This is a genomic window from Paenarthrobacter sp. NPDC089307 (genome assembly GCF_040685055.1).
GTDB lineage: Bacteria > Actinomycetota > Actinomycetes > Actinomycetales > Micrococcaceae > Arthrobacter.
This window is the reverse complement of record NZ_JBFBHE010000002.1, coordinates 571353-771827: the sequence shown is the minus strand read 5'-3', so window position 1 is coordinate 771827 and position 200475 is coordinate 571353. Positions and strand designations below refer to the sequence as shown.

Sequence of the window (200475 nt, the reverse complement as noted above, 5' to 3'; positions counted from 1 at the left end):
AGCTGACCGGTACTAATAGGCCAACAACTTACACCACACAACACACACTGCACGCGTCCACTATGTGGTTCCCGAACAACAACCGTTCCAGGAACCAACAACAACACAACACAACTGAACAGCACCAGCACCACAGTTGTAACCACACAAGTTTTCCCACCCACCCCACACCGGGGCAGGGACGGGTACAAAGGTTACGGCGGTCATAGCGTGGGGGAAACGCCCGGTCCCATTCCGAACCCGGAAGCTAAGACCCACAGCGCCGATGGTACTGCACCCGGGAGGGTGTGGGAGAGTAGGACACCGCCGGACACACATTAGCAAGAGCCCCGACCACACGGTCGGGGCTCTTCGCACTTAAAACAACCCAGAAACCGTAAACCCAGCCCACGGGTAGAGTTGGTGGTCATGGAAAACCTCTTCAGCCACCCCGAGTCGGAGCCAGAGTCCCAGCAGGGCAGCGACGACCTTGAACCCCTCATCATCAGCGTTGTTGTTTCCACGAACGTATCGCACGCCTTCCAAGGCTTCACCGACCACCCGCACTTGTGGTGGCCGTTGGAAGAGGAGAGTGTCTACGGGGCGGGTTCCCACGTGGAGTTCGAGGAGAACCTTATTCTGGAGACGGCCGAGGACGGGCGCACCTCCGTGTGGGGGACCATTGACGACTGGCAGCCGCCCCTGTCCTTCCATGCCAGTTGGTACCCCGCCAGCACACCCCTGTGGTCCACAGAGATCAGGGTGGTTTTCAGTGCTGTGGAGGGTGGTACCGAGGTACGGCTGATCCACGATGGCTGGGAGGGTGCCGAGGATCCTGCGGCGTCACGGGCCTCCTACGCTGAGGGCTGGCCACGCGTCCTGCAGCGCTACGTTCGTTTCATGGGCGGAGCAGTTGCCTAGGGTCCGCAGGCTGGGGGCACAGGACTGGCAACTGCTGAAGAATATCCGCCTGGAGATGCTGGCGGACACTCCCATGGCCTATGTGGAGACTCTGGAGGCTGCGCGCCGGCAGACGGACAGCCAGTGGCGCGAGCGTGCCGCCACCATGTCGGGAGAGGGCAGCATCACGTTGGTGGCAGACGGTGGCGCGGACGGGTCCAGGCTCTGTGCGCTGATGCGGGTAGTTGCAACGCCTCCCCAGGAACCCCGGAATCTTCGTCGGGCAATGCTCCTTAGCGTGTATGTGGCTGCGGAACACCGCGGCCTCGGGCTGGCGGATGAGCTCCTAGAATGCGCGTGCAAAGCCGCGAGGCTGGAGCTTGGCGCCGAAAGCCTGGAGCTGGGCGTCCATGAGGACAACGCGCGGGCCATGGCGTTCTATGCACGCCATGGGTTCCACGCCACAGGAGGCAGCAGGAAGTACCCGCAGGACACCTCCAAGCTTGAGCTCGTCATGGAGCGCCGGCTCGAGGCGTAGGGGGACCGCCCTAGGGCAGGCTCTTCTTTGGGACGGCCGTGCTCGTCCGGACCACCAGCTTCGTGGGATGTTCGGCGTCGGCCGGCTCAAGGACCAGTCCGTTGTTGATGGCGCCCAGGAGTGTCCGGACGGCCAATGCCCCTTGTCCCTTGGCGTCCTGGTCGATGGTAGTCAGGCCCAGGACGTTGCCGAGGTCGTGCCCGTCAATGCCCATGACGGAAAGGTCCTCCGGAATGCGCAGCCCGAAATCCCGTGCGGCCAGGATGGTACCGATCGCCATCTCGTCAGAGGCCGCGAAGACGGCTGTGGGCCTGTCAGGCGCACTGGCGAGCAGTTGGCGCGCAGCCGCGTAAGCCCCTTCGATGGTGAAGTCAGCCGAAACGATCCACTCGGGCCTGACCGGGCAGCCGGCGTCGTTCATTGCTTTCTCGAAACCGCCGCGGCGGGTTCCGGGGAGCTGGAAGTCCTGGTCGTAGGCTTCGTTACCCGTGATGTGCGCAATCTTGGTGTGGCCAAGGCCCAGCAAGTGGTTGGTGGCCTTGATTGCGATGCCGGCGTCATTGATCCTGATGGTGGATGCACCCGGAAGGGGACCGCCGATTCCGACGATGGGCCGGTGCATGGCGTGGAGTTGCTGGATCTCGCTTTCGCTCAGTTCCAGGGAAACCGCGATTACTGCGTCCACGCGTTTGCGCAGCAGGAAATCGCTGAAGACGCTGTGCCTGTGGGCCGGGTTCTCGCCGATGTTGTACAGGGTGAGGTCGTAGCCGGCCTCCAGGAGCGCGGCTGAGGCGCCCTCGATCACCGCTGAAAAGAACCAGCGGTGGACCGAGGGCACCACCAGGCCGACGTTGTGCGTGCGGCCCGAGGCGAGGCTCGAGGCATGGTAGGACAACACGAAACCGAGTTCGGCGGCCGCCGCACGCGCGCGTTCCCGGCTACCCGGGGAGACGTTGCCCTTCCCGCTCAGCGCCCGTGAAACTGTGGCAACGGACAGGCCTGCGCGCTCGGCTACGTCCTTGATGCCGGTCATGCTGCTCCTCGGTGGGGATGTTAGCTGGCTGAGAGCCAGATTGTCTCCCCTGAGCCTAGTGGATGCGTGCCTTCCGCCGCGGAGCTGCGAAGGATGACCTCGCCTTCCGGGAGTGGAAGGGACTCGTCGCCGACGTTCATGATCACCAGGGTGTTCCCGTTGAGGTAGGCAAGCGTGGACCCGAAGCAGTAGTCCTCCACCCAGGCGAGGGATCCCGCGCCGAGACCCAGCCGGGCCCGTTCGGCAAGCATCGAACGGTACAGGTTAAGGTGCGACGCCGGATTGGACTCCTGCTGGTCCCTCGCCAGTGCGGGCCAGGACTCAGGTTGGGGCAGCCAGGGTTCCATGCCATGGCCGAATCCGGAGTTGGGCTCTGCGGAACGCCACGGCAGGGGTACCCGGCAGCCATCGCGGCCGATCCTGGCCCCGCCAGTGCGGGCAAACGTTGGATCCTGGCGCATTCTTCCGGGAATGCTGGTGGAATCGGGCAGGCCCAGCTCTTCACCTTGGTAGAGGTAGGCTCCGCCCGGCAGGCCGAGCATGAACATGGTGGCCGCGGCAGCCCGGCGTCGTCCGAGTTCTTCGTCGGGTTGGACGTCGTCGGGACCGATGCCGTCACCGTCGCGTGGTCCCGGGCCGTTGTAGCCGAAACGGGAAACGTGCCGGACGACATCGTGGTTTGACAGGACCCAGGTGCTCGGCGCGCCCACGGCGTCCAGCGAGATCAGCGAGTCGGTGATGATGTGGCGCAGCCGGTGGAGGTCCAATCCGGCATGCAGGTAGGGGAAGTTGAACGCCTGGTGCATCTCGTCCGGGCGGACCCATTGGGCAAGCCGGGGGAGGGGATCGACGTTGGCCTCAGCGCACAGGATGCGGTCCGGGCCGTACTCTTCCAGGATGGAGCGCCAGCGGCGGTAGATGTCGTGCAATGCCGGCTGGCCGAACATGGGTGCGTCCTGCCCCGGGAATCCTTCCGAGCTGTTGCCGTCGGCCCTGCCACCCCAGTTGGGCAGGCCCCGGGCTTTGACGAGCGCATGGGCCACGTCCACACGGAAGCCCGAGATGCCGCGGTCCAGCCAGAACCGGAGCACCCGTTCGAACTCGGCGTGGACTGCCGGGTTGTCCCAGTTGAAGTCCGGCTGCGAGGAATCGAAGAGGTGCAGGTACCACTGCCCGGGCTCTCCGTTGGCTTCGAGGATGCGCGTCCAGGCCGGTCCGCCAAAGTGTGACTGCCAGTTGTTGGGCGGCTCGTTCCCCTCCTGTCCCAGCCCGTCCCGGAAGATGAACATGTCCCGCTCGGGGCTGTTGGCACCGGCAGCCAGCGCCGTTTGGAAGGCGGCGTGCTGGTCGGAGCAGTGGTTGGGGACGAGGTCTGCAATAACCCGCAGGTTGAGCCTGTTTGCCTCCGAAATGAGGGCATCGAAGTCCGTCAGGGTCCCGAAGAGGGGATCGACGTCGCAGTAGTCGCTGACGTCGTAACCGGCGTCGCGCTGCGGTGAGCGGTAGAAGGGGGACAACCAGACGGCGTCGACTCCCAATTGCGCGAGTTTGGTGAGTTCGGCGGTGATGCCGGCCAGGTCTCCTACGCCGTCCCCGTTGAGGTCCCGGAAGGACCGCGGATAGATCTGGTAAATCACTGCGGAGCGCCACCATCCATGAGCTCTGGAGGCCTCGTGGACTGGCGTGATGTGGGTGAAGGCTGCAGGAGGCTCGTGGGCCTCAACCTGGAGCAGGGAATCTACGGACATGGAGTCATCGTAGAAGAGAACTTCCGAAAATGTAAACGCTTCCAGTCCTAAGGCTGCTGATATTACGCAGTCCCGCGAAGCCTCGATGGACAGTCGCTTTCCAAATGCAGCCAATGCACTGTAGGGTTTGGAAGCGCTTGCAGTTGTGAGCCATGTCACCGACGATGCGACCGGGTTCAGAGCCCTTGCCGTCGAAGGAAAAGAACGAAAGGGACACCAATGAAGGTGCACAACACCCTCGCGACTCAGACCACCCGCCGCGTTTTCACCACCGGGGCGATCTCCGTGGCGGCCGCCTTGGCGCTCAGCGCCTGCGGAGGAAGCGCTTCCACCTCACCCAGCTCAGAAGCATCAAAGCCTGACCTCAAGGCTTCCGGTGCCGGAGTCATCACCATGTGGGTAGACGCAGAGCGCTCCCCGGCATTGAAGGACATCACTGAGAAGTTCAAGTCGGATACCGGCATTGAAGTGAAGCTCGTGGTCAAGGATTTTGCCGCCGTCCGCGACGACTTCATCACGCAGGTTCCTACGGGACAGGGACCGGACCTCATCGTTGGTCCGCACGACTGGATCGGCAAGTTCGTCCAGAACGGCGTCATCGCTCCGGTGGAACTTGGTGACAAAGCCGGACAGTTCCAGGATTCCTCCATCAAGGCCATGACCTACAACGGTGCCGTTTACGGTGTCCCGTATGCCATTGAGAACATCGCGCTGCTTCGCAACACCAGCATCGTGGACAGCAAGGCTGCCACTTTGGACGAAGTTGTAGCCAAGGGAAAGAAGGCCGTTGCCGAGGGCAAAGCAACGTTCCCGTTCCTGGTGGGCATGGACCCCAAGCAGGGCGATCCTTACCACCTGTACCCTCTGCAGTCCTCCATGGGTTCGCAGGTCTTCGGCAAGAATGCGGACGGCGGTTATGACGCCAAGCAGCTGCTCATCGGCGACGCGTCCGGCGTCGAGTTCGCCAAGAAGCTGGCCGCCTGGGGAGATGCCGGCGAAAAGATCATCAACTCCAACATCACTGGCGACATCGCCAAGGAGAAATTCCTGGCCGGGGAGTCCCCGTACTTCCTGACCGGGCCCTGGAATGTTCCGGATGTCCAGAAGAAGGGCATCAAGTTCGCGGTGGATGAGCTGCCCACCACCGGTGGAGAACCTGCCCAGCCGTTCATCGGCGTCAACGGCTTCTTCATCAGCGCCAAGAGCGCCAATGCGTTGGCCACCAACGAGTTCGTGACCAACTACCTCACGTCCGAATCGGCGCAGGACTCGATGTACGCGGCCGGTGGCCGTCCGCCGGCGCTCAAGTCTTCCTTCGAGAAGGCCGCCAGCGATCCCGTAGTGGAAGCTTTCGGAAAGATCGGCGCTACCGGTGTTCCCATGCCGGCCATCCCCGAAATGAGCGCTGTCTGGGCGGACTGGGGCGCCACAGAGCTCGCCATCATCAAGGGCCAGGGCGACCCCGCTGAAGCCTGGACCAAGATGGCCGCCAGCATCAAGGCCAAGATCGGCGGCTAACGCCGCAAACCGGATAACACCACCGGTCCGGCCAGGGCCGGGCGGCATCCCACCGCTCGGCCCTGCCTGCCGCCAACCGCAATACCCAAGGATCCACAATGCCAAAGCCAGATCTCCAAGAACCGCGATTGTCCGCAGCCCCGCCCCAAGCAACCACGCTGCCCCGCAGCAGTTCGCGACGTCCCACCGCCAAGCGCCACCCGGACTCGCTCAAGGGCACCATCCTCAAGATTGTCCTGCTGGGCCTGGTGGATGCCTTCGCCGTGTACGTGCTGATGATGCTCTTTTTCAGCCAGTCGTGGGCCGCGCTGGCGGTGTCCGCCGTGGTGGTACTTGCCATCAACTGGATCTACCTTCGAAAAGGTGGGCTCCCGGCCAAGTACCTCGCCCCCGGTGTGCTGTTCCTGCTGGTCTTCCAGGTTCTTGTAGTGGCATTCAGCGGCTACATTGCGTTCACCAACTACGGCGATGGCCACAACAGCACCAAGGAAGATGCCATCTCGGCCATTCAGCTGACGGCCCAGAAGCGGGTTCCGAATTCGCCTGCGTACAGGGCCTCCGTGCTTACCAAGGGAAACGACTTCTACCTGCTGTTCACGGATCCGTCCGGCAAGGTTCAGATCGGAAGCACGGACCAGCCGCTCGCCGAAGCCTCGGACGCCGGCAAGGATTCCACGGGCAAGGCCAACTCACTGCCTGGATACCGGACCCTGAAGTTCCAGGAAATCGTGGCGAACCAGCAGGAAATCCTGAAAGTTACTGTGCCGGTTTCCAACGATCCGGCAGACGGAACGCTGCGCACTGCCGATGGCAGCACCGCGTACCAGTTCAAGCCCGCGCTGAATTACGACGCCGCTACGGACACCTTCACGGATACTGAATCCGGCATCCAGTACAAGGACAACGGCAAGGGTGCGTTCGCCGATGCCAAGGGCGAGACCCTGGCCACGGGCTGGAAGATCGACGTGGGCATGGACAACTTTGCCCGCGCCTTCACGGATCCCAGCCTGCGCGGACCGCTTCTCGGAGTGATCCTGTGGACGTTCACCTTCTCCATCGCCTCGGTGGCTTTGACGTTCGTCATGGGCCTTTTCCTGGCAATCACCTTCAACCGTGAGGACCTCCGTGGCAAGAAGGTGTACAGGATCCTCATGATCCTGCCCTACGCCTTCCCGGCATTCCTTTCGGGCCTTGTGTGGTCCGGCATCCTGAATCCCGAATTTGGCTGGCTCAACCAAACGCTCCTGGGCGGTGCGCACATCGGATGGCTCACAGATCCTGTCCTGGCCAAGGTCAGTGTGTTGGTGGTCAACGTCTGGCTCGGCTTCCCGTACATGTTCCTGGTCTGCACGGGCGCCCTCCAATCCCTGCCCTCCGAAATCGATGAGGCCGCCCGCATGGACGGCGCATCGGCCTGGCGCGTGTTCCGTTCCATCAAACTGCCCCTGCTGCTGGTGTCCGTTGCGCCACTGCTGATTTCATCCTTCGCATTCAACTTCAACAACTTCAACGTGATCTACATGCTCACCGGTGGCGGCCCGCGCTTCGCCGATACCGACCGCGACATCGGCGCCACCGACATTCTGATCACGTTGGTCTACAAGGTGGCCTTCGGCCAGGGAACAGGCCGCGACTACGGACTGGCCAGCGCTTTGGCCATCATCATCTTCATCATCGTGGCCACCATTTCGGCCATCAGCTTCAAGCAGACCAAAGCACTCGAGGACGTGAACTGATGAGCATACGAACACCCGCCTCCACTCTGGAAAAAGCGTTCGACGGCGGCCACCCGCCTCTGGCGCCCAAGCGCCGTCCATTCGGGGTCTGGTTCAAGGACAAGGGGTGGCGGCACCTTGTGGGTGTGGCGACCACGGTCTTCGCTGTGTTCCCCCTCCTGTACGTGCTCTCCGCGGCACTGGATTCCAACGGCACCCTTGTAGGTTCCAACGGACTGTTCACACGGTTCGATACCGGGAACTTCGTGGCCCTGTTCAGTGATCCCAGCCGGCCGTTCGGCCGATGGTTCATGAACACTTTGGTGGTGGGCGTGGTGACCTCGGCCGCGACGGTCTTCCTCGGCGCCATGGCCGCCTACGCATTCTCCCGCATGCGCTTCAAGGGCCGCCGGGTGGGCCTGCTGACGCTGCTCCTGCTGCAGATGTTCCCGCAACTGTTGGCCGTCGTCGCGATTTTCCTGCTCCTCAGCGGCATTTCGCAGGTGATCCCGGCGCTGGGCCTGGGCAGCCAACTGGGCCTGATCATGGTGTACCTCGGCGGAGCGCTGGGAGTGAACACCTACCTCATGTATGGGTTCTTCAACACAGTTCCGCAATCCCTGGACGAGGCAGCCAAGATTGATGGCGCCAGCCATGTCCAGATCTTCTTCGGCATCATCCTTCGGCTGGTAACTCCGATCCTTGCGGTCGTGGGGCTCCTGGCATTCATCGGAATCTCCAGCGAGTTCGTGATCGCCAGTGTGGTCCTCACCGATCCGGACAGCCAGACTCTGGCAGTGGGACTCTACTCCTACGTCGCCCAGCAGCGCTCCGAAAACTGGGGTGTCTTCGCCGCTGGTGCCGTGATCGCCGCCATCCCGGTCATGGCACTGTTCCTCTTCCTGCAGAAGTACATCGTCAGCGGCCTCACAGCCGGCTCCGTGAAAGGCTGAACATGCCCATTGCCCTGCCACACCACGACGGCTCAGCACTGTATTCGCCCGCCTCCGCGTCCCTTGGCGAAACCGTCCGCCTCCGGGTGCGGGTCCCGCAAGGGTGGGGCCCGGCGTCGAAAGTCTGGGCCCGTTCCGTCCAGGATGGCGAGCCCCGGTACGATGCCGCCATCCGCCTGGGCGCAGCCGATGGCTGGGACTGGTGGGAGGCAGCCATGCTGGTGGCCAACCCCGTGGCCAGGTACCGCTTCCTGCTGGAAGTTACCGAAACGCCCGACGCCGGTGCTGCCGCCGGCAGTACGGTCGGAAGGCGGTACTGGAACCTCAACGCCCAGGGCTTGTTCGGCCGGGACGTGTCCGATGCCGCGGATTTCAGGCTGACGACGTTCGCGCCGGCGCCGGATTGGCTGCGCAAAGGCACCATGTACCAAGTGTTCCCGGACCGGTTCGCCCGTTCCGCCCAAGCGGAGGCGCACCCTGTTCCTGACTGGGCCATTCCATGCTCCTGGGACGAACCGGTGGTGGGGACGGGGGCGGCAGCGGCTACCCAGTTCTACGGCGGCGACCTGCCGGGGATCACGCAAAGGCTGGACCACCTTCAGGAGCTTGGCGTCGACATCCTGTACCTGACACCGTTTTTTCCGGCCCGCTCCAACCACCGCTACGACGCTTCCACGTTCGACGCCGTTGACCCACTTTTGGGAGGGGACCAAGCCCTGGTGGAGCTGGTGGAAGCCGCGCATGCCCGCGGGATCAAAGTCATGGGGGACCTCACCGCGAACCACTCGGGCGCCGCGCACGAGTGGTTCGCCAAAGCGCTCGCAGATCCCGGCTCGGAGGAAGCAGGCTACTACTACTTCACCCCGGACCATTCGGGCTACGAGTCCTGGTGGGGCGTACCGTCGCTGCCCAAATTCAACTGGTCCTCAGCGGCGTTGCGCCGCCGGTTCGTGACGGACGAGGATTCCGTTGTGTCGCGATGGCTCAAGCCGCCCTTTTGTTTGGACGGCTGGAGGATCGACGTCGGCAACATGACCGGACGGCTGGGAGCCGTGGACCTCAACCATGACGTCGCACGGCTCATTGCGCAGCGGGTCCGGGAGATCAATCCGGACGCGGCGCTGCTGGCAGAATCCACCTCGGACGCTGCGCCCGACGTCACGGGCGAACACTGGCAAGGTGCCATGACTTACTCCAACCTGACGCGCCCCCTGTGGTCCTGGCTGGCCAAGGATGCGCCGCAGGTCAACTTCTTCGGTTCACCGCAATCGGGGCCCAACAGGATCGCGGCGGAGGAATTCCTGGCCACGCATCAAGACCTGGTTTCGGGATTTAGCTGGGGTGTGCGGCAAAACAACATGAACGCGCTCAATACCCACGACACCGCCCGGGCCACTACGGTGATGATCGACGGCGGCCCGGAAGTCGGCGCTGCGCTCACCTTCTGCTTGCCCGGAGTTCCGGTGATGTTTGCCGGCGACGAGTTCGGCCTGGAGGGCTTCAACGGGGAGGATTCCCGGACTCCCATGCCTTGGGATGCTCCCGGCCGGGTAGTCAATGATCTGCGCTCCCTCCATGCCAGCCTTGGGCGGCTCCGCAAACAACTCCCCGCACTGACCGACGGCGGAATCCGCTGGCTCCATGCGGAGGGCGACGCCCTGGTCTTCCTCCGGGAAAGTGCCGGATCCTCGGTGCTGGTTTTCGCGGCAAGAGGCAATGCTTCTGTCGTCCTGGACGCCTCCGTCCTTTCCGGCCCGCAACTGCAAGGACTGCTTGGCGCGCCACTGCACCAGTCAGGGACCGTGACGTCGGCACCAGCCGGACCCTGCGGCGTCGACGACGTGACCCTGGTGTCCAGCGGGCCGTCGGCGGGCATCTGGGAGCTCCCCGGAACCGCCGTTTCGCGCCTGTAGGTTCCCATGGCAGCAGTGCCGGGCCCACGGCTCTGGCTAGACTGGGCCTGAAAGACTGCGAAGACTGCCGGTTTGGCGTGTCCGCGGTCCTCATGTGGAGGGAATGTCTTGTCGGACGAAACGGCCATCGCCGGAACATCAGCAGAAAGCATCAAGAGCCGCACTGCCGGCGTCGGGGAGGAAGCGCAGGGCACGGCCCACCACCAGGCCTTCCTGCAGGAACTGGCATCGGGCCTTGGTGGCGGCCAGCTGACCCGCGACGAGGAAACGCGCACGGTCTACTCGGCTGACCAGGGCCCCTTGGTGGAGCGGCACCTTCCCTTGGCCGTCGTCTGGGCCGAATCCGTGGAGGACGTCCAGCACGTGGTTCGAAGCTGTGCCGCCCACGGGGTTCCCATTGTCGCCCGCGGCGCAGGAACTGGCGTCTCCGGCGGGGCCCACGCCACCGAAGGCTGCATTGTCCTGAGCCTGGAACGGATGAACCGCATCCTGGACCTCAACCCCGATGACGAGACCGCCGTCGTCGAGCCCGGCGTCATCAACGCCGAGCTGAACGCTGCAGCGGCCGAACACGGCCTCATGTATGCCCCAGACCCGGCCAGCTACAAAATGTCCACCATCGGCGGCAACGTAGCCACCAACGCAGGAGGGCTGCGATGCGCCAAGTACGGCGTGACGCGCGATTCCGTGCTCGCCTTGGACGTTGTCATGGCGGACGGTTCGCTGATGCACACCGGCCACCAGACCTTCAAGGGCGTTGCGGGCTATGACCTGACTGCGCTGCTGGTGGGTTCGGAAGGAACCTTGGGCATCGTGGTGGGGGTGACCGTCCGGCTCAAATACCTGCCGCGCGAGGTCCACACCATCGCAGCCTTCTATCAGGACTTCCGCAGTGCTGCCGCAGGCGTATTGGCCGTGGGGAAGGCGAGGGTGCAGCCCGCCATCATGGAACTGCTGGACAACGGGACCCTGGTCCAGTTGGACGAACTGCACGGAGGTGACCTGCAAAAGCGCGGCAAGTCCCTGCTCCTGATCCAAACCGACGGCTTCGGTGCGGCCGCGGAGGCCGACGTCGTCCGTCAAGTCCTCGCCGAAGGCGGCGCCACCGTGACCACGGAAGCCAGTGCCGAAGCCGAGATGTTGGTGGAACTGCGCCGCAACAGCCGCGGCGTGGAAGTTGACGACGAATTCAGGGTAGGGGAGGACATCGCCGTTCCACGCTCGCGCCTGGTGGACTTCGTGGCCGAACTCGAGGCAATGGCTGCGCGCTTCCAGGTCCGCCTCAAGGTTGTCGCCCACGCCGGCGACGGCAACCTGCATCCCACTTTCTGGATGGACCGCGTAGATCCGGCTACAGATGCCGACGCGTTGGTGCGGCTCAATGCGGCTTTGGATGAGTCCATCCGGGTAGGACTGGAGATGGGTGGCACCATTACCGGGGAGCACGGCATTGGGCAGTACAAGCTGAGGTGGCTTGGCCTGGAGCAGGCTGGGCCTGTGCGGGAGCTGCAGCGGAGGATCAAGGAGTTGTTCGATCCGCAGGGGATCCTGAATCCGGGGAAGGCAATCTAAGGGCAGTCGCACTGGCGGCCATTGGTATCCCAAATCTATCGGTAACGTTCTTCCCATTAACTAGGGGCGCTATCGTTTGCGGATTTACTTCCAATCAATCTCCTCATAGTCTTGCTTGGTATACCAAATGAGATCATGAGGAGATTGACGTGCCAGAACAGCGCCGGGCGTTGCCCCCACCTTCGGGACGTGGCTCCCGAGCCACTACGGCTTTGGTCCTGCTTGCCCTAGTGCTGGTGTCCGTCAATCTTCGTCCCGCCATCACCACCGTCGCAGGGGTGATGAAACAGGTACCCGGCGTGTTCGGCCTGGATCCGGCTTTCCTGCCATTGTTGGGGACTCTGCCCGTGTTGGCCTTCGGCGTGTCCGGGCCGATCGGACCATGGTTGGCGCGACGCCTGGGGACCGGCCGGGCAGTTGGTGCAGCGCTCCTTGTACTGGCCGTGGCGCTCGTCGTGCGCGCGACCGTGCCGACTCTCCTGCTGCCAGGGACATTCCTGGCCGGCATGGCGATCATGACCGCCAGCGTGCTGGTGCCGCAGATCGTCAAGGCCTACAGGGGGACTGGCTGGTGGACTGGTCTGTGCACCATGGGATTCGGCCTCGGCGCGGCGCTCGGTGCCGGCCTGGTTCAGCCGCTTGGCCAGGCGTTCGGCGGCAACCTTCCCCCAGCACTGGCGGCATGGGCCGTCCCGGCCCTCCTCGGCGCGTTCCTGATCCACGGGACAGGGGACACCACGACGTCGGCGCCTGCCCCGTTAAGCCGTCCTGCCCGGACCGTCGGCGCGGCAGCAGCGGCGACGGACGTCCCGCCGTCGGACGTTAAGGCCCCGCTGAGAAGGCAACGCACGGCGTGGGCGGTCACGGCGTTCTTCGGCCTGCAGGCCATGCTGTACTTCGCCATCACCTCCTGGCTGGCTGTCTACCTGGTATCCCGTGGCATTGCATCCGCTGATTCCGCCGCGCTCCTGGCTTGGTTCAGCCTCGCAGGGCTCCCTGCCAGTCTGCTCGCTCCCGTCCTGGCAAGCCGTCCGGCGGTCCTTCGAATCCTGGCCCCTGGTCTTGGACTCTCGGTGGCGCTTGCCTTGATTGGGGTCCTCACAGCCCGTGCTGAGCTGCAGTTCGTGGCGGTGGGCGTATTGGGGATTGTGCAAAGTGCTGGATTCGGACTCGGCATGGCATTGGTGGTAATCCGATCAGCCGGACCTGAGTCGGCCGGGAAGCTGTCAGCGATGAGCCAGGGCCTCGGATTCGCGTTGGCCTCGCTGGGTCCGTTGTCGGCGGGTTTGCTGCACACTGTGACAGGCGGCTGGGAAGTGACATTCTGGGCTCTCGCTGCCGAAGCGGTGGTGCTGGCCATGGCAGGGTTCTTCGCCATACGCGGCCCCTTGGTGAGCGTTGGCGCCGGTACTGTCAGAGGGCAATCCAGCGGCGTATCCTCGCGGTATGAGCAACTCATCATCGACTAACCAGCCAAGCAGTCCCGCCACGGAAGTCCTTGAAACCAACGAATGCTGGGAGCTCCTCCGCGGTGTCTCCGTGGGCCGCCTGGCCGTCATTGTGGACCACCACCCGGACATCTTTCCCGTGAATTACAAGGTGGACCACGGCACCATGGTGTTCCGCACGGGAGAAGGCACCAAGTTGCACGCCGCACTCAGTGACACGCCCGTGGCCATCGAGGCCGACGGGGTGAACGCCGAAACGGGCGTGGCATGGAGCGTGGTAGTCAAGGGGCAGGCCACGGCAGTGAGCCTGACGCAGGAAGTACTGGACACCATTGGACTTCTGCTCTTCCCCTGGGAGGCGGGCCAGAAGGACCAATTCATCAGGATCATCCCCTCGGTTGTGACGGGCCGCCGCTTCAAGGTCACGCCGCCGGAAACTTGGTGGACTCCGCTGGATGAGGCCCCCACGATGAGGGGCGAATAGGCCCCGTCCACGCGCTGTTTCCTCCCGTGTATGCTCGGTTCGAACGCTGACCGGCGCCGCCGGTGACGTACGCAGGAGTGAAGGGAAGTTCCACAGTGGCTGAGGCGACGCCGGAAACCGGGAATGGCCGCGATGACGAGGCCCGCGCGGAGAATGTCTACCAACTGGTACTGGAAGGTATTGTCGCAGGCAAATACGCCCAAGGTGCCAGGCTGCGCGAACGGGAACTTTCGGAGATCTACAACGTCTCCCGCATCCCGGTCCGTGAGGCCATCCAGCGCCTGGAGCAGGACGGGTTCGTGGCAACGTTCCCCCGACGCGGTGCCGTGGTCCGGCAACTGACGCTCACCGACGTCAATGAGCTCTTCGACGTCCGGCTTTGCCTGGAGACCTTCGCCGCCAAAATGGCCGCTACCCGTGTGGCCGCAGGCGGCGACGGCGGCCGGTTGCAGGAACTGATGGAGGCCTCGACGGCCGCCATTGACGAGGAACGCGCCGACGACGTCGCCTTGATCAGCGCTGAGCTGCACGCCGAAATCGTGCGCCTCTCGGGGAACCGCCTCCTGATCGAATCCGTGAAGCCATTGTTCGGGCGCATGCGCTGGATCTTCGGCCTCACGCACAACCGCAGCAACGAGCTTCAGCGCGACGAACACACAGAACTGTGCAACGCGATACTCAAGGGCAAGCCCGAGCTGGCTTACTCCTTGGCGTATTCCCACATTGAGCTGGGCCGCGAGCCTGTGCTGAATGGACTGGCGGAGACCCTGGAACCTTAGTCGTCGGCGTCCGGGTACTCGTCTTCGTCGTCGTACCGGCCGGACTCCTCCACTTCGACCTCAAGGATCTTGAGCAATTCCGTGTCGGGGTTCAGCATGATCGCAGCCTCGTCACGGCGGTGCTGCAACACAGTGTCCAGGTACGACTGCACGGTTTCAGCCAAGGGAACGTACCGGTCCTGCTTCTGGCTCATGTACCAGCGGTGCTCGAGGACCTCGTGAACCACTTCGGCCGGCTCCAGCTTTCCGGCGAGGTGCCTTGGGATGGAACGCACAATCGGCTCGAAGATCTGGCTGACCCAGATGTGCGCACTGATTTCCTCATCCAGGTCCGGGTTGTTGTCTGCCCGGAACTGGTCCATGTCATTGAGGAGCCTGCGGGCCTGGTTTTCCTGGGCGTCCAGACCGGTCAGGCGCAGCAAGCGCCGCTGGTGGTGCCCGGCGTCGACCACTTTTGGCTGGAGCTGGATGGTGGAACCATCCGCTGTGGTCTTGATGGCATATTCCTCCACGTCGAAGCCCAGCTCGTTGAGCCGCCGGATACGTGCACCCACCCGCCAGCGTTCGCCGAGCTCGAACGATTCCTTCTCCGTGAGTTCGGTCCAGAGCCGTCGGTAGCTGCCCATGATCAGCTCACTGGTGGCTACAGGATCCACCTTCTCCTCGATCAGGCCGCCGTCCAGCAAGTCCATCAGCTCACCAGCGATGTTGACGCGGGCGATCTCCAGATCGTATTCGCGCTGTCCCATGGAGAGGTCCGGGTAGAGCTCACCGGTCTCGGCGTCCACCAGGTAGGCGGCAAACGCGCCTGCGTCGCGGCGGAACAACGTGTTGGACAGCGAAACGTCGCCCCAGTAGAAACCGATCAGGTGCAACCGGACCAGGAGCAGTGCCTGCGCGTCAATCAGGCGGGTCAGGGTGTCCTTGCGGAGCATCTGCGAGAACAGAGCGCGGTAAGGCATCGAGAACTTCAAGTGCCGGGTGACCAGCACCGGGTTGAGCGGCCTGCCATCTGCCGTGGTGCGGCCGGTAATGACAGCCACCGGCTCAACGCACGGAACATCCAGTCGGGCCAGCTTGCGCAGCATGTGGTACTCGTGGCGTGCCACATGCTCGGAGGTTTCCTTGATGGCGATAACCGAACCGCCCAGATGCGCGAAGCGGACAATGTGCCGGGAAATACCGCGGGGGAGCGCGGCAAGGTTTTCAGCCGGCCAGTCCTCCAAGGCAATGTGCCATGGAAGGTCCAGCAATTCCGGATCTGCCGTAGCTGCCGTGATGTTCAGTGAACCGATGACGCTCGCCGGAGGGGCAGCATCCTGTGCGCTCGCGGCCTCGGTCCGGGGGAGCTTGCCGATCTGCCCGTAGTCGGTGGGTTCGTCGTGCCACTGGGCTTCGTTTTGCTCGCTCATGCCTCAATTGTTCCGTACTCGGGGGAAGCGGCCGTACCTGGGGCCGCGAAGGGACTTGCCGGCGGGGCGGACCACTCGACGTCGGGCGCCTCCTGGAAGGCGACCCCCTGTTTGGTGAGGCGCCCACCCAGGGCGCCCAGCCGCCGTCGGAAGTCACCGGCGTTGCGGACCTCTTGTCCGGACCAGGCGACTTCCGCAAGGGAAATGGCGCGCGGGTACAGCAGCCACTGCGCCTGCTGGTTGTCGCGCACGGTTTCGGTCCAGAGTGGGCCTTCGACGCCCAGGATCTGTGCGTCGTCCAAGCCGCCCTGGGCCGGATCCCAGTTGTAGTACTCGGCCCAGGTGAACGGCCCGCCTTCAACCCAGGACAGGCCGATGGGGCTGTCCTGGGAGTACTTCTGGTCCAGGTAGGTGTTGGCGGCCGGGGACATGATCACTGTGGCGCCTGCAGATTCCGCCTGCTGCACCACCGGGGCAAAATCGCCGTGCCAGTACTGGATGACGGCACCTTCCGGAAGCTCGACGGCGGCGAACTCGTTCCAGCCCACCACCACCTTGCCGGTTTCCGCGCCGATCCGGACGAACTGCTGCATCATGGCCACGTAGTCATCGTGCCCGGTGACCAGGGCTTCGTCGCCGCCGATGTGCAGATAAGGGCCCTCCGTGATCACGGCAAGTTGCCCAAGGACCTCCCGGACGAACTCGTACGTCGCAGGGAGCTCCGCGCTCAAGGTAGACCAACCCACTTCCGAGGTGGTGCTCATGGGCTTTGCCCGACCGTCCGGGTTGAGCTGCGGAATGGCTGCGAGGGCCGCGTTGACGTGTCCCGGGAGGTCGATTTCCGGTATCACCAGCACGTTCTTGGTTGCGGCGTAGGCCTGGATCTCGCTGAAATCCTGCTGGGTGTAGAAGCCGGACTTGCCACGGACCGGCACCGCGGTGGGAACCTCTACCGCGCCGCCTCCGCCCACTTCGGTCAGCTTGGAATAGGGCAAGCCGGACCGGTTTTCGGCGGGCTCGCTTTCGGCGGGCTCGCGGATCTCGATGCGCCACGCCTGATCGTCCGTGAGGTGCAGGTGGAGGGCGTTCAACTTGAACTGCGTCATGACGTCTATCTGCTCCTTCACCTCCTCAACGGTGAAGAAGTTGCGGGCAACGTCCAGCATGAGGCCGCGGTAGGCGAAACGCGGTGCATCCATGATCTCGACGGCGGGAATCACCCAGGTGCCGGCGTCGCGGTTTCCGGTCGGGGTGCCTTCTTCGATGGCTGCCGGGAAGAGTTGCCGGAGCGTCTGTACTCCGTTGAAGAGGCCCGCGGAGGTGGACGCAGCGAGGCTGACCCCATCCTTGGTGACGTTCAGTTCGTATGCTTCCGGGCCGCCGTCGAACGATTCCAGCAACTCCAAGGAGATGTCCCCTTGGCGGGTTTCGGCAGCCAAGGGCAGTTCGTACCCCGTGCCGCTGCGGAGGAGAGCGGCCAGCTGCTCGGCGACCTGCACGGCCGGACCGGTGGCCGCGATCCTGGCGCCTGGGGCGAGTGCGAAGGCCGGACCGTCCTGAAGGGCAACGTGGGATGGCCGTGGAATCAGGGTATCTGTGGTGTTCATGCCATTCTTTCCGGGAAGAAGGTTAACGCGATAACGGCCCGACCGGAAGGGTCGGGCCGCCATCACAATGCGGAACGTACAGACGCGATTAGTCGCCCAGGCGCAGGCCCGTCTTGGTGTCGAACAGGTGCACGTGGCCGGACTGCGGACGTACGAAGATGGACTCGCCCTTCATCGGGGGGCGGCGGCCATCGACGCGAGCAACGATGTCGTGGCTCTTGCCATCAAGGATGGTGTGGCCGTAGACGTAGGCGTCGGCACCGAGTTCTTCAACCACGTCCACCTCAACCTGGAGGCCTTCGCCGTTGCCGACGGTCTCGAGGTCTTCGGGACGGGAGCCGACGGTGACGGTCTGGCCGTGGGCTTCCTGGAGGACGTCGCGCGGCACCGGGTAGACCGTTCCGCCGAACTGGACGCCGCCGTCGACGACCGGCAGTTCCAGCAGGTTCATGGCCGGGGAACCGATGAAGCCTGCAACGAAGACGTTCTTCGGCTTGTCGTAAAGGTTGCGAGGGGTGTCAACCTGCTGGAGCAGGCCGTCCTTCAGCACTGCGACGCGGTCACCCATGGTCATGGCCTCGACCTGGTCGTGCGTCACGTAAACCGTGGTGACGCCGAGGCGGCGGGTCAGGGATGCGATCTGCGTACGGGTCTGGACGCGGAGCTTGGCGTCAAGGTTGGACAGCGGCTCATCCATGAGGAAGACCTGCGGGTTACGGACGATTGCGCGACCCATGGCAACACGCTGGCGCTGACCACCGGAGAGGGCCTTCGGCTTGCGGTCCAGGTACTGCTCAAGGTCAAGGAGCTTGGCGGCTTCGCGGACACGCTCTGCGCGCTCTTCCTTGGAGACGCCGGCGATCTTCAGTGCGAAGCCCATGTTGTCCGCAACAGTCATGTGCGGGTAGAGGGCGTAGTTCTGGAAGACCATTGCGATGTCGCGGTCCTTCGGCGGAACATCAGTGACGTCACGGTCACCGATCAGAATGCGGCCGGCGTTCACATCCTCGAGACCTGCGAGCATGCGCAGGGAGGTGGACTTACCGCAACCGGAGGGTCCAACGAGGACCAGGAATTCGCCATCGGCGATGTCGATGTTGAGTTTATCGACGGCGGGCTTATCTGTGCCCGGGTACAGACGCGTAGCGTTATCAAAAGTAACTGTAGCCACAGTTATCAATCCCTTCACCGGCAGGTACGTGCCGGACGATCCGTTGTGAATGGTTCATTTTCTTCAGTTGAACTCCCCGGCCTGAGGCCGGGGAGGATCGTGTGACGCCGCACGGTACTGTGCGTCACATCACAACCAAGAGTATGTCAGACTTTTTGACTAACCACCTAAATGTTACGAACGTCACATGTTGCGTTCCTCACTGTTAAGCCTCGGCGGTTACCCGGCGCCGTTCCCGCAAGAGTGCTTCCAGCAACTCCGCCACGTGCACGGGAGCCTCCACCCTGTACTGCGCCTGGGTGAAGTCGAGGCCTACCTTAATGCCGACGTCGTCACCCATGAGCCGGCCCAGGGCGTCTTCGTCCGTGACGTCGTCCCCGGCAAACAGGATGGCTGTGGCACCTGTCGCCTGGCGCAGGAATTCCACGGCCTCGCCCTTGGAAGCATGGACAACGGAGGTCTCCAGAACCCGTTTGCCCGTCTTCAGGTATACGCCGGGATGCTCGCTCAGGACCCGGGTGGCGGCCTCGACAGCGTCTTCGGCCACGTCGTCATCGGCCATCCGGGTGTGGAGGACCACTCCGGCGGGTTTGTCTTCCAAAACCGTGCCGGGGGCGATGTTCACGATTTCGGCCAGGACCTCGCGGACGGCGGCAAGCTTCTTCCGTTGCTCCTCGTCCAGTTCCAGGCCCAGGGAACCTTCGCCCAGCCACACCTCCGCGCCGTGGCTTCCTATCAGCAGCGTGTCGGCCGGAGGAGAGGCGACCAGCCGCAGGCTGTCCAGGGCCCGGCCCGAGATGAGTGCCGTCGTCGTGCGTGGCAGTTCGGCGAGAGCCTCCAATGCTGCCGCCGAGCGCGGAAGGGGCCGCGCGTCCTCGGCACGGTCAACGATCGGCGAGAGCGTTCCGTCGAAGTCGAGCGCCACCAACAACTGTTCTGTGCTGGAAATACGCCGGACGGCCTCGAGCAGTTCGGGGGACAGGGTGAGGTTTTCAGCTGTCATCGCGGACCACCTTTTCTTCCAAGGCGGCCAGGAACGCTGCTGACCAGTAGTCGACGTCGTGGTCAAGGATCTGCTTCCGCATCAGCTTCATGCGTCGGCGGGCTTCCTTGGGCGGCAGGTTCACGGCACGCAAAATGGCGGACTTGAGGCCGTCGATATCATGCGGGTTGATCAGGAAAGCCTGCTTGAGCTGGTCGGCGGCTCCGGCGAACTCGCTCAGGACCAACGCGCCGTCGTCATCCGAGCGTGCCGTGACGTACTCCTTGGCCACAAGGTTCATGCCGTCGCGCAAGGCCGTCACCAGCATCACGTCCGCGGCGAGGTAGAGCGCCACCATCTCTTCAACGGGGTAACTGTGGTGCAGATAGCGGACGGCCGTGTTCTGGATGGTGTCGTATGTGCCGTTGATGTGGCCGACAGTGCCTTCGATCTCCTCGCGCAGGAGGCGGTACTGCTCCACGCGCTCACGGCTGGGGCTTGCCACCTGGATGAGCGTGGCGTCCTCCACCTTGATGCTGCCTTCACGCAGGAGTTCCTCGAAGGCCTTCAGGCGGTGGCCGATTCCCTTGGTGTAATCCAAACGGTCCACGCCCAGGAGGATGGTCTTGGGATCGCCGAGGTCGTGGCGGATCTGCTTGGCGCGTTCGATGATCTCCGGCTTCGCGGCGAGCTCGCGGATCTGGTCCACGTCGATGGAAATCGGGAAGGCCTGGGCCCTGGCGATGTGGGTGACCTCGCCATCCGGGCCCTTCACGTGGACCTGCTGCTGCTTGACGCTGGCACCCAGGAAGCGGCGTGCCGAGCGCATGAAGTTGCCGGCATCGCTGGGCCGTTGGAAGCCAAGGAGGTCTGCTCCCAGCAGGCCGTCGATGATCTCGCGGCGCCACGGAAGCTGGGCGAAGATCTCCGGCGGAGGGAAGGGAATGTGGTTGAAGAAGCCGATCTTAAGGTCCGGACGTGCTTCGCGGAGGAAACGCGGTACCAGCTGGAGCTGATAGTCCTGAACCCAGACGGTGGCGCCGTCGGCAGCGTGGCGGATAACGGCGTCGGCGAATTTCTTGTTGACCGAGCGGTAGGAATCCCACCACGTACGGTGGAACTCCGGGGGCGCAATCACATCATGGTAGAGCGGCCAGATGGTGGCGTTGGAGAAGCCCTCGTAGTAAAGCTCCACCTCATGGCTGCTCAGCTGGACCGGGACCAGGTCCATGCCTTCGTGGCTGAATGGGCGCACAGTCTCGTCCGGGGCGCCATGCCAGCCGACCCAAGCGCCGTCGGACTTGGTCATCATGGGTGCCAGTGCCGTGACCAAGCCGCCGGGCGAACGGCGCCAGCCGTCACCGCCGTCGCCGTCGGCGTCGCTGCAACGGTCCACGGGCAGCCTGTTGGAGACCACCATGAACTCGAACTTGCTCGCCGTAGGCTTCTTGGTCGGAGAGGACCTTGTGCCTTGTTCGGTTGTGAGTTTTTCGCTTGCCGGTTCCTGCATTAATGCTCCCTGGGGTTGCTGTGACTCAACTCCCAGCCTACTAGCGGAATCTTCCCGGGCGGTTGATCGTTCAACAACCGGGCACGATGGTGTGCGGTGGAGCTCCAAGTTCGCTCCCGTAAACTGTCCCCGTTGCCCTAGCTATTCACTACGACGTCGAGTAACCCGAGGAACTGATGAGCCCCGCAAACGAATCCCGCCTGTCAAAGGCTGAACGCACCGCCCAGGCACGGGAAAAAGCGCGGGCAATCCGCGAAGAACAGTTGAAGAAGGAGAAGCGCAACAAGCTTCTGGTCGGCTGGGGCATCGTGGTTGCCATCGTTGTCATCATCGCCATCATCGCTGCCGTCGTCATCGGCAACATCCAGAACAACGCGCCGGTCGCCGACCAGGGCCCGACGCCGGCCAACGGCAACGTCCACGGCGGCACCACGCTGCTGGCAGGCAGCAACGTCGTCAAGACCGAGCCCGCCTCGGTCAACGTAGCTGATGTGCCCTCTGCTCCCGCAACCAAGCCCGCGACCGTGACTGTTCCTGGCGGCGAGGCCGAAGCCGGCAAGCCCGTCAAGGTGATTGCCTACATCGACTTCATCTGCCCGGTCTGCAAGCGTTTCGAGACCACTTACGGCGACTCGCTCACCCAACTCCGCAACGACGGCAAGATCTCCCTCGAGTACCGCCCCCTCGGGTTCCTCGACCTGCAGTCCACCACCAACTACTCCTCGCGTGCGGCCAACGCGGCAGCCTGCGTAGCGAACACCTCGCCTGAGAAGTACGCGGACTTCTTCAACCTCCTCTTCGAGCGCCAGCCGGCCGAAGGCAGCGCGGGCATCTCGGACAAGGACCTGAAGGCCATGGCCACGGAGGTTGGCGCAGCGAATATTGACTCGTGCGTCGACAGCAAGCAGTTCCGCCCCTACGTGAAGTTTGCCACCCAGGAAGCTGCCGCCATTGGCATCACGGGTACTCCGACCATCTTCGTTGACGGCAAGCAGTGGGACGGTTCCACGGACCTCAACGCCGAGATCCAGACCGCCATCACGGCAAAGGGCTAAACCCCTCTCTGGTATTACGACGGCGGCCGGTCACCTTGCGTTCGAGGTGGCCGGCCGTTGTGATCCAGGCAGATTTCGTTGAAAGGAATGGTCTGGGCTAACCTTATCTAGCGCTCTTCGGCGCTTGGCTCCGGAATACCGGAGCGTGCCTCCTTAGCTCAGTTGGCCAGAGCACCGCTCTTGTAAAGCGGGGGTCGTCGGTTCGAATCCGACAGGGGGCTCCACGAACCCCTTCATTTCGGCGATTTGGCCGGAACGGAGGGGTCCGAAAAGGGCGAGTTCACCCCGGACGGCTGCAGCGGCAACCCTCTGGCTGTAGGGTGAGCCGCATGCGCAGTTATCTGGCTCGTATCAGCACCGCCATCCTTATGGTGCTCGTCTATGCTGGGGCACTTCAGGGCGTTCCTCCTGCAGCTGCGGCTCCTGAAATCAGTGCTACTTATCAGGCTTCCGGAGTTCCCACGTCCGTTGCCTATGACCCGACCACTCGTACGCTCTACACTGCGGATCTTTATGGCAGTAGTGTTTCGGTCCTGAGGGATGGCGTGCTGACAGCCAAGGTCGGCGTCGGAGCCTTCCCTAAGGCGATGGCACTGGATCCGCGGACTCACTCCGTTTATGTGGTCAACGAGGCCAGCGACTCGGTTTCGGTCATCAATGGCACGACGGTGACAGCCACGATTCCAGTGGAGCACCAGCCGATGGACGTCGCCGTGGACCCTGGCACCGGGAAGGTCTACGTCGCCAACGGCCTCACGGGCCTGACTGTTATTGAGGGCGACAGGGTCACCGGCACTATTGCCTTGGACGAGGGTTATGTGTGGGCGGTTGGGGTGGATACCTCCACACATACGGTGTATGCGGCCAACTATTTCACGAACAAAGTCTCGGTCATCAATGATGGTGTGGTCACTGCGACGATTCCTACCAACAGCCATGGTCCTTTATCGATCGCGGTGGATTCGGTATCCCACGACGTCTACGTTCCGGGGGAGTTCGCCGGGACCATCTCGGTCGTCAACGGGGACCGGGTCGTAAGGACGATCGAGTTCGAGCAGTACATGGAGTTTCCTCGTTTCGTGGCTGTGGATTCTTCAACCCACACTCTGTATGTGACACACATCGGCCTGGACAAGGTGTCAGTAATCCACGGCAGCGCCACGACACAGACTTTCAATGTCACGTATCCAGGCACGCCTTTGATTGATCCAGCAACGCACACGGTTTACGTGCCTTCGCGGGACGGATCAGTGGCTGTCATCCGGGATCCATCCAACCGGGATTTCACGGCTGACGGTCGTACTGATGTGCTGGCCAGAGACACCAACGGAGCGCTCTGGCTATATCCGACGACCGGTGCCGGGGGCTGGCTCCCGCCGGGCCGTGTGGGCCAAGGCTGGAACGTCATGACATCCATCGTGGCGGGTGGCGACTTCGATAGCGATGGGAATGCTGACGTCCTCGCCACAGATGGAGGGGGTCTGCTGTGGTTGTACCCGGGCGACGGACACGGCGGTTGGCGTCCGCGGCTTCAGGTCGGGCAAGGTTGGCAGTCGATGACCGCCATTATTGGTCCAGGCGACTTCGACAGCGACGGCTCTCCTGACGTCCTGGCCCGTGACCGCACCGGGGTTCTGTGGCTCTACCCGGGAAACGGGGCCGGTGGGTGGTCCGCCAGGGTTCAGGTTGGTCAGGGATGGAACGTTATGACGACGATTCTTGGCGGTGGAAACTTCACTGGAGACGGGGAACCTGATGTCCTGGCGCGGGACGCGTCCGGAGTGTTGTGGCTATATCCCGGAGACGGGGCAGGCGGCTGGTACCCGCCGATTCAGACCGGCCAGGGCTGGAACGTCATGACCGCAATCATCGCGCCCGGCGACTTCAACGGGGACGGCCGCGCAGACGTGCTGGCACGCGACACTGCGGGAACCTTGTGGCTTTATCCTCGCGCCAGCGCCACTGGGTGGATGCCACGTGTTCAGGTGGGGCAGGGCTGGAACGTCATGAGCACCGTTGTCTGACTCAGCCTCGGAGCACAAGGACGACAACTCGGCACGATCGAGCCCGGTTGAGACATTCAACTCCCGTACTGGGCGCCGGCGTCATGTCTTTAGTGCTGCCTGTTCCGACGTCCTGCCCGGTAGGCGAATGCATCCAGCGCCGCGATGATGTCTGGGGCCACCCAGACCCGGGTGCCGCGTATTTTGCCGGCGGATGCCAGGACCTCGGCCTCCTCCAGCCGTTCGACAGCCCGGTACGCGGTGGCCAGGGATGCCCCGGTGTGTTCTGCAACCATCTCCGCGGTCAGGGCGGGCTCCTGTGGGACCAGGCCCAGGACCTTGCGGACGGACGAGGGGGCGCCGGCCAGGCGTTCCCGGTAGCTTGCCTCTATAGCCTCGATGTCGTCTGCCAGTTGCCGACCGTTGTCGACGGCCCGGACAGCGGACTCCGCAAAGCCCTCCACGATCGGCCGGATGTCGCCTTCGCGGTAAGCGCCCAGTGCGTCGAAGTACAGGCGGGTGTCCGTCAGCAACCCGGAGGACACTGGCACGGTGACGTTCTCGGTAACGCCCTTGGCTCTTAGCAGCGCGCTGACGATGGCCCTCCCGGTGCGGCCGTTGCCGTCCACGAACGGATGGATGGTCTCGAACTGGGCGTGAGCAATCGCCGCCTGGGTCAATGCCGGGATGTCGTCCCGCTGCATGAAGGCCACGAGGTCCTCGACCGCCGGCATCACCCGGTCGGGATGGGGCGGGACGAACTCGGCAGTGTGTGGGGAGTTGCCGCGGATCCAGTTCTGGACGTCCCGGTACTCCCCGGCGATGTCTTCATCCGAGGCGTTCAGCAGGGCGTGGTGCATGACCGCGATGTTCTGCACCGATAGATCCTCGGACAGGTCGATTGCCGCCTGCAGTGCCTTGACGTTGGATGCGATCAGTGAAGCATTCTTGCTTGAGGTGTCTCCCAGCTGGGCCAGGGCGATTTTGCGTGCCCCGGCGGTCAGGTTCTCGATTTGGGAGCTGGACGCGGACTCGCTGCGCAGCAACAGCGCTGCAAACGGCGTCGTGTCCCGGCCCAGCTCGGCGTCGAAGCGGACCATCTCCACCGTTGCCGCTTCTGCCAGCGACTGGGTACGGGAATCAATTGCCGGGTCGAGGCCGGCGATCTCAGGGGCGACCGCGGCCTCGTAGGGGCCGCGCGCCAGGAGACGCTGTCGACGGGAGGCGCCACGGTCGGGGTCGAATTCCCAAGGATGTTCCTCGTATGCGATCGCCGGCCAGCCTCCCGCACCAGTGGTCAGGGAGATACTTGGCTGGGCGCGCACGTTGGCGGCCATCGCCTCACCGGCAGGGATGCCGCGGGGCTGTCGGGGCGGGGAGTCCATCGGGTTCCTTTGAGAAGATCGAATCTTGATTTTCTCATAATTGCCTCAGAATGAGAATCATATGTTTGCTCATTCTCATGACGACGGTCGACCGACACAGCTAATCACACTGCCAGCATCACTTGGTCAAACCCGCCGGTGCGGGTTTCCGTCGAAGCTGCGCCAAGCCCGCAATAGTCAGCCCGGCGGTGAGTGCCAGGGCAGATACCCATAAGGCGAGTCCGGCGATGTCGTGAACGGCCATCTGCGGCAGTCGCCGCTCGGGTACCGCGACGACGCCGATGAACGCACCAACGAGCCCGAAGTAACTGCCCGTCATGAATCGCTGGTGCGACGCAATGTTGCCTTTCCGGACGGCCCACAAGCCGAGGGACAGGGTGCAGAAGGTCAGCGCCGAGAGGGCATGGAGCCAGTTGAACCCGCCGTCGATTGTCCTGATGCCGAAGGAAGTGAGCACCACGATGTACATGCTCACTGCCCAGATCCGGCCCAGGATCTTGTGGGCTGCCGTGCCTTTGTTGCGGCGGAGCAAGTTCACGGCGCCGAATATGAGGGCATAGCCAGCTGCGATTGCGTGCAAAGCGATGAGGAAGGTCCACGGGGAAGCCATGCGTTCAGCCCTGGGAGCTGACGGAATCGCCAGTCCAGAACTCCTTGGCCCCGGCGGCTGCGGCACTGAGCTGTCCGCCGTCGAGAATCAGGGAGCTTTCGTCGATGCCCAAGGCGGGCCATTGCGTGACCAGCCGGAGCTCGCCCTCCCCGGGAAGGGGCCATAGCCACAGTGATCCCGAGCCCGCGAGTTCGTCGTCGCCGCCGCTGCCTCCACCGCCGTTGAGAGTCAGGACGGGCGCAGTGGGTTGCTGTGATGGATCCATGTACCGTCCGCCTCCATTGGGCCCGGTGAAAGCGCGGGAACCGTCGGGGAGTTCCACGCCAAACAGCAGAAGCACATCCAGCAGATTCTGGTTGGGCTTCGGCCGGAAGCCGTGCTGGAAGAACACTGCGGTGAGCCCTTCCCATTCCTCGTCAGTCTCATCGCCCCGGCGGACGATCCAGGTCAGGTCGAAATTGCATCCTGTCGAGTACACCTCAACGCCCTTGACGGCGATGACCCTGGTGGGGCTGAGGTGCAGGAATTGGCCGATGTTGACCAGTGCGGGGAGCTCGTAGCGGGGTGCACCGGACCAAGGTGGGGGAACGAACCGGACTTGGCGGCCACGTTTTGGCTGGGTCGGTATGGGGAAATCCTCGAAGAAGGCCAAAGGTGTCCTTTGCTCGCTGGTTTTGACCGACCAGCGGAACGACCTCGTGCGTGAGTCGTTGTGGATCCCCCAATCCGTCCTGTGACGAGTCTAGCTGCGCAGCCCGGCGTGTCCACCCGATGCATCTGTCAGTTTGCATTGACAAGCCTAAGATTGTCAGTCTAGCCTGACACCATGGAAGCCGATGAATTATCCGAGCAAATCCACTCCACCAGTCCCGCCGTCGGATTGCGGGCCGTGGGCGCCCTTCACCGCCTGGCCGAACAGGTGGAGGCAGTCCACGTCCGGGCAGCGCGCGAGCAAGGGTGGACGTGGGAACAGATCGGTGACGCCTTGGGTGTTTCCCGGCAATCGGTGCACGCAAAATACAGGGAATGAGTTGAGCAATGTTCGAGCAATTTACCCAAGACACCCGCCGGATCGTGGGATATGCCATGGAGGAAGCGCGCAGTCTGGGCGACAAGCGGATGGGAACCGAGCACCTGCTTCTGGGGGCTCTTCACGAACGCGGCCCGGCCGACGCCCTGGGAGTGTCCTTGGAGGATGCCAGGAAGGCCACGGCGCGGTTGGATGCCGCTGCGTTGAAGGCAATCGGGTTCGAAACCGCGGACCTTGAACGGGCAGCGATGCCAACCCGCGGAAGGAAGCCTCCCTTCAGCTCCGGCGCCAAGGAAGTCATGGCCAGCATGGTGAAACAGGCCGTGGATCAGAGATCGCGGAAAATCACTGCATCAAGCCTGTTGATCTCCCTGCTGGAACGCGAGGAGCATGACCCGGTGTCTGCCCTTTTCCAAGAGCTCAAAGTGGACCGGGCTGCCGTTCGGGACCGTTTGTTGTCCCAGTAAAGTCTGAATACAACCAAGCGCCCGCTATGAACGAGGGGCAGCGAGCAACTCCCGGGGAGCCAGTGCCAGTGCTGCTTCCCGGAGCTCCCGGGGCCGGAAAGGCTTGGTCAAGTACGCCGACGCCCCGGAGGCAATGCCATGAAGTTCGTCGTCGTGTTCGGCGAACGCGGTAATCATCAAGATGGGCGCAGGGCAAACAGCGGCAATGAGCCCCGCTGCCTCACGGCCGTCCATGTCCGGCAATCCCACGTCAAGTGTGATCAAGGCCGGGTTCAGCCGCTCCGCTGCCATCAGGCCTTCAGTCGCCGTTTCGAACGAGTGGACCTCGAAGCCTTCCGCACTAAGGATCAGGTCGATGAGGTCGCGAATGTCGTTGTCATCTTCGATGACGACGCATATGCGTCGTGAATCCATGTAGTCCCCTTTCAAGCCCAGTTTAAGGGTTCCTTGGCGACCTCGCGCCGGGGGCAAGTAGCCCCGGCCCCGGAGGGAGCAAAAAGACGAGTACAAACTACTCGTGTCTTCTCCGGCCACTGGGCCTTTACTGAATCCAGCGGATCCAAGCAACGGCCCATGACCCCCCTCGTCGGCCGGTGCTGCCCATCGGATCCGCGGCGCAGGGCCGGACGCATCTCCCAGAAGTGCGGTCCGGCCCTGACGCGAGGGCTGCGCGGCTGGGACGACGACGGCGACGCCCCAGCGTGTGGAGGCGTCGCCGTCGTACTTCTGTCAGGTGGGGTTACGGCGTGGGGCTGCCGCCGTTGACGTTGAGCGTTTCGCCCACCACGTAGCTGGATTCCGGCGACGCCAGGAAGACGTAGGCGGGTGCCAGTTCTGCCGGCTGCCCGGCGCGGCCCAGGGGAGTGGACTGGCCGAACTCGGGCAGTTCCTCCTTGGGCTGCCCACTGCTGACCTGCAGAGGGGTCCAGATGGGGCCGGGGGCGACGGCGTTCACGCGGATGCCCTTGGGGGCGAGCTGCTGCGCGAGTCCCTTGGTGAAGTTGTTGATGCTTGCCTTGGTGGTTGCATAGTCAACCAAAGTCGGCGAGGGGTTGTATGCCTGGATGGACGTTGTATTGATGATCGTGGAGCCCGCGGGCATGTGTGGCAGCGCCGCCTTGGTTAGCCAGAACATTGCGTACACATTGGTTTTCTGGGTGTGGTCGAACTGCTCGTCAGTGATGTCGGCGAGATCCTTCTGGGCAACCTGCTTGCCTGCGTTGTTGACCAGGATGTCGATGCTGCCCAGGACCTCGACGGCGGTGTCCACCACTTCCTGGCAGGTTGCCGAATCCTTGAGGTCGCCGGGGACCTTTATGGCCTTGCGGCCTGCGGCCTCGATGAGTCCGGCGATCCGCGCAGCGTCCTCTTCTTCCTCCGGCAAGTAGGAAAGTACGACGTCGGCCCCCTCACGTGCGAACGCAATGGCGGTGGCTGCGCCGATTCCGGAGTCGGCTCCTGTGACGATGGCTTTCCGGCCTTCAAGTCGTCCCGTGCCTCGGTAGCTTTCCTCGCCGAGGTCCGCTTTAGGGGTCAGTTCGGCGTCGAGTCCGGGCTCGGGTTGGTGTTGCTTTGGCGGGGAGATCTGCTCGTAGGCAGTGACTGGGTTGCGGAAGGTGTACTGGTCAGTCATGGTGGTCCTCCGGTTGCTTCGGCATGGAAAACAAAAGCTAAGTAAGCTTATGATTCCAGCCTAGGCGCGTGAAGGCGTCAGTGCCAAACCGGAGGCGCCCCTGTCAGGCCGCCGAGTGTATCGCCACGGAGGCCCGCTCAACGGTGGGGCATTCGATTTTCACGGGACCGGGTTCTGTGGCACGGTCCAAGCCCAGCAGCATGCGGACTCCTGCTGCTCCAAGCTCGTAGTGCGGCAGGGACACCGTGGACAGCGGCGGCCTGAGGTGCGCGGCGATGACTTCCTGGTTGTCGAAACCCACCACGGCAATGTCCTCGGGGATGGAGAGCCCGTTCTCCCTTAGCCCGTCGTAGAGGCCCATGGCCATGCGATCGTTGTAGCAATAGACGGCCGAAACGTTGAGTTTGAGCAATTCTTCCGTTACCCCGTAGCCACCCTCCTGATCCGGGTAGGCCTCCAATACCAGGGCCGGATCGAAAGCAATTCCCTCCGCTTCCAGGGCCTCCTTGTAGCCCTTGAGTCGTCCGTCCTTGGCCGGGGCGGGGGTGGTCGTGTTAATGAACGCGATACGCCGATGCCCTCCGCGGAGCAGTATTTCCGTGGCGGACTTCCCGCCCTGGGCCTCGTCGGGCACCACGGCGCGGGACGTCAACGAGTCCGGTGAAAAGCAGTTGACCAACACAAAGTCGGATTCGCGCAGCGTCTCGGGAACCTCAGTGGCCCGGTGGAACCACGTGGAGTACAGGATGCCGCGGACCTTGTATTCCAGCATCATGGCGATGGCGTCCTTTTCCAGGTCCACGTTGCCCTCGGTGTTGGCGATCAGGAGGGCATAGCCGTGCTTCCACGCTTCATCCTGGGCGCCGTGGATGATCTGCCCGGCGAAGGGGGTGGTTGCCACGCCGTCCGCAACGAGCCCTATGAACTTGGAGGTTCCGCTGACCAGGTTTTTTGCCATGGCATTGGGCCGGTAGCCCAGGTGCCGGATGGCTTCCTGGACGCGTCGCCGGGTCTCATCCGCGATGCGGGCGTTCTTCTTTTTGTTGATGACCAGGGAGACTGTTGCCGTGGAAACGCCGGCCGCTTCAGCAACTTCGCGGAGGGTGACCGGATGGGCGCGGTCGGTGGTGGTTGGAACATCGGCCGCGCTGCCTGAATTTTTCTCCTGCGAAATCATCTGTCCTCCATCAGGAGTATATCCATCTGCAGTAGCCGTCATCCCTTCGTCGCCCCGCTCTCAAGGCCTTGGATCATGGCCTTGTTCAGCACCAGGAAAACCAGCAACAGCGGCGTGATGGTCACGCACACGGCGGCGAACGTGGCCGTCCAGTCCACCTTGCCCATGGCTCCGATGTAGTTCTGCAGGCCCAGTGGGATGGTCTTCAGGTCCTCGGACAGGACGAACGTGTTGGCAAAAATGAAGTCGTTCCAGATGAAAATGCTGTTGACCAGGACCACGGTCACCACGGTATTCAGAGACAACGGCAGGGTAATCAGGCCGAAAATCCGGTAGGGTCCCGCGCCGTCCAGGGACGCGGCCTCGTACGTTTCGCGGGGAATGTACTCAAAGAAGGACGAGAACAAATAGATGGACATGGGCAGGGCAAAGCCAGCCAGCGGAATGATCATGGACTGGTAGGTGTCCAGCAGGTTCACGGTGGAGTAGTCAATGAACAGGGGGACCAGCGCGATCTGGACGGGGACGATGATGCCCACAAGGAACAACCCGCGCACGAACCTGCTGAATCGGAAGCCCAGGACCTGGATGGCGTAGGCGGCCATCATGCCAAACAGCACAATAAGGACATTGGCACCCATGGTGACGATGAAGCTGTTCAGTATGTTCCGGCCTAGGTCGCCCGTCTCAAACGCCCGCGCGTAGTTCTCCCAGGTCAAGGAACTTGGCAGGGCGAACGGGTCGCCCGTTGCGAAGTCCTGCTCCGTGCGCAGGCTGGTGAGGAACAGCCAGGCCAACGGGTACACCTGGACGATAACGATCAACATGATCAGCACCCGCGACAAAGTCCGGTACAGGCTCGGCTTCCGGCGCCGCCGCCTGGGCACAGCCGGCGACGGCGGGAGTGCCGGGGAGTGGGTGGCCGGGGCTGTCTGGGCGATCATGAGTCTGCCTTCCGCTTGAGCATGAAAAGGATGAGGCCGACGGCGACGAGGCACTCGATCACGATGAAGACGGAGATGGTGCTTGCGTAGCCAAAGTCCGTGCTGGTGAATGCGGTCTTGTACATGTAGGTGGTGAGCAGTTCGGAGGACTGCCCGGGGCCGCCGTTGGTCATGAGGTAGGGAATATCGAATCCACGCAGGCCGTAAGTAGTGGCCATGATGGTGGTGGTGATCCAGACCGGTCGGATGTACGGAAAGCGGATCTTGGTGAAGAGCGTCCACTTCGAGGCCCCATCCAGGACTGCCGCTTCTTCCAGTTCCTTGGGTACGGCGATCAGGGCGGCATAGATGATGAGCATGTAGAGCCCCGTGAACCGCCATCCTTCGGGGGCGGAAACAGCGGCCAGGACCGTATTCACGTCCGAGAGCCATGCCCGTTCAAAGGACCCAAGCCCAACCCAGTGCAGCAGTTGGTTGAGCAGGCCCACGGGATCGATCGAGTAGATGCGCACGAACAGGAACGCGATTGCCACCGTGGAGATCACGGCAGGGAGCAGATAGAGCGTCTTGATGAGCTCGCGGCCCCGGCGCAGGGAGGTCAACAGGCTGGCGACCACCAGGGCGCCGCCCAGTTGCAGGACCAGGCAAATGGCCAAATAGAGGAGGGCGTTGAAGAAGGAGCGCCAGAAGATGTCGTCGGCGGTGAGCATGCGGATGTAGTTCTGGAGCCCGACGAACTCCATATCACTGATGCCGTTCCAGGAGAAGAAGCTCAGGAACAACGATTGCAGGATGGGGAAGAGCACGGCTGCGCAGTAGAGCAGCAGCGGCGGTAGCAGGAACACCAGGACCGATGTCCTTGACCTGTTGGGAAGCATGGCGTGGCCTTTCGGGCGGGGGGCCTTGCGGCCCCCCGCTGCTGCGTTTACTTGAAGAATTTGGGCGCGTTCTGCTTGATGGCGTCATTCATCGTGGTGGTGAACTGTTCCGGCGTGATGTCCCCTTGGACGAGCAGTACGAGCTCCTGCTGAAGCCGGCCGTTGGTGGTGGGGTCCAACTGGGTATCCCACGGCATGGCTTGCTTGTCCCCGAGGTCATTGGCCGTCTCCAGGGCCTTCTTATACAGGGGAGTGGCATTGGCGGGGATCGTGGTCTGCACGTTGGTGGTGGGAGACAGGGCGCCCGTGGCCGCGTATTCGGCCGGGTACTTCTGCAGGGCGAACTTCAGGAAGTCGCTGACCAGCGGATCGTAGGTCTTCGAATTCACGGCCATGCCAATGCCCGACGGCGAGACGAACTCATTTGCCGAGGTCACTGCGCCCGCTGTGGTGGGGAGGGTGAAGAAATCGACGTCGTCCCGCACTGCCGGGTTGAGCTTGTCCGTGGCCAGGCTGGGCAGTTCCCACGTACCGATGTTGTACATGGCCGCCTGACCCGACGTGAACTGGTTCTGTGCATCCGAGTAGCCTTGCGCGGAGAATCCGTTCTGGAAGCAGTTGGCCTTGCCGAGCCCGGCCATCCATTCAACGGTCTTTTGTCCGGGAGCGTCCGAGAAGGACGCATCACCCTTCTTCAATTTCTGGACGAAATCAGGGCCGGCCTCCCGGAACGGCTGGTACGCGACGTAGCGTTCCAGCGGCCACTGGTCCTGCCCATCGATGGCGATCGGCGTGATCCCGGCGTTGCGCAACGCGGTGCACATGGCCGGAATGTCATCCAGGGATTTGGGAATGGAGACCCCCGCCTTTTGCAGGAGCGCTTTGTTGTACCAGAAGAACTCCAGCTCGAACTGGAACGGAATCATGTAGAGCGAACCGTCGTCGAATCGTTGATAGTCCAAAGCCCCCGGGCGGTAATCGTCGTAGAGGTTCAAGGACTTCAACAGCTTGTCCGCGTCCACCATCTTGCCTTGCTTGGCCAATTGCTGGGCGAAGGGGGTGGCATCGGTGTCGAAGAGTTCAGGAAGCTTGTTGGCTGCGGCCAACGTTTCGAGCTTCTGGATATAGGACGGACGGTCCGGTGTGGTGATGAGGTTCAGCGCGAAGCCGGGGTGGTCCTTGGCGTAGTCATCGGCGAGCTTCTTCATGATGTTGATGACTGCCCCGTCTGCGGGCCTGGAGAGCAGCCAGGAAATTTCGCGGGGTTTGATCTCACCGGTAGGGCTGACGTTGGCGGGGTCGGCGGTTTTTCCGCCACCGCCGCAGGCTGTCAGGGCCAGTGCGGCGGCTGCGGCCACGGCGGCAACGCGGAGTAGCTTTTTCATTGCGGTCAATCTCCTTTGATTGGATCAGAGGTTGGGGTTGGATGCTTAGATATCAGTGCGTTGACGTATTTCAAGTTCGCTGAGGCTGACGGAGCCTTCGCCGGCGAAGACGCCGATCCGTCCGGCCGTCAGGTCGTAGATTCTTGCGCTGAGCGCAACCTGGCGATCGACGACGGCGACGCACGTGTCGCCGTCGACGATGACCTCAAGGCTGTGCTCGCCTGGGGCGAGGTTGCAGGGGCGCTCCAGTTCGACGTCGAAGGGAACATCGCCGGAAACGTGCCATTGGGCATCCCCGGTGATGGCGCGCGGCCACCGGTCAAAGACGAGGCGGTTGCGTTTCGGCTCCAGGCGCAGGATGTAGGAAGTGTCGCCGTCATCGCTTGAGCGCAGGAGCAGCCCGCACTCGGTGGTATCCGGGGCGATGTCCAGCACGGCTTTTGCATAGAACTGCGTGGGTAGTTCCTCTTGGGAGACCAAGGCGCTGTAGCTGTCCGGGACGTCCAACCGCGCCGGCAATTCTGCCGTCAGGGACACCGGCACTTCTTCCCAGAAGCTCTCCACCAGTTCATCAGCGAAAGCGAATCCCAAGGTGCCGTCTGGGTTTTGGTGCGCTTCCAGGATGGACATGGTGCCGGCCCACTCCCAGGGCCCTTGGTCACTGTTGCCTTCCTTGCTGGCGATCCAGCCAAAGAAGAAGCGGCGTCCATCACGTTCTGCTGATTTGGATGCGTAGAACGCGCGGCCGTCAATAGTGTCGAGGTTAGGCACGGTCCATGGTCCATCGGGGCTCTTCGCCATCCTGTACCTGGTGGTGAAGGACTCGGAGAACTCCGAGTACACCATGTACCACCAGTCACCCCACTTGAAGACGTCCGGGCACTCGTGCGTGATGTAGCGGCGCGGGTCCCAGAATGGTTCGGCGTAGTCCCACGTCATCAGGTCCTCGGAAAGGCACTGGGCAATAACACCGCGGCGCCGTTCCGGGCCGGTTGAGTGCCGGGCCGCCAGCAGCATCCGCCACTGCCCTTTGGCTTCATCGCGGAACACGAACGGGTCCCGCCAATCTCCGGATTCGTAGCCGTCCGGAGCCCCGAAGGTCAGTTCGGGGTGCTTGGTCCAGTTCTGCATGCCGTCAGTGCTGGTGGCATGCATGACCAGTTGCAGAGGGACGCCGTCGGCGCCAACATTGCGGGGATTGTGCCCGGTATAGAAGAGGTGGTGGACGCCCGATTCATCGACGACGACGCTGCCCGTGTAGGCGTTGAAGTCCAGTTCGGCGGTGGTGCCGTGGGGGAGGGCTACTCCGTGGTCTTCAAACTGCGTGAGGTCTTTGGTGGTGATGAGATTCCATGACGTGCCCGGTTTGGGGTTTGAACGTACTTCATGGAGGTAGAAGAGCCAAAACTCCCCGTCCTTCTCGAAGGGAATGAGGTCTCCAACCCAGCCGTCGGCGGGTTGGAAGAAGACTGAGCGTTTCATCTGCGCTGATGTCCATTCTGCTAAAGCGTTTGATCAACATGAAGGTAGCGCAGGTCACACTGCTTGATCAAGCGTTTTAGCAAAGTTAATTTTCAGGGACATTTTTCTCCGCTAAAACGCTTGACCAGCGGGGCCGCTTGACGCTAACGTCCTTGCTACCGAAGGCACACCCGCGTCCCCTCGACGCCGAGCGGACAACTTGGGAGCCCACCGGACGAAGTAACTCCAGCCCTTTTGATGGCGCACTTCTGCGTGCCCGGATGCACCGCTGTGTCCGTGCTGCCATTGCGTTCTCAACCAATGAATGCTTGAGAGGAAACCGCTTCATGACGCTCGAATTCTCCCGACGAACAGTCCTGCAAGGCACCGGAGCCGGAGCTTTGGCTCTCTTCCTGGGTGGCGCCGCCGCAGGCGCGGCCCAGGCAGTGCCCTCCCTGCGGGCGATGTACCACATGACACCGCCCACAGGATGGCTGTGCGACCCGCAAAGACCCGTCTACACCAATGGCGCCTACCAGCTCTACTACCTGCACTCGAGCATCAACAATGGCCAAGGCGGGTGGGACCATGCAACCACCACGGACGGCGTCTCCTTTGCCCACCACGGCGCCGTCCTGCCCCTGCAACCGAACTTCCCAGTTTGGTCCGGCTCCGGGGTGGTGGACTCGGCCAACACCGCAGGCTTTGGTGCGGGAGCCGTCGTCGTCCTTGCTACCAAGCCGACAGGCGGCATCCGGAAGTATCAAGAGCAGTACCTTTACTGGTCCACCGACGGTGGCTACACGTTCACGGCGCTCGCAGATCCGGTGATCGTGAATACCGATGGGCGTGCTGCCACTACTCAGGCCGAGATCGAGAATGCAGAATGGTTCCGCGACCCCAAGATTCACTGGGATGCCGCCCGTAGCCAGTGGGTGTGCGTCATTGGCAGGGCGCGCTATGCGGCCTTCTACACCTCCACCAACCTGCGCGATTGGCAGTGGAGGTCCAACTTCGACTACCCGGACCATGCGCTCGGCGGGATAGAGTGCCCGGATCTGTTTGAAATGACCGCCGGCGATGGCTCCCGGCATTGGGTGTTCGCCGCGAGCATGGACGCGTACAGCGTGGGATTGCCCATGACGTATGCCTACTGGATGGGAACCTGGAACGGCACGTCGTTCGTGGCGGACAACCTCACGCCGCAGTGGCTGGACTGGGGCTGGGACTGGTATGCGGCAGTGACCTGGCCGTCGGTGGATGCGCCCGACACCAAGCGGCTGGCGACGGCATGGATGAACAACTGGAAGTACGCGGCCCGCGACGTTCCTACGGATGCTTCGGATGGCTACAACGGCCAAAACTCCATCACGCGCGAGCTTCGGCTGGAGAAGCAAGGCGGCGGCTGGTACTCCTTATTGAGCAGCCCGATAAGTGCGCTCAGCGGTTATGTCACCGCCACCACCAACCTTCCCAGCCAAACCGTCAGCGGCAGTTTTGTCCTGCCATGGACTGGCCGAGCCTATGAGCTGGAAGTGGATATCGCGTGGGATAACGCCGCCAACGTTGGGGTCTCCGTGGGACGTTCCGCAGACGGATCGCGGCACACGAACATCGGCAAGTACGGCAGTGAGCTTTACGTGGACCGCGGCCCTTCGGACCTGGCCGGGTACTCGCTGGTGCCCTACACGCGGGCCGCCGCACCTATTGACGCCAACGCCAGGTCAGTGCGCCTGCGGATCTTCGTGGACAAGCAGAGCGTGGAAGTGTTCGTGAACTCCGGGCACACCGTTGTTTCGCAGCAAGTGCATTTCGCTGACGGCGACACCGGGATTTCTCTCTATTCCGACGGCGGTCCAGCGAACTTCACGGGGATTACCATCCGGGAGTTCGGCAACCCGATCTAAGGCGATCCGCCGGTCGCGGTGGTCCGGGCCTAGGGGCAGTTCAGTGTGCCGGTGAGGGGCTGGCCTGCCCAGCTGTTGGTGGAGTTGGGAACCTTGTAGTAGCCACGGATCTGGTAGGTCCAGGTTCCGCTGAGGGCGCCGACGCTCTGGATTCCTGAACTGTAGGACCGGCCGGTGCTCTTGCTGAGGTCGCCGGTGAACTGCACCACACCGTCGGGATCAATGACCTTGAGCTCGTAGTAGTTCGCGTAGGTGATGGCCGTGTAGCTGGCAACGCTGATCTTTGCCTGGCCAAACCACAAAAAGGAGTCGCAGCTCTTGGTCACCGAAACACTGTTGGCCGCCGGTGCCTGGATCCTGGCCGCGGCCACTGGCATGCCGGCACTTTCCGTGTCGTTGAACTGCGCATTCGCCGGCGAAAGGGAAAAGCCCATCAGCACCAACAGGGCAGCCAGCAGTACGGCCGGTACCCGCCAAAGGATGGGCTTGACGTGCATGATGTGTCGTTACTTCCGTTTCATTGGGGTGGCCGCTCAAGACTGAAGAAAGCGTCGTGGTCGCTGGCATGGGAATGGCCGGGAACCGGCCTGAAGGGCAAACGGGCCGGTTCCCGGGGCTTTGTTGTTTGGTGGTGCTTATTTGGTGGTTTCGGTGCGTTGGGTGCCGGTGAAGGCGAAGGCGATGGTGGAGGTTGCGCCTTGGAAGGTGTTGTCGGCGGTGGTGGGGAAGGCGGTGGTGACTTTGAGGTTGTCGGTCTTGGCGGAGGTCAGGGAGGTGAGGTTGTTCAGGACCTTGTTCGCTGCGATGACGGGGGCTGAGGCCAGGACGGTGGTTTTGGTTCCGGCGCAGGTGTAGGGCGCCGCGGCGCCGGTCCAGGCCACGGAGCAGTTTTCGATGCTCAGCTGCAGGCCGTTGGTGGCGTCGGTGGTGAGCAGGGATGCGGTGGCCCCGGCGGAGGTGGTGAGGGTGACGTTGTTCAGGTCGGAGTTGCCGGTGTTGGCCAGGGTGACGAGCTTTTCGACTTTGTCACCGGGGAGCAGTCCTGCGATGGGGACGTTGAGGGTGTTGGCTGGTCCGGGGGCGCCCAGGGCGATGGTGACGGTGCCTGCGGTGACTGCTTGTGAGGCGGAGGTGGAAGAGGTGAACGCGCCGTAGGTTCCCATGCCGGCGACGGCGGCTGCGGTGCCGACCAGTGCGACGGAGGCGAGGATTTTGCCGGAGGTGGTCTTGAGGCTGATGGCCATGGGGATCAGTGTCCTTTCGTGTGGCCACCGTGAGACCGGCCGGCCTGTTGTTCCAGCCTTCCTGGCTGACAGGATTTACTTTGCCGGGCCTGGATCAAGAACAAATCCTGCAAACCCACAACACTTCCTCAGGAAAACCTCAAGAAAACCGCAGCCGCCCAGGCGGCGCCCAGCACCGATCCGGGCAGCCGCCCGATCTTGAGGGCAAGCGGATGGAGCCTTGACGGTTTCTTGAGCCACGTCCAAGAAAGTATTAAGTACAAGGCATACGGCGCGGACTCTGCCGGCATGATTGCCGGCCAGGGAAGGAAGGCACTGTGAGGGATCAGGTGAACAGATCGCGACGGCGCTGGGCCGCGTCCCTGGCTGCCGTCGCGGCGTGTTTTCTGATCGGTGCCCCGGCTGCCTATGGCGCCTTCGACACCAACACCACCGCCGCGGTCCTCGCCAGTGCCTACACCCTGAGAGCTCCAACGGGTGATGCCATGTCTGCCAGTTGCGAGCAGGTGGGGAGCAGCGGAAAATACCGTCTCAGGATTTCCGTCACGGCTACTGCCTCCGAGGCGCGGGCGAATTTCTACGTCCTCAATTTGGTAAGCCCCAACGGAGCCGTCACCACAGTGGACCTCGTCGCAGGGGCAGCCCAGTATGACTCAGGGACTTCACCAGGTGCGGCGCGCGGCACCTGGAACTACTCCGTGCAATCGCAGTATCGCGTGCCGAACTCGACCAACGTATGGTCCAGCAGTGCCACTCCTTCCACGATCATGTGCTGAGGCGGAAGCCCGATGGGGTGCTGCCGCCTCACCGTGACAGTTATCCACAACCCCGAGCGAACAAAGCAATGCCGTCTTCCTGAACGGGTAGGCTGGAGATCTCGGCTGATGCAGGTGGCCGCAGGAACCACCAAGCGGAGCCATATCTTCCATGTCAGCTGACCTTGACCTGACTGCCCTTGCGGCGTCTTCCCTTTCCCTTCCTGAATTGCGCGATGGCCAACTTTCCGGTGCGGGCGCCCTTGCCGAGGGCCGCGATGTTCTTGCTGTCATGCCAACCGGGTACGGAAAATCCGCCATCTACCAACTCGCGGCGCTGTACCTTCATCAACAAACCAAGCGTCCCGCCGTCGTGGTTTCACCCCTGATTGCCCTGCAGGAGGACCAGCTGGAGGGGCTCGCCGAGGACCTGGGTGAGGGGGCCGCCGTCGCGATTAATTCTTCGCGCACGGACGCAGAGGTGGAGGAGGCCTGGCAAATGGCCGAAGCCGGCCATGCAATCTTCCTGTTCCTGGCCCCGGAGCAACTGGCCAAACAGGAAACCGTTGAGCGGATCGCCGCGCTGGACATCTCCATGTTCGTGGTGGACGAGGCCCACTGTGTGTCTGCGTGGGGCCATGACTTCCGCCCAGACTATTTGGAACTGGGCAACGTTCGCGAGCGGCTCGGGAATCCGCCGGTGATAGCCCTCACCGCAACAGCTTCCCCGCCCGTAAGGGAAGAGATCGTTGAGCGGCTGGGCATGAAGGATCCCTTGATCCTGGTGCGTGGTTTCGATCGGCCCAACATCGGCCTCGCCGTTGAACGGCACCAAGAGGACAAAGCCAAGCGCAAAGCCGTCATTGAGCAGGTGGTGGCTCTGTCCAAGAATGAAGGGATAGGGCTCCTGTATGCCGCCACGCGCAAAGACACCGAAAAGTATGCAGCCCGGCTGGTGGAACTGGGCCTGAGGGCAGAGGCCTATCACGCAGGCCGGGCCGACGCTGACCGGGAAAGCATCCATGAAAGATTCCTGGATGACCAACTTGATGTGGTGGTGGCTACTACTGCTTTCGGCATGGGGATCGACAAAGCCAACGTGACGTTCGTGGTGCACGCGGACATTCCGGAGTCCTTGGATTCTTATTACCAGGAAATTGGCCGTGCCGGCCGTGATGGCGAAGCTGCTGCGGCCATCCTCCATTACCGCGCCGAAGACCTCGGGCTTCGTAAGTTCTTCGGTACACATTCGCCGGATCCCGAGGCCTTGAAAGCCGTCCTGACAGTGATCAAGAACGCCGGCTCGCCTGCCCCGAAGTCCGCCGTGGTGGAGCTGACCGGACTCCCGGCCAGAAGGGTCACCGGATTGGTGAACCAGTTGGAAGAGGCTGGAGCAGTGAAAACCGGCAAGCGCGGAATCCGGCTCAAGTCCAAAGCCAAGTTGTCCAGCCTGGTGGACCGGGCTGTCGAATTGGCGGAGGCGCGGCAACGTGTTGACCAATCCCGGCTCACCATGATGCGGGCCTACGCAGAAACGGACGCGTGCCGCCGCCAGTTCCTGTTGGGCTACTTCGGCGAGGACCTGCCGGAGCCTTGTGGCAATTGCGATGCCTGCGCTGACGTCCGCACCGAGGATACGCCGGGTTCGGGCAGCCATACGGCCTCGAGCGCTGAGAAACGGTTCCCCCTGCAGTCAACCGTGATCCACAAGGACTGGGGTCCTGGACTGGTCATGCGGCACGAGGATGACGTCATTACTGTCTTGTTCGAGCAGGAGGGGTACAAGACCCTGTCCAGTACCGCCGTCGTCGAGCATGAACTGCTAAGGCCCGCCTAGGCGCGGGTGGCTCGCGGCCGTCTCGTCATAACGGCCACGGCCAATGCGGCCGCCAGGGCTGCCGCGCTGACCAGATACAGCAGTCCGCCCCACGGTGCATAGTCGCCGCCGGAAATGAGGAACGCATCGGCCAGCGCCATTCCTGCAGGGAAGGACACCCAAAAATATGATGGTGCACCGAGCCCCAGGATCAGGAGGTCGAGGAGCACAACGGTCCTCAACTTCGAAATGCGGCGGGTCGCTGCGCCCAACACCACTGTGGCGCCCAGTGCTGTTCCGATGAGGGCACACGTCACAACCGTGGCTGCCGGGATTGACTCGTTGGCCCGCGCCAGGCCCAGGTGGATTTCTTCCAGGCTCGCGCCCGGAACAGCGGCAAGGGGATTCCACACCAGGATCTGCAGTGCTGCGGTCGCTGCATACGCGGCTATTGCCGCGAGTCCGAGCAGGCCAACCGTGACCCGCAATGCGTGAGCATTCTTTTCTGCTATCCCCATGATGGGAGCCTAGCCGGGCTTCAGGTATTCAGCTCCACCATCAGGGCCGGCAGTTCGTCGGCGAGTTCGCGGGCCAGGAAACCCAGGGGACCAAGTTTGCTCGCCAGGCGATCCGCGGCGGCCGCGTGCAGATGCGTGCCCCAGCAGGAGGCCTGGGCATTGCTGGTGCCGCGGGCCCTGAGTCCGGCGATGGCCCCGGCCAGGACGTCCCCGCTGCCCGAAGTACCTAAACCGCCGTAGCCGGTGGTGATTTTCCAGAGTTCGGGCTCCTGGCCCGGGGTGTCCTGCGGTCCGGCAATAAATCCCTGGCAGCTCACCACGGCATCAAACCGCTGGGCGATGTGGAGGACCGCAGCCTCGAGATCGTCCACCTCCCTGCCCAACAGGAGTCCAGCCTCGGTCGGGTTGGGGGTGAGGATCAGGCGTCCACGCCAGGGGTCCAGCAGGTCCTCGACCTTGCCAAGGGCTCCCAGGGCATAGGCGTCAAGAACGACGGCGGGACCGCCTGCTGCGGGAGTGTCGCCCTGGGACTCCTCCCGTTCCAGCAGGGCCCGAAGCATCGATTCGGCGAGGTCGAGATCGTCCAGCCCGGGACCCACCAACAGGGTGTCGGCACGATCCAGATAGGAGGAGATCCGGTCGAGTCCTTCACCTGTGAGGGACCCGTCGGGGGTCTCCGGCAATCCGAGCGAACCGCATTCCGGCAGCACAACACCTACCTGTATTGCTGCGGACTCGGCAACGGCTAGCGTTATTTTGCCCGCCCCGGCGCGCAGGGCCGCAGTTCCGGCGAGGATTGCCGCTCCGGGGGTGGCCCGGGCACCGCCGATGACCAGAACTGCTCCGCGGGAATACTTGTCATCGCCAGGTGCCGGCAGCGGCCAGTCCCGAAGTAGCGACGGCGTCACCAACGTGGGGTCACTGGGGGTGGACACTGGCATCTCCCGCGTGTTCAGTGACCGCGACACCCTGCTCGGTGAGGTGGTCGGCAACATTGAAACTCTCCAGTTGCCACGGTCCCGAGCCTGACGGGCGCACGTACCGCGTGATTGAGGCGTTCAGCACCGACGTCGTTGCGGCGAGGTCAAGGATCTCCTCTTCAGACATACCCTCCAGGACGTAACGAACCAGGAGGATCACCGCGTCGTGGCAAACCAGCATCACGCGCTGGCCTCGTGCGGAGGAATTGAGTTCGTCCAGGACCGAGCGGAGACGGAGGGCAACATCGGCCCAGGATTCTCCTCCAGGCGGGCGATAGTACAGTTTTCCCAGCCACAAGCGCCGCTCGGCCTCGTCCGGATAGCGGTTCTTTACGCCCAGGCTGGTGAGCCTGTCCAGAATGCCCAGCTCCCTGTCGCGGAGGCGTTCATCGGTGAGAACTTTGACGGGCCATCCCGCAGTTTCGACGGCGATTTCCGCCGTCTGCCTGGCGCGGGCGTAAGGGGAGGACACGACAGCGTCCGGTCGCAGGTCCTCGGCGATCCTGGCCAAAGCCGTCCCCAATGCCTTGGCCTGGTCCTGCCCGGTGCCCGAGAGGTTCACATCAGGATCCCTGGCGGGCACGTCAATAATCTCTGCTCCTGCCACCCGCGCCTCGGTGGCAGCCACGTTCCCTTCGCTCTCACCGTGCCGGACAAGCAGCAATTCCACGGCACCGGCCTCCTGCACGGCGTCTGTCAGAACATCTTCGTTCACAAAAAGTCACCCTTCCGTGCGCGTTACCGATGCAGCACACTACCCACTGCGTACCCACCGGTCCAGAGACTAAACGCTCGACGCCGGATCGGGAACCTCTGTTGCCCGGCCCGCCAGTGAAGTATGTTGCTCGCATGAAGGACACATACCAAGTCATTGTGGTCGGTGCCGGATTTGCAGGCGTTGCTGCAGCCAAGGAACTTGGCCGCAAAGGTGTACGCGTCTTGCTCATCGACTCGAACAACTACCACCAATTCCAGCCCCTTCTGTACCAGGTGGCTACGTCGCAAATAGGTGTCTCCGCGATTGCACGGCCGCTCCGTTCGGTGTTCCGCCGCCATAAGACGGTCAAGGTGCTCACGGCAACAGTGCAATCCGTGGATTCGGCACAGCGCTCTGTGACCACTGCCGACGGCCAGACCTTTAAAGCTGAAATCCTGGTTCTCGCCGTGGGCGCAGTCCCCAACTTCTTCAACACCCCGGGAGCCGAGGACCTGGCCTTTCCCCTCTACTCCGTCATGGACGCCACCAGGCTGGGCACGGGGCTCACCCGGCTGCTGGACCAGGCCGACAAGGACCCGGACAGCCGCGTTGATGTTGTAGTGGTTGGGGGAGGCCCCACTGGGGTGGAAACTGCCGGCGCCATGGCAGAAAACGTGAAATACGTGGTGCGAAAGTATTTTTCGCCGGAGCTCGCGGCCCGTTGCCGGGTGCATCTGGTGGACATGGTCCCCAGCGTCCTGAACATGTTTTCCACTAAATCCCAGAAGTATGCGACGGAACATCTGCAGAAAGTGGGCGTCCAGTTGCACATGGGAGTGGGGGTTACCGAAGTCCGGCGCGATGGTGTGGCCCTTGCCGACGGGACTTCCGTTCCTGGACAGATGGTGGTGTGGGCAGGGGGCCTGAAAGCCGGAGACATCATTGCTGGTTCCGGTCTGGCCCAGGGGAGGGGCGGGCGTATCGACGTCCGAACGGATCTCACGGCGCCGGATGTCGATGGCGTGTACGTCATCGGGGATTGCGCCAACATCACGGACTCAACCGGGGCCAAGCTCCCGCAGCTTGGTTCCGTGGCCCAGCAGGCTGGAAAGTGGGCGGCCAAGAACATTCTGGCTGATCTCGAGGGAGGCACACGGACGCCGTTCCGGTACGTGGACAAGGGTTACATGGCGATGGTGGGGCGGGGAGCTGCAGTGGCAGAGCTCGGCCGCAAGCGAATCCAGTTGCAGGGCGTTTTCGCGTTCCTGTCCTGGCTGCTGGTCCATTTAGCGCTGCTGTCCGGACTTCAGCAAAAAATCCGGGCCCTGTTTTCCTGGCTCAACGGCTATCTCCTGCACAGTCCCGCCCAGGTGGTGGTCAGCGGGCCCGTGGCGCACGAACCTCCGCAGCCGGCTCCACCGGCGCCCATCGAATCAAAGGAGCCGTGAAGGGGTGTTCCTTTTGTAGTTACGGTGAGCCAGCAGTGCGTGGACCACAAGGAGTATTCCAGCCACAGTGAGCAGGAATCCTTGAAGGGGTATTGCCAGCAGGATCAGGAGGACACCCAACGCAGCAGCAACGACATCCCGGATGCGGGGGTGAACCGGTCCGCGCGCGGGAACGCCGGAATCCAGTTGGCGGGCCAGGTCGGGATCCTGGATGAAAAGCTCGCGCTCAAGTTGCTCCAGAACCCGGCGCTCCCGTTCTGAAAGCGGCATAGCGGTACCTCCTCAGCGCTACGGCTTTAGTCCATGTGGTGATCACCAGGTCCCCTGAACAACCGGAACCCCAGCGACCCAATTAGCTAAGCATGCTTAGTATTCAGACCGCAAGCATAAATTTGGCGTGGTTGAGCGCCCACGGGCATCTGCTGGGAAGATGGCAGGAGGAAACCCGAATGAGGAGAAGCATGACACTCAAAGAACGCTTGAAGGCAGACGTCGTCGACCATATGAAAGCAGGCAACAAAGTTGCCCTGACCACGGTTCGCAACGTCCTGGGTGAAATCACCACCCGCGAGAAGTCTGGCAAGACGCCGGTAGAGCTCGACGACGCGCAGGTCACCTCGTTGCTGCAGAAGGAAGCCGCGAAGCGGCGGGATACGGCGCGGATCTATACGGAGGCGGGGGAGGCCGACCGTGCAGCAGCCGAAGTTGAAGAGGCCGAGATTATCGAGGCTTACCTCCCCAAAGCGCTCACCCGTGAAGAAGTAGAGGCAATCGTGGACGAGGCTATCGCAGCCCTCAAAGCTGATGGCCAGGAACTCTCCATGAGGTCAATCGGCGCTGTTATGAAACCTGTGACCGCAAAGGTTGCAGGGCGCTTCGATGGCAAGGCCGTCAGCGAGATCGTGCGGGGCCGTCTGGCGTAACCGCCAACGGCTCAGTTGACCCCAAGCAGCCACCGCAGAGTGTCAGCGTTACGCACGGCGTTACCACCGCCGTCGTTATTGAAGTAGACGTAAACGTCCTTGCCGGAGCCGCTCCACTCACGGATCCTGTCCGCCCACCACCTCAAATCGTCCTCTGAGTAGGAGCCGCCGTAGAGGTGCTGGTGGTCCGGGCCGTGCATGCGGATGTAGACGAATGGCGCGGTGGCGCGCAGGATGCACGGCAGGTTGGCGCCGCTCATGATGCAATAGGCGGCTTGGTGGCGTTCCAGTAACGCGTACACATCGGGGTGGTCCCAGCTATCGTGCCGGAACTCGACGGCGACGCGGATCCAGTGCGGAAGGGCGGCCAGAAAGTAGTCGAGCCGGGCGTCGTCGCGGGCGAAACCAGGTGGGAGCTGGGCCAACAGGACTGCCCTTTTGTCGCCGAGTTCGTGCCAGCAGTGGACGATGCGTTCCACCCACACCTCAGGGCTGTACAGCTTCTTGGCGTGTGTCAGTCCGCGCGGCGCTTTGACCGACATGGCGAATCCCGCTGGCAGCCGTTCCCGCCAACCCGCGAAGGTGGTGTCGCGGGGCCAACGGTAGAAACTGGCATTCAGCTCGACTGTGTTAAATCGTGCTGTGTACTGGGGCAGGCGTTTGGCAGCAGGCAGGCCCGGGGGATAGAGCACGTTCTCCCAATGGTCGTAGCTCCAGCCCGATGTGCCGATGTGGATGCCCATGGTGAGGATGTACCCCTGGTGGCAGTTCCTTAACGCGCCGTTCTGTTGGTGCCGGTCCGCGCCATCAGCGCCCTGAGGTCATCGGCAACCTTTGCTACTTCTCGCTGACGAGCGCTGCGGGGTGTTCTCGTGCCGTGGCTTGACGGCCGTGGCGCCTGGGTTGCAGCACGGGAAGGACGGTAAATTTGGGGATCACGCACGGGCTGGACGTCAACGTTGACGGTGCCCTGCAAGGGATCGTGGAAGAGGGGGAAGCTCATGATCCCTGATCCTGACACAACCGGACCGTCGCCGAAATGGACAATCGCATACCGGCTCAGGGAGTCGCTGTGCAACTGTCCATAAGTGGCACGGCGGGGCTGCTCTGTCAGGACTCTGGCAGGGCGCTGAAGTGGAAGTGTCTAATGCTCAGTAAAGCGACCACTAAGCCACTTAATGCTCTGATTCATGAGCATTAACTCCGCATCTCGATGAAGCCCCGTTAGAAAGCTACCCCCACAGCGCCTTCTTGAGCAGCGTCCTCAGTTGCGCGTTCTCATCGTCGTTCAGTGCTGCCAGCTGTGTCTGCTCGCACACCTCGAGCGCTGCCCGCGCCTTGTTGTGGATCCGTCGGCCCTCAGAGGTGGAGACGATGATCTTCGCACGCCGGTCCTGCTTGCCCTGAGCCCTTTTTACCAGGCCCCGGTGCTCAAGGTCGTCAACCAGGCTGACCACTTGGCTGGGGTCCAGGCTGAGGAAATCGGCAAGCTCGCGTTGGGTGGGTTCCAGTCCGCTACAGGCCAGCGTCAGCACGGAGAAGGATCGCTCCCGGAGCCCGTAGTCCGCCAAAGCCTTGTTGTTCAGGAGTGAGCCTGTGGCATGCAGCTTGGCCAGGAGCAGCCCCACGTCGCTGCCGATTTTGGCCGCAGCAAGGCGCGGGGTTTCCAGTTCGGTGCTTGGCTGGCTCATGACAACTCCAATAGTAATGAAAAACAATCGTTGACTTTTTCAATGATCCGTATTCTCATTGATCCTGACAAGGATCTCACGAACGCAGTGGGATCGGCCCACCGGCTCCTGCCGGTTACTGCATGCGAAGGAGCACGCCATGAGCTTGAACGGCAAGGTTGCAATCGTCACCGGAAGTGGACAGGGCCTTGGACTCGCCTACGCGAGGGAGCTCGCCCGCCAAGGCGCCGCCGTCGTTATTAATGACGTGAACGCCGCGACGGCTGCGGAAGCCGTCGCACAGATTGAGGCCGACGGCGGCCAGGCAACCGCCGTCGTGGTTCCGGTGGGTACGACTGACGCTGCCAAGGCACTGGTCGCGGGCGCTGTTGAGGCCTTCGGGCGCCTGGACATCCTGGTCACGAACGCAGGCATCCTCCGGGATAAGAGCCTGCTGAAGATGACCGACGAAGACTTCGACCTCGTCATCAACGTCCACCTCCGCGGAACTTTCACCTGTGTCCGCGAAGCCTTCGCCTACTTCAAGGAAAACAACATCGCCGGCCGGATCATCACCATCGGCTCGCCAACCGGCCAGCGCGGCAACTTCGGGCAGACCAATTATGCGGCGGCAAAGGCCGGGATTGTGGGCATGGTCCGGACGTGGGCGCTGGAAATGAAGAAGGCCGGAGTGACGGTTAACTCCGTGATTCCGGTGGCTGCCACAGCGATGACCAAGACGGTCCCGTATTTCCAAAAAGCTGTGGAGGCCGATGAACGGGGCGAGGCGATGCCGCGTTTCTTCCGCCACGCCCTCGGGTTTGGAACGGCCGACGACGTCGCCGGCTTGATAGCGTTCCTCGCCTCTGACGCGGCTTCCGGAATAACAGGTCAGGCGATCGGTGCCGGCGGTGACCGCCTGCAGGTCTGGACGCACCCGACGGCGGCGACCACCGAATACCGCGACGGTGGCTGGAGCTACGAGGCCCTGCAGGAGAACGCCGGCACACTGTTCGGCGAGGATGCTTTGCAGGGATACGGCGAGGAATTCCTGCCCCTGCCCGAAGAGCTCCAGCCGGAACCGGCACAGGCACGTTGAGCATGGCGCGGTATGAATTGGGCATCGATGCTGCTGCCTTGGACGCGATCGACATGCACGTCCACCTGGAAGTGGACAGTTGCGGGCACGGCTCTCTTCCGGACACCCTCACAGAGGCCTCGGCGAAATACTTCAAGACCGAGGACAGGACCCCATCGCTGGACAGGATCGCGGAGATCTACCGCGAACTGAACATGGCCGCCGTCGTATTTACCGTCGACGCCCGGACGCAACTGAAACACGAACCCAACAGCATCCCGGAACTGATCGAGGGTGCGGCGCGGAACAATGACGTCCTGATTCCCTTTGGCAGCGTTGACCCGCGAACGGGGGAGGACGCGATCGCCGGAGCCAAGCACCAGGCTGTTGAGTTGGGCGCCCGGGGATTCAAGTTCCACCCGTCACTTCAGGGCTTTGATCCGTCCAACGAGACTTTCTACCCACTCTGGGAGACGCTGCAGGAGCTCGGACTGCCCTGTATTTTCCACACCGGCCAGAACGGGATGGGTGCGGGCCTGCCCGGTGGATACGGCATCAAGCTGGCCTACTCCAACCCGCTGTTGCTGGACGCGGTCGCCGCTGATTTTCCGGGCCTGCAGATCATCATGGCCCACCCCTCGGTTCCGTGGCAGGACGAGGCGAACTCGATCGCGACCCACAAGTCCAACGTGTTCATCGACCTCTCCGGCTGGTCGCCCAAGTACTTCCCGGAATCGCTGGTTCGTCTGTCCAACAGTGTGCTGCAGGACAAAGTGCTGTTTGGCACGGACTTCCCGCTGATCACGCCGCAGAAGTGGCTTGGCGCCTTTGCGGACCTGCCGTTGAAGGACGAGGTCCGCCCGAAGATCCTCAAGGACAACGCCGTCCGCCTGCTGGGCTTGGGCGGTTGAGATGACCACAAGCACGACGACGGACATCGGCCTGGGTGCCTCGCTATCCGAGGCGGGTGCCCGGCTTTACCCGGCGGCGGATTGGTACGACGCCGAAGCACTCCTCAGCCATGGCGAGCGCGAAGTTTTGGCCCGGCTGCGGGACTTCCTGGACGCCGAAGCCAAACCAATCCTGGCCGATTACTGGGAGCGCGGCGAGTTTCCGGAACAACTGGCACAACCGCTCATCGATCTTGACCTGATGGAACCATTCGATGCTCCGGCCCGGGAAATTTTTCACGGATTCAGGATCTTTGAGCTTGCCCGGTCAGATGCATCCCTAGCCACTTGGTACACCGCCCAGGCTGGCCTCTTCCGGACGGCAATCCGTGTGGGGGCCTCGGGAGAACAGCAGCGCGAATGGATGCCCCGCGTGATCGATTTCTCGCTCAAGGGCGTCTTCTCCCTGACTGAGCCTGAGCACGGCTCGGACATCGCCCGTGGCCTGGCCACCACCGCACGCTTCGAACCGGGAGCCGGCGGCGGCACGGGCTCCGGTTCCTGGGTACTGGACGGCGCCAAGCGGTGGATCGGCGGCGCCTCCACGGCAGATGTGTTGTGCGTGTTCGCCAGGGACATCGCGGACGGGCAGGTCAAGGGATTTCTCGTCGACCGAACCGCTCCCGGGGTCGCCCTGGAGAAGATCCATGGCAAGGCCTCCCTTCGCATGATGCAAAACGCCCACATCGCATTGGACAACGTACGGGTTCCCGAGGCCCGGCGCCTGCACAACGTGAACTCGTTCAAGGACGTCGCAGCGATGCTGAGGGCGATGCGCTCGGACGTCGCGTGGATCGCGACAGGCGTCCAGGCCGGCGCCTTCGAAGCCGCGCTGGCCTACGTCAAAGGGCGTCAGCAGTTCGGCCGTTCGCTGGGATCGTTCCAGCTGGTCCAGGAGAAGCTGGCGCGCATGCTCGGCAACGTCACGGCGTCCCTTTCCCTGGTGGTCCGGCTGACCGAACAACAAGGCCACGGGATCTACCGGGACCAGGACTCGGCACTGGCCAAAATGCAGACCAGCCTGATGATGCGCGAAACCGTCGCTTTGGCACGCGAAGTGGCAGGCGGCAACGGTATTACGCTCGCCGCCGACGTCGCGCGTTTCCATGCCGACGCCGAAGCCGTCTATTCATACGAAGGCACGCACGAGATCAACGCCTTGATCGTCGGCCGCGCCCTCACCGGCCACAGTGCCTTCACCCACTAACCACCAGCAAAACCACAACCAGGAGGCAACGATGCCCAATCTCGTCGTCGATTTCGACACCCTGCTCACCATGTCCGGCAAGGACCTCGGCACAACTGACTACCGCGAGATCACCCAGGAGCAGATCAACCTGTTCGCCGATGCCACGGACGATCAGCAGTGGATCCATACGGACCCGGAACGCGCCAAGGATGGTCCTTTCGGGGCCCCGATCGCGCACGGCTTCCTCACTCTGTCCCTGATCATTCCGTTCTGGGGCGAACTGTTCGACGTCAACGGCGTCACCACCAAGGTCAACTACGGGCTGGACAAAGTACGTTTCACTTCACCGGTCAAGGTGGGCTCGAAGGTCCGCATGCAGGGCAGCATCGCCGAGGTTACCGAGGTCAAGGGCGGCGCCCAGATCAAGGTCAACGCCACCATCGAGATCGAAGGCCAGGAACGTCCCGCAGTCGTTGCTGAGTTCCTCGCCCGTTTCTACAAGTAAACCCACGTCCCTTCCCTCCTCTCCCAAGGAACCGCCATGTCAGGACACACCGCACTCGCATCGTCGAGCACGGCCGAAAAGCGCAAGGAAGCGCGCACGGTCATCTTGTCCAGCTACCTGGGCAGCACCATTGAGTTCTACGACTTCCTGCTGTACGCAACGGCGGCAGCGGTTGCCTTTCCCAAAGTGTTCTTCGCCGGAACAGACGAGTGGGTGGGCGTTGTAGCCGCCTACGCAACGTTTGCCGCCGGCTACGTTGCACGGCCGCTAGGTGGCATCATCTTCGGTCATTTCGGGGACCGGATTGGCCGCAAGGGAATGTTGATCATCTCCATGGCCATGATGGGCATCGCGTCCACCTTGATCGGCCTGATCCCGGAATCCAGCGTGATTGGTCCTTGGGGAGCCGTGCTTCTGGTGGTCCTGCGGGTCTGCCAGGGCATCGCCGTCGGGGGTGAATGGGGTGGCGCCGCACTGATGGCGCTGGAACATTCCGACCCCAAGAGGCGCGGCTTCGCGGCGTCGTTCGTGAACGCAGGCGCGCCCACCGGCGCTGTGCTGGGCACCGTGGTGATGGGTATCTTCTCCGCCCTGCCGCAGGACGCCTTCCTGGCATGGGGGTGGCGGGTGCCGTTCCTGCTGTCCTTTGTCCTGCTGATCGTGGGCATGTTCGTCAGGCTGCGGGTCTCCGAAAGTCCGATCTTCGCCGAAGCCGTGGCCAAGGAAAGCGCCCAGGGAAGCAAACGCAAGTTTCCCTTGCTGGAAGTGCTGAAGCGTCCCAAAGCGCTCATCATGATCATGTTTGCCGGAGCCGCCGGATTTGGCCTGCAGGTGGTGCTGCCCACCTTTTCCGTCACCTACGCCGTTTCCAAGGGCGCTCCGCAACAGGGCGTGCTCTACGCTTTCGCCGGGGCTTCGGCCATCTCCATCCTGTTCGTGCTCCTGGGTGGCAGGTTGTCCGACCGGTTTGGCCGTCGCCCTGTGATGGTCACCGGCCTGGCGCTGTTCATTCTTTACCTGTTTCCCATGTTCGGGATGCTCAGCTCAGGCAACATCGCGCTCGTCTTCCTGGCCTTCACCGTGGCACTCATCCTGCACTCGTCCCTCTACGGCCCCTTGGCAGCATTCGTGTCAGAGCAGTTCGGCACCACCAACCGTTACACGGGGGCGGCCGTCGGCTACCAGCTTGCAACCCTTATCGGCGCGGGCTTCACCCCGGGCATCGTCGCCGGGCTGTACAAGGATTCCGGTCAAACCATCCTTCCTGTGGTGGTCTTCCTTTCCGCCATGTCGCTGGTGTCAATTGTCTTCATCCTGCTGACGCGGGAGTCTAAGAACAACGACCTCTCCACGGTCAGTTAGGAGTACGCACCATGGACAACAACGGAGTTGGATCCTGGCTGCACCGCCGCCGAAGCAAGTCCGGAGCCAAGACGGCGCTAATTTACGGCGGGCAGAAGCTGAGCTACCTCGAGCTCGCCGACCGGGCCGATCGCTTGGCCAATGCCCTTATGGCCAGGGGAGTAACCAAGGGCGACCGCGTAGCCTACCTCGGCGAAAACCATCCGGCCTTTGTGGAGACATTCTTTGCCTGCGGCCTTGTCGGGGCACTGTTCGTTCCGTTGAACACGCGGCTGGCCGCCCCGGAACTTCAGTTCCAGCTGCAGGACTCGGGCGCCCGGCTGCTGATCAGTGCCGCAGCATTGGAACCCGTTGCGGCGGCCGCTGTGGCAGACACCGCGGTGGCCCACCGGCTTGTAGTGGTGCCCGACGACGACCCTGGCAGTTCCGGGATTAAGCCGCCATCCGGCGTCGAACACTATGGCGAGGTGATCGGCGCAGCGGACAGCACACCGACGGATACCGTGGTGACCCTGGACGACGGCGCCATGATCCTCTACACCTCCGGCACCACGGGCAAGCCGAAAGGCGCGCTGCTTACGCATGGGAACATCACCTGGAACTGCATCAACACCGTGGTGGACATGGACCTCAGCCGGAACGATGTGGCCCTCATGATTTCACCGCTGTTCCATGTGGCATCCCTGGACATGGGCTTGTTGCCGATGCTGCTCAAAGGCGCCACCGTGGTCCTCGAATCCAAGTTCGACGCCGGACGCGTCCTGGAGTTGGTAGGACTGCACAAAGTCACTACCCTTAGCGGCGTCCCCACCACATTCCAGATGCTTTGCGACCATCCGCAGTGGCCGGCGGCGGACCTTGAGTCCCTGGACAAGCTCACCTGTGGCGGTTCAGCAGTCCCGCGACGTGTGCTGGATGCCTATGAAGCCCGCGGCATCGGCTTCACCACCTGCTACGGCATGACCGAAACGGCGCCAGGAGCCACCATGCTTCCGATCTCCGCGTCCAAGGAGAAGGCAGGGTCCGCAGGATTGCCGCATTTCTTTACTGATGTAAGGATCGTGGATCCGTTCGGCGGGGTGGTCGGCGCGGGAGAAGTGGGGGAGATCCAGATTTCCGGGCCAAATGTCATCAAGGAATATTGGAACCGTCCCGAGGCCACTGTCGCGAGTTACGCGGACTCGGTGTGGTTCCGCTCCGGCGACATGGGCTCAATTGACGAGCAAGGTTTTCTGTTTGTCTCGGACCGGCTCAAGGACATGATCATCTCAGGCGGGGAAAACATCTATCCCGCCGAGGTGGAGGCAGCCATTGCGGAGCTCCCGGCCGTGGGCAGCGTGGCTGTGATCGGCGTGAGCGACGAGAAATGGGGCGAGGTTCCCCGCGCCATAGTCACCTTAAGGAAGGGCGCGGCCCTGACGGAGGAGCAGCTGCGCTCGCATTTGGACGGCCGGCTTGCCCGGTACAAGATTCCCAAATCCGTGGTGTTCGTGGAGGAGATGCCGCGCACTGCCAGCGGCAAGATCAGGAAGACCGATCTCCGGAAGCACTACGCCCAGTAACACCCAACCCTCGCTCACGTCCCGGGTGCTTGGGCTGGACGCTCATTCACATCCCATCGGTTTGGGCCCAACGCTCGCTCAGGTCCCGGGTGATGGGGGTGGTTGGTGAGTGAGGGTTTGGCTGATGGGGGTGGTTGGTGAGTGAGGGTTTGGCGGCGAAATAATCCGTCAATGGGCTAAATCCGGGTTAACTTTGTCCATCGAACTGCCTAAATGGCGTCCGGGGCATTACGATTGGCACGACTCTTCTCTGAGTACGCATTTGTCACAACGAACCCCGGGGGATATACCAATGAGCTACCCGCAACAGCCGCAACAGACCCAGCCATATGGCGCACAGGCCGGCGAACCGCCGCTGTGGGCTCCCTACTACGGCGCCCCGATCGGCGCAGCAATCCAGCGCTTCTTCAAGAAATACGCTGCTTTCTCGGGCCGCGCCAGCCGCAGCGAATACTGGTGGGTCGCCCTCGCATTGGGTGTCATCGGCCTCATCCTGCAGATCCTCACTGGCATTTTGGGCAGTGCAGGAGCGACTGTTTCGGCCAACGGAACGGCCGTTCCCGGCCCGGGTGCCGCAGTGGGCTTCATCCTGCTGGGTGTGTTCTACCTGGCTGTCCTCGTTCCCTCCATTGCGCTGCTGGTTCGTCGTCTGCACGACGGCAACTTCAGCGGCTGGCTTGCCCTGCTGGGACTTATCCCGTTCGTGGGCGGCCTCGCCATCCTGGTCTTCGCATTGCTGCCGTCCAACCCGGCCGGCCAGCGCTTTGACCAGCCGACTGCATAGTAGATAACGCATCAAGCAAAAGGGGCGGCACCTGGCGTGCCGTCCCTTTTGCGTGCCCTGGGTGCGGCGGCAACCGCTCCGTGACATGCTTTCACTGACGCGGACCGACCCCGATGACGAGGAGTGCCAGCCATGGGATCCATCAAACGGTGCGCCGTAGTTGGCGGCGGGATTATCGGCGTCGCGGTCGCGCGGGAACTTGCCAATAAGCTCGACGGCGTCCAGGTCACCATCTACGAGAAGGAAGACCGCCTCGCAGCGCACCAGACAGGCCACAACTCCGGGGTAGTCCACGCAGGCCTCTACTACGAACCCGGCGGGCTGAAGGCAAGGCTCTGCCGCAGGGGAGTGGAACTGCTGCAGGAATTCTGTGCCGATAAGTCCCTTCCGTACGAAGCCTGCGGAAAGCTCGTTATTGCGCAGACACCGGACGAGCAAAAACGCCTGGACAACATCTTTGCCCGCGCCACGGCCAATGGTGTCCCAGGCGCACGGATGCTGCGCGGCGACCAAATACGCGAAGTGGAGCCGAACGCCGTCGGGCTTTCTGCGTTGCACTCGCCGGAAACGGCGATCGTAGACTATGCGGCCATCACTAAAGCGCTCGCCGACGACGTCCGCGGCTCGGGCGGGACCATCCACCTTGGGCGGGAGGTCACTTCGCTGGAACAGCAAGCGAGCGGCGTGGTGGTTCACACGAAGGACGGCAGCGAACACTTCGACCTCGTGGTGGCTTGCGCCGGCCTGCAGTCGGATCGGCTGGCCAAGGCCACGGGCGAGCCGTCCACGCCGAGGATCGTGCCCTTTTTCGGCCAGTACTTCCTGCTGGGCGCTGAAGCCCGCACGCAGGTGAAAGGCCTCATCTACCCCGTCCCGGATCCCAAGCATCCCTTCCTCGGCGTGCACCTCACCAAGCGCATCGACGGAGAAATGATGCTCGGCCCCAACGCTTTCATTTCCTTTGGCCGGGAATCTTATGGATGGAAGGACGTCCAGGTCCGCGATGTCCTGGATTACGCCCTCTTTCCGGGCTTTTGGAATTTCGCGCGGCAGAATGTGCCCTCGGCGGTCCGCGAATTCCAGACCGTGCTGAGCCGGAAGAACTTCATCCGCGAAGCGGTACGGTTTGTGCCGTCGCTGGAGGGTGCCACCGTCCTTCCCGGCACCCGCGGCGTCCGCGCCCAGGCCATGAATCGTGATGGATCGCTGGTGGACGACTTCGTCATCACACGACGCCGGGACACCGTTTTGGTGCGGAACGCGCCGTCGCCCGGGGCTACTTCGTCCATGGCGATCGCGGAGTACATCGTGGAGCAGGCGCTGGCCGGATAGCAGGCTCGGTTGATCCACCCAGCCGGCGGGAGTTAACAAGCTGGTGATTATCCGGAAACGGCGCCCTCATCCGGGGCGGGTAGCTTTGGCCCATGATCACATCATTGGCCGCATCGGCAACCCGCATTGGGCAGGCTTTCGGGCGCTGGATCGAGGCAGCATATGTCCTTGATTGCGTTGGCGCCGAGGAGGGGGAGCCGGCCGCGGACTGGACCTGGCTGCCAGCCTTGAGCGGCGTTACGGTGGCGAGCGCCCAAGCCATCCAATTCCACGCGGGACGCACGCCCAAAGCCCTTTAGGAAACGCGCGAAAAGCTGCGCGGTGTTGCGTTGAGCACACTATTCGTTCATGCCGGGTAGTATGCCCTAAACTGCTTCACTGAGGTGCCGGATGAGGCACTATGCAGCAACGAAAGCGAACCCTCAATGGCTACTGATTACGACGCCCCGCGCAAGACAGAAGAAGAGTCTCCCGCTGAATCGCTTGAGGCTCTCCAGGCATCCCGCGGTGGCGGTGCCCAGACCGCTGTCATCGACGTTGAGGACGTCGATACTGCCGAAGGGATCGACCTTCCCGGTGCGGATCTTTCGGGCGAGGAACTGACTGTCGTTGTGGTCCCGGAACAGTCCGACGAATTCACCTGCGGATCCTGCTTCCTGGTCCGGCACCGGTCCCAGATTGCGCTGGAAAAGAACGGCCTCAAGTACTGCAAGGACTGCGAAGGCTGATAACGCGCAGATCACGTTATCTTCGGTCACGAAAAAGCGGTAGATACCGCCCTGGACAGCCCGGAATCGGCACTCCAAGCGGCCTGAAATAACCCTCCCGTAATCAGCCGGGAACGCTCCTAACAGTTATGCGCCGAAGCGGCAACAACTCTCCTGAACCCCCTTTGCCGCTCCTACAGTTGAAGTATCAACTTCGCCTGAAGGGGGCACAAAAAATGAGGAAATTTGGAGCGGGTTTGGCCGCTGTTGTCGCAGCTGCCGGGCTCGGTCTGGCAGTGCCGGGGCCAGCCTCGGCGGCATCGTATTGCGGTATTAGCTGGGGCTCGCTGGCCAAAGCCGATCCCGATATGAGTTCGGCCAATGTCACTGGCGTGCGCACAGGGGAGCAGCCATGCTTTGACCGCCTGGTGATCGATATGACCGGTAAAGTCGCGGGTTATTCGGTGCAATACGTTCCCGTGGTGGTCCAGGACCCCACTGGTTTCCCGATCCCGGTTCTGGGCGACGCGGACCTTCAAGTAATGGTCACTGCGCCTTCCTATAACCAACAGGGGGAGCCCACTTATTTGCCGGCAGCCAAGGCTGAACTCTCCAACGTTTCGGGGTATCAGACGTTCCGCCAAGTGGTTTACGCCGGCAGTTTCGAAGGCACCACCAACATTGGGCTGGGTGTACGTGCCCGGCTTCCGTTCAGGGTCTTCGCTTTGGACGGACCCGACGGCGGTTCGCGGCTTGTGGTGGACGTCGCCCACCATTGGTGACCTTCCAGCCGCCAGGCCCCGGAAAGAAGGAAAGCTGCCAGTTCGTACGGAAGTTCCGTATGAACTGACAGCTTTCCCGCGTCTTCGTTGAACTACTCGGGAACCACCAGGGCCGGGGTGTCCTTCCGGATGGTCTCGCCACGGAAGAAACCGGGCCGCATGCGTGCCTGGAGCAGCATGACCACAGCTCCCAAGGCCAGGATCCCGATGCCCAGGATGAACACGAGACCCACGCCAAAGATCTCCGAGCCACTGCCGAATTCCGGATCCCAGCTGTCCATGGCGGTCTGCAGGAACACCACGAACAGCCCGACCCCGCCCACCACCGGGCAGACCAGCCGCAGGAAGAAGTTGCGTGCGCTGGAGAACACGCTGCTGCGGAAGTACCAGGCGCAGGCAATGGCCGTGAGTCCGTAGTAGAAGCAGATCATCAGACCCAGAGCCAGGATGGTGTCATTGAGGACGTTTTCGCTGATCACGTGCATCACTGCGTAGAAGCCCGCGGACAGGACGCCGGCCGCAACCGTGGCGAAGCCCGGCGTCGAGAACTTCTTGCTCATGTGGCTGAAGCGCTCCGGCAGGGCGCCGTAGTGCGCCATGGCGAGCAGGCTGCGCGACGGCGAGGTGAACGTGGACTGCAGGGAAGCGGCGGAACTGGAAAGCACAGCCAGGGACATGAGGATCGCGAACGGCCCCATGACCGGTGAAGCGAGTGCCGTGAAGACGTTGGCGTGGTTCTCGGGGTTGTTCAGCCCGATTCCGGTGTCGCCGACGCCGGCGAACATCATGGTGGCGATGGTCACCACGAGGTAGATGCCCAGGACGATGACGGCGGTCAGGGTACCGGCGGCGCCTGCGGTCTTCTTGCCGTTGGCGGTTTCCTCGTTGACGGTGAGGCAGACATCCCAGCCCCAGTAGACGAAAATCGACAGCGAAATGCCGGCTGCGATCTGGCCGAAAGTCTCGATCTTGGTGACGTCGAACCAATCCCAGCTGAACGGAATCGCGGTCTCGGATGTGGACCAGTTGCCGAACGCCATGGCAACGAAAAGCCCCAGGACCAACAGCTGGAACCCCACCAGGCCGTATTGCACGATCTTGGTGGTGTGCAGGCCGCGGTAGCTGATCCACACGGCCAATGCCACGAAGACAAAACAGGTGGCTACGTTCAACAGCTTGTTCGACGCGAGGTCGGCCAACTCAGGGGAGCCTGTGGCCTGGGCAAGGAACAGGTAGAAGAAGTCCACTGCGACGCCGGCCAGGTTGGAAAGGACGATGATGTTGGCAGCCAGCAGACCCCAGCCGCCCATCCAGCCAACCCACGGACCGAATGCTTTGGTGACCCAGGTGAACGTGGTGCCGCTGTCGGGGGAGTCTGCGTTGAGCTCCCTGTAGGCCAGCGAGACCAGGATCATCGGAATGAATCCGATCAGGAAAATTACGGGCAGCTGCAGCCCGACTTCGTTGACTGTTGGCCCAAGCGCACCCGTGAGGGTATACGCCGGGGCGATGGTTGAGATGCCAAGAACGACGACGGCGAGGAGCCCCAACTGCCCCGTCTTCAGTCCTTTGCCGCTGATGTTGTGCGACTCTGCCACGGCTGTGCCGCTGTGTCGGATGGTCTGGCTCATGAGGGGCCCTTTCTGGATGGCCGAAGGCTGCTGCTGCGTGATGCAGTCGATCCCGCTTTGGCGGGCGAAGAGTTCGCGTGCGTCAACACTGACTACGCGTCGGCCTGTGCAGGCATGGGCGGGAATACCAGGCAACGATGCTGGACGACGGCGGCGCGCAGGGGCGTCCGCGTGGTCGGTTCGGTGCGGGCCAGGGAAGTTGGGGCTTCCAGGCGGGTTGTTTCAATCATGGTGGTGTACTCCAGTGAGACGACTGTCACTAAATGAATAGCGTTCATTTAGTATGGCGCGTGTCACGCCGGAGCGCAAGGGGGAAATGAATGGCGATCATTTGTGACGGGTCGCCGCCGTCGAGGATTTGCTGCAGGCCGCGGCAGGCGCGGCAGCCCTCGGCGGCCGCTGCAGACCGCGGCGGGCCGCCGCCCGCTATGCCAGCGTCGGCAGGGTGAGAATTTCGGCTCCGTCGTGCGTGATGGCGATGGTGTGCTCGCTATGGGCCGTGCGGCAGCCGGTCACGCTGCGAAGTGTCCAGCCATCGGGATCGGTGACAAGCTGCGCCGTGTCGGCCATGACCCACGGTTCCAAGGCAAGGAGCAGTCCGGGGCGCAGCTTGTAGCCGCGTCCGGGCCGTCCCATGTTGGGCACGTGCGGCTCCTGGTGCATGGTTGATCCGATTCCGTGGCCGCCGAACTCGGTGTTGACCGGATAGCCGGCGTCCCTGAGGACGGAGCCGATGGCGTAGGAGAGGTCGCCGATCCGGGCGCCGGGCCTGGCTGCGGCGATGCCGGCACGCAAGGCGCGTTCGGTGGCTTCGATCATGGCCACGCTCTCGATGGGCCTGGCGTCGCCGACGATGAAGCTGATGGCGGAGTCGGCGGCGATTCCCTCCAGGGAAACGGCGAGGTCCAGTGTCAGCAGGTCGCCGTCGGCAAGTGCGTAGTCCCGGGGCAGGCCGTGGAGGACGGCGTCGTTGACGCCTGTGCAGATGTAATGGCCGAAGGGGCCGCGACCGAAGGATGGGGCGTAGTCAACGTAGCAGGAGACCGCGCCCGCTCCAACGATCATCTCCTTGGCCCACTTGTCGATGTCCAGCAGGTTGGTGCCAACCGTGCAACGGCCCTTCAGGGTGTGCAGGATGTTGGCCACCAGGGCCCCTGCAGCTTTCGCGCGTGCCAGTTCGCTGGTGCTGAGGATCTCAATCATGCGGAGCCTTTCGGGACTGTTGCCAATAACTATCCCGGCCATATTATCCCGGTATTACAATTGGAGCCATGGTCAGGTTGCCACTTACACCCGCGGAGGCCGAGCGTGGACAGCGTCTCGGTGCTCTGTTGCGCCGTGCGAGGGGAACGCGCTCCATGCTGGAGATCGCCCTTGATGCCCGCGTTTCTCCGGAAACGCTGCGCAAAATAGAGTCCGGCCGTGTTGCCACGCCTGCCTTTCCGACAGTTGCCGCGATTGCCGACGTCCTTGGCCTTTCCTTGGACCAGGTGTGGGCCGAGATCAACCGGCCCGACGCCGGCATGGAGCCAGATGGACCGCGCCGCAGCGCCAAGGAATTCCTGGCATCCTAGCCGCGCCACGTGCCGGCCCCCGATGGCTAGTCCTGACGTTTGGGCCGCGCCCGCACGTGTAGTCGTTCGCCTTGCTGGCCGAAGAGCGTGAGCAGTTCAACCGGCTCCGAGGTGGCGCTCGCGAACCAGTGCGGGGTCCGTGTGTCGAACTCCGCCACCTCGCCGGGTTTGAGGATGAAGTCGTTCCCTCCGAGCACCAGCCGCAACTTCCCGTTGAGGATGTACATCCAGTCGTAGCCCTCATGTGATTGGGGCTCGGGGATTTCCTTGCCTGTGCCGCTTTTGAGCACCATCTTGAATGCTTGGATCCCGCCCGGGCGCCGGGTGAGGGGAAGGGCCGTGCCCCAGTGGTGAACGTGCGGCTTGAGGTGGATGCGGGGGTCTCCCGTTTCCGGCGCGTCAATCAGTTCCTCAAGGGGTACCTGGTGAAGCCGGGCTATCGGGAGCAACAGTTCCAAGGTGGGCTTGCGTTGACCCGACTCCAGCCGCGACAACGTGCTGACGGAGATGCCCGTTTCCTCCGAGGCTTCGGCGAGAGTCAGGTTGCGTTGGGTCCGCATCGCGCGAAGGCGCGGACCGACGGCGTCGAGCATTGAGCTGAAATCCATGGTCATGGTTCAAGTTTGCCATATCAGCAACTTTTCTTGCCGGAATTCCTGATGCTGCCCAACCATGGAAGAAGCGGCGGACGGCCGCTCTGACAGTCAAGGAGGCGTTGTGGGCAAGCAATTGGCAAGCGGGTACCAGGTTGTGGTGATCGGTGGCGGTGCAGCTGGGTTAAGTGCCGCTGTCACCCTTGGCAGGGCACTGCGGTCGGTTCTGGTGATCGACGCCGGCGAGCCCAGGAACGCTCCTGCCGCCGGAGTCCACGGCTTCCTGTCCAGGGACGGCATCAATCCCAGGGAACTGTTGGAGAAGGGACGGCAGGAAGCAGTTGCTTACGGGGTGGACGTCGTCAATGGTGTCGCCGTAGCGGCGCGTTCGACGGCGGCGGAAGAGGACGGCGCGGAACTCTCCTTCGAGGTGGACCTGGCTGATGGTCAGACGGTCAAGGCGCAACGCTTGCTGATCACTACGGGGCTTATCGACGTGCTGCCGGACATCGGGGGCATCAAGGAGCGGTGGGGCCGTGACGTCCTGCACTGTCCCTACTGCCACGGCTGGGAAGTGCGGAACAAGGCGATCGGCATACTGGGCTCTCCCGTGGCCCTGCACCAGACTTTGCTGTTCCGGCAGTGGAGCCCCAACATCACGCTGTTCCTCAACGATGTCGTGGAGCCGACGGAGGAAGAATGGGAGCAACTGGCTGCCCGCTCCATCCGTGTGCTGGAAGGCAAGGTGCGCTCACTTGAGGTCCATGATGATGCCTTGCGGGGTGTAGTCCTGGCATCGGGAACAGTCATTCCTGTGGAGGCGGCTGTAACTGGCGCCAGGCTGGAGGCCCGCTCGGCGGTGGTGGAGTCCCTCGGTGTTCCGGTGGTGGAACACCCCATGGGAGTGGGCCGGCACATCGAGGTGAACCCCATGGGTGGGGCTACCTCGGTGCCGGGGGTCTGGGCTGCGGGAAACGTTGTCGACCTCATGGGCCAGGTCATGGCTTCGGCCGCCTCCGGCGTGATGGCTGGCGCGGCAATCAACGCCCACCTCGTGGCCGAGGAAACAAGGCTGGCCGTGGAAGCTGCCAAAAAAGTTGTCGACGTCCGGGCGTAGTGCGAGGAGTATTAAAGAACCGCCATTAAAAGGAGGTTGGCATGTGCTACGGGTACTATGACGACTTCGAGCGGCGCACGAAGAAGGACTCCGCGCGCAAGCCCGAGACCCGTCCTGCAGAGGCCAGGAAAGAGCCCGCTGCCCCGGCGGAGACCCGCCAAGGGACAGAAGGAACACTGTGGACTTTCCTGGCACGCCGTCGCAGGGAACCGGAGGTTTACGAACCCGAGGTTAACCGCATCCACGAGAAGGTCTAAGCATTACCCGGACCGGAACGATCAACAGATCCGCACAAAAAGGCGCCGGGTTGCCGGCGCCTTTTCCGTGGGTGGTCCAAGCTAATCCTGCTGCCCCTGCCTGGCCGAACCCAGGTACTCCAAAGCAGCGGTCACCAAAGCCTCAGTCCCTTTGGTGAGCGTGGGCTGGATCAAGGGTGCGAAGTATGGCGAGTGGTTGGACGGAATGTCCACGGGGAGCCGGCCCGTGGTGGCCCATTCCCTGAACAGGGCGGGATCTGCGCCCCCAAGGAACCAGAACACCAGGGGTGCATCGGCACCCTTTGCCAGGGCTCCCACATCTTCGCTGCCAGATACCGGTCCGGGGTCGATGACCTGCGTCGCGCCGAACCTGGCCTTGAATGCCGCGGTGATCCTGCCGGCAGCCGTTTCGTCGTTGACCGTCAGGGGGAAGCGCTCTTCGAAATGGATTTCCGGGTCCTTGGGCGCACCGGAAGCCGTTGATTCGCCCTGCACAATGCGCTCGATCGAGCCGAGGATCTTGTCTCTGATCGAATCGTTGAAGGTCCGGACGCTGAGGCCCAGCGTGGCTGTTTCCGGGATGATGTTGTTTTTCGATCCTGAGTGGATCTGCCCCACAGTCACCACGGCCGAGTCACTGGCCGCGAGCTCGCGGGACACGATGCCCTGCAGGCGCACGGTGGCGGCTGCAGCCATCAGGACCGGATCAACCGTGGTTTCCGGGCGTGATCCGTGTCCGCCGCGTCCGTGCAAAGTGATGTTGAGGGAGTCAGCCGAAGCCATGGTGACGCCGGCCCGTATGCCGAACCAGCCGGCGGGGAAGGGCGCAACATGCTGCCCGAGGACCACATCCGGCTTGGGCACTACGTCGTAGAGGCCATCGGCGACCATTGCGTTCGCTCCGCCGCCCCACTCTTCGGCAGGCTGGAAAACGGCGATCAGGGTGCCGTGCCACTGGTCACGCTGCGCGGCCAGTGACTCCGCCGCGCCCACCAGGCAACTGACATGGACGTCATGTCCGCAGGCGTGCATGACGGGCACGTCGTTGCCTTCATGGTCGACGCCGACGGCGGTACTTGCGTAGTCCAGTCCGGTGGACTCCTTGACGGGCAGGCCGTCCATGTCAGCCCGGAGCATCACCACGGGTCCGGGTCCGTTCTCGAGAACGCCCACCACTCCGGTCTTGCCGATGCTGCGGTGAACGGTGAATCCGAGGCTTTCCAGGTGCCCGGCGGCGATTCCGGCCGTCCTGGTCTCCTGGAAGGACAACTCGGGGTTGGCGTGCAGGTCTTTGTAAAGCTCTTCGAGGTCAATGGTCATGGGTTTACCCTCTTCGTTCGACGCCTTTGGTCTGGCCAGTGTATCCATGGGGCATGTGTGAAAACTGGACAGTCACGGCACACTTGATGGCATGACGAAATCCGAACCAGTCACCACGCAGCAGTCCACGGTCGAAGACTGGACAAAGGCCCTGGCCGAGTCCAGCGGTTCGCCCGGGGGTGGCGCCGGGACGGGTGTCATGCTCTCCATAGCCGCTGCTTTGACGTCCATGGTGGCCGGTTACACAGAGCCCGATGATGACCAGCGGGACGAACTTTCCGGCATTCATGCCCGGGCCCACCAGTTGAGGAAAGACGCCCTAAAGCTCGCGGATGACGACGCCTCTGCTTCCAACGCTTTTGGGGCTGCCTTCCGGCTGGATCCAGGAACGGAACGTGAAGAAGCCATCCATCGGGCTTCCGTGGACGCAGCCAAAGCCTCAGCCGTGCTTGGTGAGCGGGCCATCGACGCCATCGAGGACCTTGGCTGGCTTGCTTCCCATGGAAATCCGGCCCTCATTGCCGACGTCGTGGTTGGTTTTGGCGCGCTGCGGGCCGCCATAGCCGGGGCCCGGACCAACGTGAGCTTCGACCTCGCATCCCTGACCTCCGCGGGAACTCCGCTTGAGGAGGTCAGGGAGCAGCATCCGGGCCTGTGGACCACGGTCAGCCGGCTCAGCGACGCGCTGGAGCGAATCGACCAGCTGACTGCCGGCGTCGACAATATGGCCGCGCCAACCGAAGCGGTGTAGCCGGCTTCGCCGTGTACTCCTCTACTTTGCCTTGGGCACCTTGCGGAGTACGACGGCGGCCATCACTGCCGCTCCGGCCATCAGTACCAGCCCAATCGCCGCAGTGATGTGGACGCCGGAGTCGAAGGCAACCCGGGCGGCGGCGGTCAGTGCTTCGGAGAGCTGGGCAGGAAGGCCCGAGGCTGCGTCCACGGCACCAGCCAGTGTCTCCCCGGACTTCCTGGCGGCTTCGGTGGGGACGCCCTCGGGAATGACGAGGTTGTGCTGGTAGGACGCTGTGAGGATCGAGCCGAGCACCGCCGTCCCCAGGAGCGAACCGAGTTCGTAGCCGGTTTCGGAAATGGCCGAGGCAGCTCCGGACTTGTCTGCCGGCACGGAAGCCAGGATGAGGTCGTTGGAGATGGTTTCCGCCGCACCGACACCCACCGCGAGCACTGTGAGGGCCGACAAGAGGAATACCGGTCCGGTTCCATGGTCGCCCATGACTGCAACCAGATAGCCGATGGCACTTAGCGTCAATCCGCCGGCCACCACGAATCCAGGCCGCACGCGCTTGACCAGGGGCACCACCAGCAAGCCGGCGATGACCGTGGCCAGGAGTGCCGGAATCATGGCGATGCCGGCTTCCATGGGGGACTGCCCTTCAACCAGCTGCAGGTGCTGGGCAAAGAAGTAGATGAAGCCCGTCATGGAGAACAAGGACAAGACGTTTGCCACGATTGCCGTGCTGAACACCTTGTTCTTGAACAGGGAAACGTCCAGCATGGGGCTTTCGATCCTCTGCTGACGGCGGACGAACACAATGCCCATCACCAGGCCGAAGCCCATGAAGGCAGCTGCGGATGCACCGAAGCCGTGGACCGCGAATTCCTTGATGCCGTAGACGAACGGAGCCATGGTGACCACGGACAGTACAATGCTGGGCACGTCCACCCGGCCGGGGTTGGCGTCCTTGGATTCGGGAATCAGTACCCGGCCAAAGGCCAGCAGGGGCAGGAGCAGGAACGCTGCCACCAGGAACACGGCGCCCCACCAGAAGTGCTCTACGAGCCAGCCGCCGAAGATGGGGCCCAGGGCAGCGCCGCCGGAGAAGCCTGCGGCCCATACCGCGATGGCCAGGCGGCGGCGGTTGGGATCGGTAAAGATGTTCCGGATCAAGGACAACGTTGACGGCATCAGCATGGCACCGAAGACGCCGAGTGCGGCGCGGCCGGCGATAAGCCATTCCGCCGACGGCGCGAACGCCGTAGCAGCCGAAACCGCCGCGAAGCCTGTGCTGCCGATCAGGAGCAACCGGCGTCGTCCGATCCTGTCACCGAGGTTGCCCATGGAAACCAGCAGCGCGGCGAGCACCAGCGGGTAGGCGTCAACGATCCAGAGCAGCTGGATACCGCCCACGTCCAGGGAGCGGGCGATCTCGGGCAGGGCAAAGGTGAGCGCGGTGTTGTCGACGGCCACCAGCAGTACCGGGAACATCAGGAGCGCCAGGGCCGTCCAGTCGCGCCACGGTGCTGCCTGACCCAAGGAGGGGCGGGCGGAACGGGGTGCTTGTGTTGAGGACGGCGATAACATGCAACTTACTGTACCGTCTGGACGGTACAGTTACAAATTCAAACCCCCCAAGTCTTTAGGGAATGATGTACACATGCCACGAAAACCAGTTGCCCGGGACGCCGTCCTGGATGCCTTCGAAGCCCTCCTTATTGAGGTGGGGGAGCGTGCGGCCACGCTTGACGCCGTAGCGAAACGGGCAGGAGTCTCCAAAGGAGGGCTGCTGTATCACTTTCCCAACAAGGAATCGCTGATCAGCGCCCTGCTGGAACGCTTGGATGAGTTGGCCCAGGCGGACATAGAAAAGATGAAGACTGCGCCCGATGGCAGCGCTGCTTACTTCATTCGGACCTCCTTGTGGGCCGATACCCCCATGGACCGGGCCTTCGTGGCCGCCACCAGGCTGGCTGAAGTAGCGCATGAGGAAACCCGACGCAGGTTTGCCGGCATCCAGCAACAGTGGCTGGACGTACTGGCCCAGGACGTGGGCCCGGAGATCGCCAAAGCCGTCAGCTACATGGGCGATGGCCTGTACTTCAACGCGATGTTTGAGGGCGGCCAGGGCGTCGGCACGGCAGCGCGGGAGGCCGACGTCGAGATCCTTCTGGGCGTCCTGGACCGTCTCCGCAAGTGAGGCTTTATCCATTTGCCGCAGCGGCCCGCACGTAGGACAATTAACGCTTGTGGCGTGCCCAACAACGCGCCCAAGTACAACTGAACATGCCTTCGATCTGCGGCGGGAGAGTCCTGCAGGCACGTGATGCAGGCGCCGTAGGAGCAAACCCTCCCCAGGAATCTCTCAGGCCCACGCACCGCCGCGGCGAGGCAACTCTGGAAAGCAGCAGGCACTCCGCCCAACCGGGTGAAGGGGCGCTGTGCTCACCGACGGTGCAAGCGATTTGTCGTGCAGACAACGCGCGGAAACTCTCAGGTCCAATACAGAGCGGGGAGGAACCCGAGCCGCTGTGGCGTACCCAAACGCCGCCCAAGTATTGGAGTTCCTTCGTGACGGTTAGTTCTGCCTCCACCACCTTCGTCGATCGGCATATCGGCGCACGCCGCCAGGCCGACATTGACACCATGCTCAAGTCTGTCGGCTACGACACCGTTGACTCGCTGGTCGACACCGCCGTTCCGAACGATATCCGGCAGGACGTTGCCCTGACCCTGCAGGACGCCCTTTCGGAGGTTGAGGTCCTCGCAGAGCTTCGCAAGCTCGCTTCCAAAAACAAGACGGCCGTACAGATGATCGGCCAGGGCTACTTCGACACGATCACCCCGCCGGTCATCCGCCGAAACATCCTCGAATCCCCGGCCTGGTACACCGCGTACACGCCGTACCAGCCGGAAATCTCGCAGGGCCGCCTCGAGGCCCTCCTGAACTTCCAGACCATGGTCCAGGACCTCGTCGGCCTGCCGATTGCCAACGCTTCCCTGCTGGATGAAGCCACTGCTGTAGCCGAGGCCGTGCTGATGATGCGCAGGGCGAATAAGAACAAGTCCGCCCAGGACGGCAAGACCGTCCTCGACGCCGACTGCCTCCCGCAGACCATCGCCATCGTGAAGGGCCGCGCCGAGGCACTCGGCTTCGAGGTTGAGGTCGCGGACCTGTCCCTCGGCCTTCCGGAAGGTGCCATCAACGGCGTCGTCCTCCAGCAGCCCGGCGTGTCCGGCCACGTGTTCGACCACTCTGCGGTCATCGCCGACGCCAAGGAACGCGGCGCGCTGGTCACCGTTGCTGCCGACCTCCTGTCGCTGACGCTCATCACCCCTCCCGGCGAGCAGGGTGCCGACATCGCAGTCGGTTCCGCGCAGCGCTTGGGCGTCCCGCTGTTCTTCGGCGGCCCGCACGCCGCCTACATGGCAGTCCAAAAGGGCCTCGAGCGTTCCATGCCGGGCCGCTTGGTGGGCGTTTCCAAGGACGACGCCGGTGTCCCCGCCTACCGCTTGGCGCTGCAGACCCGCGAGCAGCACATCCGCCGCGAGAAGGCCACATCCAACATCTGTACTGCGCAAGCGTTGCTCGCCATCGTTGCCTCGATGTACGCGGTCTACCACGGTCCCGAGGGCCTGAAGGCAATCGCCGAGACCGCCCACAGCCACGCCCGCACCCTCGCCGCTTCCCTGAAGGCTGCCGGCGTCGAGGTCCTGCATGGCTCGTTCTTCGACACCATCACGGTGCGCGTGCCCGGCGAGGCCGCCTCTCTTGTGGCTGCGGCCGAAGCGCGCGGCATCAACCTGCGCGGCATCGACGCTGATTTGGTGGGCATTTCCGTTGACGAGACGACGACGGCGGCGGTAATCGCCGAGGTTGCCTCGGTGTTCGGTGCCACCGTGGTTGACTCCGTTGAGGGCTTTGCTCTCGAAGGTTCCGTTGAGCGCACCAGTGAATTCATGCAGCACCCGGTGTTCAACACGCACCGCTCCGAGACCCAGCTCCTGCGCTACATCCGCAAGCTCTCGGACCGGGACCTCGCACTGGACCGCACCATGATCCCGCTGGGCTCCTGCACCATGAAGCTCAATGCCACTGCAGAGATGGAAGCCATCTCCTGGCCGGAGTTCGCTTCTATCCACCCGTTCGCTCCGGATTCCCAGACCGAGGGCTGGCGTGAACTCATCAGCGACCTCGAAGCCCAGCTGACCGAAATCACAGGCTACGACCAGGTCTCCATCCAGCCCAACGCCGGTTCCCAGGGCGAGCTCGCCGGTTTGCTCGCGATCCGCGGCTACCACCTCTCCAACGGCGATGACCAGCGCAACGTTTGCCTGATCCCGGCATCCGCGCACGGCACCAACGCTGCCTCGGCTGTGCTGGCCGGCATGAAGGTTGTTGTTGTGGCCACTGCACCTGATGGCACCATCGACCACGTTGACCTGAAGGCCAAGATCGAAGCCCACCGCGACGCACTCTCGGCCATCATGATCACCTACCCGTCCACGCACGGTGTCTACGATGCCGACGTTCGCGAAGTGTGCGACGCCATCCACGAGGCCGGTGGCCAGGTGTACATCGACGGCGCCAACCTCAACGCACTGGTCGGCCTGGCCCAGCCGGGCAAGTTCGGCGGCGACGTCTCGCACCTGAACCTGCACAAGACCTTCTGCATCCCGCACGGCGGTGGCGGACCCGGTGTTGGCCCGGTTGCTGCCAAGGCACACCTGGCACCGTTCATGCCCGGCGACGCAGCATCCTGGACCGAAGGCAACGACGTCCCGATCTCGGCATCGCGTTTCGGTTCCGCCGGTGTCCTTCCGATCTCCTGGGCCTACGTGAAGCTCATGGGCGGCAAGGGCCTCACCGAAGCCACCAAGTCCGCGTTGCTTGCTGCGAACTACATCGCATCCCGCCTCAACGACCACTTCCCGGTCCTGTACACGGGCGAAGGCGGACTCGTGGCCCACGAGTGCATCCTGGACCTGCGTGAACTGACGGCCAAGACCGGCGTCACGGCCGAGGACGTTGCCAAGCGCCTCATCGACTTCGGCTTCCACGCACCCACGCTGGCGTTCCCGGTGGCGGGCACGCTCATGGTGGAGCCCACGGAATCCGAGGACCTCGTGGAGATCGACCGCTTCATCGAGGCCATGATCACCATCCGCAAGGAAATCGACCAGGTTTCCGCCGGCGACTTCTCCGTGCAGGACTCCCCGCTCCGCCGCGCGCCCCACACGGCTGCCGCCGTCGTAAGTTCTGACTGGGACCGTGCGTACCCGCGCGAGCAGGCCGCCTTCCCGGTCCACCACCTCAAGCAGGACAAGTACTTCCCGCCGGTGGGCCGCATCGATGGCGCAGCTGGAGACCGCAACCTGGTTTGCTCCTGCCCTCCGATCGAAGACTTCGAAAACTAAGGGGTTCCTGCAATGACTGAGAACTACACCGCACTTTACGAAGAGCACAAGAAGCTCGGCGCGTCCTTCACCGATTTCGGGGGCTGGCAGATGCCGCTCAAGTACTCCTCCGAATTGGCCGAGCACCACGCAGTCCGCAAGTCCGCAGGCCTGTTCGACCTCTCCCACATGGGCGAAGTCTGGGTTACCGGTCCGCAGGCAGCAGAGTTCCTCGACTACGCGTTGGTGGGCAGGATTTCCGCCATGGCGGAGGGCAAAGCGAAGTACTCGCTGATCTGCCAGGAAGACGGCGGCATCATCGATGACCTCATCACGTACCGGCGCGGCGCGGACAAGTTCCTCGTGGTGCCGAACGCGGGAAATGCTGCGGTTGTGGCCGAGGCTTTGAAGGAGCGCGCCGCTGGCTTTGACGTCGTTGTTGAAGATGCCTCCGCGTCCACTTCCCTCATCGCTGTCCAGGGGCCGCTGGCCGAAGCCATCCTCCTGCGGCTTGTGCCCGCGGAACAGCACGCGCTGGTTACGGACCTCAAGTACTACGCCGCCGTCGAGGTGACGTTCCTGGTAGCAGGCAGCGGCCAGGAGCTGCTCCTTGCACGCACGGGCTACACCGGCGAGGACGGCTTTGAGATCTTTGTTCCCAACGAATCCGCCGCCGCGCTGTGGCAGGCCATCACCGCCGTCGCAGAAGAAGGAGAACTGGTTCCCGCAGGCCTCGCCTCCCGCGATTCTCTGCGCCTCGAAGCCGGCATGCCGCTCTACGGCAACGAACTCTCCCGCGAAGGAAACCCGTTCGCGGCGGGCCTCGGCCCCGTGGTTGCGTTGTCCAAGGAAGGCGACTTCGTCGGCAAGGAAGCACTCGCTGCTTTGAAGGCCGATGGGGCGGGCTCCACTACCGGACGCAAGCTCGTGGGCCTCAAGGGCCTGGGTCGAAGGGCCGGTCGCGGCCACTACCCGGTACTCAAGGATGGTGTGGTCGTGGGCGAGGTGACCTCCGGCCAGCCGAGCCCGACGCTTGGGTACCCCGTGGCGCTGGCTTATGTCGACGTCGAGCATGCTGAGCTTGGGACAGCACTGGACATCGACCTGCGTGGCAAGAGCGAGCCGTTCGAGGTCATTCCGCTACCGTTCTACAAGCGCCAAAAGTAGCGAGTTTTTGTACAGCTAATGACGCTAAAGCCCGGCTATAAAGGCATTAGCTGTACAAAAACTCCACCAATTTTCATTCAGCACACGTAAAGGAAACAGAATGCCCAAAGTAGCGCCCGAACTTCAGTACTCCGACGAGCACGAGTGGGTCTCCCGCGGCGAGGGGAACTCCGTGTCCGTTGGTATCTCCGAAGTTGCCACCGACGCACTGGGTGACATCGTGTACGTCGACCTGCCCGAGGTCGGTTCGACCGTGACAGCCGGCGAGACCTGTGGCGAAGTTGAGTCCACCAAGTCCGTGTCCGATCTGTACTCGCCCGTCACGGGAGAGGTCACGGAGATCAACGATGCCGTTGTTTCCGACCCCGCCCTGATCAACAACGACCCCTACGGCGACGGCTGGCTCTTCAAGGTCGCCGCCGAGTCCGAGGGTCCGCTGCTCTCCGCCGAGGAATACGCCTCCAAGAATGGCGGAGACCTGGGCTAGCATCTCCGTCCGATTCGACGGTTCGCTGCGGAGTGTGCCTTGCGCACGGCACACCCCGCAGCTGTGCCCCGTTTTGGCGTAGCGTGGTTTGTAGTAACTGAATAATTTGCGACGCCGGGTTGCCGCCTTTGGGGGCCATCCGGCGTCGTGCTTCGGTCGTCTTCCGCCACAAGCGGGAGGGGCCATCCGGCAGGACCATCTGCCGGACCGTTTCAAGCTGTATAAAAGGGATCCCGGCTATGGCTGTTGGTGTTTTCGATCTGTTTTCCGTTGGTATTGGCCCGTCGAGTTCGCACACGGTGGGGCCGATGCGGGCTGGTGCGGTGTTTGCCGGTGAGTTGAAGGACAGTGGTGTTCTGGGGTCGGTGGCGTCGTTGCGGGTCGATTTGTATGGGTCTCTGGCGGCCACGGGTCGGGGTCATGGGACCATGACGGCGACATTGTTGGGTTTGGAGGGTTACCACCCTGAGTTGATCCTGCCCGAGGAAGTGGAGGAGCGGCTTGCGTCGATCGCGGAGACGGGCGTGCTGAATCTTGCTGGTGCTGGCGTCGCTGGTGGGGGAGTGGAGTTGCCGTATGCGGTGGAGGATATGGTGTTGCATCCGTTGACGGTGTTGCCGCGGCATACGAACGGGATGAAGTTTGCTGTTTCCGATGCCGAGGGGAATGTGCTGAAGGAGGCGACGTTTTTCTCGGTGGGTGGTGGGTTCATTGTCCGGGAGGGTGAGGAGACCGCGGCGCAGCAGGAGTTGGAGGAGTCCAAGCAGGAGTTGCCGTTGCCGTTCCGGACTGCGGCGGAGTTGTTGGGCCGGTGCGCCTCGAAGGGCGTGGGGATCAGCGACATCATGTTCATCAATGAGCGTGCGTCCCGGTCCGAGGAGGAGATCCGTGAGGGTTTGCTGCATATCTGGTCGGTGATGGAGGCCTGTGTTGAGACGTCCTTGAAGCGTGAGGGTGTGTTGCCGGGCGGGTTGCGGGTGAAGCGTCGGGCTCCTGATTGGTTGGAGCGGTTGTTGAAGGAGGACAAGGACCGCAACGATCCGAAGTATTGGCAGGAGTGGGTGAACCTGATCGCCCTGGCCGTGAATGAGGAGAACGCTACGGGTGGCCGGGTGGTGACGGCTCCGACGAATGGTGCGGCGGGGATTATTCCGGCGGTGCTGTATTACGCGTTGAATTATGCCCCGGGGATGGACAAGGCCACCCAAAAGGATAAGGACGATGTGGTGGTGCGGTTCCTGCTCGCTGCCGGTGCTGTGGGGGTTTTGTATAAGGAGCAGGCGTCCATTTCCGGTGCTGAGGTGGGGTGCCAGGGTGAGGTGGGGTCGGCGTCGTCGATGGCTGCTGCCGGTCTTGCTGAGGTGATGGGTGGTTCTCCGGGGCAGGTGGAGAACGCTGCGGAGATCGCGATGGAGCATAACCTGGGGTTGACGTGTGATCCGATTGGTGGGTTGGTGCAGATTCCGTGTATTGAGCGGAACGCGATTGCTGCGGCGAAGGCGATCAACGCCGCGAAGATGGCGTTGTGGGGTGATGGCACGCACCGGGTCTCGTTGGATGAGGTGATCGTGACCATGCGTGAAACCGGCAAGGACATGTCCCACAAGTACAAGGAAACCGCGATGGGCGGCCTCGCCGTCAACGTCGTCGAATGCTGAGTCTTTTTACTGTCGGTGCCTAGTGCCATGCTGTATCCATGAGCGGGGGATACGACAGGGATTTTTTGCGGGCACGCCTTGAACTGCCCAGTCCGTCGGCGACGACGATACTTCTTGACTACATCCACTTCTCCGTGCGTTTCCGGGTGGCCCGGAAACTCGCGGCGATTGTGGGAGTCAACATCAGCGGAGCGGAACTGAATCCCTTGGCGCGGGAAGGCACCTGGCATTTTGACGAGCGGGTGCCCAAAGAGCAGCAAGCCGGCCCTGACGTCTACAAAAACAACGCTTTCGATCGCGGCCACTTGGTGCGGCGGCTGGATCCCGTGTGGGGCGACGCAGCTACTGCCAAGAAGGCCAACCAGGACACATTCTCGTTCACCAATGCGGCGCCACAAGTGGACGATTTCAACCAAGGCAAGGAACTCTGGGTGGGCTTGGAGGACCATGTGTTGGGACATGCGGACGCCTATGACGCCAAGCTCAGTGTGTTCACGGGTCCTGTGCTCCTCGACGACGATCCTCCCTACAGGGGCGTCCAGGTGCCAAGGAAGTTCTGGAAGATCGCGGCGTGGACCAATGATGCGAAGCTGGCGGCTGCAGGCTTCATCCTTGACCAGTCGCCGCTCCTTGGAAAGGTGGAACTGAAGAGGGCCATCGATCAACGGCTCCTCGAGGGTGAACCCCCGCCGCTTGGCCCCTTCAGGACGTTCCAGGTTCCCATCGGAGAGATCGCAGATCTCACCGGGCTGAGCCTCAGCCGGCTCACTGCCGCCGACCGGCTCGCCAGCGGCCAGCGCGAACTGGGAAAGGCGCCGAAAGCGATCCAACTGGAGAGCATGGAGCAAATCAGGCTCTAAGCAACTCCACGCATCAGCCGGACATATTCGTGCCGGCCACACGAAATTACTGGCCAATAGGTCAAGGAACGGAGGGCCCTTGAAAGACGCAGCCACATGGACCGTCAACAATAGTCGCGTCGTCGTGAAGGACAAATGGATCTCTCTACGGGCCGACGATTGCGTGACTGCATCGGGAATCGCGGTCGCACCTTATTACGTTCAGGAAAATCCGGAATGGGTGTCAGTTGTGGCTATGGATCGGAACCAACGCGTAGTTCTGATTCGTGAATATCATCACGGTGCGGGAATTGTTGGACTGGGCCTCCCTGGCGGCGCCGTGGATCCGAAGGACAGTTCCTTCGATGAGGCCGTGAGGCGTGAATTACGAGAAGAAACAGGATACGAGGCAGGGGAACTGCATAGCCTGGGACACTCCTGGGCCAACTGGAACAGTCAGAGCAATCGGGTGCACTTCTACCTTGCCCTGGATTGTGAGCTCACTGCGGATCCCAACCCGGATGAGGCAGAAGACATCGCAGTTTCGCTTCTGCCTTTGGACGAGTTTCACCCTAAAATTCTGGACCAGGGCTATCACCGGCTTAACGCCTACATGGCCACCGAGCAGCTGCGCTCTCGTTCGTAGCCGGGAGATCCGCAGCGGGCCACTAAAACTCTGAGATTGGCCACAGCCAGCCATGCACGTGGCGGAGCAGGATCATAGTTTGGCCATGATCAGATCCAGGTAAGCACCCTTGGCCAGATCCGCAGTCTTGATTCCGAGGGCCTCCATGAGTTGATGGGCCTGCTCGGTGGCGTCTTCGGGTCCAAACACCTTCCCTACAGCCACTTCCAATTCGACGAAATCGCCCAGTCCGTGCACCGAGTCCAGATGAATCCTGGCCTCTCCGACCTGAACAACGGCCCGGTGTTTGCGCACGCGCCCAAGTTCTCCGTAAGCGTCCGCCAGGACCTGACGCAGACCATCCGGATCGGACGTTGTTGAATGAACGTAGTAGGAGGCCTTCGGCCCGGGCTCATCTGCGCGGCGGTAAAAGATCAGCACACCGTGTCCCTCGCCGGTTACGCGCAGCTTGAGCCGGCCGCCTGGGCAGTCAAAGAAGGTATCGTCCTGCGAGCTGTGCTCGGGTTCTGAGCCACCCAAGGAAAGCACGGTTGGCAGCAGACGTTCGATGCTGTCAACATGAGCTTTGATTTCGATGTTGGTTGGCATGGTTTTCCCCGAGTCAGCTGTGGACGATACACCTTGTGGCATGAGTGGATGGTGGCTTCCCAGCCTAACGAACGCCCAGTCCCAACTGCACTGGGACGTGTGCTCTTGCTGACACGGGTGCCCCCGATTTTTCACATGCCCGATAGACTTGATCCTGCATGTCCGCATGCGCACCTGCTTTTGGACACCGCTTTGAACACTGCATCAAAACCCTGAGATTGGACACGGCCACCTTGCGAGAATTTACCGCCCGCTTTGCCACCGCCGAAGAGATCGATAACTGGGACAAGCACGTCACTGCGAATCCGAACGGCGGCAACATGCTGCAGTCGGATGCCTACGCCGCGGTCAAGGACGGCAACGGCTGGCTGGTCCGCAGGCTCGTCATCGAGACGGCCGACTACGCCAGCTACAACCTGCTGCTGGAGAAGAAGTTCCCCGTGCTGGGACGTCTCTGGTACCTCATCAAGGGTCCTGACGCTGAGTCAACAGACGACATCAAGCCGATGCTGGACGCCGTCGCCACTCTGGCGAGCGGGCAGAAGCTGAACGTCTTCACCATAAAGATAGAGCCCGACGTCGTGGAGTCACCTGAGGTGACTGCGCAACTGAAGGCGGCTGGCTTGGTTAAGGCCCCGAACATCCAATCGAACGACTTCACGGCGCTCCTGGATATCTCGGCTCCGGCCAATGAAGTGCTCAGGAACATCTCTTCGCGGGCCCGCAATGCAGTCCGCCGGGCAGAGCGGGAGGGCTGCGAGGTCCGGCAGGAAGAAGCCGGCGAGGACAGTTACCGCAAGCTCTATGCCCTCATGCAGAACACTGTGAATGCCAAGGGCGCCATGCCGCTACGAAGCTACGAGTACTACGCAAAGTTCTGGGGCGAATTCTGCGCCCGTGGCCAGGGACAATTCTTCTTTGTCTACGAAGACGGCGCGCCGAGCGTCGGCGCTTTCGTCATCAACTACGGCTCCAAGGCCACATACAAGGACGGCGGGTCCACGCAGAACCGCAAGCAGTATGGGGACTCCCACCTGGTCCAGTGGGCTGCCATCCAACGCATGCAGGAACTCGGCTGCGTGGAATACGACTTCTGCGGTACGCCCCCTGCTGCGCGGGTCAAGGACAAAACCCACCCGCTGTACGGTTTGGGATCGTTCAAGACGAGCTTCACCAAGACGGTCACGGACTTCGTGGGCTGCTACGACTACGTACTGGGGCCAGTGCGCTACATGCTGTGGCTCAAGGGGGCAGAGCGCGTCTTCCGCCGACTCGAGACCATGCGTACCGGCGGCCAGTTCTACTGACAGGCAGCAAGCAAACGAACAGGCCCGCCCCGGCCACCAACGGGCGCAACTCTAATCTAGGTGAGGTAATTTCTTTGACTCCGATCGAGGCTGGAACCGACATGGAATTCGTGATTCTCAGCGACGCTGATTTCGAGACGTTCGCCAAGGGACACCCGCAGGGAAGCTTCATCCAGTCCATGGACCTGACGCGTTTCCAGCGCGCCCGTGGCCAGGAAGTCGAGCTCTTCGGCGTGACCCGCGGTGGAAGCCTCATCGCAGCCGGCAAGCTCGTCTACACGTCCAACCGCGTAGGCTACAAAACCGCCGACTGCGCAAAGGGACCACTAATGGACTACAGCGACCCCGCAGTGGTTCGCTTCGTCGTCGAGCAGTTGAAGAAGCACGCTGCCTCGAAGAAGGCCGCAGAGCTGCGGATCTCGCCGAACCTTCGCTACATTGCGCGGGACGAGGACGGCGCTGAACACCCGGAGGTTGAGGACAACCGTCCGCTGCTCAAGGAGCTCGAGGGCCTCGGTTTCCAGCACCAGGGCTTCGACATGAACTTCGCCAACATCAACTGGATGTTCATCAAGCAGCTCGACGGTATCGCTGATTCCGAAGAGCTCATCATGGGCATGAACTACCGCACCCGCAAGGCCATCAGGAAAGCCGAGAAGAACGGTGTTTACCTGGAGCAGGCCACGTTGGATACCCTGGACGACTTCTACAATGCGCTGAGCACTGCGGGGGACGAGAAGGGCTTCACGTACCGCGAACGCGAGTACTACGAACAACTGCTCCGCAACACCTCCGATGAGTTCACCAAGCTCATGATGGCCAAGATCAACATCCCTGAGTACCGTGCCTCCATCACCGAGCGTTTGGAGGCCGAGTCCGCAACGCTCAAGGACCTCAAGCGCGAGGTTGAGGAGACCGGCAGCAAGAAGAAAGCCAACCGCGTCAAGGTGGTCCAGGACCTTGTGGACAGCTACGAGCGCAGCCTCAAGGACATCGAGCGGTTCCCGGATTCTGTAGGCGTGGCTACGGTCGCGGCGATTCACTTTGCGTGCTCCGGCGATGAACTCACCTGCGTGATCGGCGGCACCGTGCAGGATTACATCTACTTCAACGGTGCCACATCCCTTTACTGGGGCATGATGCTGCACGCACTGAACAACGGCTACTCCCGCTACAACTTTTATGGCACGTTCGGCATCCAGGGCCAGGACGAGACCGGCCACGGTGGGTACGAATTCAAGAAGGGTTTCGGCGGCGAGGTTGTCCAGCTCCTGGGCGACTTCGTGGCTCCCGTCAGCCCCCTCAAGTACAACGCGTACCGCGCGGCCAGGAAGCTCGCAGGAGCCGCCCAGACAGTTCTGGGACGATTGCCGCTTGGGAAATTGCCGGTAGTACGAAATCTGCGGGGTAACCGCTAATCAAACAAGCCAAGGGAGGAACACCCGCGTGACTGAACGCCCCGATGGGTCCATCGGCCGGCCGCATACTGACGGTTTGCCTAAGACCCAGCCGCTGCGGCCGTCCCAGGTCCGGCAGAACGTCAATGCCAAGCGCATGCTCATGCGCTTGGTTCAGGGCGATAGTCCGCCCACCGCTCCGATGAACATCGTGGACCGGCTTGCGGGAAGTCCCTACGCCAACCCCACCATCCAGGTGGTGGGGGTGGACGCCTCGGCCCGGAAAACCATCGATTTCGCGCTTCATCTGGCTGAGGTCATGTTCCGGTACGGCGCTGGCGCCTTGGAAGTCGAGACCAGCATGATCGCCGTCACGGCCGCGCTTGGCTTGAAAAACGTGGAAGTGGACATCACCAACCAGTCGGTGGCCATCAATTACGCACCCAAGGACCAGACTCCCATCACCTTGTTGCGGGTGGTGCGCTCCTGGACCAACAACTACGCAGGTCTTGCGCAAGTGCACCAGCTGGTTACGGACATCGTGGCCGGGGGAGTGGGACGTGATGAAGCCGTTCGCAGGCTGAATGAGATCATCCGCAGTGCCAAGCCTTTCCCGCGCTGGATGGTCACCGTGGCTTTCGGCGTGTTTGCCGCTGTCTTTGTCGGTGTACTGGGCGGCGGCCCGGGGGCGTCCGCGCTCGCTTTCGGTTCCAACATGGCGATCAGCCTGCTGGCCCGGCAGCTCATCCGCTGGCGGACTCCGGACTTCTTCGTCACTATGGCGAGCTCGTTCCTGGTTACCTTCGTCGCGTTGATGCTCAACTGGGCAGGTGCGGACATTGCTCCATCCATTGTGGTGGCAGGCGGAATCCTGTTGCTGCTTCCCACCGGAAGGCTCGTCTCATCCGTTCAAGATGCCATTAACGGCTTCCCGGTGACGGCCGCAGGGCGTTTCCTCTCCACACTGCTCACCTTCGGAGCGATTGTGGCTGGTATTGGCATCGCTGTGGTGGTGGGAACGCTGATGGGCAGCGAGGTCCTGGATGTCACCCGGACATTCCCCGACGCTTACCCTCTGTGGGGCCGCGCCATCCTCATTGCCATTGCGGTGGTCGCCATTGGTGTCACTGAACAAACCCAGATGCGTTTGTTGCTTCCGACGGCGGCAGTCGGCATTGTTGGCTTCTTCGTTTTGTGGGGTGTTGGCCAGGCGGGACTCGGCGATCGCTTGTCGCCCGCCGTAGCGGCGGTGGTCATCGGCTTGCTGGCCCGCGTTGTGGCACTGAAGCTGGGCGCTCCCCAGTTGGTGGTGGCCGTGCCCGCGGCGCTGATTCTGCTGCCTGGACTTACGATCTTCCGGTCGATGTACGCCCTCACCGTTGAAGGGGGCGACTTCCTGGCGGGCGCCGGCGGGATGCTCAACGCCGGAGCGATTGTGCTCGGAGTGGCCGCCGGCATCGTGCTTGGCGATAACCTGGCCCGGCCATTGACGAAGGGCCTGTCCAGCAACGAACGCCGCAGGGTGCGCAGGCGCTAAATCTCTGGATTTTTTGTACAGATAATGCCCCTAAGAAGCCTCTTTAGGGGCATTATCTGTACAAAAACTCCACCTAGATCTGGCCGACCGGGAGCTTTTTCTCCGCCTGGAACACTTCCTCCACACGGCCCTGGGCCCAGTAGCCGGACAGGGAAACCTGAGAGCGTTCGAGGCCGCGCTGGTTGAAGAAGATCTCGCGCAGGCCCTTCATGTATCCCCGCTCTCCGTGGGCGAAGACATCAACGCGTCCAGGCAGCCATTCGGTGCTTCGGAGGGCATCCAGCAGAAGGTTGCTGGAGCCGGCGGCCGTGCCCTTGCGCAAAAGCCAGTGCAACTCCACGCCCTGCGGAGTTGCAATGGGGAGGATGTCGGCTTCGTTGTCCACCTCAAGGTAGGCGGTTCCGCGAGCGTCCGGGGCCAAGGCTTCAATGCTGGCCGCGATGGCCGGAATCGCGGCGTCATCACCGGCGAAGAGATACCAGTCGGCGTCGGGGGATGGGTTGTAGCCGCCCCCTGGACCGGTGAAGATCAGGGAGTCCCCGGGTTTGGCGGAAGCCGCCCAAGGACCGGCCAAGCCTTCGTCTCCGTGGACTACGAAGTCGATGGCCAACTCCTGTGCCTCGAGGTTTACCCAGCGGATGGTGTAGGTGCGGGTGTGCGGCCACTGCTCTCGCGGCATGGTCTCGCGGATGGCCCACAAGTCCAGCGGGTGCCCGTAATCGACGCCCGGCTGTGGGAAGACGATCTTGATGTAGCGATCCACGTAGTCGTTGTTCTCGTAATCGCTGAATCCCGGTCCGCCGGCCACAATCCGCACCATGTGCGGCGAGAGCTCCTCGCGGCGCAGGACGGTGAGGTTGACCTGGGGCCGGGTTTGGCGGGAGGCGGACGATGTCACGGGGAGGGCAGCCATATAGGCAAGCCTAAGCTAATCGCCCAGACCCCGGCTTGCTATGAGTCGAAGGTTACACACGCTCGCTCACGTCCCGGGTGCTTCGCCCGGACGCTCGCTCAGCTCGGGGTGGGATGTGCGTGAGGGTTTGGCGGCAAGGGGGTGGGATGTGAGTGAGGGTTGGGGCTACAGGACAGGCAGTTCCCAGTCGACAGGGTCCGCGCCCTGTTCGACCAGCAGTTCGTTGGTCCGGCTGAACGGCTTGGAGCCAAAGAAGCCCCGTGACGCCGACAACGGGCTGGGGTGCACTGACACGATGGAAGGCGCTCCATCCAGCAGCGGGGTGACGCTTTCGGCATCCTTGCCCCACAGGATCGCGACCAGGGGCTTCCGCTGCCCCGCACCGTCCGTGCGGCGTGCGACGGCGGTGACTGCCGCCGTCGTAATGGCTTCCCATCCTTTGCCGCGGTGGGCGCCGGCATTGCGGGCCTCCACCGTGAGAACGCGGTTCAGCAACAGGACTCCTTGCTCCGTCCAAGCACTGAGATCGCCGTGGACGCGGGGAGTTAGGCCGAGGTCGTCGTGGAGCTCGCGGTAGATGTTGGCGAGGCTGCGGGGGATGGGCCGTGTTTGGCGCGAGACGGAAAAGGAGAGTCCCACCGCGTGACCCGGGGTCGGATAGGGGTCCTGGCCCAAGAGAAGTACTTTGACGTCGGCGAGGGGTTGCCGGAAGGCGCGCAGGACGTTGCCCGCTGCCGGAAGCACCTGTTCGCCGCCCCCGGAGCGCTGGGCGACGTAGGCCAAGGCGTCACGCAGCTGCTCCTCCACGGGCCGCATCGCATCGGCCCAGTCGGGTGCCATCAACTCGTCCAGGGGGCGGTCAATCAGCGCGGCAAAACCCGGGTCTGCCGCGCCGGCAGGTTCAAGATCAAAAAGAGCATCCTCGCCAGTCACCCGGTCATTGTCCCCCGCGTGGCGCCGGTGGAGCGAATGACAGTGATGTTATTCGCCCGTAACATGGGGGTAGGACATTTTCCCCAACAAGCGTCGAAGGAGTGTGCCGTGGCAGAACCAGCACCGGAACCAATGGCGCCGCAGGCGGACGGATTGGCGTTGGAAGACCTCGCGGCCGAGACCCGAAGCGACTCCCCGTTGAGCGAGCGGGACCAGCAGATGCTGGCGCTCGAACGGCAGTGGTGGAAGTACGCCGGCGCCAAAGAGCAGGCCATCCGTGAATTGTTCGATCTTTCCGCCACACACTATTACCAGATCCTGAATGCGCTGATCGATACCGAGGACGCGCTGGCCCACGACCCCATGCTCGTCAAGAGATTGCGTAGACTACGTACGTCCCGCCAACGTGCGCGGACAGCGCGCCGCTTGGGGTCCGACGCGTAATTCGCCAGGCTGATCTGTCAGCAGCAACCAGCAAGGACAACGCTTCACCATGACCAAATATGCCAGGGACGAATTCGACCAGGTCCCCCAGAACACCTCCCGGCAAGGCGTTCACCGCGACGGCCAGGACGTTTCGCGTCCCACATTGTGGCCGGTCCTGACGGTTGGAGCCGTGGCATTGGTACTCGGCCTGGTGGCGTTCCTCATCCTTCCGAACCTCGGGCTGGTGGCGCCCAGCGCGTCGTCAAGCGTCTCGACGCCGGCACCCCAGCAAACGTCGACCTCGCCTTCGGCCGCGCCTTCCGAATCGAGCAGCGCCCCGCCCGCTTCCAGCGAACCGAGCACCCAGCCGACGCCGTCGAGCAGCCCATCGGCGACTCCATCATCGGCGCCGGTGGACAAGAGCGTTCCTGTCGCCGTGTACAACGGAGCCGGCACGGCAGGCTTGGCCGGCAGGGTCGCAGGGCTGGTTCAAGGCGGCGGTTGGACCCTCAGTACGGTGGGCAACTGGGGCGGCATTCCCCAGCAAACGTCGGTGATCTTCTATAACGCTCCCGGGCAGAAGGCCAACGCCGAAGCCTTGGGGACTCTCCTCGGTATCAAGACGATTGTGGAGACCCCCGACGTGCAGCAGCCGCTGGTTGTCGTTGCGGGACCCGGCTACCAGTAATCCCGCGGATTCAAAGCCCAAAAGCCAAACTCGGTTAAGCCTCAATAACAAAACCGGCGCCCTGCCCGCCAGGGGCAGCGCCGGCATAGTGACTGTGGTTACAGTGGACTAATTCCGGTCCGGAGATCCCGGCAACCGGTCTTGGCTACTGCGAAAGTGTGGGCATCATGGCATTGGGAACCGTCAAATGGTTCAACGCCGAAAAAGGCTACGGATTCATCACTGTGGATGATTCTGGCGACGACGTTTTCGTGCACTGGTCCGCCATCCAGATGGATGGCTTCCGCGCCCTTGAAGAGGGCCAGCGGGTGGAGTTCGAACTGGGCGAGGGGCAGAAGGGGCCGCAGGCCGAAGGCGTCCGCGTCGCCTGACTCCCTGCGGTTCCCCGGGTACTGGTCAGCTCTTGGCTGAAACCCCCTTCCAGACTGCGAAAAGTGGAGCCCCTGCTTGCACTCTCACCGGTCGAGTGCTAATTATTGATTTAGCACTCCTACGGTTCGACTGCTAATCCGGCCCGGTTCACTCCGACGGCGGGGCGGTGGTGGAACCGCTGGGGGATCAAGAAACACCTTGGTGGGGTGAGGTCCGGAGCGCGGGGCATACAGAGGCCGCACGTGAAGGACCGTCCGTCGCGGGCACTCCATCTGACAGGTACCTTCTTAACGACTGTCCCGAAAGGACTACCGCCGTTATGGCCAAGATCATTGCATTTGATGAAGAGGCACGCCGCGGCCTCGAGCGGGGCCTGAACACCCTCGCAGACGCCGTCAAGGTCACCCTCGGCCCGCGTGGACGCAACGTCGTCCTCGAAAAGAAGTGGGGCGCCCCCACGATCACCAACGATGGCGTTTCCATCGCCAAGGAGATCGAGCTGGACGATCCTTACGAGAAGATCGGTGCAGAGCTGGTCAAGGAAGTTGCCAAGAAGACGGATGACGTCGCTGGCGACGGTACCACCACTGCAACCGTTCTTGCCCAGGCACTGGTGAAGGAAGGCCTGCGCAACGTTGCCGCCGGCGCCGACCCGCTGTCCCTCAAGCGCGGTATCGAGAAGGCTGTTGAAGCAGTCATCAGCGAACTCCTGACTTCCGCCAAGGAAATCGAAACCAAGGAAGAGATCGCAGCTACGGCTTCCATCTCCGCCGGCGACCCGGAAATCGGCAGCCTGATCGCCGAAGCCCTGGACAAGGTGGGCAAGGAAGGCGTCATCACGGTTGAAGAGTCCAACACCTTCGGTCTGGAACTCGAGCTCACCGAAGGCATGCGCTTCGACAAGGGCTACATCTCCGCTTACTTCGTCACCGACGCAGAGCGCCAGGAAACGGTCCTCGAAGACCCGTACATCCTGATCGTCAACTCCAAGATCTCCAACGTGAAGGAACTCGTCACGGTTCTGGAGAAGGTCATGCAGTCCAACAAGCCGCTGCTGATCATCGCCGAAGACATCGAGGGCGAGGCTCTGGCCACCCTGATCGTCAACAAGATCCGTGGCACCTTCAAGTCCGTTGCCGTCAAGGCTCCGGGCTTCGGTGACCGTCGCAAGGCCCAGCTGGCCGACATCGCCATCCTCACCGGTGGCCAGGTCATCTCCGAAGAAGTTGGCCTCAAGCTCGAAAACGCTGGCCTTGACCTCCTCGGCACCGCCCGCAAGGTGGTTGTCACCAAGGACGAGACCACCATTGTTGAAGGTGCCGGCGACGCCGACGCCATCGCAGGCCGCGTGGCCCAGATCCGCGCCGAGATCGAGAACTCCGACTCGGACTACGACCGCGAGAAGCTGCAGGAGCGCCTGGCCAAGCTGGCCGGCGGCGTTGCAGTCATCAAGGCCGGTGCAGCCACCGAAGTTGAGCTCAAGGAACGCAAGCACCGCATTGAGGACGCCGTCCGCAACGCAAAGGCTGCTGTTGAAGAAGGCATCGTTGCCGGTGGTGGCGTTGCCCTCATCCAGGCTGGCGCCAAGGCATTCGCCAACCTCACCCTGCAGGGTGACGAGGCAACCGGTGCCAACATCGTCAAGGTGGCCATCGATGCTCCCCTGAAGCAGATCGCTTTCAACGCCGGCCTCGAGCCTGGCGTAGTAGTGGACAAGGTTCGCGGCCTGCCTTCCGGCCACGGCCTGAACGCTGCCACGGGCGTCTACGAAGACCTTCTGGCTGCCGGCGTGAACGACCCCGTAAAGGTCACCCGCTCGGCTCTCCAGAACGCTGCTTCCATCGCTGGTCTCTTCCTGACCACCGAAGCCGTAGTCGCTGACAAGCCTGAGAAGAACGCTCCGGCTCCCGGCGGCGACGACATGGGCGGCATGGGCGGCTTCTAAGCCCCCAAGCTGTAGCAATACAGCGCCAAGCTCACGCTTGAAACATACGACGGCGGTCCTCACCTTCGGGTGGGGGCCGCCGTTTTGCTGTATTCCCCCAAGTGGGTCGCAGTTCAGGCCGTTCTGAGCGCCCAAACGACCTGTACTGCGACCTGGTTGGGTGCGGGCACGGTTTTAGTGTCTGTGGGGTCTGGCAGGATTAACGTATGACGATTATTGCTGCCGCCGACGGGTCCGCCCTCGGCAATCCTGGGCCGGCCGGTTGGGCCTGGTACGTTGATGACTCCTGTTGGCGCGCGGGAGGGTGGCCGCACGGCACCAACAACCAGGGAGAACTGATGGCTGTCCTGGATCTCTTCCGCTCCACTGCCCACGTGCCGCAGGAAGAACTGCTGATCCTTTGCGACAGCCAATACGTCATCAACTGCATAACCAAGTGGATGCCGGGCTGGAAGCGCAAGGGGTGGCGGAAGGCCGACGGGAAGCCGGTGCTGAATGTTGACCTCCTCAAAGACATCGACCAAGCGATCGCCGGACGGAAGTACACGTTCGAATGGGTCAAGGGCCATGCGGGCCATGACCTCAATGAGGCCGCGGACGAGCGCGCCCGTGCTGTGGCAACGGCCTACCAGCAGGGCGTAGCTCCCAGGAGCGGCCCTGGCTTCCCCGGGACGCCCGGGAAGGCACCTGCCGCCGCGGAAGAGTCCTTGATCGCTGCGCCGGTCCTGCCACTGGCCGCTGAGGCCGTGCCCGCGGGTGCAACGGCAGGCACCCGCACTGCTGTGGATGCGGTCCCGGCAGTGAACACGGCGCCCGCCCGGGTTGACCGCAGCGCCCGGCCGCATTTTGAGCCCACCCTTTTTGGTGAATCCGGCATCTTCGGCCAGGCCGATCTCTTCAGCGAACTCGGCGACGACGCCTCAGCCCCGGAGCTTTCGGCGGAGGACACGGTCCTTGCCCTTGAACGGGAACTGCTGAGGCCGGACGTCCGGGCCGATATTGGGAGGATCGGGGTACTGCTGCACCCGGACTTCGCCGAGATTGGCAGCTCGGGACGGTACTGGACGCGCGATGCCATGATGATGGCCCTGGAAGAAGACCCGGGGGAGGCCACGGAGTTGGAACTCCTGGGCGCCGACCGTCTCAGCGAAAACACCATTCTGCTGACCTACCGCAGTTTCGCCCATACGGGTTCAGCGCTTCGTAGTTCCATCTGGACTCTCGATCGGGGCCAATGGCGGCTGCGGTTCCATCAGGGCACTCCTGAAAAATAGTCCACCGAACACCCAGTAAGTAACCTGGAGGGCCGGCTGCGCAGGGGGGAAGGCAGCCGGCCCCACAGGAGTTCAATGCGCTCCTAGTACGTGAAGCGCTGGGTGTTGCCCTGCTCAACCTCCGAGTAGCTCGTAGCTGCCGAGGACAGGGCCATGGTGATGGAGGCCAAGGAGGCTTCAACCTTGCTTTGGGTGAGCGACCATTCCACCACAAGGGCCTGGAAGTTGTTCGCGGCCGAGCCCTTCCAGCTTGCCTGCAGTTCCTCCAAGCCCCGTGTCATGCTGTGCACGTCTGAACTGATGCGGTCCACAGTTCCTTTGACGTTGGCCGACTTGAGCTGAAGCAGCTCGGTATCAACGGAGATGACGGTCATGGGTGATGCCTTTCGACGAAGAATTTCCGCGGAATGCGGGGGATGCGTGGCCACTGCATTCAGCCTAGGGGCAGGGTAAAACGCCCGTAATGGTTCTTCGTTGGTATGTGGATAAGAGTCCTATGTGGACAAATCCCGTTACCTTGCAGGCACCTCTGCCGGTTCTTCGTGGAACGGGAGCCTGACCACCAAAGTGGCACCGCCGCCGTCGGTCTCCCGCACCTGGACGGAACCACTGTGGGAGCCGACGATCGCCGCAACGATCGCCAGGCCTAAGCCACTGCCACCCGTTTCCCGGGTCCGCGAGGTGTCCGCGCGGTAGAAGCGTTCGAAGATCTTGTTGGTTTCCGCTTCCGGAATACCCGGCCCGTGATCGCGGATCTCGATCACTGAATCTCTGCCGGCGGGAGTGTCCCGGACACCCACGGCGAGTTCAATCGGGCTTCCCTCGGGCGTGTAGCGCAAGGCGTTTCCCACCAGGTTCCCAATGACCTGCCGAAGTTTTGCTTCATCTCCCTGAACCGGCGCGGCTTCGGGGGAGCCGCCGTCGAGTCCTGTGAGCGTGATGGTCCGGTCCCCGGACGAGGCTTTGGTGTCCACCACGGCGTCGTGCGCCAGGAGTTGCAGGTCCACCGGCTTGAGTTGCAGTGGCCGCTGCTCATCCAACCGCGCCAGGAGCAGCAGGTCTTCCACCATGGAACCCATCCGCTTGGCTTCGCTTTCGATCCTGCCCATGGCCATGGCAACGTCCTCCTCGGTGGACAGCGCGCCGTGCCGGTAGAGCTCGGAGAATCCGCGGATGGTCACCAGGGGAGTTCGCAGCTCGTGGGAGGCATCCGCGGCGAAGCGGCGCATCCGGCCTTCCGACGCTGCACGCGCGGCAAACGAGGCTTCAATGTGGGCGAGCATGGCGTTGAGGGAACCGCCGAGCCGGCCAACTTCGGTGTGCGGATTGTCCACTTCCACTCGGCGGGAAAGATCGCCGGCGGCGATGGCGGCGGCAGTCTTTTCCACCTTGGCCAGGGGCCGGAAGGACCGTGCCACTGTCCAGGTGGCGATGAAGAAGGCCAGGACCAGCGTCAGGAGGCCGACGCCCACCACCACAAGAACGGCGTGCTCCATGACCTTGTCCACGGGTGTCAGTGGCAGCCCGATGATGACAACGCCGTTTTGACCGTTGGCAACCACGCCGACGGCGACAACCCGCCAGTTGGTTCCCGCTGTTCCCTTGACCTGGAACGGCGCATTGCCACGCTGCTTCGCTTCCAACGGGGTGATGTTGGAAATCGCGGGACGATCACTCTGGCTGCCGCCGAAGGGATAAGGGGCAAGGTCAGGGACGTAGAGAGTCAGGGAATAGTCCGTAGGAACAGCGGTGTCCGCCGGCGCGGCACTATTGGGTTCGGTCAGCCTGTCGAACGACTGCCGGTCCTGGGCGAGGGCGACGGCGGCCTTGAGTTTGTCATCGACCTGGCCCTGCAGGTAGCTCTTGACGAGCGTCAGCGTCCCCGCCCCGGTGGCCGCAAGGGCGAGCAGGAGCAGGCACATGATGATGGCTACCAACTGCGACCGCAGGGAAGCCGACTTCCAGCGTTGCAACAAGGGTCAGCGCTTCTCTGCCGTCCGCAGCACGTAGCCCACGCCGCGCTTGGTCTGGATGAGGGCTGCGGCATCGGGATCGATGTCCACCTTGCGCCGAAGGTAGGAAATGTAGGACTCCACGATCGAAGCGTCACCGTTGAAGTCGTACTCCCACACGTGGTCAAGGATCTGGGCCTTGGACAACACGCGGTTGGGGTTGAGCATAAGGTAGCGCAGGAGCTTGAACTCGGTGGGCGACAACTCGATCACCGTGCCGCCCCGGCGGACCTCATGCGCGTCGTCGTCGAGTTCGAGATCGTCAACGCGGATGACAGCGTCATCATCTTCGAGCGGTTGTGTCCGCCGGAGAACGGCGCGGATGCGCGCCACTACTTCGTCCAGGCTGAACGGTTTGGTGACGTAGTCGTCGCCGCCTACGGTCAGGCCCGTGACCTTGTCTTCGGTGTCGTCCTTTGCGGTCAGGAACAGCACGGGGAAATGCTTGCCGGCCGCGCGGAGGCGCCGGGTGACGGTGAAACCGTCCATGTCCGGAAGCATGACGTCCAGGACGGCCAGGTCCGGGGCATGAAGGTCGGCTGCAGCGAGGGCTTCGCGACCGTTGGCGGCGGCCACCACCTCGAAACCAGCGAAACGCAGCGACGTGGACAGAAGCTCACGAATGTTGGGTTCGTCGTCAACCACAAGGAGCTTGGCTTCAGGACCGTTCTTTTTCATGACACCCATAGTGCTCCCAGAAACTGGGAGTTATCTGGATGCTGTATGTGAGCGCACTGCGTGCCGCTGGTGCGTGGCACGCCCTCAGGACCCAAGAACCAACCCGGCCCCCAGCGCCACCATGGTCACGGCAATGCCTCCGTCCAAAAACCGCCAGGACAAGGGGCGGGCAAAGAATCCGCGAAGGTAACGGGCACCGAAGCCCAAGGAACAGAACCACAGGATGCTGCCCGCCATGGCCCCGGCCCCGAACCACCACTGCAACGGATTTCCCTGCGCGTTGGCCAGTGAGCCAATGAGCGCGATATCGAGGTAGACGTGCGGGTTGAGCCAGGTAAGTGCCAACACAGTGGTGACCGCTGCGGCCGGCCCGCCCTTGCCGCGGCTACTGCCCTGGGTTTCTCCGGCAATCAGAGACGCGGGACGCATCGCGCGCCTGGCCGCCATGAGGCCGTAGGTCACCAGGAACGTGGCCCCCACGTAGCGGAGGACGACGACGGCGGCAGGGGCCGCCGCGATCAGGGCACCGGTGCCAAGTACACCCGCAGCGATCAGGACGGCGTCCGAGAGCGCACAGACAACGACGATGGGGACTATGTGTTCGCCACGGATGCCCTGGCGCAGGACGAACGCGTTCTGGGCACCGATGGCGACAATGAGGGCCAAGCCCGTGGCCAGGCCGAAGCCTGCGGAGTGGAGGAAATCGAGGGAAGTCACCCTTCGAAATTACGGTTCAGCGGAGCCTTAGGCCAGCTAAAGATTTTCACCCTGCGTAAGCTGTGCTTATGCCTCAATTCCCCTCCGAGCAACTGCTGACTTTCGCCACGGTCCTTTCCGAGGGCACCCTCGAAGCAGCCGCGCGCCTGCTGCACATCACGCCGTCGGCCGTTTCCCAGCGGCTGAAGGCGCTGGAACAATCAACGGGCCGGGTCCTGCTGCAACGCAGCAACCCGGTGCTCGCAACTGAAGCCGGGGAAGTGGTCCTGCGCCTTGCCCGTCAAGTGGCGCAGCTGGAAGCCGATGCGGGCAAGGAATTGGGGTTGGACGGCGACCAGCCCCAACTTGCCGTGCCGATCGTCGTCAACGCTGATTCGTTGGCGGTGTGGTTCCTGAAGGCCCTGGCGCAGGCGCCCACCGGGCCCAACGTCACCTTCGACCTCCACCGCGATGACGAGCAACACTCCACCTCCCTGTTGCGGTCCGGGACAGTCATGGCAGCCGTCACGGCCACTCCTGAACCCGTCCAGGGATGCCGCGTGGAGAGCCTTGGCATCATGCGGTATCTGCCCGTGGCCGCACCGCAGTTCGTGGAGCGATGGTTTCCTGCCTTCCCTGCAGGGCTCGACGACGACACGCTTAACACGGCTCCTTCCGTGGACTTCGACCGCAAGGACACCTATCAGTGGGCCTTCGTGCAGCATTGGGCCACAGCCATGGGGAAGGCCCTGCCCGAGAGGAAAGGTCCGCGTCATTATGTCCCGGCATCGCAGGACTTCGGCGACGCCATCAGGCTGGGACTTGGGTGGGGCCTCATCCCGGAAGTCCAGTGTGGTCCGGACATTGCTGAGGGCAGGCTGATCGAGCTTGCCCCCGGCCACCCCTTTGACGTTCCGCTCTATTGGCAGCGCTGGCGCACGGAGTCCTCGGTGCTGGACACGCTCAGCCAGGCTGTCCGCGAGGTGTCCGCGCAATACCTGCGAAAGCCGTGAAGGCCCAAAATTCGAACACGCCCACCGATGCTTCCAAAAATGTCAGTGCACGGTTCCACACTTAAAACATGGCAAAAACAGCAGCTCCAGTCACCATCCACCAGCACCACACAAGCGACGTCGAGTTCCATGTCACGTACCTGGATACGGATACCGGCCGGGTGCGGCGCGAAGACTTCCATGACCTCGCGTCGGCCGAGAGGTTTGCCAGTGCCCAGCTTCATGACGACGATTCGTGGGCAGTGGTTGACCAAGTGAGCACTTCGCCCGCCGGCCGCATGGTTGCCTGACTCCTGGCTATTCCGGTCGGTTTCCGAAGTGGCCGCCATGGACGAACGGCGATGACACACCTTCGTATTTGAGCATCATCATCATCCCTTCGGCGGCATGGTCCAGGTTGTGGCAGTGGTCCATCCAAATGCCGGGATTGTCAGCGTGCAGCAGGAGTTCCCAGACTTCGCCGGGAAGCACCTCCACGGTGTCCAGGACCAGCGGTGATCCACTGGGCGCGATGCCGTTTCTGCTAAGGACCTGAACATGGTGGCCGTGAGGATGCATCGGGTGCGGTTCGGCCGTCCGGTTCACCACCGTTACTTTGACGGTGTCGCCCTCGGCCACCTCAATAGACGGAACCAGCGGGTACGCCGCCCCATTCACTGTGAAGGCATAGCGCGGGACGCCGTCCACAAAACGGAACTGCCGGTCCAGGACCAGAACTTCCTCCCGCGTGGCAGTTGCTGCCCCGTGCAGGGACGTCCACCCCGAGCCCGAAGACACCGGCTCGCTCCCGGACGCAGGCTTTCCATAATTCAGAAGGTCCAACACAGGAGTTGAGGCAAACACGCTGGAGGGTGGTCTCCTGCCAGCCTCTGCACGGGTTCCCGGCGGAGCGATGAGCACCGCGGCGTCGGAAGCCGAGTCTGAACGCAGGGTTACGGGGGAGGACGGCATCGTGAATGCGACATCCACCCGGCCGCCCGCTCCGAATCGCACCAGCTTTCCGGCGATGTCCTGCGGTTCGTTGACTTCGGTTCCGTCCACGGCAACTACCTTGAAGGAAGTGCCTTCCAGAAGGTATCGCTGAGGCAGGGAATCGGTATTGACCAGCCGCATGCGCACAGTGCTGCCCGCGGTGGCCTCGTACTCACTGCTGCGGTCTGAGGAGCCCAGCAACCCCAGACCGCTGAGGTCGTGCCCCGCCACCACCAAGTCCGTGCCGGCACGGATGGTGGAGGGAGGGTGCACGACGAATGCGCCATAGAGCCCCTTGCGGACTCCCTCGGCTGAATCCTGATGGGTGTGATACCAGTATGTACCGGCTTGCGCGGCAGTGAAACGGTAGGTCATGGATTGACCCGGCATGACAGCGTCCTGCGTCGCTCCCGCCACCCCGTCCATGGCGTTGGGAACGTCGTAACCGTGCCAGTGCAACGTAACCCCGGCAGCGATGTCACGGTTGGTGAGAACCACTTCCATCACTTCGCCCAGCGTGGCTTCGATAGTGGGCCCGGGAACGCTCCCGAAAGTCCAGGCCTCCGTGGTCTGTCCGGAAGGCAGGGTCAGGTTCTCCACCCGGGCGGTGAGTTCGTAGTGCCGGACCACAGCGCCCGCGGGCGTGGTGCCCACGAGCCGGGTCACCGGCGTCGAGTCCGTCATCGGAGCGGGGAAAGCACCACGGTGATGTCCGACGGCGGCAGCGATCACCGCGCCGTCGGCGGAACGGCTTCCAAGCCAGGCAAAAACTCCGGATCCCAACGCGGTACAGAACATGAGGACGGCCACGGCCGCTGCCGCCGTCGAGCGTCTGCCGACTGTGCGGGCAGCATCCGGGTGAGCCGGCCTGTTCAGGGCGTTTCGGGCGATCAGCGCCGTCCCTGCCACCATGAACAGCAGTACCGCGAGGCTCCACGGCGCGGGGAACGGGCCAAGGACCAGGACCAATGCCAGCGAGGCCACGGCTGCTGCGGCCGCGGCCACCATGGCCGTCACGGCCCCCGCCCGGGTCCGTCCTGCTCCGGTCCGTCCTGCCCGGGTCCGTCCTGCTGTTGGGCGGAGCTCCCTGGCAGGGTTGGAGCCGGTGTTCCGCCTCCTCAGCAAGAACGGAACACCGGCCATCGCGGCCCAAGCCGCGGGGATGGCGGTCAGAGGCAGGTTGATGAGGATGCGTTCGCTGGCAAACCACCAACTGCCGGCCACCAAAGCTGGAAGCAAGGCATAGCGTGCCACCGTCACCACGACGGCGGCACCAACCAACAGCAAGGTCACGTCAACTCCGCGGCGCGGCCCCGTCTTGCCGTCAGTGCTTGAGACAACAGTCATCCATGCGGCAGCAGTCCATGCTGCTGCCGCGAGGACGGACAACACCAAATCCACCGCCAGCAGCTGCGAGGTATTCACAGCTGCCTTTGCTCAGGCTGCGCTGGGCGAGGCGGCGGCATCCGAAGCCGCAGCCTTGGGCGGCAACGGTTGCGGGTTCAGGGCAGCTGCCCGGGCACGGGAGAAGAGCCAGTAGGACATGAAGATCATCAGCAGCCCGGTGAGGGGGTGGATGGAAACAACCCACGATCCCGCCGGCGTGATGAAGTCTTCGGATGAACCAGTCAGCATGCCCCCGATGATGAAGATGAACAACTGCACCCACGAAAGCAGGAAGATCCCGGCGGCCAACCAGATCGTCCGGGCGCCCATCCTTGCAATGGCGGCGACGATGGCGGCGAGAAGCGCCGAGTAACGCAGCACGTACTGGCCGTTCATCACGTGGAAAACGCCCGCTTCGTGCTGGGCTTCGATGGTGTTTTGGAAGTGGAAATATCCTGCGAAGAACAATTGTGCGAGTGCTGATAACAGGACGATTGCGGAAATGACCAGGAGGGCTTTACGCATTGGGGAATCCTCTATGGAAAATTCTCGGATTCTTCTAGGCCTGCGAACCGCCGGCGCCCTGGCTGCGGGCTACCCCCACTGCCGGCGGCTGGCCGCCAACTGCCTGGACCAGGGGCAGCCAATAATGGCGGAGAGCTTCATTACGAATCGTAAATTCGTTGGACGTGAATAGCAAGGGCACTGGGGTGCACCGCCCGCAGGCTTACTGCTCTTGTCCCACATCCTTGCCAACGTCTTTGGCGTCCATGATCCGGTAGGCATATCCCTGCTCGGCCAGGAACCGTTGGCGCTTGGCAGCGAAATCCTGGTCAAGGGTGTCCCTGGCCACCAGGGAGTAGAACCGGGCAGTCCGGCCGTCCTGCTTGGGTCGCAGGAGGCGTCCAAGACGCTGGGCTTCCTCCTGGCGGGATCCGAAGGAGCCCGAGACCTGGATGGCGACGGATGCCTCCGGCAGGTCGATCGAGAAATTCGCCACCTTGGAGACCACCAGGGTGTGGATCTCGCCCCGCCGGAAGGCATCAAAGAGCTTCTGCCGGGCCTTCACGCTGGTTTCACCCTTGATCAGCGGCGCGTCCAAGCGCTCGGCAATTTCATCCAACTGGTCAATGTACTGTCCGATCACCAGCAACTGCTCGCCCTTGTGGACGGCAACCAGGTCCTCGACGAGCTTGGTCTTTGTTTCCGAGGTAGCGCAGAGCCGGTACTTGTCCGCGTCATCGGCCATGGCGTAGGCCACGCGTTCGTCCCGGGGGAGGTCCACGCGGACTTCAACACAGTCCGCGGGCGCAATGTAACCCTGTGCCTCAATGTCCTTCCACGGGGCGTCGTACCGTTTGGGGCCGATCAGGCTGAAGACCTCGCCTTCCCTGCCGTCCTCACGGACCAGGGTGGCTGTCAGCCCAAGACGACGCCGGGCCTGCAGATCCGCTGTCATGCGGAAGATCGGTGCGGGCAACAGGTGGACTTCGTCATAGATGATCAGTCCCCAGTCATGTCCGTCCACGAGTTCCAAGTGCGGATAGAGGCCGCCGCGCTTGGTGGTGAGCACCTGGTAGGTGGCGATGGTGACAGGCCGGACTTCTTTGACGGCGCCGGAGTACTCACCGATCTCGTCTTCGGTGAGGGACGTCCTTTTGAGGAGTTCGTCCTTCCACTGCCGCGCGGAAACTGTGTTGGTCACCAGGATGAGGGTGGTGGTGGAGGATGTGGCCATTGCTGCCGCGCCCACCAGGGTCTTTCCGGCACCGCAGGGAAGGACGACGACGCCGCTGCCGCCGGCCCAGAAGTTCTCCGTGGCCAGCTTCTGGTACGGCCGCAGCTCCCAGCCGCTTTCGTCCAGCATGATCAGGTGTGGCTGGCCGTTCACATAGCCCGCAAGGTCCTCGGCGGGCCACCCCAGTTTCAGGAGCAACTGCTTCAATTGGCCCCGCTGCGATGAATGCACCACCACGGTTTCGCCATCGATCCGCGGCCCCAGCAGGGGAGCGATCTTCTTGGCCCGGATGACTTCCTCGAGCACGGGGTAGTCGTCCGTCCGCATCACCAAACCGTGCTGGGGGTCCTTTTCCAGCCGAAGGCGGCCATAGCGGGACATGGTTTCTTCGATGTCGATGAGCAGCGCATGCGGTACGGGAAAGCGCGAGTACTTCAGCAGGGTATCGAGCACCTGCTCTGCGTCCAGCCCCGCGGCACGCGCATTCCACAGGCCCAACGGCGTGAGCCGGTAGCTGTGCATGTGTTCAGGTGCACGTTCGAGTTCGGCAAACGCCGCAATGGCGTGCCGGGCTTCGGTAGCGAGTTCGTGGTCGACTTCCAGCAATATGGTTTTGTCACTTTGTACGATCAGCGGACCGTCGGTCACAGTTGGATCCTCACTTGGGCATTATCGCGTGGCGGCACGGACGGTGCTGTTGTCATGAACGCAGTTCTCCCGCGGGTTCCACATCGATGATCCGGTGGATGGACAACACCCGCTCGGTGTCCTTGGCGGGATCGAAAACCCGCACGCGCCCACCGGAGACGGATACAGGAACAACCGTTTCGGTGTTGGCATTCCCCAGGCTGTCCACCACGTTCATCGTGACCGCCTGCTTGAGCCGGATAGCGGTCTGGATCGTCTCAAGACCCAGTTGCGTGGAAGCTTCACCCGTCGACTCGGCCGGGACGGCGCGATGCTGCCGAAGCACCGACAGCTGGGCTTCGACGTCGTCGTCCGGCGGAGCCATCCGGGGCGCCGTGTAGACGGGCCGCGCGCTTCCCGGCACCGCCGTGGTCCGCTTGAAACGCACGACGGCGGGCTCGGCCTCCTGGACGGCGGGTGAAAGTCCCAGCTCGCGCAGGACGCGGGCGGTTTCCCGGGGGCTGGCCGAAGAAGTGAGCACGGTGGGGGCGATGCGGACAAGGCTCAACACCGAAGTCCGCGCCTCCTGAAGAAGCTCGGCAATGGCAGTTTCGTCGTCGCTTTGGATGAAGCTGGCACTGGTTCCGACCCGCAGGCGGCCGTGGCGGGAAGCTGTGTCCTGGATGAGGTAAGCCAATGGTTGGGGCACGTCAGTGGCAGAGTGCTCACGGAGGAACGCCAGCAGCGATTCGGCATCCTGTCCGGCGTCGAGGGCCCTGCGGATGGTAGTGGCAGAGAACCGGTAGATGGACGCCGGACCCTGCCCCTCGGCGTCGGCCATCAACAGCAGCGTCTCGCTGAGCTCCGGTGCCAGGTAGCCGGGCGCAACCGCCGTGAGGTCAGCCTGCAGGAGGATGTGGTTCACCGCTGCCGGAAGATGCTCCCCGAGGATGGTCATGGCCTGTTCTGGTTGGGAATCAGCAATGGCTGCGCCCAGCTGGGTCAGGGCACCGGACCCCATCAAACCAAGGAGCGCAGCCTCTTCAAGAATGCCGCGCACCAGGGAACTGAACCTCCGCGACATCCGCGGCTGCGCCCACTCGGCACGTTGAAGGACGGCCCTGGCGTCCAGCACGGGTGCCTTGCCGTCCGGGGCCGCTGCCTCAACCGTCAGTTCGTGCAGGATTTCAAGGACCCTCCGCCGGACCACGGGGGCGTCGGGCCGCTGGGCCTCGGCGGACAGGGCATTGATGGTGGTGCCCGCTGCGCCGTGGTGGGAGGCCGATGCCGAGGGACCGGTCAGCGGCTGCCCGACCAGCGAAGGTGCGCGCTCGCTGGCCAACCATGCGTTCACCAACCACAGCCATTGTTCCTGCCGGGGCAAGGTGAGCCATTCCAGGGAGGGCGGCTGGATCCAGGTTGAACTGTCCACATCCAGGCGCAGCAGGCCGGACAAGGCACACAGCTCCAGGAGGATCGCGGTCTCGTGCACTCCCAAGCGGATCGACTCGGCAAGGCGCCGCAGTTCCCGCACGCCCACTCCGCCGCTTCGGAGGGTGGCGAGGGGCTGCTCGCGAACAGCGAAGAGCAGCTCGTTGGCCAACCGCAGAGTTTCGGCAATGGCACCCAAGGCTGCGTTGCGGCGCAGGGCCGCACTGGTGTGGCCGAGCTCGGGAGCGGGCGGGGAAAGTGTGAAATCGTCGATGATGGCGCCACCGCGGAGCGCAAGGCCCACGCTGTGCGGCAGCTCCACGTGGCCGGCATCCAGGGGCACCAACAGGCCGCGCGCCAACAGCCAGTCGATGGGCCCGACGTCGTGGCTTTCGTGGGTGACGGATGCCCGCCGCTGCGCCTGGGGTACTGCGCCCATGGCCCAGCTGCCGAACTTGTCCAACAGGCCGACGGTCCGTTCCGGCGCTGTGGAAAGGATTGCCCGCAGGTTTTCAGGTGAGGACGTCCAACGTTGCAGTGCCAGTGCCGCATCCATGGGCGTACTGGCGGGGTGGATCCCCAGGCCGCTCTGATGCAGTTCAGCCACCAATTGCACCACCCGCTGGGCAAACGCCGGTTGCAGCCGCACCAGCTCCGTGTAGCTCCTGCCAAGGCCGGCCGGGTAGATGCCGATCACGTCCTTGAGGCTCCCGACCGGAAGATAGTAACGCTGGCGGGACGAGGTGGCTGGTGAACCTTGTGGCGGATCGGCCCGGTGGACCAGGGCAAGTTCCTGCAACTTCGCCAGGATGGGCTCCAACGCAGAGAGTGTTGAACCGGCAATGACTTTCTTCAGCCCTGCGGCGGAAACGCTGTGGCCCGTGTCGGCGTTGGTGCACAGGTGCACGGTTTCCAGGACCTGCATTTCCGGCTTGTTCAGGCGTTCGAGCGCCCGCTGGACACTGACGCGGGCGCTGGCCCTCGCTGCCAAGGCCGCAAAGTCCGGGGCCATGGGGGAAATGAGGTCCGGTCGCGCGGCAAACAAGGCCCGCAGCGAATTGTCGCTGCGCGCTTCCAGTTCCTTGCTGAGCGCGCGAATAAGGGACATCAATCCAACGTTACCGCTCCCGGGCTGCTCGTGCCTGATCCGGGTACGGGGGTCCTACTGCCTGCGACGCTGGCGGACTGCGTCCAGCACCAGGACCACTGCGAGCATGAACGCCACGGGCAATCCGTAGAGGGCAGTGGACGTGACCCAAACGGGCGCCGCGCCGCCGTTGTAAGCGACCGCTATGACTGCGGCGACCGCGGCCAAGGAAAGGATGGCGATGGCGACTGTAACGATCATGAGGGGGCGGCGGTAACCCGGGGAAGTCATGCCCTCAACGCTAGCAGCCACCCGGAATAAGTTGCCCGGCGGCTGGCATGACGCTGTTGGTGGGCGGTGCGGGGCCGGACAAAGCGGGATTAGGGGGTCGGGCAGGATAACCTTGAAGGAACAGACCAACACGGACCGGGCTGCCGCCCTCGATCCCGCAGGAACCTGCGGATGCGGTAGTGGCCCGACGTGTCTCCCACAGCAAGAACGAAGAAGGTTGATTACGTGCCTACCGGCAAGGTCAAGTGGTATGACAAGGAAAAAGGCTTCGGCTTCCTCGCGGCTGAAGACGGTCAGGAAGTCTTCCTGCCCAAGACGTCCCTGCCCGCGGGCGTAACCGAGCTTAAGGCCGGTACCCGGGTGGAGTTCGGCGTTGCAGATGGTCGCCGCGGTGCCCAGGCGTTGGGACTTCGCGTCCTTGAGAAGACTCCGTCCATCGCCAAGGCCAAGCGCATGAATGCAAAGGATCTTGCCCCGATGGTGCAGGATCTGGTCACGGTCCTGGATAACCTCTCCGGCTCCTTGTCCTCCGGCAAGTACCCGGATGGCAACAAGGCCAAGGCCATCAGCATGGCGCTGCGCAAGGTTGCCGACGAGCTGGAAGCCTAGGACCGGCCATGACCTCGGAATCCGCACAGGAAACAACTCCGGCAAAGGATGCCCTGGATAACGCCGGGGCAGGTCCTCGTGGTGTCCAGGCTCCTGGCAGCGGGGAAGCTCCCGCGCGGAAGCCCGCAGCCAGCAAGCCGCGTGCCGGGTTGCCGGTGTGGCGCACAGGCAAGCCGGACGCTTTCCTGGCTGCCGCCGTCGATACCGCCAGGGCGGCTGTCGAGGGCATCGCCAAGCCAGGCGAGGTAGGGGCGCACCTTGGCGCGAAATCGGAGGGTGACCGCGTTGTCACCCACCTGTTTGAATCCAAGCTGGCCGGCTACGGCGGCTGGCAGTGGTACGCCGTCGTGACCCGTAACTCGCGCTCCAAGATCGTCACCGTGAGCGAGCTCGGACTGCTGCCTTCCGAGGATTCCATCCTGGCTCCGGAATGGGTGCCGTGGGCCAAGCGCGTTCGTCCAGAGGACGAGACGCCGCTGGTGGAAGAGACCGAAAGCGACGTCTCCGAGGAATCAGTGCAGGCTGCCGAGGATGAAGCCATCAGTCCCTCGGACGATGACGAAGCGGACGAAGCCGAGGCTGAATAGACGTTGCGGAATCCCCGGGTGACTCAATGGAAGGTGGACACTGATGTCCACCTTTAGGTCGCTCGGGATCCTCAACTACCGCATCTGGTTTTTCGGTGCGCTGATATCCAACATCGGAACGTGGATGCAGCGTACTGCCCAGGACTGGCTGGTCTTTGACCACCTGACAGCTCATGACGCCGGCGCCATGGGCATCACCCTGGCCCTGCAACTGGGCCCGCAACTGTTCCTGGCCCCCTGGGCGGGCCTGCTCGCTGACCGGTACAGCCGGCGCAAGCTCCTGTTCGTCACCCTCATAGCCATGGCGCTCCTGAGTACCGGTCTGGGCGTCTTGGTCTTGCTGGGCGTCGCGGAGCTTTGGCACGTGTACGTCTTCGCCCTTCTCCTGGGCATCGTTACGGCCTTGGATGCCCCGGTCCGCCAGACTTTCGTTTCGGAACTGGTCACCGACGACTACCTGTCCAATGCGGTGGCACTGAACAGTGCTTCCTTCAACGTGGCGCGGATGATCGGACCAGCGGTCTCAGGTGTGCTCACGGTGGTTGTGGGTCCGGGCTGGGTCTTCCTTATCAACACCGTTTCCTTTGTCGCCATGCTTGTGGCGCTGAAGCTCATACCGGTCTCGTCCCTTCGCGCCCAACCCCGTGCGGCTGCCGGCAAGGGGCGTATCCGCGAGGGACTGCGGTACGTGCGTAGCAGGCCGGACATCCAGGTGGTCCTGGTCGCGATCTTCATCGTGGGTACGTTCGGCCTCAACTTCCCCTTGTTCATCGCAGCCATGGTGGGTACGCAGTTCGGCATGGATGCCGGCGCTTTCGGCTTGCTGAACTCCGTCATGGCCATAGGCTCAGTGACCGGTGCGCTGCTGGCCGCCCGGCGGGGACGGCCCCGGTTGAGGTTGATCTTTGGGGCAGCGGGTGGCTTCGGACTGGCGAGTGTCCTCGCAGCCCTGGCTCCCAATGCGGTGATGTTCGGCCTGGCACTGGTTCCTTGCGGCTTGTTTGCGCTGACGCTGATCACCAGCGCCAACGGATACGTCCAGTCCACCACCGAGGCCGTCATGCGGGGACGGGTGATGTCCCTCTACATGGCCATCTTTATGGGTGGCACTCCCATTGGAGCGCCCTTTGTGGGGTGGGTGGCCAACGTTGGTGGGCCCCGATGGGCCGTTGGCGTGGCGGCGGTAGCCGGCGTCAGCACCGCCGTCGTGGGCTTGGTGTGGATTGTCCGGGCGAAGCAACTGCGGCTCCGCTTCGACCGCAGGGCCCGCGGCCTTCGGCATTTCCGGGTGGAGTCGCTGCTCGCCACTCATGCTGCTGCCGAGGACGACGGCGGCCCTGGACTGATTCGCTAGGGCGCCTTAAACACGGAAGCCGCCCGGGAATGACCCAGGCGGCTCCGTTCAAAACCGTAGTGGCTACTTCTTCAGTTCGCCCACGACGTAGTCGATGCTGGCGAGCAGGGCCGAGACATCGTCCGGCTCGATGGCCACAAACGTGGCGATGCGCAGTTGGTTGCGGCCAAGCTTGCGGTACGGCTCGGTGTCCACCACTCCGTTGGCCCGCAGGACTTTGGCGATCGCCGCGGCGTCAATCGAATCGTCGAAATCGATCGTGGCGATGACGTTGGAGCGGTCTTCGGGCTTTGCCACGAACGGCGTCGCGTACTCCGAAGCTTCCGCCCACGAGTAGATGCGGTTGGCCGAATCCGCCGTCCGCTTGCTGGCGAAGTCCAGGCCACCGTTGCTGTTCAACCACTGCACCTGTGCGTCCAGCGTTACCAACGTGGACAGGGACGGGGTGTTGTAGGTCTGGTTCAGCTTGGAGTTGTCGATGGCTGTCTGCAGGTCCAGGAAGTCCGGGATCCAGCGGTCGCTGGCCTTGATGCGGGCGGCGCGCTCCAGCGCTGCGGGGGAGAAGAGGCCGAGCCACAGGCCGCCGTCGGAAGCGAAGTTCTTTTGCGGGGCGAAGTAGTAGACGTCCGCCTCCGAGACATCGACGTCCAGGCCGCCGGCAGCGGAGGTGGCATCCACCAGGACCAGCGAACCTTCGTCGGCTCCCTGGACACGCTTGACGGTAGCGGCGACGCCGGTGGACGTTTCGTTCTGCGGCCATGCGTAGACGTCGACGCCGGCTTCAGCCTGTGCCACCGGTCGGGTGCCGGGCTCGGACTTGATGATGGAGGATGCGTCAAGGAAGGGCGCCTTGTTGGTGGCGGCGGCAAACTTGGAGCCGAACTCGCCGAAGGAGAGGTGCTGGGCCTTCTTTTCCACCAGGCCGAAAGCGGCGACGTCCCAGAACGCAGTGGAACCGCCGACACCGAGGACAACCTCATAGCCTTCGGGGGCGCGGAAGAACTGGCTCAGCCCGTCGCGGACCGAACCCACCAGGTTCTTGACCGGTGCCTGCCGGTGGGAGGTGCCCAGGATGGTGGTCGATGCGGCGGACAGAGCCTGGACCTGTTCCGGACGGACCTTGGACGGTCCAGCGCCGAAGCGTCCGTCTTTCGGCAAGAGGTCGGCAGGTATGGTGATGCTGTTGTCGCTCACGTGTGGCTCCAAAGGGTATCGGCTCAAGATGGGTCGTGGCAGGTGGCGTCAACTGCCCCTTCGACACCCCAATTCTGCCTGACGAGGCCCGCGCTCAGGAACCTGCGGTTGTCATAGTCCGCCACGTGGAACGCGGACGGACAGGATGCGACCGGAATGCGGGCGGAATTATCCGGAGTAACTCTAAATAAGCTAGGCTTGGGGTTGGCGTTCATGGGATCGCGGTGGCACAGCCCACCCCGGCAAGGGACGCGGTACGGTGGAGATCACGCAAGAAACTGCGTTCGAGGAGAGCTGAGCTGGATGACGGATCTGATCGATACCACTGAGATGTATCTTCGGACCATTTTGGAGCTTGAAGAAGAGAACATCGTGGCTCTCAGGGCCCGCATTGCTGAACGCCTGCGGCACTCCGGACCCACGGTTTCCCAGACCATCGGCCGGATGGAGCGCGATGGCCTGGTAATCGTCTCCAACGACCGCCACCTGGAACTGACTGAGATGGGCCGAAAGCGTGCCACCGAAGTCATGCGCAAGCACCGCTTGGCCGAGCGCCTCCTGGCTGACGTTATCGGTCTCGATTGGGCCTACGTGCACGATGAAGCGTGCCGTTGGGAACACGTGATGAGCGAACGCGTCGAACGCCGGCTCTACGAACTCCTTGAACACCCCACTGAGTCTCCCTACGGAAATCCCATCCCTGGACTGGAAGCGCTGGGTGGCCTGACCGGCCAGCAATTCCCCAGGATCGATGTCAACCTCCTGCAGGCAATGGACGGCTACGCCTCCGACTCCCGGGTGGTGGTTACCCGGCTGGCCGAGCCCATCCAGGTGGAGCCCGAACTCCTTACCCAGTTGGACGAGGGCGGAATCCGGCCCGGCGCGCCGGTGTCCCTTGAACGCGTCGGCGAATACATCTCCGTTCGCGTGCCTGGCATTGAAGGGGCCTTGGAGCTGCCTCCCGAAGTTGCAGCGCACGTCTTCGTGTCCCTGAACTGACCACCTGCTCGGCAGCGTCAATCCCTCGTGTCAAACCTCACTTTTTGTGCTGCGGCGCGTGTGTGACCTGCGGTTTTCGGAGAATGGTGATAAGGGCCTGCGGCCGCACGCGTATTCCTGTTGATAACGAATTTATTACCAAGGGCCTTAATCCCCTATAGTTATCTACTAGCGCCGATACCAAAGCGTTACCTGATCCGGAGCCGAGCTCTGCCAGCGGATCGGGTGAACCACCACTACTGGCAGAGGCGGGGGAACCACAAGCGGCTGTCTAAAGAAGCAGCCTTGGGGTGAAGTCCGCAGCAGAAGTGCCCACTGACGCATGTTCCTCTTGGGATACCTGTGTGCCGTGAGCGCCTCGTGCGGACCGGGTCTTTGAACTCTCTGACCCGAATCCGACAGCTAACTTCGCAGGCTTTTCAGAGAGGAACAGAGTTTGACATCGCAGAACGTCAGGGGCCGCCGCCGCGCGTCCGGCCCCGCTACTGAGCTGCGGCCAGCCCGCGTCGTATCGGAGATCCGGCCCCGCGACACCGAACGCCAGGTGCGCCGCCGTAAGAGCCCGTTGCGCCAGGTTGCCGACTTCGCCGCAGCAAGTGGCGTCGGGCAGAAAGCCGGAGTGGCGCTTGCCGCCACCGGCCTTGCCCTGACTGTCGGACTGCCCGCCACCAGCCCGGTCATGGCCACATCGGAATCGGGCCAGACCGAGTCTGCCCTCTCCGTTGCGGGCGCCGTAGGCAGCCAGCCCGAGGTCTCCGCGGCAGCATCAGCCAAAATCGACTTCAGCCGTGCAGCCGTCGCTACCGCAGCGGACCCCGACGGAAAGCTGAAGCAACTGCTCAGCGCCCAGTCTGCAGGCAGCATCCAGCGCGATTCTTCCGCCGGCACCCTGGGCAGCCCCCTCGACTCCCTGGTGACCGCGTCTCCTTTCGGCTACCGCGTCAGCCCACTCACTGGCGGCACCGGTGACTTCCACCGCGGCCAGGACTTCGTTGCCCAGTGCGGTACCGCCGTCCACGCGGCCGCAGCCGGCAAAGTGACTTTCGCCGGGTGGCACGAGTACGGCGGAGGCAACCGCGTGGTCGTGGACCACGGCAATGGCCTCGAGACCACGTACAACCACCTGTCGTCCTTCAACGTCCAGGTAGGCCAGACGGTCAACCGCGGCGACACCGTAGCCCTGAGTGGCACCACTGGCGCGTCCACGGGTTGCCACCTGCACTTTGAGGTCCAGGTCAACGGCGAGGTCGTTGACCCCATGGGCTGGCTCTAAGCCACGTGATGGTGCCCTCTCGCATTGATGACGGGCCTCGTGACCTGAATGTGACATTCGCTTTCAATTGTTATAACCTTCAGAGCGCATCGGCTTTTTAGGGGGCCGGTGCACTTGAGTGGATTGCCTAGCTCTGCCACCACTCGAGTTCCGTTCGCAAAAATCGTCTGGCAGGGGCGGGGGAACCACTTCTGGTCTTCATCTGAAGGCCTTGGGGTTAAGTCGCAAAGTTTCCCGTGAAGCAGCGCGGCCGGATGACTCCCATCCGAATCCGACAGCTCACCTCGCAGGCATTGGGAGAGGCTACCTACGTGTCATCACGCACTACCCCTGCGCGCCACCGCGCTGAAACGGTTCGTACGAACCCGTTGAACACTCTTTCGAAAGCTGTTTCTTCGAACGCCGGTACCGTAGGCCGCCAGGCCGCCGTGCTGGCAGCAGCCTCGGGCCTCGTCCTCACTGTCGGATTGCCGGCCCACGCCGCTGACACCGATGTTTCCACGTCGGAGGTCTCCAGCACCCAGCAGCTGGCCGCAACCGCAGTGGTCACCGCAGAGCCGACAGCCACCGTTTCCTTCGAGAGCCCGACCGTGGCCACCCAGGAAGCCCCCAAGATCGTCCAGCGTGCGGCCCAAGTCACCGAGCGTGCTGCTGACGACGCCACCGCGCTCACGGCCCAGTCCTCCGAAGCCAAGGAATCCGCCTCAAGCGCTGCAGCCTCCGGGCTTGCTGCCATCGCCTACACCGGAATCGGTTCGCCCTACGTTTGGGGCGGCACCACTCCCAACGGCTGGGACTGCTCCGGTTTCACCCAGTGGGTCTACGCCCAGGCCGGCATCAGCATCCCCCGCGTCAATGCCTGGACGGCGATGAAGCCCACCAGCACCCCCCAGCCTGGTGACCTGGTCATGCAGAACGGCGGTGCGCACGTTGGCATCTACGTTGGCAACGGCATGATGATCAGCGCCTTGAACCCCAGCCAGGGAACCCTGCTGCACTCCGTGGCTTCCACCGGCACGTCTTCGTTCTTCACCCTCCGCTAAAACAACCCGATTCGGGGCCCGCTGGCCTACCCCTGCCAGCTGACCCACTACCCGTGGGTACCCCAACTGCCTCCGGATACGAAAGAGAAAAACAATGACCAGTGCAAACAAAGTTGCACGGCACCGCGCTGAGGCCCCCAAGACCAGCTCGCTTGCCGTCATCGCAAAGGCTGTCACCGCTAACGCCGGTGGCGTCGGCCGTCAGGCAGCAGTCATCGCCGCCGCATCAGGTTTGGTGCTGACAAGCGGTATCGCCGCCAATGCTGCTGAATCCAACGTGGACCGCGAATCGACGTCGACGACCGCCCTGGATGTCCAGTCGGTTGCCCAGGCCACCATCGCCGCTGATTCCACGGTTGCCATCTCTTACGAGCGCCCCGTTGTCACCACGGTGGAAGCTCCGGCACCCGTGGTTGAAGAAGCTCCGGCAAAGGTTGAGGCCAAGGCCTCCAAGACCACCACGGCTCCGGCCACCAATGCCAATGTGGCAGTAAGCGCCGCCACCCCGGCGCCTGCCGCTCCGGCTGCTTCCAGCGGACTCGGCGCAGCCATTGCCGCTGCCGCCTACGCCCAGCTCGGCGTGACGCAGGACTGCACCATGCTGGTGACCAACTCCCTGGCAGCCGTCGGCATCCACTTCCACGACTGGCCGGCCGGTTACCTCTCCCTGGGCCGCACCGTCAGTGCAGCTGAAGCACAGCCCGGCGACCTCGCTTACTACGCCAACGGCGGTTTGGCCGGACAGGCCCACATTGCTGTATACGTTGGCAACGGCATGGCAGTCCACGGTGGATGGAACGGATCCACCACGGCACTGTTCAGCGTCAACGTCGGCTCCGGACCGGTATTCATCCGCGTCAACGGCTAGCCATTAGCTCCCAGGAACACCCCGCAGGCCCAGGCCGGCGGGGTGTTCTGCTTTAACCAGGTGTGAACTTTTGCGGACACTGTGAGCGAAACGACAAATAAATTCGTTGATACGGCATATAAGTGCTTACTCTTGTGTTGTCGATCCACAGCCCGTACATGCAGAGGGCAGCCGGCCCTCGTGCCCCTGACGGGTGCGGCCGTGAAGAGGTACGTGCATGCGCACACTCGTTCTGAATGCTGGATATGAACCGCTGGCGGTTATTACCTTCCGCCGGGCGCTGGTCCTTGTGCTCACTGGGAAAGCTAGCGTAGTGGCCGAAGGCGACGAGCCTGTCGTCGGGCCACAGGAGATTCTCGGACGCCCCTCCGTGATCCTCCTCAACCGCTACATCCGTCCCAAGTACAACAGGATCACTGCCGTGAGCCGCCGCGGGGTTCTTCGCCGCGACGGACACCGTTGCGCCTATTGCGGGAAAACAGCCCACACCATAGACCACGTCCACCCCAAATCCAGGGGCGGCGCGGATTCCTGGGAAAACCTGGTTGCGGCGTGCTTGAAATGCAACAACGCCAAGAGCGACCATACATTGGCCGAAATGGGCTGGAAGCTCCGTTTCAAACCCGGTGTGCCCCAGGGGACCATGTGGCAGATCAAAGAACTCGAGAAACCTGCGCCGGACTGGGACCCGTTCCTGTTGCCGGAATCCGCTGCCTGATCGATTTCCATTGACCTCCGCCCGTCCGGGTACTCTGGGCGGATGGAGTTCAACGCCGTGATATTGGCGGGTGGCAGGGCCACCCGCCTCGGTGGCGTGCCCAAGCCGACATTGGAGTACGACGGCGGCACCCTCCTTTCGCGTGCACTGCAGGCGGCACGTGGTGCGGAAGCTGTGGTTGTGGTGGGTCCGGACGTTTACGGTGATGCACTGCCCGACGCAGTCCTGATGGCGCGTGAGGAGCCAGCCTTCGCAGGGCCAGCCGCGGCAATCGAGGCCGGCTTGGCCGCCCTCAAAGCCGCCGGATCGAGGTGCGATTGGACGCTGGTTCTGGCTTGCGATATGCCCAAGGCCTCGGAGGGAGTCAGCCGCTTGTGGGAGGCACTCGCGGTGCATCCCGCCATGGAAGGGTCCGCGGTGGAAGGGGTCATGGCGGTGTCTGCCGATGGCCGCAAACAACCCTTGCTGGGGGTTTACAGCACCGTCGCCTTGGAACGGGAAGTGGAGTTGGCTTCGCGGGGCTCCGGCGTGTCGCAAGGTTCAGCGTTAACGAACTCTTCAGTGTTCAAGCTGCTTGCTAGGCTGAACCTGCTGGAGGTTGACGTCCCCGCAGGCTCTACGGACGATGTGGATACGTGGGAAGACGCCGCGGCCCTGGGTATTGACTACAAGTTGGAGGCGGACGTGAAGAGCCAGGAAGAGACGCTCGAGGATTGGTGCCGCACGCTGCTGCAGGCGTTTGAGCTTGAGGGCGTGGATGTGGACATCAACGAGGTACTTGCTGTGGCAGGAGTGGCCGCGCATTCGGTGGTCCGACCCGCCGCGCCGCTGACTACCTTCATTGCCGGGTATGCCGCCGGAATGGCCCGCGGTATTGGCCAGGCCAGCGATGACGCCTCAATGAACGCTGCCCTGGAACTGGCAAGGAAAATAGCCAAGGAGTACTCGGAATCCGGGACTGACGCCGAATGACGGAGGCCCCCGGCGAGGGCCACCACGCGGCGCACACATGGCAGGAGGCCCGGCAGCGAGCGTTCGATGCCGCCACTCCCATACCGCCGGGCCCGGTTCCGCTGAAGGCAGCGCTTGGCCGCACATTGGCTTCGGATGCGTTGGCGATACAGGACATGCCCCACTACGCCTCCTCCGCCATGGACGGCTGGGCAATAAATGGAAGCGGCCCATGGATCCTCAGTGAGCCTGGCCTGAGGCTGGCACCCCACCAGGCGTGCCCGATTGTCACCGGCGGCCTGGTTCCTCCTGGTACCAAGGCGGTTTTGCGCAGCGAAAGCGGTGTCATCACGACGGACGACGACGGCCTGCCGGTTCTCGCGCTGGGCGGCGCCGCCAAGCCGGGGGAGCCCCGTAACGGCCAGCACATCCGTAAAGCTGCCGAAGAGGCCGCCGAAGGTGACGTCCTGCTCAAGGCGGGGACCCTGCTGAACCCTGCACACATCGCCCTCGCGGCTCTCGCCGGCCTGGACCATCTGGACGTCCTTGGGAAACCTTTGGTCCGGTTCCTCTTGACCGGTTCGGAGGTAGTGGAGCGGGGGATACCGCAGCCGGGACAGGTCAGGGACACCTTTGGGCCGCAACTGGGCGCGGTGGTGGAACTCCTGGGCGGTATTGCAGGGGAACAACTCCGGGTCGGCGACAACTACGAGGAATGGATGGGAGCGCTCCAGGACACGGAGCCGGCACCGGGGGAACCGGAGGCAGAAGCGGAGCCGCCTGCCGACGTCGTCATTACTACTGGTGGAACGGGGCGGTCCGGTACGGACCATTTCAGGAGGGCTGTGGCCGAACTTGGGGGCCGCCTGCTGATTGATGGCATTGCCATGCGGCCTGGGCATCCGGCTGTCCTTGCCGAGTTGCCGGATGGGCGTTTCGTGGTGGGGCTGCCCGGCAACCCCTTGGCCGCGATGATGGCTTTGTTCACTGTGGGTGGACCGTTGCTGGCAGCGCTGGGCCACGGGCGACTGGAAGCAACAAACGAAGTTCCCTGCGGCACCACCATCGACGCCGATCCGGGGCGGACACGGCTGATGCCCTTCAAGGTGGTGTACGGCCTGGCGTCGCCGGCCCAGCACACGGGGCCGGGCATGATGCGCGGACTGGCTGGTGCTGACGGAGTGATGGTGGTACCTCCGCACGGGGTCCAGTTGGGTGAGCCGGTGGCTGCCTTCGCGTTGCCGTGGGGAAAGCCGCTGCCCGTGCCGAAGCCGGCCGGGGACAAGCCGCGGAAAGCGCCAGCCCGGACCCAGCGCAAGGCGCCCGCAGGTCCCGTGGATTGGAGTGGGCTGGACGCCTGAGGCAGGCTGGCTGCAACGGCAGCAGGCCCCTGCAAGATGCAATGATGGACTCATGAACAGGCATGCCCCCGAACAGGACATCAATGAAGATGACCTGCAGATCCACCCGCCCAAACGAGCCGCAGCCGGCGTCAAAGCCGTCACTGTCGCCCTCGAACGCGGGTACGCCCAAGCCGGCGTAACCCGCACGGTCCGATCCATGTTGCGGGTCAACCAGCACGATGGCTTCGACTGCCCGGGCTGCGCGTGGCCCGAATCCATTACCGGCAGGCGGAGCCCCGCGGAGTTCTGCGAGAACGGTGCCAAGGCGATCGCCGAGGAAAGCACTACCCGGACTGTTGGCGCGGAGTTCTGGGCCGGGCATTCGATCGCAGAGCTCGAGAACAAGACCGAATACTGGCTGGGCAGCCAAGGCCGTATCTCCGAGCCCGTGGTCATCAGGCCGGGGGACACGCACTATTCCCCGATCAGCTGGACCGAGGCATTCGCCCTGATCGGCGAGCACATCAACGCCACTACGCCTGATAAGTGCGTGTTCTACACTTCCGGCAGGACGGCCAACGAGACCGCGTTCATGTACCAGCTGTTCGCACGCAGCCTGGGCACCAACAACCTGCCGGACTGCTCCAACATGTGCCACGAGTCCTCCGGAAGCGCGCTGAACCCCACCATCGGAATCGGCAAGGGAACAGTGTCCTTGGAGGACATCCACCACTCTGAGCTGGTACTGGTGGTAGGCCAGAACCCGGGAACCAACCACCCGAGGATGCTGTCCGCCCTGCGCGACTGCAAGAACAACGGCGGCAAAGTGGTGGCAGTGAACCCCTTGCCCGAGGCAGGGCTCCTGAACTTCAAGGACCCCCAGTCGCTCAACGGCGTGATCGGCGGCGGAACCACCATCGCGGACGAGTTCCTGCAGATCAAGGTCGGTGGCGACCTGGCGCTGTTCCAGGCCCTTGGCCACCTGCTCCTGGAGGAAGAGAAGCGTAACCCGGGTACCGTCGTCGACCATTCCTTTATTGAGCAGCAGACCGAAGGGTTCGCCGCATACAAGGAAGCACGCTCGGTGCTGGACTGGGACCAAACGGAACGTGCCACCGGCCTCTCGCGTGCGGACATCACCAAGGTGGCGGCAATGATGGCTGCCTCGAAGGCTACGATCATCTGCTGGGCCCTCGGACTGACGCAGCAGCCGCACTCGGTGGACACCCTGCGGGAGATCATCAACCTGCTCCTGCTGCAGGGCAACTTCGGCAAGCGCGGCGCAGGCGCCTGTCCGGTCCGTGGCCACTCCAACGTGCAGGGCGACCGCACCATGGGCATCTGGGAGAAGCCCAAGGAGTCCTTCCTGGCCGCACTGGACAAGGAATTCGGCTTCCGCATGCCCCGGGACCATGGCTACGACTCCGTGGAGACCCAGCACGCCCTGGAGAAGGGCGAGGTGGACGTATTCGTTTCCATGGGCGGGAACTTCGCCGCCGCAGGTTCGGACACTGCAGCGCTGGAGGAGGGCCTGAAGAAGGCCGGGTTGACGGTCCACATTTCCACCAAACCCAACCGCGCCCATATTGTGCACGGCAAGACCTCGCTGATACTTCCCACGCTGGGCCGGACCGACACGGACGACAAGCACCCCAAGGGAAAACAGTTCCTATCGGTGGAAGACTCCATGTCCGTTATCCACAAGACGCAAGGACGGCTGGAACCGGTCTCCGAGCACCTGCTCAGTGAGCCGGTCATTGTGGCGCGGATGGCCCAGGCAACGTTGGGTGACAACCACAGCGTGGACTGGCGGGCCATGGCAGAGGACTATGACGTGATCCGGGACCATATTTCCCGTGTCATCCCCGGCTTTGAGGACTTCAATGCCCGCGTCCGCACCAAGAACGGGTTTGTGCTGCCCAATCCTCCCCGTGACAGCCGCACCTTCGCCACGGACATCGGCAAGGGCAGGTTCTCCGTGCGGCCGCTGGAGTACCTCGAAGCTCCCGACGGCCACCTGATCCTGCAAACCGTGCGAAGCCATGACCAGTACAACACCACCTTCTATGGGCTGGATGACCGGTACCGAGGGGTCTCGGATGGACGGCGGGTGATCCTCGTCCACCCCGAGGACCTCACGGAACTCGGGTTCAAGGACCGCGACCTTGTGGATGTCATTTCCACGTTCGCCGGGACGGAGCGGCGGGCCAACAGGTTCCGGCTCATCGGGTATCCAACAGCCAAGGGCTGCGCTGCGGCGTACTTCCCCGAAGCCAATGCCCTGGTACACCGCGAGCTTGTGGCGCGCGAATCAAACACCCCCGGCTACAAGGCCATGACTGTGCGCTTTGTTAACCATGAGGAGAACGGATCCTGATGTGGGACGCGTGACGCAGCGCCGCAAGGTGCACAAGTTTGTCCTGGACGGTTCACCGCAGGCCTTGGAGCATCCTGTCCGGTTAAAGGAAGACGTCCTTGCCGTTGAGGAGCCCTTGGAGATCCGGCTCGGGGACATGTCGTTCTCCGTGACCATGCGGACGCCGGGAGACGACTTTGACCTGGTGGCCGGCTTCCTGGTCTCGGAAGGGATCGTGTGGGAGCCTTCACAGCTGATTTCCGAGCGCTTCTGCTCAGGCGAGGACGAGAACGGAGTGCAGACCTTCAACGTGGTGGATGCGCAACTCCGCCCGGACGTGAAACGCCCAGATACAGGCAGGAACGTGTACACCTCCAGCTCCTGCGGCATCTGCGGTACTGACTCCATCGAGGCCGTTCGCAAGTCGTCGCACCACAGCCCCGTGGAGGACGATGTCACCATTCCCGTCGGGGCGCTCGCCGCCCTGCCGGACCGGCTTCGCGAGGCGCAGGCCGTGTTCGACAAGACAGGCGGCGTCCACGCTGCCGGACTTTTCAGGATCCACGACGACGGCACCACCGAGTTGCTGTGCCTCCGGGAAGACGTCGGCCGCCATAACGCGGTGGACAAGGTGGTGGGCTGGGCCCTCCGGGCCGGCAAGCTGCCTTTGCGGGGCACAGTGCTGCAGGTTTCAGGGCGGGCCTCTTTTGAACTGGTGCAGAAGGCTGCCATGGCGGGGATCCCCGTCCTGGCAGCTGTAAGCGCACCGTCCAGCCTCGCCGCCGAGCTGGCTGCCGAATCCGGCATCACGCTTGTTGGCTTCAGCCGCGGTTCGAGCCTCAATGTGTACGCCGGCCGCGAAAGGATCGCAGAGCTGCCCGGCTGAGGCAGGCGGCTGTGGATATCGTCAGGTCACTTGGCTATTGGCCGCGGACGCCGTAGATTTTATCCATCGATTGGAACCGCGGCGACAAGCACTAAACGCCGTGCCCGCCCAGTACGCTGGGTCCGGTCATCAGCCTTGCCACCCAGTCAACGCCCAAAGGGGAAATAATTGCACGACGACCGCCGGATCACTGAACAGCGTCTCGACCGATTCGTTCGCGACCGCATTCTTCCGGCCATTTACGGCAGGGCGATACCGCTTCAACTCAGCAGCTGGGATGCTCCGGGGGAGCCCGTCCCGGCGGCTGAAGCGATGCGCCAGCTCTTCACCCCGCAGGAACAGGGCGCGGCGTGGGGAAAGGCCTGGAGCACCAAGTGGTTGCGGCTGCAGGGCGAGGTTCCGCAGGACTGGGGCATGTCGGATGCCACTGCCGTGGAGATCATCGTGGACCTCGGCTTCAACAGCGACGTTCCGGGATTCCAGTGCGAAGGAACTGCCTGGCGCGCCGATGGCAGCATCATCAAAGCCATCTCTCCAAGGAACTACCACGTCCCCCTCAAGCTTCTTGGTGGAGGGCAGTCCGTCGATTTCTACGTAGAGGCCGCAGCAAACCCCGATGTTGCCCAGGGCTGGTCCTTTGCCCCCACTCCGCTCGGGGACAAGGCCACCTCCGGTGACGAGCCGCGCTACCGTCTGGGCCGGATCGCCATCGCAGAGCTCAACGAGACCGTCTGGGAGCTCAACCAGGACATCTGGACCCTCAGCGGCTTGATGCATGAACTGTCCACGGAGATGCCCCGGCGCCACGAGATCCTGCGTGCGCTCGAACGCATGCTGGACATCATGGACCCGGACGACGTCGCGGGAACAGCCGCGGCCGGGCGCGAAGCGCTGAAGGAGGTCCTGGGCCGCCCTGCTTATGCCTCTGCCCATGAACTCCTGGCCACGGGCCACGCCCACATCGACTCCGCGTGGCTGTGGCCGGTCCGGGAAACCATCCGCAAGTGTGCCCGGACCTTCTCCAACGTAGTGGCCCTCATGGATGAGGATCCGGACTTTGTCTTTTCCTGCTCCTCGGCGCAGCAGATGGCCTGGATGAAGGAGTTCTTCCCGGAGCTTTTCGTCCGCATCCGCGAGAAAGTGAAGGCCGGCCAGTTCGTCCCCGTGGGTGGCATGTGGGTGGAATCGGACACGAACATGCCCGGCGGCGAGGCCATGGCACGGCAGTTCGTGGAGGGCAAGAGCTTCTTCCTCAAAGAGTTCGACATCGAATGCCAGGAAGCCTGGCTACCCGACTCCTTCGGCTATTCAGGTGCCATCCCGCAGATCGTCAAGGAAGCCGGTTCCCGGTGGTTCCTGACGCAGAAGATCTCGTGGAACAAGGTCAACCGCATGCCGCACCACACGTTTACGTGGGAGGGTATCGATGGCACCCGGCTGTTCACCCACTTCCCGCCCGTAGACACGTATAACGCCGAACTTCACGGCCGCGAACTGGCGCACGCAGAGCGCAATTACCGCGATCATGGCCGCGGAACCATGTCGCTGGTCCCGTTCGGCTACGGCGACGGCGGCGGGGGACCAACGCGGGAAATGGTGGCTGCCGCGCATCGCACCGCAGACCTTGAGGGCTCGCCCAAGGTCCGCATGGGCACCGCCAGGGACTTCTTCACCAAGGCCGAGGCCGAGTACACCAACCTTCCTGTCTGGGTGGGGGAGATGTACCTGGAGATGCACCGTGGGACGTACACGAGCCAGGCCAAGACAAAGAAGGGCAACCGGCGCAGCGAACACCTGCTTCGCGAAGCGGAGTTGTGGTGCTCCACCGCTGCCGTCCGTCTTGGAGCGGACTACACGTATCCCAAAGACGAGTTGAAGCGGCTTTGGCGCCTGGTGCTGCTCCAGCAGTTCCACGACATCCTGCCGGGCAGCTCCATCGCGTGGGTCCACCAGGATGCCGAGGGGAACTATGAAGCGATCTCCCGCGACCTGGAGCGGATCATCGAGCACGCTGCCCAAGCGTTGGTAGGGGCAGGCAATACCGAATACTTCCTCAATGCCGCTCCGCACCAACGCAGTGGCGTCCCCGCCCTGGGGATCGCCGAGGCCGTGAACCCCGGTTCCGGTGTCCAGGTTGGGCAGTCCGGCGGCGGCTTCGTGCTGGACAACGGGCTGGTCCGGGTTGTGGTGGGCGCAAACGGCCTGCTGACCTCCGTGATGGACCACGCCAGCGGCAGGGAGGCCATCGCTCCCGGGCAGGCCGGCAACCTGCTGGAACTCTTCCGGGACACGCCCAACGAATGGGACGCCTGGGACATCGAAGAGTTCTACCGCCGCAACGTCACCCCGCTGACCCGCGCCGAAGCCGTCGACCTCGAGCGTACGCCGAACGGCGTCGTCGTGGTGGTCAAGCGCGCGGTGGGTGCCTCCACCATCACGCAACGCCTGACGCTCGACGCCGGTGCCGCCTCCTTGGGGATCTCCACGAGCGTGGACTGGCAGGAGCGGGAAAAGATGCTGAAGATCGCCTTCCCGCTCGATGTCCGGGCGGACCGCTCCGCCTCCGAGACGCAGTTCGGCCACGTCTTCAGGCCCACCCACACGAACACCTCCTGGGAAGCGGCAAAGTTCGAGATCTGCGCCCACCGGTGGATCCACGTCGCCGAACCCGGCTACGGGGTGGCCATCAGCAACGCCTCCAGCTACGGGCACGACGTCACCAGGGCAGTACGCGAAGACGGCGGAACCACGACGACGGTGCGCACCTCGCTGCTGCGCTCCGCGCGGTTCCCTGATCCCGAAGCGGACCGGGGCGAGCACACCCTGGAACTTTCCATCAGGCCAGGGGCCGCGATTGCCGACGCCGTGGAAGAGGGCTACCGCACCAACCTGAAGCCGCGCTTCGTCACGGGAGGGCATCCCGTTGAACCGTTGGTTTCTGTATCCAACCCGGCGATCGTGGTGGAAGCCGTGAAGCTGGCCGAGGACGGTTCAGGGGATGTTGTGGTGAGACTGTACGAATCCCTGGGAGAGCGTTCAGCGGCCTCGGTAAAGCCAGGCTTCGACGCACGCGGCGTGGTGGCCACGGACCTGCTTGAACGGACCGTGGAAGCTCCGGGTGTGACCGTGGAGGGCCAGTCCGCCAAGCTTGTGCTCCGGCCGTTCCAATTGGTGACGCTGCGCTTCGCCCGCTAGGGGGAATGGCGGGCGCTCCAGCTTAAACGTCGTGCTGGAGCCGTTTGACGAAGAGCTTTGTCCGCTCCTGCCGGGGTGCGCGCAGCACCTCGACAGCAGGACCGCGCTCCACCACGACGCCGCCGTCCATGAAGATGACCTCATCGGCCACGTGCTGGGCGAAGGCGAGTTCGTGGGTCACGATCACCATGGTCCAGCCTTCTTCGGCCAGTTCCTTGATCACGCCCAGGACATCGCCCACAAGCTCAGGATCCAAGGCTGACGTGGGCTCGTCGAACAGCAACAACTGCGGTTTCAGTGCCAGTGCACGCACGATTCCCACGCGCTGCTGCTGGCCGCCGGAGAGCTCAAAGGGGTAGGCGTCGCGTTTGTCAGCCAGGCCCACGCGCTCCAGCAGGCGTTCGGCCTCGGCGATCGCTTCCGCCTTGGGGCGCTTCTGTACCTGCACCGGTCCCTCAATGACATTCTTGAGCACCGTCATGTGGGGGAACAGGTTGTAGTGCTGGAAAACCATGGCGCTGCGGTCCCGCAGTGCGGCAACGTCCTTCTTGCCGACCTTGGACCCGAAATCGATGGCAAGCCCGCTTGAGGCATCGCCACTGCCGAAGGTGACCGTACCGGCGTCGGGAATTTCCAGGCCGTTAAGTGAGCGCAGGACCGTGGTCTTACCGGAGCCCGAAGGCCCGATCAGGGCCACGACCTGGCCACGGCGGATATCGATATCGATGTCCCGCAGGACTGTGTTGCTGCCGAAGGCCTTGGCGAGGTTCCGCGCCTCCAGGACCATGTTTGACGGATCAGTGGGCGACATAGCGGTCCAATCTCCTCTCCACCGCCGATTGCGCAGTGGAAAGAACCAGGCAGATGACCCAGTAGACCAAGGCCGCCTGCAGGTACAGGGCCATGAACTCCTGGCTGAAGGCGGCGATCTGCTGGGCATTCCGGAACAGTTCGGTGACCAGGATCAGTGATGCGAGGGACGTGTCCTTCACCAGGGAGATGAAGGTGTTGGACAATGGCGGCACGGAAACCCGCGCGGCCTGCGGCAGGATGATCCGCACCAGGGTCTGGCGGTTGGACATCCCGATGGTGTGGCCCGCTTCCCATTGGCCCTTGGGCACTGACAGGATCGCAGCGCGGATGATCTCGGCGGCGTAACCGCCCACGTTCAGCGAGAAAGCGATGATGGCGCTGGGCCACGGATCAAGCCGCACACCGATGCTGGGCAGGCCAAAGAAGATGACGAACAACTGCACCAGAAGGGGCGTGCCACGGATGACCGAGACGTAGAAGCGGCCGATTCCGGACAGCAGCCAGTTCGGGCTCAACCGCATCAGAGCCACCACCAGGGCCAGCAACAGGCCAAACGCGAAGGAGGCCAGCGTCAAGGGGATGGTCCCCGTTACGGCTCCGGTGATGAGCGGTCCGAAGGAACTCCAGATGAGGTCCCAGTTCATCTATTTGGTGACGTCCGCGCCGAAGTACTTGTCGGAGATCTTCGCCAGCGTTCCGTCAGCACGGAGGTCTTCCAAGGCCTTGTCCACAGCCTTGGTGAGTTCGCTGGATCCCTTGCGGAATACCAAGGCGCTCTCGGTCTTGTCCGGCGCTTCGGCTGCTACCTTCAAGCCGGAGTCAGGGGTGGTCTTGGCGTAGTCCAGGTAGGTGAGTTTGTCATTGACTGTGGCGTCGACGCGTCCCTGCTGGACAAGGGTGGCGGACTGGGCCCAGCCTTCAACCGCCTGGACGTTCGCGCCGGCCTCAACGGCCATCTTGTAGAAGTTGCTGGTAAGGGACTGTGCGGTGGTCTTGCCCTTGAGATCAGCGAAGCTGTTGATGCTGGAGTTGTCCGACTTGGTCACCACCACGCCGGTGGAGATGGTGTAAGGGGTGGAGAACTCGTACTTGGCCTTGCGCTCATCGTTGATGGAGATCTGGTTGGCGATCGTGTCGAAGCGCTTGGCATCGAGGCCCGCGAAGATGCCGTCGAACTGGGTTTCCTGGAAGGACGCCTTGACGCCGAGCTTCCCGGCTACAGCCTTTGCAATCTCGACGTCGAACCCGGTGAGGTCGCCGGCTCCTTCAGCATGGAAGCTGAACGGGCGGTAGGTTCCCTCAGTGGCGATGACCAGTTCACCCTTGGACTTCACGTCCGAGAGCGAGGTGTCGCCACCGGACTGTGCCGGTGCTGACCCGCCACCGCAAGCGGAAAGGGCGAGGGCTGCAGAAGCCAAGGTGACGGCAAGGATGGAACGACGGGTACGGAGGCTGTTCATGGAGCCATCTTAGTCACCGGAATGAACGCGTACGGCGGTGGACACCGGCGCCGGGTAAAAGTGCGTTAAAAAGGCTGAGTGGGGGCGGTCCCCAACAGCCCGCCACCACTCATCCCCCCAATTGTGATCATGTGGGCGCCACGTCCACCGGAAACCCGTTCTCTGATTCCGGTGTCAGGCTGCAACCTCATTCACACATTCATGATTGTGCCACGATCTAATGCTTTTGTGAAAGTCTTACGCCGAGAGACGTTGTTTTCGACGCGCGAAAGCTTTCGAGAACCAGATGCCGGCCAATCCGATGCACGTGAACAAGGCCGCCGAGTAGTTGATCAGCACACGCAGCCAAGCCTCCGAAAAAGGAATCAGCGGAAAAAGCTGGGACAACAAAAGCAACGAAAGTCCCAAAAGCAGCAGCCCCGAGGCGACGCGCAGCAGCACGGGCGCCTGGCTGGCCACGGTGCGCCAGATGGCAGGAACCAGGCAGGCGGCAACGAACCCTGGATAGAAGCGGCCCATGAACGCATAAGCCTCCAGTGAAGGCCCCCACACCAGCCCGCTCATTCCGGCCGACGAGCCCCGGGTGTCGGTGATGAGGAAAAAGTAGATCGTCAGCAAAGCCACGATCACGGCAACCGTGATGCCGATTGGACCACGGATGGCGCGCACGGCTGATCGGGAGCCGAAAGCCGCAGCGATCTTGATGCCCATGAAGAAGAACGTGGCATACAGGAGGAAGCGCAGAATGAGGTTGCCGATGTTCATCCCGCCCAGCCAGCCGTCAATGACGAGGTAGGGAGCTTCTATGCTGATGAAAATACTCAGCGAGATCAGCGAAAAAATATAGAAGACCACGCGGTTCTCTCCGCGCAGCGCGCTCGGAATCCGTGCGATGGTGATCGCGAGGCAAACTACCAGCGTGACCCAGGGCAGGACAGCCGTCATCCGAGGTTCTCCCAAATTCGTTCAGTTCGTTCGTGGTCTTGTTCTTGGCGGCGAAGGGTCTTTCCCAAGGCCAGCAGCCGCTCACCGGCAAGGGTCACCAGTGCGCTCTGGGACATCCTGTCCAAAGCCTCGCGGCGGGCGTTGGGTGGCCATCCGGCTTCGGCTTCGGTGATCAGCCCTCCGGCCACCAGCCCTCCCGCGGGCCCGACGCCGGCCGCACGGGACGTGGCGATCGCCAGTTCCGGTGGAAGCCGGTTGGCGGTCAGGTGCGCCGAAAAATTCTGGGGAGCAATGCCGGTGGTGGCGCTGACCCGGTGCCGCAACTCGCCGTCGTCGATTGCGTCCACCCAGTTGCGCACCGACGTAGGGTGCGGTGGTTCCGAAAGGGGAGCCGCGGGCGCGGAGCCGGGCTCGCTGCGTTCCACCACGGCCCGCAGGAGGTCGATGGTGGCAACCTGGCTCACCAGTTCGCAGCCGGTCGGCGGAACAGGCTCGCCCCGGAGATCGGAGTACAGCTCAAAAGTGGACAGCTCCTGCACGGGGTTGAGGTTGAATCCCCGGCTGATACTGACCAGTGTGGACTCGGCCACCTTGCCACGGACCAGCTGTTGGGCCAGGGTTGTTCGCTTGATGCCGGCGATCCTGCAGACGTCCGCCGTGCTGGCTTCGGGCGCAACGCCGTGTAGCCAGCGCTGGAACGCCTTGGACGGTAAGGGCATGGGGAACTCTCTGTGATGTGACGCGCGGCATACCAACAAGGTGCGGTAAGTGGGAGTACAGATCGATTTTACGCCGACGCCACATTGAATTATGCTTGATGATTGAACCCGCTGGTCCGTACACCCCCCAAGTCCGGACCAGCGGGTTTTTCCATGCCCGCGGGAATCGCGGCCTGACGATCTGCGTTCCCTTGCTGGAGGATAGACAAATGACTGCAACCTTGGTGGCCAAGGAACTTGCCGGTGGTCATGGCCACCGCACACTTTTTTCCAAACTGTCCCTGACCGTAGCGCCCGGCGATGTGGTGGGCGTGGTGGGAGCCAACGGTGCCGGAAAATCAACGCTGCTCCGCATCCTGGCCGGTGTCGACCAGCCGCAGGAAGGAAGCCTCAGCCTGGCGCCGTCGGACGCTTTCGTGGGCTGGCTGCCGCAGGAACACGAGCGTACCGCGGGGGAGACCATCGCCGGCTACATAGCCCGCCGCACCGGCTGCGCCCAGGCGACCACCGAAATGGAGTCCACCGCCGAAGCCCTTGGCTCAGGTGCCCCCGGTGCAGACGATGCCTACTCCGTTGCCTTTGAGCGCTGGATGGCCTCCGGCGCGGCGGACCTGGAAGACCGTATTCCCGCTGTCCTGGCTGACCTTGGCTTGGAACTTGGGGTGGACGCCCTGATGACCGGGCTCTCCGGTGGCCAGGCAGCACGCGTGGCGCTCGCCGCGCTCCTGCTGAGCCGCTTCGACGTCGTCCTCCTCGATGAGCCCACCAACGACCTCGACCTCGACGGACTCGCCCGGCTTGAGGCGTTCGTCCAGGGTCTGCGCGGCGGCGTGGTCCTGGTCTCCCACGACCGCGAGTTCCTGGCCCGCTGCGTCACCACGGTCGTGGAACTGGACCTGGCGCAGAACTCGGTGGCTGTCTACGACGGCGGTTACGAAGCGTTCCTGGAAGAGCGGGCGGTAGCCAAACGCCATGCCCGCGAGCGGTACGAGGAATTCGCCAGCACAAAGGCGGACCTCCTCTCCCGGGCGCGCACCCAGCGGGAGTGGAGCTCCCAGGGTGTCCGGAATGCCATGAAGAAAAACCCGGACAACGACAAAATCCGCCGTGCCGCCAGCACCGAATCCTCCGAGAAGCAGGCCCAGAAGGTCCGCCAGATGGAGTCCCGCATCGCCCGGCTCACTGAGGTGGAGGAGCCCCGCAAGGAGTGGCAGCTGCAGTTCAGCATCGGCCAGGCACCCCGCTCCAGTGCCGTCGTCGCAACCCTCCGCAACGTCGTGGCCCGGCAAGGCGACTTCACGCTGGGACCGGTTAACCTCCAACTCAACGGTGGGGAGCGGATCGGCATCACCGGACCGAACGGCGCCGGCAAGTCCACGCTGCTGCGCCTGCTGCTGGGGACGCAACGACCGGACGACGGCGAGGCCTCCATGGGAGCGTCCGTTGCCATCGGCGAAATCGACCAGGCGCGCGGACTGCTCGACGGCGGCCAGCAGCTGGGTGACGCGGTGGAAGCGGTGCTGGTGGACTGGAACAGCGCCGACGTCCGTACCCTCCTGGCAAAGTTCGGCCTCAAGGCGGACCACACCTCACGGACCGTGGATTCGTTGTCCCCGGGAGAGCGGACCCGGGCAGCGCTCGCCTTGTTGCAGGCCCGCGGCGTGAACCTGCTGGTGCTGGACGAGCCCACCAACCATTTGGATCTTCCTGCGATCGAGCAGCTCGAAGAGGCCTTGGAAAGCTATGAAGGCGCGCTCCTGCTGGTCACCCACGACCGGCGGCTGCTGGAAAACGTTCGACTCGATTCGCGCTGGCACCTGGACAATGGGCAGGTCCAGGAGCTCCATCACACCCCAAGCCAGGAGAAGTAACCAATGAGCATGGACCGCGTGGCCTGGAGCTCGCTATACAACATCACCACTGCCAAGAGCGGCTCCAAACCGTTCTCCAAGGAAACCCTGAAGCGGGTCCTGGCGTTCGCCGCGCCGCACAAGGGCAAGCTCATTGCCTTTGTGATCGCTTCCATCGCCGGAGCGGTGCTTGCCGTGGCTACCCCGGTGCTCGCCGGGCAGGTGGTGGACGCCATCATTGCCAACGCGGGCGTGGGAACTGTGGTCTGGCTGGCCGTCCTCATTGCGATCGTTGCTGTTGGCGAGGCCGGAGTGGGCCTGCTGACGCGGTGGTTGTCCTCCATCATTGGCGAAGGCGTCATCGTGGACCTGCGGACCCGCGTATTCGACCACGTGCAGCGGATGCCAATTGCGTTCTTCACCAGGACCCGGACAGGTGCCTTGGTGAGCCGTTTGAACAATGATGTCATCGGCGCACAGTCCGCCTTTGCCGGCACCCTGTCCGGAGTGGTCAGCAACGTGGTGGCGTTGGCGCTGACCCTGGCCGTGATGCTCAACACTTCCTGGCTGGTGACCGTGCTGGCCATGGTGTTGCTGCCGATCTTCCTGATCCCTGCACGCCGCATGGGCTCAAAGCTGGCCGATCTCCGCCGCGAAGCAGCCGCCCACAACGCAGCCATGGGCACCCAGATGACGGAGCGCTTCTCTGCCCCCGGAGCCACGTTGGTGAAACTCTTCGGCCGTCCGGACGAGGAATCGCGTGAGTTCGCCGCCAGGGCAGGCCGGGTGCGGGATATCGGCATCCGGACCGCCATGCTGCAGTTCACCTTCGTTACAGCCCTGACATTGGTTTCCGCACTTGCCCTGGCCCTGGTGTACGGCCTGGGCGGTTGGCTGGCCATCGGAGGGCAACTCGCTCCCGGCGACGTCGTGGTCCTGGCGCTCCTGTTGACGCGCCTCTACGCTCCGTTGACCGCGCTGTCCAACGCCCGCGTGGAAATCATGAGCGCCCTGGTCAGCTTCGAGCGGGTCTTCGAGATCCTGGACCTCAAGCCGCTCATCACTGAAAAGCCGGACGCCGTCACGGTTGCTCCCGGCCCTGTGGCGGTGGAATTCGACGACGTCCGCTTCTCCTACCCGTCGGCGGACAAAGTTTCCCTGGCATCGCTGGAGGAAGTGTCCACGTTGGATACCCGCGGTGGCGAGGAAGTCCTGCACGGGGTCAGTTTCCGGGTGGAACCAGGCCAGACTGTGGCCCTGGTGGGTTCTTCCGGTGCCGGCAAGTCAACCATCGCCCAGTTGCTCTCCCGCCTGTACGACGTCGACTCCGGTGCCGTGCGCCTGGGCGGCCATGGACCCCGGACCGGCGTGGATGTACGCGACATCAGCTTCGACTCGTTGCGCGACACCTTGGGCATGGTGACCCAGGATGGCCACCTGTTCCATGAAACCATCGCTTCGAACCTGCGCCTGGCCCGGCCTGACGCTTCTGAGGAAGACATGTGGGATGTGCTCCGCCGTGCACGCCTGGAGCCGATGATCCGGTCCCTGCCTGACGGTTTGGAGACTGTGGTGGGGGAGCGCGGCTATCGGCTTTCCGGCGGGGAGCGCCAACGCCTCACCATCGCGCGCTTGCTCATCAAGCAGCCGCGGGTGGTGATCCTGGACGAAGCTACGGCAGCGCTGGACTCCACCAACGAAGCCGCCGTGCAGGCGGCCTTGGGCGAGGCACTCGAGGGGCGTACCGCCGTCGTGATTGCGCACCGCCTGTCCACCATCCGTGCCGCTGACGCGATCCTGGTGGTTGAAGACGGCAGGATTGTGGAGCGCGGTACCCACACCGAGCTGCTGGCAGCCGATGGCCGCTACGCGGAGCTTTACCAAACACAGTTCGCAGAGGCCACGGCAGTGGCGCAGGAAGCGGTCCCGGAGCTCTGACCCAAGTAGGTCGCAGTTAACGTCGTTTTGAGCGCTCAAAACGGCCTTAACTGCGACTCAGTTGGGTGCTGCGAGGGCTGGAAGGACGTGCTCCGTCAGCAGCGGCGCGAGGTCTCCCGGCAGCGGCGCGCGGAGGTCGAGCCAGCGGATTTCCGCGATTTCCGCGGAGGGGTGCGCTTCCCACGTGCCCGGGGCAGTGAAGACCGTGGCCTCGATGTTGGTGGCGTCCTCGTTCGCAGCCACCGCCAGCCACACGCCCAACGGCTCCAGGTGCTCCGCGGATACCTCGATTCCCACTTCCTCCAGCAGCTCCCGGGATGCGGCCTCGGCGGCGGTTTCGCCGGGCTCCGGCTTGCCACCGGGGTGCAAGAACTTGTCCGTGCCGCGCTTGCGTACGGTCAGGAGATGGCCGTCCTGGTTGTAGACGCACACGGCGCTGACCACTATAAGGTCCATTATTCTTGCCTCCCGGCAGCGATTCGGGTCAGATGCGACTCAAGCAGCAAGTCCTTGGCGGGGCCGCGCACGTCCCACGTGAAGGAGAACGAATCCGGGCCTTCCCACACGTAGTTCACGCGGTATTCGTCGGGGTCGCACCAGTGCTTGTCCTGGTGGCGTTGCGCCGAGAAGCCCATGACGTGGAAGGGCCGGCCGTCGGGGAAGAACACGTCCATGGTTTCCGGTCCGGAGCCCGGCTTCAGGACGTATTCACGGAATGCCGGGCCGGAGTGGGTGGGCCACTGCATTGTTCCGTCTTCACGGTAGTCGAGGCCGCCGTCGGGGTTCTGCTGGTAGCGCACGACGCCGGTGAAGGAGCCTTGGGTGCCTGACGCCCGGTCCAGGAGGACCCGCTCCACTACCCAGCTGCCGGCCAGATAGGCCCGCAGGTCCGGGGTGGGCTGCTGATGCTTCAAGTGCCCTCGATTGGAATCGAACCAACGACACCGGCTTTAGGAGAGCCGTGCTCTATCCACTGAGCTACGAGGGCCTGTATGTCCACGCTTTGAATCCCACTGCTGGAGCTCGAGGGCCCGGACACGACTACAAGCATACAAGCTGCGGGGGCCCTCCCCGAACACCGCTAGGCTGGCGAGCATGAACGGGCACTTGACTACGGCGCCGGCCGGATCGTTCCTACCCAACGTGCGGAGCCTCCGGGCGAACATCGGTGGCTGGGCGCAGCTGAGCGTCGTGCAGTATTTCGTTGCCGAAGCCGCTGTCATCGAGGCGTGGGCGGGCCCTGCGCCTTACAGCCGTGCCACCGGATTCATCAGTGACCTGGGAGCGGTGTCCTGTGGCGTCTACGAGGACAGGGCTGTCTGTTCTCCCTTGCATTGGCTGATGAATGCCTCCTTCGTAGTCCAGGGCCTTGCCCTGATCCTGGGTGCCCTCTTCCTGACTGCAGGGCTTCTGTGCGTGGCCGCGAGGCCGGGCGTTCAAGCCAGGCGCTTCCGGGCTGCGGAGGATAATGCGGCGCCAAAGCTTGTACTGACCGTGCCGTGGATCCTGGCCGTATCCATCCGCATACTCACTGGCGTTGCCGGGGTTGGCACGGTTGTCGTCGGCCTGGTTCCCGAAGACCTGGGCTCGCCGTGGCACTTCGCCGGTGCCCTCATGTTCTTCATCGGGGGAGGGTTTGCACTGCTACTGCTGGCCATTCTCTGGTTCCGGCAAACGCCTGTGAGCTGGTTTCTGGCAGCCTGCGCGCTGGTGTGCCTGGGGGCGCTTGTGATCGGCGGGATCACAGCGATGGACGTCCCTGCGCCCGGGACCTTGGAACGGCTGATGGGCTATCCGGTGACCATTGGGCTGGCAACGGCGGGCATGGTGATCGCCCAGCGCGTGCACACCGAACGCAAGGCGCTCAGGGCCGGTTGAGGAAGTACTCGCGGAACTCCACCAGCGACGTCCCACCGGTGTAGCCCAGGTACCCTGCCCCGACGGATATGGAGTCGTCCGGGGAGAAGATACTTACCGAGAGGGACCCGGAGTTCAGTTCCTTGGTTTTCCCGAGCATCGCGGGCAAGGCCTTGTCCAGGGCCTCTGCAAGCGCGGCTTGGTCGGTTCCCGTCCCTGTGAGCTTGGCGGTGATGAAGTTTCCGGACGTATTCATGTTCACGTGGACATCGGCCCCTTGGACTCCCGGCACCGACGTCGCGGCCTCCTGCATGTCCTTGCCGAGCCGCTCCGCCTTTGATGGTCCACCTACGCCACACGCCGTGATGCCAAGGATGATCAGCCCAATGATCAAGGCCGATGCCACGGGCCTGGGAAGTTTGCTCACGGTCACTGCTTTCGGGAAATGTTGGACACGGTGGACGACACCTGGCTGGCGTCATTGGTCAGGAATTGTTGGGTGGAATCCTTTTGACTGTACTGGTTGATGGGGCCGTCTCCCTCCATCCGGGCAACCGAGTCAACATAGCGATATGAATCGTGGTAGCTGATGCCCGCGAACCCGGGATCGGTGTCAGGATTCGGCAGCGTCACCACCACGGCGTTGTTGTCCCGGCTCACGGAGACCCCGACGCCGGGCAGGATGGTGGCGTCGGCCAGGTCCACTTGGGGGACGGGGTCACCGGCGTGCTGGAGCGCCAGGACATCGATGGAAGACGGGATGGGGGCCGAGTCCACCGGCGACCCGTAGGTGACGACGTTGGTCACGTTGAACCTCTCCGTGAAACTGCTGTCCGAGGCCAACGCCGTGGCAATCATGCCGCCCTGGGAGTGCCCGGTCAGCAGGACGGGGGCGTCCTGCGGAATGCCGGCCTTCTCCATGGCAATACGGACTGCCTCTGCGGCGGTGGACAAGTTGCCGCCGGCGAGTTCGAGGTTCCCCGTGAGGTCAGTGGCGTTGGCCGCACCGTCGGGCATCCACCGCGTCGTGCCTGGAATGCTGATGATGTAGGCCGGAGGCGCGCCTGGTTTGTCCACCGCAGTGATCCGGATCCCGGTATCTTCGGTGCCAGCCATTCCGGCGTCGGCGTACGCGGCATCAGTGGTGGCCAGGATCGCGCTGAGAGTTGACGGCACCGGCGTGACTGCACGGCCGTTGGCGTCAGCTTCCCCTGGCTTTCCCACTGTCAGGGGAATCGGATTCCCGGCCACGGGCCTGCCGTCATCAAGGAGATGCGGGTTATGGAAGCCGAAACTTGTAACCGTGGCAGCCGCATTCCACGTTGACGCCACAAAAAGCACCCCGTTGGACACCATCTGGGTGATTGATGGCGGTTCGCCTGAGGTCAGCCAGCCCCAGCCCATGTTCACCAGGTCGCCGTACCGGGTGGCATGGTTCTCTTCGGCGTCCATGAGGTTTCCGACAGGCAGCGGCGCCAGGTCCTGGGCGAGATGCCACATGGTCGAGGCGGTACCGGCCAGCACGCTGGTGACCTTGCCGAACGTGTCCCACAAGCCGCCGGCATCCTCGGCGGTGGCGTCCAACAGCCGTTCAAGGGCGGAAGTTCCTGCGGACGCACCCGACGCGGCGCTGGCGGCCAGCTGCTCGTCAACATTTCGTTGCACGGCGCGTGAGGCGGCATCGAGCGCATGCCCGACCGCGACGAGTTGGCTCCGGTAAGCCTTCCAGTCGTTGGTGAACCGTTGCCCGTCCTCGCCGTGCCAGTCCACCGTGGCAATAAGGGGAGTGAGGCTGCCGCTCAAGTCCAACAACCGCTGGCTGCTCCGGGCAAACTCCTTGCTGAGGCGCCGCCCGCCTTCGACGTCCATTCCATGCAGGCTCATGCGGGCACGCTCCCTGCGCCGATGCTGGCAAGGTATTCACGGGCGCCCAGAAGGGACCATGCGAACTCGCTTGCGATGTCTGTGGCGGGAACTGGCACCAACGATGCGGTGGGACCTTCTCCGCCGGCTGGTTCAACTCCGCGGGCCGGTTCAACTCCGTGGGCTGGTTCAACGGAGTAGAGATGGTCGGTTACGCCCCAGGTGTGCCGGCGCACGTATCCGGAACCTTGTGCCGTGCCGGAGGGAATTGCCGAAACATCGAGGTGGATGGTGCATCCGATGTTGGCTGCGGTGGGCTGTGGAGGGTTGGGAGGGGAGCCAGGTATAAGTGTGGGGTCCGGAAAATGGCGGCTGATGGCCGCCCAGGCATTTTCCTCCTGGAAGAAGCAAACCTCGACGGCGTTGCGGACTTCCGTCACCGGCGCACCGCCCGCTTCGTGGCTGCTGCGTCGGCGGTACGAGACGCCGACGCCCCGACCTCCGGCCAGCCCGATGTCAGTGTGGACCGACAGCAGGGTGCCTGTTAACTGCTCCGTCTCCTCAAGCCGCTCCGTGTCCTCAAACTGGACCACACTGGAGGCTTTCAGCGGTGCGGACGCGGCAAGGAAGACTGCGAGCACCCATTGCTGTGACATCACGCCGTGGGCGTCGAGGATGCCGGCACGAAGGAGTTCCTCCGCGATTTCCGGACTGATGTCACCCTGTGCCTGCAAGGAGGACTGACGGGCGGCCGGGTCTGCGTCCTCGCCGCTGAGCATCGTTTGGGCTGCTTTGCGGCACGTTGCTGCCCAGGCCAGACCGCTGACCTGAACGATGTTTAGCCTGGAATCGGCTCGAATTTCTCCCATGAATGCCCCCAATACACTCCGCACGCCGGAACCTGGCGGCACGGCTCACAGTATCGGGGCGGGGTCTGGGGCGGAATGGGGAGAAGTGCCCCCGGACGGGTCCGGCGGGGGATCAGGCCGCTCGGGCCCACGCTGCCTGGCTCAGGTGGCCCGCTTTTTTCCGAGGAAGACGGCAACCACGCCGCAGACAAGGCTCAGCAGGAAAAGTACCCAGGAAGCAACGGTGACCGCCGACGCCACGGCGACCGAACCGGCGTCGGGCGTTTCTGCGGCCAGCACCGAATCAATGGCGACGTTGGACCACAAGTGGGCCACAGCGAAAAGCAGGGGAGCGGCCCACATGGCCCAGCGCCAGGACTTGCGCGCCACGTTGGTGCCGATGAGCAGGAGCCAGCTGAAGCCGAAGATCAGCGGGAACAGCGTTCCGGCAGTCTTGTGGACGTAGTTGAGCTGGCCACGTGCCGACTCGTCCATGGCTGCGCGCAACTTGGCAACGTAGTCCTGGGAGAAGCCGCCGATCAGGGAGTCAGGCATCGCAAGCCCGCCTGAGAGCTGCGTCATCTGGTTCAGGGTCAGCAAGTGCAGGTACCAGAAGAGGAACAAGCTGGCCACCACGCCCGCGATCACGATCAGCTTGGAGTTGCTCTGTGCCTTCTGCGGCGTGCGCTGCGTGGTGTTGTTGATCACGGGAGGCAGCGTGTGATCGGGAACCACTGCCTTTGCTCCGTGCTTCTTGATGCGCTGCGCTGGTGTCTTGGCCATGTCATTCATTATCCCGCCACATAAGCTGGACCCATGACCACCGGCAGGCACACCGCAACTGAACTCGATCCTTCACTTGACGACTACCAACTGGCCAGCGCCCTGGTCCGGGAAGCAGGGCAGCTGGCGCTGCTCATGCGGATGGGCGGGCTGCAAGGTGAACGCAAAACGTCCATTTCCGACGTCGTCACCGCCGCTGACCACGCAGCCGAGGCTTACGTCCTGGACCAGTTGCGGCGCTGCCGGCCAGAGGACGGCATCCTGGGCGAAGAGGGTGCATCCGTGGCAGGGACCAGCGGCCGGACCTGGGTGATCGATCCCGTGGACGGGACCTACAACTTCCTGCACGGCTCCACGTACTGGTGCTCGGCCATTGCCCTGAAACGTGATGACGCAGACCACGGAGGCAATCCGGTGGTGGACCCCTCGGTGATCCTTGGCGCCATCTACCAGCCCGAGCTGGACAAGCTGTGGCTGGGCGGAGAAGACCAGGCGGCCACGCTCAACGGGGAGCCCATTTCCGGTTCCGGGGATGTCTCCGTAGCTGAAATCTCCGCAGCCACCTACATCCACCCCACCTGGCTCGCAGATCCCCGCACCGCCATGCCATGGCACGCCGCCGCCATCACCGCTGCGTCCTTGCGGATGTTCGGCTCCGGTTCGTGCGACCTCGGCCGGGTGGCCGACGGTGAACTCGGCTGCTGGTTCCAGCACAGTTGCCCTGAATGGGACTGGCTCCCCGGCAAGGCGATCGTCCGCGCCGCCGGTGGGGACACCGCCGTCGTCAAGGTCAACGGAATGAATTGGTTCGTTGCCGGAAGCCCGACGGCGGTCCGCGAGTTGGGTGCCGCCCTGACCTCGGTTCCGCAGTTCGCCTGACCCTCCAGAAGGCCGGTTAACCCGTTCGGGTACCCCCGCACGCTTGCCCCCAATCTCCTTGTTATTTTGCAGCGGGGGGCGTCTGCCCCCACAGTCTCAGCTGCAGAACAGCCCTGTGCTGCAGCGTTCGCAAGGGGGAATACTTGAACAGCAAGAACAAGCTGTGGCCCACAGCCGTGGGCGTCACAGCCGTATCGGCCTTGGCAATCGGCCTCGTGGCCGCGCCGGCCGCAAACGCAGCACCCACCGACGTCATTTCGGTGGGCAGCGGACAGATCATCGACGGTTCTGTCCTGGCGCTTCCGAACTTTGCCGGCCTGGCATCCAACGGAGCAGCAACTGCCCAGCAGATCGGCACCCCGCCGTCCGGCCCGGCAGTCATTGAAGCCAGCGACCCGCTGGACCTCAGCGCAGTCTTCGGCGTCGTCAACGTGGGCGCGGGCAATATTCCGCTGCTCCAGAACAACGGCATCATCCAGGTTGGTGCTGTCAGCCAGTACGGCAAGGCAGTCAACGATGGTTCCTCGGAAGCATTCTCCGGTACCGTGAGCGGCGCTCCCGGCCTGGTGACCCTGCCCGGTGGCCTGCCGGCATCCGGCGACCCCTCCATCCCGGCGGCCCGCATCAACCTCGGCACTGCTGCCATCCTCGGCGGCACTGACCTGGTCAACGTGAACCTCCAGGTTGAGACGCTCGCGGCAGCCGCGAAGAAGGACCAGGGCGCAGCACCGCAGGGTGCCTATGCAGTGGCCGGCGTTTCCGCTGAAGTTGGCGGCACGGTCATCGGCGGAGTCGCAGGCACCATCACCACGGCAATCAACACGGCCAACGCCGTCCTGACCCCCTTGGGCGTCACGGTGGCCAACCCGGTAGCCGGCGGCACCATCTCCATCACCGAGGCAGACCTGCTGGCCGTTGCCGGCGTAGCAGACCTGAACTCCCTGCCGGCCGGGACCGACCTGATCTCGTTCCTGCCCCAGGCTGTTGCCAACAAGCTGACCTCGGTTGTCAGCAGCACCCTGGCCACCGCCACGGCTGCAGTGAACGGCCTCGGGCCGATCGCCCAGCTCACCGCTGGTCCTGCCCTGGCTGTCCTGACCTCCACCTTGAACGGTGTGACCAGTGCAGTCGCTTCCAGCGTCGTGGCTCCTCTGAGCACCGCCCTGACGGCCCTGGTTTCGGCCAAGGTCAACGTCCAGGAAACCGCACCGTCGGGCGCCTTCACCCAGCGCGCCCTGCAGATCGCTGTTGCCGGTGGCTCCATCGCCACTGTCAACCTGGCCAACGCAACTGTTGGACCGAACCTTGACGCAGCGGCGATCCCGCTGGTCAACGCCGACACCATGGCCATCAGCGGTGGGGTGGCCCTCCTGGCACTGCTCACCTGGCTGTTCGTCCGCTCACGCCGCCGCACAGCGGCAGCCGCTGCCTGATCGCCCCGGCGATCAGCAACGGCGAAAGGAGAACATTCAATGTACGGCAATAACTGGACTGCAGGCGGCACGGCCGCAGGTGGTACCACGCTGGCTGTCACCGGTGCCCCAACCCTCGGTTGGGTCATCCTGGTGGGGGTTGCCCTGCTGATTACCGGTTTTGTGGTCCTGCGCAACAGCAGGCTCAAAGCCGCAAAGCGGGGAGCAGATCCCAACTCGTAATACCATCGGCGGGGCGGCTCTTTCCGGGCCGTCCCGCCACCCCATTTTTCCCGGGCCTTTCCGGCCTCGCCCAAGCATCGGAAGTAAATGTCGGTACTCGAATCCGCACAGGCGCTGGCTTTTGTGCTGCTGGTGGTTTTTCTGTCGTACATCCTGGTGATTCTGGTTCCCTTCCTCCGGCGCAAACCCGATCCCGAAGGCGATCCCGACTCATTCTCATGGCACGTGTTCATTCCGTGCAGGGATGAAGAAGTGGTGATCGGCGAGACACTGGGACTTTTGCGCAGGCAGTTCCCGCAGGCGCACGTCTGGGTTGTCGATGACGACAGCGACGACGCCACTGCGGACATCGTCGACGCCGCCTCGACACGCGACTCCATGATCCATCTGGTACGACGGCGGCGCCCTCTGGCGCGCACCGGCAAGGGAGACGCCCTCAATGCCGCCTACCGCACCCTGGACGCCTGGCTCCCGGCCGACGTCGACCGTTCTTCAGTGATCGTCCTGGTGGTCGACGCCGATGGCCACCTGGCCGATAATGCGTTCCGTCAGGCGGCTGGTCCCCTCGCGTTCGGCGACCCGGAAGTGGGCGCCGCCCAAACCGCCGTCTGGATGTCCAACCTGCAGGACCCGGCCCTGGAAGGGGGCACCGGCATCCAGCGCTTCCGGAAGTCCTTTGGCCGGTACCTGGTCCTCATGCAGGACATGGAATTCCGCACCACGATCGCTGCCATGCAATCCCTTCGGCGCCACACGCTGACGGTCGGCCTGGGCGGAAACGGCCAGTTCACGCGGTTGTCTGCCCTGGATGTCATCGCCAAAACGTCCGGCCAACCATGGCATGGGGCGCTCCTTGAAGATTATGAACTGGCCATCCACATCATGCTTGGCGGTTACAAGACCGTCTACATGCATGACACCCACGTGGCCCAGGAAGCCCTCCCGGACCTCCGCCGCCTCCTGACCCAGCGCACACGTTGGTGCCATGGCGGCATGCAGTGCAGCGTCTACCTGAAGCGGATTTTCGAATCGCCCTATTTCAGCAACGTCGGCGCAATCGAATCCAGCTACTTCCTGGTCCAGCCGTTTATCCAGATCCTCGGCTTGGTCCTGTGGCCAACGCTTTTCATCACCATGGTGGCGCAGGGCTCACTGACCATGGGCAGCTTCGGTGCCTGGATCAGTGCCGCATGGTTCATCATTCCCTTGATCTTTGCAACAGGCGTGCTGCCGTTCGCTTTGTGGGGCCTGGTGTACCGGAAACAGGTCACGCCGGAGAAGAACTTCATGCTGGGCGTCCTCTGGGGCTTCGGCTACTGGCTCTACATGTACCAGAACTACGTCACGGTGCTGAGGGCAACCTACCGCCTCATTACAGGCCGGCAGGGGTGGGCCAAGACCCGCCGCAACCAGGAAGCAGACGTCAAACTCCTAGCGAAGGAAGCGTAGTGGCCATGAGCGTCCAAGCCGGCAACATCAGCGTCCCCTCAGGCCCGCGCGCAATCCCGGTGCGGAAGTCCCGCGGCGGGGGCCTCCTCGGGCTGCTCTTCATCGCCGCCGCTGCCGGGGCGATGCTGCAGCAGGAGCACATCAGGGCCGCTGAAGCCTGGCTGATGTCAGCAATTTTCGACGGCGTCCTCGGCGGGGCGTCCTACAGCGTGGACGACATCATCTTCCACAACGTGGGCGGGGGACAGCCGTTTGCCCTCCAAGTCACAGGCCTGTGTTCCAGCGCGGTTCTTTTGACGCCGATTGCCGGCCTGGCGGGGATCTTGTTCCTGATGGGGCGCATCCCGGTCTCGCGGCTCATGCCGGCCGCCATCATCGCCTTGCTGATCGTTTGCGTCAGCAACGCGACCCGCTACTTCATGATCGCCGCGGCCCAACAAAGCTGGGGACAGCAGGGCTTTGACGTCATGCACCACTTCCTTGGTTCCTTCGTGGTGATTTTCGGCTTCGTTGCCGCCATCATCGTGCTGGTGCGGGCCGCCGTCGTCCGCAAAGACCGGGCAGGGTCCCGCAGCAAGGGTCGGCGTGCGTCCTCCTAGTATCTTCAGAACGGCAGCTGTCATGGCTGCGGTGTTATTGACGGCAGCCCTGGCCGCCTGCGATCAAGGTGAACCTGGTGTGGACACCGCGAATCCGGAGGCGGGCCTGTGCCATGTCGTGGTGTCGCCGGAAGAATACGATGCCAGCAGCGAACCCAGCCCACCTGTTCCGTGCGCCGAACCCCACACCACGCAAACGTTCCAGGTCGCCACGGTTCCCGGGCCCCTCGCCAGCCAGGAAACACGCCCCAACCAGCAGCAGCTCAAAGCCGTTGGCAAAAGGCTGTGCACCAGCGAGGCCTTGCGGACATACCTTGACGCATCAGCCAGGGACGCGACCACGGGCCTGGCGGTCACCAGCTACTTCCCTGACCGGGACGCCTGGGCTGCAGGCAGCAGGGCTGTTCGTTGTGACGTAGCGGTCACGGACCAGCACGGCACACCACAAGAGACCGGCCTGGACCTCAAGGGAGCCTTGGCAGGACCCAACTCCGCCGCCGTGCGGCTCTGCTACCGGCAGGAACTCAAAGACGGCGTTCTTTCCGACGACGGAACTGATGTTCCGTGCTCGGAACCCCATACCGCTGAAGACATCAGCGCGTGGATTTCGCAGGATGCGACACTCGCAACGCCCGCACAGCGGGAAGCGCGCTGCCTTCCCTACGCACTTGAATATCTTGATACCGAAAAACTGCCGGCAGGAGTTGCGGTCCGCCCCATCATCCGTACGGTGGGCACCGCCCGGACCGTCAGATGCGCAGTGGCACCCGCGCAACAAGCAGCGCCGGGCGAAACTGCTGGATCTGTGATCGGAAGCCTGGCTCCCGTGCGCACACCTGTTGGACGCCCCGCCGGAACCGGGGGAGTGGCAAACAATGGCTGAGCAGGGATCCGGGAACGCCACGCAGCTCCGTGAGCGGGCTGGGAAATCGCAGGAAACGTTCACCCCGGCACCGGTGCGGGGCCGCAAAGGAACCAAGGCCAGGCCGGTTGGAAGCCTGGCACGATACCTTTCCAGGACCTTCGGCCCCGGCGCGTTGACGCTGGGACCCGTCCCGGGCGTGGCCCTGGTCGCAGGGCTGGTCTCAGCGGCCCTCATGGTGGTCCGCTTGCTGTTACCGGAACCCGTGGGCATGGCGGACCAAGGAGACGGGCATGGGCTGGTGTGCTCCCTTGGCGTCATGAACCAGCGGCCTTGGGATTATGCGGAGTTCACCAAGTACGTCCACCCTGCCTGGATCCCGCACCAGTTCTACGGAGAGGGCTGCGGCGCCAACGGAACCGGGGAACCGAACTACTCTTCCCAGTTGCTTTTGCTGTGGTTGGGGAAACTGCTGACGCCCTTGATGGGCTGGGGGCCAGGACTGGATACCCGCGCCGTCGGCATCGTGTGCTGCGTGGTGTTCGGTTTGTTGATCGCGGCGCTGATCAATGTTCTGCCGGGACGTCCATGGTTCCGCATCCTGATTGCCGCCCTGGTCACCGGAGTGATGGCAGACGGTATTTTTGCCGACTTCTTCATTTCTCCCTACAGCGAGCCTGCGGCCTTCCTGGGGATCCTGGCTGTGTCTGTAGCCCTGCTGCACTACTGGAATGGGCGGGGCCCGCGGTGGCTGGCATTGCTGCTGGTTGTCCTCGCCACTGTCTTTACCATCGCCGCAAAGACACAAACCGTTTCGTGGCTGCCCGTTATTGCCCTGGCGCTCCTGTGGCAGCCATGGCGCCAAGGCACAACGGACGGCGAGGCATCCGCCGTCGAACCCCCATCCGCCGTCGAACCCCCATCCGGCGGCACCCCGGCGGCTGCTTCAGGCAGGAGAGGCCACCGTTTGCGTGCGTCGTTGCTGCCCGCGACGGCGGTGCTGCTCATCGCTGCGTTTTCGGTGGCGTTCATCAACGCCCAACCCAAGCGCTTCTCCGAGGTGAACCTGTACAACGCAGTGTTCGTGGAGCTGCTTCCGTACAGCCCGACGCCGGAGGCGGACCTTGAATGGTTGGGGCTGGATCCGAGTTTCATCAACGCCATGGACACCACAGTGGCCTCCACGCGCTCGGCTGTTTACAACCCCCTGTATCCCCAGTTCCAGGAGAAAATCAGCCTTGGCACGATCGCTGGTTTTTACGCCACCCATCCGGAGCGGCTCATCACCATGGGCGAACGCGGAGTCACCGCCATGCTGACACCGGAACTGGGCTATGTTGGCTCGTACCTCGAAGGCTCCGGGCACGGCGCTCATGAAAAGGAACGGCGTTTTCCTGTGGTTCTGGGCCTGTTCAGCGCCGTGAAGGCTGCTCCGGTGGCCTTTGTAGGTATCCAACTGGTGACCCTGCTGCTGGGCCTTGCCGTGGCTTTCCGCAAGCGGAGCGCCGTGGGGCGGCTGGCCGTCATCATGGTGTTGGGCTGTTGGCTGCAGTTCTGGGCCGTCATGCTCAATGGTGGACAGGCCGAGGTTTACAAGCACATGATCATCGCCGGCTTCATGGCGGCGTTGTGCGGGCCGTTGCTGGTGGCCTTGATCAGCCTCCTGGCCTCGGACCCGGGGAAGGCAGTGGCGCGAAAGACCAGGGGCCGGCGGGCCAGGGCGCGACAGGGATCAGCTGAGCCAGCCATCAGTGGTTAACTGCTTGCGCAGGCTGATGACATTGCCGAGCTTGATGCCGGCCGTTGCGTAGCGCTGGCGGATCCGGTGCAGGTGCGCTTTGACGGTTTGTTCGCTGATACCCATGGCGTCGGCCACCCCACGGATGGACATGGCGTCACTGCCGAGGTACAGCTCGGCGAGCATCTGTTCCCGGGGTGAGAGCGTGATGCGCGCCGGTGTGCCGGTTTCCGGGCCGGGTGCGACGTCAGGATGCATGTACTCCTGTCCGGATGCCGCGGCGCGGAGGGCGAGCTCGGTGTGTTGTGGGCCCGCGGCCTTGGGTACATAGCCAAGGGCACCTGCAGAGCGGACCGCGCGCGCATCCCAACGGTCCAGGGCGGTGGCAAGAACAACCACCCGGAGCCCGGCCTGGACCAGCTGCTGAACCGCAGGGACCAGCTGTGCGCGGTCATCCAGGGTGCCCAGCAGGGCCACCGTGACGGAGAGTCCCGCCAACGCCTCCTGGTGGAGTTGGGCAGGAAGGCTCGTCAAGCCTGCAGCGACCACCAGATCCGGGGCGTTACGGCGCAGCCACGCATCCAGGGTGTCGATCATGAGTTGGTGCTGGTCCACCACCATCAGCCGCGTCACCATAGCTTCGGTGCCTTGACATGAACCATCACGCTGGCCCCAGCGGGATCGGTGTGCACTCGGGGCACACCCAGCGATTCGATCTCGCTCCACAATGCAGGCGTACAGCGGTTGGGATTGAGGTTGCCCACCCTCCACGTAATCAGCAACTGATCCTCCACATGTGGTTCCACATAGACGTGCAGCCTCGCAGCTGCTTCAGGAGCGTGGCCGGCACGCCCCGTAGTGTCCGCGACGGGCTTCAGCAGCATCATGGTGACTGACAGGATTGCGGGGCGTTGCGCCTGCGGAATCCGTTGGAGAAGGTCCGGCTGAGCGGCAACAGTAACCTTGGAATCAAGGCCCGCCAGCACCAGGGACTCGGTCAACCAGTTGCTGCTGTGGGCCACCATTAACTGTTCGCGCAAACGCGAAGCCAGGCCTTGGGCTTCTTCAGCCAGGCGGGGTGCGGGTCCATCGCTCTGCGCAGCCCGGTCAAAAAGCTCCTGAATCTGCCGGCGCGTGGCCGACAACTCCTCGGCATGGGCTGAAGCACGGGCATCGGCCTCCCGGGTCAAGGAGGCCACGGCCTGGGAGGCGTGCCGGGCGATCTGTTCCTCCATGCGGCTCCGGACACCCACAACAACCAAAGCCCCCAGAAGCCCGGGGATCAGGGTGATGAAGAAGATCAGCAATCCCTCCCCTGATCCGAAGCGGGGAGTGGCCGCATAGTAGGCGCTGCTCAGGACGGAGTTCGCAGCGGCCAGGAGCATGAAACCCATCAGGTCCCAGCGCGCGCATACAAGGAAAACCAGCGCCGTCGCCAGCATCACGTTGAAGGCCAGCGCAAGGTAGCCCGAGGCCAAGGTGACGACTTCGGCCGTCATCATTCCCGAGGCAATGGACGTGCCAAGCCAGACAATCCGCAGGTAAGGAAGGTGCTGCCGGGGAGTCCTGGGCGTCGATGCAAGGCACGCCACGGAAAACCCCAGGAGGTCGAAGGAGACTGCAGCAAGCCGTGGCCGGTCAAGGGCACTGCCGTCCAAGGATCCCATCTGGGTAATGAAGGAAAGTATCCAGAGCGAGAGGCTGGCCGTGACGAGAACTCCCCGGGAAAGGAACAGGGGTCCGTTGGCAACTCCGGTGGCGTGTTGGAGAGCCCTGCTCATGCAGCCGCTACCTCAAGGACAACGGTGGTGCCCCGTCCCGGCGCCGACAACAGCCGGGCCTTTCCGCCAACCTGTGCCATCCGCTCCACCACGGAGTGCCTCACTCCGAAGCTCCCTGTCGGCAGGGACCCGGGATCAAAGCCGCGGCCGGCATCACTGATGAGCACCGAAACCACCGAACCCGTACGCGAGACCAGCACATCCACGTGGTCACTCCCGGCATGCCGGGCAGCGTTCACCATGCATTCTTCCGCCGCATCGGCCACTGCCCCCAGGAGGTCCGGCGGCAACGTCCCCGCCTCACCGAAGACATCGATGCTGAACCCGTTCCTGCTGTGCTCCCGCGCCCGCTCCCTCAGCGGGGAGACCACGTCAGATCCAGTGGACGGTTCGACGACGGCGACGCCACCGCCGGCGCGCATACGCGTGGTCCGGTCGTCTTCCACGGCCACCACAACGCCGTTGCCGTCCTGGCGGATACCGGACCCGCCGCCGTCGTACGCTGCCGCGCCGAAGACGCCCCGGAGGTCGTCCGGATCCACGCCGGCGCCGCCCCGGGCCAGCAGGGTCAGTGCCCGGAGGACGGTGTCGTGCAGATGGCGGGCGTCCTGTTCCGCAGCGGTGGTTCGTTCCCGCGCAACCTTCTGGGCGGCCAGGGATTCTGCCTTGACGGCCTGGTCGCGCATAAAAACGTCCAAAGACCTGGGCGCTGTATGACGGATGGCGAGCATGATGAGCCAGAATCCCACAAGAATCGCGAAGGTGGTGGGACCGAGGCGATGCTGGATTGATGTCGCAATGGTGTGTCCAAAAACCATGACCCCCAGCAACGCGGTATAGACGCCGGACTGCCATGAACAGCGCAAGGACAATGCAACCGTGGAACTGGCGCCGATCAACAGGCTGTGCGCCAGGAGAAGCGAATCCGAGTCCTGGCGGTAACTGACACCTGCCAGTAGTTCGGACAGCGTGATCAACCCCATCACGAACCCCAGCCGGAGAGGCCAGACATCGGTCACCAGCATCACTGCGAGGCAAACAACCAGTGCCATCACGATCACCCAGGCAAGGACCCGGTGCCACAGGGGTCCGCCCATGATCGGAAACAGATAGAGCCACGAGGCAGCCACGAAAACGAAGCTGATCACTGTCCCGCCGCGGGCCAGCAGGTCCGAGCGTTCCAACGCCCGCCAGCGGGCCGCCAGCCGCGTTATCCATGCCCCCATGAATGTCTCCCCAAAACCTGTCATCGGAATATGATGACCACCTAGGCAGCATCATATGTGGGGAGGACCGATAAAAGTGCGATACCCGGTGTCCCAACCAACTATTGAAGTGGACATCGTGGAAGACCACGCGGTACTGCTTGAGGGACTCTCCCAATGGCTTCAGGACAACACCACGGGCATCAAGGTTGTAGGCAGGTTCGCCTCCTGGGCTGAAACCGCCGCCCACCTGGGTGCGTTGTCCGACGTCGTCATCCTGGACGTCCTCCTGGGCGATCAAGTGCCGCTGCGGGCCAAAATCCAGGCAATTGTCTCTTCCGGCCCACAGGTCGTGGTGTGCAGCTCGGTCCTTGATCCTGCCGTCATGCGCCAGGCCATGGCCGCCGGTGCCATGGCATACATCCCCAAGACTGCCTCCGCGAGCGAGGTGGAGACCGCGCTCCGGCGGGCAGCGCAGGGCCTGCAGCACATCACGGCCGAAGTCGCCGCAGCCATGGACGCCGGTCTGGGCGAACCGCAACTGTCCGCCAGGGAGCACCAGGTGGTGTCCGTGTACCTTGGGGGAGCGGCCGGGACCATGGCTGAGACCGCGGAAGTGCTGGGCATCTCGGTAGACGGCGTCAAGAAGCATCTGGCGTCGGTCCGTCGTAAGTTCCAGGACGGCCCCGAGCCGCTGAGCAGGCTTGGACTTCGGGAACGGCTTACCGCCAGCGGATGGCTGTTGGAGGACCCACGGCAGTAGCTTCCGGGGCTGACCCGCGCTGTGGATACGCAGGCTTATAGTGTCAGGGGCACCGCCTAGACTGGTAGGCACCATGGATATGTTGTTTGACCCCTACGCAGACGGACCCTTCAAAGCAGGCACCAAAGCCGCAGTCAAGGCTGCCCCTGAGCTTTCACGTTCAGGCGGTGGTCCCTCGGGAGCCCGCTTCCAGGAGGGCGGAGGGGCCGACACCCCTGCCTCGGGCGGCTGGGGCAGCCCGGGCTCTGCAGGCCTTCCTTCCGCGGAGGCCCTGCTGCAGGGGCTGAACCCGCAGCAGGAAGAGGCGGTCAAGCACGCTGGAAGCCCGCTGCTCATCGTTGCCGGCGCCGGTTCCGGCAAGACCCGCGTGCTCAGTAACAGGATCGCCTACCTGATCGCCACCAAGCGTGCTCACCACGGCGAGATCCTGGCCATCACCTTCACCAACAAGGCGGCAGCGGAGATGCGCGAACGCATCGAAGCACTGGTGGGTGCGCGGGCCAAGGGCATGTGGATCTCGACATTCCACTCAAGCTGCGTTCGCATCCTGCGGCGCGAGGCCGCCAACGTGGGCCTGAACTCGAACTTCTCCATCTACGATTCCGCGGACTCCCTGCGGCTGATTACGCTGGTGGCCAAGAACCTGGACCTGGACCCCAAGAAGTTCGCGCCGAAAGCGATCCAGCACAAGATCTCCGCCCTTAAGAACGAGCTCATCGACGCCGACTCCTACTCGTCTTCGGCGAACTACAACGATCCCTTTGAGCAGGCCGTGGCTGAGGTCTTCAAGGGCTACACGCAACGCCTGCGCCAAGCCAATGCCATGGACTTCGACGACCTCATCGCAGAAACCGTCTACATGTTCCGGGCTTTCCCGGCGCTCGCAGAGTCCTATCGGCGGCGCTTCCGGCACGTCCTGGTGGACGAGTACCAGGACACCAACCACGCCCAGTACGCGCTGGTCAGGGAAATCGTGGGGCTCGGAACCGATACGGACGTCCAGCCAAGCGAACTGACGGTGGTAGGCGACTCCGACCAATCCATCTACGCCTTCCGCGGCGCGGACATCCGGAACATCGTGGAGTTCGAGGCCGACTATCCAAACGCCCGCACCATCAAGCTGGAGCAAAACTACCGCTCCACGCAAAACATCCTCAGCGCAGCCAACTCGGTCATCTCCCGCAACCCGAACCGCCAGGAGAAGCGGTTGTGGACTGCCGAGGGCGACGGCGAAAAGATCATAGGCTATGTCGGCGAGAATGAGCACGACGAAGCCCAGTTCATCGCCAAGGAAATCGACCGCCTGCAGGACGAGGAAGGCCTTCGTCCCGGAGACGTCGCCATCTTCTACCGGACCAACGCACAGTCCCGTTCCATTGAAGATGTGCTGGTCCGCGTCGGATTGCCGTACAAAGTGGTGGGTGGCACCCGCTTCTACGAGCGCAAGGAAATCAAGGACGCTTTGGCGTACCTGCGCGTGCTGGTCAACCCGGATGACGACGTCAACCTCCGCCGCGTACTCAACGAACCCAAGCGTGGGATCGGGGATCGCGCGGAGGGTGCAGTTGCAGCCCTTGCCGAGCGCGAACGCACATCCTTTATGGCCGCTGCACGCCGGGCGGACCAGGCTCCGGGCATGGCAACCCGCTCTGTCAACGCCGTCCTGGGCTTCGTGAAGCTGTTGGACGACCTCGCCGAAGTCGCCTCCGGCTCGGGTGCCGCCGCAGCTCTTGAAGCCGTCCTGGAACAGACCGGCTACCTTGCCGGGCTGCGGGCGAGCTCGGATCCACAGGATGAATCGCGGGTGGAGAACCTCGCCGAACTGGTAGCCGTGGTCCGTGAGTACGAACGGGACAACCCGGAAGGATCGTTGGGCGAGTTCCTGGAACAGGTTTCCTTGGTGGCCGACGCCGACCAGATTCCGGATGCTCCCGGCGCGGACATCGACGCCGCAGTGGCAGAAGCCAAACGCATGGGTGTTGTCACGCTCATGACGCTGCACACCGCAAAGGGCCTCGAGTTCCCGGTGGTGTTCCTCACCGGCATGGAGCACGGCATCTTCCCGCACCAGCGTTCGGCTACGGACCCCAAGGAACTGGCAGAAGAGCGCCGGCTGGCCTATGTGGGACTCACCCGTGCGCGCAAGCGGCTCTACGTTACGCGCTCGGAGGTCCGGAGCATGTGGGGCCAGAGCCAGTACAACCCTGCAAGCCAGTTCCTGGAAGAGATTCCCTCCGAATTGGTGGAGTGGAAGCGCGAAGGCATGAGCCGCCAATCGGCGGGGTGGGGATCTGCTCCCATTGGGTCCAACCGGTACGGTGGTTCGTTCTGGGGCGCGGGTACGTCCCGCGGTGCCGCCGCCAGCCCGACTGCAGGTTTCGACGCCGACGTCCCTGCCGCCGTCGCACGCAACAGGGTGCAGCCGCAAAAGGAAGTCATTTCCGTGGTGGTGGGGGACAAAGTCAACCATACGAGTTTCGGCAATGGCGTGGTTCTGGGCGTCGAAGGCGCCGGCGACAAGACAGTGGCCAAGGTGAAGTTCGACGTCGGCGAGAAGCGCCTGCTCTTGCGTTACGCGCCGCTGACCAAACTTGATGCATGACGCCGCACGGCATAATTGGTGGCATGCGACGCACAGTGTGGGGGATCCTGGCCGCTTTGCTCCTTGTCATGGTGTCGGGTTGCTCCTTCGCCACCAAGGACCCGGACTATGTTCCGCCTGCGCCGCTGCCGCCGTTGGAGCAGCTGCAGCAGGTTCCCCTTGCTGAACAGACCACACTGGCTGCCGGCGAGGACGTGACCGCGTTCGTCGCGGCGAACCGGAGCATCGTGTGCGCCATGACGTCCTCGAGGGGCGGCCACCTCAACCTGCCTTACGAGGCCAACAGCTACTCGGACGCCGCCAACAACAAGTTCGCGGTGGTGCCCGTGGTCCACTGCGAGCTTGCCGCCTATGCCAAGCCCGAACTCGAGGACATCGCGGACAATTGCGCCGGCACCGGGTTGGGATACCTGGGCGGTACGGCCCTGCTGAGCCCGGACAAGGCCGTGTATGGCTCGTGTCGTTCCGGCGTAACACAAATGGAGTCCGAGTTCGGGCCCAAGGGCAGCCGCAACGGCCCGATCTCCAAGCTTCGCGAGCTGGCCGACGGGCAGAACATCGAGCGCAATGGCCTGCGGTGTTCGGCCTACAACGGTGGCGTCGCCTGCGGAAACGTCTCAGGTGGCGTGGCGTTCTTCGTCAGCCGCGAGGGTTACCAGCTGGTTTCCGACGGCGGCAAGACGGTCCATGGCAGCCTGAAAGATGGCTTCTGACCGCCACGGTGGGGACGTTGATGAACCCAAAAACCGCGTGATTATGCGGTTTTTCTACATGCGATAGAAGTGTAAGGTTACTCACTTAACAGGTAGTGTGTAGCTGGCGGGACTCCCTAAAGGGCTAAAGTTCCGAGAGGACCTTACGCAATGTGACCGGCATGAATCCCGGTTGTTTACCGCGTACTCTCCGCAGCTGGCTATCGCGGTCATCGCGGTTCCCGGCTGAACAGAAAACTACTTCGACGTAGAAGGACACTAAACCGTGGACCTGTTTGAATATCAGGCGCGCGATATGTTCGAGGCGCACGGTGTACCCGTGCTCGCCGGCATCGTGGCGCACACTCCTGAAGAAGCGAAGGCAGCTGCCGAGAAGATCGGCGGCGTAACAGTCGTCAAGGCACAGGTTAAGGTTGGTGGCCGCGGCAAGGCTGGCGGCGTCAAGGTTGCCAAGACTGCCGACGAGGCACTTGAGCACTCCACCAATATCCTGGGCATGGACATCAAGGGCCACACCGTTAACAAGGTGATGATCGCCCAGGGCGCTGACATCGCCGAGGAATTCTACTTCTCGGTCCTCCTGGACCGTGCCAACCGCAACTACCTGGCCATGTGCTCGGTTGAAGGCGGCATGGAAATCGAGCAGCTTGCCGTCGAGCGTCCCGAGGCCCTGGCCAAGATCGCCATCGACCCCGCTGTAGGCATCGACCAGGCCAAGGCCGACGAGATCGTCGAAGCTGCCGGCTTTGCGGAAGAACTGCGCGGCAAGGTCGCCGACGTCATTCTGAAGCTCTGGGACGTCTTCAAGAAGGAAGACGCAACCCTGGTTGAGGTCAACCCGCTGGTCCGCACTGGTGCCGGCGACATCGTTGCCCTTGATGGCAAGGTTTCCCTGGACGAGAACGCTGACTTCCGCCACGTGCACCACGCAACGCTGGAGGACAAGGACGCAGCTGACCCGCTCGAGGCCAAGGCAAAGGCGCAGGACCTCAACTACGTCAAGCTGGACGGCGAAGTAGGCATCATCGGCAACGGCGCCGGTCTTGTGATGTCCACCCTCGACGTCGTTGCCTACGCTGGCGAAAACCACGGCAACGTCAAGCCCGCCAACTTCCTGGACATCGGTGGTGGAGCTTCCGCCGAGGTCATGGCCAACGGTTTGGACGTCATCCTGGGCGACTCCCAGGTCAAGAGCGTGTTCGTGAACGTCTTCGGTGGCATCACCGCTTGTGACGCTGTGGCGAAGGGCATCGTTGGTGCACTTGCCGAGCTCGGTTCCTCGGCGAACAAGCCGCTGGTTGTTCGCCTCGACGGCAACAACGTTGAGGAAGGCCGCCGCATTCTGACCGAGGCCAACCACCCGCTGGTAACCCTGGCCGCCACCATGGACGAGGGCGCCGACAAGGCCGCCGAGCTCGCCAACGCAGCTAAGTAAAGGGACGCGACAATGTCTATCTACCTCAACAAAGACTCCAAGGTCATCGTTCAGGGCATCACCGGCGGCGAGGGCACCAAGCACACCGCACTGATGCTCAAGGCCGGCACCAACATTGTTGGTGGCGTCAACGCCCGCAAGGCCGGCACCACGGTCCTGCACGGCGACAAGGAAATCAACGTCTTCGGCACCGTCAAGGAAGCCATCGCTGAAACCGGCGCAGACGTCTCCATCGTCTTCGTTCCGCCGGCATTCACCAAGGACGCCGTGGTTGAAGCCATCGAAGCCGGCATCGGCCTCGTCGTGGTCATCACCGAAGGCGTTCCGGTTCAGGACTCCGCCGAATTCTGGGCACTCGCCCAGTCCAAGGTGGACGCTGACGGCAAGCAGATCACGCGCATCATCGGACCGAACTGCCCCGGCATCATCACCCCGGGCGAAGCCCTGGTTGGCATCACCCCGGCAAACATCTCGGGCAAGGGCCCCATCGGCCTCGTGTCCAAGTCCGGTACCTTGACCTACCAGATGATGTACGAACTCCGCGACCTCGGTTTCTCCACCGCGATCGGCATCGGTGGCGACCCCATCATCGGCACCACGCACATCGACGCCTTGGCTGCGTTCGAGGCTGACCCCGAGACCAAGGCAATCGTCATGATCGGTGAAATCGGTGGCGACGCTGAAGAGCGTGCAGCTGACTTCATCAAGGCCAACGTCACCAAGCCGGTTGTTGGCTACGTGGCCGGCTTCACCGCTCCTGAAGGCAAGACCATGGGCCACGCTGGCGCCATCGTCTCCGGTTCCGCTGGTACCGCTCAGGCCAAGAAGGAAGCCCTCGAAGCTGCAGGCGTGAAGGTCGGCAAGACGCCGTCCGAGACCGCCAAGCTGCTGCGCGAAGTTTTCGCAACGCTCTAGTACCCAAAGCAACGCGGGGTCACTTACGGCCCATTCCTGACTGTGGAATGGGCTCAAAGTGACCCCGCGTTGCTCTTTAAAGCACGACGGCGGCCCCGCACCTTTCCAACGGAAGGCGGCGGGGCCGCCGTCGTGCTTTAAGCACCTGTAGACCTGTATCAGTACCTCACATAGTTTGTTAGTATGTTAGGACAAACTATTTCAGGAGGATTGCGATGCCGCTTGTTCGAATCGATGTCAACCAGGGCCGCTCGCCCGAAGAGCTGTCCGCCATCAGCCGGGCCATCCACGATGCCATCGTCTCCGAGTATGAAATCCCTGAGCGGGACTACTTCCACATCCTCACTGAGCATCCGCGCGGCCAGATTGTTGCCCAGGATGCCGGCTTGGGTTTTGAGCGCAGCCCAGCTGTGGTCATGATTCAGATCTTCACGCAAGGCGGGCGTAGCCAGATGGCCAAGAGCTGCCTCTTCGAAGCCATCGCTGCCGGCTTGGTCGGCGTCGGCGTTGCGGGGGAGGACGTCTTCATTGGGTACGTGGAAAACGCGGCGGGTGACTGGTCGTTCGGCTTCGGGCGCAGTCAGTATGTCACCGGAGAACTGGCCGTTCCGCGCAAGTAAATGAGGCTCGTGTCATGTTGTAAATATGTCAGTACAAACCTTTGACAGGACATGAAATCTGGTGCAAAGTAGTCATGTGGCCCCGCTCACTGAGGGGTGGCAAGGCATTGGGGCCCAGCGCTCAAAGGTTCAGAGTTCACAAGAGAAAGGTCAACGATTACCGTGACCCACGAACTACTCACGATCGGGCGCATCAGCGTTGATATCTACCCGAACGACATCGGAGTGGACCTGGAGGACGTGACGTCCTTCGGCAAATACCTTGGAGGTTCGCCCTCCAACGTGGCTGTTGCTGCCGCACGCCACGGCCGCCGCGCCGGTGTCATCACCCGCACCGGCGATGACGCGTTCGGCAAGTACTTGCACCGTGAACTGCACAAGTTCAACGTGGACGACTCCTTCGTTTCGCCGGTAGCCCAGTACCCCACGGCCGTCACCTTTTGCGCGATCAAGCCCGCAACCGACGAGTTCCCGCTGTACTTCTACGGCCGCTTTCCCACGGCGCCGGACCTGCAGATCAAAGCCGATGAGCTGGACCTGGATGCCATTCGGGAGGCCCGGATCTTCTGGTCCACGGTGACCGGCCTGTGCCAGGAACCCAGCCGCAGCGCACACATTGCGGCGCACCAGGCCCGTCCCCGGACCGGCCTGCAGGAGGGCCAGTTCACTGTCCTGGACCTCGATTACCGGCCCATGTTCTGGGCTTCCGAAGAAGAAGCCCGCGCCGAGGTTGCCAAGATCCTCCCGCAGGTCACGGTCGCGATCGGCAATGACAAGGAATGCGCCGTGGCAGTGGGCGAGGGAACCCCCGATGAGCAGGCGGACCGCTTGCTCGCTGCCGGCGTCGAAATCGCAGTGGTGAAGCTTGGCGCGGAAGGTGTGATGGCCAAGACCGGCACCGAGCGCGTGGTGTCCGCCCCAGTGCCGGTGGAAACCGTCAACGGCCTGGGCGCCGGGGACTCTTTCGGTGGCGCGTTCTGCCACGGCCTGCTCTCCGGCTGGCCGTTGTCCGAAGTCCTCGATTACGCGAACGCTTCCGGTGCGATCGTCGCCTCCCGGCTTTCCTGTGCGGATGCGATGCCGACGCCGGATGAGGTCACCTCGCTGCTCGCCGAACGCGGCCGTCCCATCCCCGGTGCATCCGTCGCGGCAGGCACCCTTGCTGAAGGAGCCGTCCGTTGAGCCTGAACGATGATCCCCGCCGCTACGAACACCTGAGCCGCATCAGGCTTGAGGACCCGGAGGCCGTTGCCCGCGCAGCTGCCACCCGCCGTCGTCATCCTGGTTTGAAGCACGGGACGCAGAATTTCATCGTCGCCGCGGACCACCCGGCCCGCGGCGCACTGGCGGTCGGGTCCGAGCCCATGGCCATGGCGGACCGCCGGGACCTGCTGGACCGCCTCCAGATCGCCCTCGCCAACCCTGCAGTGGACGGCATCCTCGCATCCCCGGACATCATGGACGACCTCCTGCTCCTTGGCGCATTGGAGGGAAAACTCATCTTCGGCTCCATGAACCGCGGGGGACTGGCCGGCCTGGTGAACGAGTTCGATGACCGTTTCACCGGCCACACAGCAGCGGCCCTGGAAGCCCTGGGCGCTGACGGCGGCAAGATGCTCACCCGTATTTGCCTGGGCGACCCGGATACCGTGGCCACCCTGGAAGCAACGGCGAAGGCCATCGATTCCCTGGCCGAGCGCAAGCTCATTGCCATGGTGGAGCCCTTCCTGTCGGTGCGCGATTCCCACGGCAAGGTCCGCAACGACCTCCGTGCGGACGCCGTGATCAAGTCGGTCGGCATCGCCGAGGGCCTTGGCTCCACCAGCGCCTACACCTGGATGAAGCTCCCCGTGGTGGACGAGATGGAGCGCGTCATGGCCTCCACAACGCTACCCACTGTGCTGCTTGGCGGCGATCCCAGCGGCACTCAGGACGAAGTCTTCGCGAGTTGGCAGGCAGCCCTTGCACTCCCTGGCGTTCGTGGCCTGACGGTGGGGCGGACTCTGCTGTACCCGCACGACGGCGACGTGGCCGGGGCCGTCGCGACGGCGGCCTCGCTGCTGAACAGCACTGCCCCCGCTGCCGCCGGCCCGGCCCCTTCGTCAGACCGCATTCCAGTGAAAGTATCGGAGTAAGAACAGATGTCTTCCCGTCGGATGACCGTGGCCCAGGCTGTGGTCGAATTCCTGTCCAAGCAGTACACCGTGGATTCCATCAATGGCACGGAGTACCGTGAGCGCCTTATTCCCGGCACGTTCGGTATTTTCGGGCACGGCAATGTGGCCGGTGTTGGGCAGGCATTGAAGCAATACCAGGCTGCGGACCCCAGCATCATGCCCTACTACCAGGGCCGCAACGAGCAAGCCCAGGTACATCAGGCCGTTGGTTATGCCCGGCACACCCGGCGCCGCCAGACGTTCGCGATCAGCAGTTCCATCGGTCCGGGTTCTTCGAACCTGCTGACCGGCGCAGCGTTGGCCACCACCAACAGGCTGCCTGTCCTGCTCCTGCCCAGCGACACCTTTGCCACCCGTGCAGCTGATCCCGTGCTGCAGCAGTTGGAGTTGCCGTACGCATACGACATCACTGTCAACGACGCCTTCCGTCCTCTGTCCAAGTTCTTCGACCGGGTCTCCCGGCCGGAGCAGTTGTTCTCCGCTTTCCATCACGGCCTGCGCGTTCTGACGGACCCTGCTGAAACCGGCGCTGTGACCATTTCGCTGCCCCAGGACGTCCAAGCCGAAGCGTTCGATGTCCCGGAAGAATTCCTGGCTGAGCGTGAGTGGCGTATCCGGCGTCCGGAGGCCGAAGATGACGATATCCGCCGCGCCGTGGAGGCCATCCGTGCAGCCAAACGGCCATTGGTTATTGCGGGCGGCGGCGTCCTCTACGCCTACGCCAACGAGGAACTGGCCAAGTTCACTGAGCTGACCGGCATTCCTGTGGGCAACACCCAGGCAGGCGTCGGCGTCCTGCCGTGGGACCACAAGTATTCCCTGGGCGCCATCGGTTCCACGGGCACGACGGCGGCGAACGCCATTGCTGCCGAGGCGGACCTGATCATCGGGATCGGCACCCGCTACGAAGACTTCACCACGGCCTCGCGCACGGCGTTCCAGAACCCGGACGTGAAGTTCGTGAACATCAATGTCGCACCGATCGATGCCTACAAGCACGGCACCACCCTGCCGATCGTCGCCGATGCCCGCAAGGCACTGGTGAAGCTGAACCAAGCCCTCGGCGGTTACCGTGTGGGTGCGGACCTGGAAGAGAAGATCGCGGCTGAGAAGAAGCGCTGGAATGCGATCGTGGACGAGGCGTTTGATACCCGTTTCACGCCGTTGCCTGCCCAGAACGAGATCATCGGCGCCACGAACAAGGCCATGGATGACCACGACGTCGTCATCTGTGCCGCGGGTTCGCTGCCGGGCGACCTGCACAAGATGTGGCGCGTCCGCGACCCGTTCGGCTACCACGTTGAATACGCGTACTCCTGCATGGGCTACGAAATCCCGGGCGGGCTGGGCGTGAAGCGCGCGGCCCTGGCGGAAGCCGCTGCCGGCGGTCCCACGAGGGATGTCGTGGTCATGGTGGGGGACGGCTCCTACCTGATGATGCACACCGAACTGGTCACCGCCGTCGCCGAACGCATCAAACTGATCGTGGTCCTGATCCAGAACCACGGTTACGCCTCCATCGGTTCCCTGTCAGAGTCGCTCGGTTCGCAGCGGTTCGGTACGCAGTACCGCGTCCTGGACAAGGAACAGCACAGCTTCGATGCCGGTGAGCACCTGCCCATCGACCTCGCCACCAACGCCGAATCGCTCGGGGCGAAGGTCATCCGGATCGAACCGGGCGAAAACGTCATCGAATCCCTGGGCGCAGCGATCAAGGAAGCCAAAGCGGCCCCGGAAACAGGCCCGATCGTGATCCATGTCGAGTCGGATCCCTTGCTGGACGCACCGTCCTCGGAGTCCTGGTGGGACGTGCCCGTCTCGGCAGTCTCCGAGCTGGAATCCACGCAGCAGGCCTACAAGACGTATACCGACCACAAGAGCCGCCAGCGCAAGCTGCTCGGCTGATTGCCCAGACTCACAGAGCCACAGACTTACATAGCCACAGACTTACAGACCCACAGACCAAAGGAAGTCCGCACATGTCGACGACGACCACACTGACCACCATCCAGCACTTCATCAACGGCGCGGAGTCTGCCGGTGAGGGCGACCGCACCCAGCCGGTGTACAACCCGGCCACGGGGCAGGTCACCGCGGAGTTGCGCCTGGCCAACGAGGCTGACCTGCATGCCACGGTTGCCGCGGCCCGCAAAGCTGCAGATTCCTGGGGTGACATTTCCCTGGCCAAGCGCACCGCCGTGCTGTTCAAGTTCCGTGAACTCGTCGCAGCGCACGTGGACGAACTCGCCGAGTTGATCACCGCCGAGCACGGCAAGGTCCTTTCCGACGCGAAGGGTGAGATCGGCCGTGGCCTGGAAGTCATTGAGTTCGCTTGTGGCATCCCGCAGCTGCTCAAGGGTGACTATTCGGACCAGGTCTCCACCGGCATCGATGTCTTCTCCTTCCGCGAACCCCTGGGCGTGGTTGCCGGCATCACCCCGTTCAACTTCCCCGTGATGGTGCCGTTGTGGATGGCGCCCATGGCCATCGCGACCGGCAACGCGTTCATCCTCAAGCCTTCCGAGCGTGACCCCTCCGCTTCGATGCTCCTGGCCAAGCTCTGGAAGCAGGCCGGCCTGCCTGATGGCGTGTTCCAAGTCCTGCATGGCGGCAAGGAAACTGTTGATGGCCTGTTGACCCACCCGGACGTGGATGGCATCAGTTTTGTTGGCTCCACCCCGATCGCGCAGTACGTCCACGAAACCGCCACCAAGCACGGCAAGCGGGTCCAGGCCCTGGGCGGGGCGAAGAACCACGCGATCGTGATGCCCGACGCCGACCTCGACAACGCCGCCGACCACCTGGCCGCCGCGGCGTTCGGTTCGGCAGGGGAGCGTTGCATGGCGATTTCCGTCGCCGTGGCAGTAGGGGACGCCGCGGACCTGATCGTGAAGAAGGTCGAAGAACGCGCCTTGGCCGTGAAGGTCAACAACGGCACCGAACCCGACGCCGAAATGGGCCCGGTCATCACCCCGGCCTCCAAGGAACGCATCGTCAGGATCGTCACCGAAGCAGAAGCAGCAGGCGCCGCGATGGTGGTGGATGGACGCGACCTGGTGGTCCCCGGCCACGAAGACGGCTTCTGGGTAGGGCCCACCGTGATCGACCACGTCAAGACCGAAATGAGCGCCTATACCGAGGAAATCTTCGGGCCGGTCCTTGTGGTGGTCCGCGTCGCGGACCTCGAAGAAGGCATCAGGCTGATCAACTCCAACCCCTATGGCAACGGCACGGCGATCTTCACCTCCAACGGTGCAGCCGCCCGGAAGTTCCAGCGCTCCGTCACCGTGGGCATGGTGGGCATCAACGTGCCCCTGCCCGTTCCGGTGGCCTACCACTCCTTCGGTGGTTGGAAGAATTCCCTCTTCGGCGACAAGCACATTTACGGCCCCGAAGGCGTCTCCTTCTACACCCGCGGCAAGGTCATCACTTCACGCTGGCCCGAGCCCACCCACGCCTCCGGCGCCTCCTACAACTTCCCCTCCAACTGATCCATCCCCACCGCCACCCTCGCCTCGCAAGCTCGGCCAGGGAACCCTGGCGGTGTGGGCCCTGATAGAGAAAGACAACGCTGTCATGACTGAAGTCGAGAACAAGCTGATCATCGGCACCGCACCCGATTCCTGGGGAGTGTGGTTTGCCGACGATCCCCAGCAAACGCCGTGGGAGCGCTTTCTGGATGAGGTAGCCGAGTCGGGCTACAAGTGGATTGAACTGGGTCCGTATGGCTACCTGCCCAACGATCCGACCCGCTTGGCGGAGGAACTCAAGCAGCGCGACCTCAAGGTCACTGCCGGTACGGTCTTCACGGCCTTCCACCGCGGTGCTGCCCAGTATGAGGAGGCATGGGAGCCGGCCCGCAAGGTTGCCGAATTGACGGCGGCCATGGGTGGGGAACACATCGTGGTCATCCCGGCGATGTGGCGCGATGACGTCACTGGGGAAGCGGTGGAAAACGGCGAACTTACCGACGCGCAGTGGGCAGACCTCTTCGCCGGCCACAACCGCATGGGCAAAGTGCTGTTGGAGGACTTCGGCCTGCACCAGCAATTCCACTCGCACGCAGACTCGCATGTTGGCGCGCAGCAGGACATTGAAACGCTCCTGGCCGCCACGGATCCGCAGTACTTGAACCTGTGCCTCGATACGGGTCACGCCGAATACTGCGGAGCTTCCAGCCTTGAGCTCATCAAGAACTACCCGGACAGGATCGGCTACCTTCACCTGAAACAGATCAATCCTGCGGTCCTGGCAGAAGTGAACGAAAAGAACATGACGTGGGCAGCTGCCAACCTGGCCGGCGTCATGACCGAGCCGCCGAACGGCCTGCCCGATCTGCGCGCCGTCATTGAAGCGGTGGAGGCCCTCAACCGGCCCATCTTCGGCATCGTGGAGCAGGACATGTACCCGGTGGCGTTCGATGTGCCGATGCCCATCGCCAAGCGCACCCGCAACTACCTGCTTTCCTGCGGATCCCGTACGCGGGTCCAGTAACTCCGGCCAGCAGCAACCTCCGAACGAACCTCACGAAGGATAGAAACAGTGACCAAGACTCTCCGCGTTGCCGTCATCGGTGCAGGCCGCATGGGTGCGGACCACATCAAGCGCCTCAGCACCCGCATCCATGGCGCTGAAGTAGCCGCCGTCGTCGACGTCGACCTCGCCCGGGCGGAAGCCGCCATTCAGGGAATCGACGGCGCAGTGGCGCTCGCAAATGCCGATGAGGCACTCAACAATGGCGACGTCAATGCCGTTCTCATCGCCACTCCTGGGTTCCTCCACGAGGAAATCCTCTACAAGGCGTTGGAGAAGGACTTTCCCATCCTGTGCGAGAAGCCGCTGACCCCGGACGCCGGGAGTGCCTGGAAGGTTGTGGAGGCCGAACAAGCGCTGGGCCACAAGCGCATCCAGGTGGGCTTCATGCGCCGCTTCGACGCCGAGTATGCGGCGCTCGGATCGGTGATCCGCAACAGCGAGTTGGGAGAGCTGTTGATGCTGCACCACCAGCACCGGAACCCGACCACGCCTGAAGGTTTCACCAACGAGATGCTGATCAACGACTCCGTGGTCCACGAGTTCGACGCGATCCGCTACTTCACGGGCGAAGAAATCACCTCCGTGCAGGTCCGCCTGGGCAAGCCAACGCGCAACGCACCGAACGGCCAGCACGACCCCCAGCACGTACTGCTGGAGACGGAGTCCGGTGTGCTGGCCGACGTCGAGATCTACGTCAACGCCAAGTTCGGCTACCAGGTGGCAACGCAGGCGTCCTTTGAGGACGGCATCGTGAGCATCGGCGGCGACTCCGGCCCCTACATCCAGACCGCGGGCAAGTGGGGCGGCACCGTCACCCCGGGCTTTGAGGACCGTTTTGGTGCAGCGTACGACGTCGAGGTCCAGTCCTGGGTGGACGCCGCCCTTCGTGGCGAAATTGGCGGCCCCACCGCCTGGGACGGCTACGCCACCGCAGCCTGCTGCGAGGCCGGGGTGGAGGCGCAGAAGTCCGGCGAGAAGGTCAAGGTCCAGCTGAACACGAAGCCGGACCTCTACAAGTAAGGGATTGAGCATGAAAATCGCACTTGATCCCACGCCTTTCCACCACAGCCACAGCCTGCTGGAGTTTCCCCGCGTTGCTGCCGACCTGGGCTACAAGTACCTGCAGATGACCCCGCATGCGGACCTCATTCCCTTCTACAACCATCCAAAGGCCGACGACGAACTGGTGGGCAAGCTGAAAGCAGCGTGCAAGGACGCCGGCGTCGAAATCGCGTCGGTCCTGCCCGTCCTACGCTGGTCCGGTCCGGACGAGGACGCACGCGAGGCCGCTGTCCGATACTGGAAACGCGCTATCCAAATCGCCGTGGACCTTGGCGTGCAGACGATGAACACCGAATTCAGCGGCCGTCCCGAGAAGGCCGAGGAATCGGAACGGGCGTTCTACCGCTCCATGGAGGAACTCCTGCCGATCATCGAACGCGAAGACATGGACGTGCTGATTGATCCGCACCCGGACGACTTCGTGGAGGACGGCCTTGCCGCCTTGCGCGTTATCCGTGGCGTGAATTCGCCGAACATCGGCATGGTGTACGTGGCCTCGCACACTTTCCACATGGGCAACAAGCCGCTGGAGATCATGCGTGCCGCGGGGGACAAGCTCCGACTGGTCCACGTCTCGGACACCATGAACCACCATGCCTCCCACGGTCTGCGGTACATCACCAACCCACCCGGCAATGCCGTCCGCGTCCATCAGCACTTGAAGATCGGCGACGGCGACGTCAACTGGGACGAGTTCTTTGGCGGCCTGAAGGAGATCGGCTTCCTGGACAAGGCGAACACCGTGATGGTTTCCTCCGTCTTTGCAGAGGACGAGAATGCCGAGGACGTCTCCCGTTACCAGCTCAAGACGATGAACGACTACATCGCCCAGGCCTAAACCCCTGGAGTTTTTGTACAGATAAAGCCCCTAAGACCGCGTCTTAGGGGCTTTATCTGTACAAAAACTCAGGCCGTGAAGGGGAGTCTTGGGTCCACGTCCTGACCTTCCCAGGTTTGGCGGATCCAGCCGTGGTGGGGGTCGTCGCTGATGAGCCAATCGCGGACCCGTCCGGGGCCAGCCATGACGTTGAGGTAGTAGAGGTCGTAGCCCGGGGCTGCCATCGCAGGTCCGTGCCAGCCGTAGGGCACCAGCACGACGTCGCCGGTGCGGACCTCGACGGAGACGTCGATGGGCCGATCGTCGGAGGCGTACACGCGTGCGTAGCCGATTGCGTCTGAGTCCGTGGGGGCTGGGGAGTCCGGGGCGATGCGCGTTTCGAAGTAGTAGATCTCCTCGAGGCTGGTTTCCCCTTCCCTCTCCTCATCGTGCTTGTGGGGAGGGTAGGAGGACCAGTTGCCTGCAGGGGTGATGACCTCGCAAACAATAAAGCGATCAGCTTCCAGCGCAGCCGGTGTGCCGAAGTTGTGGACTTGGCGCGAACAATTACCCGCGCCACGGAGCTCCACGGGTGTTTCTCCAGCGGTGATCAGCCTGGTGGGGTACCCGGCTTTCGCCGGCGCGGTCGCTACGGCGACCCGGCCGCCGTCGTCCGAGCTGATGGTGACCGCTTTATCGATCCCTGTGTACAGGACGTCGCTTGGTCCGTGGAAAACCGACTGCCGGCCTGCGAGGCGGTACTGTTCGTCGTCGACCGTTACGGTAAACGAACCGCTCAACGGAACCACAATGCGCTCTTCCGCGGCGGCGGGAAGTTCGACGGCGGCACCGGCGGCGAGCGTGGCGGACTTCAGGCCCGTATGGGCCCAGCCATCGATGGCAAGGCTGGAATCGGAGGTGCCGAGGGAGATGTCCCACTTGCCGTCATTGGCTGTTCCCAGCGGGTAGACCCAGTTGGCCATAAGTTTCTGTCCTTGTTTTTTAGCGCTGTACGAGTGTCATTTCAAAGCTGTAGGAATCGGCGCGGTAGACGTGGTGGCCGGTTTCCACCATGCGGCCTGTGTCGTCCACCGCGGTGCGTTCCATGGTGACCAGGGCCGAACCCACCTCGGCTTCGAGGAGGGGCGCTTGGTAGTCATTGGCGATCATGGCGCCGATGCGCTGCGATGCCAAGCGGAAGTTGACGCCTCCGCGCCTCAGTATGGCGTAGAGGCCTTCCCTGGCGAGCTGGGCTTCATCCATGGTGGTGATGTCGTCGCGGACCCAGTTCTCCATGAGCGCCAGGGGCTTGCCACCTACTTTGCGCAATCGCGTGAAGTGGTAGACCTTGGACCCCGCGGGCAGTTGAAGGGCTGTGAGCGTGGCGGCATCGGCTTCAATGTGGGAGAAGCTCAGGACCTCGGTGGTGGGCTTTTTGCCGTTGTTGCTGAGGTCGTCATAGAGACTCGACAGTTCCAGCGGGCGCCGGACCTGGCTGGAGACCACCTGGGTACCCACGCCGCGCTTGCGGACCAGGAGTCCGGCCCGGACGAGCTCATCCATTGCCTTGCGCATCGTGGGTCGGGACAGATTGAGCTGCGCCGCGAGGTCGATTTCGTTGTCCAGGCGGCTGCCTGGTTCCAGTACGCCGCTGTGGATCGCGGCCTCGATACCCTGAACTACTTGATGGTAGAGGGGCACCGGGGACGAACGATCGATGCTGAGACTGAGTTGGTTCGCCACTGGATTCTCCTAGCCGCCTGCTTAAGGCCGGCAAAGGAGCCGGGATAGGGCTCCTCTGCCGGATGGAAGCGTATGTCCGCTCATGTTCTCTTGATAGGACATACTGCCTTTTCTGATAATAGCAGCCGGCTTTTCACCGTCAAGGATGTGGCCTTTTGGGGGCGTGGCTGGCCGTCTACTCGAGGAGGTTACGTAAAAACATCCTAATGTCAGGACAAAGTATTGACAAAGTGTGAGGTCAGTCACCATGATCGGTGTAGTGGGGAGATCCGGACACGAGTCTCCGGACCCTCGACCTGAAATCAAAGGAGATAACGGTGGCAAAATTCTCATGGCGTAAAGCGGCGGTCGTCGCTGCGGTGGTTCCCTTGGTGGCATTGAGCGCCTGTTCGAGCCAGGGTGGCAAACCGGCCGATTCCGGTGGAGGAGCAGCCGCCGGCCAGGTGGCCAGCACGGACCGCATCAAAGTTGCCTTGATTACGCACGCTGCTGCCGGCGACACTTTCTGGGACATCGTCCGCAAGGGTGCGGAGGAAGCATCAGCCAAGGACAATGTTGAGTTGCTTTACACCAGCGACCCGGAAGCCGGACGCCAGGCGCAGCTGGTCCAGCAGGCCATTGACCAGAAGGTGGACGGCATCGCCGTGACGTTGGCGACCCCCGACGCCTTGAAGGACGTACTGAAGAAGGCCACCGATGCAGGCATCCCGGTGGTTAGCCTCAATGCCGGTGAGTCCGTCTCGGCCCAACTCGGCGCCTTCACCCACTTCGGTTCAAACGAGCAACTGGCCGGTGAAGCCGTCGGTACCAGGCTTGCAGCCGAAGGCTACAAGCACCCCGTCTGCGTCATCCAGCAGCAGGGCCACGTAGGTTTGGAAGCACGTTGTGCTGGCGTCAAGGCCAAGGTTCCCGCAACGGAAATCCTTTATGTCGACGGCAAGGACATGACGGCGGTCCAGTCCACGGCCACCGCCAAACTCCAGGCGGCCAAGGATGCGGACGTGATCATTGGGCTCGGTGCCCCGATCACGTTGACACTGCTCAAGTCTGTTTCCGACGCAGGAAGCTCGTCCAAGGTGGCCAGCTTCGACCTCAACGCCGATCTCGCCCAGAAGATCGTGGACGGCGCAGTGATTTTCACTGTCGACCAGCAGCCTTGGCTCCAGGGCTACATGTCCGTGGACTCCCTGTGGCAGGCAAAGCGCGGCGGCTTCAAGATCGGCGGCGGCCAGCCGGTCCTGACCGGACCAACCATCGTGGACAAGTCCAACGCTTCCGACGTCCTCAAATTCGCCCAGCAGGGCGTTCGCTAGATCCCGGCATCAGGCTGCGCGGCGGAGAATCGCCGCGCAGCCTGGACAACAAGGAGTCACTCCCATGGCAAACACAGCAACCCTGCCGCCGGCGACATCGCCTGGTGATGAACGGGTCGGCCGCCGCAATCCTTTCCAGAAATTCCTCGCCAGGCCCGAGGTTGGTGCCCTCGTTGGTGCCGTGGTCCTCTTTATCTTCTTCGCCTCGGTGTCGCAGACGTTCACCCAACCGAACGCCCTCGCCACCGTGCTGTACGGTTCTTCAACCATTGGCATCATGGCCGTAGGCGTGTCACTGCTGATGATCGGTGGCGAGTTTGACCTCTCCACAGGCGTGGCCGTGATCTCGTCAGCGTTGACAGCTTCGCTGTTCAGCTGGAACTTCTCGTTGAACGCCTGGGTCGGTGTCGGCCTGGCCCTTGTGGTCTCGCTGGGCATTGGATTCATCAACGGCTGGATCCTGATCAAGACCAAGCTTCCAAGCTTCATCGTCACCCTGGCCACGTTCCTGATGCTGACAGGCCTCAACCTGGCTCTGACCCGCCTGATCGGCGGCAGCGTCTCCTCCCCGTCCATTTCCAAGCTTGACGGCTTCGAATCAGCGCGTGCGGTTTTCGCGTCCTCCGTCAGCATTGGCGGAGTGGAAGTGAAGATCACCGTCTTCTTCTGGATCGTTCTTGTCCTCATCGCATCCTGGGTGCTCCTGCGCACGAAAGTTGGCAACTGGATCTTCGCAGTGGGCGGTGACGCCAACGCTGCCCGCGCCGTAGGTGTCCCCGTGACCAAGACAAAGATCGGACTGTTCATGGCAGTCGGGTTCTGCGGCTGGATCCTGGGCATGCACAACCTCTTCGCCTTCGACGCCGTTCAGTCCGGTGAAGGCGTCGGCAACGAATTCCTTTACATCATCGCCGCCGTTATTGGTGGCTGCCTGCTCACCGGCGGTTACGGCTCGGCAGTGGGTGGGGCTATCGGAGCCTTCATCTTCGGCATGGCCAACAAGGGCATCGTGTACGCACAATGGAATCCGGACTGGTTCAAGTTCTTCCTGGGCCTGATGCTCCTGCTGGCAACCATCGTCAACCTCATCGTCAAACGCCGGGCAGAGCTGAAGTAAGGGGCCGGAACCATGAACGCACAACAGATCGACCAGCAAACACTGTTGAAAGACGAGAAGGACCCTTTGACGCACACACCGGTGCACCTGCTCTCACTCGAGGGCATTGGCAAGCACTACGGCAACATCATCGCCCTGCGGGACGTGACCATGGCCGTGGATAACGGCCGCGTCACCTGCGTCCTGGGTGACAACGGTGCCGGCAAGTCCACGTTGATCAAGATCATTGCCGGGCTGCACCAGCACGACGAAGGTACCCTGCAAGTGATGGGTGACGCCCGCAAGTTCAACTCACCCCGGGATGCCCTCGACGCCGGCATCGCCACGGTCTACCAGGACCTGGCCGTGGTCCCGCTGATGCCGATTTGGCGGAACTTCTTCCTGGGCTCAGAGCTGACCAGCGGGTTCGGGCCGTTCAAGAGCATGGATGTCCAGAAGATGAAGGACATCACCAAGAAGGAACTCGCCGACATGGGCATCGACCTCCGCGATGTGGAGCAGCCCATCGGCCAGCTCTCAGGCGGCGAGCGGCAGTGTGTCGCGATCGCTCGCGCTGTGTACTTCGGTGCCAAGGTCCTGATCCTGGACGAACCGACGGCAGCGCTGGGAGTCAAGCAGTCCGGCGTCGTGCTCCGCTACATCCTGCAGGCCCGCGACCGGGGCCTGGGCGTCATCTTCATTACCCACAACCCGCACCACGCCTTCCCGGTCGGTGACCGGTTCCTGCTGCTCAAGCGCGGCAAGTCGATCGGCTACTACGACAAGAAGGACATCACCCTGGACGAGCTGACGGCCCAGATGGCCGGTGGTGCGGAGTTGGCCGAGCTGGCCCATGAGCTGGAACAGCTTGGCGGACATTCCGCGGCACTCGAGGAAGTCAAGGCCGAGGTTGCCGACGTCGCCGAGGCCGCGACGGAGGCCACCACCAAGCGCCACTAGGCGGCTCTTCATGGGATTCTGCCCGGAGCCTGCAACGGTTCCGGGCAGAGTCAATTCAGCGGATGGACGTTGTGCCGCGCAGTACCAGGAGGGGTTCAATAAGCTTCCGCTCGGGTAGGAGTGCGGGGTCGTCGACCCGGGCGAGCAGCCTGCGGGCCGTGTCCACTCCGACCAGATCGCTGCGGTTGTCGATGGAAGTCAGGTCCAGGTAGCGCGACTTCGCCAAGGGGGAGTTGTCATAGCCGATCACCGAAACATCATCCGGCACCGACAGGCCACGGGCCTTGAGGGCGGCGAAGGCGCCCAGCGCCATGGTGTCGTTGGCTGCGAAGACCGCGGTGGTCTCCGGGTGGTGTTCCAGGAGCCACACGGCGGCAGCATAGCCATCTTCCTCCGACGTACCCACGCATTCACTAACAACAGGCTCGACGCCGGCAGCCTCCACCGCGCGCAGGAAACCGGCCCGCCGGTGTGCGGAGGCGCCGTCGGAACCTGAGAGGTGACCGATGCGGACGTGACCCAGATCCAGCAGATGGTTGGCGGCCTTTATGCCGCCGGTGTCGTCGTCGTTGGTGATCAAGTCCGCGCCTTCCGGGATGCCGTTGCGCCAGCCTGCCACCACGGTGGGAGCCCAGGTTCCGGACAACATGGCTTCACTGGGCTCGGCAGCGAGAACCAGGGCGTCGACGTGCATGGCAAGCAGGCCGTCGGTGGCTTCCTTGATGCGGTTCTCGCCGGGCCTGGAGTCCGCGAGCATCACTTGGTAGCCGAGGTCCGAAAGGACGGACTCCATGCCACGGAGAAGATCCACGAACCAGGGGTTCCGGTAGTCGTCGATGACCAGGCCGATGCTCTTGGTCTTGCTGCTGGCCAGAGTGGTGGCGGCCCGGCTGGGTCGATAGCCGAGCTCGGAGATGGCCTTCTGCACAGCGCCCCGGCGCTTTTCGCTGATGCGTGCGGGGTCCTTGAGGAACAAGGAAACCAACGACGGGGAGACTCCGGCCTGTGTGGCGACGTCGTAGAGCGTTGGCCGTCGGGCCAGGGGACTGTTCTGTGTTCCGGGGCTTGTCACGGGATTCCTGGATGCCTTTCGTTCTGTCTTCGAGGATAGTCGGTTAATGATTGACAGGACATATAGACATAGTTACGATCAAATCCAGCCTGCAAATTGTAGCGCTACAAAAAGCCGTAAACGCCTCGCGCGGCGGCGAAATTTCGAAGGAGAAATCATGGCTAAAAGCCTCGGCGTCGCCGTCATCGGTGCGGGCATGGCCGGCAAAGCCCACGCTGCCGCCTACCGCACGGCATCGGCCCTCTACAGCCCGGTGCTTCCACCGGTCCGCCTCGTCTCGATCGGCGATGTCAATGCTGAATTCGGCTCGCTGGCCGCGCGACGTTTCGGGTACGAGCGCCACGACGCCTCCTGGCAGGCCATCGCCGAAGCTGAAGACATCGATGTTGTCAGCGTGGTCATCGCCAACTCCTTGCACCGCGAAGTGGTTGAAGGGTTGTTGGCAGCAGGCAAGCATGTACTGTGCGAAAAGCCGCTCAGCGATACCTTGGAGGACGCGCGGGCCATGGCTGACGCCGCCCGGGCCGCGGAAGCCCGCGGAACGCTTGCCAGAATCGGTTTCACGTTCCGCCGCACCCCTGGCATCGCCTACATCCGCGACCTGATCCGCAACGGACCCCTCGGCAACGTGCTTCACTTCAGTGGCCGTTACTGGACCGATTATGGTTTCAGCCCCGCTGCGCCGATGAGCTGGCGCTACAAGGGCGGCCCCGGCTCCGGCGCGCTGGCCGACGTCGGAAGCCACCTGACATACGTCTCCGAATTCCTCTGTGGCGACATCAAATCCATCAGCGGAGGGCGACTGGCGACGGCGATCGACAAGCGCCCCCTGCCGCTCAGCGCGGTGATGGGCCACGACCATGGTGCTGTCAGTGACGTGTTCGAAGCCGTGGAGAATGACGACTACGCAGCTTTCAACGCTGAGTTCACCAGCGGCGCCGGCAGCTTCGAAGTCTCACGTGTGGCGGCCGGCCATGCCAACAGTCTCCAGTTCGAGGTCTTCTGCGAGAACGGTGCCGCCAAGTTCGACCAGCGCAGGCCTTCGGAGATCCAGTTGTTCCTGAACGATGGATCCGGGAGTGAGAACGGCTACCGCCAAGTCTCGCTTGGCCCGGGCCACCCCTACATCGCCGGAGGATTGGCCATGGATGCGCCCGAGGTTGGCTTCGGCCAGAACGACGCGTTCGGCTACCAGGCGCGGGCCTTCCTGGAAGAGGTCGCCGGCCTCGGCGCGGAGTCTTCCCTGCCCCGCTGTGCCACCTTCGATGAAGGTGTCCGCAATATGGAACTCCTCGGCGCGGTCACCGACTCCGCCCTCAACAACGGAAAGAAGATCACGCTATGAAGCTCGGCGTCTACAACGCGATCCTTCACGACCGGCCGCTGCCGGAAGCGCTCAAGGTCATCGCCGACCTCGGGCTCACGGGGATCGAGATCAACACCGGTGGCTACCTTCCCGCCGTGCATGTTCCCACTTTTGACCAGATCCTGGAAAGCGACGCAGCCCGGGACGACTATCTTGCGGTCTTCGAGGGCACTGGCGTGTCCATTGCAGGCTTGAACTGCAACGGCAACCCATTGCACCCAAAGCGTGAGATCGGTGAGAAGCACGCGGAGGACATTCGGCGCTCGATCCGTCTGGCGGCCCGTTTGGGCCAGAGCCGGGTGGTCACCATGTCCGGCCTACCTGGTGGTGAGCCTGGTGCAACTACGGTCAATTGGGTGGTCAACGCCTGGAACTCAGCGGCGCTGGATGTGCTGGATTACCAATGGGGTATTGCCGCGGAATTCTGGAAGGAAATCGATCGCCTCGCTGCCGATCATGGTGTCAAGGTGGCTTTGGAGCTGCATCCGCAGAACATCGTGTTCAACACCGCCGACGTCTACAAGCTGATCGAGCTCACCGGCGCCACCCATGTGGGTGTGGAGTTGGACGCTTCCCACCTGTTCTGGCAGCAGATGGATCCGGTAGCCGTGGTCCGGGAGCTTGGCCCGTTGGTTTTCCAGGCGGCTGCCAAGGATGTCCGGGTGAACACAGAAAACGCCGCACTCTACGGTGTGTTGGACAACAGCTTCCGCAGACTCTCAGCCGATGAGAACCGCACTAACCTTGGCGGCGACGAGTGGGCCAATGAGTGGCCCAAGAACTCGGCGTGGGACTTCGTTGCGCTGGGCCGTGGGCACGATACCGCCTTCTGGACCAGGTTCCTCCGGGCGTTGCATGACGTAGACCCGGACATGCTGGTCAACATCGAGCATGAAGACGTGTCCTTGGGGCGCATCGAAGGCCTGGAGGTCGCGGCGAAAGTCCTGCTGGACGCCGACGCCGCACTGAATGAGTCATTGAATCAGAAAGTTTGACAGGACAAACTAACAAGATCTAGTCTCACTTCAGGATTCTCGCCCGGAGACCACATTCTGCTGCAGTGACGGAGACAGAACATGACGAACGAAGTGACCCTCGGACTGGTTGGCGTTGGCCGGATCGGTGTGATGCACGCAAACAACATCAGCGCGCTGAACGGCACCGACCAGGACAGAACACTGGGGCAGGACGGTGTGCAGGTACGGCTGAAGCTGACGGACGTCGCGGAGGAGCACGCCCGTTCCGTGGCCGCCAACGTGGGAGCTGAGTTCCTGGGCTCTGTGGAGGAACTGATCGGCTCGGGAGTTGACGGCCTGGTGATCGCTACAGGCACAGCCACCCACCCGGACCTTATCCGGGCAGGCGTCGACGCCGGGATCCCCGTGTTCTGTGAGAAGCCAGTTGCCGTGAACGTGGCGGCGTCCCTTCCAGTCCTTGAGTACATCCGGGAGAAGAATGGTGTTGTGCAGATCGGCCATCAGCGCCGTTTTGATGCCGGCTACCTTGAGGCCAAACGCGCTTATGAAGCGGGGGAGCTGGGGTGGATCCATTCGCTTCGGGCCGTCACCTGCGACATGACCCCGCCGCCGGTCCAGTTCCTGGCCACCTCGGGTGGATTGTTCCGGGACTGTTCCGTCCACGACTTCGACATCCTCCGCTGGCTCACCGGCAAGGAAATCGTGGAGGTCTATGCCAAGGGCTCCAATAACGGTGATCCGGCAATCGGTGAGGTGGGCGACGTCGACACCGCTTTGGCAGTAGTGACGTTCGACGACGGCACCGTGGGTACGGTCTCGGCCAGCCGCTACAACGGGGCCGGGCATGATGTCAGGCTGGAACTCCAGGGTTCCGAACGCTCCGTCCTGGTGGGGATGGACCAACAGATGGCGATGCGTTCTGCCGAGCCGGGGGTTGCCTTTCCTGCGGGAACCCCTCATCTGACTTTCGCTGAGCGCTTCGATCAGGCTTATCGCTCGGAGATGGCTGCGTTCGTGGAAGTAGTCCTTGGGCAACGCAAGAACCCCTGCACTCCCGAGGATGCTGTGGCTGCTTCCAAAGTGGCGGACGCAGCGCAGGAGTCCCTGGAGACGGGTGCGCCGGTCAGGGTTGCTGTCTAGTTGAAGTGTGCCTACTTCGCGCGCGCTCATGTTCTGAGTGGTGTGTGGTGGTGGTTGCGGCGTGGTGTTTGGTGGGGGTCGATGTGGGGTGGGGGTGTGAACCATGGGGCGCCGGTTTGGATGCGGATTTTCCATTGTTCTTTGTGGATGAGGTGGTGGTGTGAGCAGAGCAGGACGCCGTTGTTGGTTCCTGTGGTGCCGCCGTGTGTCCAGTAGGTGATGTGGTGGGCTTCGCACCAGGGTGCGGGCATGGTGCAGTCGGGGAAGGCGCAGCCGCCGTCGCGGGCGGTGAGGGCTTTGCGGATGTGGGGTGGGAAGATCCGTGTGCTGCGGCCGATGTCGAGTATTTGGGAGTCGGTGCCGAGCAGGACGGGGAGGATCTCGGCGTCGCAGGCTATTTCGCGGATGGTGTTCGGGTGCATGGGCCCGGTGAACGTCGCTGTCCCGGTGCTGGTACCCGCGCCGGTGCCGGTGTGGTGCTCGATGGTGTTGAAGAGTTCATCGTGGCCGATGGTGATGGTGAGTTGGGGTCGGAGTCCGCCGTTGGTGGGTAGGTTCCCGGTGGTCATGGCCAGGGTGCAGGCTCCGACGAGGCCGTCGAGGAGTTTCTGGGCCCGGCAGCGCCGGTCCAGCTCCGGCCCCGGGGTGCTGTTGGTGTCGGCGGTGCTGGTGCCTGGGGTGGTGGTGAGGCGGGGGTTGGTGGCGACGTTCATGGCGGTGGCGAGGATTTCGTATTGTTCACCGGTGGCGAAAATTTCGAGGTGGTGCAGTCCGTGGCGGCGTCGGCGGCGGAGGAACGCGCCTTGGACGTGGCGGAGTGCTTCTTCGGTGGGTTCGGGGCCGTCATGGTCGATGTAGTCGGTCCAGCGTCGGGCCATGGTGGTGAGGAAGTCGGGATCGGACTGCGCGGCGGTGGTGGTCAGGGCGTGTTCCATGCCGGTGAGGGTGTCCTGGTCGGTGAAGTGTTGGACTTTGTCCAGGGCAGTGCTGATGATCGTCGCGGAGCGGGAGGAGACTTGCCCGGTGTGGACTGCGGTGGCGAGTTCTTCGCGTCGTGCGGGGATGCCCTGCCCGGTGGTACCAGTGCTGGAGAGCAGGACGGTGGCAAGGGCGAGCCTGCGCCGGGCTTCACCGATCCCGATCCGCAACCGGGCCCGAAGGAACTCCGCCGCGTTCCGGTACCCGTCATCCAAGACACTGCCAGGGGCGTCTTCCGTCGCAGCAGCCTGGGTTTCAGCCGTCTCGGTCCACCCCGTCCGCCACTCCTGCGCGCCGGACGGGCTGGATTGTCTGGATTGTCGCGCCTGCGCCTCGGTCCGGGTCCGTTCCACCGCTTGAGCTGCAACGACCTGCAGAAACTCAACCGTCCGGGAAATCTCCTCGACCCTGCCGGCGAAATCCGCAGCCTCCGTGAAGTCGAACAGCCGTGCTTCCTCGCCCGCGAGTGAACGCACAGCTGCCACTGCGGCAGCACCCACAGCCAGAGACTCAGCGAGTCCCGCAGCCCCGGCGCGGCCCTCAAAAGACAAGCCAGCGGTTAGCAGCCGCACGCCAGCGCCGCCGCTGGTGTGCGCGGCGGTGAGTGACGCCGTCGAACCCGTCTGCGAGGCCGGCCGGGCAGTAAGCGTCTTGTCGCTGTGGCGGATGCGTCGAGGCAGCACTTTGGCGCCGGGCGAACCTGCCCGCCGCGCCAGAACATCCCCAATGCTTCCCATGAATCAACCTTGTCACCAGGGTCTGACATTATTAGCACGCCATCCCCGAAGGTCAGCGGGAGGCGTTCAACGGGGGCGGACATAGCTGACGCGGGCCGAAGAGTCTGGGGGAAAACTCCGACCCGCGCCAGGTTCATGGGGTTGGCTAGCCGATAAGCTTCATGGCCTGCCAACCAGTGCCGAGGCTCGTGGGCGGAACGTTGGCGATAGTCCCGCTGCCGCTGCCCGGGTAGAGCCACAGGGTGTCTCCGATCCGGCCGATGACGTCGTTCTTGCCATCGCGGTCGAGGTCCCGGGGTCCTGCGATCCATGTTCGGTTGTCCCAACCTGCGGAGATCTGCTTCCACTGGAGCCATCCGCGGTTTCCGTCGCCCGGGTAGAGCCAGAGGGCGCCTGTATCCGCGCGCCTGGCCAGCACATCTGTCGTACCATCTCCATTAAAGTCCCCCGTGCTGAGAATTGCATTCATAACATTCCAGCCGGTTCCAATCGTGGTTGGTGCACGGAGGCCGCCGCTGCCCGTGCCCTCGTAAAGTCGCAGGTCGCCGCCGCTCCTCCTGGCGATGACATCCGGGATGCCGTCGCCGCTGAAGTCGCCGGGGGAGAACAACTGGCTCATGGTGCTCCATCCGGTGCTCACCTGGACCCGTGCGCCGAAACTGCCGGCGCCGTCACCGGGGTAGAACCACAGGACATCTCCCGCCCGGGCGAGCAGGTCCGGCTTGCCGTCCCTGTTGAAATCGCCGGGGGTGATGATGTCGGTGACCGTGGACCACTCCGGCGCGGCGAGGGCGGTCTGTCGTGGCCCGAGGCCGCCTGCGCCGTCACCGGGGTAGAGGTACAGGTTTCCGGCAGTATCGGAGGACAAGACATCCGCTTTGCCGTCGCCATTGAAGTCATGGGACGACGGCGGTCCGGCTGCGGGAACGGTGTACGTCTGGGTTCCAACGGGCGAGGCGTTCCCCGCCGCGTCCACACCGATGTACTTCAGGTTCAACTGCGATGTCCCCATGACAATCGGAGCCGAATACTTGATGTTGGTGGCAGACTCCGTAGCCGTGGGCGTGCTGCCATCGGTGGTGTAGTAGATGCTGGCGCCGGGCTCATCGGCGGAGAGCGTGATGGTTGCCCCGCTGGCCAGCGCCCGGCTTGTTGGATTCGCTGTCACTACAGGCGCCCGCGTGTCAGGCGGGACAGTGTAGTTCTGGGTGACGACGTCGGAGACGTTTCCGGCAGGGTCCGTGGCAAAGAACTTGAGGGTCATAGGATCCGGGCCCGCGAACACGATAGGCGCGGAGTACACCAGGCCTGCAGCCAGGGGATCCGTTCCGTCCTTGGTGTACTTGATCACGGAGTTGGCCTCATTGGAGCTGAGGGTGATGCTGGTCCCCGCCGCGTAGGCGCCGCTGGGCGGGTTGGCCGTGACAACAGGCTTGGTCACGTCAGGGCCGGTGGAGTAGGTCTGGGTGACCACTGCGGATGGGTTGTTCGCAGCATCCACGGCGAAGTACTTCAGCGTGAGCGGACCATTCAGGGTGATCGGAGTGGCATACTTCGGGCTCGCTGTCGTGGGCGTTGCTCCGTCCACTGTGTAGTAGATGGTCGCGGGCTCGTTCGCGGCCAGCGTGACCTTCTGCCCGATGTCGTAGGTGCCGCCCGGAGGAGTGGCTGTCACTTCCGGTGCGATGACATCGGCCGTGATGTAGGCCTCGAACTCCGAGAGGCCCACGTTGGTGGTGGAACCGCTGACCGAGCTGATGTTGAAGCGGACCGAGCTGACGGTCCGCGCCGGGAAGTTCACAGTGAGTCCCGAGCCGTTGTTGGGCAGGGCTCCCACAGGCACGGTGCTGCCATCGGAGAAGGCAAGGTTGCCGCCGGTTACCTGATCGCTGAGGACCGGCCGGTCAAACAGTGTCACGGCGTTGATGGTCCGGGCGGGGGAGAAGTTGTACTGGATCCAACTCCCGGCTTTGCCACCATTTGTCACCCACTCGCGGCCGGCATCCATGGGGGAGCCCCATGCGTACCCATCCCGGGCCTTTTCGGGGCCCTGTGCCGAGGCCTTCTGGGATGAAGCGCTCACTGTGGTTCCGGCGGACTTGGCAGCGTTGCCCGTCCACTCAATGGCCGTAATGTATTGCCGCTTGAGCCAGTCACTGTAAGGGGGCGCCGGGCATGGAGTGTCGCAGAGGTACTTGTCGAAATCGGCGAACCGCACGAAGGTGTTCACCTTGTTGGTCAGGTCCGCACCGGTAACGTTCTGGGGGTATTCGTCAATCACGTAGGCGTCGTATGCCGAGGCTGTGTGCGGGCTCGTGTAGGCCCTGCTGGCCAACTGGGCAAACTTGGCCGTAGCCCAGTGGTCACTGTGGTCATAGGGGTCCTGGTAGCTGCCCGTCCAGTCCTGCGTGCGGAACGTGGTGGGTTGGTAGTTGGTTACGAGCTGGTTCAGGGTTGCCTGGAACTGGGCCTTGGTGAATGTTGCTGCGCCGTCAACCGGACGGATTGAGCTGAGCCTGCCGTCCCAAAGCTTCAAAATGCTCTGGCCGTTGTAGCGGCTGCTGCCTTTTCCATCGGGGAAACCATCCGGAAGCCGCATGAAAATGACAGAAACGTTGGGTGCCGCATTCAACGTCTGAAGCGTAAGGGGACGCCCCGGGACGCCCGCGTCAGAGGTGGTCCAGGCGTCGGCGACGCCCGCCATTTTGGCGTAGCTTGCCCGGATTCCGGCCTCGAGGCTGTTCCAATAGGCCGGTCCCTCACCTGCTTCTCCGGCGGTGGTGTAGACCGTCTGAACACAGCGTTTGGCCTGGATGTCCCGCATGAAATCCGGGCTGATGAAAATCAGGTCGTCATCCGTGTGGGCCACGATCTGCATTGCTCCACCAGTGCCCGGACACGGCGGGACGGCCGCCGAGGCAGGCGCAGCAATACCAACGGTGAGTGCTGTGAAGGCAACGGAGATACCCAGCAGGAAGCCAAGGATTTTTCTCGAGAAGGAACGGGTGCTGAACGCAGGGAAATGAGTACGACGCCGAGCGCATTTTGGACGGTCCACAACCATGCTCCTTGAGCAGATGTTGGGCCCCCCAGCCGGCACACTAGCAGTGATCGATACTGTACTCCTCATGAAAATCCATGGCTAGGGTCCGGCCCGGACAGCCCGCAGATACCAAGCAGCCCCGACTGCCGGGCCATTACGCTGAAACCATGAACCGCACCGCTCCGCTGAACCCGAGTCCGCGAACGCTCGACGTCGAAAGCGTGGTCCACTTCGACCGGCTGGTCAGTTCAGGGGCTGCATCAATGCATGGCTGGCACGCCCAGTCGTTGGACCTTCGGGGCTACTCGCGCCAACTCAAGGCGATGGATCCGCAGGGGGCGATCTTCCTGGGCTGCACGTTCGACGCCGGCATGGAAGAGAGCTTGCGAAGCCGCGGTGCGCTGATCTTCCCAAAACTGCTCGGCGTGCCCTTTGACCCGTATCGCGGGAGTCTCTACACCCCGGGGGAGCTCTACCAGGACATCTCCTCCACAGCGTACGAATCCACCCCTGACGCGCAGGTCTACCAGTGGAGCATCCTTCCCGGCCAGGGGAAGAGCCTCGATGCCACGCTCGCCGCCGCTCTTCACGACCACGCGATCGGCGACGCCTTGGACGAGGCCCTGGACAATGGCGTGTTCGCCGGCACAAAGATCGTCGGAGTCATGGGAGGCCACGCCGCCCAGCGCGGAACCACGGAATTCGCCGACGCCGCGCGCCTGGGCAGCCTGCTGGCCCGGGCCGGCTTCGCAGTCGCCACCGGTGGAGGTCCCGGTGCCATGGAAGCGGCCAACATGGGTGCTTACTTCAGCGGAAGGCCCGACGCCGAACTGGAAGCTGCGTTGGGGACGCTCGCCGAAGTGCCTGGCTTCAGGCCCTCGGTGTCGGCTTGGGCGCGACGCGCGGCGGCCGTCGTCGAACGTTATCCGGGCGGCACCCCGACGCTCGGCATCCCAACCTGGTTCTACGGCCACGAGCCACCCAACCTGTTCGCCACCCACATCGCCAAGTACTTCGCCAACGCCATCCGGGAGGCCATCCTCCTGGAACTGTGCAACGGCGGGATCGTGTTCCTGCCGGGGGCGGCCGGAACGGTGCAGGAAATCTTCCAGGACGCCTGCGAGAACTACTACGGCGCGCCGGAAACCATCACCCCCATGGTCCTGGTGGGGCGCGAGCACTGGGAACGGACCTACCCGGCGTGGCCCATGCTGCAGAGCCTGGCTGCGGGAAAGCCCATGGCGGACCGGATCTTCCTGGTGGACTCCGTGGAGGAAGCGCTCGCGGTATTGTCCTGATGAGCTTTCCCCGCCACGCCAGAAGCGCTCAGAAGTCCTTGCTGCAAGGACCCGAACCGAGCTTTGCCAACCCTGTCCGGTCGCCTGCAGCGTAGTCCCGGACCCAGGAGGCCTGGCCGTACATGAGCTGCCGGGGGTCGTCCACGTGGTCCAGGCCTACCAGGTGGCCGAGTTCGTGCATGATGACCGCCACGCCGATTTCGTCGCCGCTGGGGGTGTCCACGATTGCGGCGAACTGCGGCGCATCCAGCGATACCGTCCCAGTCACGTAGGCCTTGTAGCCGTTACTCAGGCCAATGGAGGAGCTGCCGCCAAGCCCCACTGTTTGGCCGGTAAGGCGCGGTACTTGCTCGGGTGTGCTCCACGCGATCAGCACAGGCGCCCAACGGTCGCCGTACCGTGCAGGTTGGTAGCCGGAACGGTTGGGGGAAGGGACCTCGGAACTGGGTCCGTCGTAGATGAACTTCAATCCCGTGGCCAGGCTGGCTTGCCGCACGGCCTCTTCGACCAAGGCTTGCCAGGACGCGGGCGCGAGATCCGAATTCACCACGTAATGGATCGGCCTGCACGGTGAGTACGCCAGTGGTGTCCCGTCCTCCTTGACTGCCAGGAATTTATACGAGCTGCTGGTTTGGAGCAATGGAGGCGGCGTTCCCAGCGGCGCATCGGCTTCTTCGCGGCCGGGCAAGGGCTCGTCCCGTTGCCCGAAAGGGACCAACCCGGGCCGTGGCGGCTGGCTCTGGGTTTGGGACGATCCGTACAGGAACTGTTGCAGTTCGCCGCCGAAATAGGCCCCGGCGCAGACAAGGCCCAGGACGCCGAGCAGGAACAGTATGGCGGCGATGCTGCTGTGCTTGATGGGCGGGCGCGGCTCAGGCGGCTCGCGCGGCTCAGGCGGCTCGTGCGGACCTGGCGGCTCCTGCGGACCTGGCGGCTCCTGCGGACCTGGTGACGACGGAAGGAAACGGGGCCGGGAGGGATCCGGGTCCGGCCACTGGGACGGCCCATAAGGTTCCATGGAACCCCCTGACGTGGTGGCCGCGGACTGGCGGTGGGGCGCCGCCGTCGGCCGTAACCGCCAGCATAAGTCCAGCGTCGTCCGGAGTCCATGGCGCAACAGCGAGCAACCCCGGCGCGGCTAGATGTCCTTGCGGCAGGGGGCGGACGCCAGGAGGTGGAGTCCGTTCAGGTCGCCGGCGGCAAGGCCGTCGGGTGCTCCGATTTCCGGGTACATGAGCTGGATGGGATCGTCCACGTGGTCCAGGCCCATCACATGTCCCAGCTCATGCTGCATGACGGCAAGGACGTAGTCCGAGCCGCCCGGGTCTTCGAGGAGTTCGGCCACCTGGGGTGTGTCGAGTTCCAGGCTCCCGGTGATGTAGCTCTTGGGGCCCTTGTCCAGGGAATACATGGTGCTTCCGCCGGTGCCGATGACCTTGCCTTCCAGCGCTGGCGCTACCTCGGGTGTTGTCCAGGAAATCAGCAAGGGGGCCCACCGGTCGCCGTAACGGTTTGGCTGGTAGGGCTCGCGCCGGTCCACGGGTTGTTCATCGGTGGTTCCATCGTTGACGAACTGGATCCCGGAGGCTGCCGAGATGTTGGCGATGGCCGTGGAAAGCAGCGCATCGGTTCCTTCGGGCGCAGAGGCTTTGTTCACCACGTAGTGCAGCGGGCGGCAAGGGGAGTAGCCCACGGGAGTGCCGTCGTCGTTGGTGGCCAGGAACTTGTACGAATCGTTGGTGGTGCCGGGCGTGGTCGGCGAGGCCAGAGGAGCGTCCGCTTCCTCAAGTCCCGGGGGTGGTGCGTCCGGAACACGGGCGGCGGTTGGCTGGACTTTCCCAATGTTGGGGCCTCCCGGAACGCTGACGCCCGGGAAGAGTGCTGTGATCCGGTGGTCGCCGTTCAGGAATCCTGTCACCAGGACCGCTACAACTGCGGCGACGACTGCCCCGAGCAGGCCGCGGAGAACGCGCCCGGCTGTTCCGGTGCGCCGGTGCCTTGGCACACGCGTTGCTTCCCGCTCCGAGTCCACGGTTCTCCATTCCTCATGCCCTTGGTCACGCAGGGCAGCGCGGAGGACGAACCAACATTACGGTCTGCCGGCGGAGCCGTCCAAACTCAGACGATCGCTGCGCCGAACAGCAATCCAAGCCCATAGGTGGCAGCCGCTGCTCCCAGCCCAATGGCCAGCTGCCGCAGACCGCGGCTGAGGGGTGAAGTTCCGGACAGCAAACCCACGACGGCGCCAGTCGCCAACAGCGCGATACCCACCAGGACACCTGCTACCAGGAGGGCGGCCATGCCCGTCATGCCAAAGATGAAAGGAAGGATGGGCACGATGGCACCGGAAGCGAAGAAGCAGAAGCTGGACATCGCAGCGCCCCAGGCCGATCCCACGGATTCGTGCTCGTCGGCCACCGGCTTTTCGGGCTGCAAGGAAAGGCTGGGGTCGCAGTCGCAGCTGAACAATCCCATGCGCTCGGCTGCGCGGTGCTCGGCAGCTTCCCGGGTCATGCCGCGTGCCAGGTATACGAGGACCAGTTCGTTGTGGTCGATGTCCAGTGATGGTGCTGCGGTGAGTGTGGCCTGGGTGGGGAGGGTGGCATTGAGCAGTTCGCGTTGTGAGCGGACGGACACGTATTCGCCGGCGCCCATGGACAGTGCGCCGGCCAGCAATCCGGCCACGCCGCTCATAAGCACCACGGAGCTCGACACGCCAGTGGCGGCCATGCCCATCACCAGCGAAAGGTTGCTTACCAAGCCGTCGTTTGCGCCGAAAACGGCCGCGCGGAAGGTCCCCGAGAGCCTGTTGCGTCCCCGGGTGGCCAGACCCCGGACGACTTCCTCGTGGATCTGCTCATCTGCCACCATCGCGGGTGTGGCTGCGGGTTCGGTGCCGTACGGGGAGCGGCCCTCTGCACGCTGCGCCAGGGCAAGGACAAAGACGGACCCGAAGTTGCGGGCCAGGAAACCCAGGAACTGGCTGCGGGCGGAAGCCGCTTTGGGCATTCCGGCGTGTTCTCCCAGGAGTTTGAGCCAGTGTGCCTCGTGCCGTCCTTCGGCCTCGGCCAAAGCCAGCAGGATCTGGCGTTCCTCCCCATCGCGGCGCTGGGCGAGCTCACGGTAGACCGCGGCTTCAGCGCGTTCGTCGGCCAAGTATTGCCGCCAGCGCCGTATGTCCGACGCCGTGGGTGCTGCGGGGTCTCCGGCCGTGTTGGCGGTTCCGGTTTCGGGGGTGGGGTCCGGAGCCGGGCTCGACGAACTGTGGGATTCCTGGTGCATCTGCACTTTATCTCCTGTGCTTGGTGGGGTTGTTGAGGCCCCATTGCACGGTCCACACTACCGCGTATTTGCGGGGATTTTTGGCTGGTATTCCTTAGCTGGAATGTTCGGTGCGCCGTAATCTCCGATCGCGGCCTGCCCTTTTGTGCGGCCTTCCTTGACCGCCGCTTGCGCCGGTGCCCAAGATGGAAGGACAGGGGCGGGGGACCTCCCCGCATTTGGCCAACGGGCCTTGAAGGGCCCACGGGACGGAGGTAGCAGCATGGACACCACCGAATCACACGCCAACTATCCGGAACGGACAACCATCGAGTCGGACCCGGCGTACGACTACGCCGAAGACCAGGAAGTGGATGAACCCTGGGTGGAGGAAGTGGACGCCCCCGAGGACGACGAACGCGTGGTGCCGATCGACGAAACCGAGGAATTCCGCGGCGAGGAAGAGGAAATCTAGGCCCCTTCCCGGCTGTCGAAGGTGAAGGTGCGTGGCTGGCCGTCCCGTTTCCCCACCGCGGCAATCGTGACCGTCAGCGTCCTGGAAGCCTCACACCACGTGGAAGGACGGACGGCCTGCGCCAGCGCGGCGGCGATCTGCCGCGGTTGGGGATGCCGGAAATGCATGGTGTTGTTCCTGGCCACTATGGTCACCGTGCCGAGGTAAAGGTCGACGGCGGGAATCACCGTGCCTGCCCGGGCGCCGGATGGGGTGCCACGGGCCGGGCGTGCGCTGCTTTGGCTGGTCTCGCTCTGGTATGGCAAGGTGCTGCTCCCGGGGAGTGTGCTCTTGCCCGCTCGGTTGTCTCAGGTCCGGGACGGGCCGCTTCCTCATCCGAACCACCCGTGAACATGGGGTTGGTGTGCGGCCAGTCGGAGCTTGGCGCCACATCTCTTGAAGCTGGGACAACAGTACCTCATACGCCCAGGCGCAAGGCGATACCCCGTGACGCAAGGCGATACCCCGTGGCGCAAGGCAGCCCTGGCTACTGCGTCCCGGACGCAAGCAAACGGCGGCGCTGCCCCGGAAAGGGGCGGCACCGCCGTCGTAAATTGCTTTATTCGGGTTCAGCTCTGTACGTTACTTGCTGCCGACCGGGTGAACTTCCGGCGGCAATTCCTCCGAAATTGCGCCGGCAACGCGCTTGTCCCAGGCTTCGCGGACAGTTGCGTCGGTAGGCGGCGTCAGCAGGGAGACCACGATGTAGACCAGCAGGGAGGCGCCGAGGCCCCAGTAGATGGGCTCGTTGGCGTAGACGCCATCTTCGCTGGGGATGGCACCAACCGCGTACATGATGAGCAGGGCAAGTGTCAGAACCGAGCCGACTGCCATGGACCATGCGGCAGCGATGCCCGTTCCGCGCTTCCAGACCAAGCCGCCAAGGATGGCGACCAGCAGGCCACCTACCAGGATGTCGTAGGCAATGGTGAGGGCGACAACCACGTCCTGGGCCGCCATGGAAATGAGTACGGCAACGATGCCCAGGCCCAGGACCCAGTAGCGGTTCGCTTTGACGTCGTGCTCGGGGTTTTCGGTGTCATCGGTGTTGATGGTCTTGCCGAACCAGCTGGCCACGAACGGGACGACGTCGGCGCGGGCCACCGTAGCGGCGGCGATCAAGGCGCCCGAAGCGGTGGACATCATGGCGGCAACGGCTGCTGCCATAACCAGGCCGCCGATGCCGACGGGCAGGATGTGTGTTGCGACCTCTGCGTAGACGACGTCCTTGCCGAGGTTGGCGACGTCGATGTTCGGGAGGGCGACGCGGGCTGCCAGGCCGATCAGGGCGCCGGCGATGCCGTACAGGATGCAGTAAACGCCTGCCGTGGCGCCGCCCCAACGGGCAACTGTGGGGGTCTTGGCGGTGAAGACGCGCTGCCAGATGTCCTGGCCGATCAGCAGGCCCAAGGTGTACACCACGAAGTAGGTGATGATCGTCTGGGCGCCGATGCCGTCGATCTGGAAGAAGGTGTCGTCCAGGCGTTGGCGGATGCCGTCCATTCCACCGGCCGCGTTCAAGGCGAACGGCAGCATCAGGAAGAAGATACCCACGGTCTTGATGAGGAACTGAACCTGGTCGGCCAAGGTGATGGACCACATGCCACCGATGGTGGAGTACACCAGTACGATGGCGCCGCCGACGGCGATGGCCATCCAGCGCTCCCAATCGAAGAGCACCACGAAGATGGTGGCGTACGCGCCGGTGGAGGTGGCACACAGCATGAGCGTGTAGGCCAGCATCACGATGCCCGAGGTTTGCGTGGCCTTGCTGCCGTAGCGGAGGCTCAGCATCTGGGAGACCGTGTAGATCTTCAGCCGCTGGATGGTGCCGGCGAACAGGAGGCTGAGCAGCAGTACGCCCGAGCCGATGGCCACGACGAGCCACATACCGGAGATGCCGAACTTGTAGCCGAGGCCCACGCCGCCCACGGTGGATGCGCCACCGAGAACAACCGCGGCCATGGTGCCGGTGTAAAGGAAGGGTCCCAGGCGGCGGCCGGCCACCAGGAAGTCGCTGTTGTTCTTGGTACGGGACTTGCCCCACCAGCCAAAGGCCAGCATGGCGAGCAGGTACACCACCACGATTGCGATATTAATAGCCGAAGATTCCATGAACGGTCCTTGGAGCTGATGCACGGAGGTTTGGGGTTTTCGACGATACTCCTGCGATGCGTCGAAGTCTCTGTGCGGATGATTGGAGATTGGGGTTTGAAGCTTGGGGATGTGTTGTGTGCCTCACAGACAACACTTGTTGCCTATGAGGATATGTTGTGATCGGAGTAACAGTCAAGATCCTTTGGGCATCGTTACGCCCGCAGTGGTCTCGTTGACGCGCCTCCCGGCTACTATTGCTCCAATGACAGGGCCACATGAAAGGCCTGAAAGGTTCGTGAATGAAGGCTCTCCCCGTTGAACCAAGCAATGTTCCCGTTGCCATCGGTTCCAGAATCCGCGCAGCCCGGCAAGCGCAGCGCCTCACTATCGAACAGGTAGCGGACGCGACCGGCCTGACCAAAGGCTTCCTGAGCCGTGTGGAGCGCGACCTGACATCGCCGTCAGTCGCTTCCCTGGTCACCCTGTGCCAGGTCTTGTCCGTCTCCGTGGGTGATTTGTTTGCCGCCCCGGAAACCCATCTGACCAGGCGTGACGATGGGCCCCGGATTTCCCTGGGTGGCCAGGGCATTGTGGAACGACTTTTGACTGCGCGCTCGGAGCGGCGCCTGCAGATCCTCCAAGCCACCATCGAGCCCCGGGGCCGTGGCGAGAACGAGCTCTACGCGGTGGACTGCGATGTCGATGTGCTGCACGTGGTCAAGGGCCGTATCAAGCTCATCCTGACCAATGAGGAGTATGACCTTGAGGAAGGGGACACGCTCTCCTTCCCTGGCCGCGAGCCCCACACCTGGATCAACCCGACGGACGAAACCGTGGAAGTGCTCTGGGTCCTGGTGCCCGCAGCAAGCCGCTGACTCCGCCCACTCCCCGCGATATGGCAGTTAATGCCAATGTTTACCCAAAACACTGTCATTAACTGCCATATCGGCGGGGTGGTTCGGGGCGGTCAGCCCACGTGGACCCAGGGGCGGCGGGTGATGTCCGGCTCGGCCTCCCTGAGTACCTCGCGGGTCACGGGCGCGATCTCCCCTTCACCGAAGAAGAGGAATTTGCTGAGGTTGGAGATCGGGTTGCCCTCGGTCCACCGGAAATAGATGTGCGGCATGAATCCGGTGACGTCGCGGATGTGGAGGAGTACTGCGGCCAGGGTGTTTGGCACATTGTTGCTGTGGACTTCCAGGATCTTGAACCCATGTCGTTCCTTGCCCACCACCTGGAGTTCCTGTTCGAAGTCGGAGCTGTCGTCCACGATGATTTCGATGAACACGGCGTCGCAGTCCAGGGGCAGGTGGTTGGCCTGCTGAGCATGCTGGAGCTTCTCCCTGTACCTGTCGGCGCTGAAGCGCTTGGGCTCGTGCGCGATGATCCGGACGGGTCCGTGCGTGTTGTTGGCCGTGAATTCCAGGGCTTTCTGGTCCATCCGGATGTGTGTCGCCCGCAGCTCGAAGGCTCGCCTCATGCGGGAAACGAAGCTGACGGCCAGGATGCCGAGGATGAAAAGCGCGGCGATTTTCAGGCCGTCGGGCCGCTCGATCGAGTTGACCACGGTGGTGTAGACGAACACCAGGGAGATGATCCCGAAGCCGATGACCTGTCCGCGTTGCTTCTTCCGCCGCGCGGACAGTGTGACGGCGATGGATGCCGAGGTGATCAGGACCAGTACGCCGGTGGCATAGGCGCCACCCTGGGCGTTGACATCGGCCTGGAAGATGATGGTGACGATGAAGGCAATCACCGTGAAGACGAGGACCAGCGGGCGGAGTGCCCGTACCCAGGCAGGTGCCATCCCGTAACGCGGCAGGTACCTCGGGACGAGGTTCAACAAGCCGGCCATGGCAGAAGCGCCGGCGAACCAGAGTATGGCGATGGTGCTGATGTCGTAAACGGTGCCGAAGCCATCACCAAGGAACTTGTGGGCGAGGTACGCCAGCGCGCGGCCATCGGCCTTGCCGCCGGGTTCGAATTCAGCCGCCGGGATCAGCATGACCGTGGTGAAACTGGAGGTGACCAGGAACGAGCTCATAATGATGGCGGCGGTAGTCAGGAGCTTGTGGGCGCCCTTGATGCGGCCTGCCGGATTCGCTTCGGTATCCGTGGGGTGGCCCTTGATCTGGGGCATCACAGCAACGCCCGTTTCAAAGCCGGAAAGGCCAAGTGCCAGGCGGGGGAACACCAGCAGTGCCAGCGCGACCATCATGATCGGGTCACCGTGGGAGGTGGTCAGTGCGGTCCACCAGTCGGTGATGACGCGGGTCTCGGTAAATACGTGGCCGATGGACACGGCGATGACCACAAGGTTCAGCAAAAGGAAGGCGCCCACCAGGACGACGGCGACGTTGATGGCTTCTTTGAACCCGCGCAGGAAGACGATACCCAGGCCGGCGATCAGCGCCAGGGTGATGACCACCTGTTGGCCTTCAAGGAACTCCGGCGCAAACGGGTTCTCAATGAGGTGGGCCGTTGCGTCGGCAGCGGACAACGTAATGGTGATCATGAAGTCCGTGGCCGCGAAGCCAAGCAGTGCCAGGACGAAAAGTTTTCCACCCCAGCGGGGGAGGAGCCGCTCCAGCATGGAGATGGAGCCTTCGCCCCGCGGACTTTCCCTGGCCACCCGGCGGTAGACGGGCAGCGCACCAGCCAGGGTAGCGATGACCAGAAGCAGTGTGGCCAAGGGGGACAGCAGGCCTGCGGCCAGCGCTGCGATGGCCGGTTGGTAGCCGAGGGTTGAGAAGTAGTCCAGGCCGGTGAGGCACATGACTTTCCACCAGGCCTGCGGCTTGTGGGAGTCCGAGGGGCGGCCGTGGGGGCCTTGCCGCTTGCCTGAGGTGTCCGGCATTCCTTCCAGCAGCCAGGGTTTGAGCTTGAAGGAGTTCTTTGGCCGGTTGGCCGGGTCGGCCGGAGGCCTCGACAGGGTGGTCACGGTGTCCTTTCGTGCAGCACGGTACTGCTTCCGGAAGGAGCGTATGGCGGCGTTCGACGCCGGGACACCGGTTTTTATGGAATCTTTACGCCCGCTGTGAGCGGGGTCATACCCCTACGGGAAGATGTAAACAAGTGATGCATATTAGACAACTTTGAGTGTATGATGGGTGTCACAGTCCGCAGATTCAACCCACCTATTCACTCAAGGAGTGGCGTACTTTGGAAGAGCTCCGTATCGAGGCCAACGGCAACCTGGGCCCCATTGATTCATCCCGCATCCCCCGGTACGCCGGTGCCGCCACCTACGCCCGCCTTCCCCGCCTCGACCAGGTCTCCAAGGCCGACGTCACGGTTGTCGGCGTGCCCTTCGACTCCGGTGTTTCCTACCGTCCCGGCGCGCGTTTCGGTGCAAACCACGTCCGCGAGGCCAGCCGTCTGCTGCGCCCGTACAACCCGGCCTGGGATGTCAGCCCATTCGAGAACATCCAGGTCGCCGACGCCGGTGACATGGCCGTGAACCCCTTCAACATCAACGAGGCCATCGAGACCATCCAGCAGAACGCGCTGGACCTCACCGCCAACGGCAGCAAGCTCGTCACCCTTGGCGGTGACCACACCATCGCCCTCCCGCTCCTCCGCGCAGCAGCAGAGCGCGCCGGCGAACCCATTGCCATGCTGCACTTCGATGCCCACCTGGATACCTGGGACACCTACTTCGGCGCCGAGTACACGCACGGCACCCCGTTCCGCAGGGCAGTCGAAGAAGGCATCCTGGACACGGAGGCCATCAGCCACGTAGGCACCCGCGGCCCGCTCTACGGCAAGAAGGACCTCGACGACGACCACCGCTTCGGCTTCGGCATCGTTACCTCCGCAGACGTCTATTACCAGGGCGTCCTGGAAACCGTGGCCAAGATCCGCGACCGCATCGGCAACCGCCCGCTGTACATATCCGTGGACATCGACGTCCTGGATCCGGCCCACGCCCCCGGTACAGGCACCCCTGAAGCCGGCGGCATCAGCAGCCGCGAACTCCTCGAAATCATCCGGGGCTTCCGCGGCATGAACCTCGTGGGTGCGGACGTCGTGGAGGTCGCCCCGGCCTACGACCACGCTGAAATCACCGGTGTCGCAGGCAGTCACGTGGCCTATGAACTCGTGACCCTCATGGCAGACAACGCCGTGGAAGGTGACCGCCACGGTGCCCCGAACGGTTACGCGCAGCAGGCACTCGGCGCCCGCATCGAAGAAATCGCCCATGCAACCGGAGCGCAGCGATGATCGATTTCGATCCCGGCACAGCAGCCCCTACTAAAGGGACCAACCAGCGCAACGGTGGGGACCTCGTCGTCGAAACCCTTGAAGCGCTGGGCGCGAAAACTGTTTTCGGTATCCCCGGCCAGCACGCGCTGGGTCTCTTTGATGCCATGGGCCGCGGCAACCTGCACTTCGTGTCCTCCCGCGTGGAGAACAACTCGGCGTTCGCCGCTGACGGCTACTCCCGCGCCACCGGTGAGGTGGGCGTTCTTTTTCTGTCCACCGGTCCCGGCGCCCTGACGTCCCTGGCCGGCCTCCAGGAGGCCTATGCCACGGGTGTTCCCATGGTGGTGGTTGCCAGCCAGATTCCGCTCGACGGCCTGGGCGCACGCCGTAAGGGCATGCTTCACCAGCTCGATGACCAGAAGGCATCGGCGGCGAACGTCACCAAGAGCCAGCGCCTGATCCAGCACGCTTCCGGCATCCCGTCGGCCATCCAGGATGCCTGGACCGAGGCGATTTCTTCGCCGCAGGGCCCGGTCTGGATCGAGATTCCGCAGAACGTCCTGTTGGATCCGATCATGGTTCCCCCTGTGGAAGACGCCCTCGCCGAGGCAGCGGACAACCCGCCGCGCGTCGAGTTGATCCGCGAGGCCGTGAAGTGGCTTTCGACGGCGGAACGTCCGGCGATCATCGCAGGCGGCGGAACCCGCCGTGGCAGGGCCGAGAAGTCGCTGCTCTCCATCGCTGAGCAGCTTCGGGCTCCGGTCATCTGCACCCCCGGCGGCAACGGTGCGTTCCCTTGGACCCACGAGTTGTCGCTGCAGTCCTGGATCGAGGACCGGTACATGACCGATGTCCTTGAAGACGCGGATGTGCTGATCGTCATCGGCTCTTCCCTGGGCGAAGTGACCTCGAACTACTTCACTTTCGAACCCCGCGGCCGCATCATCCAGATCGACGCCGAACCCCGGGTCCTGGAGTCCAACCGCCCCGGCCTTGGCATCCGTGCAGACGCCGGGCAGGCCTTGGCGGCACTGGACGAAGCACTCGCAGCAGCGGGGGCCGCGGACGCGTCAAAGCGGGACTGGCACGGCAGCAGCCCGGAAGACGTGGTCAAGGAGTCCCTCGCCAAGGTCCGCGCCCGCCTGGAATCGCAGGACCTGGCCAAGGAACTGAAGTTCATGTCCGACATCCGCGAGGCAGTCCCGGCTGACATGCAGACGTTCTGGGACATGACCATCTCCGCTTACTGGGGCTGGAGCTGTTGGGACGCCCGGCAGGGCCAGTTCCACTCGGCGCAGGGTGCCGGCGGCTTGGGTTATGGCTTCCCCGCAGCAATCGGCGGTGCCGTGGGCCTGGAAACCACGGGCAAGCACGGTAACCAGGCGCGCGTGCTCGCTGTTTCAGGTGACGGTTCCTCCATGTACTCCATCTCGGAACTCGCCACTGCCAAGCAGCACAACGTCCCGGTCACGTGGCTGATCGTGGACGACGGCGGCTACGGCATCCTGCGCGAATACATGGTGGGCGCTTTCGGCCAGGCCACCGCAACAGAGCTTGCCCGCCCCGACTTCGTCAAGCTGGCTGAGTCGTTCGGCGTCCCGGCCCGACGGGTCGCCCCGGAGGAAGTGGGGGACGCGCTCAAGGCGTCCTTCGAAGCGGACGGCCCCAACGTCGTCGTGGTTGAGACGCTGCTGAAGATGTTCGGCCCCACGCATCTGGGCGACTAGAAACCCACCAGTGAAACCCCCGCACAGTTATCTGTGCGGGGGTTTCGTGCGTTGTGGAGGACCAGGGCCCGGTTTCTTCTTTAGTTTCCCAAAGCAATCAATCTAGGTTATAGTTGCTTTAGGCAAACAAAAGGGGTGTTTTACATGTCTGTCGGTTCTGCCACAGCAACCGATCTTGTGCATCAGATCTTCGACCTGCAGCGGACTCTGCGCTGCGTGGTCACCGCCCACATGGCCCGCGTTCCCGACGTCGGAATGGCGGTCCAGGGTGTCATGCGGTTCATTGGCGAGGGGGAGACCCGTGCCACGCACCTGGCTGCGCGCTTGGGTGTGAGTGCGCCGGTCCTCAGCCGGCACATTGCGGAGCTGGAGGAACTCGGCTTCGTTGCCAGGCGGCCCGATCCGGCCGACGGCAGGGCGCAACTCCTGGCCCTGACCGAACGCGGGGCGGCGAAGCTGCATGAATTCGAAGAACAACGCAGCGTGAGACTGCGGGATTACCTGGCGGATTGGAGCGAGGCTGACGCCCTCGAGGCCTCCCAGGTCATCAACAAACTCACGGAGTCCCTCAAGGACTCAATCCGGGCAACGGCGGCCGGCTCCATCACGACAAACCAGACAGCTTAGGAGCCCACGCATGGCTAAACCAGCAACAGAAAACCCGACGGCGGTGGACGCCGCAGCGAAGGCTGCCGCGCCCATGACCCACCGCCAGATCATGGAAGCCCTTACGGGCCTCCTCGCGGCCTTCTTCACGGCGATCCTGAGCAGCACTATCGTTGCCAACGCGTTGCCCACGATCATGTCCGAACTCAAGGGCACCCAAACCGACTTCGCGTGGGTCATCACCGCAGCCCTTTTGGCCAACGCCGCAACTACGCCCATCTGGGGCAAGCTCGCGGACCTCTTCGACAAGAAGCTCCTTGTCCAGCTGAGCATCATCATCTTCGTGGCCGGCTCGGTGATGGCCGGCCTGTCCGAGACCATTCCGCTGCTTCTGACCGCACGCGTTATCCAGGGCATTGCCATGGGTGGCCTCACGGCACTGGCCCAGGCGATCATCGGCTCGATGATCCCTCCGCGTGACCGCGGCAAGTACTCCGGCTACATGGGTGCCGTCATGGCAGTGGGTACCGCCGGTGGACCTTTGCTGGGTGGTTTCATCGTTGACAGCCCGCTTGGCTGGCGCTGGACGTTCTTCGTCTGCGTTCCGCTCGCCGTCGTCGCCCTGATCCTGCTCCAGATCACCCTGAAGATCCAACACATCAAGCGCCCGGCCAAGATCGACTGGCTCGGTTCCATCCTGCTGACCTCGGGCGTGAGCCTGCTGCTCATCTGGGTTTCCTTCGCCGGCAACCCGGAGTACTACGACTGGGTTTCGTGGCAGTCCGCCCTCATGGTCGGTGGCGGCGTGGCCCTCCTTGCCCTCCTGGTGTTCGTGGAGACCAAGGTTGCCCAGCCGATCATCCCGCTCAAGATCATCTCCGAGCGCACCACGGCGTTGGCCATCGTCGCTTCTGTTGCCGTTGGTATCGCCATGTTCGGTTCGTCCACCTTCCTGGGCCAGTACTTCCAGGTGGCCCGTGGCGCAACGCCTACCGAAGCCGGCTTGCTGACACTTCCCATGATTGCCGGCAACCTCATCGGTTCCGTGGCGTCGGGCGTCCTGATCAGCCGCTTCGGTAAATGGAAGCGGTTCCTGATCGCAGGCTCGGTTCTCCTGATCGGTGGCCTGGCGTTCGCAGGGACCATGGACCACACCACTGAACTGTGGATCGTCGCGATTTACACGGGTGTGTTCGGCCTTGGGTTGGGCATGTTGATGCAGAACCTGGTGCTGGCCGTGCAGAACACTGTCCAGGCAAAGGACATTGGAACAGCCAGTGCTTCGGTAGCGTTCTTCCGTTCGGTGGGTGGCGCGATCGGCGTCTCGGTTCTCGGAGCCATCATGTCCAACCACGTGAAGGACCTGGCCCTCGAGGGCATGGCTGCGGCCGGTATCCCCGTCCAGGGTGGCGGTTCGGGAGCCAGCATGGACCTGGCGGATATGCCGGCTCCCATCGCTGACATCATGCGCGCGGCCTATGGTGACGCAACCGCGCAGATCTTCCTGATTTCCGCCATCATCAGCGTGGTGGCCCTCCTGGCGGTATTGTTCATCAAGGAACGCCCGTTGCGCCGCACGGTTGACGCGGCTCCGGAAAAGGAGCTCGTGGCCACGGCGTCGGGGGAGGCCGGCATGTCGCTGGACACCGCGTCCATGGACGCCGTGAAGACCCCCGACGACGACGCCAGCCACCTGGGTGCCCGTCGTCCCCTTTCGGGGGCCGATCGTGAGGTACGGCCGGAGAACCCGGGTTCGGACCTTGACCTTGAGTTCGCCCGGATCCTTACCCAGGAGCGTTCGCACGCCACGTCCGATGTGAAGGAAGTGCAGGAGCAGCTGACGCGTACCCAGTACGTTCTGGCAGAACAGCAACTCCAGCTCAGCCGGGCCAACGTGGAACTGCAGGCACGCCTGCGGGAGCAGCAGAGCATTGCCGAGCAGCAGGCAGCCACCGTGGAGGAACTGGCTGCGCTCCGCAAGCAGCTCAAGCGCGAACGCAGGCAACAGGAACGTGTGGCGTTGCTTCTCCTCCAGGGTGTTGAAGCCCGTCAGGAACACGGAAAGCACGCAGGCTAGAACCTGCTGCACCAAAGCGCCGGCTGGGATTCCAGCCGGCGCTTTGCCGTGTTTCGGCATCCTCCTGCACCGGAGGGAGCAGCCACGACACGGGAAATACTCCGCTGGGATGATCTTTGCCCGAAGTTGTTTCGCCGGGGCAACGGATTTCGTAGAGTGGGGAGGCTAATACTGTCAGCCCCTGCTGCAAAACTTTCTTACGTCACATTAACGCACTCTTTCTAAGGACCCGTGGGCATGCTTGTCACCCTGATACGGCGCTACTCAAAGCCGTATTTGCCGCAGATTGTGGCCGTGCTGATTTTTCAGCTGGCGTCCACCATCGCCACGCTCTACCTTCCCAGCCTCAACGCCAAAATCATCGATGAGGGGGTCTCCCGCGGCGACACCGATTTCATCTGGCAAACCGGTGCGCTCATGCTCGCAGTTGCCCTTGGACAAGTACTCACCGCCATCACCGCCGTGTACTTCGGCGCCCGTGTTGCCATGGCCATCGGCCGCGACCTCCGCCGGAGCGTGTTCCGCCAGGTCAGCAGCTTTTCCGCCCAGGATGTCAACCGCTTTGGCGCCCCCACCCTGATTACCCGCGGCACCAACGATGTCCAGCAGGTGCAGATGCTCGTGCTGATGGGCCTGAACTTCATGGTCTCAACGCCCATCATGTGCGTTGGTGGCATCATCATGGCGCTCCGCGAAGACCTCAGCCTTTCCTGGCTCGTCTGGGTCGCCGTTCCGGTTCTGGTGGCGGTAGTGGGCTACCTCGTGGTCCGCCTGATGCCCTTGTTCCGTTCCATGCAGACCAAGATCGATGCCATCAACGGCGTTCTTCGCGAGCAGATCATCGGCATCCGCGTGGTGCGCGCTTTTGTTCGTGAACCCCACGAGGCCAAGCGTTTCGGTGATGCCAACCAGGACCTCACGGCCGTATCGGTGAAAATCGGCAACCTGTTTGTCCTGATGTTCCCGGCTATTGGCATGATCCTGCACCTGTCCACTGCGGCCGTCCTGTGGTTCGGTGGCCAGCGCGTTGATACCGGTGACATGCAGGTGGGTTCCCTGACGGCCTTCCTGCAGTACCTCCTGCAAATTCTCATGGCCGTCATGATGGGAACGTTCATGGCCATGATGATTCCGCGCGCATCCGTCTGCGCAGACCGCATCGGCGAGGTCCTGGACGTGGAGCCGTCCATCCACAACCCCTCCTCCCCAGTGGTACCTGCAGAAAAGAAGGGACGCGTGGAATTCCGCGACGTCACCTTCAAGTACCCGGGCGCAGAGGCACCCGTATTGAGCAATATCTCCTTCACGGCAGAACCGGGCAAGACGCTCGCCATCATCGGTTCCACCGGCGCGGGCAAGACCACCTTGGTCTCGCTGCTGCCGCGGCTTTACGACGTCGCCTCGGGTGAGGTCCTGCTCGACGGCGTTCCCGTCACCGAAATGGACGCCTCGGAAATCACCAGCCGTGTCTCTTCCGTTCCACAAAAGCCGTACCTGTTCTCCGGAACCATTGAGCACAACCTGCGCTTCGGCAAGCCCGATGCCACGGACGAGGAACTGTGGGAAGCCTTGGAAACGGCACAGGCCAAGGGTTTCGTGGAGGAGAAGTCCTCCGGCCTTAACCGCAGGATCGCACAGGGCGGCACCAACGTCTCCGGTGGACAGCGCCAAAGGTTGTCCATCGCCAGGGCGCTGGTGACGAAGCCAAATGTGTACCTGTTTGATGATTCTTTCTCGGCGCTGGATGTCGCTACCGACGCCAGGCTCCGAAAAGCCCTGAAGGGCAAGACCAAGGACGCCACGGTCATCATCGTGGCCCAGCGGGTTTCGACCATTGCGGACGCTGACGAGATCCTGGTACTGGACAACGGCCGCATTGTTGACCGGGGAACGCACGACGAACTACTGGAGACGTCACCCACGTACCAGGAAATCGTCGAGTCCCAGCTGAGCGTGGAGGAAGTGGCATGAGCGGGGAGAACCAGCAGAAGAAGCGTGGCTGGGCTGCCAAGGCACAGGCCGCGAAGGACGCCAAGGCAACTGCGGCCGCGGAGGTTGCAACCGAAGCGTTGGATGACGACGATTTCGTTGAGGAAGAGTACGTGCCCTCCGAAGCCGACGGCGGCATGTTCGGGGACGTTCCTGCGAAGAAGGCCAAGGAATTCTGGCCTTCCGCCAAGCGGCTCATGGGCCTGTTGAAGCCTGAACGCGTGGGCGTGTTCATCGTGATCGGGCTTGTGATTGTTTCCGTGGTCCTGAACGTGATCGCACCAAAGATTTTGGGCAGCGCGATGGACGTCATCTTCGGCGGCGTCATGGGCAAGCAGATTCCCCCGGGCGTATCGCAGGAACAGTTCGTTGAGCTCATGCGCCAGCAGGGCCAAGGGAACTTTGCCGACATGGTGTCCAAGATGGAACTCACCAACGGCATCAACTTCTCCAAGCTGACGTTCCTGATCTCGATCGTGCTGCTCATGTACTTCGTGGCCAACATCTTCCTGTGGGCACAGGGTTGGTTGCTCAACAGGATCGTCATGCGGGTCATCAAGAAGCTCCGCAACGACGTCCAGGCCAAGCTCAACCGGCTTCCACTGAACTATTTCGATACCCGGCAGCGCGGCGACATCCTGTCCCGTGTAACCAATGATGTCGATAACGTCCAGCAGGGCCTCCAGCAGGCCTTCTCCCAGCTGGTCAGTTCCGTGCTCACCGTCCTGGGCATCACGGTCATGATGTTCATCGTGTCGTGGGAATTGGCGCTCATCGCGTTGATCGCCCTTCCGCTCTCCGGTGTTGTTGCCGGCGTCATCGGGGCACGCAGCCAGAAGCTGTTCTCGGCACAGTGGAAGAACACGGGCGCCTTGAACGGGCAAATCGAGGAGTCGTTCTCCGGCCACGACCTCGTGAAGGTGTTCGGCCGCGATGCCGACATGCTGACGCGCTTTGATGAGAAGAACGAGGAACTCTACAAGGCATCCTTCGGCGCGCAGTTCGTTTCGGGCGTGATCTTCCCCGCCATGAACTTCGTGTCGTACTTGTCCTATGTGGGAATCGCCGTCGTGGGTGGCCTCCGGGTTGCCTCCGGTTCCATGAGCCTGGGCGATGCCACTGCCTTCATCCAGTACTCACGTGAGTTCACCCAGCCACTGGGCCAGATCGCTGGCATGGCCAACATGCTGCAGTCCGGTGTCGCGTCTGCTGAGCGTGTCTTCGAATTCCTGGATGCGGATGAGGAGGTCGAAGAGAATGGTACGCGCCATCTGCCTGCCAAGACTGACGGCCATGTGGAGTTCGAACACGTCTCGTTCAGCTACGTCGAGGACAAGCCGCTGATTGAGGACCTGTCCTTCAGCGCCGAACCTGGCCACACTGTGGCGATCGTGGGTCCGACTGGCGCAGGCAAGACCACCCTGGTGAATTTGGTGATGCGTTTCTACGAGCTCAATTCCGGTCGGATCACCCTCGACGGCGTGGACATCAAGGACCTCACACGTTCCGAGCTCCGGTCCAAGGTGGGCATGGTGCTGCAGGATGCCTGGCTCTTCGGCGGCACCATCTACGACAACATCAAGTACGGCAAGCTGGACGCTACCGAAGAGCAGATCATGGAAGCAGCCAAGGCCACATACGTGGACCGCTTTGTCCGTGCACTGCCGGACGGCTACCAGACGGTCATCGACGAAGAAGGCAACAACGTCAGTGCCGGTGAGAAGCAGCTCATCACCATCGCCCGCGCGTTCGTGTCCGATCCCTCGTTGCTGATCCTGGACGAAGCCACGAGCTCGGTGGATACGCGTACGGAACTGCTGTTGCAGAAAGCCATGGCGGCGCTGCGAACCGACCGGACCAGCTTCGTCATTGCCCACCGCCTGTCCACCATCCGCGATGCCGATACCATCCTCGTGATGGAGAATGGCCGCATCGTTGAGCAGGGCAATCACACTGAGCTGCTTGCGCTGGAGGGCGCGTACTACCGCTTGTACATGTCCCAGTTCGCTGGCGAAGAAGAGACTGCGGTTGACGATTCGACGGCGGTGCACAGCTGAGCGGGGAACCCCTGAATGAGTCCGTGGAACCCCGGCGCATTGAGGTCCTGGTACCCATGCGCTGGGGTGACATGGATGCATACGGCCATATCAACAATGTCCAGATCGTGCGCATTCTCGAGGAAGCCCGCATCGCAGCCTTCGGGCCACCGAGCGGTGCGGGCCTTCCCGGCGTAGAGCCTCCGGGTGCCCTCTTCAACGATGTTGAGGAGGGCACCATGACACTGGTGGTGGAGCACAAAGTCCGCTATGTCCGGACGTTGGACTACCGCAACATTCCGGCAGTAGTAGAGATCTGGGTGGGTGCCATCAAGGGGGCCAGCTTCGATCTTCACTATGTCATCAAGGATCCTGTGACCCGGGAAGACTGCGTCAAGGCAACCACCCACCTGGCCTTCGTCGCGGAGGCTACCGGGCGCGTACTGAGGCTCACGCCTGCACAAAAGGAAAAGCTGGAAAGGTATAAGGCCTGACGTTCCGGGCACGTAGAGTTTCACCATGAAACTTGAAATCGCCGTGGTCAGTGCTGCCGGTGCAGGCGTGGCTGCCGCCGAGGGCGCCCATCGCGTCGAACTCTGCAGCAGCCTTGAACTCGGTGGCGTGACGCCCAGCCAAGGGCTCCTGGAAGCGAGCATGGAGCACGTGGACGGGCGCCTGGAGATCCATCCGCTGGTCCGCTGCCGTCCAGGCGACTTCCTGTACTCGGCATCGGATATCGACACCATGGTGCATGAGGTGAAGCATCTGTTGCTGGAGGGGGCGCACGGGGTTGTCATCGGGGCACTGACACCCAATGGGGGCGTGGACGTTCACAGCGTCCAACGCCTGCTGGAAGCGGCAAGGGAGGCCAACCCGGAGGCCCAAGTGACTTTTCACCGGGCCATCGACCAGTCCCAGGACCCGCTGGCTGCCCTGGACCAGCTGGTGGAACTGGGTTTCACCAGGGTCCTCACTTCAGGGCACGCAGCCACGGCCGGAGCAGGCCTTGCCACGTTGGCCACCATGGTGGAACAGGCAGGACAGGTGCTGGAGATCATGGCCGGCGGCGGGTTGGCCTTGGAGGACATCCCGGCCATGCATGCAGCCGGCCTGTCGGCAGTCCACCTTTCCGCCAAGAGGACAGTCTCCACTCTCAAGCAGGGAACCATCTCCTTGGGCACCCAGGACGGCAGTGATCCCACCGCTTACACGGTGACCGATCGGGAAGCCGTCCGTGCCGCGAAAGCGAAAATCAACGCGTTGAACCTCGGCGACGACCCCCATTGATTTACGGTTCCAACACCCGGTAACGAGCGCCGGACATTGGCAGCACTCTCCTGATCGGACAATGACGTGGCACATGCATCAACTTCCACCCTGACAGTGACCACTACCGCCTTGACCATGGCGGACATAGGCCCGTTGAACCCCTTGCCCGTGGTGGCTGCCGAACTCGACCAGCCCTACACCGTGGGTGAAGGCGTGCCCGAAGAGCTTCAGGCCTCGGCCCGCTATGGAGTGGTGCCCAATATCTTCCCGTATCTGATGCAGGACGGCTACAGCCGGGACGCGGCACCCAGGGAGGTTCCCGCCGTCGTGCTTGAAAACTCCAAGCTCAAGGTGACCGTCCTGCCGTCGTTGGGCGGCCGCGTCTGGGAGCTGTTCCACAAAGCCACCGGCAAGCAGCTCCTCCACACCCACAACGCACCCCAGCTGGCCAATATCGCATTGCGGAAGGCGTGGTTCGCCGGTGGTTTGGAATGGAACATCGGCACCCGGGGGCATTCGCCCACCAGTTGCGATCCGCTGCACACGGCGATTGTCCACACCCCTGACGGTAAGCACATCCTCCGCATGTGGGAGTACGAACGGCTGCGGGAAGTGGTCTTCCAGGTTGACCTTTGGCTTCCGGAGGAATCGGAGGTCCTGTTTGCAGCCATCCGGCTACGCAACCCGAACCGCCACGATGTCCCTATGTATTGGTGGAGCAACGCTGCGATTCCGGAGACTGCCCGCACCCGCGTCATTGCGCCCGCCCACGAAGCTTTCGGCAGCGACTACGCCACGGATATTACCCGCGTCCGGCCCACCGCCCATGAGGGCTATGACGGCACCTGGCTGGTCAACAACCCGCACGCGGCCGACTTCTTCTTCGACATCGATCCCTCGGAGCGGCGGTGGGTCGTGGCGGCAGATGACGACGGCGACGGGTTGGCAATGTTGTCGACGTCCCGTCAGCGCGGAAAGAAGCTCTTCGTATGGGGCCAGGGCCAGGGCGGCAAACGCTGGCAGGAGTGGTTGAGCCCCGGGGCAGGGCCGTACGCCGAGATCCAGGCCGGGCTCGCCCAAACCCAGTTCGAGCATCTTGTGATGCCGGCCGGTGCCGAGTGGACGTGGGTGGAAGCGTACGGCAACGGGCATCTGGATCCCGGGACGTCGCACGGGAGTGACTGGGACGCCGCCATAGCCCACGCAGGCGAGCGGCTCGAGGAACTGATGCCCCATCAGGACCTGCAGGACATGCTGCCGCAGGCCGTCAAGAATGCCGACGTGCCGCCGTCGAAAATGCTCCTCCCCGGCAGTGGTTGGGGCGTGGTGGAGAGGGCCCGCCGGTTGAAGGCCGGCATGGAGTGGATCGATGAAAGCGGCACCCCGTTCGTCGGTGAGAGCGTCACGGGGGAGCAGGAAGCATGGCTCGGCTTGTTGAAGGGAAAAGCGTTCGACGGCGCCAGCAGCTTCGTCTCCGGGTTGGATTGGGAACGGTTGCTTGCGGCGCAGGACAGTCCTGCCACCACCTTCCACTTGGCCACCATGAAGCACGCCCGGCAGGACCTGGCGGGGGCCGAGGAGCTGTACCGGGAGGTCCTCGCCGCCAACGGCACCAGCATTAGCCCTCAAACCAGGGCATTGGTGCATCGCGGCCTCGGCTTGGCCCTGCTGGCCGCGGGGGAGGACGAAAAGGGTCTGGCGGAGCTCAGGAAAGGCGTGGACACCGATCCAGCCACCAGGGCCCTGCTTATCGAGGCCATTACTCTGGCAATCCGGCATGGCGACCCGGCCATGGCCCTGGAACTGGTGGAGGCGGCACCCGCGGAGGTCTCCGTCGTTGGGCGTGTGAGGTTCCTCAAGGCGTTGGCGCTGGCCAGGACCGGACGCCCGGCAGAAGCAGCAGCAATTCTGCGCGAGGGCGTCGAAATCCCGGACCTCCGCGAGGGGGAGGACGCGATTTCCGCCCTCTGGGAAGAAGTCTGCGCAGGCGATCCGGTGCCGGCGGCGTACCAGTTCGGGATGCATTAGCTCCACCCTTAGAGCGCGTCCCGAGCTCCGCGAAGGCAGCCCCGCCCGGGCGGCCAATAGCATGGGAAGCTTGTGGATATCCAGATGCTTGGCTAAACCAAACAAGGTAAGTTGGCATGGTGATTCCCTCCCTGAAACCTGCCATTGACCGCGCCCCCGGAGTCTCCAAGGAGATCGAGGACGCAGCTTGGTATGTGCTCGGTCCGGCGCTTCACGGCAAACCTTCGGCGCTGGACGGCCGCACACTTACCTGGACTGCGGATGCTGCTGCCGAGTTGCTGGAAAGGCTTGAGCGCGGTGTTGAGGACTCCAAAGCGCCCATGATGACCAACCTGCGGCAGAACCTTGAAGGCGCCTCCCGCGAAGCGAAGCTGCTGGCCGTGGAGTTGCTCTTCCTCCAGTCATTGCCGCTTGCGCACGAGGTCAAGTCCCTGAGGGTAAAACGGGCCCGCGTGGCCGAGGCAGCTTCCTGGGTTGAGCCGCCCATCGAGCTGCCGGAAGAACTGTATGAGGGCATGACGGACCACGGCGTGATCCGGGACCGTACCGCCGAATTCAACTGGACCATCTGGGACCACCTGAAGTGGCTGTGCCGTTTCGTTGCCCACGTGGACAGCCAAAGCACGGCCACCATCAACCAGGCGTTGGCTGATCCCTTGAAGTTCCACGAACTCGCAGCCGCAACGCCTGAAGACCAGCCTGCCCTGCGGCGAAGCATCGAATACCTGGTGTGGCCGAGCTACTTCGAGCCCGTGGTGGCTGACGTTGAACGGCAGGAGATCCGGGATGCCTTCGCCTCGCTGGTGGGCGGCGCCAACGGCGACACGGATGAGGACATCACCGCGGACATCCACCGCATCCGCCTGCACCTGGACGAACAAGCCGGGCAACGCATCGACTGGTACGCCCGTCAGCTGGTAAGCCAGTGGCGGAAGGTGGGCGATCCCGGGCGGCGTTCCTGGCTCCTGCGCACCCACCATGACAACGCTGAGCTTCTCGCGTCCTGGGTCGCTGAAGAGAAGGCGACCCTGGACGTACAGCACCTCCGCACACTCACTGCCGGTGTCACCGCCGGCGTAGTCCAGCATGCGGTGGATGAGGATTACAAGCACCTGGGCTATGTGGAACGCGAAGACACCAAGACAGCCGTGTTCGCCTTCCTCACCGTCATGAAACCGGGCGACCTCACCCTGTACCAGCATGCGGGGCGTGTTCGCGTGGGTGTGGTGCTTGGCGAGCCCGAGCACCACGAGGACAACCGGCGCATCCGCCGCAAGGTCCGGTGGTTCGATGACAGCTACGCCATCTCGGAACTCCCGCGCCACGCCCAGCGGCAGTTGTCCACTCCTGGCATCCTGGTGGATGTCACCCGCGTCATCCAGGCACTGCAGGAACTGCTCCCGGTGGAAGCCGAAACCGATGGAGAGGACGAAACGCCGCCCACCGCCGTCGTCGAGGTCGTCCACCAGGGTTTCCGTCCCCTGACTGAAGAGTTCGCGGCATCCCTGCACATGGACCTGGAGCCGCTCCAGGAGATCGCGGAGCTGCTCGAAGAGAACCGGCAGCTGGTTTTGTATGGTCCTCCGGGGACCGGCAAGACCTATCTCGCCAAGCACCTGGCCGCAGAGCTTGCCGGCGACAGCACCGATGAACGCGTAAAGCTGGTGCAGTTCCATCCCTCATACGCGTACGAGGATTTCTTTGAGGGGTACCGGCCGGACAAGACCGACGACGGCCAGGTTTCCTTCAAGCTCGTGGCCGGGCCGTTGCGTCGCCTCGCGGAAGAAGCAGCCAAGCCGGAGAACGCGCACAAACCGTACTTCCTGATCATCGACGAAATGAACCGTGCCAACCTGGCCAAGGTGTTCGGTGAGCTGTACTTCCTGCTGGAATACCGCGACGACCGCATCTACCTGCAGTACAGCCCCAACGAGCCCTTCAGCCTGCCGGACAACCTCTACATCATCGGCACCATGAACACGGCGGACCGCTCCATCGCCATGATGGACGCCGCCATCCGCCGCCGCTTCGCCTTCATTGAGCTGCACCCCAAGGTGGAACCGGTCCGTGGTTCGCTGCGCCGCTTCCTGGAGGCCCGTGGGCTGGACACGCTGAACGCAGATCTCCTGGATGCCCTCAACGACGCTATCGATGACTGGGACCGCGACCTGATGATCGGGCCGTCGTACTTCATGAAGAACGCCGCGCAGAACCCTGCCGGCTTGCGCCGCATCTGGAAGTACGAGCTCATGCCGTTGCTGGAGGAGCACTACCACGGGCAGCTGAACCGGGCCCAGTTGGAAGAGCGCTTCGGCCTGGACCAGTTGCTGGGACGTCTTGGGGACCGCTAACGCCATCCCCCCGAGGCCGGCCAGGGCGCCCTCCAGCGCCCGCACCGCGATCACGGGGCCCCGGCACATCGTCATGGATGAGCTCTCCGGTGGGGTTGTGGACAAACTCGATCCTGAATCGGCGGCCTTCATCAACACCAGTGGGCTGGCCAAGGCCTCGCCCATGGGCATGGGGCTTTACCGGATTGAGCCGGCCGGCAAGGTGGGCTCAGTGCGGACCGCCACCATCCAACTGGAAGTCCGGCCCAAGGACCGCTTGGGCCTCAACCGCCTGCTGTTCCTGCTCAGCTACGCCGGAGACCAAGGCTTCCGGGACCATTCCGTGGAGGCCGTGGAGCACCCGGACCTGTGGAGTGCGCTGGCTGAATCGCTGGCACAATTGGCGGACAAGGCCCTCAACCGGGGAGTTTTGCAGGGTTACCTGACTGTCGAAGAGTCGCTGCGCACCGTCAAGGGCCGCATCCGTATTTCGGACCAGATCTCCCGACGCCCCGGAATGATGGTGCCGCTGGAGGTCTCCTACGACGAGTTCACCGAGGACATTGCCGAGAACCGGATCCTCCGTGCCGCCCTGGAACGCATGGGCCAGGTCCCGGGCGTCCGGCCCGATGTCCTGAGCCGCTTGCGGCAGCTCAAGGGAAAGCTCGACGCCGTGACGCGCCTTCAGCCTGGCGCGCCGCTGCCGCCGTGGCGGGCCAGCCGGATGAACCTTCGGTTTCACGCAGTGCTTCGCCTGGCCGAGGTGATCCTGCGCAACGCCTCCGCGGAGGCTGGCCACGGCAAGCAGCGGACGGCCTCGTTCGTGGTGGACATGGGGCAGGTCTTCGAGGAGTTCGTGGGGACCGCCCTCCGGAGCGCCATGAGCGCGCATCCGGGGGAGATGCGCCTTCAGTACGGCGCGCTCCTGAACGAAGCCGTCCGGGACTCCGACCGCCTGACTGTCCGTCCTGATGCCGTGCACTTCCTCGGGGGCCGGCCGGTGGTGGTGTATGACTCCAAATACAAGGCGGCTTCCGACGCCGGGGCCTCGCTCAGCGCGGACCACTACCAATTGCTGGCGTACTGCACTGCCCTGCGGGTACCCACGGCCTGGTTGGTGTACGCGGGGGCAGGTGAAGTGAAGTTGAGGCGCATCCTGAACACGGACATCGACATCGTGGAGTATCCGCTGGATCTGTCGCGGCCGCCGTCGGAAATTTTGGCAGCAGTCGCCGACCTCGCTGAACAGTCGTGGGGCGAAGTAGTACGCCAAGCTGTGGCGGGACGATCGGCGTCGGACTAGCCTGATAGGTAAACCGTTCGCCGATAGGAGGCATCATGGCCGGCAAGAAGTCGTGGCGGGATATGAGCAAAGGCCAGCGCATCTCCGTCCTGCTTAGCGGCGCACTGAACCTGGCATTGCTGGCTGCCGCCCAGCGCAGTATCGGCAGGACGCCTGACTCGCAGATCAGGGGCAGGAAAGCGATCTGGCGTGCTGTGTCGTTCATCAACTTCTTCGGCCCGGTCAGCTACTTCCTGTTTGGCCGGCGGCGCGGCGACGCAGCAGGTACCGTCCTTCAGCGTTGACGTGGCCCCGAAACGTGGCCTGTCACCTGGTCAAGAAGCGCGGCCCGGTCAAGGCCCAGCAGGGCCGCAGCCAGGCCTGCCACCATCTCCAGCACGTCATCACTGGTGGTGGAGCCGGCCAGGACGTCCATGACCAAGCCGTCTTCCTGGGCCACCAGGGTGCGGGCGATTTTTGCCGGTTCCAGGACCGGAGAGAACGCACCGCCCGATGAACCTTCGTCGATGACCCTCTGATAGGTAAGCGTCTGCGCGCGGGTTAGCTCTTCCTGGATGCGCCGGTGCTCGGGATCCCGCAGGGAATGGGTCCAGTATTCGTAGAGGATGCGGGAAGAGTCGTCCTCCAAACCCGCCGTGGTGCCTGCCCGGATCACCGCCGCGAGCTTGTTTGTTGGATCTATGTCGGAGTGTTCGGCCTCCGATAGCTTCGCCAGGAAGCGGTCTGCGGAGGCCTTGACCGCCGCGGCGGTGATCTCCGCCAAGCCTCCGAAGTAGTACAGCACGGCGTTGGGGGCCATGCCCGCCTCTGCAGCTATAGCCCTCAGTGTGGCAGCCTCTGCACCGCCACGGACTGCCACGGCTTGTGCAGCCGCCGCGATGTCCCTGCGCCTCAGCTCCCTCTTGCTGACTTCTGCCATGCTGTCTTCCCCTTTGGCTGGATGCCTATTGACAACGAGCCTAGTCGGATATTGAATGGCATTCAAATTTGAACGTGATTCAAATTACCTTCAACCCGACCAGGAGCCTCCATGTCATCCCCCTTCTCCAAAACTGTGCCACCTGCTGTTCCTCCGCCTGCGGCTGCAGGCAAAGGACTCAAAGCCGGATCGATCGGCATCGGTGCGACCGTTGCCTTGGGTCTGGCGGCTGTTGCCCCGGCTTACAGCCTGGCGGTGACCCTGGGCTTCGTTGTCGTGGCCGTCGGGTCGAGCACGCCCGCGGCCTTCCTGCTGGGGTTTCTACCCATCCTGTTCACTGCGTTCGCCTTCCGGGACCTTAACCGGGAGATGCCTGACTGCGGCGGCGTGTTCGTGTGGGTAACTAGGGTTTTCGGACCACGGATCGGCTGGTTCTTCGGCGGCTGGGTGCCCCAGGTTGCCTCGTTCATCGCCAGTGCCGCCCTTGCCCAAGTGGCCACCACTTACCTTCTGAATTTTCTTGGGTTCGGATGGGCTGCATCGCAACCTGTCATCGTCGCCGCCATTGCCTGCGGACTCATAGCACTGAGCGGCGTCGTGGCTGCCAGGGGAATCGAACTTTCCGTGTGGGTCCAATATGCGTTGATTGCGTTGCAGTTGGTTGCCCTGGGTGGATTCTGCATTGCGGCTTTTGCAGCCATGGGCTCCGGCGCCGCAGCAGAGGATGCCCAGAAGCCGGGCTTGGACTGGTTCAATCCCTTTGCCTCAGGTGACCTCTCCGGCCTGGTCCATGGTGTGATCCTGTGCCTGTTCATCTATTGGGGATGGGATGCGTTGATCTCGGTCAATGAAGAAACGACCGACCGCAAAGGAACGCCCGGCCGGGCTGTGGTCATCACAACCGTCATCCTGCTGGTCTTCTACGTTGCAACCGCAACAGCCGCCGTCGGGTTTTCCGGGGTATCCGGCATCACGGATCCCGCAACGGTATCGGACGTCTTGTCCGTGCTTGGCCCCTTGGCCACCGGCGGGCTCTTTGGGCAGGTCATCATCCTCGCCATCGGACTTTCGGCTCTGTCCGCCCTGATGACGGTTGCTGTGAGCACTCCCCGGTCCTGGCTCAGCATGGGAACGTACGGAGCCCTTCCCAAGTCCACCGCGAGGATGCATCCCACCCGGGGCACCCCCACCACGTCCATACTCTGGTGGGCGATCCTTAGCATTGCCGTGACCGTGATCCTGACAGCCATCAGCCCGGACTTCATCGGCCTGGCGATTCTCTCGGTAGGCCTGATGATTGCTGCATATTACGCCGCCACGGCGCTCGCATGCGTGGTGTATTTCGCGTCCCAGCTGCGGACCTCAGCATCTGCCCTTGTGGTGAAGGGCATCCTCCCGGCCCTGGGCGCACTGCTGATGACAGCTGCCTTCGCGTACAGCGCCGTGGACATGGTCTCTCCCGAATACGTCGGGATGTCCTGGCTTGGCGTCGGAACGGTCTTTTGGATCGGCATGGGTGCACTCGCCCTCGGCGTCCTGGCCCTGGGCGTCGTCCATGGCAGGCTCCGGCCCTATCTCACCGGCAAGACCATCCCGCGGGGAACCTTTTCCACCCGTCACGAACTTCCATCCATCCTGAGCAGCGAAACCGAGGCATAAATGCGCGTCCTGTCCATTGCAGCAATCCAGACCAAACCCGTGCCCTACGACGTCGAAGCAACCTGGGAGCGCTTCGCCGCCCAAGCCGAATCCGCCAAGGCGCTCGGTCCCGAAGTAGATCTCATAGTCGCCCCCGAACTTTTGCTGGCAGCACCAGGGGAGTTCCTGCTCCCGGATCGAGAGGCCGAGACCCGCTCTGCCGGCCCGGTTCCCAGTGCCCTCACGGACCGGATCTCGGAGCTGGCCCGCCGGCTGGGGGTCTGGCTCGTACCCGGTTCCCTCCTGGAAACCGACGGCGGTAAGACATACAACACAGCCATAGCAGTCTCGCCGGAAGGCGAAATCACGGCGCGGTACCGGAAGCTTTTTCCGTGGCGCCCCTTCGAGACAACGACTCCGGGTGACTCCTTCGTGACGTTCGACATCCCGGGCAAGGGGCGGGTGGGCCTGGCCATCTGTTTCGATGGAAGCTTCCCCGAGGTTGCCCGGCAACTGGCTTGGCTTGGAGCCGAGGTCATTGTCCAACCCACGCTGACCACTACCCGGGACAGGGCGATGGAGCTGGTGATGTCACAAGCCAACGCCTTCGCAAACCAGGTGTACGTGGTCAACGTCAACGGCGCCGACCCTGCGGGCGTGGGGGAGAGCGTCATTGTGGACCCGGAAGGGACCATCATGCAGCAGGCCAAAGGCGGCGAGGAGATCCTCTACGGTGTCCTTGACCTGGACCGGGTGACCCAACTCCGCCGGTACGGTACCCACGGCATCAACCGGCCCTGGGCCCAACTCCGGGACCAGCAGGGCATGCTGTCCTTCCCGATGTATGGCGGCGCGCATTTCAAAGCCCCGGAGTGGAGCGAACCTGCCGCACTCTGACGTGCTCCACAAACAACCCTAGGCGGGCATCTTTACCGTGAAAGTGGTCCCCCGCCCGGGAACGCTTTCCAAGGTAATGGTTCCCCCGTGGGCTTCAACGATCGCCTTGCTGATGGGCAGGCCAAGGCCAACACCGGGTATGGCGCTCTTGCGTACACCGCCGGCGCGGAAGAACTTGGTGAAGGCCTCGGCCTGCTCCTCCTCGGTCATGCCCATGCCTGTATCGGTGACGCGGCAGAAGACGAAGTCGTCATCCTCCCACGCAGCGACCTCCACATCACCGCCGTCGGGGGAGTACTTGATGGCGTTTGAGACCAGGTTGTCCAGCACTTGGGCAAGGCGTGAAGAGTCCACCCGTGCTTCCAGGGCTTCGGGAAGGTCCATCGAGAGGCGTATGCCGGCTTTGGCTGCCCGGGGCTCGGCCGAGGTTACGCTGCCCCGGACCAGTTCGGCGACGTCCGCCGTGTGCCGTTGAATGACGATCTGGCCAGAGCGCACGGCAAGCAGGTCCGAGACCAAAGTAAGTAGTCGCTCCGCATTCCGCCTGACGATGTCGAGCTGTTTACGGGACTGGTCATCCAGGGCTTTGGCGTCGTCCAGGATCAACTCGACGTAGCCCAGGATCGAGGTCAGCGGGGTGCGGAACTCATGGGAGACGTTGGCTACGAAGTCGTCCTTGGCTGCCAGCGCATTCACAAGGTCGGTGACATCGCTGAAAACCACCACGGAGCCGGCGAACTTGCCGGCGTCGTCCAGCATGGGACGGGCGCTGGTGGTGAAGGCACGCTGCTCCTCGCCGGTACCCAGCCACACGAGTTGGTCAGTGAAGCGCTCGCCCAGGACGGCGCGCCTGACCGGCCGCCTGTCCGGGGGAAGGGGCGTGGTCCTGTCCGTGTCGAAGACAAGCAGTTGCGATTCGTTGGGGTCGTTGTTGTCCGGAGGGGTGGCCAAAGCATGGGTCTGGCGCTGGCGCCGGTTCATGAGGATGTCGTGCCCGTCACCGTCCACGGCTACCACACCCAACGGCAAGGCTTCCATCACCGTGTTCAGCAACCGCTCCTGTTTGGTGCTGATGTCCAGCGCTTCCTTCAAAGCCTCGTCCTTTTGCTCCAAGGCGCGCTGCTGGCGGACCATGCTCAACGTCAGGACACTCACGGAAACACCGATGCCAAGGATGAGGATCGGGAACAGCAAAGGCTTGGTAAGGGCCTGCTCGCTGACTTGGTCATGGAGGAACACCGGAACCCACACGATGCCCAACGGCCCCACGAAGGACAGCACTATGGCCAGCCGCGGATAGAGGCCGGAAGCGCACAGCCAAATGACGGGCAACACCACCAGCACGCTCAGCCCGGTGAGGGCT

183 protein-coding genes, 2 tRNA genes, 1 rRNA gene and 4 riboswitches (1 of these 190 cut by a window edge) are annotated in these 200475 nt (G+C 63.3%); of the genes, 113 read left to right on the top strand and 73 right to left on the bottom strand.

Going from position 1 to position 200475, the window contains the following annotated elements:
- The first annotated feature begins 195 nt into the window (after nucleotides 1–195).
- The 3 genes from rrf (at nucleotide 196) to AB0N72_RS07440 (ending at nucleotide 1417) form a co-directional block, all read left to right on the top strand.
- A 5S ribosomal RNA gene (gene rrf, locus AB0N72_RS07450) occupies nucleotides 196–312 on the top strand.
- A gap of 96 nt (nucleotides 313–408) precedes the next feature.
- Nucleotides 409–900: an SRPBCC domain-containing protein gene (locus AB0N72_RS07445; protein WP_363930327.1), complete on the top strand. Its 492-nt coding sequence runs from the start codon at nucleotides 409–411 to the stop codon at nucleotides 898–900.
- Nucleotides 893–1417: an N-acetyltransferase gene (locus tag AB0N72_RS07440; protein ID WP_363930326.1), complete on the top strand. Its 525-nt coding sequence runs from the start codon at nucleotides 893–895 to the stop codon at nucleotides 1415–1417. Before AB0N72_RS07445 ends, AB0N72_RS07440 begins: the two co-directional genes overlap by 8 nt.
- 10 nt (nucleotides 1418–1427) lie before the next feature.
- Here AB0N72_RS07440 and AB0N72_RS07435 read toward each other — a convergent pair whose 3' ends face one another.
- Both AB0N72_RS07435 and AB0N72_RS07430 read right to left on the bottom strand, forming a co-directional pair.
- The gene (locus AB0N72_RS07435) at nucleotides 1428–2450 is read right to left on the bottom strand and encodes a LacI family DNA-binding transcriptional regulator (RefSeq protein WP_363930325.1); all 1023 of its coding nucleotides are present in this window, start codon (nucleotides 2448–2450) and stop codon (nucleotides 1428–1430) included.
- Nucleotides 2451–2470: 20 nt separating this feature from the next.
- Entirely contained in the window at nucleotides 2471–4198 is a 1728-nt protein-coding gene (locus AB0N72_RS07430) for a glycoside hydrolase family 13 protein (RefSeq protein ID WP_363930324.1), read from the bottom strand.
- A gap of 219 nt (nucleotides 4199–4417) precedes the next feature.
- Here AB0N72_RS07430 and AB0N72_RS07425 point away from each other — a divergent pair, with 219 nt between their 5' ends.
- The 8 genes from AB0N72_RS07425 (at nucleotide 4418) to AB0N72_RS07390 (ending at nucleotide 14580) form a co-directional block, all read left to right on the top strand.
- Nucleotides 4418–5716: a maltose ABC transporter substrate-binding protein gene (locus tag AB0N72_RS07425; RefSeq protein ID WP_363930323.1), complete on the top strand. Its 1299-nt coding sequence runs from the start codon at nucleotides 4418–4420 to the stop codon at nucleotides 5714–5716.
- Nucleotides 5717–5814: 98 nt separating this feature from the next.
- The gene (locus AB0N72_RS07420) at nucleotides 5815–7452 is read left to right on the top strand and encodes an ABC transporter permease subunit (RefSeq protein ID WP_363930322.1); all 1638 of its coding nucleotides are present in this window, start codon (nucleotides 5815–5817) and stop codon (nucleotides 7450–7452) included.
- On the top strand, nucleotides 7452–8384 hold the full coding sequence (locus tag AB0N72_RS07415) for a sugar ABC transporter permease (protein ID WP_363930321.1): 933 nt from the start codon (nucleotides 7452–7454) through the stop codon (nucleotides 8382–8384). The genes AB0N72_RS07420 and AB0N72_RS07415 overlap by 1 nt, the downstream gene beginning before the upstream one ends.
- Before the next feature lie 2 nt (nucleotides 8385–8386).
- The gene (locus AB0N72_RS07410) at nucleotides 8387–10297 is read left to right on the top strand and encodes a glycoside hydrolase family 13 protein (protein WP_363930320.1); all 1911 of its coding nucleotides are present in this window, start codon (nucleotides 8387–8389) and stop codon (nucleotides 10295–10297) included.
- A gap of 108 nt (nucleotides 10298–10405) precedes the next feature.
- Nucleotides 10406–11869 (top strand): FAD-binding protein, encoded by a 1464-nt coding sequence (locus tag AB0N72_RS07405; protein WP_363930319.1) that lies wholly within the window; start codon nucleotides 10406–10408, stop codon nucleotides 11867–11869.
- A gap of 149 nt (nucleotides 11870–12018) precedes the next feature.
- Nucleotides 12019–13338, top strand: a complete 1320-nt coding sequence (locus AB0N72_RS07400; protein WP_363930318.1) for an MFS transporter — start codon at nucleotides 12019–12021, stop codon at nucleotides 13336–13338.
- On the top strand, nucleotides 13316–13801 hold the full coding sequence (locus AB0N72_RS07395) for a pyridoxamine 5'-phosphate oxidase family protein (protein WP_363930317.1): 486 nt from the start codon (nucleotides 13316–13318) through the stop codon (nucleotides 13799–13801). The genes AB0N72_RS07400 and AB0N72_RS07395 overlap by 23 nt, the downstream gene beginning before the upstream one ends.
- 95 nt (nucleotides 13802–13896) lie before the next feature.
- Complete coding sequence (locus AB0N72_RS07390) at nucleotides 13897–14580, top strand: GntR family transcriptional regulator (protein WP_363930316.1); 684 nt, start codon at nucleotides 13897–13899, stop codon at nucleotides 14578–14580.
- On the opposite strand, the gene AB0N72_RS07385 is transcribed toward AB0N72_RS07390, so the two are convergent.
- The 5 genes from AB0N72_RS07385 to AB0N72_RS07365 form a co-directional block, all read right to left on the bottom strand.
- On the bottom strand, nucleotides 14577–15992 hold the full coding sequence (locus tag AB0N72_RS07385; RefSeq protein ID WP_018779875.1) for a DUF4032 domain-containing protein: 1416 nt from the start codon (nucleotides 15990–15992) through the stop codon (nucleotides 14577–14579). The two genes, AB0N72_RS07390 and AB0N72_RS07385, sit on opposite strands and share 4 nt — an antisense overlap.
- Nucleotides 15989–17599, bottom strand: coding sequence for a beta-N-acetylhexosaminidase (locus AB0N72_RS07380; protein WP_363930315.1), 1611 nt, complete (start codon nucleotides 17597–17599; stop codon nucleotides 15989–15991). The genes AB0N72_RS07385 and AB0N72_RS07380 overlap by 4 nt, the downstream gene beginning before the upstream one ends.
- Before the next feature lie 88 nt (nucleotides 17600–17687).
- Nucleotides 17688–18770: a sn-glycerol-3-phosphate ABC transporter ATP-binding protein UgpC gene (gene ugpC / locus AB0N72_RS07375; protein WP_363930314.1), complete on the bottom strand. Its 1083-nt coding sequence runs from the start codon at nucleotides 18768–18770 to the stop codon at nucleotides 17688–17690.
- Nucleotides 18771–18975: 205 nt separating this feature from the next.
- The gene (gene otsB, locus AB0N72_RS07370) at nucleotides 18976–19773 is read right to left on the bottom strand and encodes a trehalose-phosphatase (protein WP_363930313.1); all 798 of its coding nucleotides are present in this window, start codon (nucleotides 19771–19773) and stop codon (nucleotides 18976–18978) included.
- Nucleotides 19763–21262: a trehalose-6-phosphate synthase gene (locus tag AB0N72_RS07365; protein WP_363930312.1), complete on the bottom strand. Its 1500-nt coding sequence runs from the start codon at nucleotides 21260–21262 to the stop codon at nucleotides 19763–19765. Before AB0N72_RS07365 ends, otsB begins: the two co-directional genes overlap by 11 nt.
- Before the next feature lie 176 nt (nucleotides 21263–21438).
- Between AB0N72_RS07365 and AB0N72_RS07360 the strand changes: the two genes are divergently transcribed.
- From AB0N72_RS07360 to AB0N72_RS07350, 3 genes are all read left to right on the top strand, one after another.
- Nucleotides 21439–22317: a thioredoxin domain-containing protein gene (locus AB0N72_RS07360; protein WP_363930311.1), complete on the top strand. Its 879-nt coding sequence runs from the start codon at nucleotides 21439–21441 to the stop codon at nucleotides 22315–22317.
- A 147-nt stretch (nucleotides 22318–22464) separates the two neighbouring features.
- Nucleotides 22465–22541, top strand: a tRNA-Thr gene (locus AB0N72_RS07355).
- A 105-nt stretch (nucleotides 22542–22646) separates the two neighbouring features.
- Nucleotides 22647–24341, top strand: a complete 1695-nt coding sequence (locus tag AB0N72_RS07350; protein WP_363930310.1) for an FG-GAP-like repeat-containing protein — start codon at nucleotides 22647–22649, stop codon at nucleotides 24339–24341.
- 89 nt (nucleotides 24342–24430) lie between these two features.
- On the opposite strand, the gene AB0N72_RS07345 is transcribed toward AB0N72_RS07350, so the two are convergent.
- The 3 genes from AB0N72_RS07345 to AB0N72_RS07335 all read right to left on the bottom strand — a co-directional run bounded on the left by AB0N72_RS07345 (nucleotide 24431) and on the right by AB0N72_RS07335 (nucleotide 26967).
- The gene (locus tag AB0N72_RS07345; RefSeq protein ID WP_363930309.1) at nucleotides 24431–25705 is read right to left on the bottom strand and encodes a Fic family protein; all 1275 of its coding nucleotides are present in this window, start codon (nucleotides 25703–25705) and stop codon (nucleotides 24431–24433) included.
- A 118-nt stretch (nucleotides 25706–25823) separates the two neighbouring features.
- Nucleotides 25824–26315 carry a DUF2306 domain-containing protein gene (locus tag AB0N72_RS07340; protein WP_363930308.1) on the bottom strand — a complete coding sequence of 164 codons (492 nt, stop codon included), beginning with the start codon at nucleotides 26313–26315 and terminating at the stop codon, nucleotides 25824–25826.
- Nucleotides 26316–26319: 4 nt separating this feature from the next.
- Nucleotides 26320–26967, bottom strand: coding sequence for a hypothetical protein (locus AB0N72_RS07335; protein WP_363930307.1), 648 nt, complete (start codon nucleotides 26965–26967; stop codon nucleotides 26320–26322).
- A gap of 174 nt (nucleotides 26968–27141) precedes the next feature.
- Between AB0N72_RS07335 and AB0N72_RS07330 the strand changes: the two genes are divergently transcribed.
- Nucleotides 27142–27345, top strand: coding sequence for a helix-turn-helix domain-containing protein (locus AB0N72_RS07330; protein WP_363930306.1), 204 nt, complete (start codon nucleotides 27142–27144; stop codon nucleotides 27343–27345).
- 8 nt (nucleotides 27346–27353) lie between these two features.
- The gene (locus AB0N72_RS07325) at nucleotides 27354–27812 is read left to right on the top strand and encodes a Clp protease N-terminal domain-containing protein (protein WP_363930305.1); all 459 of its coding nucleotides are present in this window, start codon (nucleotides 27354–27356) and stop codon (nucleotides 27810–27812) included.
- A gap of 24 nt (nucleotides 27813–27836) precedes the next feature.
- On the opposite strand, the gene AB0N72_RS07320 is transcribed toward AB0N72_RS07325, so the two are convergent.
- The 7 genes from AB0N72_RS07320 to AB0N72_RS07290 form a co-directional block, all read right to left on the bottom strand.
- The gene (locus AB0N72_RS07320) at nucleotides 27837–28226 is read right to left on the bottom strand and encodes a response regulator transcription factor (RefSeq protein WP_363930304.1); all 390 of its coding nucleotides are present in this window, start codon (nucleotides 28224–28226) and stop codon (nucleotides 27837–27839) included.
- Nucleotides 28227–28551: 325 nt separating this feature from the next.
- Nucleotides 28552–29445, bottom strand: coding sequence for a glucose 1-dehydrogenase (locus AB0N72_RS07315; protein ID WP_363930303.1), 894 nt, complete (start codon nucleotides 29443–29445; stop codon nucleotides 28552–28554).
- Nucleotides 29446–29548: 103 nt separating this feature from the next.
- The gene (locus AB0N72_RS07310; protein ID WP_363930302.1) at nucleotides 29549–30622 is read right to left on the bottom strand and encodes a LacI family DNA-binding transcriptional regulator; all 1074 of its coding nucleotides are present in this window, start codon (nucleotides 30620–30622) and stop codon (nucleotides 29549–29551) included.
- A 38-nt stretch (nucleotides 30623–30660) separates the two neighbouring features.
- Nucleotides 30661–31566 carry a carbohydrate ABC transporter permease gene (locus tag AB0N72_RS07305; protein ID WP_363930301.1) on the bottom strand — a complete coding sequence of 302 codons (906 nt, stop codon included), beginning with the start codon at nucleotides 31564–31566 and terminating at the stop codon, nucleotides 30661–30663.
- Nucleotides 31563–32444 carry a sugar ABC transporter permease gene (locus AB0N72_RS07300; RefSeq protein ID WP_363930300.1) on the bottom strand — a complete coding sequence of 294 codons (882 nt, stop codon included), beginning with the start codon at nucleotides 32442–32444 and terminating at the stop codon, nucleotides 31563–31565. Before AB0N72_RS07300 ends, AB0N72_RS07305 begins: the two co-directional genes overlap by 4 nt.
- 47 nt (nucleotides 32445–32491) lie before the next feature.
- Nucleotides 32492–33829: an extracellular solute-binding protein gene (locus AB0N72_RS07295; RefSeq protein WP_363930299.1), complete on the bottom strand. Its 1338-nt coding sequence runs from the start codon at nucleotides 33827–33829 to the stop codon at nucleotides 32492–32494.
- A gap of 45 nt (nucleotides 33830–33874) precedes the next feature.
- Complete coding sequence (locus AB0N72_RS07290; RefSeq protein WP_363930298.1) at nucleotides 33875–35311, bottom strand: family 43 glycosylhydrolase; 1437 nt, start codon at nucleotides 35309–35311, stop codon at nucleotides 33875–33877.
- Nucleotides 35312–35637: 326 nt separating this feature from the next.
- Here AB0N72_RS07290 and AB0N72_RS07285 point away from each other — a divergent pair, with 326 nt between their 5' ends.
- Nucleotides 35638–37197 (top strand): glycoside hydrolase family 32 protein, encoded by a 1560-nt coding sequence (locus AB0N72_RS07285; RefSeq protein WP_363930297.1) that lies wholly within the window; start codon nucleotides 35638–35640, stop codon nucleotides 37195–37197.
- A 29-nt stretch (nucleotides 37198–37226) separates the two neighbouring features.
- Here the strand turns inward: AB0N72_RS07285 and AB0N72_RS07280 are convergent, their stop codons facing one another.
- Nucleotides 37227–37694: a hypothetical protein gene (locus AB0N72_RS07280; protein WP_363930296.1), complete on the bottom strand. Its 468-nt coding sequence runs from the start codon at nucleotides 37692–37694 to the stop codon at nucleotides 37227–37229.
- 138 nt (nucleotides 37695–37832) lie between these two features.
- Nucleotides 37833–38441 carry a TasA family protein gene (locus tag AB0N72_RS07275; protein ID WP_363930295.1) on the bottom strand — a complete coding sequence of 203 codons (609 nt, stop codon included), beginning with the start codon at nucleotides 38439–38441 and terminating at the stop codon, nucleotides 37833–37835.
- A 317-nt stretch (nucleotides 38442–38758) separates the two neighbouring features.
- Here AB0N72_RS07275 and AB0N72_RS07270 point away from each other — a divergent pair, with 317 nt between their 5' ends.
- The gene (locus AB0N72_RS07270; protein ID WP_363930294.1) at nucleotides 38759–39217 is read left to right on the top strand and encodes a hypothetical protein; all 459 of its coding nucleotides are present in this window, start codon (nucleotides 38759–38761) and stop codon (nucleotides 39215–39217) included.
- Between the two features lie 151 nt (nucleotides 39218–39368).
- Entirely contained in the window at nucleotides 39369–41033 is a 1665-nt protein-coding gene (locus AB0N72_RS07265; RefSeq protein WP_363930293.1) for a RecQ family ATP-dependent DNA helicase, read from the top strand.
- On the opposite strand, the gene AB0N72_RS07260 is transcribed toward AB0N72_RS07265, so the two are convergent.
- From AB0N72_RS07260 to AB0N72_RS07250, 3 genes are read right to left on the bottom strand one after another with little or no spacing between them, the layout of a single operon-like run.
- Nucleotides 41030–41530 (bottom strand): hypothetical protein, encoded by a 501-nt coding sequence (locus AB0N72_RS07260; protein ID WP_363930292.1) that lies wholly within the window; start codon nucleotides 41528–41530, stop codon nucleotides 41030–41032. The two genes, AB0N72_RS07265 and AB0N72_RS07260, sit on opposite strands and share 4 nt — an antisense overlap.
- Nucleotides 41531–41550: 20 nt before the next feature.
- On the bottom strand, nucleotides 41551–42471 hold the full coding sequence (locus tag AB0N72_RS07255; RefSeq protein WP_363930291.1) for an NAD(P)H-hydrate dehydratase: 921 nt from the start codon (nucleotides 42469–42471) through the stop codon (nucleotides 41551–41553).
- Complete coding sequence (locus AB0N72_RS07250; RefSeq protein WP_363930290.1) at nucleotides 42449–43225, bottom strand: histidine phosphatase family protein; 777 nt, start codon at nucleotides 43223–43225, stop codon at nucleotides 42449–42451. Before AB0N72_RS07250 ends, AB0N72_RS07255 begins: the two co-directional genes overlap by 23 nt.
- A 134-nt stretch (nucleotides 43226–43359) precedes the next feature.
- On the opposite strand from AB0N72_RS07250, the gene AB0N72_RS07245 reads away from it, so the two are divergent.
- Nucleotides 43360–44655, top strand: a complete 1296-nt coding sequence (locus AB0N72_RS07245) for an NAD(P)/FAD-dependent oxidoreductase (RefSeq protein WP_363930289.1) — start codon at nucleotides 43360–43362, stop codon at nucleotides 44653–44655.
- Here the strand turns inward: AB0N72_RS07245 and AB0N72_RS07240 are convergent.
- Nucleotides 44641–44925: a DUF3040 domain-containing protein gene (locus AB0N72_RS07240; RefSeq protein ID WP_363930288.1), complete on the bottom strand. Its 285-nt coding sequence runs from the start codon at nucleotides 44923–44925 to the stop codon at nucleotides 44641–44643. The two genes, AB0N72_RS07245 and AB0N72_RS07240, sit on opposite strands and share 15 nt — an antisense overlap.
- Before the next feature lie 191 nt (nucleotides 44926–45116).
- Between AB0N72_RS07240 and AB0N72_RS07235 the strand changes: the two genes are divergently transcribed.
- Nucleotides 45117–45578, top strand: coding sequence for a GatB/YqeY domain-containing protein (locus AB0N72_RS07235; protein WP_363930287.1), 462 nt, complete (start codon nucleotides 45117–45119; stop codon nucleotides 45576–45578).
- Nucleotides 45579–45589: 11 nt separating this feature from the next.
- Here the strand turns inward: AB0N72_RS07235 and AB0N72_RS07230 are convergent, their stop codons facing one another.
- The 3 genes from AB0N72_RS07230 to AB0N72_RS07220 form a co-directional block, all read right to left on the bottom strand.
- Nucleotides 45590–46321 (bottom strand): DUF72 domain-containing protein, encoded by a 732-nt coding sequence (locus tag AB0N72_RS07230; protein WP_363930286.1) that lies wholly within the window; start codon nucleotides 46319–46321, stop codon nucleotides 45590–45592.
- A 29-nt stretch (nucleotides 46322–46350) separates the two neighbouring features.
- On the bottom strand, nucleotides 46351–46581 hold the full coding sequence (locus AB0N72_RS07225; RefSeq protein ID WP_363930285.1) for a hypothetical protein: 231 nt from the start codon (nucleotides 46579–46581) through the stop codon (nucleotides 46351–46353).
- A 229-nt stretch (nucleotides 46582–46810) separates the two neighbouring features.
- Nucleotides 46811–47269, bottom strand: coding sequence for a MarR family transcriptional regulator (locus AB0N72_RS07220; protein ID WP_363930284.1), 459 nt, complete (start codon nucleotides 47267–47269; stop codon nucleotides 46811–46813).
- A gap of 139 nt (nucleotides 47270–47408) precedes the next feature.
- On the opposite strand from AB0N72_RS07220, the gene AB0N72_RS07215 reads away from it, so the two are divergent.
- From AB0N72_RS07215 to AB0N72_RS07165, 11 genes are all read left to right on the top strand, one after another.
- On the top strand, nucleotides 47409–48347 hold the full coding sequence (locus AB0N72_RS07215; protein WP_363930283.1) for an SDR family NAD(P)-dependent oxidoreductase: 939 nt from the start codon (nucleotides 47409–47411) through the stop codon (nucleotides 48345–48347).
- Nucleotides 48348–48349: 2 nt separating this feature from the next.
- Complete coding sequence (locus AB0N72_RS07210; RefSeq protein WP_363930282.1) at nucleotides 48350–49237, top strand: amidohydrolase family protein; 888 nt, start codon at nucleotides 48350–48352, stop codon at nucleotides 49235–49237.
- Nucleotide 49238: 1 nt separating this feature from the next.
- Nucleotides 49239–50483 (top strand): acyl-CoA dehydrogenase family protein, encoded by a 1245-nt coding sequence (locus tag AB0N72_RS07205; RefSeq protein ID WP_363930280.1) that lies wholly within the window; start codon nucleotides 49239–49241, stop codon nucleotides 50481–50483.
- Nucleotides 50484–50514: 31 nt separating this feature from the next.
- Nucleotides 50515–50970: a MaoC family dehydratase gene (locus AB0N72_RS07200; protein ID WP_363930279.1), complete on the top strand. Its 456-nt coding sequence runs from the start codon at nucleotides 50515–50517 to the stop codon at nucleotides 50968–50970.
- Nucleotides 50971–51006: 36 nt separating this feature from the next.
- Nucleotides 51007–52332, top strand: a complete 1326-nt coding sequence (locus tag AB0N72_RS07195; protein ID WP_363930278.1) for an MFS transporter — start codon at nucleotides 51007–51009, stop codon at nucleotides 52330–52332.
- An 11-nt stretch (nucleotides 52333–52343) separates the two neighbouring features.
- Nucleotides 52344–53894 carry an o-succinylbenzoate--CoA ligase gene (gene menE, locus AB0N72_RS07190; protein ID WP_363930277.1) on the top strand — a complete coding sequence of 517 codons (1551 nt, stop codon included), beginning with the start codon at nucleotides 52344–52346 and terminating at the stop codon, nucleotides 53892–53894.
- 292 nt (nucleotides 53895–54186) lie between these two features.
- Nucleotides 54187–54678 carry a DUF805 domain-containing protein gene (locus AB0N72_RS07185; RefSeq protein ID WP_363930276.1) on the top strand — a complete coding sequence of 164 codons (492 nt, stop codon included), beginning with the start codon at nucleotides 54187–54189 and terminating at the stop codon, nucleotides 54676–54678.
- 132 nt (nucleotides 54679–54810) lie between these two features.
- Nucleotides 54811–56010 carry an L-2-hydroxyglutarate oxidase gene (lhgO, locus tag AB0N72_RS07180; protein ID WP_363930275.1) on the top strand — a complete coding sequence of 400 codons (1200 nt, stop codon included), beginning with the start codon at nucleotides 54811–54813 and terminating at the stop codon, nucleotides 56008–56010.
- Between the two features lie 92 nt (nucleotides 56011–56102).
- Nucleotides 56103–56309 (top strand): hypothetical protein, encoded by a 207-nt coding sequence (locus AB0N72_RS07175; protein WP_363930274.1) that lies wholly within the window; start codon nucleotides 56103–56105, stop codon nucleotides 56307–56309.
- A 126-nt stretch (nucleotides 56310–56435) separates the two neighbouring features.
- Nucleotides 56436–56738 carry a DUF4193 domain-containing protein gene (locus tag AB0N72_RS07170; protein WP_363930273.1) on the top strand — a complete coding sequence of 101 codons (303 nt, stop codon included), beginning with the start codon at nucleotides 56436–56438 and terminating at the stop codon, nucleotides 56736–56738.
- Nucleotides 56739–56953: 215 nt separating this feature from the next.
- Complete coding sequence (locus AB0N72_RS07165; protein WP_363930272.1) at nucleotides 56954–57499, top strand: hypothetical protein; 546 nt, start codon at nucleotides 56954–56956, stop codon at nucleotides 57497–57499.
- Between the two features lie 92 nt (nucleotides 57500–57591).
- On the opposite strand, the gene AB0N72_RS07160 is transcribed toward AB0N72_RS07165, so the two are convergent.
- The 3 genes from AB0N72_RS07160 to map form a co-directional block, all read right to left on the bottom strand.
- A complete protein-coding gene (locus AB0N72_RS07160) occupies nucleotides 57592–59130 on the bottom strand; it encodes an APC family permease (protein ID WP_363930271.1) in 1539 nt (512 codons plus the stop codon).
- Between the two features lie 92 nt (nucleotides 59131–59222).
- A complete protein-coding gene (locus AB0N72_RS07155) occupies nucleotides 59223–59360 on the bottom strand; it encodes a hypothetical protein (protein ID WP_364081217.1) in 138 nt (45 codons plus the stop codon).
- Nucleotides 59361–59556: 196 nt separating this feature from the next.
- Entirely contained in the window at nucleotides 59557–60333 is a 777-nt protein-coding gene (map, locus tag AB0N72_RS07150) for a type I methionyl aminopeptidase (RefSeq protein WP_363930269.1), read from the bottom strand.
- A 68-nt stretch (nucleotides 60334–60401) separates the two neighbouring features.
- On the opposite strand from map, the gene AB0N72_RS07145 reads away from it, so the two are divergent.
- The gene (locus AB0N72_RS07145) at nucleotides 60402–60704 is read left to right on the top strand and encodes a helix-turn-helix transcriptional regulator (protein WP_363930268.1); all 303 of its coding nucleotides are present in this window, start codon (nucleotides 60402–60404) and stop codon (nucleotides 60702–60704) included.
- 26 nt (nucleotides 60705–60730) lie between these two features.
- Here the strand turns inward: AB0N72_RS07145 and AB0N72_RS07140 are convergent, their stop codons facing one another.
- Nucleotides 60731–61318 (bottom strand): XRE family transcriptional regulator, encoded by a 588-nt coding sequence (locus tag AB0N72_RS07140; protein WP_363930267.1) that lies wholly within the window; start codon nucleotides 61316–61318, stop codon nucleotides 60731–60733.
- 103 nt (nucleotides 61319–61421) lie between these two features.
- Here AB0N72_RS07140 and AB0N72_RS07135 point away from each other — a divergent pair, with 103 nt between their 5' ends.
- Nucleotides 61422–62414 (top strand): NAD(P)/FAD-dependent oxidoreductase, encoded by a 993-nt coding sequence (locus tag AB0N72_RS07135; protein ID WP_363930266.1) that lies wholly within the window; start codon nucleotides 61422–61424, stop codon nucleotides 62412–62414.
- Nucleotides 62415–62455: 41 nt separating this feature from the next.
- A complete protein-coding gene (locus tag AB0N72_RS07130; RefSeq protein WP_363930265.1) occupies nucleotides 62456–62671 on the top strand; it encodes a hypothetical protein in 216 nt (71 codons plus the stop codon).
- An 81-nt stretch (nucleotides 62672–62752) separates the two neighbouring features.
- On the opposite strand, the gene AB0N72_RS07125 is transcribed toward AB0N72_RS07130, so the two are convergent.
- Complete coding sequence (locus AB0N72_RS07125; protein ID WP_363930264.1) at nucleotides 62753–63991, bottom strand: amidohydrolase; 1239 nt, start codon at nucleotides 63989–63991, stop codon at nucleotides 62753–62755.
- Between the two features lie 91 nt (nucleotides 63992–64082).
- Here AB0N72_RS07125 and AB0N72_RS07120 point away from each other — a divergent pair, with 91 nt between their 5' ends.
- Nucleotides 64083–64742, top strand: a complete 660-nt coding sequence (locus AB0N72_RS07120) for a cyclodeaminase/cyclohydrolase family protein (RefSeq protein ID WP_363930263.1) — start codon at nucleotides 64083–64085, stop codon at nucleotides 64740–64742.
- A 21-nt stretch (nucleotides 64743–64763) separates the two neighbouring features.
- Here the strand turns inward: AB0N72_RS07120 and AB0N72_RS07115 are convergent, their stop codons facing one another.
- Nucleotides 64764–66314 carry an MFS transporter gene (locus tag AB0N72_RS07115; RefSeq protein ID WP_363930262.1) on the bottom strand — a complete coding sequence of 517 codons (1551 nt, stop codon included), beginning with the start codon at nucleotides 66312–66314 and terminating at the stop codon, nucleotides 64764–64766.
- Between the two features lie 73 nt (nucleotides 66315–66387).
- Here AB0N72_RS07115 and AB0N72_RS07110 point away from each other — a divergent pair, with 73 nt between their 5' ends.
- From AB0N72_RS07110 to AB0N72_RS07080, 7 genes are all read left to right on the top strand, one after another.
- Nucleotides 66388–66927, top strand: coding sequence for a TetR/AcrR family transcriptional regulator (locus AB0N72_RS07110; protein ID WP_363930261.1), 540 nt, complete (start codon nucleotides 66388–66390; stop codon nucleotides 66925–66927).
- Between the two features lie 93 nt (nucleotides 66928–67020).
- A riboswitch (glycine riboswitch) is annotated at nucleotides 67021–67118 on the top strand.
- 180 nt (nucleotides 67119–67298) lie between these two features.
- Nucleotides 67299–70145, top strand: coding sequence for an aminomethyl-transferring glycine dehydrogenase (gene gcvP, locus AB0N72_RS07105; RefSeq protein WP_363930259.1), 2847 nt, complete (start codon nucleotides 67299–67301; stop codon nucleotides 70143–70145).
- 12 nt (nucleotides 70146–70157) lie between these two features.
- The gene (gene gcvT, locus AB0N72_RS07100; RefSeq protein ID WP_363930258.1) at nucleotides 70158–71291 is read left to right on the top strand and encodes a glycine cleavage system aminomethyltransferase GcvT; all 1134 of its coding nucleotides are present in this window, start codon (nucleotides 70158–70160) and stop codon (nucleotides 71289–71291) included.
- Nucleotides 71292–71391: 100 nt separating this feature from the next.
- On the top strand, nucleotides 71392–71778 hold the full coding sequence (gcvH, locus tag AB0N72_RS07095) for a glycine cleavage system protein GcvH (protein ID WP_363930257.1): 387 nt from the start codon (nucleotides 71392–71394) through the stop codon (nucleotides 71776–71778).
- A gap of 239 nt (nucleotides 71779–72017) precedes the next feature.
- Nucleotides 72018–73436, top strand: a complete 1419-nt coding sequence (locus AB0N72_RS07090; protein ID WP_363930256.1) for an L-serine ammonia-lyase — start codon at nucleotides 72018–72020, stop codon at nucleotides 73434–73436.
- Nucleotides 73437–73474: 38 nt separating this feature from the next.
- Nucleotides 73475–74296 (top strand): DNA/RNA non-specific endonuclease, encoded by an 822-nt coding sequence (locus AB0N72_RS07085; RefSeq protein WP_363930255.1) that lies wholly within the window; start codon nucleotides 73475–73477, stop codon nucleotides 74294–74296.
- 79 nt (nucleotides 74297–74375) lie between these two features.
- Entirely contained in the window at nucleotides 74376–74921 is a 546-nt protein-coding gene (locus tag AB0N72_RS07080; RefSeq protein ID WP_363930254.1) for an NUDIX hydrolase, read from the top strand.
- A 72-nt stretch (nucleotides 74922–74993) separates the two neighbouring features.
- On the opposite strand, the gene AB0N72_RS07075 is transcribed toward AB0N72_RS07080, so the two are convergent.
- The gene (locus tag AB0N72_RS07075; protein WP_363930253.1) at nucleotides 74994–75509 is read right to left on the bottom strand and encodes a class IV adenylate cyclase; all 516 of its coding nucleotides are present in this window, start codon (nucleotides 75507–75509) and stop codon (nucleotides 74994–74996) included.
- 218 nt (nucleotides 75510–75727) lie between these two features.
- On the opposite strand from AB0N72_RS07075, the gene AB0N72_RS07070 reads away from it, so the two are divergent.
- The 3 genes from AB0N72_RS07070 to AB0N72_RS07060 all read left to right on the top strand — a co-directional run bounded on the left by AB0N72_RS07070 (nucleotide 75728) and on the right by AB0N72_RS07060 (nucleotide 79750).
- Nucleotides 75728–76816, top strand: coding sequence for a peptidoglycan bridge formation glycyltransferase FemA/FemB family protein (locus AB0N72_RS07070; RefSeq protein WP_363930252.1), 1089 nt, complete (start codon nucleotides 75728–75730; stop codon nucleotides 76814–76816).
- 101 nt (nucleotides 76817–76917) lie between these two features.
- A complete protein-coding gene (locus tag AB0N72_RS07065; RefSeq protein WP_363930251.1) occupies nucleotides 76918–78234 on the top strand; it encodes a peptidoglycan bridge formation glycyltransferase FemA/FemB family protein in 1317 nt (438 codons plus the stop codon).
- Between the two features lie 28 nt (nucleotides 78235–78262).
- Complete coding sequence (locus AB0N72_RS07060; protein WP_363930250.1) at nucleotides 78263–79750, top strand: threonine/serine exporter family protein; 1488 nt, start codon at nucleotides 78263–78265, stop codon at nucleotides 79748–79750.
- A 73-nt stretch (nucleotides 79751–79823) separates the two neighbouring features.
- Here the strand turns inward: AB0N72_RS07060 and AB0N72_RS07055 are convergent, their stop codons facing one another.
- Nucleotides 79824–80663, bottom strand: coding sequence for a siderophore-interacting protein (locus AB0N72_RS07055; protein WP_363930248.1), 840 nt, complete (start codon nucleotides 80661–80663; stop codon nucleotides 79824–79826).
- A gap of 165 nt (nucleotides 80664–80828) precedes the next feature.
- Nucleotides 80829–81596 carry a uracil-DNA glycosylase gene (locus tag AB0N72_RS07050; protein WP_363930247.1) on the bottom strand — a complete coding sequence of 256 codons (768 nt, stop codon included), beginning with the start codon at nucleotides 81594–81596 and terminating at the stop codon, nucleotides 80829–80831.
- Nucleotides 81597–81728: 132 nt separating this feature from the next.
- Between AB0N72_RS07050 and AB0N72_RS07045 the strand changes: the two genes are divergently transcribed.
- From AB0N72_RS07045 to AB0N72_RS07025, 5 genes are all read left to right on the top strand, one after another.
- Complete coding sequence (locus tag AB0N72_RS07045; protein WP_189015764.1) at nucleotides 81729–82040, top strand: DUF3263 domain-containing protein; 312 nt, start codon at nucleotides 81729–81731, stop codon at nucleotides 82038–82040.
- 49 nt (nucleotides 82041–82089) lie between these two features.
- On the top strand, nucleotides 82090–82710 hold the full coding sequence (locus tag AB0N72_RS07040) for a LytR C-terminal domain-containing protein (protein WP_363930246.1): 621 nt from the start codon (nucleotides 82090–82092) through the stop codon (nucleotides 82708–82710).
- A gap of 167 nt (nucleotides 82711–82877) precedes the next feature.
- Nucleotides 82878–83081, top strand: coding sequence for a cold-shock protein (locus AB0N72_RS07035; RefSeq protein ID WP_144662708.1), 204 nt, complete (start codon nucleotides 82878–82880; stop codon nucleotides 83079–83081).
- A 320-nt stretch (nucleotides 83082–83401) separates the two neighbouring features.
- A complete protein-coding gene (gene groL / locus AB0N72_RS07030) occupies nucleotides 83402–85027 on the top strand; it encodes a chaperonin GroEL (protein WP_262277555.1) in 1626 nt (541 codons plus the stop codon).
- A gap of 206 nt (nucleotides 85028–85233) precedes the next feature.
- On the top strand, nucleotides 85234–86301 hold the full coding sequence (locus AB0N72_RS07025; protein ID WP_363930245.1) for an RNase H family protein: 1068 nt from the start codon (nucleotides 85234–85236) through the stop codon (nucleotides 86299–86301).
- 83 nt (nucleotides 86302–86384) lie between these two features.
- Here the strand turns inward: AB0N72_RS07025 and AB0N72_RS07020 are convergent, their stop codons facing one another.
- The 4 genes from AB0N72_RS07020 to AB0N72_RS07005 form a co-directional block, all read right to left on the bottom strand.
- Complete coding sequence (locus AB0N72_RS07020; protein ID WP_363930244.1) at nucleotides 86385–86675, bottom strand: WXG100 family type VII secretion target; 291 nt, start codon at nucleotides 86673–86675, stop codon at nucleotides 86385–86387.
- 138 nt (nucleotides 86676–86813) lie between these two features.
- Nucleotides 86814–88277, bottom strand: a complete 1464-nt coding sequence (locus tag AB0N72_RS07015) for a HAMP domain-containing sensor histidine kinase (protein WP_363930243.1) — start codon at nucleotides 88275–88277, stop codon at nucleotides 86814–86816.
- A gap of 3 nt (nucleotides 88278–88280) precedes the next feature.
- Nucleotides 88281–88991, bottom strand: coding sequence for a response regulator transcription factor (locus tag AB0N72_RS07010; RefSeq protein WP_026267426.1), 711 nt, complete (start codon nucleotides 88989–88991; stop codon nucleotides 88281–88283).
- Nucleotides 88992–89075: 84 nt separating this feature from the next.
- Nucleotides 89076–89708 (bottom strand): LysE/ArgO family amino acid transporter, encoded by a 633-nt coding sequence (locus tag AB0N72_RS07005; protein WP_363930242.1) that lies wholly within the window; start codon nucleotides 89706–89708, stop codon nucleotides 89076–89078.
- Nucleotides 89709–89776: 68 nt separating this feature from the next.
- Between AB0N72_RS07005 and AB0N72_RS07000 the strand changes: the two genes are divergently transcribed.
- Both AB0N72_RS07000 and AB0N72_RS06995 read left to right on the top strand, forming a co-directional pair.
- Nucleotides 89777–90700 (top strand): LysR family transcriptional regulator ArgP, encoded by a 924-nt coding sequence (locus tag AB0N72_RS07000; protein ID WP_363930241.1) that lies wholly within the window; start codon nucleotides 89777–89779, stop codon nucleotides 90698–90700.
- Between the two features lie 68 nt (nucleotides 90701–90768).
- Nucleotides 90769–90990 (top strand): hypothetical protein, encoded by a 222-nt coding sequence (locus tag AB0N72_RS06995; protein ID WP_363930240.1) that lies wholly within the window; start codon nucleotides 90769–90771, stop codon nucleotides 90988–90990.
- A 7-nt stretch (nucleotides 90991–90997) separates the two neighbouring features.
- Here AB0N72_RS06995 and AB0N72_RS06990 read toward each other — a convergent pair whose 3' ends face one another.
- The 5 genes from AB0N72_RS06990 to AB0N72_RS06970 all read right to left on the bottom strand — a co-directional run bounded on the left by AB0N72_RS06990 (nucleotide 90998) and on the right by AB0N72_RS06970 (nucleotide 98232).
- Complete coding sequence (locus tag AB0N72_RS06990) at nucleotides 90998–93097, bottom strand: multicopper oxidase family protein (RefSeq protein WP_363930239.1); 2100 nt, start codon at nucleotides 93095–93097, stop codon at nucleotides 90998–91000.
- 12 nt (nucleotides 93098–93109) lie between these two features.
- Nucleotides 93110–93583 (bottom strand): hypothetical protein, encoded by a 474-nt coding sequence (locus tag AB0N72_RS06985; RefSeq protein ID WP_363930238.1) that lies wholly within the window; start codon nucleotides 93581–93583, stop codon nucleotides 93110–93112.
- A gap of 202 nt (nucleotides 93584–93785) precedes the next feature.
- On the bottom strand, nucleotides 93786–95444 hold the full coding sequence (locus AB0N72_RS06980; protein WP_363930237.1) for a DNA repair helicase XPB: 1659 nt from the start codon (nucleotides 95442–95444) through the stop codon (nucleotides 93786–93788).
- 52 nt (nucleotides 95445–95496) lie between these two features.
- The gene (locus AB0N72_RS06975; RefSeq protein WP_363930236.1) at nucleotides 95497–97962 is read right to left on the bottom strand and encodes a helicase-associated domain-containing protein; all 2466 of its coding nucleotides are present in this window, start codon (nucleotides 97960–97962) and stop codon (nucleotides 95497–95499) included.
- A gap of 54 nt (nucleotides 97963–98016) precedes the next feature.
- A complete protein-coding gene (locus AB0N72_RS06970) occupies nucleotides 98017–98232 on the bottom strand; it encodes a hypothetical protein (protein WP_363930235.1) in 216 nt (71 codons plus the stop codon).
- Between the two features lie 225 nt (nucleotides 98233–98457).
- Here AB0N72_RS06970 and AB0N72_RS06965 point away from each other — a divergent pair, with 225 nt between their 5' ends.
- The 3 genes from AB0N72_RS06965 to AB0N72_RS06955 are packed head-to-tail and all read left to right on the top strand — an operon-like array spanning nucleotide 98458 to nucleotide 100782.
- On the top strand, nucleotides 98458–98841 hold the full coding sequence (locus AB0N72_RS06965) for a cold-shock protein (protein ID WP_090820714.1): 384 nt from the start codon (nucleotides 98458–98460) through the stop codon (nucleotides 98839–98841).
- An 8-nt stretch (nucleotides 98842–98849) separates the two neighbouring features.
- A complete protein-coding gene (locus AB0N72_RS06960; RefSeq protein WP_363930234.1) occupies nucleotides 98850–99428 on the top strand; it encodes a DUF3027 domain-containing protein in 579 nt (192 codons plus the stop codon).
- A 43-nt stretch (nucleotides 99429–99471) separates the two neighbouring features.
- On the top strand, nucleotides 99472–100782 hold the full coding sequence (locus AB0N72_RS06955) for an MFS transporter (RefSeq protein ID WP_363930233.1): 1311 nt from the start codon (nucleotides 99472–99474) through the stop codon (nucleotides 100780–100782).
- A 63-nt stretch (nucleotides 100783–100845) separates the two neighbouring features.
- On the opposite strand, the gene serC is transcribed toward AB0N72_RS06955, so the two are convergent.
- A complete protein-coding gene (gene serC / locus AB0N72_RS06950; RefSeq protein WP_363930231.1) occupies nucleotides 100846–101976 on the bottom strand; it encodes a phosphoserine transaminase in 1131 nt (376 codons plus the stop codon).
- Nucleotides 101977–102279: 303 nt separating this feature from the next.
- Here serC and AB0N72_RS06945 point away from each other — a divergent pair, with 303 nt between their 5' ends.
- The 10 genes from AB0N72_RS06945 to AB0N72_RS06900 all read left to right on the top strand — a co-directional run bounded on the left by AB0N72_RS06945 (nucleotide 102280) and on the right by AB0N72_RS06900 (nucleotide 115608).
- Nucleotides 102280–102975 (top strand): metal-dependent transcriptional regulator, encoded by a 696-nt coding sequence (locus AB0N72_RS06945; RefSeq protein WP_363930230.1) that lies wholly within the window; start codon nucleotides 102280–102282, stop codon nucleotides 102973–102975.
- Between the two features lie 191 nt (nucleotides 102976–103166).
- Nucleotides 103167–103407: riboswitch (cyclic di-AMP (ydaO/yuaA leader) on the top strand.
- A gap of 4 nt (nucleotides 103408–103411) precedes the next feature.
- Nucleotides 103412–104248, top strand: a complete 837-nt coding sequence (locus AB0N72_RS06940; protein WP_363930229.1) for a M23 family metallopeptidase — start codon at nucleotides 103412–103414, stop codon at nucleotides 104246–104248.
- A gap of 138 nt (nucleotides 104249–104386) precedes the next feature.
- Nucleotides 104387–104555: riboswitch (cyclic di-AMP (ydaO/yuaA leader) on the top strand.
- Between the two features lie 4 nt (nucleotides 104556–104559).
- Nucleotides 104560–105291, top strand: coding sequence for a C40 family peptidase (locus AB0N72_RS06935; RefSeq protein WP_363930228.1), 732 nt, complete (start codon nucleotides 104560–104562; stop codon nucleotides 105289–105291).
- Between the two features lie 94 nt (nucleotides 105292–105385).
- Nucleotides 105386–106159 (top strand): NlpC/P60 family protein, encoded by a 774-nt coding sequence (locus tag AB0N72_RS06930; protein ID WP_363930227.1) that lies wholly within the window; start codon nucleotides 105386–105388, stop codon nucleotides 106157–106159.
- A gap of 217 nt (nucleotides 106160–106376) precedes the next feature.
- Entirely contained in the window at nucleotides 106377–106877 is a 501-nt protein-coding gene (locus tag AB0N72_RS06925; protein WP_144662688.1) for an HNH endonuclease, read from the top strand.
- A gap of 42 nt (nucleotides 106878–106919) precedes the next feature.
- The gene (locus AB0N72_RS06920; protein ID WP_363930226.1) at nucleotides 106920–107849 is read left to right on the top strand and encodes an NTP transferase domain-containing protein; all 930 of its coding nucleotides are present in this window, start codon (nucleotides 106920–106922) and stop codon (nucleotides 107847–107849) included.
- On the top strand, nucleotides 107846–109189 hold the full coding sequence (locus tag AB0N72_RS06915) for a molybdopterin molybdotransferase MoeA (protein ID WP_363930225.1): 1344 nt from the start codon (nucleotides 107846–107848) through the stop codon (nucleotides 109187–109189). Before AB0N72_RS06920 ends, AB0N72_RS06915 begins: the two co-directional genes overlap by 4 nt.
- 52 nt (nucleotides 109190–109241) lie before the next feature.
- The gene (locus AB0N72_RS06910) at nucleotides 109242–111548 is read left to right on the top strand and encodes an FdhF/YdeP family oxidoreductase (RefSeq protein ID WP_363930224.1); all 2307 of its coding nucleotides are present in this window, start codon (nucleotides 109242–109244) and stop codon (nucleotides 111546–111548) included.
- A gap of 1 nt (nucleotide 111549) precedes the next feature.
- On the top strand, nucleotides 111550–112413 hold the full coding sequence (gene fdhD, locus AB0N72_RS06905) for a formate dehydrogenase accessory sulfurtransferase FdhD (protein ID WP_363930223.1): 864 nt from the start codon (nucleotides 111550–111552) through the stop codon (nucleotides 112411–112413).
- 168 nt (nucleotides 112414–112581) lie between these two features.
- Nucleotides 112582–115608, top strand: a complete 3027-nt coding sequence (locus tag AB0N72_RS06900; RefSeq protein WP_363930222.1) for a glycoside hydrolase family 38 C-terminal domain-containing protein — start codon at nucleotides 112582–112584, stop codon at nucleotides 115606–115608.
- 22 nt (nucleotides 115609–115630) lie between these two features.
- Here the strand turns inward: AB0N72_RS06900 and AB0N72_RS06895 are convergent, their stop codons facing one another.
- The 5 genes from AB0N72_RS06895 to AB0N72_RS06875 form a co-directional block, all read right to left on the bottom strand.
- Entirely contained in the window at nucleotides 115631–116419 is a 789-nt protein-coding gene (locus tag AB0N72_RS06895) for an amino acid ABC transporter ATP-binding protein (protein WP_363930221.1), read from the bottom strand.
- Nucleotides 116406–117065, bottom strand: coding sequence for an amino acid ABC transporter permease (locus AB0N72_RS06890; RefSeq protein WP_363930220.1), 660 nt, complete (start codon nucleotides 117063–117065; stop codon nucleotides 116406–116408). The genes AB0N72_RS06895 and AB0N72_RS06890 overlap by 14 nt, the downstream gene beginning before the upstream one ends.
- Entirely contained in the window at nucleotides 117066–117881 is an 816-nt protein-coding gene (locus AB0N72_RS06885; RefSeq protein WP_363930219.1) for an amino acid ABC transporter substrate-binding protein, read from the bottom strand.
- 237 nt (nucleotides 117882–118118) lie between these two features.
- Nucleotides 118119–118826, bottom strand: coding sequence for a hypothetical protein (locus AB0N72_RS06880; RefSeq protein ID WP_363930218.1), 708 nt, complete (start codon nucleotides 118824–118826; stop codon nucleotides 118119–118121).
- Nucleotides 118823–119545, bottom strand: a complete 723-nt coding sequence (locus AB0N72_RS06875) for a hypothetical protein (protein WP_363930217.1) — start codon at nucleotides 119543–119545, stop codon at nucleotides 118823–118825. The genes AB0N72_RS06880 and AB0N72_RS06875 overlap by 4 nt, the downstream gene beginning before the upstream one ends.
- A 209-nt stretch (nucleotides 119546–119754) precedes the next feature.
- On the opposite strand from AB0N72_RS06875, the gene AB0N72_RS06870 reads away from it, so the two are divergent.
- Together AB0N72_RS06870 and AB0N72_RS06865 are read left to right on the top strand one after the other, a co-directional pair.
- Nucleotides 119755–121416, top strand: coding sequence for an ABC-F family ATP-binding cassette domain-containing protein (locus AB0N72_RS06870; protein WP_363930216.1), 1662 nt, complete (start codon nucleotides 119755–119757; stop codon nucleotides 121414–121416).
- A 3-nt stretch (nucleotides 121417–121419) separates the two neighbouring features.
- Entirely contained in the window at nucleotides 121420–123333 is a 1914-nt protein-coding gene (locus tag AB0N72_RS06865; RefSeq protein WP_363930215.1) for an ABC transporter ATP-binding protein, read from the top strand.
- A 57-nt stretch (nucleotides 123334–123390) separates the two neighbouring features.
- Here the strand turns inward: AB0N72_RS06865 and AB0N72_RS06860 are convergent, their stop codons facing one another.
- The 3 genes from AB0N72_RS06860 to AB0N72_RS06850 all read right to left on the bottom strand — a co-directional run bounded on the left by AB0N72_RS06860 (nucleotide 123391) and on the right by AB0N72_RS06850 (nucleotide 124321).
- On the bottom strand, nucleotides 123391–123792 hold the full coding sequence (locus AB0N72_RS06860; RefSeq protein ID WP_363930348.1) for an NUDIX domain-containing protein: 402 nt from the start codon (nucleotides 123790–123792) through the stop codon (nucleotides 123391–123393).
- A complete protein-coding gene (locus AB0N72_RS06855; protein ID WP_363930214.1) occupies nucleotides 123789–124247 on the bottom strand; it encodes a DUF6314 family protein in 459 nt (152 codons plus the stop codon). Before AB0N72_RS06855 ends, AB0N72_RS06860 begins: the two co-directional genes overlap by 4 nt.
- Before the next feature lies 1 nt (nucleotide 124248).
- Nucleotides 124249–124321, bottom strand: a tRNA-Arg gene (locus AB0N72_RS06850).
- A gap of 107 nt (nucleotides 124322–124428) precedes the next feature.
- On the opposite strand from AB0N72_RS06850, the gene AB0N72_RS06845 reads away from it, so the two are divergent.
- A complete protein-coding gene (locus tag AB0N72_RS06845; RefSeq protein ID WP_363930213.1) occupies nucleotides 124429–125211 on the top strand; it encodes a hypothetical protein in 783 nt (260 codons plus the stop codon).
- Here the strand turns inward: AB0N72_RS06845 and AB0N72_RS06840 are convergent.
- From AB0N72_RS06840 to AB0N72_RS06825, 4 genes are all read right to left on the bottom strand, one after another.
- Nucleotides 125198–125617 (bottom strand): hypothetical protein, encoded by a 420-nt coding sequence (locus AB0N72_RS06840; protein ID WP_363930212.1) that lies wholly within the window; start codon nucleotides 125615–125617, stop codon nucleotides 125198–125200. The genes AB0N72_RS06845 and AB0N72_RS06840 overlap by 14 nt on opposite strands.
- Before the next feature lie 2 nt (nucleotides 125618–125619).
- A complete protein-coding gene (locus AB0N72_RS06835; protein ID WP_363930211.1) occupies nucleotides 125620–127074 on the bottom strand; it encodes a hypothetical protein in 1455 nt (484 codons plus the stop codon).
- Entirely contained in the window at nucleotides 127071–127922 is an 852-nt protein-coding gene (locus AB0N72_RS06830; protein ID WP_363930210.1) for a hypothetical protein, read from the bottom strand. The genes AB0N72_RS06835 and AB0N72_RS06830 overlap by 4 nt, the downstream gene beginning before the upstream one ends.
- Nucleotides 127923–128063: 141 nt before the next feature.
- A complete protein-coding gene (locus AB0N72_RS06825; RefSeq protein ID WP_363930209.1) occupies nucleotides 128064–128684 on the bottom strand; it encodes a hypothetical protein in 621 nt (206 codons plus the stop codon).
- Nucleotides 128685–128717: 33 nt separating this feature from the next.
- Between AB0N72_RS06825 and AB0N72_RS06820 the strand changes: the two genes are divergently transcribed.
- The 7 genes from AB0N72_RS06820 (at nucleotide 128718) to AB0N72_RS06790 (ending at nucleotide 135887) form a co-directional block, all read left to right on the top strand.
- Nucleotides 128718–129563, top strand: a complete 846-nt coding sequence (locus AB0N72_RS06820; RefSeq protein ID WP_363930208.1) for an inositol monophosphatase family protein — start codon at nucleotides 128718–128720, stop codon at nucleotides 129561–129563.
- Nucleotides 129564–129706: 143 nt separating this feature from the next.
- On the top strand, nucleotides 129707–130996 hold the full coding sequence (locus AB0N72_RS06815; RefSeq protein WP_363930207.1) for a choice-of-anchor G family protein: 1290 nt from the start codon (nucleotides 129707–129709) through the stop codon (nucleotides 130994–130996).
- A 39-nt stretch (nucleotides 130997–131035) separates the two neighbouring features.
- Nucleotides 131036–131218: a peptidase gene (locus AB0N72_RS06810; RefSeq protein ID WP_363930206.1), complete on the top strand. Its 183-nt coding sequence runs from the start codon at nucleotides 131036–131038 to the stop codon at nucleotides 131216–131218.
- Between the two features lie 87 nt (nucleotides 131219–131305).
- Nucleotides 131306–132667 carry a glycosyltransferase gene (locus AB0N72_RS06805; protein WP_363930205.1) on the top strand — a complete coding sequence of 454 codons (1362 nt, stop codon included), beginning with the start codon at nucleotides 131306–131308 and terminating at the stop codon, nucleotides 132665–132667.
- A 5-nt stretch (nucleotides 132668–132672) separates the two neighbouring features.
- Nucleotides 132673–133266 carry an exosortase S gene (xrtS, locus tag AB0N72_RS06800; RefSeq protein WP_363930204.1) on the top strand — a complete coding sequence of 198 codons (594 nt, stop codon included), beginning with the start codon at nucleotides 132673–132675 and terminating at the stop codon, nucleotides 133264–133266.
- Nucleotides 133267–133345: 79 nt separating this feature from the next.
- Nucleotides 133346–134149 (top strand): septum formation family protein, encoded by an 804-nt coding sequence (locus AB0N72_RS06795; protein ID WP_363930203.1) that lies wholly within the window; start codon nucleotides 133346–133348, stop codon nucleotides 134147–134149.
- Complete coding sequence (locus AB0N72_RS06790) at nucleotides 134142–135887, top strand: hypothetical protein (RefSeq protein ID WP_363930202.1); 1746 nt, start codon at nucleotides 134142–134144, stop codon at nucleotides 135885–135887. Before AB0N72_RS06795 ends, AB0N72_RS06790 begins: the two co-directional genes overlap by 8 nt.
- Here the strand turns inward: AB0N72_RS06790 and AB0N72_RS06785 are convergent.
- From AB0N72_RS06785 to AB0N72_RS06775, 3 genes are read right to left on the bottom strand one after another with little or no spacing between them, the layout of a single operon-like run.
- Nucleotides 135861–136502: a LuxR C-terminal-related transcriptional regulator gene (locus tag AB0N72_RS06785; protein WP_363930201.1), complete on the bottom strand. Its 642-nt coding sequence runs from the start codon at nucleotides 136500–136502 to the stop codon at nucleotides 135861–135863. The genes AB0N72_RS06790 and AB0N72_RS06785 overlap by 27 nt on opposite strands.
- On the bottom strand, nucleotides 136496–137647 hold the full coding sequence (locus AB0N72_RS06780) for a hypothetical protein (protein ID WP_363930200.1): 1152 nt from the start codon (nucleotides 137645–137647) through the stop codon (nucleotides 136496–136498). The genes AB0N72_RS06785 and AB0N72_RS06780 overlap by 7 nt, the downstream gene beginning before the upstream one ends.
- Nucleotides 137644–138873 carry an ATP-binding protein gene (locus AB0N72_RS06775; protein WP_363930199.1) on the bottom strand — a complete coding sequence of 410 codons (1230 nt, stop codon included), beginning with the start codon at nucleotides 138871–138873 and terminating at the stop codon, nucleotides 137644–137646. Before AB0N72_RS06775 ends, AB0N72_RS06780 begins: the two co-directional genes overlap by 4 nt.
- An 88-nt stretch (nucleotides 138874–138961) precedes the next feature.
- Between AB0N72_RS06775 and AB0N72_RS06770 the strand changes: the two genes are divergently transcribed.
- The 13 genes from AB0N72_RS06770 to AB0N72_RS06710 all read left to right on the top strand — a co-directional run bounded on the left by AB0N72_RS06770 (nucleotide 138962) and on the right by AB0N72_RS06710 (nucleotide 154513).
- Nucleotides 138962–139615 (top strand): response regulator transcription factor, encoded by a 654-nt coding sequence (locus tag AB0N72_RS06770; protein ID WP_363930198.1) that lies wholly within the window; start codon nucleotides 138962–138964, stop codon nucleotides 139613–139615.
- A gap of 73 nt (nucleotides 139616–139688) precedes the next feature.
- Entirely contained in the window at nucleotides 139689–142217 is a 2529-nt protein-coding gene (gene pcrA / locus AB0N72_RS06765) for a DNA helicase PcrA (RefSeq protein ID WP_363930197.1), read from the top strand.
- A gap of 23 nt (nucleotides 142218–142240) precedes the next feature.
- A complete protein-coding gene (locus AB0N72_RS06760) occupies nucleotides 142241–142930 on the top strand; it encodes a hypothetical protein (protein ID WP_363930196.1) in 690 nt (229 codons plus the stop codon).
- A 265-nt stretch (nucleotides 142931–143195) separates the two neighbouring features.
- A complete protein-coding gene (gene sucC, locus AB0N72_RS06755) occupies nucleotides 143196–144365 on the top strand; it encodes an ADP-forming succinate--CoA ligase subunit beta (RefSeq protein ID WP_363930195.1) in 1170 nt (389 codons plus the stop codon).
- Between the two features lie 12 nt (nucleotides 144366–144377).
- The gene (gene sucD, locus AB0N72_RS06750) at nucleotides 144378–145280 is read left to right on the top strand and encodes a succinate--CoA ligase subunit alpha (protein ID WP_363930194.1); all 903 of its coding nucleotides are present in this window, start codon (nucleotides 144378–144380) and stop codon (nucleotides 145278–145280) included.
- Between the two features lie 215 nt (nucleotides 145281–145495).
- Nucleotides 145496–145900 carry a tautomerase family protein gene (locus tag AB0N72_RS06745; RefSeq protein WP_363930193.1) on the top strand — a complete coding sequence of 135 codons (405 nt, stop codon included), beginning with the start codon at nucleotides 145496–145498 and terminating at the stop codon, nucleotides 145898–145900.
- A 162-nt stretch (nucleotides 145901–146062) separates the two neighbouring features.
- Complete coding sequence (gene iolC / locus AB0N72_RS06740; protein ID WP_363930192.1) at nucleotides 146063–147082, top strand: 5-dehydro-2-deoxygluconokinase; 1020 nt, start codon at nucleotides 146063–146065, stop codon at nucleotides 147080–147082.
- Complete coding sequence (locus AB0N72_RS06735; RefSeq protein ID WP_363930190.1) at nucleotides 147079–148035, top strand: deoxyribose-phosphate aldolase; 957 nt, start codon at nucleotides 147079–147081, stop codon at nucleotides 148033–148035. Before iolC ends, AB0N72_RS06735 begins: the two co-directional genes overlap by 4 nt.
- A gap of 21 nt (nucleotides 148036–148056) precedes the next feature.
- Nucleotides 148057–149982 (top strand): 3D-(3,5/4)-trihydroxycyclohexane-1,2-dione acylhydrolase (decyclizing), encoded by a 1926-nt coding sequence (gene iolD / locus AB0N72_RS06730; protein ID WP_363930347.1) that lies wholly within the window; start codon nucleotides 148057–148059, stop codon nucleotides 149980–149982.
- Nucleotides 149983–150056: 74 nt separating this feature from the next.
- The gene (locus AB0N72_RS06725; RefSeq protein ID WP_363930189.1) at nucleotides 150057–151568 is read left to right on the top strand and encodes a CoA-acylating methylmalonate-semialdehyde dehydrogenase; all 1512 of its coding nucleotides are present in this window, start codon (nucleotides 150057–150059) and stop codon (nucleotides 151566–151568) included.
- 85 nt (nucleotides 151569–151653) lie between these two features.
- Entirely contained in the window at nucleotides 151654–152571 is a 918-nt protein-coding gene (locus AB0N72_RS06720) for a sugar phosphate isomerase/epimerase (RefSeq protein ID WP_363930188.1), read from the top strand.
- 48 nt (nucleotides 152572–152619) lie between these two features.
- Nucleotides 152620–153633 carry a Gfo/Idh/MocA family oxidoreductase gene (locus AB0N72_RS06715; RefSeq protein ID WP_363930187.1) on the top strand — a complete coding sequence of 338 codons (1014 nt, stop codon included), beginning with the start codon at nucleotides 152620–152622 and terminating at the stop codon, nucleotides 153631–153633.
- 10 nt (nucleotides 153634–153643) lie between these two features.
- Nucleotides 153644–154513, top strand: a complete 870-nt coding sequence (locus AB0N72_RS06710; RefSeq protein ID WP_363930186.1) for a sugar phosphate isomerase/epimerase — start codon at nucleotides 153644–153646, stop codon at nucleotides 154511–154513.
- A 68-nt stretch (nucleotides 154514–154581) separates the two neighbouring features.
- Here AB0N72_RS06710 and iolB read toward each other — a convergent pair whose 3' ends face one another.
- Together iolB and AB0N72_RS06700 are read right to left on the bottom strand one after the other, a co-directional pair.
- Complete coding sequence (gene iolB, locus AB0N72_RS06705; RefSeq protein ID WP_363930185.1) at nucleotides 154582–155475, bottom strand: 5-deoxy-glucuronate isomerase; 894 nt, start codon at nucleotides 155473–155475, stop codon at nucleotides 154582–154584.
- A 19-nt stretch (nucleotides 155476–155494) separates the two neighbouring features.
- Nucleotides 155495–156235, bottom strand: a complete 741-nt coding sequence (locus tag AB0N72_RS06700; protein ID WP_363930184.1) for a GntR family transcriptional regulator — start codon at nucleotides 156233–156235, stop codon at nucleotides 155495–155497.
- 317 nt (nucleotides 156236–156552) lie between these two features.
- Here AB0N72_RS06700 and AB0N72_RS06695 point away from each other — a divergent pair, with 317 nt between their 5' ends.
- The 3 genes from AB0N72_RS06695 to AB0N72_RS06685 all read left to right on the top strand — a co-directional run bounded on the left by AB0N72_RS06695 (nucleotide 156553) and on the right by AB0N72_RS06685 (nucleotide 159604).
- Entirely contained in the window at nucleotides 156553–157548 is a 996-nt protein-coding gene (locus tag AB0N72_RS06695; RefSeq protein WP_363930183.1) for a substrate-binding domain-containing protein, read from the top strand.
- A 64-nt stretch (nucleotides 157549–157612) separates the two neighbouring features.
- Nucleotides 157613–158665 carry an ABC transporter permease gene (locus AB0N72_RS06690; protein WP_363930182.1) on the top strand — a complete coding sequence of 351 codons (1053 nt, stop codon included), beginning with the start codon at nucleotides 157613–157615 and terminating at the stop codon, nucleotides 158663–158665.
- A 12-nt stretch (nucleotides 158666–158677) separates the two neighbouring features.
- Entirely contained in the window at nucleotides 158678–159604 is a 927-nt protein-coding gene (locus AB0N72_RS06685; RefSeq protein ID WP_363930181.1) for an ATP-binding cassette domain-containing protein, read from the top strand.
- A gap of 55 nt (nucleotides 159605–159659) precedes the next feature.
- On the opposite strand, the gene AB0N72_RS06680 is transcribed toward AB0N72_RS06685, so the two are convergent.
- Entirely contained in the window at nucleotides 159660–160676 is a 1017-nt protein-coding gene (locus AB0N72_RS06680; protein ID WP_363930180.1) for a LacI family DNA-binding transcriptional regulator, read from the bottom strand.
- Between the two features lie 157 nt (nucleotides 160677–160833).
- Between AB0N72_RS06680 and AB0N72_RS06675 the strand changes: the two genes are divergently transcribed.
- From AB0N72_RS06675 to AB0N72_RS06665, 3 genes are all read left to right on the top strand, one after another.
- On the top strand, nucleotides 160834–162021 hold the full coding sequence (locus AB0N72_RS06675; RefSeq protein ID WP_363930179.1) for a Gfo/Idh/MocA family oxidoreductase: 1188 nt from the start codon (nucleotides 160834–160836) through the stop codon (nucleotides 162019–162021).
- Nucleotides 162018–163037 carry a sugar phosphate isomerase/epimerase gene (locus AB0N72_RS06670; protein WP_363930178.1) on the top strand — a complete coding sequence of 340 codons (1020 nt, stop codon included), beginning with the start codon at nucleotides 162018–162020 and terminating at the stop codon, nucleotides 163035–163037. Before AB0N72_RS06675 ends, AB0N72_RS06670 begins: the two co-directional genes overlap by 4 nt.
- Before the next feature lie 81 nt (nucleotides 163038–163118).
- Nucleotides 163119–164159 (top strand): Gfo/Idh/MocA family oxidoreductase, encoded by a 1041-nt coding sequence (locus AB0N72_RS06665; protein WP_363930177.1) that lies wholly within the window; start codon nucleotides 163119–163121, stop codon nucleotides 164157–164159.
- 26 nt (nucleotides 164160–164185) lie between these two features.
- Here the strand turns inward: AB0N72_RS06665 and AB0N72_RS06660 are convergent, their stop codons facing one another.
- On the bottom strand, nucleotides 164186–165874 hold the full coding sequence (locus AB0N72_RS06660) for a DUF222 domain-containing protein (RefSeq protein WP_363930176.1): 1689 nt from the start codon (nucleotides 165872–165874) through the stop codon (nucleotides 164186–164188).
- Between the two features lie 145 nt (nucleotides 165875–166019).
- On the bottom strand, nucleotides 166020–168938 hold the full coding sequence (locus tag AB0N72_RS06655; RefSeq protein WP_363930175.1) for a chitobiase/beta-hexosaminidase C-terminal domain-containing protein: 2919 nt from the start codon (nucleotides 168936–168938) through the stop codon (nucleotides 166020–166022).
- A gap of 146 nt (nucleotides 168939–169084) precedes the next feature.
- Between AB0N72_RS06655 and AB0N72_RS06650 the strand changes: the two genes are divergently transcribed.
- Complete coding sequence (locus AB0N72_RS06650) at nucleotides 169085–170215, top strand: Rossmann fold nucleotide-binding protein (protein WP_363930174.1); 1131 nt, start codon at nucleotides 169085–169087, stop codon at nucleotides 170213–170215.
- 28 nt (nucleotides 170216–170243) lie between these two features.
- On the opposite strand, the gene AB0N72_RS06645 is transcribed toward AB0N72_RS06650, so the two are convergent.
- The gene (locus AB0N72_RS06645) at nucleotides 170244–171233 is read right to left on the bottom strand and encodes a matrixin family metalloprotease (protein ID WP_363930173.1); all 990 of its coding nucleotides are present in this window, start codon (nucleotides 171231–171233) and stop codon (nucleotides 170244–170246) included.
- On the opposite strand from AB0N72_RS06645, the gene AB0N72_RS06640 reads away from it, so the two are divergent.
- On the top strand, nucleotides 171232–171357 hold the full coding sequence (locus AB0N72_RS06640; protein WP_363930172.1) for a hypothetical protein: 126 nt from the start codon (nucleotides 171232–171234) through the stop codon (nucleotides 171355–171357). The genes AB0N72_RS06645 and AB0N72_RS06640 overlap by 2 nt on opposite strands.
- Here the strand turns inward: AB0N72_RS06640 and AB0N72_RS06635 are convergent.
- Together AB0N72_RS06635 and AB0N72_RS06630 are read right to left on the bottom strand one after the other, a co-directional pair.
- Nucleotides 171354–172247: a matrixin family metalloprotease gene (locus AB0N72_RS06635; RefSeq protein WP_363930171.1), complete on the bottom strand. Its 894-nt coding sequence runs from the start codon at nucleotides 172245–172247 to the stop codon at nucleotides 171354–171356. The genes AB0N72_RS06640 and AB0N72_RS06635 overlap by 4 nt on opposite strands.
- Before the next feature lie 86 nt (nucleotides 172248–172333).
- A complete protein-coding gene (locus AB0N72_RS06630) occupies nucleotides 172334–173497 on the bottom strand; it encodes a VIT1/CCC1 transporter family protein (protein ID WP_363930346.1) in 1164 nt (387 codons plus the stop codon).
- A 262-nt stretch (nucleotides 173498–173759) separates the two neighbouring features.
- On the opposite strand from AB0N72_RS06630, the gene AB0N72_RS06625 reads away from it, so the two are divergent.
- Nucleotides 173760–173951 (top strand): hypothetical protein, encoded by a 192-nt coding sequence (locus tag AB0N72_RS06625; RefSeq protein ID WP_363930170.1) that lies wholly within the window; start codon nucleotides 173760–173762, stop codon nucleotides 173949–173951.
- Here AB0N72_RS06625 and AB0N72_RS06620 read toward each other — a convergent pair.
- Both AB0N72_RS06620 and AB0N72_RS06615 read right to left on the bottom strand, forming a co-directional pair.
- Nucleotides 173948–174256: a hypothetical protein gene (locus tag AB0N72_RS06620; protein ID WP_363930169.1), complete on the bottom strand. Its 309-nt coding sequence runs from the start codon at nucleotides 174254–174256 to the stop codon at nucleotides 173948–173950. The genes AB0N72_RS06625 and AB0N72_RS06620 overlap by 4 nt on opposite strands.
- A 16-nt stretch (nucleotides 174257–174272) precedes the next feature.
- Nucleotides 174273–174392, bottom strand: a riboswitch (SAM riboswitch).
- A gap of 180 nt (nucleotides 174393–174572) precedes the next feature.
- Nucleotides 174573–176105 (bottom strand): sodium:solute symporter, encoded by a 1533-nt coding sequence (locus tag AB0N72_RS06615; RefSeq protein WP_363930168.1) that lies wholly within the window; start codon nucleotides 176103–176105, stop codon nucleotides 174573–174575.
- Between the two features lie 281 nt (nucleotides 176106–176386).
- On the opposite strand from AB0N72_RS06615, the gene AB0N72_RS06610 reads away from it, so the two are divergent.
- Nucleotides 176387–176962: a cupin domain-containing protein gene (locus tag AB0N72_RS06610; protein ID WP_018777077.1), complete on the top strand. Its 576-nt coding sequence runs from the start codon at nucleotides 176387–176389 to the stop codon at nucleotides 176960–176962.
- A gap of 92 nt (nucleotides 176963–177054) precedes the next feature.
- Here AB0N72_RS06610 and AB0N72_RS06605 read toward each other — a convergent pair whose 3' ends face one another.
- The gene (locus AB0N72_RS06605) at nucleotides 177055–179028 is read right to left on the bottom strand and encodes an amino acid transporter (RefSeq protein ID WP_363930167.1); all 1974 of its coding nucleotides are present in this window, start codon (nucleotides 179026–179028) and stop codon (nucleotides 177055–177057) included.
- 221 nt (nucleotides 179029–179249) lie between these two features.
- Between AB0N72_RS06605 and speB the strand changes: the two genes are divergently transcribed.
- The 12 genes from speB to AB0N72_RS06545 all read left to right on the top strand — a co-directional run bounded on the left by speB (nucleotide 179250) and on the right by AB0N72_RS06545 (nucleotide 195942).
- The gene (speB, locus tag AB0N72_RS06600) at nucleotides 179250–180311 is read left to right on the top strand and encodes an agmatinase (RefSeq protein WP_363930166.1); all 1062 of its coding nucleotides are present in this window, start codon (nucleotides 179250–179252) and stop codon (nucleotides 180309–180311) included.
- Nucleotides 180308–182020, top strand: a complete 1713-nt coding sequence (locus AB0N72_RS06595) for a thiamine pyrophosphate-binding protein (protein WP_363930165.1) — start codon at nucleotides 180308–180310, stop codon at nucleotides 182018–182020. Before speB ends, AB0N72_RS06595 begins: the two co-directional genes overlap by 4 nt.
- A 144-nt stretch (nucleotides 182021–182164) precedes the next feature.
- Nucleotides 182165–182647, top strand: a complete 483-nt coding sequence (locus AB0N72_RS06590; protein ID WP_363930164.1) for a MarR family transcriptional regulator — start codon at nucleotides 182165–182167, stop codon at nucleotides 182645–182647.
- Between the two features lie 10 nt (nucleotides 182648–182657).
- On the top strand, nucleotides 182658–184703 hold the full coding sequence (locus AB0N72_RS06585; protein WP_363930163.1) for an MFS transporter: 2046 nt from the start codon (nucleotides 182658–182660) through the stop codon (nucleotides 184701–184703).
- Between the two features lie 237 nt (nucleotides 184704–184940).
- The gene (locus AB0N72_RS06580; RefSeq protein WP_363930162.1) at nucleotides 184941–186674 is read left to right on the top strand and encodes an ABC transporter ATP-binding protein; all 1734 of its coding nucleotides are present in this window, start codon (nucleotides 184941–184943) and stop codon (nucleotides 186672–186674) included.
- Nucleotides 186671–188749, top strand: a complete 2079-nt coding sequence (locus tag AB0N72_RS06575; RefSeq protein WP_363930161.1) for an ABC transporter ATP-binding protein — start codon at nucleotides 186671–186673, stop codon at nucleotides 188747–188749. Before AB0N72_RS06580 ends, AB0N72_RS06575 begins: the two co-directional genes overlap by 4 nt.
- A 56-nt stretch (nucleotides 188750–188805) precedes the next feature.
- The gene (locus AB0N72_RS06570; protein ID WP_363930345.1) at nucleotides 188806–189222 is read left to right on the top strand and encodes a thioesterase family protein; all 417 of its coding nucleotides are present in this window, start codon (nucleotides 188806–188808) and stop codon (nucleotides 189220–189222) included.
- Nucleotides 189223–189247: 25 nt separating this feature from the next.
- Complete coding sequence (locus AB0N72_RS06565; RefSeq protein ID WP_363930159.1) at nucleotides 189248–190015, top strand: copper homeostasis protein CutC; 768 nt, start codon at nucleotides 189248–189250, stop codon at nucleotides 190013–190015.
- A gap of 66 nt (nucleotides 190016–190081) precedes the next feature.
- On the top strand, nucleotides 190082–192025 hold the full coding sequence (locus AB0N72_RS06560) for a DUF5107 domain-containing protein (RefSeq protein WP_363930158.1): 1944 nt from the start codon (nucleotides 190082–190084) through the stop codon (nucleotides 192023–192025).
- A gap of 116 nt (nucleotides 192026–192141) precedes the next feature.
- On the top strand, nucleotides 192142–194376 hold the full coding sequence (locus tag AB0N72_RS06555; RefSeq protein ID WP_363930157.1) for an AAA family ATPase: 2235 nt from the start codon (nucleotides 192142–192144) through the stop codon (nucleotides 194374–194376).
- 73 nt (nucleotides 194377–194449) lie between these two features.
- On the top strand, nucleotides 194450–195658 hold the full coding sequence (locus AB0N72_RS06550) for a restriction endonuclease (RefSeq protein WP_363930155.1): 1209 nt from the start codon (nucleotides 194450–194452) through the stop codon (nucleotides 195656–195658).
- Between the two features lie 35 nt (nucleotides 195659–195693).
- Nucleotides 195694–195942 (top strand): PLDc N-terminal domain-containing protein, encoded by a 249-nt coding sequence (locus AB0N72_RS06545; protein WP_363930154.1) that lies wholly within the window; start codon nucleotides 195694–195696, stop codon nucleotides 195940–195942.
- Here AB0N72_RS06545 and AB0N72_RS06540 read toward each other — a convergent pair.
- Nucleotides 195933–196577, bottom strand: coding sequence for a TetR family transcriptional regulator C-terminal domain-containing protein (locus AB0N72_RS06540; RefSeq protein ID WP_363930153.1), 645 nt, complete (start codon nucleotides 196575–196577; stop codon nucleotides 195933–195935). The two genes, AB0N72_RS06545 and AB0N72_RS06540, sit on opposite strands and share 10 nt — an antisense overlap.
- A 111-nt stretch (nucleotides 196578–196688) precedes the next feature.
- Between AB0N72_RS06540 and AB0N72_RS06535 the strand changes: the two genes are divergently transcribed.
- Entirely contained in the window at nucleotides 196689–198236 is a 1548-nt protein-coding gene (locus tag AB0N72_RS06535) for an APC family permease (RefSeq protein ID WP_363930152.1), read from the top strand.
- Complete coding sequence (locus AB0N72_RS06530; protein ID WP_363930151.1) at nucleotides 198237–199112, top strand: carbon-nitrogen hydrolase family protein; 876 nt, start codon at nucleotides 198237–198239, stop codon at nucleotides 199110–199112. It begins immediately after the preceding gene.
- 18 nt (nucleotides 199113–199130) lie between these two features.
- Here the strand turns inward: AB0N72_RS06530 and AB0N72_RS06525 are convergent, their stop codons facing one another.
- On the bottom strand, nucleotides 199131–200475 hold the 3' portion of the coding sequence (locus AB0N72_RS06525) for an ATP-binding protein (RefSeq protein WP_363930149.1). Its footprint extends 326 nt past the window's final position; the window shows 1345 of its 1671 coding nt (coding positions 327–1671); the start codon falls outside the window, past its right edge; the stop codon is at nucleotides 199131–199133.

Excerpts from the sequence above, each read along its gene's own strand:
- groL (WP_262277555.1), top strand. The coding sequence starts at position 83,402 with ATGGCCAAGATCATTGCATTTGATGAAGAGGCACGCCGCGGCCTCGAG.
- AB0N72_RS06580 (WP_363930162.1), top strand. The coding sequence starts at position 184,941 with ATGCTTGTCACCCTGATACGGCGCTACTCAAAGCCGTATTTGCCGCAG.
- AB0N72_RS07255 (WP_363930291.1), bottom strand. The coding sequence starts at position 42,471 with ATGCCAGTGTCCACCCCCAGTGACCCCACGTTGGTGACGCCGTCGCTA.
- AB0N72_RS07110 (WP_363930261.1), top strand. The coding sequence starts at position 66,388 with ATGCCACGAAAACCAGTTGCCCGGGACGCCGTCCTGGATGCCTTCGAA.
- AB0N72_RS06995 (WP_363930240.1), top strand. The coding sequence starts at position 90,769 with ATGGCAAAAACAGCAGCTCCAGTCACCATCCACCAGCACCACACAAGC.
- AB0N72_RS06645 (WP_363930173.1), bottom strand. The coding sequence starts at position 171,233 with ATGGAACCTTATGGGCCGTCCCAGTGGCCGGACCCGGATCCCTCCCGG.
- AB0N72_RS06785 (WP_363930201.1), bottom strand. The coding sequence starts at position 136,502 with ATGGTGACGCGGCTGATGGTGGTGGACCAGCACCAACTCATGATCGAC.
- AB0N72_RS06880 (WP_363930218.1), bottom strand. The coding sequence starts at position 118,826 with ATGACGGCTGTCCTGCCCTGGGTCACGCTGGTAGTTTGCCTCGCGATC.
- AB0N72_RS06530 (WP_363930151.1), top strand. The coding sequence starts at position 198,237 with ATGCGCGTCCTGTCCATTGCAGCAATCCAGACCAAACCCGTGCCCTAC.
- AB0N72_RS07090 (WP_363930256.1), top strand. The coding sequence starts at position 72,018 with ATGGCTGTTGGTGTTTTCGATCTGTTTTCCGTTGGTATTGGCCCGTCG.
- AB0N72_RS07330 (WP_363930306.1), top strand. The coding sequence starts at position 27,142 with ATGGAAGCCGATGAATTATCCGAGCAAATCCACTCCACCAGTCCCGCC.
- AB0N72_RS07020 (WP_363930244.1), bottom strand. The coding sequence starts at position 86,675 with ATGACCGTCATCTCCGTTGATACCGAGCTGCTTCAGCTCAAGTCGGCC.
- AB0N72_RS07290 (WP_363930298.1), bottom strand. The coding sequence starts at position 35,311 with ATGAAACGCTCAGTCTTCTTCCAACCCGCCGACGGCTGGGTTGGAGAC.
- AB0N72_RS07410 (WP_363930320.1), top strand. The coding sequence starts at position 8,387 with ATGCCCATTGCCCTGCCACACCACGACGGCTCAGCACTGTATTCGCCC.
- pcrA (WP_363930197.1), top strand. The coding sequence starts at position 139,689 with ATGGATATGTTGTTTGACCCCTACGCAGACGGACCCTTCAAAGCAGGC.
- AB0N72_RS06745 (WP_363930193.1), top strand. The coding sequence starts at position 145,496 with ATGCCGCTTGTTCGAATCGATGTCAACCAGGGCCGCTCGCCCGAAGAG.
- AB0N72_RS07045 (WP_189015764.1), top strand. The coding sequence starts at position 81,729 with ATGGCGCCGCAGGCGGACGGATTGGCGTTGGAAGACCTCGCGGCCGAG.
- menE (WP_363930277.1), top strand. The coding sequence starts at position 52,344 with ATGGACAACAACGGAGTTGGATCCTGGCTGCACCGCCGCCGAAGCAAG.
- AB0N72_RS06640 (WP_363930172.1), top strand. The coding sequence starts at position 171,232 with ATGGAACCCCCTGACGTGGTGGCCGCGGACTGGCGGTGGGGCGCCGCC.
- AB0N72_RS06870 (WP_363930216.1), top strand. The coding sequence starts at position 119,755 with ATGACTGCAACCTTGGTGGCCAAGGAACTTGCCGGTGGTCATGGCCAC.
- AB0N72_RS06590 (WP_363930164.1), top strand. The coding sequence starts at position 182,165 with ATGTCTGTCGGTTCTGCCACAGCAACCGATCTTGTGCATCAGATCTTC.
- AB0N72_RS07260 (WP_363930292.1), bottom strand. The coding sequence starts at position 41,530 with ATGGGGATAGCAGAAAAGAATGCTCACGCATTGCGGGTCACGGTTGGC.
- AB0N72_RS07175 (WP_363930274.1), top strand. The coding sequence starts at position 56,103 with ATGATCACATCATTGGCCGCATCGGCAACCCGCATTGGGCAGGCTTTC.
- AB0N72_RS07395 (WP_363930317.1), top strand. The coding sequence starts at position 13,316 with ATGAGCAACTCATCATCGACTAACCAGCCAAGCAGTCCCGCCACGGAA.
- AB0N72_RS06775 (WP_363930199.1), bottom strand. The coding sequence starts at position 138,873 with ATGGGGGCATGGATAACGCGGCTGGCGGCCCGCTGGCGGGCGTTGGAA.
- AB0N72_RS07230 (WP_363930286.1), bottom strand. The coding sequence starts at position 46,321 with ATGGGCATCCACATCGGCACATCGGGCTGGAGCTACGACCATTGGGAG.
- AB0N72_RS07040 (WP_363930246.1), top strand. The coding sequence starts at position 82,090 with ATGACCAAATATGCCAGGGACGAATTCGACCAGGTCCCCCAGAACACC.
- AB0N72_RS07310 (WP_363930302.1), bottom strand. The coding sequence starts at position 30,622 with ATGATTTCGCAGGAGAAAAATTCAGGCAGCGCGGCCGATGTTCCAACC.
- AB0N72_RS06890 (WP_363930220.1), bottom strand. The coding sequence starts at position 117,065 with ATGAACTGGGACCTCATCTGGAGTTCCTTCGGACCGCTCATCACCGGA.
- AB0N72_RS07350 (WP_363930310.1), top strand. The coding sequence starts at position 22,647 with ATGCGCAGTTATCTGGCTCGTATCAGCACCGCCATCCTTATGGTGCTC.
- AB0N72_RS07025 (WP_363930245.1), top strand. The coding sequence starts at position 85,234 with ATGACGATTATTGCTGCCGCCGACGGGTCCGCCCTCGGCAATCCTGGG.
- AB0N72_RS07125 (WP_363930264.1), bottom strand. The coding sequence starts at position 63,991 with ATGACCATTGACCTCGAAGAGCTTTACAAAGACCTGCACGCCAACCCC.
- AB0N72_RS06720 (WP_363930188.1), top strand. The coding sequence starts at position 151,654 with ATGACTGAAGTCGAGAACAAGCTGATCATCGGCACCGCACCCGATTCC.
- gcvH (WP_363930257.1), top strand. The coding sequence starts at position 71,392 with ATGCCCAAAGTAGCGCCCGAACTTCAGTACTCCGACGAGCACGAGTGG.
- AB0N72_RS07155 (WP_364081217.1), bottom strand. The coding sequence starts at position 59,360 with ATGATTGAAACAACCCGCCTGGAAGCCCCAACTTCCCTGGCCCGCACC.
- AB0N72_RS06810 (WP_363930206.1), top strand. The coding sequence starts at position 131,036 with ATGTACGGCAATAACTGGACTGCAGGCGGCACGGCCGCAGGTGGTACC.
- AB0N72_RS06710 (WP_363930186.1), top strand. The coding sequence starts at position 153,644 with ATGAAAATCGCACTTGATCCCACGCCTTTCCACCACAGCCACAGCCTG.
- AB0N72_RS06670 (WP_363930178.1), top strand. The coding sequence starts at position 162,018 with ATGAAGCTCGGCGTCTACAACGCGATCCTTCACGACCGGCCGCTGCCG.
- AB0N72_RS06575 (WP_363930161.1), top strand. The coding sequence starts at position 186,671 with ATGAGCGGGGAGAACCAGCAGAAGAAGCGTGGCTGGGCTGCCAAGGCA.
- AB0N72_RS06825 (WP_363930209.1), bottom strand. The coding sequence starts at position 128,684 with ATGGCCAAGACACCAGCGCAGCGCATCAAGAAGCACGGAGCAAAGGCA.
- AB0N72_RS06585 (WP_363930163.1), top strand. The coding sequence starts at position 182,658 with ATGGCTAAACCAGCAACAGAAAACCCGACGGCGGTGGACGCCGCAGCG.
- gcvT (WP_363930258.1), top strand. The coding sequence starts at position 70,158 with ATGACTGAGAACTACACCGCACTTTACGAAGAGCACAAGAAGCTCGGC.
- AB0N72_RS06865 (WP_363930215.1), top strand. The coding sequence starts at position 121,420 with ATGAGCATGGACCGCGTGGCCTGGAGCTCGCTATACAACATCACCACT.
- AB0N72_RS07215 (WP_363930283.1), top strand. The coding sequence starts at position 47,409 with ATGAGCTTGAACGGCAAGGTTGCAATCGTCACCGGAAGTGGACAGGGC.
- AB0N72_RS07435 (WP_363930325.1), bottom strand. The coding sequence starts at position 2,450 with ATGACCGGCATCAAGGACGTAGCCGAGCGCGCAGGCCTGTCCGTTGCC.
- AB0N72_RS07285 (WP_363930297.1), top strand. The coding sequence starts at position 35,638 with ATGACGCTCGAATTCTCCCGACGAACAGTCCTGCAAGGCACCGGAGCC.
- AB0N72_RS07420 (WP_363930322.1), top strand. The coding sequence starts at position 5,815 with ATGCCAAAGCCAGATCTCCAAGAACCGCGATTGTCCGCAGCCCCGCCC.
- AB0N72_RS06550 (WP_363930155.1), top strand. The coding sequence starts at position 194,450 with ATGGATGAGCTCTCCGGTGGGGTTGTGGACAAACTCGATCCTGAATCG.
- AB0N72_RS07365 (WP_363930312.1), bottom strand. The coding sequence starts at position 21,262 with ATGCAGGAACCGGCAAGCGAAAAACTCACAACCGAACAAGGCACAAGG.
- AB0N72_RS06960 (WP_363930234.1), top strand. The coding sequence starts at position 98,850 with ATGACCTCGGAATCCGCACAGGAAACAACTCCGGCAAAGGATGCCCTG.
- AB0N72_RS07300 (WP_363930300.1), bottom strand. The coding sequence starts at position 32,444 with ATGCTTCCCAACAGGTCAAGGACATCGGTCCTGGTGTTCCTGCTACCG.
- AB0N72_RS06675 (WP_363930179.1), top strand. The coding sequence starts at position 160,834 with ATGGCTAAAAGCCTCGGCGTCGCCGTCATCGGTGCGGGCATGGCCGGC.
- AB0N72_RS07170 (WP_363930273.1), top strand. The coding sequence starts at position 56,436 with ATGGCTACTGATTACGACGCCCCGCGCAAGACAGAAGAAGAGTCTCCC.
- AB0N72_RS06540 (WP_363930153.1), bottom strand. The coding sequence starts at position 196,577 with ATGGCAGAAGTCAGCAAGAGGGAGCTGAGGCGCAGGGACATCGCGGCG.
- AB0N72_RS07345 (WP_363930309.1), bottom strand. The coding sequence starts at position 25,705 with ATGGACTCCCCGCCCCGACAGCCCCGCGGCATCCCTGCCGGTGAGGCG.
- AB0N72_RS06685 (WP_363930181.1), top strand. The coding sequence starts at position 158,678 with ATGAACGCACAACAGATCGACCAGCAAACACTGTTGAAAGACGAGAAG.
- AB0N72_RS06780 (WP_363930200.1), bottom strand. The coding sequence starts at position 137,647 with ATGAGCAGGGCTCTCCAACACGCCACCGGAGTTGCCAACGGACCCCTG.
- AB0N72_RS06955 (WP_363930233.1), top strand. The coding sequence starts at position 99,472 with ATGTCCACCTTTAGGTCGCTCGGGATCCTCAACTACCGCATCTGGTTT.
- AB0N72_RS06610 (WP_018777077.1), top strand. The coding sequence starts at position 176,387 with ATGAAGGCTCTCCCCGTTGAACCAAGCAATGTTCCCGTTGCCATCGGT.
- AB0N72_RS06835 (WP_363930211.1), bottom strand. The coding sequence starts at position 127,074 with ATGAGCCTGCATGGAATGGACGTCGAAGGCGGGCGGCGCCTCAGCAAG.
- AB0N72_RS07010 (WP_026267426.1), bottom strand. The coding sequence starts at position 88,991 with ATGAAAAAGAACGGTCCTGAAGCCAAGCTCCTTGTGGTTGACGACGAA.
- AB0N72_RS07115 (WP_363930262.1), bottom strand. The coding sequence starts at position 66,314 with ATGTTATCGCCGTCCTCAACACAAGCACCCCGTTCCGCCCGCCCCTCC.
- AB0N72_RS06915 (WP_363930225.1), top strand. The coding sequence starts at position 107,846 with ATGACGGAGGCCCCCGGCGAGGGCCACCACGCGGCGCACACATGGCAG.
- AB0N72_RS06975 (WP_363930236.1), bottom strand. The coding sequence starts at position 97,962 with ATGTCCCTTATTCGCGCGCTCAGCAAGGAACTGGAAGCGCGCAGCGAC.
- AB0N72_RS06615 (WP_363930168.1), bottom strand. The coding sequence starts at position 176,105 with ATGGAATCTTCGGCTATTAATATCGCAATCGTGGTGGTGTACCTGCTC.
- AB0N72_RS07035 (WP_144662708.1), top strand. The coding sequence starts at position 82,878 with ATGGCATTGGGAACCGTCAAATGGTTCAACGCCGAAAAAGGCTACGGA.
- AB0N72_RS07325 (WP_363930305.1), top strand. The coding sequence starts at position 27,354 with ATGTTCGAGCAATTTACCCAAGACACCCGCCGGATCGTGGGATATGCC.
- AB0N72_RS06660 (WP_363930176.1), bottom strand. The coding sequence starts at position 165,874 with ATGGGAAGCATTGGGGATGTTCTGGCGCGGCGGGCAGGTTCGCCCGGC.
- AB0N72_RS07055 (WP_363930248.1), bottom strand. The coding sequence starts at position 80,663 with ATGGCTGCCCTCCCCGTGACATCGTCCGCCTCCCGCCAAACCCGGCCC.
- AB0N72_RS07315 (WP_363930303.1), bottom strand. The coding sequence starts at position 29,445 with ATGACTGACCAGTACACCTTCCGCAACCCAGTCACTGCCTACGAGCAG.
- AB0N72_RS06970 (WP_363930235.1), bottom strand. The coding sequence starts at position 98,232 with ATGACTTCCCCGGGTTACCGCCGCCCCCTCATGATCGTTACAGTCGCC.
- AB0N72_RS06665 (WP_363930177.1), top strand. The coding sequence starts at position 163,119 with ATGACGAACGAAGTGACCCTCGGACTGGTTGGCGTTGGCCGGATCGGT.
- AB0N72_RS07130 (WP_363930265.1), top strand. The coding sequence starts at position 62,456 with ATGTGCTACGGGTACTATGACGACTTCGAGCGGCGCACGAAGAAGGAC.
- AB0N72_RS07140 (WP_363930267.1), bottom strand. The coding sequence starts at position 61,318 with ATGACCATGGATTTCAGCTCAATGCTCGACGCCGTCGGTCCGCGCCTT.
- AB0N72_RS06725 (WP_363930189.1), top strand. The coding sequence starts at position 150,057 with ATGTCGACGACGACCACACTGACCACCATCCAGCACTTCATCAACGGC.
- AB0N72_RS06910 (WP_363930224.1), top strand. The coding sequence starts at position 109,242 with ATGAACAGGCATGCCCCCGAACAGGACATCAATGAAGATGACCTGCAG.
- AB0N72_RS07360 (WP_363930311.1), top strand. The coding sequence starts at position 21,439 with ATGAGCCCCGCAAACGAATCCCGCCTGTCAAAGGCTGAACGCACCGCC.
- AB0N72_RS06805 (WP_363930205.1), top strand. The coding sequence starts at position 131,306 with ATGTCGGTACTCGAATCCGCACAGGCGCTGGCTTTTGTGCTGCTGGTG.
- xrtS (WP_363930204.1), top strand. The coding sequence starts at position 132,673 with ATGAGCGTCCAAGCCGGCAACATCAGCGTCCCCTCAGGCCCGCGCGCA.
- AB0N72_RS06565 (WP_363930159.1), top strand. The coding sequence starts at position 189,248 with ATGAAACTTGAAATCGCCGTGGTCAGTGCTGCCGGTGCAGGCGTGGCT.
- AB0N72_RS06820 (WP_363930208.1), top strand. The coding sequence starts at position 128,718 with ATGACCACCGGCAGGCACACCGCAACTGAACTCGATCCTTCACTTGAC.
- AB0N72_RS07185 (WP_363930276.1), top strand. The coding sequence starts at position 54,187 with ATGAGCTACCCGCAACAGCCGCAACAGACCCAGCCATATGGCGCACAG.
- AB0N72_RS06875 (WP_363930217.1), bottom strand. The coding sequence starts at position 119,545 with ATGCCCTTACCGTCCAAGGCGTTCCAGCGCTGGCTACACGGCGTTGCG.
- AB0N72_RS06650 (WP_363930174.1), top strand. The coding sequence starts at position 169,085 with ATGAACCGCACCGCTCCGCTGAACCCGAGTCCGCGAACGCTCGACGTC.
- AB0N72_RS07385 (WP_018779875.1), bottom strand. The coding sequence starts at position 15,992 with ATGAGCGAGCAAAACGAAGCCCAGTGGCACGACGAACCCACCGACTAC.
- AB0N72_RS07225 (WP_363930285.1), bottom strand. The coding sequence starts at position 46,581 with ATGAGCTTCCCCCTCTTCCACGATCCCTTGCAGGGCACCGTCAACGTT.
- AB0N72_RS07425 (WP_363930323.1), top strand. The coding sequence starts at position 4,418 with ATGAAGGTGCACAACACCCTCGCGACTCAGACCACCCGCCGCGTTTTC.
- AB0N72_RS06570 (WP_363930345.1), top strand. The coding sequence starts at position 188,806 with ATGCGCTGGGGTGACATGGATGCATACGGCCATATCAACAATGTCCAG.
- AB0N72_RS07240 (WP_363930288.1), bottom strand. The coding sequence starts at position 44,925 with ATGCCGCTTTCAGAACGGGAGCGCCGGGTTCTGGAGCAACTTGAGCGC.
- AB0N72_RS06625 (WP_363930170.1), top strand. The coding sequence starts at position 173,760 with ATGGACACCACCGAATCACACGCCAACTATCCGGAACGGACAACCATC.
- AB0N72_RS07075 (WP_363930253.1), bottom strand. The coding sequence starts at position 75,509 with ATGCCAACCAACATCGAAATCAAAGCTCATGTTGACAGCATCGAACGT.
- AB0N72_RS07195 (WP_363930278.1), top strand. The coding sequence starts at position 51,007 with ATGTCAGGACACACCGCACTCGCATCGTCGAGCACGGCCGAAAAGCGC.
- AB0N72_RS06945 (WP_363930230.1), top strand. The coding sequence starts at position 102,280 with ATGACGGATCTGATCGATACCACTGAGATGTATCTTCGGACCATTTTG.
- AB0N72_RS07445 (WP_363930327.1), top strand. The coding sequence starts at position 409 with ATGGAAAACCTCTTCAGCCACCCCGAGTCGGAGCCAGAGTCCCAGCAG.
- AB0N72_RS07320 (WP_363930304.1), bottom strand. The coding sequence starts at position 28,226 with ATGGATTCACGACGCATATGCGTCGTCATCGAAGATGACAACGACATT.
- AB0N72_RS07085 (WP_363930255.1), top strand. The coding sequence starts at position 73,475 with ATGAGCGGGGGATACGACAGGGATTTTTTGCGGGCACGCCTTGAACTG.
- AB0N72_RS06845 (WP_363930213.1), top strand. The coding sequence starts at position 124,429 with ATGAACGGGCACTTGACTACGGCGCCGGCCGGATCGTTCCTACCCAAC.
- AB0N72_RS07430 (WP_363930324.1), bottom strand. The coding sequence starts at position 4,198 with ATGTCCGTAGATTCCCTGCTCCAGGTTGAGGCCCACGAGCCTCCTGCA.
- AB0N72_RS06930 (WP_363930227.1), top strand. The coding sequence starts at position 105,386 with ATGACCAGTGCAAACAAAGTTGCACGGCACCGCGCTGAGGCCCCCAAG.
- AB0N72_RS06555 (WP_363930157.1), top strand. The coding sequence starts at position 192,142 with ATGGTGATTCCCTCCCTGAAACCTGCCATTGACCGCGCCCCCGGAGTC.
- lhgO (WP_363930275.1), top strand. The coding sequence starts at position 54,811 with ATGGGATCCATCAAACGGTGCGCCGTAGTTGGCGGCGGGATTATCGGC.
- sucD (WP_363930194.1), top strand. The coding sequence starts at position 144,378 with ATGTCTATCTACCTCAACAAAGACTCCAAGGTCATCGTTCAGGGCATC.
- iolB (WP_363930185.1), bottom strand. The coding sequence starts at position 155,475 with ATGGCCAACTGGGTCTACCCGCTGGGAACAGCCAATGACGGCAAGTGG.
- AB0N72_RS06925 (WP_144662688.1), top strand. The coding sequence starts at position 106,377 with ATGCGCACACTCGTTCTGAATGCTGGATATGAACCGCTGGCGGTTATT.
- iolD (WP_363930347.1), top strand. The coding sequence starts at position 148,057 with ATGACCGTGGCCCAGGCTGTGGTCGAATTCCTGTCCAAGCAGTACACC.
- AB0N72_RS07305 (WP_363930301.1), bottom strand. The coding sequence starts at position 31,566 with ATGATCGCCCAGACAGCCCCGGCCACCCACTCCCCGGCACTCCCGCCG.
- AB0N72_RS07000 (WP_363930241.1), top strand. The coding sequence starts at position 89,777 with ATGCCTCAATTCCCCTCCGAGCAACTGCTGACTTTCGCCACGGTCCTT.
- AB0N72_RS07275 (WP_363930295.1), bottom strand. The coding sequence starts at position 38,441 with ATGGCCATCAGCCTCAAGACCACCTCCGGCAAAATCCTCGCCTCCGTC.
- map (WP_363930269.1), bottom strand. The coding sequence starts at position 60,333 with ATGATTGAGATCCTCAGCACCAGCGAACTGGCACGCGCGAAAGCTGCA.
- AB0N72_RS07220 (WP_363930284.1), bottom strand. The coding sequence starts at position 47,269 with ATGAGCCAGCCAAGCACCGAACTGGAAACCCCGCGCCTTGCTGCGGCC.
- AB0N72_RS06790 (WP_363930202.1), top strand. The coding sequence starts at position 134,142 with ATGGCTGAGCAGGGATCCGGGAACGCCACGCAGCTCCGTGAGCGGGCT.
- AB0N72_RS06985 (WP_363930238.1), bottom strand. The coding sequence starts at position 93,583 with ATGCGTAAAGCCCTCCTGGTCATTTCCGCAATCGTCCTGTTATCAGCA.
- AB0N72_RS07380 (WP_363930315.1), bottom strand. The coding sequence starts at position 17,599 with ATGAACACCACAGATACCCTGATTCCACGGCCATCCCACGTTGCCCTT.
- AB0N72_RS07280 (WP_363930296.1), bottom strand. The coding sequence starts at position 37,694 with ATGCACGTCAAGCCCATCCTTTGGCGGGTACCGGCCGTACTGCTGGCT.
- AB0N72_RS07160 (WP_363930271.1), bottom strand. The coding sequence starts at position 59,130 with ATGAGCCAGACCATCCGACACAGCGGCACAGCCGTGGCAGAGTCGCAC.
- AB0N72_RS07265 (WP_363930293.1), top strand. The coding sequence starts at position 39,369 with ATGTCAGCTGACCTTGACCTGACTGCCCTTGCGGCGTCTTCCCTTTCC.
- AB0N72_RS06535 (WP_363930152.1), top strand. The coding sequence starts at position 196,689 with ATGTCATCCCCCTTCTCCAAAACTGTGCCACCTGCTGTTCCTCCGCCT.
- AB0N72_RS07120 (WP_363930263.1), top strand. The coding sequence starts at position 64,083 with ATGACGAAATCCGAACCAGTCACCACGCAGCAGTCCACGGTCGAAGAC.
- AB0N72_RS06830 (WP_363930210.1), bottom strand. The coding sequence starts at position 127,922 with ATGGGAGAAATTCGAGCCGATTCCAGGCTAAACATCGTTCAGGTCAGC.
- AB0N72_RS07145 (WP_363930268.1), top strand. The coding sequence starts at position 60,402 with ATGGTCAGGTTGCCACTTACACCCGCGGAGGCCGAGCGTGGACAGCGT.
- AB0N72_RS07235 (WP_363930287.1), top strand. The coding sequence starts at position 45,117 with ATGACACTCAAAGAACGCTTGAAGGCAGACGTCGTCGACCATATGAAA.
- AB0N72_RS07205 (WP_363930280.1), top strand. The coding sequence starts at position 49,239 with ATGACCACAAGCACGACGACGGACATCGGCCTGGGTGCCTCGCTATCC.
- AB0N72_RS07245 (WP_363930289.1), top strand. The coding sequence starts at position 43,360 with ATGAAGGACACATACCAAGTCATTGTGGTCGGTGCCGGATTTGCAGGC.
- AB0N72_RS06760 (WP_363930196.1), top strand. The coding sequence starts at position 142,241 with ATGCGACGCACAGTGTGGGGGATCCTGGCCGCTTTGCTCCTTGTCATG.
- AB0N72_RS07340 (WP_363930308.1), bottom strand. The coding sequence starts at position 26,315 with ATGGCTTCCCCGTGGACCTTCCTCATCGCTTTGCACGCAATCGCAGCT.
- AB0N72_RS06655 (WP_363930175.1), bottom strand. The coding sequence starts at position 168,938 with ATGGTTGTGGACCGTCCAAAATGCGCTCGGCGTCGTACTCATTTCCCT.
- AB0N72_RS06595 (WP_363930165.1), top strand. The coding sequence starts at position 180,308 with ATGATCGATTTCGATCCCGGCACAGCAGCCCCTACTAAAGGGACCAAC.
- AB0N72_RS06630 (WP_363930346.1), bottom strand. The coding sequence starts at position 173,497 with ATGCACCAGGAATCCCACAGTTCGTCGAGCCCGGCTCCGGACCCCACC.
- AB0N72_RS07165 (WP_363930272.1), top strand. The coding sequence starts at position 56,954 with ATGAGGAAATTTGGAGCGGGTTTGGCCGCTGTTGTCGCAGCTGCCGGG.
- AB0N72_RS06920 (WP_363930226.1), top strand. The coding sequence starts at position 106,920 with ATGGAGTTCAACGCCGTGATATTGGCGGGTGGCAGGGCCACCCGCCTC.
- AB0N72_RS06895 (WP_363930221.1), bottom strand. The coding sequence starts at position 116,419 with ATGTCGCCCACTGATCCGTCAAACATGGTCCTGGAGGCGCGGAACCTC.
- AB0N72_RS06545 (WP_363930154.1), top strand. The coding sequence starts at position 195,694 with ATGGCCGGCAAGAAGTCGTGGCGGGATATGAGCAAAGGCCAGCGCATC.
- AB0N72_RS07200 (WP_363930279.1), top strand. The coding sequence starts at position 50,515 with ATGCCCAATCTCGTCGTCGATTTCGACACCCTGCTCACCATGTCCGGC.
- AB0N72_RS07065 (WP_363930251.1), top strand. The coding sequence starts at position 76,918 with ATGGAATTCGTGATTCTCAGCGACGCTGATTTCGAGACGTTCGCCAAG.
- AB0N72_RS07210 (WP_363930282.1), top strand. The coding sequence starts at position 48,350 with ATGGCGCGGTATGAATTGGGCATCGATGCTGCTGCCTTGGACGCGATC.
- AB0N72_RS07415 (WP_363930321.1), top strand. The coding sequence starts at position 7,452 with ATGAGCATACGAACACCCGCCTCCACTCTGGAAAAAGCGTTCGACGGC.
- AB0N72_RS06690 (WP_363930182.1), top strand. The coding sequence starts at position 157,613 with ATGGCAAACACAGCAACCCTGCCGCCGGCGACATCGCCTGGTGATGAA.
- AB0N72_RS07295 (WP_363930299.1), bottom strand. The coding sequence starts at position 33,829 with ATGAAAAAGCTACTCCGCGTTGCCGCCGTGGCCGCAGCCGCCGCACTG.
- otsB (WP_363930313.1), bottom strand. The coding sequence starts at position 19,773 with ATGACAGCTGAAAACCTCACCCTGTCCCCCGAACTGCTCGAGGCCGTC.
- AB0N72_RS06885 (WP_363930219.1), bottom strand. The coding sequence starts at position 117,881 with ATGAACAGCCTCCGTACCCGTCGTTCCATCCTTGCCGTCACCTTGGCT.